Source organism: Halobacillus locisalis (assembly GCF_013694105.1).
Lineage (GTDB): Bacteria > Bacillota > Bacilli > Bacillales > Halobacillaceae > Halobacillus > Halobacillus locisalis.
Window position 1 is genome coordinate 114,996 of sequence record NZ_JACEFG010000002.1, and the last position, 230,686, is coordinate 345,681.

Here is a 230,686-nt window from a genome sequence, read left to right on the forward strand (position 1 = left end):
ATGTGCTTCTCTTCGTTCGTTTGACGATCGACGTACGTGAGACCGTTGACGTTCTCATCACCTGTGATTTCCGTCGTTTGGGCATCGGTGTGAACCGTTACGTTCGGAAGGCTGTGCAGACGTTTCTGCAAGACTTCGTCGGCTTTCAGTTCAGAACCGAATTCTAAGACTGTGACGTGCTTCACAAGTCCGGCCAAGTCAATCGCAGCTTCGACACCGGAGTTTCCTCCGCCGATGACGGCGACATCTTTGCCTTCGAATAAAGGACCATCACAGTGCGGGCAGTACGCCACACCCTTGTTCTTGAACTCTTCTTCGCCCGGTACGCCGATTTGACGCCAGCGAGCTCCGGTTGAAATGATGACACTCTTACTTTTCAGAACGCCCCCATTTTCAAGTTCAAGCTCGAACAGGTCTTTTTTATTCAAAAGACTCGCGCGTTGAAGGTTCATGATATCGATATCATAGTCTTTGACGTGCTCTTCAAGACTTGCGACCATCTTCGGTCCTTCCGTCTTTTTCACACTGATGAAGTTCTCGATACTCATCGTATCCAGCACCTGACCGCCGAAACGCTCGGCTACGATACCTGTGCGGATGCCTTTACGAGCTGTATAGATCGCGGCACTGGAACCAGCTGGTCCGCCACCGACGACAAGTACTTCGTAAGGGTCACGATTGTTGAATTCTTCTGGTCCGGGTTGGTCCGCGATGTTGCTGACGATCTCTTCAAGCGTCATACGACCGCCGCCGAAGAATTCACCATTCAAGTGTACAGAAGGAACGGCCATGACGTTTTTGTCTTCTGCTTCTTGTTTGAACGCCGCACCGTCGATCATCGTGTGGGTGATATTCGGGTTCAGGACGCTCATCAAGTTCAGAGCCTGTACAACATCAGGACAGTTGTGGCAGCTTAAGCTGACATACGTTTCAAAGTGGTATTCGCCACTGATGTTTCTGATCTGCTCGATCATGCTTTGGTCCACTTTCGGTGCACGTCCACTTGTTTGCAAGAGGGCGAGAACGAGCGACGTAAATTCATGACCTAATGGAACACCCGCAAACGTAATGCCCGTCTCTTCATCGGGGCGGCTTACGCTGAAGCTTGGCGTTCGTTTCAGTTGAGCTTTTTCAACTTTGATAGAAGAAGACATAGATGCTAGCTCATCTGTAAGAGCTAGCATCTCCTTGGAAACATCGTCCTCGCTTGCACTGACTTTCAGTACAACGTCACCTTCCATCATTTGAAGATATTGGTTTAATTGTGACTTAATTTGTGCATCAAGAACCATTTATTCCACTCCTTAAATTTTACCTACAAGATCAAGGCTTGGTGTAAGGGTATCTGTTCCTTCTTCCCATTTCGCCGGGCAAACTTCGCCTGGGTTAGAACGAACATATTGGGCTGCTTTGATTTTACCTACAAGGTTGTCCGCGTCACGGCCGATGCCGCCTGCGTTGATTTCAACGGTTTGGATGACGCCGTCTGGATCGATGATGAATGTACCACGATCAGCTAGACCAGACTCTTCATCTAGTACGTCGAAGTTACGAGAAATCTGCTGAGATGGGTCACCGATCATCGCGTATTCGATCTTGTTGATTTTTTCAGAGCTATCGTGCCAGCCTTTGTGTACGAAGTGCGTATCTGTAGAAACAGAGAATACCTCAACGCCTAGTTCTTTCAGCGCGTCATAGTTGTTTTGAAGATCTTCAAGTTCTGTCGGGCAGACGAAAGAGAAGTCTGCTGGATAGAAGCATACAACGCTCCATTGACCTTTCATGCTTTCTTCGCTTACATCGATGAATTCACCGTTTTTGAACGCTTTTGCTTGGAATGGTTGTACTTCTTTACCGATTAAAGACATAATAAAAATCCTCCTGTGTATGGTTGATTCTGCCTCTCTATAAATAGGAAGCAGTTATTTATAATAATTCTAATACAATAAATATTATTAAATAAAAGTCGGAGTTTGTCAACACGTTCACAAACTTATCTCTAACCCTCATCTATTTTGTCGAATATTGAGGACATGAGAAAAACTCACAATTTTCATTATACAACCGATGCGGAGAGGAATCTAATGATATGGACATGATGAAACACATCCTATATATAGTGTTGCCCGAAAATACTCATAGTCAGTCTTTAGACATCGTGATAAACTTCAAACAAAGACCAATGAGAACGCTACCATTAGAAAAGAGGATAATTATGATTTCGATATTGGATCAATACCGTGATAGTATATTTGAAACGTTTTTCGGTAACGTGGACCATTGCATTGTCATCGTCGACCGTGAGGGAAGGATTTCATACTTGAACGAAGGTTACTGCCGTTTCTTAGGTGTCGAAAAGGAGGCTTGTGTCGGTAAGCACGTCACAGACGTGATAGAGAACAGCCGGATGCATATCGTCGCTGAAACAGGGGAGCAGGAAATGGCGGACCTCCAACACATCAACGGCGACTATATGATTGCGAACCGGATTCCCCTGCAGTCGGATGATGAGGTCGTTGGAGCGCTTGGCATGGTCTTGTTCCGCGATACGGACGAGTGGAAGATCATGAACAGTCGCATCAAGGACCTTCTCCTTGAGCTCGAGGCGTATCGTACCCAAATGCAGAAGCAGAACGGAACGAAGTATTCGCTGCATGATATCATCAGCAGTTCTCCCGAGATCTCTCACGTGAAAGAAAAGGTTAAGAAAACCGCGCATAGTGACGTCTCGGTATTGTTACGTGGGGAAAGTGGGACAGGCAAAGAGTTGTTTGCCCACAGCATTCACCACCTGAGTGAACGCAGTACGAAGCCTTTCGTCAAAGTGAACTGTGCCGCCATTCCAAATGACTTGATTGAAGCGGAATTGTTCGGTTATGAAGAAGGGGCTTTTACCGGGGCGAAAAAAGGCGGCAAGCGTGGAAAATTCCAAATGGCTCATGGTGGCACGCTGTTTCTCGATGAAATCGGTGATATGCCAATGCACGCGCAAGTGAAGATTTTACGTGTCTTGCAGGAAGGGGAAGTTGAAGCGGTAGGGAGCGAATCGACAGAGCTGATCGATGTGCGGATCATTGCGGCAACGAATCAGCAGCTTGAGAAGTTGATTGAAGAGAATCGCTTCCGTGAGGACTTGTATTATCGTATCAACGTCGTGCCAATTCAGATTCCTCCATTGAGAGAGCGAGGAGATGATATTCGGGTGTTGGCGAAGTATTTTGTGCAAAAAGCGGCCGATCGCATCGGGAAGCGGATCACCGGTATCGATGAAGCGGTGTATGACGTGCTGCAGCGCTATTCCTGGCCGGGAAACATCCGTGAGCTAGAGAACACACTGGAGTCGGCGGTTCACCTGACGGATGAGAGCTTCATCGGGATGGATGACTTACCTGGGCACATTCAGCCGGAATCGTCGATTTTTCAAGAACAAGAAAATTTAAAGCAGATTTTAGAAAAAACGGAGAAACAGACGATCGAACGAACGCTGAACCGAACGGATGGGGATAAATCAAAGGCAGCGGAGTGGCTCGGTATCGGGAAGTCGAGTTTATATGAAAAAATTAAAAAATATGATCTGTAGCGTCATTCCAGAAATCCGGAAAGTCATTCCGAGATGCTGGAATGGCTCTTTTTTTGTTGTGAAGACGGGGTTTCGCCCAATTTAATGTAAGCGTTATCATTAAAATTCCAGAATCCTGAAATCCATTCTGACCCTGAAAAAGAAAAACCCTTTCATCACGCTGAATTTCAAGTTGGCATGATTCTTGCATGTAGAAGGTGAAGGGAGCGTGAAGAATATGAAAACCATTTATACATCATTTCAGGAAGCAGTAAAAAGAATAGAAGACTACTCCACGATTATGGTCGGGGGGTTCGGTCTAGTCGGGATCCCGGAGAACCTTATCAAAGCCCTTGTGGAGTCAGAGGTGAAGCATTTGACCGTCATTTCAAACAACTGTGGCGTTGATGACTGGGGACTTGGTCTTCTTCTTAAAAATAAACAGATCGATAAAATGATTGGCTCGTATGTCGGGGAGAACAAAGAATTTGAACGACAAGTGCTTGAGGGGGAGCTTGAAGTCGAGCTCACCCCACAAGGGACTTTGGCTGAACGAATCCGTGCAGGTGGCGCAGGCATTCCGGCTTTTTACACACCAGCAGGCGTCGGAACACCGATTGCGGAAGGGAAAGAAGTCCGTTCATTCGATGGTAAAGAGTATTTGCTGCAAACAGGACTGACAGCGGACTATAGCTTCGTTCGGGCAGCGAAAGGTGATCGTTACGGAAATTTGATCTACAACAAAACGGCCCGCAACTTTAATCCGATGATCGCGACCGCAGGAAAGGTCACCATCGCGGAAGTAGAGGCGTTGGTAGAGCCAGAGGAAATGAATCCAGATCATATTCATACACCGGGCATTTACGTCCAAGGCTTGATTGAAGGGATTCAGGAGAAACGAATTGAACGACTGACAGTAAGACAAGAAGCGTAAATAAGGAGGAATGACAATGGCAGTCCAATTAGATAAAGCGTTAACGAGAGAGAAGATAGCGAAACGAGCAGAACGTGAAATTGAGAGCGGTTACTACGTCAATTTAGGAATCGGAATCCCGACGATGGTCGCGAATTTCATTCAAGAACAGAAAGAAATTGTCCTTCAATCAGAGAATGGATTGCTCGGCATCGGGCGTTCCCCGTATGAGGATGAAGTCGACCCAGATTTGATCAATGCAGGAAAAGAAACGGTCACCGCAGCCCCAGGTGCCTCGTATTGCAGCAGTGCTGAATCGTTTGCGATGATCCGCGGTGAGCATCTTGACCTCGCGATCCTTGGCGGCATGGAAGTAGCGGAGAACGGAGACCTCGCCAACTGGATGATTCCAGGCAAAATGATCAAAGGTATGGGCGGGGCGATGGATATCGTCCACGGAGCGAAGAAAATCGTCATCATCATGGATCACGTCAATAAGCACGGGGCACCGAAGATTTTAAAATCTTGTACGCTGCCTCTGACCGGAAAAGGCGTCGTCGACCGGATCATCACCGATCGTGCTGTCATCGATGTGACAGACGAAGGGCTGGTGCTGGTCGAAGTTGCGGAAGGATGGACGGTAGATGAAATCAAAGAGTCCACGGAATCGGATCTTAAGGTAAGTGAATCATTACTCAATACGAGTTATTAGGGAGGAATCATCGATGGTAGAAAATAAAATCGTTTTTATTACAGGAGCGGCGAGTGGAATCGGCTATGAAATCGGCACCGAATTCGCTCGCAAAGGCGCGAAGGTCGCCCTAAGCGATATTAACGAAGAAAAAGTGAAAGAAGCAGCCGATCAGTTGAAAGCAGAAGGCCATGACTGTATCGGACTAGCCGCAGACGTTACGAAGGAAGAGCAACTGCAATCGGCGATTGATCAGACGGTCGAAACATATGGACGCCTGGATGTACTCATTAATAACGCAGGGCTTCAACATGTCGCTTCGATTGAAGAATTTCCAACAGAGAAGTTCGAATTTATAACGAAAGTGATGCTCGTCGCACCGTTTATGGCGACGAAACACGTCTTTCCGATTATGAAAAAGCAAGGGTTCGGTCGCATCATCAACATGGCGTCGATCAATGGCTTGATCGGTTTTGCCGGGAAATCAGCATACAACAGCTCGAAACACGGCGTGATCGGCTTAACGAAAGTGACGGCGCTTGAAGGAGCAGCCGACGGAATTACCGTGAACGCGGTTTGCCCAGGCTACGTCGATACGCCGCTTGTACGCAATCAACTGCAGGACTTAGCGAATAACCGCGATGTGTCCTTGGATCAAGTGCTAGAAGATGTCATTTATCCGCTCGTGCCACAGAAACGCCTGCTGTCGGTTCAGGAAGTCGCGGATTACACCCTGTTTCTAGCAAGCGACCAAGCGCGAGGCGTTACCGGACAAGCAGTCGTCATCGACGGCGGCTACACCGCTCAATAAAAAGGAGGAAAATCTATGAAACCTGTTTATATCTTAGAAGGAGCCCGTACCCCATTTGGTAGTTTCGGAGGGGCATTGAAAGACGTCGACCCGACCACACTTGCGGTCACCGCGAGCACAGAAGCGATCAAGCGGAGTGGCATCGAGGCTGCGGCCATTGATTTTACCGTAATGGGAAACGTCATTCATTCGGCGAAAAATGCTCCCTATCTCGCTAGACATATTTCCTTGAAGTCCGGCGTTCCGATGGAGAGTCCGGCTCTTGCGGTGAACCGATTGTGCGGATCCGGCATGCAGTCCGTCATTTCAGCCGCTCAATCCATCCAACTTGGGGAAGGCTCGGTCGCGCTTGCCGGCGGGGTCGATAGTATGAGTCTTGCTCCGTTCGCGCTTCACGGCAGTCGTTTCGGAACAAAGCTCGCTACACCGCAGATGGACGATATGCTGTGGGCCGCTTTGACCGATGAGTATATCGGAGCGGGCATGGGGGTGACCGCTGAGAATCTATCGGAGAAATACGAGATTTCAAGAGAAGCGCAAGATGAGTATGCCGTGGTCAGTCACAAGCGCGCAGCGGACGCTAGGAAAGAAGGTCGTTTTGCGGAAGAAATCGCACCTGTAGAAGTAAAAACGAGAAAAGGAACCGTGACCGTCGACCAGGATGAGCACATCCGGGAAGACACGAATGCGGAAACGCTCGCGAAACTTCGTCCGGCTTTTCGGAAAGAAGGAAGCGTGACAGGTGGAAATGCGAGTGGCATCAATGATGGTGCCGGAGCGGTCATCCTTGCCAGTGAAGTTTTTGTAAACGATTACAATAAACAGCCGATCGCTAAAATTCATTCGTGGAGTGTGGCCGGCGTCGATCCGAAGTATATGGGTATCGGTCCAGCCCCAGCCATTCGCCAAGCGCTTGATAAAACAGATTTGACGCTTGAGGACATGGATTTGATCGAAGTGAACGAAGCGTTCGCTGCCCAATACTTGGCGGTGGAAAAAGAGCTGGGGCTCGACCGCGACAAGGTCAACGTCAACGGCGGTGCGATCGCACTCGGTCACCCTGTCGGAGCGAGCGGAACACGCGTTTTATATACGTTAGTGAAAGAATTGAAACGACGCGGCCTGAAGTATGGTGTCGCCTCCTTATGCATTGGCGGAGGTCAGGGCATCGCGATGGTCGTTGAAGTATAAAAAAGGAGGAAATACATCATGTTTGGAATATTACTAGGGCTCATCACCTTGATGGCCCTTGCCTACTTAGGCTGGTCGATCATCTGGGTCGCCCCGATTGCCGCCGGCGTCGTGGCCGTCACGGGTGGTCTCGATTTGCTACCAGCGTACACGGATACATATATGAGCGGGTTTGTGAACTTCGCCAAATCCTGGTTCCCTGTATTCTTACTCGGAGCCATTTTCGGTAAATTAATGGAGGACACCGGCATGGCCCGCTCTGTCGCCGTTGCCATGACCAAGCTGATCGGAACCAAACGCGCGATTCTCGGCGTACTCGCTTCCGCTGCCGTCTTAACGTACGGAGGCGTCAGCTTGTTCGTCGTCGTTTTCGCTGTTTATCCGTTAGCCCTGTCGTTGTTCCGTGAAGCGAACATCAGCCGCAAACTGATCCCGGCAACCGTCGCACTCGGTGCCTTCACCTTCACGATGACGGCCCTACCAGGTTCCCCGCAAATCCAGAACCTGATCCCGATGGACTACTTTGAAACCGATGCGATGGCAGCCCCTGTCATGGGCATCATCGCCGCCGTCATTATGGGTGTCGGAGGCTACCTTTACTTGCGTTACCGCGAGAAAAAACTCGTCGCCCAAGGGGAAGTGTTTGTTGAACCGAAAGAGGAGAATCAAGCGGAAGGGGAAGAGCACGTTCCGAACTTCATGCTATCCCTGCTTCCGTTACTAACCGTCTTATTGACGCTGAACTTATTAAACTTTGATATTGTCACGTCCTTGATTTCCGGTATCGTCTTGATCATGCTGCTGAACGTCACGAAGTTCAAGCGCTTCGTTCCATCTATTAACGGCGGCGCAAACGGTTCCGTCATTGCCATCATCAATACGTCCGCAGCTGTCGGTTTCGGTACCGTCGTCCGCGAAGTACCCGGCTTCCAGAACTTGACCCAGCTTCTTATGGGCATCAAAGGGAACCCCCTCATTTCAGAAGCGATCGCCGTCAACGTGCTTGCCGGTGCCACTGGCTCAGCTTCTGGCGGAATGGGAATTGCCTTGGAAGCGTTAGGCTCGAAGTATTATGAAATCGCCATGAATACCGGCATCAGCCCAGAAGCCTTCCACCGGATCGCATCGCTTTCCTCCGGCGGACTCGATGCTCTGCCACACAACGGAGCGGTCCTGACGCTATTTGCGATTACCGGCATGACGCACAAGGACAGTTACAAGGAAATCTTTGTCGTAGCCGTCCTGATTCCAGTCATCTCGGTGGCTGTCGTCATCTTACTGAACACGATTGGTATTTTATAAACTTTTGGAAGCAGTCCTCTCGTTAGTGGAGAGGGCTGCTTATGTGTTGATGCGATCTCTGCCGTTTTTTCAGTAGGGAGGGTGTAAAACCGCGTTGATCACCTCCCTCACGTCGATTTCCACTGGAGAACGCACCAAAAATCGTCGTGAAGACGCCTCTCACGACCGTTTTGCAAGCGCATGCTCCAAGAAACGGTAGAGAGCACAGGGGCAGATCATAAGATGAGGTGGCATTCTCAACTTGATAAGGTCTACCCTTCTATTATTTTTCAAAAAAATCAACCATTAGTTATAATGTCCTATGCTAAAATAATAGATACACTGAAACGGTTGGAGGGTTGCGGATGAACTGGCTGGATCCATACATATATTTCTTATCGGGACTTGGACTGATCGTCCTCTATTTATCGCTCGTTCTTATGCAACCACCAAGAAAACTGTCCCGGACATTGCTTGCCTTTGCGGCGGGGTTGTCGGGGGTGTTTATACTCTTGACGGTATTCGAATTGGTTTCGGATGATCCCGGGGTGATGCTGTGGCTGCGTAACTTGCAGCAAGTGACGCTCATTGTCGCGCCGATTTTCGTGTTCGGGTATGCGATGGAATTGCGGCAGGAAGCCCCGCGGAAAACGATCCGCCTCATAAGTCTATTGCTGATTCCGTCAGTCATCGATACGATTTTGATTTTCACAGATTCTTGGCACGGGTGGATGCGCGAAAGTGTCACCGTCGTCAAAATATGGAATTATACCGAAGTCTCGATCGAGTCCACGTTTCTGAACGGATTCTTCGGGTCCTATACATTCGTCATCGCCGTACTCACGATCCTTCTATTGATCCGCAACATGTTCGACGTACCGAAGCAGTTCCGAAAAACGCACGGGTTGTCCGCGCTCGTCGTCGCACTGCCGATCGTCTCGATTCTCGTCATGTCCTCACTGCCCTTCGAGGTTCCCGCGACCTTCGCGCTCTCGTACTCGTTCATGGCCTTATTATTGATCGTCGTGAACAAACAAATGGACTTCAACGCCATCTGGCCGGTATCGCGCCAGGAAGTGCTCGAGAATTTAACCGAAGGCATCTTCCTGATCGACCAGCAAGGCAAGGTCATCGAATTCAACAGCGCCGCTTTTCAAATGATCCGACGTCTATTTGATGGTGAAAAGCAACGTGAAGATGTCCTGCATCAAGCCGCGGCTGGGACATTCCAAGAAGTACCCGAGCTGCTTCAGGCCCTTGGGCAAAAAGAGGACGCCTCCTTCGAATACAGTCGGAGCGGTTCTTATTTTAACGTCGACGTGCGGCTGCTTGGCGAGAAGTCGAACCACCTCCGCCTCGTTGTGTGGAATGATATCACCGATCAGAAGAAGGTCGAGCATCAATTGAAAGAGCTCGCGGACCTCGACCCCTTGACCCGCCTGACGAACCGGCGCGCCTTCATTGATTTGTACCACGATACGAACCTTGAAGACCGTTGTTTTCTTCTATTAGATATCGATCACTTTAAAAACTTTAACGATAAATACGGACATATGGTAGGCGATGATGTGCTCAAACACGTCTCACACCTGATGAAGACATGCTTCACCGGGGCCGTGCTGACGCGTTTAGGAGGAGAGGAATTCGGCATCCTCGTCGACACTCGTAAATACAAAGCGGTCAACCTCGCAGAAGCGTTCCAAGAAGCTTTGAAAGAGGAAACGTGCTTGATCAACCCGATCATCGAGGAAGAGGTCACGGTGAGTATCGGCATCTGTGAAGTCGTACCCGGCACGCCGTTCGAAAAAGCCTATCAACTGGCAGACGATGCCATGTACAAAGCCAAAAGTGAAGGCCGAGACCGGATTCAAGTCACCTGAATCCGGTCGCTTTTGCGTTTGCGCTTTTTCGTGTTCGCGCCTCTGCGTGGGGACGGTTCTCATGTTTGGTCGCTAGCTCACAAACAAGAGAACCGTCCCCACGTATGGTAAACTAGAACCAAATCATTGTAACGGAGGAACAACGAATGAAATTAACCATTGTGAGCGTCGGAAAACTGAAAGAAAAATACTTAAAACAAGGCATCGACGAATACGTCAAACGCCTCGGCCCCTATGCCAAAGTCGACATCATCGAAGTGCCTGATGAAAAAGCACCCGAGAACTTAAGCGAAGCGCAAATGGTCGAAGTGAAACAAAAAGAAGGCGAGCGCATCCTCTCGAAAATCTCACAAGACAGCTACGCCATCACGCTCGAGATCGAGGGCAAACAAGTTACGTCAGAGAAACTCGCGAAGAAAATCGATGATCTGGCGACGTACGGAAAGAGTAAGGTCGCGTTTGTCATCGGTGGATCGCTTGGGTTGAGTGATGAGGTGCTGGAGCGGAGTGATTATGGTTTGTCGTTCTCGAATATGACGTTTCCTCACCAGTTGATGCGGTTGATGTTAGTGGAGCAGGTGTATCGTGCATTCAAAATTATTCGGAACGAACCGTACCATAAATAGTGGTAAAACAAAGAGTTGAAATTGCAATTAATGGAGAGTAGCTGAAAAACGCTCTAAAGAAGTGTATATAGATATGAAACATCCTGTTGGAAATTTAACGTAAGAAAGCATTACCTATCCTCATGGAAGGGTAATGCTTTCTCATAAATGTTTACTTATTCCCTTTATCTCTATCTTGCATTTCTCTAATATTATCTGAGTGATAAGGGGAACCATCTACTTCATTTACCACACTAAACGGATTACCGTCCAAATCAAAGAAATCAAAGAATTTCATTCCACCAAAATCGTCAATTTCAGTAGTAACTATGCCATTATTATGAAAATGTTGATGGGCAGTTTCAATGTCATCAACGACAAAATTATAATAGGAATTCTTCTGGTAACCCTCGGTAATAAACTCAGTGGGTTGAGGGGATTCAACTTTTATTAAGGCTAATTGCGTTGAACCAGTTGGTAAATAAAAGCCAGCACCATCTCCCCAACTATCGATCATTTTCACACCCAGAAACTTTACATACCAATCTGTAGATTTTTCAATGTCTGTAACTGGAATAAATATACTACCTACTTTAAACATAACCTACCTCCTTTAAATGTAGTTCATTCTTATAACGAATATAATAGTGTAAAAGTTACACTTACATATAAATAAAAACAAAAAGGGGAAAAACATGGTTTTTGAAGATCTAGAGATTGAGATTAAGAAACTTTATAAATATTGTCTAAAGTTATCAGGGTCTACTTGGGTAGCAGAAGATCTTGTGCAAGAAACGATGCTGAAGGTGTATAGATTAAAAAAGACAGAGCCGAATAGAGAGTTCAACTTCTCATTTTTATGTACTGTAGCTAAAAATCTTTTTCTAGACGAAAAAAGGAAGAGTAAAGAGGTCATTCATTTCAAGGAGGACTCGATTGGAGGAGTAAGTGATTCATCAGAGTACTATAGCCTAGTAGAACTTTTACTTACTACTTTACCATTGAAACAGTCTATGCTCATTACCTTGAAAGATGTATTTGGGTACACTTCAAAAGAAATAGCTTCAATGTTAAGAGTAAGTAATGAATCTATTAAGACAGCATTGCATCGCTCTAGAAAGAAACTGAAATCTAGAAATGGTAGGATGGATATGGAAGTTATACCCTCTGATCACGAAATGATTATAGCACTCTCAAAAGCAGTTCGGGAATCTGAGCCATTGCAAATATTTTATTTTTATCGCTTACTGGAATCGAAAAACTTTCAATTGAGAAGAAGTGCTGTACATTCTGTGTTCCATGTTGTTGATCCCGATGGAAATATCATAGAAATTACATCTTAGTAAACCCACCAGAACATGTATTGGAAGTTTTTCTGAATAAGACTTGACCGTAGCATAAACAAGCCGTGAACTACGTAGGAACGGTCTCTTTTTTGTGAGCGAATGAGCAAACGCGAGAACCGTCCCCATATAAAAGGAGGAAATAAAAGTGAGAAAACGAGACTTAGGCAATACAGGTATTCAAGTGTCAGAAGTAGGCTTCGGAGCATGGCAGTTAGGTAACGAAAAAGATTGGGGAGAGATGACCGATGAGAAAGCGCTTCATCTAGTGGGCGAAGCGATGGATTCTGGTTGTAACTTCTTTGATACCGCTCCTAACTATGGTGACGGAAAGAGCGAAGAAATCTTGGGAAAGGCCCTAGAGGGAAAAAGAGATCAGGTGATCATCAGCAGTAAATGTGGTCATCACCCTAATGGGGAACAAAACTTTGAACCTGACAGATTAATGAAGTCAGTGGAAGAGAGTTTACGAAGGTTGAACACGGATTACCTGGACAGTCTCCTCCTTCACAACCCTCCTTTCTCAAGCCTTCATGGGAACAGCCCTCAATTTCAAATGCTCGAAAAACTAAAACAACAAGGCAAAATCAGAGCGTATGGAGCTTCTGTCGATACGGGAAAAGAGATGTATGAACTATTAAACCATACGAACAGTCAGATCATTGAGGTCATGTTCAACGTCTTTCACCAAGAACCCGCAGAAGCGATCCAAGAAGCCCATAACCAAGGCGTTGGGGTGATTACAAAAGTTCCATTAGATTCGGGGTGGCTTACAGGAAAATATGATGCCCATAGTAGATTTACCGGAATTCGGAGCAGGTGGAGTGCAGACCAAATCGAAAGACGGGGGAAATTAGTGGAACAGGTTAGTCATATTGTTGGGAACGATACATCCATGGTGAAAGTAGCACTACAATTTATCCTTTCTTATCAAGGAGTATCGACGGTAATACCTGGGGCAAAGGATTCTCAACAATTGAAACAAAATATAACAGCATCAGAAGATATGTTATCGCTGAAGGTCAAAGAACAGTTGGAAGATTTATTTATAAAAGAAGTAGAGGAATTCGAGTTAGGGTGGTAAAAAACGTTTATATTTAGGGAAGGAAGCACTCGTGTCTTCTGATCAGGAATAAAAAAGATTGGGCGGATCACAAATGGATTTACTAAAACAAATAGAAAAACTCGACTTTGCACTATTACAATCCTTTTCAACAAAACAAGAGCGCACGTGGGGCGTGCTGTTTTCGAACCCGCACCAACCAGACCTCTATGACGCCAACCATGCCCATGTGAGTGAACAACCCGACCATCCTGAACAAGTGATCGATGAGGTTACCTCCTTTTACGAAGCTTTGAATATAACGCCGAGATTATATCTCTATCATCTTGAGTCATTGACGAACTTTGTTGCGGTATTAAAAGAGAAGGGGTTCAAGTTTGAAGCTTTTTCGCAACCGATTCAGCTTTGGAACAATGACGTCATCTCATTACCCTCAAATGAAGAGGTCACAATAGAAGAAGTAACTTCTGAGAATTATCAGGATGCTTTATGGGTGGAGTGTCAGATTGATGAATTCGGAGGAAAAGCCGTTCGAGAAAAAGCGTTCGAATCCGAATTCAACGATGATCGTTACACGCATTATCTATTAAAATGTAACGGCAAACCTTGCTCCACAGCATGCCTCTTTGTTCATGATAACCAAGGACGGGTGGAAAGTGTCGCCACCATCCAAGAGTATAGAGGAAAAGGATTGATCGGATTCTTGATGCAGCAAGTCCAAAGAGAAGCGCAACACCGAGAGCTAGAGAAACTATGGGTTCACCCGATCAATGAACAAGTGGAAAAGGTTTATCGTCGCTACGGATTCACGACCATTCTTACCTTACAAACCGGTCATGCTTTTTTAGGTGAGGGAAGTATCAAGGAGATGCAAGGACGGTAAAGTCAGATGAATAGGAGAGAAACTATGGATACAATCTATTTTGCAGGTGGATGTTTGTGGGGTGTACAAGAATTCATCAAAACATTACCCGGTGTGACGGCTACCGAAGCAGGCAGAGCGAACGGCACTAGCGATACACTCGAAGGCGACTATGACGGCTACGCGGAATGTGTAAAAACAGAATTTGATCCAAGCGTTGTAACGGTAAGCGAACTGATGGGGTATTTCTTTGAGATCATTGATCCCTACAGTTTGAATCAACAAGGACAGGATGTTGGCGAGAAATACAGAACAGGCGTGTATAGTGAAGAGCCGCAACATCTCGAAGAGGCAAAGGCGTTTATCAGGGAAAGAAATGATGCTGACCGTATCGTTGTTGAGGTGCTGCCTCTCACAAACTATGTGAGAAGTGCAGAAGAGCATCAAGATCGGTTGACTAGGTGCCCGGATGATTATTGTCATATCCCAGAAGAAATTTTAAGAAAATATGTGGAATAGACATGGGGACGGTTCCGCTGTTTGTGAGTATATGAACAAACAGCGGAACCGCCCCCATTTAGAATCATTGACTGAATAACGATGGTAAACCAAGTGTTAGCACAGGGATGAAAGCAAGTAACAGGACGACCACTATACCCGCCACAAAATAAGGGAAGATATCTTTTATGGTCTTTTCAATTCCGATCTTTGCAATATAACAAGAGATAAATAGAGTCGCTCCCACAGGGGGTGTGAACATCCCAAGGGCAAGGGAAACGAGCATCACGATAGAGAATTGAATGGGGTCCATCCCAATGTCTGTAGCGATTGGGAAGAATATCGGAATGAACAGGAATAAGTTAGGTACTAATTCCATGATCATACCCGCTACTAACATGATGGCAATAAGGACAAGGATCAATGCCCAGCCTGGCAAGCCTAGACCGTTTAGGGTGTTCGCGATCATTCGTGGGATCCCTTCTGAGATGAGTACCCACGTAAAGATCATAGATGTACAGACCGTAACCATTACGACAGCTGTTCCTTGAACGGTTTCTTTAAGAGAATGATAGATATTCTTCCAATTCAAGGTTCTATAAACGAGAAGGCCGACAAGCAGAGCATAAACGACGGAAATGGCTGCCGCCTCCGTTGCGGTAGCTATTCCGAGGAGGATCGACCCTAGCAATATAACAGGAAGTAATAGAGCCCATGAGGCTTTTCGTATGTGATAGAAGAATTCTTTGAAAGTCGGTTTTTCTTCTCTTGGATAGCCTCGTTTAACAGAAATCATGACAGTAGTGATCAAATAAATGATACCAATCAGAAGGCCTGGAATGATGCCAGCTACAAACATTTCTGCTATGGATAAGTTAGCGAGCCACGCGATGATGATCATCGTACTGCTCGGTGGAATGATAATGCCGACCACCGAGCTTGAGGCATTAATGGATGCAGCAAACGAAGCATTGTACCCTCTCTTTTTCATTTCTGGAATGAGGACACTTCCGGTTGAAGCGGCATCAGCGACTGATGATCCGGACACACCAGCCATCCCCATACTCGTGACGACAGATACACAACCAAGTCCACCAGGGAGCTGCCTCACCATGGAGTCGGCTACATTAATGATCCGTTGGGCAATTTGGCCTTGAATCATCAAATTACCGGCTAAGATAAAGAATGGAATCGCAAGAAAAGCGAAAGATTGAGTATTCGTAAAGAAGCGTTGTGAGAACATCTCAAGAGGTATACCCTCTATGAGGATATACATTAAGGCAGAGGCTCCCATTGAGAATGCGATGGGCACACCTGCCAGGATTAATACAAAGAAACTAATGACCATGATCCAAATCATCAAACATCTCCTCCTCATCTGGCACTTTCCGTTTTCCTAATATGATTTGAACCAAGTGCAAGACAAGAATGAGGGAAATAAGTGCGAAAGACACCGTGACTGATGTCGTCAGCCAACTTTTCGATATTCTTAACACTGGCATCACTTGATTGATCGTATTTTCGCCCATTTTATATGCCGAATAAGACATAAAAATAGAGAAAAAGAGCATCACAAGTTTAGAAAAGGCAAAGGCCCATTTTTGGACAGCTTTCGGCATTTGATTTCTGAAAAAATTGATCGACAAATGCCCTTCGTAATGAGTGACGGATATCGCTGCTAAGAAAATCACCCATGGAAATAAGAGGAGGGTCATTTCGTTTGAGAACACGAGCGGAAAGTTGAAAAAATAGCGGCTCAATACTTCAGCAAATACGACAACCGTTAACACGACCATGATGATGGTCGATATAAAATCGATTCCATCTACCAGCCGATCCGGCCATGTCTTTTTATGTGCAGTTTGATCAGTCATAGGCGATTTCCTTTCTTTAAAGAAAAAGCGAGACAAGAAAGCTGTCCCGCTTCATTCTTATTGTCTGTACTCTTCAAGGAAGGTTTGCATGTCTTGGATAATTTCAGGACCCATCACGTCTTCCACTTCTTTATAGACTGGTTCTGCGACTTCTTGGAAAGGTTCAAGGTCTGGCTCTGTTACTTCCTCGAATTCTTCAAGCGCGCGCTCGTAGTATTTTTCTTCACTTTCGGCTACAACATCACGGGAAGCTTGGCGAGCTTTTTCAGCTCCTTCCATCACGATTTGTTGCAAGTCTTCATCGAGACTGTCGAACACATCTTTGTTCAGCATCATATAACAGTAGTAATAGGTGAAGTTCGTCATAGCGAGATAATCTTGAACTTCATGCATATTTTGATCAAATATATTCAGAAGGGGGTTAAATTGACCGTCAATCACGCCTTGTGACAGACCGTTATACAGTTCAGTGTAAGCCATTGTGGAAACGGAAGAACCGAATGCTTCGAACGTTTCGATCAACGTGACGTCATTTGGAGATCTCATTTGCAGTCCTTCTAAATCTTCAGGTTTTTGAATCGGTCTGACGTTGTTGGTGATTTGTGTAAACCCTAGTTCTGTATCGGTAAGAGCGACAAATCCATGATCTTCGGCTTTCTTTCTCAAGTCTGCACCAAGCTCACTGTCTAGTACAGCGTGCGCTTCTTCTGGCGTTTCAACCATGAAAGGAAGAGATAAAGCGGCGTATTCTGGAACAATATTCGCTAACTCATTGGCACCAGGAATCGCCATTTCCAGGGCTCCGACTTGGACAGCTTCTATCATCTCTGGAGAGGTAGCATAGGTTTCATTCGGGAAAAATTCGATTTCGATTCGTCCATCAGATTCCGCTTCTACATATTCTCTAAAAGCAATAGCGGCTTCTCCTTTTGAGTCTCCTTCTTCACCAGAGTTCCAGCCCAGTTTCCATTTATACTCCGCTTCGTCAGACCCGCTTCCGTTTGCTTCTCCATCGCCTCCACAGGCCGCCAAAAACAACAAGCTACTTAATACTAAGGCCATCATCCATTTTACGTTTTTCAAATCAACTCACTCCTGTCTTTTTGATCAATCGATTCAAGCGTTTTTTTCAGAGCGTGGATGGTCTCGACACAATGTTCCAGAGAAGACCATTCTTTCGGGTTATGACTGACACCATCTTTACTGTTTGTGAACAGCATGGCTGTCGGTACATGTCTCCCCAACACCATCGCATCGTGTCCGGCGCCGCTTGGCAGATGAAAGGCTTTTTTCCCCGTTGCTTGTTCGGTAGCCTCAGCCACAATTTCCTGCATCTTTCCTGGAAGTTTTACTGGTGTGACATTCAACGTTTCTTGAACGTCCACTTCAATACCGTGTTTGTCTTCGATTTCTTTGATGAGGTATTTGACTTGTTCTACGATTTGTTGCTTCCATTGCTCATCTATGTCTCTTAGATCGGCCGTCAGTTTTACCTCGCCTGGAATGACATTGACCCCGTTCGGAGATACTTCGAGTTTGCCAACGGTCGCAACTCCTGATGAGCTGACCTGGCCAGGAATGTCTTTCAGTCTGAAGGTGAATTCTCCTGCCGCAACAAGCGGATCCTTTCTTCCGATCATAGGCGTATTCCCGGCATGTCCGGCCTTTCCTTTGAACGTGATCGTCAACCATGATGGTCCCGCAATCCCGGTGACGACGCCTGTTGATAAATTCCTTTCTTCTAGCTGCTTACCTTGTTCAATATGTACTTCAACGTAAGCTTTGACTTTGTCTAATGAACGCTTTGAACCACTAAAGCCCTTGAGTGTAAGACTATGCTCTTTTAATACTTGTTCGAAAGGTTTCCCCTGATAATCTACCAATTTCACTTGAGTGGCCATATCAATTTCTCCTGCCATCGCTCGGCTACCGGTTAACCCTCCATTAAATCTAGCACCCTCTTCGTCTGTAAAAATGACGACTTCGAAGTTTGTTTGCGGAATATAGCCGGTTTCTTGCCATGCTTGCGCCACTTCAAGCGCGGCAAGGACACCTAGAGGGCCATCAAAGTGACCACCATTGGGGACACTGTCTAAGTGCGAACCGGATAAAATCGACTGCTCCTGGTCTTTTCCTTGAAGGGAACCGAAAACATTGCCTGCTCCATCTTCGTAAATGGAAAGGCCTGCTTCTTTCATCCATACTTTCACCAACTCTTTAGCTGCCCGCTCTTCGTCCGAGAAAGACATCCGGTAGCTGCCGTCTTCATCAGTTAAGCCGATTTTGGACAACTCAGCCAAACGGGTCGCTACGCGTTTGCCTGATACTCCATCACGGTCGAGCGTCGTAGGGTATTGGTGCATAAGTCTAGAAAGAAATAATTTCGAAAAACTAGCTGTTGCTTGCATCGCCATGTGCTCACCTCTTCGTCTGTGTGGTAAATAAAATTATAAGATAAGTCTGAATATTTTGTAATGTCTATGTTGTACAAAGATAATGGCTGTTTTTTGTCTGGAAGAGACATGTGGGTTTTTAATCGAGAAAGCGATTAATGTTGACAGCTAGTTGCAGTTCGAACGCGGCTTCTCCTCCAATTTCCTCAATTCCGAGGATTTCCCGTATCAGTCTAAGTCTGTATTTAACCGTATTGACGTGGATAAACAAAGATTCTGCTGTCTCTTTCATGTTTTTATTCAAATCTAAGTACACGCTCAGTGTAATAAGCAGACTAGCCTTATTCTCTTGATCATAACGTTTTAATTGACCAATCGTTTCTTCTACATACCCTTCAAGCTCACTCGCTTCTGTCTTCAAAAATAGTCGCTGGAAGCCGAGCTCGAAGTAAGCGAGGAGGGAGCTTTTATTTTGCTTAGTGCGAAGGTAGTCCACACATTTGGAAGCATCGTTAGCTGATGTACGGACGTCATCTAGTTTGTTCACGGTCCGACCAATGCCCGCTACAAGAGACAACTCTGTTGCTTGTTTGACTTCTTCGATAATTTGGGCGAATGCAATTCTAATCCTCTCATAGGCAACGGTCTCTTTTGTTTGTTTCGGATAGGAAAACATAAAGACTATGTCCAGGTTTTGGTCGAGAATGAACGGTTTAAAAGGGAGTTGTTCCATTTTTCTACGGATGATCCGTGTGATGATCTCCTTTTTGTGTGAAATATCTTTGAGGGAGAACCCTGCTTCTTCAATGGTTAGCTGAACGAGAAGGTACTTTCTTTCCTCTCCCATTCCGGAAGTGGTGCGGATCATCTCGTTGAGTGTTAATTTATCGGATTTTCCATTCAGCAATTGATCGAGTATATATCCAGAATAGGTAAGGGCATGGTAGGAGCTTCTTTCTCGCCTTGTAATTTCAAGAGCGAAGATCGTAACGGTTTGTTCAACAGCAAATTGGTCTAACGGGTCTAGTACATCATCTTTGTTTAAATACATGCTGATCAGCCCGATCGAACGGTCATCTGTTCGAACAGGGAAAAAGTATATGCGTTCTTCTTGGCCATCAAACTGTATGATTCCTGTTGAACCTCGGCCATTGGTCATCGCCTCTTTCAGTTTGCTGTAATATTCCTGGGTAAGGACGTTTCCGAGCGCTGTCGCTTCATCACTTGAGGTTTCAAGAAGATCGAAGAATTCGTTGTGCACAATGACCTCTGATTGGACGAGTGAAGCAAGTGCTTTTGTGATTTTGTCCAACCCCCCTTGAGACAGAGATACTTCACTTAGCACCTCGTGCACCCGTTGAGTTCGCTCATTTCTAGAAAACAGGGTGGCATTTTCAATAGCAATCACAGCCTGTGTAGCAAAGGTTTCGAGTAATTGCAGGTCCTGTGGAGTAAAGGTGACGTTCTCCTCGTAAATATCGACAGTCAAGACGCCGATACATCCTTGCTTCGTCTTAAGAGGGACGCAAATCGCACTGGCTGGATATTCCAGATCACCACGTGCTTTGGAATAATACTCTTTCGTCTTCGGATTGATATCCTGCATACCTTCCAATGTATCTGTATGAGTTGAAAATATCTGCCCTTTCTCAGAAAGGAAGGTTTTACCGCTCATTCCTTCACCTGGTTTAAGAAATGCATATTGTAGATGCTTCATATCGAAACCAGCCGCCGTTTTTGCGTATAATCTATTTATTTTTTCATCATAGAGAAATAGCACGCTCGCATTAGAGCCATCAATCACGTGCAAAACTTCTTTAATCAGATATTCGAGTACTTCATCCAGATTCAAGGTAGACGTCATGACCTGTACCGAATTGATGAGACTTCGTAGTTTAGCTTCTGTATTCATTCGAGCACCACTCCGTATGATTTTTGACTAATCATACACGTAAGTCCATCCGGTGAACAGAGGGATCTTTGAAAAAAAGAATTATAATCAAATTGAAATAGCAGGCACTTATTTAGGTAAGCCTTTGCACAAGTGGATGGAAATTTTTAACCTTGATTATATTTTTCAGAATATTATAATCAGTACAAATATCTTTATTAGATAAAAGCGATAAAGAAACAGGGAGGAATTTCATTGAAGCAGGAACTCACGAACATTTGGAAAGACTGGCGTCTACACGCAATTGTGCTTGGAATCGTACTCATCACTGAGACGATAGGAACCCACTCCTTCACGGTAGGGCCGGGAGTAGTCTTGTTGTTACCCATGCTTTATGCCATTCTGATCGGTCTCGGACTTTTCTTTACCCCTCTCCTCAAAGAAAAACAATCCAAAAATGCTGAACCGTTGATTGTGCTCGGCGTCACGCTATTAATTGCCAAAATCGGGGTCATCATCGGTCCATCATTGCCTCAAATTATTGAAGCTGGACCTGCTCTATTGCTTCAGGAATTCGGTAATCTCGGAACAATTCTCATCGCTTTACCCGTGGCGGTCATGCTAGGCCTGAAGCGAGAAAGCATCGGGATGACTCACTCCGTTGCTCGTGAGCCGAACGTCGGTCTGATCATGGATAAGTATGGATTCAATTCCCCAGAAGGACGCGGGGTCATGGCGATTTACATATTCGGTACCGTCTTTGGAGCGGTCTTCATGGGACTGATTGCGGGCTTTCTCGCAACGTGGACGCCTCTACATCCTTTATCTTTCGCCATGGCTTCAGGAATCGGAAGTGGAAGTATGATGGCAGCAGCGAGTGGTTCCTTAGTTACGGCTTTTCCTGCCCTTGAGCAAGATATTCTAGCCTTCGCTGGGGCAAGTAATCTATTGTCGCTCTCTACAGGTCTTTATATGAGTATTTTCATCGGAATTCCTTTAACGGAAAAAATGTATCAATGGCTAACTCGTGATAAAAGGAAGAAGATGAATCGCGAAGTGAAGGAGGGCGCTTAATATGTTGAAGAATATACAAGAATGGGTACTGTTACTCGGGATTTTCGGCATCGTCGCATTGCTCGGGAACTGGATCGGTTATGACATTATGGTGATGGATGCTGTTCCCGGTATGCTTCTCCTCATTGCAATTTGCCTTGCCGGTTTGCTATTAGGAAAAATCATGCCTGGAAATATTCCAAGTGTCGCGTATGTCGCGATTGTCGGTGTCCTGTTATCCATGCCATGGATTCCGGGATCAGATTTCATCGTGACGTACACGAATGAAGTGAATCTATTAGCCTTGGCAACCCCGATTCTTGCCTATGCCGGTATTGCCATCGGTCGCTCGTGGACGGACTTCGTGAAGCTTGGTTGGCGTAGCATTGTGGTGGCCATGTTCGTCATGGTCGGCACCTTCCTTGGCTCTGCCTTGATCGCTGAGATGATCCTGCGATTCCAAGGGATTATTTGATAGTGGGGACGGTTCCGCTGTTTGTGAGTTTATGAACAAACAAGAGAACCGTCCCCATATTTGTTCTTCCCCTTGACACATATTTGAAAGCGCTTTATTATGATGTGTAACGGGTTACACATAAGCGTAACAGGAGTGCGACATATTTTTTTACCCACATATGTAACGGGTTACATATGTGGAATCACTGATAAAGGTAGTAGATGATGATGGCAACGATTAAAGATGTAGCACGCTTGGCGGAAGTATCAACGGCTACCGTTTCTCGTGTTCTGAACGGTAATGGATATGTTCACCAAGGAACCAAAGAGCGCGTGGCAAAAGCGATTACACAATTGAATTACAGACCGAATGATGTAGCGAGGAGCTTGTTTAAGGGACGTTCTAAAATGATTGCATTGTTTGTTCCGGATATTATGAATCCGTTTTTTCCAGAGTTAGCTCGAGCGGTCGAGGACATGGCGAAGAAGCGGGATTATACTTTTGTGTTATGCAATACAGATGATGATCCCGCTAAAGAAGTGAACTATGTGCAAGAGTTGAAGCAAAAGTCATTAGATGGGATTGTCATTGTTTCAAGTACTATATCTGGTGATTTTATCAAAGATGTGGATATTCCGGTGGTTGCCCTGGACCGCATTCTTCATCCATCGTTGTCATCGGTCACCGTAAATAACCGTCAGGGAGCAAGAGAAGCAACAACGTATTTGCAAGAGCTGGGGTGTAAACGAATTGCTCATGTCGCTGGGCCCAATAACGTGAGTAACGCGGAGCAGCGTTTGAATGGATATTTGGATGTTGTGCAAGAAGAGGATTGGTTTCGATACAGCTTTATTGAGCAGGGAGGCTATCATTTTGATGAAGCGAAGAAGGCGACGGAGCGATTGTTGACCAAACATCCAGAAATAGATGGGTTATTTGTGGCTAACGATTTGATGGGCGTTGGAGCTTTGAAGGCAGCTCAATCCTTGGGCATAGCGGTTCCTGATCAACTATCTATCATCGCCTTTGATGGTATTACGCTTGGTGAAACGACGACTCCGACCTTAACGACAATGGCACAACCTATTTATAAAGCCGGAGCAAGAGCGGCAGAAATTTTGATTGAACAGATTGAACAGCAGAATGATCAAAGGCAAGTCGAAGAGTTTACTGTGGAAATAGTAGAAAGAGAATCCACGAGAAGGAGGGATGCTTGATGAGGAAGGTAACCGTTATAGGTAGTATCAATATGGATTTAACCGTTACGACAAAACATGTCCCGGATAAAGGGGAGACGGTACTAGGCGACACATTCGCGACTTTTCCAGGAGGGAAAGGGGCGAATCAAGCGGTAGCTGCGGCAAGGCTTGGAGCTGACGTAAGTATGATTGGTGCGGTTGGTGCGGATTCTTTTGGTGAAGACTTGCTTTCTCACTTGAGTAAAGAAGGGATAAACATACGCGGGGTAAACACGATTCCCAATGAATCAACCGGAACCGCCACGATCATCATTCATGATGGAGATAATCGGATCATCGTAGCTCCTGGTGCCAATCATCATCTAACTCCGTTTCACATTGAAAGAAACGAAGCGCTCATTAGCCGGAGTGATGTGTTGTTGGTACAAATGGAAATTCCTATAGAAACAATCAAAGCGGTATCGATGTTGTCTGACAAATACAACATCCCACTCATTGTGAATCCCGCACCTTATCAGAAACTTCCTCAAGCTGTTCTGAAGCAGGCTACTTATCTCACGCCTAACCAATCCGAAGCACGCCTGATGCAAGCTGATGATGCGTGGATTGATCAAAAGATGATTACGACGTTAGGGTCTCAAGGTGTAGAGCTATCGGCTACAGGAGAAGTTATACATGGTTATCCTGTACAAGCCCTTGATACAACAGGGGCAGGCGATACGTTTAATGGGGCATTATCGGCAAAACTTTCTGAAGGGGCTGACGTGAAAGAAGCAATCCGTTTCGCCAATGCGGCCTCAGCTTTATCTGTTCAGAAGATAGGCGCACAAAGCGGTATGCCTACCCTCGAAGAAGTAAAACGATTCAGGCAAGAAAGAGAGGAGATGTAAATGAAGAAATCAGGAATGTTAAATCGAGAGATTGCCTCAGTCCTGGCAAGGCTCGGCCATACGGATACGATCGTCATTGCAGACTGTGGGCTTCCTATTCCTGAAGGAGTCTCTTGTATCGATGTATCACTTACAAAAGGATCCCCCTCATTTCTTGAGGTTCTAAAAGCTATAGAGGCTGATATGGTAATCGAAAAAGTAACATTAGCTGAAGAAATAAAAGACTACAACAAGACGGTACATACTCAATTAAACTTCTCCGATATATCGTATTTGTCTCATGAAGCGTTCAAAGAGAAGACAAAGCAGGCTAAAGTCATCATTCGAACAGGCGAAGTGACACCGTTTGCGAATATCCTATTGCATGCTGGTGTGAATTTTTAGCAAGGGAGGGACGAGATTGAATCCTTTAGTGAAATTAACAAACATTGATAAAGCGTTCTTAGGAAACCGTGTGTTAAAGAAGGTGAACTTTGAGGTCCTCCCTGGCGAAGTGCATGCTCTGATGGGGGAGAATGGAGCGGGGAAGTCCACATTAGTTAAAGTGCTGACTGGCATTCATGAACGTGATGGGGGTGAGATTGAGGTCAGAGGCGAGCCGAAGACTTATTCAAACCCTAAAGAAGCCGAAAAAGACGGCATCGTGGTAATCCACCAAGAATTGAATATCATTCCGCATTTGACGGTTACAGAGAATATGTTTCTTGGAAATGATATAACGGTTGGAAGAACCGGGATCTTAAGGAAGAAGCAAATGTATCAACAGACGGTGGAGAATTTAAAAAGACTCGGCGTAACGAATATTGACCCGAATGAGCAGGCAGGAAATCTATCTGTTGGAAAACAACAAATGATTGAAATTGCTCGGGCCATTTCGACAAACGCGGAAATGATTATTATGGATGAACCCACAGCCGCGCTGACAGAACGAGAGATTGAGAGTCTATTTAACGTCGTTGAATCGTTACGAAAACAGAATGTAAGCATTGTGTATATCTCTCATAGAATGGAAGAAATTTTTAAAATATGTGATCGAATTACCGTTTTACGGGACGGGGAGTACGTAGGTACGGAAAACATTCCTGATACCAACTTTGAAGCGATAGTGAAGATGATGGTCGGACGTGAATTGGGGGAACGCTTCCCGAAGCGTACATCAGCAATCGGGGACAAAATATTCGAAGTACAAGGATTAACAAGGGATGGGTGGTTTGAGGACATTGATTTCAATGTCAAACAAGGAGAGATTCTTGGAGTATCAGGATTGATGGGTGCTGGACGGACAGAAATTATGGAAACCATATTCGGGTCCGTGAAGAAGAAACGCGGAAATATTATGTTAGACGGCCAGACGCTTTCGATTAAACACCCGCAGGATGCGTTACGGGCGGGAATTGGTTTTATTACAGAGGATCGTAAAGATGAGGGACTCGTCCTCCACCTCTCCATTCGTGAAAATATAGCATTGACAAATTTGAAAGCGGTTTCTGATAAGGGTGTCATCTCAGCAAAGAAAGAGCGAGAGATGGTCGATCAACTAATTGAACGTCTATACGTACGCACGACAGGACGAGAGCAAGAAGTGAAATCCCTTAGTGGGGGTAACCAACAAAAAGTCGTCATAGCCAAATGGCTTGGTATTCAGCCACGGGTTCTGATTTTAGATGAACCGACTCGTGGAGTCGATGTTGGCGCTAAGAAAGAAATCTATAACATTATGAATGAGCTGACGGAAAAAGGGGTGGCTATTATTATGGTTTCCTCTGAACTGCCAGAAATTCTCGAGGTAAGCGATCGCATCATGGTCATTCATGAAGGAAAAGTAGCCCGGATCCTAGACGCGAAAGAAGCTGACCAAGAGAAAATCATGCAAGCTGCGACAGGAGGAGAGTAAGAATGAAGCAGACACTAGTGAATAATCTCTCAAAACTAGGTCCTTTGATTGGACTAGTTTTGATCATGATCATCCTCGGGTTCATGAGTGAGAACTTCTTAACCACGAACAATTTACTGAACTTATTACGTCAAATATCGATAAATGGATTGATCGCATTCGGAATGACCTACGTCATCTTGACGGGCGGGATTGATTTATCCGTCGGCTCTATTCTAGCCTTTGGAAGTGCCTTGACAGCCGGTATGCTTGCAAGTGGTATGGATCCTCTTTTAGCAGTGTTTATAGGCTTGCTAGCCGGACTTGGTATGGGAGCGTTCAACGGTTTTATTATTACAAAAGGGAAAGTCGCACCCTTTATCGCTACACTGGCTACCATGACCATATTCCGCGGGGCGACACTCGTTTATACGGATGGACGCCCAGTGACAGGACTTTCCGACAGCTTTGTATTTGAGATGATCGGACGCGGTTACGTATTCGGTATTCCGTTCCCAGGAATCCTGATGATTATCGTATTCTTCTTACTTTTCTTCTTATTGAGGAAAACCGTATTCGGCCGACAAGTCTATGCGGTAGGTGGGAATGAAGAGGCAGCAAAACTATCTGGTATAAAAACCGATCGCGTAAAAATATGGGTCTACTCGTTGACCGGTATGCTTTCGGTTCTCGCCGGAATTATATTGACAAGTCGTCTGAATTCCGCACAACCAACGGCCGGTACCATGTATGAACTGGACGCGATCGCAGCCGTTGTACTTGGTGGAACAAGCCTTGCTGGGGGACGTGGACGACTATATGGAACATTAATTGGTGCTTTAATTATTGGTGTATTAGATAACGGATTGAACTTGCTCAATGTCTCGTCTTTCTATCAACAAATTGTGAAAGGTGGAGTCATTCTACTCGCCGTTCTGCTTGATCGAAGATCCAAATAATCGGCCATACTGTTCTTTTAGAACATATGACATATATCGTAAAGGGAGGAATTATTCATGAGTAAATGGATGAAAGTATTAGGTATTGTTGGGTTGTTATTGTTTGTCGTAGCGTGTTCAACCGATCAGCCAGGAAGCTCTTCTAGTGACGGAGGGGGCGAAGAAGGCGAAGGGTCAGATGATGGTGCTAAGAAAATCGGGCTATCCATCTCTACGCTGAATAACCCATTCTTCGTATCTTTGAAAGATGGAGCGGAAAAGGCAGCAGAAGAAGCTGGGTATGAAATCACGACTGTAGATGCACAAAATGATCCAGCCACCCAAGTCAGTGATATCGAAGATCTCCTGCAACAGAATATTGATGTATTGCTAGTGAACCCTGCCGACTCAGCAGCGGTAGCCTCTGCAATCGAATCCGCTAATAGTGCTGGTGTTCCAGTCATCACAGTCGACCGTACAGCAGATGGTGGAGAAGTCGTCACACACATTGCATCAGATAACGTAGCTGGTGGCGAAATGGCAGGTCAGTTTATCGCTGATGAGCTTGGTGAGGAAGGACAAGTTGTTGAATTAGAAGGAATTCCTGGAGCATCCGCTACACGTGAGCGTGGCGAAGGATTCCATAACATCGTGGACGAATTAGACGGAATTGAAGTTGTCGCAAAACAGTCTGCTAATTTCGACCGCTCAGAAGGACTGACGGTCATGGAGAACATTCTTCAATCGACTGATTCATTGGACGCTGTGTTTGCCCATAATGATGAAATGGCCTTGGGAGCTGTTCAAGCTCTGGAATCACAAGGGATGCTAGAAGACGTCATCGTTGTCGGATTTGATGCAACGGATGATGCACGTACAGCTGTTTCAGAAGGCCGTATGGATGCAACCGTAGCCCAACAGCCGGAATTGATCGGAGAAGAAGCGATCATGGCCGCTGATCAAGTCATGAATGATGAAGAGGTGGAAGAATTCATTCCGGTTGAACTACAGCTTGTAACTGAATAATACAGATAAGACGTTTATAAAGTGCCTGTCTCTATCAATTTTTGATAGAGGCAGGCACTTTTTTAGTTTGCGTAGAGATTGTACATGGGGATTGTACATGGGGACGGTTCCGCTGTTCGGTAGTTTATGAACAAACACAAGAACCGTCCCCTGTTAAATGGTTTTGGAAAAAATTGTTGACAGCCTGTTATATGTAAGATACTATGAGTTTCATAATTTCATTTTCTTATCGAGATTGATGGAGGGACCGGCCCGATGAAGTCAAAGCAACAGACCACCTTGGTGTGGAACTGTGCTAATTCCCGTACATATTTGTACGAAGATAAGAGAGGCGATCGGAAAAAATTCCCCTCTTCTTGTCTAGAAGAGGGGAATTTTTTTTACATCTAATTCCGATTAAAGAGATAAGGATAATCAACATAAGGGGGATAAAATTATGGCGAATCGTTTGAAGCAGTCATCGATAGACCAACAGCTCGAAGCAAACTTTGAAGAGGTTGTGGAGTGGAGGCGTTATCTTCACCAGCATCCAGAGGTGAGCTACCACGAGACGGAGACGGCAAAATTCATTGCAGAGAAATTGCGGAGTTTCGGGTATGAGGAAATTCATACTGGAGTTGGGGGACATGGAATCGTTACAAAGCTGACGGGTACGGAAGATGGTCCCACCGTCGCTTTAAGAGCGGACTTCGATGCCCTGCCGATCACGGATGAGAAAGAGGTGGCGTATCGCTCTCAAAACCCTGGTGTGATGCACGCTTGTGGGCATGATGGACATACATCTGCATTACTCGGGACCGCAAAGGCTCTCAGAGGTCATCAGGATAAACTGAAGGGAACAGTGGTCTTCATTTTTCAACCGGCAGAAGAGATTCCACCGGGCGGGGCGCAGGCGATGATTAAAGATGGTGCTCTTGATGGTGTGGACTACATATATGGTGCTCACTTGGATTCATCGGTTCCCGTTGGACAAATCTCTCTTGGTGAAGGGTTCAAGATGGCGGCGGTCGATAAGTTTTCCATTACGATTAAAGGAAAAGGGGGACACGGTGCTGCGCCTCACAAGGCGATCGATCCGATTGTGGTCGGTAGTGATGTCGTCAGTGCGCTGCAAAAAATCGTCAGCAGAAGAATCAACCCTCTAGATTCAGCGGTGATTACGTTAGGCGTCTTCCAATCAGGTAACACCTTCAACGTCATTCCCGATACGGCCACACTCGAAGGGACGGTCCGCTCATTTGACCCTGACGTTCGACAAACGATCAAAAAGCAAATTCATAACATTGTCGATCGAGTAACGGCAGGGTTTGAAGCGGGACATCAAATCGATTACCTGCACGGTTACCCAGCCCTTTACAATCAACCTGAGGAAACGGAGAAGTTACATGACATTTTCAGTCGTTCGTTCGGGGAAGAGAACCTGGTAGAACTGCCAACGGGGATGGGAGCGGAGGATTTCTCCTACTACTTGAAGGAGAAGCCTGGTAATTTCTTTAAAGTAGGCTCGCAGAACGATGATGAGGCCACTCAATTTGCTCATCACCATCCTCGCTTCGATATAGATGAACGGGCGTTGCTTCAGATTGAAAAAGCATTTGTCAGTATATTGGATTCAATTTTAGGTAAACAGGGGGAAGTATGATGAAGAAAATAACGCTTTTACTAATTGGCCTCATCGCTCTTATCGGTTTGATTGGTTTGATTGGTTGCTCCAGTGATGAAGGAGGAGCAACCAAAGCAGATTCTTCTGGGAACGATTCCGCAGAACCAGTGGAAGGCGGCAAGATGAATGTAGCCATTAGTGCTGACCCGAATACGCTCGATTGGATGTACACAGGCGAGAGTGCAGCTCGTAAAATCGGCTGGCATATTTTCGAAGGATTGTTTGCCTTGAACCAGGATTACGAAGCCAAGCCACTTCTTGCCGACAGCTATGAAGTAAGTGAAGACGGCAAGACCTACACGATCGACCTCCGGGAAGGTTTGACGTTCCATAATGGGGAAGAAGTGACGTCAAAAGATGCAGTGGCGTCCCTCGAGCGCTGGTTGAAAGTGTCCTCTATCGGTGAGATTACGAACCAACATGTTGAATCATTGGAAGTAGTCGATGAACTTCAATTCAAAATCCACCTGAATAAGGCTTACACGTCTCTTTTATCTGACCTCTCTGCTCCGAAACATGCAGCTGTCATCATCCCGGCTTCCATTGCTGAAGAAGCCGGTGAACAACCACTGTCACGTGATGAACTGATTGGGACAGGACCATTCGAATTCGATTCCTGGAAACGCGGAAATGAAGTGGTCATTAAGAAGTTCGAGAATTACGCTTCTAGAGAAGGGGAGATGAGCGGATTGACAGGCGGGAAAAAAGCCTACTTCGACTCCGTTCATTTTAAAGTCGTAAAGGATCCACAAGTGATTTTGAACGGGATGAAGACAGGACTTTATGATTATGGTTCTGATATTCCGCTCGATCTTTACGAAGTGGTAGAGGCAGCACCCGACCTCGTAGCGGAAACATCCAACAATGGCTATACGATACTGACGACAGATAAATCGGAAGCACCGTTCGATGATAACAAGGTTCGTCAAGCGTTGAACGCTGCCTTGAATAAAGAAGAAATAGCGAAAGCCACGTATGGCAATGAGGACTTCTACGGACTCGACGGGGCCCTGTTCACACCGAATCAAACCGCTCTATATTCTGACCAAAACATTGAAGGCTTCAGCGGGTATGATCCAGAGAAGGCGAAAGAGTTGTTGGAAGAAAGCAGCTACGATGGGAAGCCGATCAAGATCATGTTCGCCAACAGCTATAGCGATTATAAAAAAATAGCCGAAATCGCTGAACAGCAGTTAGAAGAAGTCGGTTTCAACGTCAACTTGGAATCCTTTGAATGGGCGACGTATTTGGACAAGTGGGGCAAGGCTTCAAACTGGGATATCGTCGTCATCGGCTGGTCCCCATTCTTCTCGCCGAACCAAGCGGGTATGGTCAGTCAAGACTCGAACAGCAGTGGTTGGTACAACAGTCCTGAATGGCAGCAACTGATTTCCGACTGGGCCACAGCTGGAACGGAGGAAGAGAAAGATCAGATCCTCGCCGAGCTGAATGCCACGCTCTATGAAGAGAGACCGTTTGAAAAGGTAGCGAACGTGTCCAATCTCGATGTCCGTTCGACGTCTGTCAAAAGCTACAACAGCTGGTATGGACCTCGTTCCTGGAATACGTGGAAAGCAGAATAAGGACAGTGAAAATCGTCAGGAACGATGCTGGCGATTTTCTTCTTGTCATCTCCATGATGATAAGACCTGCCCCTTGATAGAGGCAGATAAAGAAGGAGGGAAGACTATTGCTACAGTACACCATCCGGCGTTTGTTATCCGTCATTCCGGTGATGTTTGTCGTCAGTGTCATCGTCTTCATGATCGTCCACCTGACTCCAGGTAACCCAGCCCTCATCATTTTAGGTGAAGATACTTCTCCGAAGGCCATCGCCGATCTTGAAGAACAGCTGGGCTTGAATGATCCGCTGTACATTCAATTTTTCAATTGGCTGTCACAAGTCATCACAGGAGATCTTGGAACATCGGTCTACTCTGAACGAAAAGTAACCGAGCTTATTTTTTCAAACTTCAGACCGACATTCAGCCTGATGTCTCTTTCTATGATTCTATTATTGGTCATTGCGATTCCGGCAGCGATTGCGATTGTAGCTCTCCGGAAGACGGTTCTTGATCCGATTTTCACCTCCGTTTCCCTGTTAGGGGTATCGATCCCGGATTTCTGGCTCGCCATCCTTCTCGTTCTAGGATTCGGTGTCGCCTTGCCGGTCTTTCCTGTCGCCGGGTACGTCCCGCTCACAGAGGGTATGGGGGCCTGGTTGTATCATTTACTGCTTCCAGCCTTTGTCCTTGCCATCGTCGAGGTCGGTATTATCGCCAGGATGTTGCGTGACAGTATGCTCGAATCAGTCAACCAAGACTATACGAAAACAGCCTTGGCAAAGGGCATCAAGGAGAGAGAGGTGCTCGTCCGACACGTCTTTGCTAATGCCTTGATTCCGACCACTACCGTCCTAGGTGCAACCGTCGCCGGCCTGCTCGGTGGTACCGTCATTATCGAGACGCTCTTCACCATCCCGGGAATCGGACAGCTGTTGATCGATTCCATACACCGACGTGACTATCCAGTTGTTCAAGGCGTCGTGCTGTTTATCGCTGCCATTTATGTACTCGTCAACCTGCTCGTGGATCTTCTCTATACATTTCTCGATCCACGCATCCGCTATGATTAACGAACTGGGGAGGTGCTTTATATGTTTCAGAAAAAAACCAATGTACTCGCGCTGTGTATTCTTTCGCTCATCGTACTCGCTACGATCACAGCGCAGTGGTGGCTACCGTTTTCACCGACAAATATCGACCCTGAGAAGCGGCTGACAGCACCTTCATTCGATCATTGGTTCGGAACGGACGACTTCGGACGGGACGTATTTGCGAGAACCGTCGTCGCCGCTCAAGTTTCGCTCGCTGTGGGGGGGATTGTCGCACTTTTTGCAACGGTGATCGGGACGACGATCGGGTTAGTATCCGGCTATTTCAGAAAAGTCGATTTCATCCTGATGAGGGTGATTGATGGGTTTCTCGCTTTTCCCGCTCTGCTTCTGGCCCTTGCGCTTGTAGCAGCTCTTGGCGGCAGTCTCATCAACATTATCATCGCCTTGACGCTGGCCTTTTTCCCTGTGATGGCCCGTGTCGTGCGCTCGGCTACTCTGCAGGTGAAAAATGAGTCCTACATTGAAGCGGCGAGAACGACGGGGGCGAGCCATTTCGTCGTGATTACACGTTACATTTTTCCGAACATTTTATCGCCTGTCATCGTACAGAGCACATTCATTTTCGCAAAAGCGATTCTTGCCGAAGCCGCGCTCAGTTTCCTTGGAGTCGGTGTCGACCCGTCCACCCCGACATGGGGAAGTATGCTGCAAGAGGCGCAGATTTATTTGACGATTGCTCCGTGGTATTCGATCTTCCCGGGACTCGGGATTGTGATCACTGTGCTTGCGCTTAACTTGCTCGGAGATGGACTACGTGATGCATTCGACCCGCATCAGGTCAAACGGAAACCGAGAACGAAGGTTGCTTAAAGGAGGGAATATAGAATGCTGAAAGTCGATAACTTGCACGTACACTTGGATACATCAGATGGTATAGTCAAAGCGGTAGACGGGGTGACGTTCTCGATTGAAGCTGGAGAGACAATCGGGATTGTGGGCGAATCCGGAAGTGGAAAAAGTGTGCTCGCCCACTCTCTGATGAGGCTCAACCCCGAGCCTCCCGCCACTTATCCGAAAGGGAAGGTCTATGTGAACGACCGAAATGTATTACAAATGAATAAAAAAGAGTTGCGTCACTTGCGTGGAAATCAAGTGGCGATGGTTTTTCAAGATCCGATGTCGAGTTTGAACCCTGTTTTCAAGGTCGGCAAACAGCTGATCGAAGGGATCCAGGCACACCGGAAGCGGCCGAAGAAGGAAGCGAAGGAAAAAGCGATCGAGCTTTTGAGAGATGTTGGGATTCCTGATCCGGAATCTCGTATCGACAGCTATCCTCACCAGTTTTCCGGTGGGATGCGCCAACGCGTGCTCATCGCCATGGCACTCGCTTCTGAGCCGAAGCTTCTTGTGGCGGATGAACCGACAACGGCTCTTGATGTTACGATTCAGGCACAAGTGCTGGATTTATTGAAACAAATCCAGCACAAGTACGGCGCCGCAATCCTGATCATCACCCATGATTTAGGAGTGGTCGCCCAGTTAGCGGATCGGATTCTGGTCATGTATGCCGGTCGAATTGTCGAATTCGGCAGTACGCAGGATATTTTTTACCGGACTGCCATGCCTTACACTTGGTCATTGCTCCGGTCCATTCCGACAGCAGGAGCAAAGAGGCGTCTGATCCCGATTGACGGACAGCCGCCGAGCTTGATCCATCCGCCTAAAGGCTGTAACTTCGAGCCGAGATGCCCGTTTGCAACAGATGCTTGCCGGCATATCGACCCAGATCTAGAACCTCGTGGAGACGGTCACCAAGCAGCCTGTATCCTTTCAGCTTCTGAATTTGAATCGATCAAGGAGGAGGTGGCGTCATCGTGAGCGATTTGTTAGAAATCAACGATCTCCGCGTACATTTTCCTGTGAAAAAGGGATTGTTCCAGCGTCCAAAACAGTATGTAAAAGCCTTGAATGGGGTCGACCTTAACGTCAGGCAAGGAGAAACGCTCGGCATCGTCGGTGAATCCGGATGCGGAAAGAGTACGCTTGCGAGAAGCATCATGGGCCTCGAGGAGCCGACTTCAGGAGAAATCCTCTTTAACGGCAAGGATTATATGAACGCTGATGCCAAGGACATCCACCACATGAGGCGTGACGTTCAGATGATTTTCCAAGATCCTTACACGAGCCTGAACCCGCGTATGAAAGCCGGCGAAAGCATAGCGGCTCCGTTGAAGGCGTATAAAGAAACGGACAGAGTCGAGAAGCGGGTTAGAGAGCTGCTTGAACTCGTCGGGTTGGATCCTGATACGGATTACCACAAGCTTCCGCACGAATTCTCTGGAGGACAACGTCAAAGAATCGGGATTGCCAGAGCGCTCGCCCTTGAGCCGAAGCTGATCATTTGTGATGAGCCTGTCAGTGCTCTCGACGTTTCTGTCCAGGCGCAGGTACTCAATTTGCTGCAGGACTTGCAGAAGAAGCTTGGGCTGACGTATGTGTTCATTGCTCATGATTTATCTGTCATCAATCATATAGCAGACCGTGTAGCCGTGATGTATTTGGGCAAGGTGATGGAGAAGGTAGATGCGGGTTCATTCCAATCCCAGGCATTGCACCCGTACTCGAGAGCCTTGTTGTCTGCTGTGCCGGTGCCGGATCCTTCTGAAGAAAGGAGGTTGGATCGGATCGTCTTGAACGGTGAGCTTCCGTCTCCTGCTGACCTGCCAAGTGGATGCGTTTTCCATACACGATGTCCCTTGGCAACAGAGCGATGCAGGACCGAGGTGCCCGTCCTCGAAGAGAAACACAACCCCAACCAAAAAGTCGCCTGCTTCCATACTGGCTGATTTGACATAGGGACGGTTCTCTTGTTTGCTCATTAATGAACAAACAGGAGAACCGTCCCCATGTAGATCCCCACACTCGAACGTGTTAAGATGGCAGCAAACATATAGTCAGGTGGACGAGTTTCATGGATCAAGAGAATAAGTTAATCGTAAACTCTGAATCAACCAATTTACTAAAAGAACTCACTTCCTCCATCGAAACGTGCGAGCGATTCTATTTCAGCGTGGCCTTCATGAACTTCAGCGGCATTCAATTGTTGCTTGAAGCGCTTGAGGAAGCGAATCAGCGCGGGGTTCCGGGGAGGATATTGACTTCGACCTATTTGAATTTCACGGATCCAAAGGCGCTTGAGAGGGTTCGAGAGTTCGGGAACGTCGATTTGAAGGTGTTTGTCACCGATCAGACCGTCGGCTTTCACACGAAGGCATACATATTTGAGTATAAAGATAGCTACAAGGTGATCATCGGGTCGTCGAACGTGACGCAATCGGCGCTCAAGAGCAATGTGGAATGGAATGTGGAAGTGATTTCGAAGCAGGATGCGAGCTTTATCAAGCAGGTGATTAAGGAATTCAATGGCTTGTGGGAGCGGAGCAACGATGTGACCAACCAGTTCCTCCACGATTACAATGAGCTTTTCCAGAACCTCAAGCAAGTAACAAAGCACAATCAGGTCCTCTATGAAAAAGCGGAGTACATTGCCCCGAACTCGATGCAGAAGCGGGCGATGGAAAACCTGGCGCGCCTGCGCTCGATGGGGGAGGGAAAGGCACTCGTCATTGCAGCGACGGGAACGGGAAAGACGTACATGTCCGCGTTTGACGTTCGTCGTGTCAGGCCGCACCGTCTATTGTTCGTCGTCCATCGTGAAGAGATTTTGCAGAAAGCGAAAGAGACGTTTGAGAAACTGATGCACGACTTCAATCTGTCCTTTGGGCTTTTGACCGGGACACAGAAGGACATTCAGGCGGATTATATCTTTGCGAATATCCGTACGCTTGCGAACCATTACGAGCAGTTTTCCCCCCAAGAATTTGATTACATTATTTATGACGAGGCGCACCACGCGACGGCTGACTCGTACCAGAAGGTGATCGATCACTTCGACCCGACCTTCACGCTCGGGATGACGGCGACACCGGAGCGCGGAGATGGACGTTCGATTTTCGATCTGTTCGACCAGAATGTCGCGCTTGAAGTCCGGCTGCATGATGCACTCGAGGATGACATCGTGGTGCCTTTCCACTACTTCGGCATCACGGATATTGAGGGGATCGACCTCAGCGATGTCGGGGTTGATAATGTAAAAGAAATCTCGAAAAGGCTGCAAGTGAACGAGCGTGTCGATTTTATTATCGAAAAAATGAAATTCTACGGCCATGACGGCGAGAAGCGCAAAGGCCTCGGCTTCTGTGCCAACTTGGAGCATGCCCGCTACATGGCGGAAGAGTTCAACAACCGTGGCTACCATAGCCGGTTCTTATCTGGAGACGATTCTGGTGAGGTGAGGCAGCAGGCGATCGAAGAACTGGAGGACGATGCACAACCCCTCCAATTCCTTTTCACAGTCGATATTTTCAACGAAGGCGTCGACATCCCTTCCGTGAACACGGTGCTGATGCTCAGGCCGACAGAATCTCCGATCGTGTTTATCCAGCAGTTAGGTCGGGGTTTGCGAAAATATCAGGAGAAGCAGTTTCTGACGGTGCTCGATTTTATCGGAAACCATACGAAAGCGTTCTTGATAGCCATCGCCCTGAATGGGCAGCGTTATTACGATAAAGAAAGTCTTAAGGTCGCGATCACGACAGATTTTGCCCATTTACCTGGCGCGACCCACGTGCAAATGGACAAAATTTCAGCCAACCAGATTTTGGAACAGATCGACCAGGAAAAGTTCATGTCGGCTAAATATTTGAAAGAACAGTATCATGAGTTCAAGAAGATCCGACAAGGCAAAGTTCCCTATTGGCTGATGGACTATTACAAATATGACGGATCCCCCGACCCTGTGAAATTCATTAAAAAAGATCGAACCTACTTGAATTTCCTGGCAAAAGCCGAGAAAGACCATCAGCTGACGCAGTTGTTGGGAAACGAAATATTTGAACGGACCCTGAGGTGGCTATCGAAGCAGCTGCCGATTAAACGCCCATTTGATTTTGCGATTATGCGTTATTTACTGCAGCATGAAGCGGTGACACTAGAACAGGCGAAGACGGAGATTGGGAAGTGGGTGGAAGAAGTGGCGGACGATAGCGTTCGCCATGCGATGGAATACCTCAGTCAGACGTATTTTGACACGAGGGAAAAAGGAGAAGTCCCTCAGCTTTTCGAATGGGACGGGCATGTATTAAAGCAGACGTCGGTATGGTCAGAATTGATTGCCCACCCTGTCTACCGGGATTATGTGAACGATGTGATTGAATACGGATTGTTCCGGTATGAGCGGGAGTTCGGAGCTGTAAATTACGGGGTACCTTATTTCAAGTTGTATGAGCAATACAAGATGCGAGAAGTGGCCTTGGTTGCAAATTATCGGAAATCCCATTCAGCTTACCGTGGTTCCGGATTATTTAAGAATGGGAATGAATTCTTTTTGTTCATCGACCTTCATAAAGAAGTAGACAGTGATGAAAAGAATCACTATAACAATAAATTTATCAGTCGAACACAGTTTCAATGGGAATCTCAAAATAAGACAACCCAATCTTCAGCAGACGGAAAAAACATCATTAACCATTTGAGTAGGAGAATTCACTTACATCTGTTTGTAAGGAAATACGAGGAAATTGAAAAGAATATAACTGAGCCGTTCATTTATATCGGAAAAGGAAACACAATTTCTTATAAAAACGAACGGCCGATAGAATTTCAATTTGAGCTTGAGAATGAAGTACCAGAATCACTCTATATTGAACTGACAGAAAAGGTGGAGCTCGATTAGAGCTCCACCTTTTCCTTTTGCAGCTGGTCCACAGCTGGTAGATCCGCCGGCGCCCAGTCTAAAGAATTCAAGTTTTCACGAGGAAGCCAGATGAGTTTAGAATGTTCACTCGCCTCAGGCTGTCCTTTGATGAGGTCGGCTCTCATAGCAATGAGACGAATAATGAACGTATCGTATTCATGCGTGTGATCGTTGAACACCTCTTGTGCTTCGATGTCACAAGCCAGTTCTTCTTTAATCTCGCGTTCTAACGCGGTCTTAAGGTCCTCGCCCTCTTCGACTTTTCCACCCGGAAACTCCCATTGATTCGGGATCAACATCTCGGGTGATCGCAAAGCGCACAGGATTTCATTCTGATCGTTTTCGATGATGGCAGCGACGACTTTGACTGTTTTCTTCATGACAAACCTCCGGATTCAGGATATATATTCATGGTAGCATATGTCGGCTTGGAGGTCTGTCTTATCACTTCAGTCTCTATCTCCATTTTGTTACAAAGGATAGATCTGATGATATAATTGAATAAGTACATATTCTGTAATCAAAGAGGGGTTCTATGAATTATTATCCTGTTGTGGACATCTCTAGTTGGAGATATGAAAATATAAACGTCTCTGGTTCTAAAGAAAAACGGTGGTATCGTTCAAGTACTTATGATCAATTAGCACTATTTAAGCTTCCTGTATCTCTGACAAGTGATTCTACTCCTGGGGAAAAGGAATCTACGGGAGAGGCATGGTCTGAAAAGATATGTAGTGAAATCGGTAATTATATAGGGTTCCCTACTCATAATGTAGACATAGGAGCTCTTTCAATTGATGATGAGGCTATAGAATATTATGGATTGAATAGAGAAGACGTTAATATTGGTGATACGGTGTTTGGAGCACTATGTTGGTCTTTTTTAGATGAAAAGAAAGACAGTTTGGTTGAAGGCGCGGACATGATCATGGACTTTGATGAAACATATGATCGAGATGAATTACAAGGTCAACACGAGATATATAACTTTGATTTACTATATAGGTTATTCTATAAAAATGGAATTTTAGATTATTTGTTTCAGATGATTCTATTTGACACATTAATTGGAAATACTGATCGTCATCAGGATAACTTCGGCGTGATTAGAAATGAAGAAACGGGTGAACAAAGGTTTGCGCCATTTTATGATAATTCTTCATCATTAGCACGGGAAATGAAAGAGCATCGGGTAAAACTAATGTTACGTGATAATAGAATGTTTGATTCGTATATATTTGGTAAGAAATCTTCTACTCTTATACGTTGGGAAGGTACATGGGCTAAAAAGAAGTTAAATATTATAGAATTCTATAATAAAGTAAAAGCTTTATTTCCAGATGAAATAAATAAATATTTGCCTAACGTTGCTACTCTTACTGATGAGGTATTAGAAGATATCATTTACAAAGTTCCACCGGCAGTAATGTCCGAAAAGAAAAAAGAATTAGTAACAAGAATCTTACAAACAAGAAGAGATTACTTACTAATGTAGGGGGGTTGAATATGCCCAAGAATAATGAAAAGTTATTAGTATCTTGGAAAGGACCTACATCCAAAAAGAATTATTTTGTAGGACTACTGTCCAAGGATCGTACTAATAATGGGTTGAAATATAAATTCAATTACAACCAAGAAGTTGTGATGCAAGCAAAAGAAGAAGGATTTATGCCATTTGTAGGGTTAAAAGATTTAAACAAAGAATATTGCAGTGATAAGCTGTTCCCTATTTTCGAGAGGAGATTACCCAATCGAAGTCGTAATATCTTCAAGAAATTTATTGAAGAGAACGAGCTCCAAAATAGTGACAGTGTGACATGGGAATATTTAAAGATCACCAAAGGAAGAACGGCTACAGATAACTTATCATTTTTAGAGCCGGTCTTTGTTGAGGGTGGCACTTTGAGCTACTTTGGTGAAATTGCAGGTTGGTCCCATACGAAAAATAATAATGGTAATTTGAAAGTCCAAGATCAAGTGATTTTACGCCATGATGAGGATAATCCTGAAGATCATGAGGCAGTTGAAGTTATCCAACCAGGAAGAGAAACGGTACGTGTGGGGTATATCCAAAAGCCATTTAACAAAGTGTTTTTCAATTTATTAGCAAAAGGCTATTCTATGTCAGGGGCCATTGATTCCATCGATTCGTATGATGGAAGACCAACTATCTTTGTACAGGGTAAAATTCCGATGGAAGACATTGATAATCCTGAGTTAGATCATGTTGTTCATATTAAATCCTGAGTTCATCTTTTTATATTGTGCACTACAATTATTCTAGGCGGGCTGGGTTCAGCCCATAAAAAAGAGAGAAAAGCCAAAGGGCTCTTCTCTCTTTTTCATATTCACTTCAAGCTTACTTCAGAACAGAAAAACCTTCCTGTTCCTTCACACCATCCTGCTCCGTAAACTCATCCAAGAGCGCACGCACTTCATCCGTAGAATTCGTGCTCATCAGCTGATTTCTCAGCTCACTTGCTCCACGGAATCCGCGTACGTAGATCTTGAAGAAGCGGCGGAGCGGTTTGAAGATACGAGGCTCCAGTTCTTCGTGATACTTATCGTGAAGATCGAGCTGCAGACGAAGAAGATCAAGCAGTTCTTCACTCGTATGCTCTTTCTTCTCTTCTTCGAAACAGAACGGGTTGTGGAAGACGCCTCGTCCGATCATGACGCCGTCGACGCCGTACTTCTCGACGAGCTCCAGTCCTTTTTGACGGTCAGGGATATCTCCATTGATGGTCAAAAGGGTGTGCGGAGCGACTTCATCGCGAAGCTTCTTGATCTCCGGAATCAGCTCCCAGTGCGCGTCGAAGTTACTCATTTCTTTTTTCGTACGAAGGTGGATCGATAGGTTGGCAATATCCTGCTCGAGGAGATGCTTCAACCAGTCGTGCCATTCGTCCACTTCCGTATAGCCAAGACGAGTCTTCACGCTGACAGGCAGTCCACCGGCTTTCGCGGCCTGAACGATTTCAGCAGCCACATCCGGACGACGGATCAGTCCGCAGCCTTTTCCTTTCGCGGCCACGTTCTGCACAGGGCAACCCATGTTGATGTCGACGCCGCGGAAGCCCATGTCGGCTAAGCCGATACTCATTTCGCGGAAGTATTCGGGTTTGTCTCCCCAAATATGCGCGACCATCGGCTGTTCGTCTTCTGTGAACGTCAGACGTCCACGTACGCTATCTTTTCCTCGCGGATGGCAGTAGCTTTCCGTATTCGTAAACTCCGTAAAGAACACGTCAGGTCTCGCTGCTTCACTGACAACATGCCGGAACACGACGTCTGTTACAGCTTCCATCGGTGCCAGAACAAAAAACGGCTTCGGCAATTCGTGCCAAAAATTTTGTGTCATACTATATCTGAACCCTTTCCTTACGGGAAGCGATGTTCCCAAAGTTAAAAAGTAAAAAGTGACAAGTTACGGTTTTCTTTATCCATAGCCAATTTGGCTGGATTTCAACCCTTATATTTTAATGGTATAAGACGAAAAGTGCAAGGGGGAGGGGGGGTTCGAACTTAAACATGGTTATGTTAGGAAATATCGAAAAAGGTCCTGCCCCCACCACTAAAGTATTGTGCAGTGAAGGCAGGACCTTTTTCTATAACTTCCGAACTTTGATGTTTGTTTGCAGCACAGGCCAATTTTGCGGAAAAGGACTACCGAGCACCCAGTAACTCCCCCCTCTCAACCCATACTGCACGATCGTATCGTACTTCGCCTGGACACTCCGGGCATCTTCAAACCACACCTCGTGCTGCTGACCACTTTCATCGGTATATCGGAAATAAGGAGACTGGTATTCCTCATTCCACTGAATCGGTACGCCATACCTTGTCGCTAAGGCGACGGCTTCCTGTGGACTGACGGTACGCGCGATCGTCCCATCGACCCACGGAATCTTCCAGTCGCGTCCATACAACGGAATCCCCATCAAAATTTTATCGCGAGGAATGACGGTGACGGCATAGTCGAGCACTTCCCGGACCTTGTTGATCGGAGCAATCGCCCAAGGTTCCCCTCCTGCCCATCCCCATTCATAGGTCATGATCACAACAAAGTCGACGATGTCCCCGTGCGCCTCGTAATCGTGGGCTTCATACAGTAACCCCTGCTGATCGGCGGTAATTTTCGGAGCAAGGGCTGTCGATACAAGCAGGCCTTCTGGTTTGAATCGATTTACTACTTTTCTAAGAAAATCATTATAATTCTCACGGTCCTCAGGATACACATACTCAAAATCGAAGTTCACGCCCTTGTATCCTTTCGCTTGGATGATTTCGAGGAGGTTGGTAATCAGTGTGTCCTGCAACCCCGGGTTCCGGAAGAGCGTTGCCGCCAAATCAGAATCGAAGCTATTATTCTGGAAGTTCGTCACGACAAGTAAGGGGGCGATGTTCTGGGCTTCGGCGGCATCGAGTAAACCTCGATCCTGCATATCGGTCAACGTTCCGTCGGATTTGATGGCATACGTAAAAGGCGAGAGGTAGGTGAAATTTTCTCCAAGAGCCATCACTTCCTGTGCCCCTTGAGGAGTCGTTTGGGTCGTGTAAGTATTGATCTCTTTTACAGGGCGTGAAGCGGCGGGAATCCGGAGGGGTGTCCCGACATAGATGCGCGAAGCATCCGAGATGTTGTTCGCTTGCACGATTTGATTGACGGTCACACCATTCTGATTGGCGATGCTCCAAAGGCTGTCCCCTGACTGCACGGTATAAGTGAAATAAGGTAGGAGCAGCATCTCACCAATGTACAGAAGGGAAGGGTCCGCGATATTGTTCATCTCAGCAAGCGCGCCTGTCGTAACACCGTATCTTTGAGCAATCGACCATAGCGTATCGCCTTGCTGAATGACGTACTCCTTATTCGGTTCAGGAATGACCAGGGCTTGCCCGATGGCCACGACATTCGGGTTGGTAAGCTGATTCACGAGGATGATCTGGTTGATATCAGAACCATAGAATCGGGCGATTTTCCATAGAGATTCTCCTTGCTTAACCACATGAATTCTCATAGGCTCACTCCTTGTACTCGTAACGTTATATGTAAAAGATATGTATGGATGGCCTGTCCTATTTTAGTTCTACTCGAGTGGCACCTGAGATTGGTGAACGGAGATGTTACAATAGAACAAACAGATCAAACCATAGCAAGGATGACAATATGAGACATACAGTAAACCTGAAAGTAAAACCAAAATCCGTAAAAGATATACAAAACGGCTATCCGCTCATTTCAAAAGACGCCATCGAAAACGCCGAACAGAAGGTGGAAGAAGGTAGCCTCGTAAACTTAGTCGACAGCAATAGTAACTACATTGCAACAGGCTATTACGGCATCCAGAACAAAGGCATCGGCTGGGTGTTGAGTCGTAAAGCGAAAGAGAAGATCGACAAGATATTTTTCGCGAAACGAATTCGTGAAGCCGTCGAGAAGCGCACGAAGTTGTATGCGGTAGAGGATACGACGGCATTTCGCGTGTTCAACGGCGCTGGTGATGGCATCGGTGGTTTGACGATTGAATACTTCGCTGGTTTTTACGTCGTGAACTGGTACAGTGAAGGGATTTATTCGTTCCGTGATGAGATCTATCAAGCCTTGGATGACATCGCGGATCCGCGCGGCGTGTATGAGAAGCTGCGCTTTGATAAGAACGGGCAGTATGTAGACCAGGATGATTATGTGTCTGGTGAGAAAGGTGAGTTCCCATTGATCGTTTCGGAAAATGGGATGAACTATGCGGTCGATCTGAATGACGGGGCCATGACGGGGATTTTCCTCGATCAACGTAACGTCAGAAAAGCGTTGCGCGACCGTTATTCAGAAGGCAAAACGGTGTTGAACACCTTCTCTTACACGGGAGCGTTTTCGGTGGCGGCCGCTCTTGGTGGGGCAACAGAAACGACGAGCGTGGATCTAGCCAAGCGCAGTTTACCGAAAACGATCGAACAATTTGCGGTGAACGGCATTGATTATGAATCACAGGACATCAAGGTGATGAACGTCTTCGATTATTTCCGGTACGCGGAACGTCACGCGCTGAAGTTCGATGTCGTCGTCCTCGATCCGCCGAGTTTTGCCCGTACGAAGAAGAAGACCTTCAGTACGTCCAAGGATTATACGAAGCTCGTGAAAGATACGCTGAAGATTACGAGCGATGGCGGCGTGATTGTCGCTTCGACCAATACGGCGAGCTTCAACATGAAGAAGTTCAAGACGTTTATTGATAAAGCCTTTAAAGAGGAGAACAAGCGCTACAAGATCGTGGAAGAGCATCAGCTGCCGGAGGATTTCACCGTGCCGCACAACTTCCCTGAATTCAACTATTTGAAAGTCGTGTTCATCAAGGTATTGAACTAGTACGAAAACTTTTTTGAAAAAAATAAAAATACGTGACACCAAACGGGACACTTCTTTCGATTATAGATACGAGAGAAGTGTTTTTTCTATTTTATTCAGAAAAGAGGAATCCCGATGAACTATATTAAAGCGATCAACGCCTTCTATGACCAGCAAGAATTCAATCCCTTATCTGCCTCCGCGATCACACTGTGGCACGGCCTCATGCACGTGAACAACAAATCCCGTTGGAAGAAAGAATTCTCAGCTGCGATGACCGTTTTGTGTGTGAAAACCGGTTTGAGCGAAGCGGGTGTACGTAAAGCGCGTAAAGAATTAGTGGAGAAGGGCTGCCTCACGTTCCAATCTCGCAAAGGCAACCAAGCGCCGATCTATCAGATTGTCCCGTTGTATGAAGAAACGGGGAGTGAGAGCGACAAGCAGGAGGACAAGGCGAGCGGCAATTGGAACGGCAGTACGAACGGCAAAGAAAGCGGCAACCGTGGCACATTAATTAAACAAAACGAAACAAAAGAAAACGAAACGAAAAGAAACAACGACGTAGATGTTCGCGCTCATGATTTTTATGAAACCAATATCGGACCCCTGACTCCGTTTATAGCCAAACAAGTCACCAAGTGGGCAGGTGATTTGTCTGATGAGCTTGTAGTCGAAGCTTTGAAGCGCGCTATTTTGAACAACAGGCCCTTCTTCAGCTATGCGGAAGCGATCCTCAAAGATTGGCAGACGAATGATGTTCGCTCGCTGGATGAGGCACGTAGTGGTCAGGTCGAACGTTTGGAGAAGGGCACGAGTGTGTTTGATAAGCTGAGACGGCAGGCTGACGGTTGATCACTCAGTACCGATCCTTCTGACAACGATTAATTATCACTTCAAATGTGAACACTACGCTATTTTTAGTGGTAGATAATGGTATAATGTCCGAAAATCGGAGGTGAACAGATGGCTGAAGAGAAAAAGGTAACGTTTATGCTGCCTGATCAAAATAAAGGTGCGTCGATAGCAGATACCTCAAGCGGAAAGTATTTAGAATTTCTACCAGATGAACTGACGGAATTGGTCAATTCTTTTAACGGGTTTGAGCTTGATACGATTGAATTACATGTGACAGGAGCACTTGATTCTGGAGGGGCGACCAAACTATTTGTGGATTTTTCAGGAGAAGCCGGAATGAAATTTACGTTGAAGAAAAAGGAATAGAAGTGATGATGCCTGCCCCCCAAAAAAATCTTTTACAGTAATAAAGCAGTGGGGGGCAGGGACCATCACTAAGGCACGTAAGGATTAGGGTGAACGTGTGGATCAGGGCGCGAGTGTGTTTGATATGCTGAGACTCCAGGCTGATGGTTGAGCTGACACCTCATGGTATTAATTTTGAAATCTATTTCTTGGCACACTTATGTAGACTAGATAGGCAGTCGTAATCAATAGCACTGCGCAGAATGTCAGGTTAGTCGCTAACCCAACGGCGTTTCCCCAACTTGTGCTGCCATTGATCAGTAATTGAAACAGCAATACGGCGCCCAATAGGGATAGTGTATATCTGTTTCGTTTCGTCAAATAACCAGTGGTTCCTCCTGCGATTCCACCAACTATGGATGGTGCGTACCAACTGCCAAAGTTTTTCAACTTTTCTAGCAGAGAAGACGTAAATGCATGGTCCTCATAGAAGCTCCCAATAACGAGGTAAAATGTTATAGAACAAATAACTGAGAGACATGCGAATAACGCCGCTTCTTTGAGATTTTCTGCAAACTTATAACCTACAATCATGGAATAGATAAACCAGAATGATAGTGAGTTTATTAGTACAGCGAGGTACATAATAATAGATTGAACAAAAGAGACTTCCTCACCTACATAAGGCAAATGGTCAGATGCTACGGAAAATACGCTCATGAGTAAACCTATCGTGCATGTGTAGATCGTGAGGTTTCTGTATTTCTTTTTCATGACAAATCCTCCTTTCCCATTATTAAGACGAACAGAAAATGGAAAAGTTTTGTGAAATATTTCGGAGTCGCTTTTACTCATATGAAAGTACCTTAGATTATTTACTTCGATTTAATCCTTGAACTTTATTCTCTTCAGAGTATGTTTATCTCGACGCTGAGTCTTCAAGTATAGGGCAGGTTAGTTGAAGACTCAGTTTCGAGATAATAAAGGAAAATTTACCCTTTTGTCGAATGTGGTATTAAAAGGGGGAAGTATTATGTTAGACAATCCAGAACTGATAAAAGCCAGTGCTCAATTAGGTAAATACATAACTCAACAAAGTACAGTAGCAATTAGAGATAAATTAAGGATTTCTAAAGAGGCAAAAAGTGATAAGGAAAAAATAAATGTTTTAGAAGAGATAATTCAAGAATTATTAGCGGAAAAGAACCAACTAATTCAAATTGCACAAGTTTATGATGAACAAATGGTAGCGCAAAAAATTTCAGAAGAAGATGTTGACTATATCACCTCCAACATTCTACCTCTATTTGAAAACCTAATCACTAATACAGATGACGAAGAAGAAGCAGAAGAAAACAGGAAAAATCTTGATATATTTAAACCATTACTTTCGAAAGAAACTTTTAATATGCTCCAACTGCTTGGATTTAATTACAAACGTGCAATTGGTGAACCATTAACTGACCTTGTAAATGCTATGATTGTATCTCAAAAACCTATCTCTAAAGAAGCGGATTTAGACCGGCAAAAACTTTTCTATGAGCATGAAACACAATATTTCAATATGATAAATGATGAAGAAGCTTATCAAAGGCATTTAAAGCTGCAAGGCAAAGAATAATTTAAATCTTAAAGGAGTTGTTGAGATTTGAAGAGAGAAATCGATGTTATTAAGTATGTATTGGTAGAAATCGAAGAAACACAGAGAAGTGGACCTATCCAGTTGCAATTTGATGAAAATGATAGCTATTCAACTGATAAGCTTAATTATCACCTAAGGATTCTTACAGATGCAGGTTTCGTAGATGGTGAAATAAAGGGTGTAATGGGAGGAGGTCAAATAAACTTAATTAAATCTATTACATGGGAAGGACATGACTTGTTAGATGCCTTAAGAAATGAAAAAGCTGTCGAGATGGCAGAAAAAGAAGCTGAAAAACAAGGATCAAAGTTAAGCGATCTACCTATTGAAGTTGCTAAATCATTGGTTATTGCTTCTGCAAAGCAATTATTTGGATTGTAATTAAAGAGTCGGTTATAAAATGGACAATTAGTTTTGAGTCTTAAGGAATTGGGGCCTTTAGTTTAATAAATTAAATAAAAAAACCGGTTCCTAACAGTTTTAAAGGAACCGATTTTTTTATACCTAACTTTTTTTATCGTTGTAAATCCACATCTTCCTAACGGTCTCTACTTTTGAACAGGTGTATGAAAGCTATTTATACATCAATAGAGAGAGGCCACTAAGAGTGAAAAATTATGAGCATACAATTTAAATGAGGACAGTATTGTCAAAGAGAAGTAGAACCCCAAGTAAATGAATTTTCAAATAGATACGATTAATAAGTGTACTTTTTGTTTAATAATTGAAAATTATGAAATTTAATACTTCCACATGTTAAAATAAGGAAGAAGATATAAAAATGCTAAAGGAAGGTAAAAATGTCACATACTATTAAGTGTACTCAACTACATAAGGAGTTTAAAGGAGACGGCGTAAATACTACGGCTCTTAATAAAGTCAACTTGGAGTTTTCAAAAGGAGAGTTTGTCTCTATAGTCGGTTCTTCTGGATCTGGGAAATCTACTTTTTTAAGCCTGATTGGAACATTGGATAACCCAAGTGGAGGGGCAGTACATTATGGGGAGGCAGACTTGAGAAAACTTAACCTTAAGGAATTGGCAGATTTCAGGTTTGAGCACATTGGATTTGTCTTTCAACAATATCATCTTTTGCCTACTCTAACAGCTCTGGAAAATGTTATGGCGCCTCTATTATCTAGGAAAGTTTCTTATGACAAAAGAAAGAGAGCAGAACAATTGCTTGAAGAAGTAGGTCTAGCTACAAAGCTTCACTCTCTCCCTTCTCAACTTTCAGGGGGACAGCAACAACGGGTTGCTGTAGCCAGAGCTTTAATCCATGAACCACATTGGCTGCTAGCGGACGAACCTACTGGAAATCTGGACACCGAAACAGGCGAGATGATTTTTGATCTGCTTCATAAACTTAATAAGGAGAAAGGATGCGGGGTCATCTTCGTGACGCATGAACCCGAGCTAGCTGTTCGAGCTGGACGTATGATTGAAATGAAGGATGGCCACGTCATTCGTGATACGGAGGGAGGGCAATGATACGATTCATTTGGAATTCGTGGTGGCGGAATAAGGAACGGTTTATTTTGCTATTGATTGGTGCGTTGATTGTAAGTATCGGGTTAAGTTATCTAGTTGGTACGACTCAAGCTAGTCAAGGTACAATCGTTGATGAACTGCAAAAACGTTGGAAGTCTTCTTATGATATTGTCGTACGTCCTCCTGGAAGTAGAAGCGTAACAGAAGATAAACAGTTACTAGAGCCTAACTATCTTAGTGGACTTAATGGAGGAATATCTCTTGAACAATATGAAACCATCCGTTCCATGGAAAAGATAGAAACAGCAGCCCCGATCTCCATGATGGGTTACGTAGATTATGGTACAACGCTGGCGGAAGTGAATTATGATGAACCTGGTATATATCGTCTACGTATGAGCAATTCGACGACTAACGGGGTCAGCACCTATGAGGACGACAATACACTTTATTTCACTGTTGGAGATTGGCAGGCACCGCAAGGTACCCAGCGTGAATATGGCGTAACCGGATTTAATGGAAAGCTGATCAATAGCAATAATATCCTGATTGCAGGAATAGACCCAGAAGCAGAAGCCCAATTAACAGGGTTGAATGATGCCATTTCTGATGAAACCGAACAATCCGGAAGCTTTTTAGATAACGAAGCATCGGTCTCAACCATAGAGGTCGGGACTGGTATCCAAAATATTAATATACCTGTTCTTTTGAGTAACCAGTCATTTGTAGAAGGAACATCCACCTATACCATTGAAAAGCTCGAGCAATCTTTTAAGCAGGATGAACAAGAAGATGTTATGAACGAAGTCAAGGAGAGGGGAGGAGTCCAATACCTTGATGACCTTGAAGCGAAACAAGTCGATCACTTTAATTTCACCTCAGAAGAATCCCACCAAAAAACGATTGAGTTAATCAAAGGAACCAATGAGGACGCCGGGGCATCTCTTGACTCCTTCAACTGGATGGCCTTTCAGCCCTCACCCGTAAACTATCAAGAAGTCAACAGTCCATTCGGAGAGCGATGGCCTTTCGCCTATCAAGTAGAACCCTATTCCGTACCAGAGGATAGCCCTTTAGCGCAAAAACATGCGTACCGGCCTATAACGATGTTTTCCGAAACTAGTGAAGGCTGGCCACGTTTAGAACTAGATTTTCACGGGGTGTTTGACCCTTCTCAATTGGACCTGTCTAAGGATCCACTGAATGAGCTACCGATGGAAACGTATTTTCCTTCAAGTGCAAAATGGGTAATGGATAATGAAGAAAACCCTATTAATCCTCCAAAAGAAATGAAGCCACTGAATAATCCTTATGGTTTCCTGACGAAGCCTCCGCTGTTGTTAACCACTATTGAAGCTGCTTCTCAGGTTCTCGGAGAGGAACCGATATCAGCTATCCGGGTAAAAGTGCGCGGAGTCGATGAAATGTCTGAATCTAGTGGACAGGTTCTTGAACAAATAGCAAAAGACATTGAAGAAGAAACCGGTTTGATCACCGATATTACTTTGGGGTCATCCCCACAGCCGGCGATCACCCATATCCCAGCGTCTGGCGAGCAAGAAAGCCTTGGATGGGTCGAACAACCTTGGATTAAGCTCGGTTCTTCGATTTCCATTTTTAAGGAGTCGAAAATGGGATTGTCCGGAGTTATAGCTAGCGTAATTGTCGTAGCTATAGTTTATGTGTTCGCTTCTAACATCATGATGATGTATGCACGTAAAAAAGAGTTTGCCGTATTACTTGCGGTAGGCTGGCGACCGAAGCAATTGAGCTTACTGATATTTATAGAAGCGCTTATCCTCGGAATCTTTGTATCCTTAGTCAGTTGGCTGATACTTGGGATCATTTATGTCACAAATGATGTAGAGACATCTATATGGAGGCTACTGTTCATCGCCATATTCGGACTGTCAGTCTACCTATTAGGTTCGTTGGTTCCGAGTATTTTAGTGCAAAGGATTTCGCCATACGAAACGATGAAGACAGGGGAAGTGACGACAAAGAAAAGACATAGCTTCCAAGCCTTCACTAGCTTTGGGATGGCAGCCAATCAATTCATGACCCAATGGAAGAGAGCGTTGTTATCCGTTGTCTCGATTGCTCTTCCGACAGCTATGTTAATATATTTTTTGTTTATCACCGTTCAATTACGTGGAACCATGTACACCACCTGGCTTGGTGAGTTTGTCGCCATGGAAGTCGGTGTCATGCATTATATAGCCATGGGTGTTGCATTACTGATCGCTATTCTGACCACAGCAGAAATAATGTGGCAGAATGTATCGGAACGGCAAGCAGAATTCTCTGTCTTGAAAGCATTAGGATGGAGGAATCATACGGTAAGGATGCTTGTCCTTTGGGAAGGTGCTATTTCTGGATTGATTGCTGGACTGCTTGGCCTTTCACTATCCCTTGTAGCCATAACCATCAGTTATAATCAATTTCCATTTGATTCTCTATTATTTTTCTCGTCTACCCTTTTGATCCCAATTGTTACGGGGATTGTGGGAGCTATGTTACCTGCTATGAAGGCCGTACAATTGACCCCGAGTGAAGGTTTTCGGGGAGGAGTATCTAACACGGCCAAAACAGAAAAGGCGTTCCGATATGTATTCAGTACGGGAGGCGCTGCTTTGGCTGCCGGGGTGGTTGCCATTATGCTGTTTGCCATCCCCGCAAATTCGAATTCGAATGAACAGGTTGATTCCACTAGTACATCTACGAATGACATCGAAGGAACGGAAGGGGAGCTTGAGGTTTCTGCCCCCACTGAGGAGGAAATCAAAGTTGAGGATTATGAACCCGATCAAACTCGGGATTCCATCATGCAGGAGAAAGAGAATGCATATAAGACATTAATACTTGGAGATGAAGTATTTGACGCAGAGGATAAAGAAGTCACTGTAGAACGAGTAGATCCTCCTTCAAATCTCAAAACAAATGAGAAATTAATCACCATTCGAACTTCCTATCACAAGAAAGCTGGAGAGGGGAGTGTTGTGTATAAACCGCAAACATTCCAATTGATGAGTAGTGATGGGGAGTCATACAAACCTATAGAATTCGAAGAAGTTACGACGGATTCCACATGGAATGGGTTTGAAATTAAAGGTCAGGGCAAGGTAGTTACTGAATCGACTTTTGAAGTATCTGAGAGTAGTGAGAAGCTAGCCTTCAAAATGAATGGAAGTTGGACACCTGGGGAAATCATTATTGAATTTGAAAGCTAGACATATGAAAAACAAGGACCATTAAAGTTGATTTGTATAGATTTAAAGAAGTAAAAGTTTCAAGTGTAGATTCTTTAAGAACACTATTATCTCGAAACTGAGTCTTAAACAAACGGGGGCTTTACTTTAATAAAATGCATTAATGCAGTGTATGAAGAACTAATACATAAAGGTGGTAATAAGAGTGGGAGTCAAAACTAAAAAAGGTGAATTTCAAAATTTCGAAGAATTTGTTAGCTCAATTAATTCAATTCCAAGAAAACAATCAACCTTATTGATTGGAATAGATGGTTGTGGAGGCTCTGGTAAAAGTACTTTTGCAAATGAGTTTAAAGAAGAATTCTCTAATGTAACGGTTGTACATATGGATGATTTTTATTTACCTTCATCACAACTTATGGAAGCAGATCCAAAGCAAAAACCTATTGGTGCAGACTTCGATTGGAAACGTGTCTTAAATCAAGTTCTCGAACCAATTAGCCGAAATCAAGAAGGATACTATCAAAGTTATGATTGGGACACTGACCAATTAGCGAAGTGGCATACTGTTCCTGTAGGAGGAATCGTGATAATAGAAGGTGTTTATTCCATTCGCAATGAACTAGCAAATGAATATGACATTACAATATGGGTTGATTGTCCAAGAGAAACAAGGCTATCACGAGGTCTTGAAAGAGACGGGGAAGATGCCCGTGATATGTGGGAAAATAATTGGATGATTTCAGAAGACATTTATATGGAAGAACAAAAACCACATGAAAGAGCAGACCTCATTGTTAATGGTACAAAGTGAATAACCACCACTTAATGGTTCAATAATTAAGGAACTTTAAGAATTGTCTCGAATCTGAGTTTTCCGTTAACGGGGGCGATTGTTCAATTGAGCATTAGCCCTTTATTACATAAGCACAAGTAATATCGTTGGTTAAACCTATTTAACTGACGGAGCAGGATTATTGAATAAGGAACAATTTAATTGAAATAAAAACTCAAACATCTAATTCAAACAAGCAGGGTAATAAATCCAAGAGTTATAAGGGGGGATATTTTTGAAAAAGGTTGTAGGAGTTATACTTTTGATAATTGTTATTGTAGCAATCAGCCTCTTTATCTTTTCTAATGATTCTAATGATTTCTCAAATATCACCAAGATAGAATATCAAAAGTATAATCAAACTAAAGATAAGTATGGTGAATTAAAGGTAATTGAAGATGATGAAACTCTTAGCCAGCTAACGAAGCTTTTCAATAAAGCGACTCACCAAAATTTTGAGTACAATAAGGCGTATCACGACGATATAAAACTTACTCTATTATATAATGGTGAAACATCTGAAACCGTAAGAATTTGGAAAAATTTTGGTAAAGACTACGACTTATTAGAAAGTGAAACAAGGGATGGCATATATGAAATTAAAAACAACAATTCAAGAGAGTCATTACGTGAGATTTTAAAATGAAAAACAGCTTTTTTCTAATTTGAGTAAAGGGGGCGATTATTCAATAAGAATAATCGCTTTTTCTTTAACTAAATATAGGTGCAGGGTTCTGAAAGACTTGATTTAGAGGTAATTAAGATAGACACGATTGATGTGGTTATTATTTCCATTAAACTGTGGATTTGATATGATATATTTACTTGTTATTGATCAATTAATCCAATCACTTTAAGGAAATAAAGTAAAACTCTAATAGCTGAAAGAGGGGAATGCAGATGTTTTCAAAGAGGAAAACCACAACAGGAAAATGGCTAGCCTATTTAGGTTTATGGATATTTGCTGCAGGATTTGCATTTAGTGAGATCATAGGAATTGAAGGTACGCCGGATTTGTTAGCATCTGCATCCATCCCACTGATAGTAATAGGGATATTGATGTTGATAATATCAAACTTCTTCAAGGAGGAACGTTCAGATGTATAAACATTGAGGATAGCCAGAGGTGGGATATCTCAAAGATGAGTCTTCCTTTTACTGATTGATGAACTAAAATGCAAATAATAAACTCAAAGGGCGGTACATAATGATTGATTGGTTTTGGCTTAATGTTGGTAGTCTCGTTTTTGGTCTTATTGCATGGACACTTCCTATTGTTAATCTTATACGATATAAAAACAATAAACGAAAAAATTGGAGCACTCTTTCCATTATGAGTATCAGTGCTTGTGCTATATCGTTATATATTCAGATAGTCTATGCTTTTAATCTGGTTAAGATCGGGTCATTGTCTAATCTTATAGAAGAGGCTTGGGTGGATGCCAGTTCAGTTCTTCTTATCGTTACACTCCTACTGAATATAATCACGATCATTGTATATCGTGACAAAACAACGAAGTAGACTATAAATCAACTCTTATCAAAACGCTTTTGTTAAATAAGTAGGATAAAATCTTTTCTAAAAATGATAATGGAAAAACCCGCAACCTTTTAAAGGGAGGCATAACTACGGTGGACTTACTTGTTGTTTTACTAATAATAATTGGCGTAGGAGCAGGGGGAAGCTTTGTTACCTTAGCACTTATTCCAGGTTATAGAAAAAACAGAATGATTGCCGGCCTCACCTTAATATTAATTTCGCCTCTTATACTAGTGATGTCTTTTTTGGGACTCGGGGGAGGAATTGGTGGTGGAGCGCATCGGTGCTGTTATTGGAATCTCTATATTCTTAGCTGGACTAACTACATTAATTGTCGGAATATTCACCAGTGATAAGTATAGACTTGGTGCAATAGAAAAAGAGAAAGAAAAAATTCTGGATTCACAATGATATAATAAGAAGAAGTGAACTAAATTTGATTTGAGCATGCACTATTCTTTAATACTTGATCGTTGAAAGTATCTTGGAATCAAGTCTTGCACAGACGGGGAGGGTTCTTTTGTTTCAGTTGTGGAACATAAGAACCGTCCCCGTCTTTTTTAATGAAAAAAAGGACCTCTCGTACTTTGTTCAATTTTTTTGTAAGGAATTTGAATTTATTGCTTCTTATATGTAAGGAGGTGAGAGGGTGACACAGCTGGATGATATTTATCATACATACTTTAAGGATGTATTTTTATATGTATATAGTCTATCTGGCGATCAGCATATAGCTGAAGATATTACGTCGGAAACTTTTATGAAGGCCTTAACCTCGCTGGATAGTTTCAAAGGAAATAGTGATATCCGTGTCTGGTTATGCCAAATTGCCAAGAACAGTTACTATTCTTATTTGCGTAAGAAAAAAAGCTTTGTAGATCTTGAGTCGGTTCCAGAACCAGCTAGTGGAGATAATGTAGAACAAGAAATCGCCACTTCAGAAGCGTCTGTGAAGGTACATGAAATGATCCAGAATTTAAAAGAGCCATACAATAAGGTATTTACGCTCCGTTTATTTGGAGAACTGTCATTTAAGCAAATCGGCAAATTGTTTGGAAAGAGTGACAACTGGGCTTGTGTTACTTATCACCGCGCTAGAGAAAAGGTTAAAGCGCGAATGGGGGATTATCGATGAAAATTAGCTGTAATGTAATCAAGGATATACTGCCGTTATATGCCGAGGATATGGTAAGTCAAGATACGAGAGATCTAGTCGAAGACCATATAGATTCTTGTGAAAACTGCAAAAAACACCTTGAAGAAATGCGGACTTTTGAAGAACCACCAGTCGATACCGACATAGCACCCTTAAAAAATATACAAAATACATTGCGAAGGAAAAAGCTGCAGACGATTCTATTTTCAGTCATGGTCACCCTGGTTTTTGCAGTGGTGACAATCGCTTATCTGACAACGCCAGCATACCTACCTTATAATGAAGATGCGGTTTCAATTATTGAGAAAGATGACGGAACTGTACTTTTGAATTTTAGTGAAGAAGTCGCTGGATTTGATGTAACCGAATATCAAGCACAGGACGATTCAGGTTATGTCTACAATATCACGACCTGGGAAACGATTTGGCATCAGAAAATAAGCAGAAACAACCTAGAAAATACGGTCTTAAACCCAAATGGGAAAACGGTCGCTTCCATCTACTATTACAATACCGATGGAAGTGAAAATACTTTAATTTATGGAGATTCCATAACGGAGGGTTCTATGACGTTACCTCGGCTTGTTTTAAGTTATTATTTGTTGTTTGCTATAGGGGGCTCACTTCTTTGTGGAATTGGATGGTTCCTATTCCGGAAGAATGAAAAAATAAGGAATGGACTAGAAAATATAATTCTATTGCCAATCTCCTACGTGTTCGCTCACTTCCTTATAAAAGGTCTTCACCCTGCTACTTACCTTGCTGGACGAGACGTTTATCTAATAGTACTAGTCACCATTCCTTTATATTTTGCGTTGTTGGCTGGAAGGAACATATTAAAAAAATTATCCAATAAGAAGCCGAAAAGCACTTTATAATAGGTTGCTTTCACTGGTTTATAAAAGACTCGACAATCAGCGGTTCTTTTCTTGATTTCTTCCATATTACTTGATACCTAGAAGAATACCTCGATTTCGAGTCTTCTACAATTGGGGGCAAAAGCTGAATACCGCTTTATTGGTAGTCAGCTTATTTATTCTTAAAAATAGTTGAGTGAAACTTTTGATTGGGATAAACCGTATTTACTAATGTGAATATTTAATATTAATACCTGCTTGGAGGCTTTGGGGTGCAATTTGTATTTAATGCTATAAAAAATATGTTTTTAGATTTATATTCAATGGTTAGAGGATTTACATATGGGTTTTTATTGGTTGGCTTATTTATTTTAGTTGTGGGTGCTTTAATCTATGGTGTTTTATATCTAAAAAATATCGTGTTGTGATAAGGACCAATGTATAAGTTATGGTTAATTATCTTGATATCAAGTCTTCTATTAAAGGGGGCGATTGTCCAATAGAGACAATCGCTTTTTCACTAGCGCGCAGTTATAGGAGGAAGAGGTGAAACGTTGAAGTTTAATAAGATATATCAATCCCAAATAGACGATCATCACGATGGAATGATTCACAGAGAAGCAGTCCGGGCTGTCATCCTATCCAAAGAAAAGATTTTACTAGTACAATCGAGTAAAAGGGACTATAAATTCCCAGGGGGCGGAATAGAGGAAAAGGAAAGTCACTCCGAAGCGCTTTTACGGGAGATAAAAGAAGAAACAGGCTATATACATGGTTCGGTGAAAGAAAAGATAGGAATCATAGTTGAGCGGAAGTTGGATGAATATGAAAAGGGGAAAGTTTTTCAAATGACTTCGCATTATTATCTGTGCGAGCTCACGAACCAAGAAGCCGTTGCTCAACAATTGGATCCATATGAGACGGAGCTTGCATTTATGCCTGAATGGGTTTCGCTCGAAGAAGCGATTAGACAAAATGAACGCCTGATCAAACAGGGGGAACAGAACAGTTGGCTGAAACGTGAAACCTTCGTACTAAACGAAATAAACACTTTGGTAGTGAAATGTAAGTGCCTGACTCCCCACTTCGCTAAAGTGTTAACGTAGTGGGGGGCAGGCACTTTCAATAATAAGATTGTTTTAGAGAAGGCGGAAGGTATCTCGAGTTCAAGCCTTCAACTAATGGGGGCAAATCTTTAATAATGTTTTCCTTATTGAGCTGAGTAGCAATGCGAACAAGTAACTTACCTAAAGGGGGAGCGAAATGTCGTTTATTTTACCAGGAGATCCTTCTGTTCCGTGGTCTTCTTTAAAGGATACAATGGATAGGAAGGTAGTAATAATCCAAGAAAGTAACATAAGTAAACAAGTTGGCTTTACTTCTGAACAAATTACTGAAGAAGTGTATGAATCCAAAAAAATGATAAAAAGGATTCAAACTTTGAAATCTGATTTGTTAGGTGATATAGAAGCAATATCAATAATTTCAAAAGATACATTTAAACCATACAAACATAAAATTTCTACAAAAGGATCTTTCAAAAAAGTGGAGTATTTTGAGTCGTTCATTCGACTTACGCAAGGTGATTCAGAAAATGATATAAAAAAAGAAAACCCACTATTTGAGAATCATTCTGTTGAGATGGTTATTCGATTATTACCCTTCCATCAAGGATATATTACTAACCATTTCGCTTTTCATCCTGGTAAAGAGCACGTAATAAATGTTGTTATAAGAGTTGTGTCAAAAGAGTTTGTAAAAAAGTGCGGAGTGGATTTCGTTGAATCATGGAAAGTAGAAGTAAACTTTGAAGGCAATATACAATTTTATTGGATTAGCATAAATGACAAAGAACTGTTAAAACAAGAAAATATTTTATCTCCCGATACAAAGATGATTTTTGAAAGGGAATAGTGTGGTGTTGTGCTAATGGTGATATCGTTGAGAATATGCTTTAATTATCTCAAATTCAAGTTTATCGTTATAGGGGGCGATTGTTTAGTAAGAACAGCCCCTATTTTAGTAATATCGTGGAAAAATTAGCATTCTCCATTCGAAAAATTATATTGTATGGGAGGGGCGTGTATCAAAAAATATCTATTGGCATTAATGGTTCTTATTAGCTTAAGTCTAATGAGTTGTTCGCAATCATAAAAATCGATTGCCTGGTGAAAAGCCTCCGGAAGTAAAGATAGAAATCGAGAATAAAACGTATGAGACTATCCGTGGTACATATTGCTGGAATGGTACGTGTGCAGACACGGGAGGTCCGCGTAAACTCTTAAAAGGAAAAGAACCTATTCGTGTAAATCCCGTGGAGAAAGTGTCTTTTAATATCGACTATAAACCTAAACCAAATAAATTCACTTTAGTCCAAATCAGTGAAAGTGATGAAGAGGAAGTCTCAATAATTGAAAAAAGTTTTTCCGCACCTTCACAAAAAGGGACCTATTATTATTCTTACGGAATTTGGTGGGAAGATAAAGAGAAAGAGGACTTATTTCACGGAGATGCCTTCTATGCTTTCGCTTTAGAAGTAGGGTGATTATTAATCTAAAGAGGACAATAGTTTAGTATCAACCTCAGGATCTCGAAATCATATCTTAAAGTAATGGGGGCAATTGTTCAATATAGATAATCGCTTTTTAGTAACGGAGAAGAATAGTTTAGCAAGAGTTGCTAGAGAATTTTAATGATATGTAGGAGGGGATATCTTGATTAGAACGGCACGAGAGAAGGATATAGGTGAATTAGCAAACTTGATGGGAGAATTAGGCTATCCAACAACAACGAGCGAAATGGAACAACGCTTTGAAAAAATTAGTTCCAATCCATCATACAATACTCAAGTAGCCGAAAAGGATGGTAAGGTTGTTGGAATGATTGGGATGATGTTAGGTTTTCATTATGAAAAAAATGAAAATTACATCAGAATTGTAGCTTTTGTGGTGGATTCTAAATATAGAAAGAATGGCATTGGCGATAAGCTTATACAAAAAGCAGAGGAATGGGCAATGGAGCAAGGGCTAAATAAACTGGTGTTAAACAGTGGAAATCGTAGTGATCGTAATAACGCTCATGAATTTTATACCAACAGAGGTTTTGAGGGTAAAGCAACGGGCTTTTACAAAATATTACCTTAACTTCATTCTTCACTAACTTATGGGTTAGTGAAAATATGCTTCATTTATCTCGAAATTAAGTCTTCCGCTATCGGGGGCGATTGCTTAACAAAGATTCGCTCTCTAATTCAATTACATCCAGTTCGTTGCCTTTTTTTAAAAAAACGTGCCTGACCCCCGGTGCGGTGATACTTTATCACAATGGGGGTCAGGCACCATTAAAAAAGCCTTCCTTACGAATCAAATAGGTTAAGCGACAATTGCTGGTTTTCACTAGTTGAACGCTGTTTCTTCTTTGTCCTCTTTCTTTGTACGTTCGTTGAACCTTTCCCTTTAACACTCGAAATTACTTCTTTCGCAAACCGATTCGCCTCTTTCACATCCACTACTGGCTCACTATAATCGATGTGAACAAATCCATGATACTTCCAAGGTTGGTGAATATACTTGTTTGGAACATGTTTGAGCGCTGGAATGTGGCTTCGTACAAATGCGCCTTCGGGGTCAAGGTCTTTCCCCAGTTTAATTGGATTCAGAACTTTTACTGACTTAGCATCAGTGGTTCCAGCTGATAATTGTATTTGACTATAATGGATACCTGGTACGTAATCCAAAAATAATCCAGCAAGATAATCACCAGGCCTGCGCCAATCCAAGCCGAGTGTGTGGCAAGCAAACGAGATGAGCATCGCTCTTAATTGATGATTGATCCAGCCTGTCTTAAGAAGCAACCGCATCGCTGCATCTATCATGGGAATTCCCGTTTCACCCTTACACCATTTATGAAACCTTTCCTCATTATCTTCTCGCACATGATCCAACGCAGTGTTTATGGATTCAAGAGCAATCGACGAATCATCCTCCAACCACTGCTTATATTGACTATGCCAGAAAAGACGTAACAAAAATGCCTTCAGTTGCTTAACGTGATTCTCGTCCTCTATGGAAGAAATCTTTTCATTGGTTCGTTGAACAACATACCGCATCGTAACATTTCCCCAAGCAAGATAAGGGGATAGTCTACTACCTGATGTGGATGACGAATCGGAATCTGACAAGTCATCCTTATAGCTTATCGATCGCTCGGACAAAAACGTTTCAAGTGACTCAAGCGCCAGGCTCTCACCACCCTGTTGCCCATATTTTATACCTATTCCCCCAACCGAAAGCCTGTTCATTTTTTCAATGGAGGAAGATAGAATAGAGGGCACTTCCTCCTCATCTACCGTTGGAATATACGTTGGTGTCTTCCATAAGGGGCTATCCATATAGACATTCCACTCTTTTCTCCATGTTCCTCGATGGTCGAGCCCCTTCACCACTCCGTCTTGCTGATACTCCTTCATCTGAAGGCCTTGCCTCTCCATCCACATGTGCACACGCATGTTTTGCTCCTTCATTAAAGGCGTCTCACTTTCTTCATGCGCGTGAATCGTAAACTCCCCGAACGCCTCATAAATCGTCGCTAATACATCCTCCACTTCCTGAATCGAGACATAAACGGTACCACTTCGATGATGAAAAGATTCCTGAAGTTCCGTAAGCCCTTCCATGATGAATTGTAGATGACGAACCGATCGCTCGCTATTTTTCCATAGAGAAGGATCAGCTATATAGACCGGCAAAATTGGTTCACCATATTGAAGCGCTTCCACAAGTGGCTGATGATCATGTAAACGAATATCCCGCCTGAACCACACAACTTGCAACACATCCATCCCTCCGCTTTTATGTATCTATGTCCTATTGTAAACGTGAATGCATGGAAGGAGAAGGAATAACCATCTAAAAACGTGCCTGCCCCCCACCCGCTCCGGTGATGCTTTATCACAGTGGGGGTCAGGCACCATCAAAATACAACTTGTATCAAAGCTCCCCGCCATAAAAAGAAAAGTACCCAAAATATACAGATAAGGCAATCGTAATCCCGAGCATTCCGAACATCATCAAAGGAAATATCCAGTCTTTCCTCTGTATTTTCATCGGACGATAAAAGGTGCGATCCCTGTCACCGGTAAATCCTTTTGATTCCATAGCTACAGCTGTCCGCTCTGCTTTACGAATGGCACCTGCCAGAAGAGGGATGGCCATGCGTTGGTACTGCACGATCCATTCTTTCCATGTCTCAGGCTTGTTGACGCCGCGGATTCTATGAGCGGCCAGCACCTGCTGGAATTCGGTTTTCAACATGGGCAGGAAGCGATATCCGGCTAACACTCCGTAGGCGATTTTCGGAGGGAGCTTCAGCTGTTGAATGAGACTGAGAATAAAGTGGACCATGTTTGTCGTGAACAGAAACAGTAACGAAAGGGTGGCGAAGGCCAGCACCCTAAGCCCTAAGGACGTCGCGACCCAGACATCCTCCGCTGGAAAGTTGATTCCGAATAGAGACAAGTTTTCTTCAGAAGCGGTGGATTTATCTGTGAAGACCAACGTCGTCCAGAACATGCCAAAAGCAAACAGTAAGAAGGGAAGAAAATAATAGACATAATGTTTCTTCTTGAATGTGCCGAACCAAAAGGTGACGACCATCGTCCCACAAATATAGATCAACGGCGTGACAGGGTCGAACAGGAACGCTAATAGAAAGACGAGGCCGATGATCGTCAGGGCCTTCACGGTCGGATTCAAGTCATGTAGAAACATAGGGTTGCTCCTTGTGCTTGATGGTTCGTTTCCACTGCTCCCTTGGCGGTAGTTCCAAATGGAAGCTTGCTAGATTGTCATGCGCCCACAGTTTTTCTGGTCGATCGTTAAAGGCGAGTCTTCCTTCTTTTATCACGAGCACCCTGTCCGCATAACGGTCGACGAGTTCCATGTCGTGCGTGATCATCACAATGGTTATGCCGTTGTCGTGCTTTTGTTCCAGCAGTGCCATCAATTCCGCTGTCGATCTCTCGTCTTGCCCGAATGTAGGTTCATCGAGAAAAAGCAGGCGTTGTTGGTCGACGATCATCGTGGCGACACTCAACCGTCGTTTTTGCCCCTGACTGAGAAGGAAAGGATGCTGATGTTCCATTCCCTCTAACCGGCAGAAAGCGAGCGTTTCTTGGACAAGGGTCTGCTGTTCTTCCTCTGCAATGCCACTGTGCCTCAGACTGAAAGCCACTTCGTCATATACCGAATCGGCGATGAATTGATGTTCCGGGTTCTGAAAAACGTAGCCGATTTCTTTCCGCAATGCTTGTTGTGCCCACTTCTTTAACGGTCGACCTTTCAAAAATACGGTGCCGCTACTTGGTTTTTGGATGCCTGCCAGTATTTTGGACAGCGATGATTTTCCGCTGCCGTTCTCTCCGGCAATCGCGATCCACTCCCCTTCATGAATGGTGACATCGACGTCATGTATAATCGATTTCCAGGTCGCATGCTTCATGCTGACCAAGGCATCTCCCTTTGCTTTTTCCAAAAAGGTCTCCTCTTGTAAGGAGGGGGGATCGGGTAAATCTGTGACAAAAAGGGGATGAGGCGGCTGGCGATGTTCCTCTAGAGACGTCCTTGTTGCAAATGGGAGGCGGATGCCCATCGTATCGAGCTTTGCTGCATGGAACTGTAAATGGTGATGCAGCGGGCCATCGTGGTTGATGGTGCCGTTTTCGCTGAACACGATCACCCTTTCCAAAAAGGTCAGCCAGCCTTCCAATTTGTGCTCAATGACGAGTAACGTGAAGCCGAGCTTTTGTTTCAAATGCTTCAATAAATCGATGAAGTCTCGTGTGGCAACGGGATCCAAGTTGGCAGTCGGCTCATCAAGGATCAACACTTCGGGCTCCATCGCGAGAATACAGGCGAGGGCGACTTTTTGTTTTTGACCACCCGATAAATCGGAAATCTTCGCAAGCTTGTGATCCGTCATCCCCACCCACTGCAACGCTTGATCCACCTTCTCCACCATCGCCTTATGAGGAATGTTCAAGTTTTCGAGACCGAAGGCAATTTCATCTTCCACGGTGATCATACAAAACTGTGTATCTGGATCTTGGAAGACGACCCCGACTTTCCGGGCGATTTCCCCTGGTTGATAGTCGGTGGTGTTCTGCCCATCGATATAAACGTTTCCTGTTAATGACCCATCCAGTTCGCGTGGAAAAAGGCCGTTCAAACAGTGTGTGAGCGAACTTTTCCCTGAACCGCTCGGACCGAGGAGGAGAACCGCCTCGCCCTGTTCGATAAGGATGTTGATATCTTGAAGGACTGGCGATTGTTGCTCCTCATAGGTAACGGTGAGGTTTTCTGTACGTAAGATGGGGTTCCTCATGCGGCCCGCTTCTTCCGGTATTCTTTACCGAGAGCGAAGCTTGATAGGACGCCTGTTTTGGCGAGTGCATCACTCAATGCTTTTCCTATGACTCCTGAAATGAGGGCTCCACTGATGATGCGGGCGATGAACATGGCGATCACGTATCCTGTGCTTAAGGCGGCAAAACCTGAGAGGAAGTAGCCCCACACGAAACTGAACACGGCAGCCATCACACCCGCGAGCATGAGCGTGAATAGGTCGTAGCGTTTATACCGGGTCATCGCAAAAGCGGATTCTGCGCCGAGCCCTTGAATCATGCCGGATACCAACAGCATGGGCCCCACGGCATTGCCGAGTAAAACCTCCACTGCGGCCGCAATCGTTTCGGATAAAAACGCAGCCCCTGGTTTGCGGATGATATACGCGGCGATGATCGAGACGATGAACCAGATGCCGAATATGAGGTCGTAGCCGATGGGGCCTAAGAACCCGACTAGGATTTTTCCAACCGGTAGAAAAGCGAGATACACGATCGCGAACACGACCGACAACACGGACATGACGACGACTTCTTTCAACTTCCAATGGTTCATGATTGTTTCTCCTTATGGGTCGGACTGTTGGCCGAAATGGTGACCGTCATGACGGTATGAGACGATCCGCTATTCTCGGTTTCTCTGAAAACATCTTCAAGGCCGGTGAAAATGGCATTGGTATCACCTTCTAGACGGGTCGAGTAGTGAGCAGGGGAGACGGTGACACCTTTTTCTTTCATCGCTTCGATTTGACTGTAAATCGTGTCCATGTAATCTCCGCCACCCATCGGATAAAGCGAAAACTTAGCGGCGCTGTATTGTTGGATGTCGCTTGTGTCCTTTTCATTCAAGCGTTCTGTAGTCTCCTCCATGTACACATCTCCAGAAGAATCCCCCGGGCAGCCAATCGAAAACGTACCTTGGAACGCTACGTGGACGTCGGTTTTCGCGATATGCAACAGGATCGCTTTTGTCACATCAAACACGTGCTCCATACGTCCGCGGACGGTGGTCGTCACGTCATCAGTCTTCATCCAGACGTTCGATGTGTCCACTTCCTGCAGGCTCCCTTTGATATACGACACGAATTGGTCGGACATGGGGTGCACAGAGAACGAGCACCCTGCAATACGAGAATTTCCACACTGATTTTCCATTTTGTATTCCTCCTTTTTTTGAGCACAAAAAAACTGCATCCCATGGGAATGCAGTCGATCAATCGATAAAGGAAGAACCGAGGTGGTTCTCGTGAAAGACGACCGCACTTCCCCACGCTAGTATTATCTAGTTCGGGTTCGAAGGGTCGGAATATTTTCCTCTCAGCCGCTTGAAGCAGCTCCCCTAGTGCTGAACGTGTATGCAGTTATTGTGCTTTGAATTTATAGTAACGGAGATGGTGAGATTTGTAAACGGTCTTTATTTGCAAAAGCTTTACCTGGGAATCTTGGGCAATCTCGGTTCTGTAAGACAGAAAGACTGTAAAGAGAGTCGCCAAGCTGTCAGGTTAGGAGATTCCTTTTTTCCAAATATTTGTTAGTATGAAGGCATGTTATTCACACGCTAAGGAGGGAGGGGGAACGAATGAGAATCAAGGTACTGATCATGGCATTTCTCTTTCTGGTAGGCTGTCAATCAAACCCACCGGAGCCTGAGTTTACGATCGGGAACGTGTATCCGATCCAGATGACACCAGGCAAATCATATTATTTGGTGACTTCATTCGAATGGGAAGGAGAGAAGGAAACGACACTACGATCAATAAACATTGTTGGTGGTGCGTCTTTCCAGCCTGCTTTTTATATAGGGGAAGAAACGAAAAAGACGGGAATCTATACGAGAGAGAAGATCGGTGAGAAAACAGCTGTGGAGGGGTACACGCTTGAAGAGAAGCAGACGCTGATTATGGAATGGACGATGCCGGAATCCGTTACAGATAAGTCTTCCAAACTCCAGTTCATTTATGAAATCGACGGGCAGGAGTATCAAAAGGAAGTAGAATGGGATACGTTGACGGAATTGATGAGCAGTGAAAGGCTTGTTGATTCGAACGAAGCGAAACCGCTCGAAGAAAAACCTTCATTCTCGCTGACTGAAAGCAACGAGCAGGTTCCTTTTCAAGTTGTCTCAGAATGTTGGGTGGAAAACTGTGAAGAAGCGTCTTCTTTTCTAGCAGAACCAGTGATCGAAGCGGAGGTTGAAGAGCTGACGTCCGAGCTAGAACCACGTCCTGTCTCGTCTGGTTCGTTTGTCGAGGTAGAAGTGGAGGGAGAAGAGCCGGATGAAATCGTCTATCATAGACAGGTGGACTCCATTTTCATAGAAGAGCGTCTTCAGGAGAACATCATTGAGCTTCAGAAGCGTGGAACGCACCAGTTCTTGTTTACCGCTATTTGGTACGATGAGTCGGGACTTTTTCAAGGTTCGAAAACGGTTGGGGTCGTCTTTGATGTCGGTAATTGAATCGTTGTTGCGTGTATAGGTGGGGTCAACACGCAACCTCTGGTAAAGACAAACGGTAATAAAATCCCCGTATAACAAGGTCGTCCGTCATTTGGACGATCTTTTTGTATGAAAGATACATAAAATCGAAAGCCAAAACCTTCTTACGATTGTCTAATTCGTGTCAGTAAAAACAGAGAGAGGGTCAGCTAATCATGAAACGTTTAGTCAAAAAAGCGCAGAAAGGAAATGATCAAGCCTTTCTTCAGTTATTTCAACACTATGAACAAGATGTGTACCGCATGGCCTACGTCTATGTAAAAAATCAAGAAGATGCATTGGACATTGTTCAGGAAGTCGCGTATCAATCTTATAAAAAAATCGACACGTTAAAGCAACCAGAGTATATCAAGACGTGGCTGATCCGAATTACTATCAATTGCGCCACGAATCTCCTACGTAAAAATAAAAAAGTCGTCCATTTACAGACACAGCATGAGAAGTATATGGGAACAGAAGAAATCGATCTATCATTATCAATATCACTTCGAGACGTCATGGAAAAATTGGAAGTGGACGAAAAAAGCATCGTGCTCCTTCGTTTCTACCATCATTACACGTTTCAAGAGGTGGCCGACCTTCTTGATCTTCCAATAGGTACAGCTAAGACGATTTTGTACAGAGCTTTGAGGAAACTTCGATATGAGTTGAAGGAGAGTGAATGGTATGAACAATAAGTGGAAAGAAGAATTCGACAGCATAGAAATTCCAGAGGAACTGCACAACAGAGCGAAAGCGGGTGTGAAACGTGCGAAGAATGAGGGGAAACGGCAGAACGGTTGGAAGAAGCCGGTTGTAGCGGCTGGTCTTTTTCTGGGGCTTACTTCAGTCACGCTTGGCTTCTCGTTCCCATCGACTGCCGGACAAATTCCGATCGTGGGAAACATCTTCGAAGAAATGAGTGACAGCTTCACCGTATTCGATACGTACAAGCCTTTTTCAACAGAGCTGAACAATGTGGAAGAGAGCAATGGCATTCAAGTGACACTGAACGATGCCATTTTCGATGGAAAAACGCTTACGTTAACGTATTCAATCATGACGGAACAAGATTTGGGAAGTGGTCTTATCATGAAGGATTCGTTATCCATTAGAGGGGTCAGTAGTTTAGGTGGATCTTCCAAAATTGATCAAGTAGAAGAGAACGCTTATGTTGGATTGATGACGATGACGAATGTAGACGAAGAAGCGATTCAAACGGCCAAAGTTAACTGGAATATTGATCAGTTCTCTGGTGGGGATACACAAGAGACGATAGATGGAAACTGGGACTTTAGCTTCAAACTTGAGTCGACAGACTATCAAGTGCAGGAAGTGATGGAAAAGGTAGAGCAAGACGACGTACAAGTAACCGTTGAGACATTAATGATGAACCCGATGTCCTTTTCTCTCAGGTACACTCAGACAATTTCAGAAGAAGTGGACAGTCACTGGAATGAGGTCGACGTCGATCTGATCGTACAGGACGATCTTGGCAATGTCTATGGTGGAGAAGGAAATGGTGGTACGGAAGATGGACGCACTTCGACATGGAGTAAAACATTTAAAGCTGTACATCCAGACGCAAGCAAATTGATAGTTACTCCACAAGTCTCTTTACAAAACTCGGAAAGAAGTGGTGGTTCTGTAAACGCGGATACGGGCGAGGAGATTTCAAGTTATTCTGAATCATCCAGTGAAGACCCTTTACCTGACCGGAGTTTTGATTTAGAAGATATTGTGATTGAATTGACAGAAGATCCTTCCTCTTGATGAGGGGAGACTAACCTCAAAGGATGATTGCTTAACTACAAAAAAGTGCCTGTTCCCATACGTTAGGGACAGGCACTTTTTTCATATCATCACATGTCTATTTCTCACTCATCCGCTACTTCAATTTTCACGGTTTCCTCTTTGGTTGTGGTTTCGAATACGACTTCCCATTGATCACTTTCTTCGTCGTACTCTATTTCTTTTACATTAAAATATTCTCCTCGGTGAGCGGGTGTTTTAACCTCTTCTTTGGCTTGAGCGACTGCTGATTTAATCACTTCAGAACTTTTCAAGTCAGCATCCTCAGGTTGAGCGTCTTCTAGAATTTCCGTTTCCCTTGCTCCCGCTTGTGCAGGAAAAGACTCCATCACATTCGTATACGAAACTTGAACATAATCGCCTACCTCTACTACCTCTGGTCGATTACTGAACCAAATCATATCGACAAGCATTTCATCTTCTCTAACCTCCGTCACATAACCTTTTAACTGATTCGGTGCGTTGACTTGGATGGCGGTTTTCACTTCCGAGTTTTCATTCAGATAGCTGAGTTCTTCTTCCGTCAATGGTTCCGTCACATCAAGGTTCAACTGTTTTGAAGGCGTACATGTCCCAAAGCTCCATAATTTATTTTTTATAGTAGAACCGTCTATTACTTTCGATAAGGCATCGTGTTGGTGTCAGAGCTCCGTTGCCGACATCTCAACTTCTTCTATTTGAACCGCATCCTCATTAAATACTTCTTTGATTTCATCCGCTGTTTTTACAAAAGCTTCTTTCACTTCGAGCTCTTCTTCTGTCAACTGCTCTTTGAACTGAAGAATGATGGTCCCTTTCACCATGTACATGTCACCAATGTTCATTAAATCCTCAAAGTTGTAGCCTTCTTCAGCAGTGCCTTTTCGTAAAAACTCCTGACGTTCCCCTTGGAGCGAGGCCACTTCAAGCACCATGGGGTTGCGTTCCTTTTCTTCTTCTGAGATTCGGTCCACATCATAAAGCTTTTGCTCTTCCTCTGATAAATCACTGAATGTCTGCCCCTCATAGTCTGGTTCTGGACATGACTCGACAAGCATGTCATAGCTGTCTAAACGATCGGCACTCGCTGGCTCTTTCTTTGGTTCAGGTTGTCCGGTCTGTCCGCATGCTGATAGGAATAGTACGCATAAGAATGAGATGCTTATTATTTTTTTCATCTACTCCGCCCCCTTGTTGTTAGATTAGTCGTTGGAAATGGTAGAGAGTTACAGATTATTTAGTAAGAAGTAATATTAGAAAAATGAGTGGCGCGGTTTTCACGGCTTTTCTTTTGAAAAATAAGTTTCAGCATCAAAAAAATAGTTTATTAATAAATGAATACAGTAATTTTTCAGAGGGAGGTCATGCAATGGATTCTGCACAAGCACAGCAGAAATACAGTGACTCAAGCCAGCAGTCCCGTGAGGAATACGTTGATCATAAGATGAACAGCCACTCTCAATTTTATAAGAAAAGCTATAAAATCTTGTACACCATAAATGACTTCACATTGGGGTTATGGTTTTTGATTGGAAGTGTATTTTTCTACTTTGAATCATTGAAAACATGGGGTGTGACTCTTTTTGTCCTTGCGAGTCTGCAGTTTGTCATAAAACCGACAATCCGCCTTGTCCACGAGGTTAACGCCCGCAAGCATTATGGGAATGAATATGATCAAAAGCATCAGTGAAGAACAATGCTCGGGCCTGGCGCATTGTTCTTTTTTTAAAAGTAAGAAAGTGAAGAAAAGTGCCTGATTCCGACTGCGGTAATGATTTAACTGGGGGTCAGGCGCAAGCAATCATTGTAAAATACGTGGCAGAGATCTTTTATTATGGTAAAACGGTCGGTCTCAGTCGCTTGTCGTATTTAATGTTTGGTGAGATATTTCGAAATTGAGTCTTCCAGTATAGGGCAGTATTGTTGAAGACTCAGTTTCGAGATAACAAGAATAAATGGATGATTTTTGAAACTTATTTTGGGTTTAATCGTACATTTTATTAACTAACAAATATATCTATGTTGCTAATCGTGACTGAAACGTATTAGTAGTAACCTAAAATAATGGGAGGGATAGTATTGTCAGTTCTGATTCCTACGTTAGTAATCATTAGTGGTTCAATAGCAGCTGTTTTTGGTTTCTATATTATGTTTAAGTTCTATAAGAAAATATCAGCAAAGTGATATTAAGCAATAGGGGGCATTAGTTCAAATTAAATTTGAATATATCTCGACTTCAAGTCTTCAAGTAAAGGGGTCTGTTAGGGATAAGACGCATTATGTGTAGTGAATTAAAAAGCTCTCTGGAATAGGAGAGCTTGATTCATGCTATTCAGTGAAAAATTCTTCTAATTCATTTAGTTTGTATGTTTTTAGTTGTATACCAGAATTATCAAGAACCATGAATAGTGGATGATTTTCAATGTTGAAAACATCATCATACTTATACTCACTATTATTTTCGTTGTTATAACGAAAATTAACTGATATAAACTTCGACTTTTTTTGTGAACCCATGATTTCCATTGCTTTCTCGTAGTATTCAGTATTAGAAGGGTTTTTATTAGTGAAAATCGAGATAGCATAACGCCCTTCTTCTTTTGGTTTCAACTCTTCTATGACTTTTTCTTTTTCAGATGAGCACCCAACAATTACTAGACTTAATATTAGAACAGTCACAATTCTTTTCATAGAAATACTCTCCTAGTAAAAATCGAATTTGATCAAGAGTATAACATTCATTAGTAAATTTCACATCGCGAAGAAAATCAGGCGCAAGGTGTACAAAAATAGAGCCATAGACTTATGACTCTTGATCCTGGTTGATATCAATTAACTTTTGTAACTGGATAACTATAAAGAACAGTAGGATTACAACTAGTCCTAGTAATGATCCTAGAGGACCTAAAATAATAAAACCGATTACACCACCAACACACATCAATAAAAACAACGTGAATAATAAATCGTTCATTATATCCCTCCGATCGAAGATTAGCATAGAGGAGTTATTAAATAAAGATTTACAGGAGGGTTTGTGTTATAGAAAGGTGTTACGTATCACGATGATTATGCGTAACATATCCTATATTCGAGAGTTCAATAAACATGGGCGTTTCTTAGAAGAGTGGTGGTCCTTTTGACACAATTGAAGTAACTAGACGAAATGGTGGGGGAATATTACTTTGGTTACAAAGATAACACCTGTATAAAGAGGGGTAATTAAAAAATGAATATAGTAGAACAATGGAAAACGGAAGATAGTGATTTTATTAGGAAAAAAGTTATTGAGCACAATATGAAACAGCTTCCTGACGAACTTAAAACTCCAAATGAAAATATTAGCTTTGTACTTAAGGATGCCAATGGAAATATAAGTGGTGGAATTACAGCAAACATGTTCTGGCATCATATGCACATCGAGTTTTTATGGGTAGATGAAAAGCTTAGAGGAGAAGGTTATGGTCGTCTTCTTCTAGAAAAGATTGAGCATTTTGCAATAGAGAAAGGGTGCAGGTTTGTTTATTTAGATACATTTAGCTTTCAAGCTCCTGAGTTCTATAAACAGAACGGATATGAGGTTTTTGGTACTATAGAGGACCACCCGAAGGGGTTTAATCAGTATTTTTTACATAAAAGGTTCGATGAATAGTCTTTAGATGGATGTTATATTAACATTAATATCTCGAATACAAATCTTCAACTAACGGGGGCTTTCATTTAATATGAGTAGTCTCAATGTAGCGGAACTACTCTGTTCATTTAGCCACTTTGAATGAGTTAGGGGGTCATAAATTGGGAAAGCTTATTATCATTTTAGTATTCGTTGCTTTATATGTCCTTGGTATGTGGTTAAGTATCATTTCATTTAAACAAAAGAAATACTTAGGTTATCTTACAACTTTTCTTCTCCCATTTATCATAGGTTTCTTATTTGGTTCAATATCTGTACTTTATATTTCACCAGCCTTATTGGTTAGCTTAATAATTTATCACTTTTTCATGGAAAAAACTATAGAATCATAAATGTGTTTAACAAAGCACCTGGTTAATTTTATTGTTATTGGTTACAGAGTAATTATATCTTGAAGTCGAGTCTTAAACTATTTGGGGGCGATTATTCAATAGGTCGCAAATTAGGGTGTTTAGATCACTTAGGGGGAAGGAGTTGAACTTGTGCTTATTTTGCAGGAAGTTCGAGAAAATGAAGAGACTAAATTACATAACCTTATGCAATTTTATATTTATGAATTCAGCAAATATTTACCGGCAATAATGCTCGAAAATAACGGATCTTACAAACCGTTTGATTTAAAAAAATACTGGACTACTCATAACTACCATGCTTATTTCATTATGTTAGGCGATGAACTGATTGGATTTGCTCTTGTAGAAAGTGCTACTATTTCAAATCCTAATTCAATTCAGGAGTACTTTATTATGGCTAAACATAAAGGGAAGGGTTATGGAAAAGTGATTGCCAAAGAACTTTTCACTATGTTCCCAGGTGAATGGGAGATTACCCAGATAGAAAGTAATGAATGTGCACATGTTTTTTGAAAGGGTTGGTTAACGAAGTAAGTGGCGGAAATTTCAAAGAGCATTATAAGGAAGGAGTGTATGTCCAGACGTTTACTACATAGAATTGATTGAGTTAATAGGTTATCTCAATCTCAAGTCTTCATGTGTCGGGGGCGTATATTGAAGAACAAATGACATAAATAAGGTGGTTTTTCTCAGATGGCAATTCCAAAAAAGATACATATTATTGGCTCTGTCGGAAGTGGTAAAACGACTTTAGCAAGAGAATTATCGTCTAAGTTCGAAATTCCATATTACGAATTAGATAATGTAGTTTGGATAAGGCATAAATCTGGAGATATAAGAAGAACTGAACAGGAAAGAGATGAGTATCTAAATAGTATAATAAAATCTGAAAGTTGGATTATTGAAGGAGTCCACAATGAGGATTGGGTAAGTAGCAGTTTTCATACTGCAGAAATGATCATTTTTTTAGATACAAAATATTCAATAAGAACCTATCGTATAATAAAGAGGTTTATTAAACAAAAACTTCGATTGGAAAAATCAAATTACAAACCAACATTCGAAATGTTTCTTAAAATGTTTAAATGGAACCGATATTTCGAGAACGTGGGAAAAATTAATTTTTTCAACATCTATGGAATACATAAAGATAAAATAGAAGTTACTACAAGTGCAAAATTAATCAAGAAATTACTTAACTAAAGTCTGTGGTAGTTAAAAATTGTTCAGAGATATCTTGAATTCAAGTCTTCAAATATAGGGGGCGTTGCTTCAATAAGATGGTCGGTGTAGTCCAGGTTGAAATTTAAATAGGGGAGGGTTAATTATGTTCTTATTGGCAAGAACCGGTGGCTTATATGTGGGTGATGTAATTGTTCAATTGTTTTTCTTGCTTATTTTGGTTGCTGTAATCGTAGGGGTGATTACATTTGTTGTGAAGGCTAGAAAGAGAAATAAACAATTAAGTCGAATTGAAGAAAAAATAGACAAGCTTTCCCAAGGAGAAAAAAAGTGATCTGAACTCCATGAGCTATTAGGACTCATTTTTAATCGTTTTATCTCAATATCAAGTCTTATACAAACAATCAACGTGGTTGCGGAGCAGGTTTTGACATAAGAAATTTTGTAGGTAAGAAAAAAAGAAGTAGTAGGTGTTATTATTTGTTTCCAAACGTACCGATACATATAAAAAAGACTTTATGTTCATCTTGTACTTATTAGTTGGTACTATTCCCGCGGGTGTTTTAGGTTTGTTATTGGAAGATTGGTTATCAGAAAAATTGAAAGGAATTGTTCCAGTGGGTGTGGCATTACTAATCACAGGTATTGCTCTCTGGATTATTAGGAATTTCAAAGGTAGAAAAAGTGATAAAAGCCTCAACTTTCGAGATGCAATAATAGTTGGTTTCGCACAGGCTATTGCATTAATACCGGGTATAAGTAGATCGGGGGCTACAATTGTGGCTTCTATGGGTGTTGGAATGCAAAGGGATACTGCATTACGTTTTTCTTTTCTGTCTCGGCACCATCTTACTTAAAATCAACGATATATTCTTTGAGGGAGTGGTACTTCCTTATGCTGCCGCATTTATTTTGTCTCTTACATTTTCATACTTTTCCCTCAAATGGTTTATGGGTGTTATGGAACGAGGAAACCTAAAGTATTTTGCATACTACTGCTTTGGAGCAGGGTTATTAATCCTAATCATATTTTAAGTTCACTTGAAAAAATCTCGAGATCAAGCCATCAAGTAACGGAGCGAGGCTTAATAAAGCGATTTTTCTCCTGTAAAAAATTAGAGAGGTGTAATAGAATGTTACCATTTTTAGAAACAGAGCGTTTATTATTGAGAGCTTATGAATTAAAGGATGCTCGGCAAGCTCAAGTATTGGCTGGGGATAAAGATTTAGCAGAGACTACTTTTTTGCCTCATCCATATACTTTAGAAACTGCTGGAAATTGGATTTCAAGCCATCCTAAACTGATTGAAAACAGAGAAGCTTTTCCATTTGCAGTTATTCTTAAGGGCGAGGATCAACTTATAGGTACAATGACTCTTAGAGTTGATGATTTACATAACAAAGGCGAGCTAGCTTATTGGATTGGTAAAGATTACTGGAATAATGGTTATGCAACAGAGGCTTCTAAAATAGTTATCGATTTTGGGTTTAAGAAGCAAAATCTTAATCGAATATGGGCTCCAGTAATGACTAAAAATAAAGCTTCAGGAAAAGTAATGCAAAAAGTAGGATTAAAATATGAAGGAACGTTAAAACAAGATATTTTAAGATGGGATGAATATGAGGATGTTGATGTTTTCGGACTTCTAAAAGAAGATTATCTCGAAACTGAGTCTTCCGTATAAGGGGGCGATAGCTGCATATTGGCTATCCGGGCAGTTTAGACAATATAGGTAAGCGGGGTATTAGTTCAAGGAGGATATAATGCTGCGTAGAACTTTAATAAGTGGAATATCTGTTCTTGGTTTGTTATTGTGTCTAGGTTGTTCTTATGACGAGGATAACGTAAACATTGAAGGGATTACTGGTGAAATTGAAGAAATTAAGGAAGATTCATTCTTAATTCAAGGTAGTGATATTGAAGTAGACTTGAAATACACAAGTGATACAGTTTTCAACGGTAAAGAGCGTAGTAAATTTGTTATTGGAGATAAGGTTAAGACTTGGTACGCTAGCCAACCTCTTGAAAGTAATCCATTGCAAGCAACTGCGTCAAAAATAGAATTTATCGAGTAGAAATTAGTAATCCAGAGGCTGTATTAGAAAGTGTTTTATACAAAACATCTCGAAATCAAGTCTTCAAGTAATGGGGGCGTTTGCTTGATATTAACAATGGATAATTATCAGTAAGTAAATAAAATACAACCATTATGGAGGAGTGATTTAAGGTGGATCGAGTTGATGTAGCTTACGCCTTTATTTTTGATGAAATCAAAGAGAAGGTTTTGATGGTGAAGAATAAGGGGAGTGGTTGGTCTCTTCCTGGTGGTGCTGTTGAAAAAGGTGAAACATTTGAACAAGCTGCAATACGGGAGAGCAAGGAAGAAACTAATTTAACAATAGAAACTGAAAATATAGTTGCTGTTAATGAAGCGTTTTTTGAAAATAAGGGCCATCATGCTCTGTTCATTACTTACAAAGTGAAGATTGTAGAAGGTACTATACAAATATTACATAAAGATGAGATAGATGAAATTAAGTGGCTAGACAAAAATACCGCAAACAAACTAATGCCTTATCATAAAGGCGGCGTAGAAGGTTTACTTAGTTCATATGCTCCATATACATTCCAAGGTTAAAAGTTCTCTTGGTAGTTCGGATACAATATCTTGAAGGAGAGTCTTAAAGAATAAGGGGGCAAATCAGAAATAATGGTTTGTTCCTTATTGAACTAACGGAGCAGTTTAGTGAAGGAAGAGTTGTTCTTTTACTTATAGTGTAATGGTTTTATAATTTATTTAAAAGGATGAGGTCAATGAGTGAGATAACCTTTGAAAGTGATATTCTCTATTCCCAAATAGCTGTATTTCAGTATGGTTTAGAAAATCCCTTCAATGACTGGAATGATACTCATGTTAATCAAGGTTTTGCTTGGAGAAAAGGTTCTGTATCTTTTGGAACTATGTCTGATGATGAAGAATGCAAAATTACCGTGAGAGTTAGTGATGTTAAAGAAGTCGATACAGATGCTATTAGGGCAATTACTGTCCCTTTTTATATCAGTAACAAAGGGATTGAAGTTGGTTCTATTATCGAAACAAAAGCGATTGATATTGAACAAGGAATGTATGAGTTGCTTTTTACCGTACAACGATTAGGAAATGGGTTGGATCATTACACATTTTCTTTCATGAAAAATGATAATCCTTTGGCGAAAATTATTAAGGCCGATGAAGAACTAAATCCACCTTCAGTGTTAGTGATGAACGCTGAACCAGCAATATAAGAAAGTCTTATTCAATAATAGGGGGCGTTTCTCTAATATAGAGAAGCGTCTTTTTTAGTCGTTCAAACTCATATGATACGCTAATATTACTAGAAATTTTTTAATGAAAAGTGACCTCATCAATTCAACAGCTTGAGTATATAGTACATTTGATGTTCAAAAAATAAAAGGGGAGGGGGACTACTTGTGAAAAATACAACACAAATGACCAAGCACTTACTGATACTACTCTTTGCTTTTATACTTATAGGATGTAGCAATGAATCACCGGAAGAGGCCATAAATAATGGTTGGTCTAGTGAAATACAAGTAAATGATATCATTTCTAGACAAAAAACAGATGATGGAAGAGTCGTTCTTTTTACTGCCCAAGGAACAGATGAGGGTGACAGGTTTGAAAAAGTAGGATTCGCATTACTAAAGCGGCAGAGTAATCAAGATTGGGAATTCATTGTTTCTAATATGACTGCCATCACTGATGACTCCCATAGTACAAGACACAGCGTATTACATTACGAAACAGATGATGGAAATGTAAAGAAGCTGCCTATAGCGTTCGGACACTTAAAAAATAAAAATATAACGACTGTAACAGCAGAGGTGAACGGCAAGATAAAAGAAATCGAAATAATAGACACTAAATCAGGCCGATATTTCTATCAAGTGAATGCATGGGGGCCTATAGAATTTTTAAATAGTAATGGAGAGGTTATGGATCAATACGGCATATAGAAGTTTGTATTTGGTACCATGATTTCAAATCTCTATATAACTGGGGTGTTAATATAAAACGGGAAGTCGTATTATTTACATTAATCGCTGTAATAGTTATTTTAGTTGGCTGTAATAAATCAGAGGAAGGCCCCTATGAAGGGATTTTGATGGTTAATGGAGAGAAGTACACGTGGCAAGGTGAAATTGAAAAGGATGAGTTTACAATTGGAGAAAAAGTAGGGGAAGTTGAAAAGAAGGTTGAGAAAGAAGTCATGCCAAAAACAAATTTCTCATCAAATATCTTAGAAGTAGGAGAAGAAATCTATATAGCAGCAGAGAGTAAGAAAGTAATGATGATAAAAAGAGAAGACGAGAGTTACTATAAGTTTACAGCAGAAAGTTACTTCAAAGGTGATGGTTAAAGGGACATTACTGTACATTTTTTCCCTTGCAGGATGAAATAAGAGAGTGGTTTCAAACAAGATAAGTGGAAAGGAAGTGCAGACATGAAGAAGTTACAGGAGTTTTCTAAGCACTATCAAGAAGACATGAACTGGCAGGTCAAGCAGGATAGCTATGACATGACAAAATCATCGTTGCTGAATAATTACATGATGCTGACGACGGAGGTCGCCGAAGTAGCGGAAGAGTTTCGGACCGCGTTCAACCAGACGAATACATACATCAACGAGGGCATGGATGAGGACGAGGCTTTTGAGAAGGCGAAGGAAGAAATCAAGGAGGATCTCGGCCGTGAGTTTGCCGACTGCTTGGCATACATAACGAAAATGGCGAACTACTTTGAGATCGATCTTGAGGACAGCTTTTACTCGAAAATGGAGGAAGTGAAGAATCGGAAGAATAAGGACGTCGGGATTGTACAAAAGTAAAGAAAACAAGAGTCGCCCGGCATATGCGCGAGCGGCTCTTGTTTTACATAGATTTCGATTATAATTTGTCCGGCAGTTGATGTAGGGTTTCGATCATCAGATCCAGCTTACCCTCGACGCGGTGCAGCAAGTAGAAGGTGACCGCGATCGGGAAGCCGACATCTGTGATAAACGTAAACCACATATCCATCCTCTCCACCTCATTTCTTTTGATTAAAAAAGCCGCTATGCTCTTCACATAGCGACCTCGTCTTTATAGTTCTACATCAAAGACATTGCGTTCGACGATGCGGGCTTCTTTCTTTGCGACAAGGTTGCCACCGCTTGAGTAGAAGCAGTCTTCCTGGATGATCGCATCCATCGCCGCATTGACCAAGGCTGGATCAGCGGGTTCGACAGGTTGATCGAGTGAAATCGTGACGGTTTTGTTATCCTCATTCAAAAATTTCAATTCGAGCTTTTTCATTAGTTATCCTCCTTTGTTTGTTTACGCTTCGTAAATCATGAATTCATCGTTACGCTCTATTGTAGACAAGACAAGCTGTTGAAGTGGTTCCAGAGCAGCAGCTACAGTGTGCAACTGTTCAGATGTTGCAGTTGTTTTCACGTTGTTGAAAGACTTTGTTCGATAAACGGCTTTTCCTTCTAGGTCGATGCCATCTTCAAAAATCAACTGAAGCTGGCTGTCGATCATTTCTGCGTTTACGGCCATCGTGATCACCTCCTTTCACTTCTATAATCGAAGCGGACGCTCTGGAGGTGTCATGGTTTTTCATCTTTTTCTGCAGGAGGCTATAGGACAAGCACGATATCGGATAATTCCGCTTCCCTATGGTAAAATATGAGGGTTCATACGTCGCAGCAAGAAGGGAGCATCCGTTATGGTCCATATAGCCAAACGTGGGTACACCTTTTTTATCAGTTTATATGTCATCATGCATTTTATCGTTTATTTCATAGGGGGAGATTCGTTATCGACGACTCTCTCGTTATTCGGACTCGCCGCCTTTGCGATCGGGTTCTTCTTTTTACCGGTCAAACAGGCGTCGATCTCACTTCTCTTATTAGTCATCGCGCTGATTGTGCACCTGACAGCAGGCACGTCCCTCATTGAAGGGGCGGTGTCCGGGTTTACGGTCATGAGTGGGTTGATTGCGCTCTTATTGATTGTCCCGACCATCAGCTGGGTGCTGGAGGAGAAGCCTTATATCGAATCGGTCATCAACTTCGCGCAGAACTTGCTGAATACAAGCCGCAAGTTCTATTTCGGGATGATGGTCATCACTCAAATCATTTCCTACTTCCTTTTATTCGGATCGATTCCGATGGTGTACGGGATGATCAACGACTTCCTTAGCAATGAAAAGGGGGAGGCGTGGGAGAACTATAAAGGGACGGCGATGCTTCGTGCCTTCTCGCTGACCACAATGTGGGTCGTAAGCATTCCGAGCTTTATTTTTGCCGTGGACGCGCTCGGCGCTTCCTTGTCGCTATCGATCTTGCAAGGGTTCTTCATTTCATTTGCCGGGATTTTGTTAGCGACGCTGTTCTCCTATTATCAGGAGCGCCATTACGGCGTCGATTTGACGGAGGGCATACAGAAGGAATTGAAAAAGGTTGCCGATCAGAAGAAAAACGAGACGAGAGGCAATCGCGACGCGCTCGAATTCGGCTTTCTTTTCGTCACGTTATTCGGGTCGATTTTCTTATTGAATGCGTTCTGGAGTGCGGAGTTATTGTTCATCATTCCGATCGTCATCGTCGGATGGGTGCTGCTCAACTTTTTAATTCGAGGAAGAGGCAGCGCGATTATCGAGAATGGAAGAGTCTACTTATCGAAAAGCATCCCGAACAAAGCGCAGCAGTTCTCGATTCTGCTTGCCGCCGGGTTCTTGATCAACGCCGTCAATCAGTCAGGCTATGGTAAATACATTATCGACGGCTTGTTCTATATGACGGACGCCGTACCGTTCCTGAACTTCTTATACGTGCTGCCGTTTGTAGTAATCGTTCTCGGCTTCATCGGACTCGGACCGCTGACGGTCATCGTACTCGTTTCAGGGATCCTGCAGGGAGTAGAGCTTCCATATCCGCCAGAAATCGTCGTGCTCGGGATTACGTCCGGAAGCGTGATTTCCATTATGCTATCACCGCTGATTCTACCGTCGATCATCTTGAGTTCGGTAAATGGGGTGAGCATCGTGAAGAATGGCTTGTTGTTCAACTATAAATACGCGATTGCGTTCTATGTGATGGTGCAGATCTATTTGCAGCTGTTTGTGGTGTTCTTTCTTTGAGCGTGGGGACGGTTCTCTTGTTTGCGAACAAGAGAACCGTCCCTTTGTTTGGTTACATGACGTTTTAGTAGTGGGAATAGTTTAGAAACGGTCTTTAAGGAGCTACTAATGCCGGTTTCTTATACAGAGGTGTTTATGAAATGGTCTTTAACATCATTTTAAGACGTTATTGCCTTTCCATTCGTCACAAAACAGCTTTAATCGATCGTTCTGAGCGAAAGTGCTCGCCCCCGATAATTTCCAAACAAGAGAACCGTCCCCTTGTTATTTAAATTTTTTGATAATAATGGTACACTTATAGGAGACTAAAATATACTAGAAGAGATGTGCATTCAGACTGATTTATGTAAGCGTCACCAACCGTGGCGGGCCATCTTTTCTGCCATATAGGGAGAATGAAAGGGAATGAGTAAAAGTTATACGAAAACAGACGTTATCTTAATTGGCGCAGGGATCATGAGTGCAACCTTGGGATCTCTGCTGAAGGAACTGGCACCTGATTGGAACGTTCGTGTCTTTGAAAGTTTGGAAAAAGCGGGAGAAGAGAGTTCGAACGTGTGGAATAACGCGGGCACAGGCCACGCGGCGCTATGTGAGCTGAACTATACGAGTGAACGTTCAGATGGCACGATCGACATGAGCAAAGCGATCAAAGTCAACGAGCAGTTCCAGGTGTCGCAGCAATTCTGGTCGTACCTTGTGAACAGCGATAAAATCCAAAACCCTCGTGAATTCATCACACCGTTGCCGCATATGAGTTTCGTTCAAGGCGAGCAAAACGTGGCGTTTTTGCGTAAGCGTTATCAAACGATGTCGGATCATCCGTTGTTCCAGGATATGGAGTTCTCCGATAGCATGGAGCAGCTGAAGCAGTGGATTCCGTTGATGACGAAGGAACGCGCTTCGGAGGAACCGATTGCGGCTACGAAAATTGATAATGGGACAGACGTCAACTTCGGTGCGTTGACGCGTAAGATGTTCGACCATTTAGAGGCGAACAATCTTGAAGTGAACTACAAGCATAGTGTCGAGGATATCAAACAGAACAGTGACGGTTCGTGGGAAGTGAAAGTCCATGACCAGGAGAACGGACGGATCGAGTACCATCAGTCCGACTTCGTGTTCATCGGTGGCGGCGGTGGAAGTCTTCACTTGCTGCAAAAAACCGGAATTCCTGAATCGAAACGCATTGGCGGGTTCCCTGTCAGTGGCTTATTTATGGTGTGTAACAATCCAGAAGTGATCGAGCAGCACCATGCCAAAGTGTACGGCAAAGCCAAAGTAGGCGCGCCTCCGATGTCGGTGCCGCACCTGGATACACGCTTCATCGATGACAAGAAGTCGTTATTGTTCGGACCGTTTGCCGGTTTTTCACCGAAGTTCTTGAAGACCGGATCACTGCTTGATCTGATCACGTCTGTGAAAAGCGATAATCTCGTAACAATGTCCGCAGCCGGCGTGAAAAACATGTCGCTAACGAAATATTTGATTGAACAAGTCATTTCGTCGAAAGAACAGCGTATGGAAGAATTGCGCGAGTTCATTCCTGATGCGAAAAGCGAAGACTGGGGTCTCGTCACTGCCGGTCAGCGCGTGCAAGTCATCAAAGATACCGAAGACGGAAAAGGAACGCTTCAGTTCGGTACCGAAGTCGTTCACTCCGCCGACGGCACGATTGCCGCCTTGCTAGGCGCATCGCCGGGTGCCTCGACCGCTGTTCACGTCATGCTGGAAGTCATCGAGAAATGCTTCCCAGAGCAAGCGAAAGAGTGGGAGCCTCAAATTCGTGAAATGATTCCGTCTTACGGTAAATCTCTGGCTGAGCACCCTGAGCTGCTGAGAGAAATCAAGAAGTCGACAGCGGAAGCGCTGGATTTGATTGAGAAGGAATATGCGAATAGCTGAATGAGATAGCGCCTCCGGTCCTGAAGTGGATCGGAGGCGTTTTTTTGAGTGTCATGTTGATGCTTTTTTGGCTTAGGGAACAATAATGGGAGGTTCGGGAACAATCCTTCGTTGATCGGGAACAATCACCGTGCGTTAGGGAACAATCCACCCACGAACGGGAACAATCACCTCACGTTACGGAACAATCCACTTGGCATAGTAGTTCCCTCCAAGTAGATTCTAGTCGTTGATTAAACCTCTTTGATATTCTGCAATACTCGTATATTCGTTGTGTAATGTTCTCGATAGATTGATGAAAATCGGAAGCAGTTGTCGGTATTCTTTGGTGGCTTCTTCATTCGGTGAATGCTTGTACGTGCTGCCGATCATGTCTGATGCGACATCGAATGAATCGACTTTACCGGTTGCATAGAGTCCTAGAATACAAGCGCCGAGGCACGAGCTTTCGTAGCTTTCCGGCACGACGACGTCGGACTCGAAAATGTCGGACATCATCTGTCTCCACACTTCGGATCTGGCGAAGCCGCCTGTCGCTTGAATGCGTGTGACCGGACTTTCCATACATTCGGTTAAGGCTAAAAATACAGTGTACAAGTTGTAAATGACACCTTCTAAAGCGGCGCGGATCATATGTTCTTTTTTGTGGGTCATCGTTAACCCGAAGAAAGATCCGCGCACATCCGGATTCCAAAGCGGCGCTCGTTCACCCGCAAGGTACGGGTGGAAAATCAGGCCGTCAGAGCCCGGGCGGACGCCTTCAGCGATCTTCGTCAACACTTCATACGGGTCGATGCCTAATCGGTTGGCCGTCTCCATTTCCGCTGAGGCAAATTCATCGCGGATCCAGCGAAGGATCATACCGCCGTTGTTGACGGGACCGCCGATCACCCAGTGGTCTTCGGTTAACGCGTAACAAAACGTCCGGCCTTTTTCATCGGTTTGCGGCTTTTGGATGATCGTCCGAATCGCGCCACTTGTTCCGATCGTGACGGCGATTTCGCCTTCTTTGATGGCGTTCACTCCAAGGTTTGAGAGCACACCGTCACTCGCTCCGATGACAAAAGGTGTCTCGGGATCGAGGCCGATCTGATCCGCTAATGCTGCGTCACAACCCGTAAATGTTTTCGTTGTGGAAACGAGTTCAGACAGCTTGTCACGTGAGATGCTGGCAATCGAGAGCGCTTCTGAGTCCCAGTCGAGTTTTTCAAGATCCATCATCCCCATCGCAGAAGCGATCGAATGATCGACGACGTACTCACCGAAGAATCGGTGGAAGACGAATTCTTTAATGCCGATATATTTCTTCGTCTTGGAATCGATCCCAGACTCACCTCGCACGAGCCACGTAATCTTGCTAAGTGGCGACATCGGGTGGATCGGCGTCCCGGTTCGTCTGTACACGTCATGTCCGTTCCATTCTTCTTTGATTTTCTGAGACCAGGCCTCGCTCCGGTTATCCGCCCACGTGATGCAAGGGGTGAGCGGTTGGTCGTCTTCGTCCATCGCAATCAAGCTGTGCATCGCACTACTGAACGAAACGAAGGAGATCGTTTTATCCTGATGCTCCCGCGCAACGTTCGTCATCGCCGTCAGGACGGCTTGGAAAATTTCTTCCGGATCTTGTTCCGCCGTTGAAATGTCAGGAGTGTGAAGCGGGTAGCCGATGTTTTCGTTCGCGACGACCTCGCCTTGTTCACTGAATAAGACCGCTTTGGTGCTGGTGGTGCCGATATCGACACCCATCATGTAGTTAGTCATCGTGTTCGACTCCTTTAGTAAACGTCTGCTGCGATGTCCATAGATCTTCGACTCTTCCTTGGACGTCGTCAAAATTCTGGTGAAGCGATTGAACCATCAAATCGCGGTCCTTCTTACTGATCGCTTCGATGTATAGTTCGTGGTTGCGGATGATCCGGTCGAAGTCGTCGTACGTTTCTTCAAATCGCATTCTCATCGATAGTAAAATCAAGCTCTCAAGCGTCGGCTTCAAATTGTTCCAAATCATCAAAATATGCGAGTGATCAATGGACCTGACGATCGTTTCGTGGAACGCAACGTCCTGGAAGGAAAAATCGTCGGCATCTTGATACTTGATGGCGATTTTCATCATCTCGAGTGTTTTGCTCAATTCCTTTGCGACCTCAGTCGTGTCCATCTTCACAAGACGCTCGAAGACAAACGTTTCAATCAGCAACCGCACATCGTAAATCTCCTGAATTTCTTTTTCCGTAAGCTCAAGAACCACAGCGCCCATGCGCTCGAGGCGAAGTAAATTTTCTGATGCAAGGACTTTCAATGCTTCGCGGATCGGTGACCGACTGACCGAGAACTCCGCCGCCAGTTGATTCTCAGATAGAATTGAACCGCTTTCAATTCGTCCCGAAATAATACGCATCCGCAGTTCGCAGGCAACACGCTCACCGGCAGAAGCTTTATTCAACCATTTGTCTGGATATAAGTTTTTGTTGGATTCAGCCATGCTTTCACCCTCTATCGTTATCGTTAATGTGTACTTGTTCAACTTGTATACAAGTATTATGGCATAGGATTTTTATTTTGAAAACGCTTTTATTAGATTTTTTTCTGAAAAATGGTGGCGACTCGTCGCTGAGTGCCTTCGTGAAAGGGTTGAAGACTGTTGGGATTTTTTTGAGCGGTGGCTGTTTGTGCATGTTTTATTACTCTTTAATACGGCTATAGATGGGTAGTCTTTCTATAAATGAAGGAGGAAGAAAAGAATGAAATCGTTACAAGATGCATTGAAACATAGAGTCGGCTTAGGCACGGCACCTTTAGGAAATATGTTCAGAGAAGTACCTGAGGATGAAGCAAGGACAACAATCCAAACCGCTTGGGACCAAGGAGTGCGCTATTTCGATACGGCACCATTCTACGGAGCGGGGCTTGCGGAAATGCGGCTCGGCGACGTATTGAGCCAGTATGACCGCGATGAGTATGTGTTGAGTACAAAAGTAGGGCGCTACGTGACCGAGGAGACCGAAGATAAGGAAGGGTTGTTCTCGCACGCGCGGAATAATAAAGTGATCACCGATTACACAGAAGATGCGACGAAACGCTCCATCGAGCAGAGCCTGGAGCGCTTGAAGACCGATCGATTGGACATGGTCTTCGTCCATGATGTGTCCCCGGACTTTCATGGCGATGAGTGGGTCGCGAAGTTTGATGAAGCTAGAAAAGGCGCATTCCGCGTGCTGAGCCAAATGCGCGAAGAAGGCGTCATCAAGTCGTGGGGACTTGGCGTCAATACGACGGAGCCGATCGAGCTCGCGATGGAACTTGAGGAAAATCGCCCTGACATCAGTCTATCCGCCACCCAGTACACGCTCTTGAATCACGAACGTGCCTTGCAGCGCATGATGTCGACAGCTGAGAAAGGTGACGTCGATATCATTGTCGGCAGTCCTTACAATTCAGGCGTCCTGCTCGGCGGCGATCATTACAACTATGCCCCGGCTGACGCGGAAATCATCGGACGCGTCAATCAGTTGAAGGAAATCGGAGACAAGTACGATGTTCCGTTGAAAGCGGCTGCCCTACAATTCTCAACCGCACACCCTGCCGTGAAGTCCGTCATTCCAGGTTCGACACGTCCAGACCGCATCAAGGAAGACTTAGCGATGATTCAACGAGAGATCCCTCGTGAGTTCTGGGACGAGCTTGTGAATCGTGGGTTCATTTCAGCGAATGCGCCTTTACCTGAATAATTCGTTTTGCTTACGACCGTTTCAACATGGAGACATCTAGAAAAGCGTGGAGAGAAACACGATCTCGTCACTTTTTCGGTACAAGGGGAGTGGAAAGTGTTGAGATGACCCTCCTCACAACGCTTTTCTAAGGTATGAATATGTAAAACCGCTGAGAACACCCCTATCACCGCAGTTTTTCAGAATGATGAGTTAAGAAATGGTAGAGAAGTCATGTTGATCGAACCACCACAGCTTGGAAGAGTTGTGGTGGTTGTTTTTTTAGGGTATAAAAAAGGAAAAGGAGTGTGGAGAACATGACGAAGAAACCGGTTGTAACGGTCATTGGCAGCATCAATATGGATCTCACGGTATCGACAAAGGTCGTCCCGCGGCAGGGCGAAACGGTCATGGGAGATTCTTTTGCGACGTTTCCAGGTGGAAAAGGGGCCAATCAAGCTGTTGCTGCCGCACGGCTCGGGGGTGACGTCCGGATGATTGGAGCGGTCGGCTCTGATGTGTTCGGGAACGATCTTTTGGAACATTTGCGTCGTGAAGGTATAGACACTTCAGGCGTTGCGTCTGTAGACGGTGTTTCAACAGGTACGGCGACGATTATTGTGAGTAATGGTGATAACCGCATCATCGTGGCACCCGGTGCGAATCATGAAGTGACGGTTCCGCTTGTCGAGCGTTTTGAAGAGATGATCAAAGAGAGTGATATCGTGCTCGTTCAGTTAGAAATTCCACTTTCACCGGTTGAGTATGTTTCTAAATTGGCGGTCGATCACGGTGTTCCTTTGATCGTCAATCCCGCTCCATATCAGACGCTGCCGGAAGCGGTACTACGCGGTGCGACGTATCTTACGCCGAACGAATCGGAAGCAACGTTATTGGAGGCCGACTCCCCATCCACGAAAGAAAAATGGATCACGACGATAGGTTCAGCGGGGGTACGTCTGAACAAGGATGACGTCATCGTGCCTGGTTATCTCGTTGATGCGGTGGATACGACAGGGGCTGGAGACACTTTCAATGGAGCGCTCGCAACAAAACTAGCGAAAGGATCGAGTCTAGAAGATGCGGCTCAGTTTGCCAATGCAGCTTCTGCTCTTTCAGTGCAAAAGCTTGGGGCGCAGCAAGGAATGCCGCACCAGGAAGAAGTCGAATCCTTTTTGAAGCAGCAAGGTTGAAGAGCTTCTGGCTTGATTCTGGAAATGAATTGGGTTTTGATGGAGATATAAATTAAACAAGGAGGAATGTTCGATGAAGTGGGGCATTATGGGAGCGGCGAATATTGCGAAGAAGATTGTCATTCCAGCGATTCAGCGGGCTGAAGGGGCAGAAATTGTCGCGGTCGCAAGTTTGAGTGGCAAAGAAAAAGAAGTGGCGGAGACGTTCGATATTCCGACTACATACGAAAGCTATGAGGCCCTTTTGGCCGATGAGGAGGTCGAAGCGGTCTATATTCCGCTGCCGAACCATTTGCATAAGGAATGGACGATCAAAGCAGCCGAGGCAGGGAAGCATGTGATATGTGAGAAGCCGGCGGCGTTTAATAGAAAAGACGTTGAGGAGATGATCGCAGCTTGCTCAAGCAACGGAGTGTACTTCTTAGAGGCGTTCATGTACCAATTCCATCCGCAGCACGAGAAAGTGAAGCAGTTGATCGAAAATGGAGCGGTCGGAGATGTGGCGATGATCCGCGCAAGCTTCTCATTCTTCTTTGATCGTTCGAATTACAATATCCGTCTCGATGCCGAAAAGGGTGGCGGTTCCCTTTGGGATGTCGGGTGCTACGGCGTTCACTCCGCATTGAATATCATGGATGAGGACGTGAAAGATATCCAAGTGACCGGTAAAATCGATCCGAAATATGGAGTAGATACAACCGCTGCTGCATCGCTTCGGTTAGCGAATGATGTGGTCGTTCAAATCGACTGCAGTTTTGATGCCACTTTCCGAAATGAGTATCAAGTGGTTGGATCAGACGGCGTGATCACTGTCCATGACGCCTATCGTCCCGACCGAATGGATCACCAAGGCAAGATTACGGTCGCCAATAGTGACGGTGAAGAAACCTATGTAGAAGAAGGCGATCAGTACCGTCTTCAGGTCGAGAACTTCATGTCAGCGATTCGTGATGGTGGATCGCTCGAGAGCTATCATCAGTCGACGTTGAAGTACCTCGATGTGATGGAGAAGCTACAACAAGGGTTAAAGCAATAAGAAAATGACCGTCTCTATGGGTTCGATCCTGTAGGGGCGGTTTTTTATGGGGACGGTTCTCTCGTTTGGGCACTGATGAACGAACAAAAGAACCGTCCCCATGAAGGGTTTATCTCCCTTTATGTCGAATTATGGAAAAAGGAGTCTGTAAGGAGTGTCAGTATGGAAAAATGGGATATTTACGATAAAGATAGAAATTTGACAGGCAAGCAAATGAAGCGTGGCGAAACATTCGAACAAGGTGATTATCATCTAGTGATTCACGTGTGTCTATTCAATCAATCTGGAGAAATGCTCATTCAACAGCGCCAACCAGATAAAGAGGATTGGAAGAACATGTGGGACATCACCGTCGGCGGTAGTGCCATTTCAGGTGAAACAAGTCAGCAAGCGGCGGAAAGAGAAGTGAAAGAAGAGATTGGGTACACACTTAACCTTCAAAACAGACGTCCTTCCCTGACGGTGAATTTTGAAAAGGGATTTGATGACTATTATCTTATTGAACAGGATGTAGACATCTCAAGCCTTTCATTACCTACTGAAGAAGTATCGCAAGTAAAGTGGGCTTCCAAGGAGGAGATCGTGCACTTGATTTCAGAAGGTTTATTTATACCTTACCGGGTGCCTTTGATTGAATTGTTGTTTGATATGAAAAGCGGCATGGGAGCGCACAGTAGAAGGGAATGGTGAGGGTTACTCTGTTGAATGATCATATAAAGGTTTGTTAGAAGAAAAAAATATATCAAAAATGGTTTGGAGAGATTGGATTGAGTACAGCCGGAGTCTTCAAGGTAGATATTACACCACCGCTAGGCATAGAATTCATCGGATATCATAGACCAACTGGTGTCACGAGCGTTGATGAACGGATTTACGTAACAGCGGTCGTGTTTGAAGGAGATGAAAATAAGACTGTCTTTATAAGTATTGATAACATAGGCATGCTGATCGAAGATACATTAAGAATTCGTGCACAGATATCAGAGGAACTACATATCCCTATCGAAAAAGTCACGGTTGTTTATACGCACACCCATTCAGGACCTGCGACCGTTAGCAATAGTGACATTGTGAAGGCTTATAAAGAATTGTTAATTGAAAATACGGTCAAAGCAGCTGTGAAGGCCAATGATAAACGGCAGTCTTCAGAAGTAGGCTGGAACGTTACATCTGGTGATATAGGAGTTAATCGAAGAGAAGTCACCGACGACGGCAAAGTGATCATGGGAGTGAATGAGGAGGGGGCCGTGGACAGACGGATAGGTATTCTAGCGATAAGAAATCAAGAATCGCAAAAGCTATCAGGAGCCATTGTTTTTTGTACGAGCCATCCTAATGTCTTAAAGGCTGATAGTGACATTTTATCAGCGGATTATCCTGGACTAACAAGAGAGATTCTAGAACATACACTTCAATGCCCTGTGATCATCGTTCAAGGGGCTACTGGAAATGTAAATGCAAAATATCGTGGTTCTAAGGAAGCCATAAAACAAATGGCTTACGTATTGAGTGGTCATGTGCTCACGATCATCCCTACAACTGAATTCAGTCCTATTTCAAGACTGAAAACCATTTCGACTCATTTAAAAATGAATTTGAAAGAGATTCCCGAACCGAATGAAATAAAAAGAATGGCAGCTCGGGCTGAGAAGCAATGGGGAGTTAATACGGATAAATGGCTTATGGAGATGATGGATAAGTATAAACATGAAAGACAGCAATCCATTGATTTGGAAATTCAACAATTTCAAATCAATGAAGGCTCATTTTCAGGAATCCCTATGGAACCCTTCTCTGAATCAGCTCTGGAAGTTCAATATAAGCTGAATCAGGAACTTTCCTTCTTTGGTGGCTATACAAATGGCTACCTTGGTTATTTGCCTCCTAAAGAAGCCTATCCGTTTGGAGGTTATGAAGTAGAACTGAACCCTGTAGTATATGGACCTATTACGGGCTTATGGATGCCTCCAGCGGAGAATACAGCTGAATTGGTTGTGAATAAGGTCTTGGAGCTATACCATGAGTGAAAATTCTTTCGTGTCCTTTTTCTAGAAGAGAGTGGTCCTCATAGGTCAGGTGTGAAAGTTATTGAACGTGAGAGTGCTTGCTTGATAAGTTGCAGCTAAATAGAGGACGTAAACATAAGAGAAGGTGTCCCGGCTGCTTGGTACACATTTGAAGATCCATATGGTAACAAAATCGGCTTATTTCAAGACTTATCCATAACGAATTGAGGTGATTATGATCGAACGTAATAGATATTCTCTTTCAAACGAAAGGATTCGGTTAAGAGAAGTTAACGAAGACGATTGGAAAGGTGTACATCGATACGCATCACAAAATATAGTATGCCAATACCAACCTTGGGGTCCGAACACAGAAGAGGACTCGAAAGGTTTTGTTCAACAAGTGCTGTTTGATGCCGCGAAGGAAACGCGGTCAAGGTTTGCATTTGCCATCATATTAGACGCGGATATGATCGGAGTTGGAGAACTGAACATAACAGATTTTACGAACAAGGTCGGAGTCATTTCTTATATTGTCCATCCAGATTATTGGGGGAAAGGCATTGGAACGGAGGCTGCGAATCTATTAATCAAGTTCGGCTTTGATGATTTCAACCTTCACCGTATATACGCGACCTGTGACCCGAGAAATGTTGGTTCATCAAGAATTTTACAAAAAGTCGGGATGACAAAGGAAGGAAGAATGCGAGAGGACCTGTTTATAAAAGACGGCTGGCGCGATTCATTCCTATTCAGCATTTTGGAAGGTGAGTGGCATGAGAGAAAGGAAGAAGGTTCAGGATGATTGAACGCATAGACACGATGTGCCTTAAAGTTAGCGATGTGGAGAAGTCCAGTCAATGGTATCAAGAAATACTAGGCTTTGAAGTGGCTTTTCAAAATAAAGGATACAGAGTACTGAAAGTTGGGAGCGGCGGTATTCCCTTAACCATTGAAGAAGGTGTCACAACAACAGGTTCAAGTCAGAATTATCCGATCTTCTTCGCTAGAGATATTGAGGGCACCTATGAAAAATTGGTGAGTGAGGGCGTGAAGGTAGATCCATTACAAAATGATGGGGTGAACCACTTCTTTGATTTTTACGACTTAGATGGGAATAAATTGCAGGTATGCTTTTTTGAATCGTAAAAGAGTTAATAGTGGATGTTATAGGGTTAGGAGGAAAAATGAAGAGATTATTTGTTATTGCTCTATTGCTCATCACTTTTTCAATGGCTCTGACTAATTTTTTCTTAAACAAGGCAGATCATCACGGTCAAATAAGTAAATTGGGTAAAGATAACTTCTCGTTGTTGCCACTCTATATAGACCCAGAGGCTGAATATAACCCACCCCAAATACACTTTGATGATGAAACAAATGTCAGTGGTGAAATAAGTACAGTCTGTAATTTGAAAAATGGTCAAGAAGTTAAAGTGTGGTTGAGGGATGACGAAAGTGCCCCGTTAGCTGACAAAATCAAGGTCGTAAATGAGGACAGGAAGTAGGTTGTAATAGTGTTCTTACATTAAGAACAGAGGAGGTGCGAATGGATATTGGAAAAGAATATTTGAGAATCGTAATCGAACGATTTCACAGTATTAAAACACTAGGAGATAAGACACTAAGCCAACTGCCAGAAGAAGAAATCCATTGGCGTTTTAATAGCGAATCCAATAGTGTAGCCATCATCGTGAAGCATCTAAGTGGAAACATGATCTCGAGATGGAGTGATTTTTTACATTCTGACGGGGAGAAAGATTATCGAAATTGTGATGGAGAATTTATAGATGATATACCTTCGAAAGAGGAACTCATTTCTGTTTGGGAGAATGGTTGGACAGTGCTATTTAAGACACTCAAGGGTTTGAATGAACAAGATTTACTCAAAACGGTATATATTCGTGGAGAAGCTCATTTGGTCTTAGACGCGCTAGAAAGACAGATGGCTCATTATGCGTCTCACGTCGGGCAGATGGTGTATATTGCAAAACAAGTAAAGGGTGAAAATTGGAAGAGTCTCAGTATTCCAAAAGGTAAATCAGAAGAGTACTTGAAGGAAATGCATGAGAAACATAAAGATCAATAGGCTTTCATTGAGGGTTGGAGGTTATGTCATGGAGACTTTACCAATAGCTGAAAAGCACAAAACTAAAGTCACAGAATTCTTTAAGAAGCAGTGGGGAAGTACCGAAATGGTCATCTCTTCAGGCGTTTACGATTGCAGTGCCTTGAATGGATTCATTGTAGTAGACCATAACGACGACATTAGTGGCTTGATCACCTACATCATGACCAACAACGAATGCGAAATCATTTCATTAGATAGTCTAGAAGAAAACAAGGGGACCGGAACGTCTCTCATACAAGCAGTAGAGGCGGTTGCGCGAGAGAATCAATGTACATACATTAAACTAGTCACAACCAATGATAAGCTAGCAGCGCTAAAGTTTTATCAAAAGCGAGGATATGTCCTATCCACTATACATAGAAATGCTGTTGAAGAAGCGAGGCATTTGAAGCCTGAGATTCCTTTGATCGGGAATGATGGCATCCCCATAAGAGACGAAATCGAACTGGAAAAGGTATTAAACTAAAGGTGGTGTGTACGGTGCTCATGCGATGAGTACCGTTTTTTATTTGAAATGCTGTTTAAAAGGGTAACGTTTAGTGAAAAAAAGAGGAAAGGAGGTGGTGGGCATGTGGTGGAAGCATCCCTATTTCAAATACATCACAGCATCGATCTTATTTCTGATCTTCGTCTTTTTCATGAGGGAACTACATATGATTTCCCCTTTCCTCACCGTATTTCGAACATTGTTTTATCCCATCCTGATCACGGGATTTCTATTCTATATTACGCGTCCCATCGTGGAGTGGCTGTCGACGAAGTTCTCGATTCCGCTAGTCGGGTCGATTTCGATTGTTTATGCCGTTCTGGCTGGCCTTATTTTTCTCGCAGGAAGGCAGCTGTTCTCTACGATCAAGCAGCAAGTAGAGGACATCTCCCACTTACCGACTCAGCTACAGAAAATGGCGGATAAAGCACGTCAGGAAGTGGAGAAAAATGATATGGGCATGCTGTCTACACATTCCTTGGAGCGCGAAGTGACGCAATACTTCAGTGATCTAGGACAGCGGATCGGTACTCATTTGACGGAAGTCTTCTCGACCGTAGTCGGAGCGGCTACAGTACTGCTGATTATTCCGCTGCTTTTGTTTTTCTTTTTGAAAGATGGCCGAAAGCTGGTTCCTTTCCTCACAAGGGCTGTACCAGGCAAATATAGAGAAGAAGCCGTTCACTTATTAGGGAAACTCGACCGCACGCTTGCGGCTTATATCGTCGGACAAATGACGGTCGCGGCTGTCGACGGTGTGCTGATGTATATCAGTTACCTGATTATCGGGCTTGATTATGCGCTTCTGTTAGGGCTGTTCGTTGTCGTCACCGCCATCATTCCGTTCTTCGGTCCCATTATCGGCGTAATTCCTGCGGCAGTCGTAGCATTGACGCAAGACCCGATGCTCGTCATCTACGTCTTGATTGCGTTAATCGTCGTCCAACAGCTCGAGGGCAATTTAGTGGCTCCTTTAGTGCTTGGTCAAAGACTCGAGGTACACCCGATGACGATCATTTTGCTGCTTGTCATTGCGGCCCCGCTTGCTGGATTTATCGGCATGGTGATTGTGATCCCTCTGTATTCTGTCGGGAAAGTATTAGTCAAAGCTTTTTACCGCTTTTTACAACTGTCAAAAGGTAAATCAGGAGAACAAGTGCCTTGATGTTTGTTTAAAAAGCATGTGCGTCGGTTCAAGTCAGCCGACGCACATGCTTTATGGACTTCTAGTAATAACGGTTACCTTGGGCATCGACATACATCGTTTTAATGATTGTGCGTTCAAACTTCTCTTTGTTATATTTTCCTTCGACCTGTATTGTCATGTTGTACATACCCTCACCGAGGTTCGGAGGAGTGAAGGAACCGTTCGACTGTTTAGCAGCTGTCACTTTTCCTTGTTTCAATTTCCCGTTCTTATAATACTCGAACGTCATCGTCGTTTTCGCTTTGAGGTTGTTATCTTTCACTTTGATGTTCTTCTCATCTAAGGCGACTTGGACGAGATTGTTCAACGGACTGTCAAAAGTCGTGTTCAACAGATAACGTTCCTCGGAACCAGACGTTGCCTCAATCGACCATTGTCCAGCGGCTGGGTTATCGATGGTGATCGAGTGGTGATAGGCGCCGTCAAAATAGCCGGTTTCATCCTGGTTCGTTTGAAAAGCGGTATGCGTTTGGTTGTTCGGGCCGATGAGTTTCAGCGCCGTGTTTTTCTGATCGCTGATCCAGTCGAATGTGACCGAGTTTGCGCCAACTTCCACTTGTACGTCTTCGGTGCGCTGCCCTTGGTACTGTCCACCCACAACATATTGGCCGGCTGCTTCTTCACCAGCTTCTTTTTCTTCGAGACTAGTGGTTTGAAGGCTTGCGAGTGAATATTGGTTTTCATTCAGGTAACTTTTAAATAGCGGGAACGTGGTAGAGCCTTCTTTGATGGTCGTGTGGTTCCAATCGCCGACAGCAAGTTCCGTTGCGTAAGGCAATCTCGAATTTTTCACCGTGACGGCGCCGTCATTGCTGCCATACGGCCATAAGTATAGACCACCCCAGTAAAGGGCGCTTCCGAAGCTTCCCCATTTGGTTCCGCCAAACGTATAAATCGGTGTGTTGTTGACATTCGGATGACTGTCGGTCTGTGAGCGGAAATAGTTCATGTAACCGGTCTGCAGGGAGTAGGTTGCATCATTTTGACTGCCGATGATCGTGGCCAACCACCCAGCGCCGCCGCTATAGGCGAGATCTGCGAGTTGGGATCCATAATGGGGCGAGGACAGCGTGATCAGACGCTCTACATAAGGGTCTGCGCCATAATGGACAAGTGCTGATTGGGTGTCGATGCCGCCTTTGCTATGAGCGACGACTACGACTTTTTCCCCGAAATGCTGATAGATTTCTTGGATTTTCTGAGATAGGAGAGAACCGTTGTCCCACATGCTCTTGGTTGGATATAAGTCGACGAAGGAGGTTTCATACCCGTTCTGATAGGCGGTGCTATACATATTGTTGTTTTCCCACCACGTGTTGGAGGCGCTGTTCAACCCGTGCACGAACAAAATCGGATGCTTCGAATCGGCAACACTAGAAGGCGTTTCACCAAGGTACCAGACACCAGGATTACCCGGCGCTAGGTTGTCTTTGATTGAGCCGGCGTGACTGAAGGAAGGGACGACGAGGGAGAACATGACGAAAAGGACGAACAGTTTTCTCATAAACTTATCTCCTTTATGCTTTTTTAGGGCAGTCATGAGGAAGCTCTTAGGGGCACCCAAACCCATTATATCGGGATTTGCGGGGCGTTGAGTACCCTTTATGGAAAAAGAGGAAATAAGTGGTATAATTATGCTTGTGCTTTTCCTGCCAAAGAAGCATTGATAAATCAAACCAACTATGAATACGCTTACATTAATGGTAAAATAGAAGTGTAGACAAGTTCTCATCAATTATGGGAGGGTTACCGAATGACGATAAAAATGCTCGTCGCTTTTGATGGTAGTGAGTTGAGTAAACAGGCCCTGGCCGAAGTGAGAAATCAGGCCGTCAATGCAGAGGATAAAGAAGTGCACATCGTTCAAGTAGCCAATCCGGCAGGCCCGTCCACGTTCGCTGCGGTGTCCCGCGAGATATCCAAAGAGATGGCCGAGACGCTGGAAGGGGATATGGAAGAGGTCAAAAAAGAGCTGGTGCAGGAGGATTACCGCGTCATCACGAAGGTGATCGTCGGTAAAGATAACCCAGGAGTCGCGATTTGTGAATATGCCAAAGAACAGGACATGGATTTGATCATCATCGGAAACCGTAAACTGGGCAATGTGAAACGCCTCTTCCTCGGAAGTGTCAGTAACAATGTCGTGCAGAATGCGCCATGTCCGGTGCTGGTGATGAAGTAACCTATTGATGGGATCAAGGATGCAACGTCCTTGGTCTTTTTTTGTTAAAGTAAAATCGGAGGAGGTGTCCAAATGGAAGACGCAATACCGTTACTGAAGCGAGCCGTACAATACCAGATCGAACTCAGCCACACCCCATTCAGAGAAGAATTCATCGACGGCGCCGTTCCGATGCTGTGGCAAGGCGAAAGGCAAGCAGGCAATATTGTCACGATCGGCACAAACCCGACGGCTAAAGAGTTTCTCACCACCGACCTCACCATCGCAAAAGACGGCCAGTCCCAACCGTTCACAGATGCGGGTGAGCACGCCCTCGAGCATTACCTCAAGAACGACCACAAGCTAAAGCAAACCATTGACTATTATGACACCTACTTCAAACGGGATACGACGTACCGCCAATGGTTCGGCAAACCGAACGGCGCCAAACTGGAAGGGTTCCTGAACGGCATGGGCGCTTCCTTCTACCCCACAAACTCCTACACCTCCGCCGTCCACGTCGACTATTTCCCTTTAGCCACCCGAAGGCAAATGGGAAAAATCAAAGGGAAAGACACCTTACTCGATGCTACCGAGACACGCGATTTACTCACCCGAACCTTGGATTTTTTACAACCTGACCTTGTAGTGGTTCTCGGCCTGGAACATTGCGGGCGGTTCCGGGACTTGAGCGGATGTAAGGTGGAATCCGTCGAAGGCTACCCTTCCGCGAGGTATCAAATCGGCTGTTACCAAAGACTCGGAGTGCCGCTCATCGGGCTTCATTTCAAACCTTCTGAAGTATTCCTTGGCCTTGGCGGAGGAGCGGATGAGAATGGGCGGAATCATGGGACGTATGCGGGGGAAGAGGCGCTTCGGTTTATGGGGGAATCGATTGCTGCTTCAGAGAATTTATAGAGACGAGACACTGTGTTGGTGATGAAGATCAATAAACTCTATCTGTGATCAAGGATGCTTCTTCCTTGGTCTTCTTTTGTGGGAAGGGATCTGATCTATAAGGCCGTACGAAGGAATTTGTTAATGGATTTATCTTACTTACATATATTGATACAGAGATCACGGAGAATTGTTGTTGAGTCTAGAAGTGGAGGAAAAACAAAATGGACCATCATCTAAAGGAAATTCTGAAGCCTTTCTTATCTCCTAACGCACATGTTCTGGATTATTCCTTGCAGGAGAGAAAAGAATCGGGTAAAGGGGAGATATGTGAAGTTTTGGTCGCTTATGAATGGAGGGGTGATCATTATGTAGTTGTGTTGAATCACGACCAATCTGACTGGCGAGTGATCGGAACGATAGATGGCACTGGGAACTCTTTTTCCTATTTTCATCAACCCAGTGAGAACGTGCTGAAGATCGGGTGGGAAGAAGCTGGGGCTATTCATTATGAGAAAAAGGGGCGAGGCTATGAAATCTGTAACATAGTACGCGATGATTGTACGTATCAACCTTTTGATAATCAGTCAGGCATTGATTTTTCCGCGTTGACCTATGTCTGTTCAGAGACGAAAAGGGATCCGCGACTGGAGGCGGCCATTGAAAAAGAGTTTGACGTAAAGCTCAGTGAAGTTAACATTCGGTACTTCTACAATAAAATCGACTTGAATGATGATGGGATAGAAGAGGTGTTTGTTTACCTTGTCGGGCCTTTCGTTTGTGGAACAGGAGGGTGTAGCGCAGTTCTGTTCGGGCAAAAGGAAGGGGAATACCTTCCGTTATCGAGGTTTTCCTTGGTGCGAAATCCTGTGATTGTAACAAATACAGTCACCAATGGATATAGAGATTTGATTATGTATGTGGCTGGCGGTGGAATCGAGAGCTTTTTTGCCCGCTTGTCCTATGATGGTTCAACCTATCCGCTGAATCCATCTGTTCAGCCTAAGGTGGAGGCGGGTACCAAGGTTGAGGGAGTTGCGATTGTAGCGGATGATCTAGCTGAAAATCCTGGCATAGGGAGATGAGACACAATGAAAGGCCCCTTAGCTTTAAAGACAAGCCTCGGAACCTTTTACGTAACTTATTCTCGACCGGCGCCTCTTTCAAAAGCGGCCAAATGATTCAGCGATGCATTGCGGAGCTGAGAAAATACGATCCGTGCATCGGCTGGAACTTGATAGCTTAAGAATTTCTCATACATTGCGATATTCTCTTTCTCTGCTTGCACACCCGCTGCATAGGCTGCTTTCAGACTTTCCGGCGTTGTCACATAATTCGTGGAGTCATCGACAGGTACAGGGGTTTGGTAACGGTCGAACAATGTATTCAATGCTTCGATATGACGCAGTTCTGCCTGCTGGATCCTTTCAAACGTGCGAACCGTTCCGAAGTTGTTCAGCACATCGTCATAACGGGATTGTGCCAAATACTCATCTTGCATAGCGTACACGAGCGCTTCTGGAAAAGTAAGTGATTCAGCGTTCAACGCGCCTTTCGCTCCATAATCCTGCTCGTTTTGTCGATAAGAACAAGCATGCGACTGATTCATGAAGGAGAGGAACCATACAGCGTGGTTCTGTTCGTCCGCTGCCGCTCGGCGAAAAGTTTCTTTAATGGAAGAGTCGTCAGCTTGATCGGCAATATCCAAATAAAAATCGACCGTCTTCTGTTCGTCTCGAAAGGCAGCCTGTATGCCAGCTCGATACGTATTCGCGCATGGTTCGGTGATTTGCGGCTGTGGCTTCGCTCCTGTCAGTAAGGTATAAATACTCGAAAAAGCATCAAAATGATGTTGTTCATCGTTTCGAATTTCTTCTGTTTGTTCACGCTCAAACGAAGTGGGGGCGAGGTCTGCCAATTTTTCATAACAAGCGATGGCAGAGTACTCCCCGTTGATTGCCTTCTGGATGTCAGCGGCTAAGGTGTTCGTATTCATCGTCGGCCTCCTTGATGGTCATCACCCATAGCCTATGCTTAAGGTTCGGAGGGCGTGTGTTCCACTAGCTCAGCCTGAACGATGATGCGGTGGGTGGGATTACGGATCGGATGGCACGTAATCAAGGTGATCGTTGAACCATCGGAAAAAGGTTCAAGAACGGAGACGTCCTCCGGTTTTACAAGAAAGGCATTTGTAACTTCGTATTGAAGCGGTCCTTCGTTCGTAGTGGCGAGTATGGTATCGCCTTTTTCTAGTTCATCCAGCCTATTAAACAAGCGACCGAATGAGTACCCACGGTGGGCGGCGAGTGCCGCATTGCCTTCTTGTCCGATGAAGGGCGTGCCCGTCAGGTGGCCGACCGCAGAGGCTAAACTTTCTTCAGTTGCTCCTTCTAGTATAGGAAGTTTCAACTCGATGGAGGGAATCTCTAAGGTGCCCATCATCTCATCAGGAAGCGGTGCAGCAGTCGTTGCGGCTTGGGCTTCCGACTCAAATACATCGGTTACGTCCTCCAGACTCTGCGCCGCAACTTGGGAGTCAGGGGAGAGGTGTTGCTCATATTGATCCACGAGCTCCGTTTGTTTCTTTTCCATATATTGATTTTCAACAAAGGGAAAGGCTAGTACACCAACGCCAATGACAACTAAGATTAATGAGACCCACTTCATATGTAATCTCCTTTCGGTAATAAAAAAGGAGGAGCATCTCGGATCGGATTCTCCTCTTACTCTCTTCTTTTGCGCATAACGGTTGTGGTGTAGAATCCGAGTCCCGTCATCAACAGGAATCCTCCAATTAGATAGTAAAGGGTTGGTGGTGCTTCGCCTGTTTGAGGGAGGCTACTACCGAATACGGATGACAGAATGGGTTTCTGATCCAAACTTTCTGTATCAACGGTTGTGACAGTTGTGGAATTTGACGTTTCTGCTACAAAATTCAGTTGGAGTGCTGTGGAAAGACCTTGAAATTCATTCCCTGACTCAGGAGGAAAGGAGACCTTAATAGTCAATTGTTCTTGTTGATCAATGGACAATGGTCTTTCGGCTGTTAGGCCATGGAACCCGGATATTTTTCCACTGTATAATTCCTCTGAATCGACCATCACCAGCAACTCCAACTGATTGTAAAATGCTTTTTGGTTTTCTAAAGTATTTACAATATTTCCATCTTGTCGTTCAATTGTGTATTCCGTTATGTTGTGCCTTTCCGCAGATAAATGGTAAGTTAAGTCGTCATCTCTAATATTTTTTATGTCATAGTGTTTAGTTAAAGTATCACCTGGTTTGATGTTTTCAAATTTTAGTAGATGTTGATTAGCAGAGAATGTGATTTCTACTGAAGAATTTGTTGCATGCGCTGCGGGAACGAATAGAAAGGTGATAAGTATGAAAGCGAATGTTGTATAGATCATCTTATTCATGGTATTCCTCCTTGTTCGGAGATATAAAGAGTGGGCATGTAAATCATGCCCACTGCTTGGTATTGATAAATTTGATGTGATTAATTAGTTTGAGCTGCCAAATGTTGTACTAATTTATTCCTCTAATGCGTTTAAATCTAAAACGTTCTCACCATCTTGGAAGTCTCTACCTTCTTGTTGAGAAGCTACGAATTTAAATTTGACATTCATTGCATCACCTTGAAACTCGTTTCCTGCTTCTGTATCAAACTCAAGAGTGATTGTTACGGGGTCATTATCTGTTAAATCATTTAGATAAGCACCTATAGTGTCTGCACCAGCAGTTTCTTTTGGAAGGCTGCCATTTTGCTGGCCTCCAAGATACAAATCAGATTCCGCTTTTAGTTGTGCTAGAGTTCCAGTATAGGGTGTGTTCCCGTTTGTTGGAGTGATAGTCACGTTAATCATATCAGCAAAATCATCAGCGTAACTTTTTCCTGATGCACTATCATTTGTATAAAGGTTCTTTCCATCTTTAAATCCATTGTAATCGCCCAATATCTGTACTCTGTCTACTGACAAGGAACCAGTATTTGTTACCCTTATTTTTTTAGTGATTTTATCGCCCGGTTTAAAGTTTGTTAATTCCGTAGTAAATACTTTACTTCCAAGTACTCCAGACATATCATTTTTATAAAGTTCGATATCTAGTATTCCTGCAGCATAAGTATCTGTAGTTTCTTCTGTATCGGTGAACGCAGCATAAGTACCGCCACCTACTAAAGATAAACCAAGTGCTCCTGTCATTGCTCCCATTGCTAATTTCTTTTTCAAGCTCATTTGTTCTTCCTCCTCTAAAATTATGTTCTATTATATTTTGAACCCCTACTTATGTAAGGAATTTCAACGTTTTAGGTGGCCGAATTCTTCTTGACCAGTTCTTTCTCAAATTGTTTAATGCCACCCCAGATTTGGTAGCCTGCATAGATAAGTAGTAACAAGCCGGGGATGATCATCAGTGCCAGACTTCCAGCTTTTGATGTGGCGTAACTCATTAAATATCCGGCATAAGGAATAGTGAAGTCAGCATATTGCCCAACGACATTCTGGGCGAGGACAGGCTCTGTGTCAGCGGCGTTGTTGTTGTCCCCTTTGGTTACATAGGAGACGGATTCTCCTGTTTTGGTCACATCAACCACACGGTGGGTGATCAAAGATTCATCTTTATTGAGAAAAGTTACGACATCCCCTTTGGATAGCGTGGATTTTTGTTCCTCTTCCAAAGGTTTTATAGCAATGATGGAACCTGTTTGAATCATCGGTTCCATGGATCCTGAAAGAACCGTCTTAATTTGGTGGCCGAACACTTCCGGCTCACCCCCTGAAGCTTTGGCTGATATGACGATGAACGTCATGGCAATCAAGGATATGAATAGAATCACGTTAAGGGAGCTGCTCAACACCTTAAGCGTTTTTTTGAATGTCATGGATTAATCCTCCGTATCTGATTTTTTGTCTTCTTTCTCTTTCTTCTCTTCCTTAGTCGGCGGAGCTTTCTCTGGAGGCTTTTCTTTCTTGGCCTCTTCCTTATCTGGTGGTGTCTCGGACTTTTCTTTTTCTTTAGGCGGTTCAGGAGCAGGTTCTTCTTTTTTCTCCTTCTTCGGTTCAGATGGTTTTGGCTCTTTCTTTTTAGCTGGAGGTGCCTTTTCCTCTTTTGGCGGATCATCTTTCGGTTTATCTTTAGGCTTTTCTTCTTTCTTTTCTGCCGGCTCTTCAGGCTGATCGGATGTATTTTCTTTCGTCGTCTCTTCAGGTGATTCAGCTTTTTCTTTGTTTTCTTTTTGTTTATCTAACTCTTTCTGTTTCTCCAGTTCTTCCTGCTTTTTCTTCTCCTCTTGTTTCAGGCGCTCTTTTTCTTTCAGCTCTTCTTTTTTCTGTTCTATTTTTTCATTCATCCTGAGGAGGTTTTGGCTGGCGTCGTTTAGCTTATCAATACGTTTCTGTGCTTTTTCTGTCCAATCTTTCTCTAATTGAAGGAAGTCTTCACTCCAATTGTCATTTCCACTCATAGCTGCTTTGAAAGAACGCTTAGTAGAAGAATTTGTTCTATATTGATCAGCTATATCGTTGCACTCCGCAATGATCCATGGGTGCAAAGACCAAGCTTCAGTGATTTTTTCTTTGAATAATAAAAGGATTTGATGCTTGTCCACCTCTAAACAATTTGGGTCGTAATGTCTATAAGACTTTAAATCTTGAACGATGGTTCGGATCTCTTGAAGCTCTTTTTTGATTTGTTTGCCAAGGTTTTGGAACTCTTTTTGGTTTGCTTTTAATTGTGTCGCTTGACTTTGATAACTTCTTTCGGCTGTTTCGATTTCTTTTGATAACTGTTCTAACTCATCTATTGAAGGGTTTTCAGGTAATGTTGGCGAATGGGTAGTAATGGACATACTAGGTAATTTTCTGATTTTCTTTTCTATTTGAAGTAAAGCTTCGATGTGTGAAATTAAGTCAGAGAATTTCTTTTCGATAGTAGAAGGAAAGACCGGGCACATCGACACCTGGGCATTCACTCTTTCAACATCACCGAAAGTGCTGTAAGTTTGTCCTGTAGCTTGAGCTGTTCCTGTAATTAATAACGAACACATGGCTAGTCCAGTTGTTAACGATTTCGCTACTTTGATAGCTTCTTTTTGTTGGGCTTTTTTATCTCTGTTGCAACGAGTTGAACGCTTCTCCATTGAGGGTAAGCCCTCCCTTCATTTACCTTTTGTTCTTTATAAAGAACTCATGTTGTGAGTATATATTCCAATTAAGGAAATGAAAACCTTTAAAAAAAGCTTTATTCTTTATAGAGAACAAACCAACCTCTGTTTTACTCTGTTTTCCTTCTAATTACTTACGATTATATTTAATTTATGAAAAATAAACCTTTTTAGAGAACGCTTTATGACAGAGGAGGAGGATTCCGTGATAAGCATTACTGATTTAGGGAATGACCAAATTCACTCAGACATGCTCGATGAGTTCGTGCGCTATCAACGAACAGAAAAAGTCATCGCTAAAGCCAACGGTAAATTTGTGGAAAGAACAGATGAATTTGAAGATGACTGGACCATTGAAGATAAACGTAGAATCGTAGAACATTTTTCAAAAGTGATAGAAAATGGGGGATCGGTCGTCGTGGCGGAGATTGATTACAAAGTGATAGGGTTTTCCGTCATTGAAGCGGATTCATTTGATGAATACAGAGAGCTTTCGTATATCCACGTATCCGCTCCTTATCGCGGCATGGGGGTAGGAAAAGAGCTGATGGACGAAACGAAGAAACAGGCCATTATACTTGGAGAAGAGAAATTATACATCGGCGCACATCCGTCAATTGACACTCAAGCCTTTTACAAGAGAGCAGGGTGTGTACCTGCAGAAAAAATCAATCAATCTATTTACGAACGGGAACCACGGGATGTCCAGCTCGAACTATCGTTGAAATAAAAAAGACGCGAGCACTTAGCTCCGCGTCTTCAATCATTTCTAGGTGGTCGTAAAGTGATCAAATAGCCAATTAAACAAAGCAATGTAACGAGGTTAAAGAAGATGAACCAGTCTGCAGGGTGGGCATTATCCAGGCCTGCAACACCAGGTTTACTTAGATTGAGAGAGACTATGATAAATACTACGATCCCTGAAAAGAACGCTTTGTTCATCAGAAAAACCTTCCTCGCACTCACCTTAGACAAATATGTATGAACATCACGGACAACAAAAAACAGAATCCCCAGCACGAAAATCAGCACGACCCAATATTCAAAACCCAAACCGATCCCCCCTTTTCCATAAATCCTACCATATCCATCCATTCAAGAGCCATACACACGAAAAAGTCAGGCCCACTAAAGGCCTGACTTTTGGTTTACACCCATGTATAATCTTTGCCCCAGCTTTCCTTAGCTAAGGTCAGAATCTTGTTCACGATCGCCGTATCCACTGCATACGCATCCCCTTGTTCGTAAGGGTTATAATGGAAGGCGTATAGGCGTGACGTGAATTCATCAAACGGAAGGGAGCTTTCGCCTTCTTCCTCGCCATTTCCTTGAACGCTCGGTTCAATCGACTGTCCCCAGTTCTGGGAACCGTCGTTATTCGGGTTATAGAAAAAGACGCGGTACTCTCCGTCAGGTCCTTCGGCGATGCGGGTGATCGAAATCGCATGCAGGCCGAGAAGCTTGCCGTGTACATTGGTAATGAAAATCCCAACAGGGTTCGGGTAAATCAACTCGTAATCGTCGTTATATTCCGGGTGGTGTGTCGCATAAAAGAGCTTTACGAATCCAGGATAATCCAGTACATACCCTGTCAAAGGATCGAAGGCGGAGTTGAACCCTTTCTGTACCCAGTTGCCGTAAAAGGCCGGGTTGACCCAGCGGTGTCCGTCGTCTCCACGCAAGGCGACACGCGACATCATCTCACTATAGATACGATCAAGGTGAGGCACCAATACGAGCGACACAGGGTCGAGTTCTGTGTGCAAATTCGGCGCAAGTCCGCCACTTAAGTGCTGGGAATTGATTGCCTGACCTTCGAACGTAAAGTCGATATCCCCGTCACGCGCAGCTCTCGGAATGATTTCTAATAAAAAGCCAGGTGCGTGCTGAGCCCACAGGCTGATGCCACGCGCGGCTTGGCAGGTCGGGTTGAATCCTTGGCCGACGCCAAGAGGCTGCCCGAGAACTTGAATCGTTCCAGCGACTAGAATACTGTTTGCTGTCAAGCCTTCCCCGGCTTGACTCGCTTGATACAAATCTTTCCGCACCTCTGGTCGGATATCAAGTTCAATCAGACGACGAAGTCCCGGTGCAACGGGCGAATGAGAAAGTACGCCACGCTCAAGCATCAGCGCGAGGCCGTAAATCGCTTGTCGTGTCGCTGGGAAAATGGCAGCCTTGATCATCTGCCTGACAAGCTCATCGTTTTCTTCTAAGTTGGCAAGCCCTTTACTGTTCAAACCGAGGGCGTACGTTAATAAGCCTGGCATCCGTTTGCTCAAGAAACGGATCAGCGTAGCATGATGCGGCGCCACGAGCCCTGTCGTACGCATTGATTTTGCCAAGGAGACACTCTCCGAAATCAGGTCGTTCCGCTCCATGTCTTTCAGTTGTGATCGATACGTATGCAAGTCTTTGTATTTATGACTCAAAGGGGAAGGTCCTTCTAAAGCCGCAATATACGTTTGCAGCTGCTCCTGATCCTCAGGTTCACTATCCGCATTTGTCATTTGCTTCGCGGTTTGAATCATCGATACGATGCGCTTGATCATAATCGGACGTTGCGCGGTCAAGCGCTCGATTTCTGAAATGAGCGTTCTCACTAAGGCTTTTGAAGATAAATGACTGATGAGAAATTGGAAAAGCTTCTGTGCTTTTTCACTATTTCCACTATCGTCCTCAACACGAGAGCTTTCACTCGCATCAGGGAACAATATATCTAAATTCAAGACCATCACTTCATTCAGGAACTCTTCCGCCATTTCTTTCGAGACGGTCGGATTCGTCGCGTCACCTTTAGCAATAGCGAGCATTCTCAGTTCACTGAGCACTTCAATGATCGTCGGTAATCCTTTCGCTTTTAAAGAACCCGCGACGAGGGGTGGCTGTAATTTATCGGCAGATTCCCACGGTCCGTCCTGGAAAACGCCGGATTGTTCAAACTGGTTTGCATGTTTGTAGAGGTGTTCGAGTCCATCCTCCATTTCGATAAGGCGATTGGCTTCCTGATAGACATCTGTTTGGTATTTCGATTTGACGAACGGTTGGGCTTGATCCAAATCATTCAAGGCTTTTTCAAAACGTTCAACTATGACACCAGTCGATTGAGGCATGCGTCTACTCCTTTCTAAAAGCAGTCCTTACACGTAGAAATCGTATTGTTCGTACTCTTTAAGCAGGTGTCTCATTTCTTCACTGTCCTCGCCGAAGAAGAAAATGGTTCCGTAATGGTTCCCGAAACCGATGCGTTCGGCTACTTTTCCTTGGGCAGGGGTGAACAGGTCATGTTTCTCGAAGTATGAATGGTTCTCGAGCTCTTCTGGAACTTCCAAATCTTTCACATATTCACGTTGTGGATGCACCATTAAGCAGCCCGCAAACCCTTGATAGTCGTACGGATTCGGGAAGAATAATTCTAGTTCTTCAGGCGTCGTATTCGGATCGCTACATAGAATTTGGGCTTCGTATGCGCTGAATCCGTAAGCGCGTTCGATCAGTTCGAAAATGTGTCCACCAGGAACGCGTGCCGCCACTTCGCCGAAGTGAAGCGTGCCGTTTGGTGTAATGAAATATTCAGGGTGGATGACGCCGTACTCGATTTCGAAGGCATCGACAAGCTGTTGCACCGCTTCTTCGATCAATGGGCGTTTTTCGCGCAAGGATGGAGAAGCAGGTACGAAGTTGGAGTAGCCTAAACGGACGTACTCGGTAATATTTAAAAATTGTACTTTCCCTTTATGAATGAAGGCCTCGACGGAGAATTCCTGCCCGTCTAGATGGCTTTCCATCAATAATGGGAAGTCTGTATCATTGATTTGATCAATCTCATCGACGGTGCGAATCGCCAAGTGGCCGACAGATCCCGCTTTGTCTAACGGTTTCACGTGAATCGGATCTAAGACGTCCCCATCGATTTTCAACAACGCCTCATTGACCCGGCGCAAGAAACGTTCGATATCTTCTTTATTATGTGCCTCTTCAAATACGCCGACTTTAATCCCGGCGATTTGCGCTTTACGCTTCATCATTCCTTTATCACGTAAGAGTAAGGAACGGTTGAAGATGCGCGGCTCTTCACGGAAACGAGCATTCAAAGCACCAGCCCACTCGACACATTCTTCATATAATGGAACGGCGACTTCCACGCCAAGTGCGTTCAATTTCTTATACAACTGATCCGAACCTTCATTCAATTTATTAAAGTCCCAACCAACAAAACGGATATCGTGTTTCTCTGCATAAGACTCAAATTCAGGAGGACCGACAACAACAAATGGGCGCTCCATGCGCGCCGCGGCTTCAATCGCCTGCAGACTCCAGCCGATCAAAGCGGTTAAATAGGGCTTTGTTTCCGGCTTTTTCTCAGATTGTTCTACAGACGTATTTACTTCCATTTGATCCAGTTCCATTTTTAAATCTCTCCCTTTTAATTAAAGAATGTGGAAAGTGGTGATGTCCTCTCTTTAAAGTACCAAATGCAAGCAGAAACTGTAAGTATTAATTGGCGATTCGACAAAGTTTTTCAAAAAATATGACGATTCGTGTGTATAATAGGGCATGTACATACTAAACAGAATGGAAGGTGTTCTTTTGTGTCTTGGAAAAAATATTTACTGATCGCAGCTACTATTCTCTTTTCATCAATGACCATCCCCACCACAATATCAGCTCAATCGTCGTATTCACCTCAGATTGTTGAATACAAGTATTCTTACAAAGTGATGCACGGCATCATTCAAACGTTGAAAAAAGAAGAAGGGATGCACGTCTTCGAAGCCATCGAAGAAATCGAGTCTATGCCACAAGTCCGAGCGATGGATCTGTACTTGGACAAACTGGGTAAAAAAGTGGACGGAGACGATATCCGCTGGACCGTTCGAGAAATTTACAGCATCAACCTCGATGCCGTTTCAGAATTAGATGCAGGAAAACAAGTGACGAGCTACCCTGAAACGATTATGGAAGGGGTTGAGGAATCACTATCTGACGAACAAATCGAAGGAACTATAGAAGAATATATTTTCTCTTTATCTAAAGTCGAGGTCATGGATTTATATTTGGAATCCTTGGAAGGAACGCCGACAGGGGCAGAAGCGCGTGTATTGATCAATGATATTTTCGGAGTGAATTTAGACGGGATCTCCTCTTTAGAAAAAGCGGGCATCTCCCTATTTTCGAAAGAACAGTGGATCATGCAGAGTGAGAAGGATCTGTTTGCGGTTTACACAGGTGTGACGGATGTCGATGTGTATATTCTGCCGACAGAATATTTCACAGAACAAACCGGTTTAACTACATTACCGGAAGCGCTCCAAGAACGTTTGAAGGCGATTGGCTACTCCTATAATGAGGATGTTGGTGGTTATTATTACGCAGAACCCAACGGCGAATCTGTGCCAGATGCCTTCAAAGGCCAAACACTCGGCACCCTCGCCGGCTTTATCCAAGAGGAGTATGCTGAGCTCTTACAATAGTAAGTTCCTTTACGTAGTGAGTGCGGAAGAGGTTCGGGGGACGAGTCGCTTTCCGCGGGGTACCGTGAGCCTCCTCAGGCTGCGCCTTCCGGGGTCTCACGATGCACCTTTATCCCGCAGGAGTCTCCCCGTCCCCCGAACCTCTTCAATTTAGTGATCCAAAAGGAACTCGATTTAGTGCTCAACTAGGGTTGTGCTTATCACGTGCTGAAAGTAGTTTCGTCACTCCCATTGTTGCTGGGTGGTCGTGGCAATGGGGAGACTCCTGTGGGATTAAGCGGGACAGGTGAGACCCCACAGGGAGTGCAGCGACCGAGGAGGCTCACCGCCCGCCCCACGGAAAGCGACTCATTTCCACGACCGCCCTCATCTACCAGTCGATGACGAAACGGTCACTCCAGTAGAAGCGTCAAACCGTCGCTTTTGTTCATAGTTTGTTATAGTAATAGAAAAGCAAGCATGAGGTGAAAGCATGAACGCAGAACAAATCATCAAAAAAATGACAGCCCATACCCCGGCTGTGCTCGGCAACGAATCCTACCGCAACTATTCGATTCTCTTGCCGTTCATCGAAAAAGAAGGCGAGCTTCATCTCGTTTTTGAAGTGCGCTCGCTGAACATGCGCCGGCAGCCTGGTGAGATTTGTTTTCCAGGTGGACGTGTCGATGAAGAAGATGATCGTGAAAAAGATACCGCTGTAAGAGAAGCGATGGAGGAGCTTGGGATTGCAAACGGAGACATTACCCAAGTGTATCCTTTCGACTATATGGTCTCGCCGTTCGGGATGAAAGTGTCGACGTATGTGGGCTTCATGAATTGCTCGGAAGCGGAAATGGAGCCGAATCCAGCCGAGGTAGAAGAAGTGTTCACCGTTCCGTTGTCCTTTTTCTTAAACACGAAGCCAGATGCTCATTATGTGCGCATGAAGGTGGAGCCGGAAGATGATTTCCCCTTTGACCTTATTCCTGGAGGGGAGAACTACAACTGGACGACGCAGCGCTTTCCAGAGTACTTCTATCAATATGGTGACAAAGTGATTTGGGGGCTGACGGCAAGCGTCATTCTCCACTTTATCGAAATGATTCAGAGCTCAACCGACTAACCGGTTGAGCTCTTTAGTTTTTTACGGAGAAGGTCTTCGCATTTGTATAACACCTCTATATGTGTGCCTTCAACGGTATAGTGGTCGCCATCCAACGAAAAGACACTTTCGAGGCATGCATCTCCATCCCCTTCATTCGTGTACGCCGCACCGACAACTTTACCGTCAGCCCAATGATTCGATAATGGAGAAGGAACGACTTCTAAATACTTTATTGTTTCTTCATTTGTCCCTGCAATAACCGTCACGTCAACCTTACGCTGCTGTATCACTTCTTTATTGGCATTCAACCGATCGAGAAAGTGGTTTTGTGTCTGCATATCTCCATAGTTTACAAACGACTTTCCTTGATGGTTCATGATTACATAATTTCCATAATCACATCCTGGAAGTATGTTCTCGAGTCCTTTGAAGTGTTGGTGAATGGCAAGGATTTTGCTAGGAGGATAACGAAGGGCTAAGTAATCCACATATCCTTTCATATAAGAATGGACAAAGTTTATGGATGTGGATGGGACAGGTAGTTCGCCACCTGACCAGTAGCTGTAGTTGGGAGCGGAACCGGCATTAGGCGTGCAAAGGAGTATCATTTGGTCGACATCATCCACATAATCTGAGCTTTGAACGTACGCTCGAGATACGAGTCCGCCCATACTATGAGCGATCAAGTTCACCTTTTCTGAACCAGTCGTTTTCTTGGCATAGGCGATGGTGCGACGTAGGTAATGGTAGGCGGAATGATCGATGGGGTCGCTCCAATCATAGAAATTGATAAACAAGTCCTTGTTTCTTTTATACCCCATCGATTCTAACACGAGCACGAACGGTTCATATACCATGCCTGCCAATCCGAAACTCCACCCACCAGTACCGGGAATGATTTTATCGCTCATCGAACCAAATAACCCAGGGACAAAAACGATCGGGATTTTTTTCTTTGACACCAATACCCCTCCCTTTGGTTGCTCTTATTCAAATGTATGCGTACTTGAGAAAAGTCACGACATTTAGTTGCGCACCCTCCCGATCCTTTGCGAAATTGTGTGTAAAGTTTGTTAAGGCTATGTTTTTTGTTTGAAAAAGTCCCAATAAAAAAAGGTATACAATTATTCGCATCGAAAGGAGACTAAAGGAAGACTATTTACATATCAAAGGAGTGTAGGAAAAATGAAGAAAATGATGTTGATGTTGTTCAGTTTTGTGTTTATTGTGACGGGAACCGTTCAGGCGGCGTCGATCTCTGTATATGATGCGATGAATCAGCCGAACGGATCAAGTGTTTCTGTAGAAGGGTATATCGTGGGGGTTCCGACTTCGACGACGTACGTTGAACAAAGCAATTTTTCAAGCAACTATGCTTTGGCTTTAGCGGATGACCCGAATGAAACAGAAATGAACAATATGATTCTCGTAAAGCTCGATTCTGAGTATCGTAGTGAATACGGACTTCAGAACAACCCTGGCAAGATGGGTGAGTTGATTCAAGTTGACGGCGTAAGAGATCCTTACTTCAGCCATGAAGGGATTGAGAATGTCAGTTCCATTACGACCGTAACCAGTGACGGCGGTGGTTCAGACGATGGCGGAACGACAACAACGGGTTATTATGCGAGCGCAAGTGGCTTGACGGGTGCGTCCTTGAAAGCCGAGCTTCATAACATCATCGACGATCATACTGAGCTTTCTTACAGCCAAGTGTGGGGAGCGCTTCGCAATACTGATGAGGACCCATCCAATTCGAACAATGTGGTGTTGTTGTATTCAGGAAAGTCTTTATCAAAATATGAGAATGGCGGCTACGTCGATGAGTGGAATCGCGAGCACGTTTGGGCAAAATCGCATGGTGACTTCGGAACGTCTATGGGCCCTGGAACAGACATCCACCACCTTCGCCCCACGGATGTAACCGTGAACTCATCACGTGGAAACCTCGATTTTGATAATGGTGGCTATGCATTGACAGAAGCACCAAGCAATTCGTACGATTCCGATTCTTGGGAGCCACGTGATGAAGTGAAAGGCGATGTCGCGCGTATGATTTTCTACATGGCGACTCGTTATGAAGGGGATGCTGGAGAACTAGATTTGGAGATTGCCAACTATGTAGGGACGAGTGGTCCTTATTTAGGCAAACTGTCTACACTTAAATCATGGCACGAATTGGATCCGGTCGATGCTTTTGAGCGTAATCGCAACGACATCATTTTCAATGACTACCAAGGAAACCGGAACCCGTTCATCGATCACCCAGAATTTGTAGAATATATTTGGTAGAAAAGAGCCCCCGTTCTTATCAAAGATCGGGGGCTCTTGTTGATGCTTTTAGTTCGTTTGATTCGCTAGTTTCACTAATACATGCGCCATATGTTCACGTTCATCTTTACTCGCAACGTTCCACATTTCATTCAGCACTTTTTCCTCACGGTTACGTGGCTCTTCATGCTGCGCTAAGTAATCGGCTACGCGCTTAGCTCCAATGGTCAGGCCTTCTTCACCAAGACCTAGCTTTTCCCCGCGGCGTACTTGGTCACCCAGGTAATCTTTAAACGATTCGTAATTCTGCATAATTTCATCTTTTTTGTCTTCTTTCATTTTAGCAGCAAACTCTTTTGGATCTTTGTCTGACATTGGTAATCCTCCTAATGTTTGATTAGAGACAAGTTTCCACGTTTTGAAAGAATGTAAACATGCTAATCTTCAATTTGAAATTGGAAAGTCAGACTCTAGAGTTTATAAACTTACATTGGTGAGTCCAGGTCCTGTGGTCGCCTGATAGGCCAAGAGGTGTCATGAACTTGCGTTTACCATAAGAACATATTAGAATGACGAGTATGAAAATACCATATCATCCACCCATAGAAAGCATTCATTTCACGAAAGTGCTTCATGCACTGAGTGAGCCGAACAGAGTAAAGATCATCCGCTGTCTAAACGAAAGCTTTGAAAATAATTGTACAGCCTATTCCCTTAAATTAATGTTGCCAAAGTCTACGGTCTCTCATCATATAAAAGTACTTCGGGAGGCGGGATTGATTCAGGCTAGAATCGAAGGAAAGGAGCATATTTACTCTCTTCGTAGAGAAGAAATCGAAGCCAAATTTCCTGGATTACTACAAACGGTTATTCAAATAAACGAAGAGGATATTTAGTCCTGCAAGAGCCTTATCGGGCTCTTTTTTTTGTGCTTCATAACATGAAAAATCTCTAATGTTTGGTTAGGGAAAGAACGAAAGGATTGCATTACAAATGAAACGGTGGTACTATTTTTAACGGTTCGATGGTTTTCGAATCGTAAAACTGTTTAGGAGGCACACTCATGAAAAACATATTAGTCATTAATGGACACGAATATTGGTCATTTGCACCAGGAAGGTTAAATAAGACCTTATTTGACGAGATCATCAGCCAGTTAGAAAACGCCTATACCATCCAAACCACAACCGTTCAGGATGGATACGATGTAAAAGAAGAACAAGAGAAATTCAAATGGGCGGACATCATCATTTTCCAAACGCCGATTAATTGGTTCAGTTTACCGGGCGCGTTCAAGTCTTATATTGATGCTGTATATGAACCAGGACTCTTCTTCGGGGGAGATGCAGAATACGGTCATAATGGCATGATGGGTGGACGAAAATACATGTTCTCCACAACGTGGAACGCTCCAGAGTACGCGTTTAACGACAAGGAGAAGTTCTTTGGCGGTCAGGATATTGAAGGTGCACTTGATCATTTACACAATATGAACAAATACGTTGGCCTTGAGCCACTTAAAAGTTTCGGAGCGCACGACGTTATGAAAAATCCAGACGTCGACAAATACCTAGCAGAACTTCGCCAACACTTAAAAGAAGTATTTGACGTTTAAATCATGCTGAAATAATTTTTACGATAAGTATTTGGAGGTGAGCGCCATGTTGAAGGATGAATTAAAATCTGTACGGGATAAGTTTTTTTCAAAAGCTCCCCAACATGTGACGGATAACGTAAACAAAGCGACGGAAGAGCTTATCGATGCAGGAACAGCGACGGGCTTGAAAGAAGGCGTGAAAGCACCTGACTTCACATTGGAGAATGCAAGTGGGGAATGGATCACTTTATCTGAGGAATTGAAAAAAGGTCCTGTTATTTTGAACTTCTACCGTGGTGGGTGGTGTCCTTACTGTAACCTTGAACTGAGGGCTTATGAGAAGGTCCTGGGTGATATTAGAGCAGAAGGGGCTCAATTGATAGCCATCTCACCTCAAACTCCCGATCAATCCTTAACGACACGAGAGAAGAACGATCTTTCCTATGAAGTTGTAAGTGATAGCACACAAGAAGTCATGAAGGATTACAATCTGTTATTCGAGTTGCCTGACTATCTTGTGGATACGTATAAAAATGATTTCAATATCAACTTGAATCATTACAATAGCCAACAAAACCCTTGGAGGCTGCCTGTGGCTGGTACGGTTGTCATCCATCAAGATGGAACCATTACCAAATCGAGTGCAAATGTCGACTATATGTACCGAGCTGAACCTAGTGAAATTCTAATGCATCTAAGAAACTTAAAATAAAGTATAAAAAGTGTCTGCTCCTCTGATCTGAAGCATGGGGGCAGGCACTTTTTTTGTGCTTGAGAAATTTGGACAACCCATCATGTACTCACTTCGAGGCTTCAAAAGTAAGCAGGAAAATTTAGAATCTATGTAGTAATTAATAGGAACAAGGGTTGAATGGTTTGCCTTGTTCCTCAAGAAGGTTTTAGTTATCAATCAAACCTGACGGGGGAAATAGTAGACAGATCATTAAGTTAAATAAGGAGGGGTACAATGGCAGAAGTATCTGCAATGCAGCAAGCCGTTGAGGTGTTACGAGAGAAGGGGTTGTCCAATAGGGAGATCCTGAGTAACGTCGATAATAGCCATTTTCCGTTTGATGATGAAGAGGTTGTGATGACCTTCATTGATTTGCAGATTGAATGTTCCTCTGATGAAGATTTTGACAATCTTGTGGCTTTCTTATACGGTTTTGATTTAAAACAATAGAAAAAAGACCTGATCCACACCGGAAGGAAATCCTATATATGTGGGTCAGGTCTTTTTAATGGTTCACATACATATATCAGGCTGATTTTTCCCATCTATAAAATCGAATCGCACAGCTCAACATGAACATCAGAAGGATTTTCCGGATCTGTTTCCTCATGATAACGTTCTAGATTCCAACGATTGTCGGCACGTGTGTACCCTTTTTCTTCAATCCATTTATGTAAAGCTGCATAACTCGTTCTAATCTGATCGTTCGGTCCTTTGTGTAGGGTTGTAGCATATTGTTGGGGAGGGATGGTCAGGGTCGTCATCCCTTCTGGAATATCTTCATAATCTCGTACTTGAACACCAATCCAATAGCCATCTTCCTCAGGTGAGGATTCTTCGACCACAAAAGCCCCCACATGCCTGCCAGAATCGGTGACATGTTTAATCTCCTTTTTCCTTTTGTTAAGCGATCGAGCAGCTTTTGGAATTTCTTCCATGTATCTTTCACCTTCACACAAGACTCTGAATCCTACTAATTTGACTTCGCCTATTTCTTTTACAGTATTTTGCGGAATGGTAATCTCTCCTTATATGGATTTATATTACATATCTATTATATTCTATCGTGCCTTTTACGTATCCTTTACGAATATGCTTTCAGCTGAAATTCTCGATCATGGTGGCGTGGTCGCCTTGCCGAAGTATGCTTTGCCTGGCATGGCATGGCAGGGGTACTATAAAGAGCCTGAAGGGAATATCTTTGGGGTACATCAACCAGATGAACAGGCAAAATAGAGGCTTTTCTATATGAGAAAAGGCGTCCTCATAACGCCTTTTCTGTTTTTCTATGATTAACGGTGTTGATCAATCAATATGGGGTTGCCGTCCGGATCCTCCAGCGTAATAAAGGCTGGCCCTTCTGTTTGTTCATCCGCTTCTTGTATGATTTTCACACCTTTTTCTTTCAACTTTTTCTGTAAATCACGCACATCCGTGAAGTCATCGAGGTTCTCTGTATTTTGGTTCCAACCTGGATTGAATGTGAGGGTGTTTTTCTCAAACATCCCTTGAAAAAGGCCGATCACGGTATCTTCGTTCTTCATAATCAACCAATTTTGGTCGATGTTTCCGCCAAATGCCTCAAACCCCAAGTTCTCATAAAATGCCTTCGATCGATGAATATCTTTTACATTCAAACTAATAGAAAATGCGCCTAATTCCATCGTGTCTCCTCCTTATGAATGGTTTTACATAAGGATTCTATTACTTCATCGGTAAACCCTTCTAAAATGAATGCCTATATTCCCTTAAGTATGAAAGTAGTTATTTTATTAGTTGGTTGATTTCAGCAACAGCTTTTTCAGCTGAAATCAGTGCTCCTTCAAGGTGACCACCATATTGCGAATTCGTCTCCGTCCCAGCAAAAATGATTTTCTTATCCCATAATCCTGATTGCGGTGGTGTTCCATAGCTCGGAAAATCTCTAAGCGGCTCTAAGTCTTCCTCCACAGCCGTTTCGGAGTCTGTGGCCCAATCTTTGTATAACCAGGCCTTTGCGTTATCGGCAGAGGGGCCGAATAGCCTGACGAATTGATCCTTCACCAGTTGCAAAACCCTATCTTTCCCTAGTTCTTGGCGCGTTTTCGCTGGCATGCCGAAGAACCCGAATAAGGCACCTGATCCTGTTTCAGGAGAAGCATCATGGATTTCCTGCAAGGGACCGACCCAGCTCGTTGCAAATCCTGAGAGTTCTGAATCGCGCCAAAAGGGCCGGTCATAAATGGCAACCGCCTTGGCTTGTCCTGCCATCCACGTGGATTTGCTTTTCAGGTCCGTGATCAGTTTTTCTGCTAACGAAGGAGAAAATGCAATGTGACGTTCGGCAATTCGAGGCGGCAAGGCGAGAATGACAGCACTTGCCGGTATTTCGTTTCTGCTTCCAGCACGAGCTGTCTCAACCGTGATCGAACCTTCTTCATCAAGTCGAATGGCCGACACACGCGTTTCAAGCTCTACCACATCAGAAGGGATCGTTTCCGCTACCGCATCAATGAGGGATTGGACACCACCGCTAAAGCGAATCGATGTTTGGATCGCATTTTCTGGGAGGACAAGCTTCTCTGGCGTCATGTTTGGGGAGCGTTCTGAGAGCATGGATCCCTTTGTGTATTGTTCGAACGTTCTTATATTCCGTTCTTTTACAAGATTTGTGATCGCCTTTTCATACTGTGGCCAGAACCATGTCGGGCCGAGGTCGAACTTCCCTAGGTCAGGCCTGTTTGGAACAGAAGTGCTCAAGACCCTACCGCCTAATCGGTCTCTTGCTTCTAAAACTTTGCAGTCGATGCCTTGTGCAGCAAGTAGTGAAGCGGCGTGCAGGCCACTTAGTCCGGCACCAACAATGACGACTGGTTTGTTCATATTCTTCCCTCCATCTGTTCATATTTAAATCTAAGCAAATGTCTTGTGATGACAGTCTGCTATGTTTATAGCTTTTATTTAATTGATTTTACATCCATTATTACGGTTATAATTTCCAGTTAATCATTTCGTGACTTTTCATTAGTGAATAAAGTCTTGCCCTCAACTCCAAGCAAATCGTCTGGATTCCACCAGGCAAGTAAGAACATTCATACTTCCCTTTTCTGTATTCTGCAATTTGATGAATCAAATCGTTAGAAAATTCCCGTCTCGATCATCAACTTTCAGCATATCACGGCGGACGACACCCTGAGAAACCAAGAGTGTTCCTTGTCCTAAATGATTTTTAAGTAGTTTCGCAATCGTTGTTTTTCCACTACCTGAATTTCCTCGTAAAATAGGATTCCATAACGTTATCACCCCATCGTTTTGTACTTACTTATTCATCTTCCGTATTCTTTTAATTTTTTCCTTCTCTATTAATTACGGCCTGTTCCTTTTTATGATCAGCCTATGACGATTCTGGAAATAGTAAAAGTGGCTTTCCCACCACGCGTTGAGGATGGTAGGAAAGCCACTTTTTGATCTTTTTAGTCTTGGTTATGGTAATGAATCCTACTGTATCTTCAGCTATCGAAGGGAGTTCATCTTGTTCATAACGATGAGGAAGATTGTTTATAAATACTCAAGGCTGAGTCCTACATAAATGAGAATGGATACAAGTATAAACCCAGAAAAAAATAATCCTTTCAGAGCTTTTGTCCAGTTTTCCATCCAAGCCCAACGCTTTCGTTTGGTATCCAACCAGAAAAAATCAACGACTACAGTTAACGCAATAATCACTAAAGCTACAAAGGCACCCAAACATATCACTCCTGTTATTAGGTTTTTCAACCGTACCATTAAATTCAAATTCTTCGAAAAGAGTGATGATCGTGTAAAAACTAAAATATCAAATTTAAGATTACGAAAAAAAGTGTATCTATTGCTGGAGATTCTCACTATAAATTTTATGACTTATTTGGATTTTGGGGTTTTCTTTTACCAATAATCTAATAAATTCCTCTTCATTTTTAGGAGATACATGGATGATCTTGTAGTTGTTATGGAGAATTTCTAAGCGGTCCACTGATAGAGCAGGCGCCATAAAGGGGCTCATATTTTTATTTAACTTCTTGATTTCTTTTATAGTTATAGTGCGTCTAAACGGGCCATACTGAACTTTTATGATCCCATCAACAAGCTTATATCCTGTTCTAAACCATATCCACAACAGCAACCCTATGGTCGATGCGCTCAGCACATAACCTAATACACTCTTATAGGTGATGAGTTGCATTCCGACAGGCTCTCCACCAAAAATATAAATTAGAACGATAAAAAGGATCACTCCCCAATATAGTAGGGATAGCCAAATGTCTTTCTTAGATGGAAAGTACACGTTCATCACTCCTTCGACTAACTATACGTTTCAACAAGTCTTAAGGTTTCCTTTTTTTGTAATTTATTAATTTAAATGGGGGTAAATTTTAAAAACATTTTTTTGATTGAGACCTTTGACAACTTTCCGACGTCTAATAGTTGAAGAAAGGGGGAGAGCCCGGTGACCGGAAATACTCAAGTAGACTTCTCACGTGACGAAGCAATCGAATACATTATGCACCATTATGGTGAGGTGCTGAAACGTACCATCTATACTTATGTGAAAAATCACCACACGACCGACGACCTTTTTCAAGATGTGCTTATCCTGATTTATCGGAAGTGGGACCAATTCCATGGACAATCTCAATTGAAGACGTGGGCGATCAGAATTGCGATTAATCGATGTAAAGATTATTTGCGCTCTCCTCTTCACCGAATCAAAATTGTGAAAGATCAATGGTTAGATAAAAAAGATCCTCAGCACCTTGAAGAGACCGTGATCCAAAAAGAACAATGGGATGAAATCGCAAAGGTGATTTTGGACCTGCCCATTAAATATCGTGAAGTGATGATTCTTACCTTTCAACAAAATATGTCCCAAAAAGAAATTGCGGACGTGACCGATACGCCTTTATCCACAGTGAAAACGCGCATGCAACGTGCTCGTCAAATGGTGAAAAAACAAGCCTGCGAGGAGGGACTGAATCTTGGATCCTAACAATATAAAAAAGGCGGTGGATCGTCAAATCAGTGAAAAACCTTTATTCACGGAGGAAGACCGTGAACGCTTTTACGCCAATAAACAAAAGAAACGAGGATCTTGGTGGAACCAGGGCTTTCCCAGGTTGTTGACGGCCATGGCCACTTTACTCATCTTGGCTGGATCCGTTTACTTTTTCACATCGGGGAATCCATTCCAATCCCCTGCTTCTCCTGATGTGGGAGTAGTCGAAGACGAACCGGTTCCTGAAGAGGAGCCAGAAGATCAGGAGGATCCGCCGACGCTCGATCAGAAGATTAAAGAAATTAAAGATGTCGCGCTGAGTAGGCCGAAGAAAAATCAAATGATGGATACTATTCAATCTCTGAATGGAAAGGAATTAACATCCACACAGGGAGAGGAGGGGGAAAGAGTGTCTATCGTTTTCTCACCAGATGTGGATGGGCCTAATATTTCCGACACACCACCCTCACTGGAAGCTTTCCAAAATAGCGAGCTCGACTTGTTTTTGGTTATTCAATGGGATGATGAACACAACGTTCTGACTTCAGCTGAGCTCACCTATCTATCTGAGGATGGAGAATCCTTAACAAAAGAAAGGTTCAGCCCTAATCCTAGGGGAAGGGAATTCGCAAAAGTGGTGGGAGCGGACCAACCGGTTTCCATGAAAGACCTCACGTTGCGATCTATCGCACGTTCCTTAGATAAAGAACCTGACGAGCTTACGAAAGGCGACTTGCTGGAACTCGAAGAATTGACGATTAATGCTTCCCACTTAAATGAGGTTTTTGAAGTGACAGCGGACCCAGCTTATTTCGAAGCGATGAAGTCCTTGAGGGTACTGAAGCTGAATCAAGCAATCATTCCTGGAGAGTTACTGAAGGAAGTTCCAAGTTTAGAACAAGTCACCTTCATTGGTCCCACAGTAAATGATTTGAGCAGTGTGGCGGAGGGCATGCAAAATGTTCAGTATTTGAACTTAATCAATTCTTCCTTCCAGGGCACCGCAGAAGACATCCTGAAGTTAGAGTCCTTGACCATCGTAAGGGTCGATCCCGCGGTGGTGCCCGATTATGAAAAATTACAGTTTGAAGGCATTGATGTACGTTGGTGAGAATCAACGAGCAATCTGCCAAGTTCAGCCGATAAATAAGCTCGCTAAATAAAAAGTGCCTGCCCTCTGCGTTAAGTAACGCGTTAGGGTCAGGCACTTTTTTCAATTGCTATAACCGTTCATCCCGCTCCTCATCCGAAATCAACGGACACGTCGCGCAGCACTTCGCTTTATTCCCGTCATGCAGCATGTATTTCATGCAGCAATGTCTGCGGACATACGTCTCTTTGCCGTTATCCGCCGTATAGTAGCGGAAATCGAAGTGGAGGGGGTTGCGCCGGTTTTCTTTGAACAATTCATCGGACGTCAGCCAGTGGAACACCTTCTCGATTTTCTCTTTCAGTTCCGGTTTTTCCTTTTCAAGCGCGCACTTCCGCTGGTGCAAGTTATGCGACACAATCGAGCGCATATGCGTCGATTTACAGCAGGAGATTTGAGCGACCTTTTGGAATAGAGGCTGTAAATGATCGGTGATGAAGGCCTTGATGAGCTGTTTGACTCGCTCTTCCGAAAGCTCATCCATCTGGTGAACCGCTTCACTCGGAACGATATAATTCATCCGATTTTTCTCCTCGAGTTCAATCCCGAAATGGGACGGATCTGTATCGATGATGACGTTCTGTTCGATCATCGACTGAAAAAATCCCATTGTAAAAACGGAATACATTTTCCCGAATAACAGGCCGGTGATTGATACGTTCGGGGCATCCACCCCTTTTCGCTGCTGTTTCAGCACATTCATCACCGTTAAATGGTCATGAATCAGGTCTTCCACTCGCACATCTACGCGCTCCTCATATTCGGATCCTATATAAATTCGGTGATCATTTTTTATTTGTTCGAATGCAGTATTCATAGAACATGACTCCCACATTGATTTTTTATGAACTGATAACTATTATCAATTATAAGGCAATTCCCTGAAATGGACAACTTTCTGTAGGTATAAACGGCACGTCGGTTTTCGTAAGCTAAAGGAGCGTCCTTTTGTGGGCCCCTAGATTTGATTATCATTGTTCTAATCAGGGAATAAGAAGACAAGAAGAAGTAGCTTCCATTAGATGAGGTGAAAGAGAGATGAATGAAGAGGGAAAGCTTCTAATAGAATTCGCACGTAACGATGATCGATATAGAAAAAAAGCAGAGAAAGCCGTGCTGCATCAGCTTGTGCAAGCCATTATACGTGAAAATATCGTCCCTTATGAGTGGACGTCTGACCATATGATTACGATTCCAGCCAAAGAAGCGGATGTGCACGTCGAAATCACGCACCGCTATACACTCGGACATATCGATATAGATTCCATCCAATGGAAAAGTGAGCCCGTCACAACAGCCGGTCAGTTACTTGACCTCCTTTTTCAACAACAGGAACAGAGATTGAAAACCGAAATCGCTGATAGTATAGACAATTACACACTAGCGCTTGCGATTGCAGAAAAGCGCCAATCTGACATCCACACAGATGCCTCTGATGTATTTGAATACGCGAAGCATCCAGGTATCCAGAGCCCGCTTTCGTTCTTCGAGCAGTGGGTCATTCAAGGGCATACGATTCACCCGTGTTCCCGTACCCGTCTCGGAATGACAACGGAAGACGTCGCCACCTACGCGCCGGAATGGCAGGGGCGTCCGCAAGTCATTCCGATGGCTGTCAAAAAAGGATTGTTCCAAAAAACAGGCGCGTCACCACGGCAAATCCTTTTTGATGAATACCCGGAAGTGGAGCATGCTTTCTACGAAAGAGGGCTCGCTCCTGAGGAGTACGAATTGATTCCGGTCCACCCGTGGCAGCTCGAGCATACGATTCCTAAATATTACGCCCATGCCCTTCATGATGGAGGGCTCGTTGCGCTGGATCGTGTCGGTATCGATACCGCGGCGCTGATCTCTTTCCGCACGCTCGCACCGTTCAACAATCAGATGAAGCACCATATCAAGACGGCTGTGAACGTGCAGATGACGAGCGCCGTCCGAACGGTTTCAGCCGCCTCAACGAAAAACGGTCCGACGTTATCCCGGCTGTTAGAGGGAGTATTCGAAGACTTATCGTATCCCGTTTCGGTCATGAAAGAGTCGGCGGGCATCCACTATGAACCAGCGGGTGACAACGATAACCGACACTTTTTACAAAAGAACCTGGCTGCGATCCTTCGCGAAAATCCAGAACGCGACCTGAAACAAGGAGAAATCGCCATTCCTGCCGCTGCCTTGATGGCCGAATCTCCCGTGACGAATAAGCTGGTTATGGAAGACTTGATTGACCATCAAAAAACCACTGCGGAGGCGTTCATCAAACAATACGCCTCCATATTATTGCCGGGTATTCTGACATTGATTACGAAATATGGCATCAGCATGGAAGCCCATCTTCAAAACGTTGTAGTCATTTTTGAAGAAGCCGAACCGAAGCGCGTCATCCTACGCGATTATGGCGGCATCCGCATCATGAACGACCGTTTGAACCAATTTGCCCAAACCGAAATCGACCCGAGCACGAATCTGCCGACCGACAATCCAGCAGAGTTGCTGCACGTCTTTTCTCACGCATTGCTTCATAACCATTTAGGAGAAATGATTGTCGCACTCGCACGTAAAGGTAGTGATGAGTCCCGTTTATGGCAGCCCGTCGCAGAGGTCGTCCGAGAAACATACCGAACATTGCAGAAAGAGACACCAGAAGTCGCCGTAGATGAGCCGCTTTTATTTTCAGAAACATCCACGATGAAGGCGCTCGTAAAAATGCGCATGACGAACCGATTCACAGAGAACATGTACGTGACCACCGCCAACCCGTTACGCACTAGAAATGAGGTGTTCGAACCATGACGATGCCGATGACAAAACAACGCGTCACGCTCGATTCCGATATGCTGAAAGAAGAACGCACCTGCCTGAACGCCCTGATGGCCGATAATCCAGACGATGTCCCGCGCTTCCTCGATCAAGTCGAAGGCGGCCGCCAAGGCATCCTGCACAAACTGGCCTCCGCGATTTTAAGGGAGGATATCGATCAGATTTATACGAACGCCATCAACGTGACCGAGACAGCGGCCCACCCCTATTCAAGACAGCTGGAATCGTACCCTTTTTTAGAAAACGTTACCTATAAGCTCACCGTACAAGAAGGGTATGCCATCGTATTTCCTGTCCTGTCTGAGTTTTCCTTCCGCCGCGTCGAAACGACCGGGGATATCCTGTTTGTCGATGACCTTGGAGTCAGGCCGATTACGACAGCATCTGAACTCGTCGAGCTTCTGTTCAAAGACAGCGCCCATCCGAACGTCGACACGTTCATGAAAGAGCTGGATAACGGCACCGCCAACTTGACGCTCGCCCTCATGCACCACGAGAAGTGGAAAACGCATGTGCAGCGGTTGGGATCCTTGAATACGCTCGATTATGTGAAGAAACAGCAAGCGATCGTCCCGCAATTTTCACCGAGTTTATTCTTCGAGCAGCTTGTCGTCGACGGCCATCACCTGCACCCCGGTGCAAAAACGAAGCTTGGCCTGACATACGCGGACGTGACGCGCTATTCGCCGGAATTCCATCAGTCGTTTGATGTCCGGTTTGTCGGGGTGCTGCACGATCGACTGCTCACGACAAGTGCGCAACTCTTGAAGAAGGATTTTTCAGATACGTGGGAGCAGGCTCAGGTAGAGCTGCAACAAAAAGGATACGACCCAGACAACTATGAAGTGCTGCCGGTCCATCCGTGGCAGTATGAACACGCCATTCCATCTATTTATAAAGAAGAAATTGAGTCGGGAGACGTGCTTCTGTTAGAAGACGTCATAATGCAAGCGGACGCCACGTCTTCCTTCCGAACGGTCAGTCCGCGCGGGGATCAGACGCCTGTCATCAAGCTTGCCGTCAATAGTCAGATGACCTCGACCGTGCGCTCGATCTCAAAACAAACGGCGATGAATTCGACCGCTTTTACCTCGATGATGGAGACAGTCATGGAGCGGGAAGACCTGCCTCGATTTGTTCCATTGAACGAAACGGCGGGAGCGGCCTTTGATTCGGATGACGAATTGAAAAGCCGTAACCTGACGATGCTCATCCGCGAAAGCATTGATGCGCACTTGCAGGAAGGTGAAATAGCCATCGCGGGGATGGCGTTGTATGCTGAATCCCCGATGAGCGGAAAAACGGTTCTTCATGAACTGGTAGAGGAATCCGGACAGCATGTGCTCGACTTTTTCCAACAATACATCCAAACGGTGATCCCAGGGTACATGACACTTATGGTCAAATACGGCATTGCGCTTGAAGGTCATCTGCAAAATAGTTTGCCTGTTTTCAAAAATGGCCGCCTATCCCGATTTTTCTTCCGTGATTGGGGCGGTGCACGTGTGTATGAACCACGGCTTGAGAAGCAGGGCATCGCCGCAGATTTTGCACCTGGGTCTGTGTCCGTGACGAACGATTTGTCCGACATGCACAACAAGCTCTACTATACTGTTTTTCAAAACCATTTAGGCGAAATCATCCGTCAGCTGACGACATATGGCGAGGTCGATGAGTCCGTCCTTTGGCAGCAAGTGAAAAAAGTGTGTGACCAAACGCTTGATACGTTAGCGAAAGAAGAAGGGCTGCACGAACAAATCGCGGAAGACCGCGCCTTCTTGTATCAGCCGACGGTCATGCATAAGTCGCTTACGCACATGCGTCTGACCGACAGTAAAGCCTACCATTATACCGAAGTACCGAACCCGTTATCGTAAGAAAAGGAGCCCATTATGAACGCAGTCCAAACCTACTTAAACCAAAGAAACGACGAGGAACCGACTTGTGCATATGTCTATGATTTACACCAGTTGCGTCAGCATGCCGAATCCCTGAAAGCGAGTCTGCCCGATTCGTGCCGCTTTTATTATGCGGTCAAAGCGAATCCCGACTGTCCTTTGCTTGAGACGCTCGAGCCGATTGTCGATGGCTTCGAGGTCGCTTCCGCCGGAGAGATTGAAAAAGTGTCAGCCGTATCAGAGAAGTCGATGATTTTCGGAGGGCCTGGCAAGAAAGACCGCGAGATCGAAGCGGCACTCGAATCGAACGTGGAGTACCTGAACGTCGAAAGCTTCCATGAGCTTCACCGGATCAACTATTTAGCCGAACAAAAAGGCGTCACAGCACCGATTTTGATCCGTGTGAATTTGAGCGAAAATGTATCGGACAGTCACCTGCGAATGTCCGGCGTCCCGACGCAGTTCGGCGTCGATGAACGAGACATTCCACCTTTCATCGAGCAGGCGCTCGCGTCTGAGAATGTGACCATCGCAGGTTTCCATTTCCATGCGATGTCGAATAACTTGGACGCAGAAGCTCACGTCCGTTTTGTAGAGGCATGCCTCGATAAGTCCGCCGCCTGGCGCGAACGGTTCGATTTGGACGCCCTTGTCGTCGATATCGGCGGTGGCGTCGGTATCAATTATTGGAATCCATCACAACCGTTCGACTGGGATACGCTCGCCAAAGGAATAGCGGAATTGGATTCTGAAGACGTCCAACTGATCATTGAAATCGGCCGCTATATGACCGCCGCCTGTGGATCATATGTGACCGAAGTTCTCGATGTGAAACGCAATCACGGTCAGAACTTCGCCGTCATCCGGGGAGGCACGCATCACCTGCGCTTGCCTGCCGCTTGGAAAATGAGTCACCCTTTCCACGTTTTAGCGAAAGAGGAATGGAACTATCCATTTCTTCGTCCTGGAATCGAACGAGACGACGTGACTATTGCTGGCGAACTCTGCACGCCGAATGATGTGCTCGTCAGACAGGAATTCGTAGAGAGGTTGAGAGCGGGGGATCTTGTCGTGTTCGAGTATGCGGGGGCCTATGCATGGACGATTTCGCATCATGAGTTCTTGAGTCATCCTGAACCTGAGATTTTATATATAGATGAAGCGTAATGTGATGATGAATCCACTGCCGAATCGGGTAGTGGGTTCATTCATGTAGGTGAAAAAAGGATTTTGAATGACTGTATCGAATAGTACCAAGTGGTAGACAAAGGAGGAAGAAACATGAGCACGATTTACATAGAAAAACACAACCTGCAAGATACTGAAGCTATCGAGGCAAAGCTGGAAATCCTACTACAGCAACCATTCGAATCGGTTGCTGACATTGAAGGATGGCTCAAAGACGTATCGGCTTTCTACGATGAACTCCGTGAAGCATTAGACGGACATTACATCGATTTTCAAGCCCATAACCAAAGTGAAGAAGCGAAACAGCGGTTTGAACACGATCAACATAAAATTGAACCATTGATCAAAACATACACAGCCAAGCTTGATGAGAAGCTGATGAACAGTCCATTTAAGGACGAGCTGGACACAGAAGTTTACGGACGTTTGCTGCGAAGCAAAGAAAATGCCATCGAGCTTTTCCGTGAAGAGAATATTGCGCTTGAAGTCGAAGAGGATCGTTTGGCGACGCGCTACTTTGAACTGACGGGTGGACTGACGGCTGAATGGGATGGGGAAGAGAAAACGATTCCTGAGCTGTTTCCACTCCTTGAGAATCCGGACCGGGACGTTCGTCAATCGGCGTTTGATAAGATATTCGGTGCTTTATCGACGGTTGAGGATGATCTTCAGGACATCATGGACGAATTGATGAAGCTTCGTAAACAAAAAGCGGCCAATAGCGGACTCGCCAATTACCGAGATTATATGTTCAAGAAGTATGAGCGCTTTGATTATTCGCCGGAAGACTGTAAGCAGCTCTCGGCATCGATCCAGGAACACGTCGTTCCCGTCGCTAGAAAAATAGATGAGCAGAAAAAAGCGGAGCTCGGTGTGGATACACTGAAGCCATACGACAGAAAAGCCGTTCCAGCTGATCGCTCGCCGCTTAAGCCTTTTGACAATCGGGACGAACTTGTAGGCAAAACCTCGGATGCGCTTGGGGAGTTGAGTCCGAGATTCAAAGAGCTGATCGATGTGATGAATGAACGCGGCATGCTTGATTTAGAGACGCGGAAAAACAAATCACCGGGTGGCTTCTGTACACCGCTTCCTGTATCTGAACTCTCATTTATTTTCATGAATGCATCCCAAACACATGATGATATGCTCACCCTTTTCCATGAGATGGGGCATTGTATCCATAATGACTTCACACGTCACTTGCCCTTGTCCCATGACCGTGAGACCCCGATGGAATCGTCTGAACTTGCGAGTATGACGATGGAATTACTCACGATGGATCAGTGGGATCACTTCTACACCAAGGCCGAGCAGAAGCAGGCGAAACTCGATGTGCTGCGTGATATCATCAGCTTCCTGCCATCCGGAATCCGCGTCGATGCCTTCCAACATTGGATGTATGAAAACCCTGATCATACGAAAGCAGAGCGGATGGAGAAATTCGCAGAGCTTAGCCGTGAGTTATCTTCCGGCATCGTGGACTGGAATGGCTATGAAGAGGTGCGCAAAAAAGAATGGCTGTTCATCCTGCATATTTTCGAGGTGCCGTTCTATTACGTCGAGTATGTGATTGCCCAGCTTGGTGCTGTCCAAATGTATAAGCAATATAAAGAAGATCCGGAGGGGACGATGGAGCGTTACAAGCAGGCGCTCGCGCTCGGAAATACGAAGTCGTTGCCCGAGGTTTTTGAAGCGGCTGGGATTCGTTTTGATTTTTCAGGAGACATGATCCAGGAACTGATGGCCTTTTTGCAAAAGGAAATCGCTGAAGTGGAGAACATGTCGGTGTAATGGATAGGGTAAGGAAATGGCTGATGGTGCTGATGCCATTGGCTGTTATCACCATCGTTCTTTATATAGAAGATAATGTGTTAACTCAGACGAGTCATACGATAAAGACCGCTGAACTTCCAGAAGTGTTCGATGGGTTCCGGATCGTTCATTTATCCGACCTGCATAGCAAATGGTTTGGTGAGGACCAATCGAGACTCGTAGAACAAGTAAATGACCAGCGGCCGGACCTGATCGTATTTACAGGCGACTTAATTGATCGCAATCGCAATAACTTTAAAGCGGGTATCACATTGCTTGACCGTTTGAAGCAGACCGCTCCCGTCTATTATGTAACAGGTAATCATGAATGGGACTCCGGTAAAGCGGAGGATCTGATTGAACAACTGAGTGGACGAGGCATCCGTGTGTTGCAGGACGACATGGACGAAATCGAGCGTATGGATGACTCGATTACAATCATCGGACTCGATGACCCTGACAAACGGCCGGGACACGCAACTGTCCGCATGGATCCCCTGGACCGACTTGTAGAAGAGGCAAAGTCAAAATTCACGATTTTGCTCTCCCATCGTCCGGAGCATTTTGACTTGTATCAACAGATGCCGCTTGACTTAGTTTTCTCCGGACATGCCCACGGCGGTCAGTTCAGGCTGCCCTTGATTGGGGGATTCGTTGCGCCCGGACAGGGGATACTTCCGACATACACGGAAGGTTCATACGAAGGAAACGGCACAACACTAGTCGTCAGCAGGGGACTTGGCAATAGTATTTTTCCGCAACGCTTTTTTAATCGTCCAGAGGTCGTAACGGTGATTTTGAAAAAGGATCGGTAGTGTTGGCCGATCAATTTGACATCTAGGAGGAAGAGACATGAAGACTGATGAGCAATTTATGGAGCAAGCCATCGAACTGGCTTTACAAGCGAGAGAAGCTGGAAATGAACCCTTTGGCGCCTTGCTGGTGAAAGGGAATGAGGTCGTCAAAGTAGGAGAAAATAAAGTTCATTCTAACAGCGATCCCACTTATCATGCAGAAATCGGTTTGATACGAGATTATTGTTCGGAACAGGGTGTGTTTGATTTAAGCGACTATACGTTGTACACGAGCTGTGAACCGTGCGTCATGTGTACAGGAGCAATGGTGTGGGCGAATTTGGGGAAAGTCGTCTACAGTGTGTCGCACGATCAGCTGGCTGACATTGCGGGAGACAATATTATGATCTCTAGTGGGCATGTCTTTGAGAAGAGTCCGAGCAACACAGAGGTCGTCGGTCCTATTCTCAATAAAGAAGGATTGAAGGCTTTTGAAGGATACACATTCGGATAGGCGTATCGCTTTTATTGATCGTTTCTATTGAAACCTTTGGATAACACCTTCGTCACCTATCGTGATAAGATGATGGGGCAAATAATGAAATTGAGGTGCTAGAAATGAATACATTTTTACAATATAACCCGACGAAACTGTATTTCGGAGAAGGGCAGGTCGAACAGATTTCAGCGGAAATTGCGGAATCCTCTAAAGTGCTCATCGTTTATGGCGGAGGAAGCATTAAGCGTAACGGTGTCTATGATGATGTGATGAACCAATTAAAATCCGTGAATGCCGAAGTATTCGAGCTGTCAGGTGTTGAACCGAACCCGCGTCTGACGACAGTGAGGAAAGGCGTAGACATCTGCAAACAAGAAGGCGTCGACTTCCTTCTGGCTGTAGGTGGCGGAAGTGTCATTGACTGTACCAAAGCGATTGCTGCCGGTGCCAAGTATGATGGAGATGCATGGGATTTAATTACACAAAAAGCGCCCATTGAAGATGCACTGCCACTAGGCACCGTGCTGACTCTTGCGGCCACGGGCTCTGAGATGAATGCGGTGTCCGTAATTACGAACTGGGAAACGAACGACAAGCTAGGCTGGGGCTCTCCACATGTGTACCCGACCTTCTCTATCTTAGATCCCGAGAACACGTTCTCCGTACCCGAGAATCAAACCGTCTACGGCATCGTCGACAGCATGTCACATGCGCTTGAGCACTACTTCCATCGCACCGAGAACACTCCGATGATTGACGGCTTCATTGAGTCCTTGTTGCGTACAGCGATTCAAACAGGACCAAAACTCGTGGAAGATTTGCAGTCGTATGAACACCGTGAAACGATGATGTATATCAGTACAACGGCCTTTAATGGGACGTTACAAAATGGAACAGATGGAGGCGACTGGGCGACCCACCGAATCGAGCACGCCATTTCCGCTATTTATGATATCCCTCACGGCGGTGGGTTGGCCATTCTATTCCCGAACTGGCTAGAGCATGTGCTTGAGGATGATCCAAGCCGCGTGAAGCAATTGGCAGTTAACGTTCTCGGTGTTGATCCAGAAGGGAAATCGGATGTTGAAGTAGCTCGCGAAGGCGCGCAAGCCTTGCGTAACTTCTGGAACTCGATCGGCGCACCGAGCCGACTGGCTGATTACGATATCGATGATCGTGATTTTGATTCTATGGTCGAGAAAACCTTTATCAAGCCTGGTGTCGGGACATACAAGGAACTGAACCACGATGATGTTCGTGACATTTTGAAACGTTCTTTATAATAAGCAGAAGGCGGACCTGAAGACGGGTTCGCCTTTTTTATTTACAAAAAAACACTTGTGAAAATATGGGGAATCGATAGAATATAATGAACACTATTCGTTTCTTTAGGAGGATGAACCATGAAAGTCACCAACGTCCGCCATCTTTACCAGCTCGCTTTTATCCCTAACCTGTTCCCTGTCAACTGCTACCTCGTCGAGGAAGAAGATCATCTCACCCTGATTGATGCTGCCATGCCGTATAGTGCAAAAGCGATTTTGAAGACCGCTCGACAAATCGGCAAACCGATTGAGAAAATCATCATCACGCACGCGCACAGCGATCATGTCGGAGCCTTGGATGCGTTAACGGAAGCGTTGCCGAATGCGGAGGTCCTGATGTCAGAGCGCGAAGCAAAATTGTTATCAGGCGATACGTCACTTGAAAAAGGGGAAAGAAACCCGATCAAAGGTGGGGTACCGAAAAACGTGAGGACGCAAGTCTCCTCTTTTTTAAAAGAAGGAGATCGTGTCGGGTCCCTGCAAGTCGTCCATGCGCCGGGGCATACACCGGGCATGATCGCTCTTTTCGATACACGGGACCAATCGTTGATCGTGGGCGATGCGATTCAAACACGGGGAGGCATCGCGGTATCGGGCGATTTACGCTTGGCCTTTCCTTTTCCTGCCTGGGCTACGTGGGATAAACAAGCTGCCATTCAGACAGCGGAAAAGTTGATGGATCTCAAGCCTTCTATGCTTGCGGTCGGTCATGGTTCGTTACTTCATGATCCTGTAGAGCCGGTAAATAAGGCCATTAGACGTGCCAAAAGGTGAGCCATTTTATAAAAAAGGAAGCTCTTAAGACGGTTTTGATCTCCGGCAACGTTTGAAAATGTCTTAAGGAAGTTCAAACGACCGTTCTGGAAGCGGACCTTTCATAAAAGGGTCATATGTATCGTCTTATGACTCTTTTAACGCCTCTGATAAGTCAAAAAGGTAGAAAAGCAAGTCGACTCCTTCTCTTCACAGTAAATTCAGAAAAATAAGTATTTAACCTTTCATTTTTCAAACGATGCCCGTACAATAAGTACTAATACTTATCTGCTTCACCTCATTAAAGAGGGGAGCCGTACACAAAGGAGCCGATTCTATGAGTCAGTCAACCATTACCATCGTGAAAAATACCGATAAAAAGCAGAAGCCACAATCGAAGGATATCGCCTTTGGTCGTACGTTCACCGACCACATGTTTGTCATGGATTATGAATCGGACAAAGGGTGGCACGAGCCGCGCATCGTCCCTTATGAGCCACTCACGCTGGACCCGGCGGCGATGATTTTCCACTACGGACAGACGGTATTCGAAGGCATGAAAGCGTATCGTACAGAAGATGACCGCGTGCTTTTATTCAGACCTGACAAAAACTTGGAGCGCTTGAACTTGTCGAGTGATCGTCTGAGTATCCCGCCGGTTGATGAAGAAAAAGTGATGGAATACTTGGTCGAATTGATTCGCCTCGAACAGGACTGGGTGCCATCCTTCGAGGGGACGTCGCTTTATGTTCGTCCGTTTATCATCGGGACAGAACCGAGTCTAGCCGTCGCGCCTTCAAAGACGTACAAGCTGATGGTGATTCTGTCACCAGTCGGTCCTTATTTCAAAGGTGGAATCAAACCCGTACAGATCAACGTGGAAGAACAATACACGAGAGCGGTAAAAGGCGGAACAGGCATGGCGAAGACGGCCGGAAACTATTCGTCCGCTTACCAAGCCCAAGCCAAAGCCTATAAAGAGGGCCTTGCCGATGTGTTGTGGCTCGACGGCATCGAAAAACGATATATCGAAGAAGTGGGCAGTATGAACATCTTTTTCAAAATCGACGGTGAAGTCGTCACGCCGGCACTGAGCGGAAGTATATTGAAAGGCATTACACGAATGTCGATCATTGAGCTGCTGCAAAAATGGGGCATTCCTGTATCAGAACGCAGAATATCCATTGAAGAGTTGTACGAAGCGTATGAAGAAGGCAAGTTGGAAGAAGCATTCGGCACGGGAACAGCTGCCGTCATTTCACCTGTCGGGGAGCTGAACTGGCTCGGACGGAAGATGACGATCAATGACGGAGAAATCGGTTCGCTGTCTCAGAAGCTGTATGACACGATCACTGGTATTCAGCGTGGCTCCGTCGAAGATGCCTATGGCTGGACGGTGGAAGTGTAAAGACTCTCTGCCGTTTTTATAGAGTTTGGAGCTAGAAATGGTAGTGAGAGACGCGATCACGTCGGTTTTAGAAGATAGTCGGTATCGAAATGGTGGAGAGAACTCTTATCTCGACGGTTTTGCTAGACTAGTAAACGAAAAGTGGTAGATAGGGAATCGGTCTCGACGCTTTTGACTATAAATCAAGTTTATAATCGTAGAGATCATCAAAAAACACATGACCCCACGAGCTGGGATCATGTGTTTTTCTATGCGTTTCTTTCTTCCTCAACATCCATAAGATACACGCGGTCCTTGAAAGCGCCACGCTCTTTCCGTTTGTGTTGACGAATGTGTTCGAGTTCCTCAAAAGTCGCGCCGTGTGTCTGGACGAGGGCATGCATGACCTCGAGTACATCCGCAAGCTCCTTAAGGGCGTCTTGGTTGTTATCTGCGTTTAAGTATTCTTCGCTTTCTTCTTGCAGTTTCTTTCGAAGCGATTCTGCATACTCTGGTTCATCGAGGGTACGGGTGTTGAAATTCTTTCCGAGTGCTCCCATAATATCGGGGATTTTGTCTCGTACCAACTTGTTGTATTTTTTCAACAGATACCATCTCTCTTTCTACCTAAGGGTGCTTCCACAGTTCCCTATTTCCCCAGGATGAAAACGTCCGTTCACACCTGAAACTTAAAGCCATCCTTCTTTCTCCATGCGGGAGATGGCTTCGATCCGGTTGCTCACTTCCAATTTATCAAGGATGACCGAAATATAATTGCGTACGGTCCCTGTGGTGATGAACAACTCTTTAGAAATTTCCTTCGTGTTCTTTCCATTAGCCATCAACCGAACCACTTGGCGCTCCCGCTCGGTCAAAGGGTTCGGTTGCGTAAAAGCAAGGTCGACAAGCTCGGGGGAAAAGATTCGCTGTCCATTCATGATTTTGCTGATGGCGGTGGAGAGCTCTTCTGACGGGCTGTCTTTCAGAAGGTATCCACTGACCCCTGATTTCCGGGCTCGTTCAAAGTAGCCAGGGCGCGCGAAGGTCGTCAAGATGACGACCTTACATGGATGATGCAACAGCTCCTCTGCTGCATCCAGTCCATTTTTGACAGGCATCTCAATGTCCATAATGCAGACGTCAGGATTCAATTCGTGGACAAGTTCGACCGCTTCCTCGCCGTTGTTGGCTTTTCCGACGACTTCCATTCCCTCTTCAAAATCAAGTAAGGCACCGAGCGCACCGAGAAGCATGCGCTGGTCTTCCGCAATCACAATTCGAATCATGAATAATCCTCCTTCTCTACATGTTGGATGACATTAGGCACATGAAAACGCAATTCCGTTCCATCATCCGTATCAATTTCAAGTCTACCGTTGACGAATTCAAGGCGCTCTCGCATTCCTTGTAGACCATTGCCTTGAAACGGATCAATAGTCTCAGGCATGCCGATGCCATCATCCTCGATCGTAACCAGGATTTCTGTCGGACACTGAGAAATAGTGACATGACAACTTGTGGCTTCACTGTGTTTGACGATGTTCGTGGTCGCTTCTTTCAAACACATGCTTAACACATTCTCGACGAGGAGCGGGGTGTTGGACGGGTTCGGGTCGCCTTCCCACGAGAAGGTCATCTCCGCTGCTTCGATGATCTGTTGGACACGGACGAGTTCGTCTTCGAGTTTCGTCCCGCGCATGTCTGAGACCATGTCGCGTACTTCTTTTAATGCCGTCCGAGCGGTTTGTTGAATATCTTCTAGCTCGGAAGCGGCCCGCTCAGGATTTTTGGGGATCAACTTACCGGCAAGTTCCCCTTTCAAACCGATCATCGATAGCTTTTGACCGAGCGTGTCATGTAAGTCCCGCGCAATCCGCTCGCGTTCCTCGATGACCATCAATTGAGAAATTCGCTCGTTCGCATTCTGCAATTGCCCTTCCAACTTTTGTTGCTGACTGCGATATCGAACGGTAAACGGCAGTAAAATGACCCCGATGATGGTAATGATGATAAACGGAAGTTGCGGGAATAATGATTCGACCTCTAATATGAATGTCGTCGTGACCGCAGCAAGCGTCGTGGTCAGGTGGACGATATACAACGATAGAAAACCTCCGAAATGCTTTATGCTTCCGATATAAAAGGCGAGGAACAGTGCAAAGTACACATAACCGAACAACAGCGTCATCGTCAGGCTGATGGCCATTTCGATACTGACCCATAAATAGATCCAGCGGCTGTTCGAAATAAAGGATAACCGGTACGACAGGAAAAAGACGAGGGTCATCAGGACACCGAACGCCACTTCATACATCGATGAAGAGCGGAAAATGAATAGAAAAGGAAGAAGACAGAAGATAATCCAGACGTAGCTGCTTAATCCTGTGTTTTTAGGTATGATATGGTACCAGTTTTGCATGGCGCACCTCCTCGGTTCGGTTTTTTCAGACATGGGTAATGGGATATCGGACAAGTTGGTCGGGAATCCGGACATCTTATTTCGTTAATCGGACAATGGTGCGCATTATTCGGACATTTCGGGATTTACCGGACATTCTGGCGTCTGATTCGGACAATTGGCACGATAATTCGGACACCTGCGCCCCCACTGCGATCGAGACCCCGGCCACCTGGAACGATAAATCAGATATCACAACCATTATATCGGACAAAAGCCTTCATATACCTCATTATAACTGGAAAACAGCCTACTCGTTAAGAATAGGCTGTTTCATCAGAAGTTACTTGTCTTGTAAGCTTGGCTGCTTGTTATCCATAAACGCAACACGCTGTTTCTTAATTCGTGCTTTCGCTTGTTTAAAGGACACAAACGTTTTGTTCGATTTATCGTACAACCGGAAACGGATCGATTGTAGGCTCGATTTCAACGTGATCGTTGTTGCGTGCTTCAATGGAGGCGTTTCTTCATGTGCTTTTTCCAAGTGATAGTTCGGAACACGCGGGCTTAAGTGATGCACATGGTGGAATCCGATGTTGCCGGAAACCCATTGCAGCACACGTGGAAGCTTGTAGTACGAGCTTCCGTCAACGGCCGCTTTCACAAAGTCCCATTCTGATTCATCTTCAAAATACGAATCTTCGAATTGGTGCTGGACGTAGAAGAGCCAGATGCCTAGAACACCAGATACATACAATACCGGAAGCTGAATGAGCAGGAATGCCTGCCAACCGACAGCCCAAATGAGTAGGGAGTAGAGAACGACGACGGCTGCGTTTGTTACGTGCGTATTCGTTCGCTCGCGCCCTTTCGCTCCTTTGCGGTTCAAACGGTTATCGATCAAGAACAGATAAATAGGTCCAAGTCCGAACATGACGACAGGGTTACGGTATAGACGGTACATTAAACGTTCCCAGCGAGAGGCTTCGGCATATTCCTCGACCGTCATGATCCAAATATCTCCCGTTCCACGCTTGTCTAAGTTTCCGCTAGTCGCATGGTGGATCGAGTGGGCGCGCTTCCACTTTTCGAATGGGAAGAGGGTCAAGATGCCTGTGATCGTTCCGATGATACGGTTCGCTTTGTTGCTTTTCAAAAAGGATTGGTGTGTACAGTCATGGAAAATGATAAATAAACGTACGACGAATCCGCCTGTTATGGCAGCTATCGCAAGGGTCAACCATACCGACCAGGAAAGGCTTACGTAAGCCAGTGTCCATAGGGCGACTAATGGAAGAACAGTATTGATGAGTTGTCTGATTCCTGCTGATGTGTCAGGTTTTGCATAGTTTGCTACGCTTTTCTTCAGTTGCTTTGTTTTTTCTTTATTCATCATACGACTCCTTCGCAATGATTCATTATAGGTTTATGATAGACCAAACCTCAATCCTTTATAAGACATAAACGTCAGGACCTGACCATGACACTTGTCATGGGTTGCTGTGTAATGATGGGAAAAAATCAGTCGTGAGGCGGAGAAGAAGTCCACCTGCCGCAACTCGTGGCATCACGCATGCTTCTATAAAATGAAGGTATCAAATGAAAAGGCGTGATGATCATGGAAGCGAAAGAAGTATGGGGGGCAGAAGCCAAACCCTCTGTTTTTCAAAATAAAAATTTTCTTCTCCTATGGGGAGCGGCATTATTGTCGAGTTTCGGAATATCCTTTTTCTTATTTTCTCAAAGTTGGTATGTCGTGAATGTGCTTGGTCTCGAGGCATCACTCGGGTTGATCTATGTAGCTTCGAGCATTCCGCGGCTCGTATTCATGGTGATCAGTGGAACCGTAGCGGATCGCTTCAGTAAAACAAAAATCATGTTTCTTTCTGATATGATTCGAGGTCTGTTGCTCATTGGACTCGTCATCTGGTTCTTCACAGGGGGGATTACCGTTTGGACATTCGTCGGTTTTGCCTTTTTCTTCGGCATCCTGGACGCATTCTTCTGGGCCGCTGAGGGAGCGATTGTACCGACGATCATTCACAGAGACAACTTGACCCGTGGCAATTCCATCATTCAGATGACGAACCAGACTTCCTTCATCTTAGCCCCGATGCTCGCAGGGGTGATGATTGCATTCGGTGGTTACGAAGTCGTGTTCGGGATGACGGCTGTGATGCTCTTGCTTGCAAGTGTGCTGGTCTTTCTTATGCGCGTGCCCGCCACAAACAAGGACGGTGGAAATGAACAAAAGTTCTGGGAATCCTTTAAGGAAGGTTTTGGTTATGTAAGGCAGTCTCGCGTCTTGACGCTCCTATTGTTAACGACTGTATTTATGAATCTGTTTCTCGTCGGTCCCATGACCATGGGGTTGCCGCTTTTCGTGAAAACGATTCTACAAGGATCTGCGCTCGATTTCAGTTTGTTAGAAGCAGGTCTTGCAGGAGGGATGCTGATCGGATCGGTGGTAATCGGTGTGATGAACATTAATCAAAAAAGAGGCAAAATCGCTATTGTCGCTGTGTTCATGGCAGGAATAATGTTCGCTGGTCTCAGTTTGACGACAGTGATGTGGATGAGTATCACGATGCTCGGGTTATTCGGCTTAACGCTTTCCTTCTCCAACATCCCGGCGATTTCGGCCATCCAAAGTATGGTCGAAGAAACGATGATCGGTCGTGTGATGGGGCTTCTCTCCCTCGCTTCTATGGGGCTGATTCCCGTCAGCTATGCCCTGACGTCGATTGTGCTTTCATACGGTGTTCCGATCAACACGATCATGTTAAGTGGGTCTCTTTTAGTCGTGCTGTATGCCAGCTTCGTGTTTGTCCGGTTCAAAGAATTGAGAGAATTGAATTAATCGATCACCAAAAGCCGTCCCAAGCCTTGAAACGAAGGTCAATGGGCGGCTTTTTGAGTATGTGAAAAAACTAACAAGCATTATTTTCCAATTGCTATTGTGATTAAACTATAAAACTTGCCGCTTATCTTTGTGTTTCGTGCACGTTGTGAATAGAGGTTCACAGACGTTACAATATTCTTAACAATTAAAAATTTCAAACATCCACCTGAAAGAACCCTCATGGTTCCCAATAGGAGATAGATGAAAGGGGTGTGATGATCTTGGAAGCCATCAGTAAGAATTTCTTCTTATACCTTTCCAACAACAAAGTGTTAGATCGCTTAGCGAAGCGTTTTGGTGCAAATTTTGGGGCTGACAAGATTGTAGGGGGAGAGACCATCTCCCAGGCGATTCCGTTAATTCAACAGCTGAACCATGAAGGTTTACACGTCACGGTGGACCATTTAGGAGAATTTGTTTATTCCGAAGAGGAAGCGAAAGAACGGACACAGGAATGTATCCGGAGCATTCAAGCGATTGCTCATCACGGTTTACAATCCGAAGTGTCGTTGAAGCTGACATCACTCGGGCTTGATATTTCCCATGAACTTGTCATGGAAAATATGGAGTTGATTTTGCAAGAAGCCGGTAAGCATGACATAACAGTCACGATCGATATGGAAGATTCCGCTCGGTGTGGCCCGACACTCGATATTTACAAGGAGCTTAAGGCGACGTATCCGAATCTCGGAACCGTGGTTCAATCCTATCTATACCGGTCCGATCAAGACCTTGATGATTTAAGTCCGTACGATCCTTATTTACGTCTCGTCAAAGGGGCCTATAAAGAATCTGGAAAAGTGGCTTTTCCCGAAAAGCGCCTCGTTGATGATAATTTGAAACACCTTATAAAGAAGAACTTGCTCAACGGTCACTACACGGCGATTGCGAGTCATGATGATGCGATCATCGATTTCACGAAGCAACTCGTCCAGGATCATAACATCCCGAATGACCGCTTTGAATTCCAAATGCTCTACGGAATGCGCAATGAAACGCAAGCGAAATTGGCAGAAGAAGGCTACAAAGTACGTGTCTACATGCCTTATGGCGAAGACTGGTACGGCTACTTCATGCGCCGCCTGGCTGAACGTCCGGCGAACATCGCTTTTGCGATGAAAGGCATTTTCAGTAAATAAACAATTTAAAGGAGGATTTACCATGGTACAACCATATAAGCACGAACCATTCACTGACTTTACAATCGAGGAAAACAAAAAGGCGTTTGAAGAGGCGCTGAAGCAAGTAGAGAAAGAGCTAGGACAGCACCATGACCTGTTGATTGATGGAGAGCGTGTACGCACAGATGCGACGATTACGTCGACAAACCCGGCCAACACGAAGCAAGTGGTCGGAACGGTATCGAAAGCCAATGCGGAGCTTGCAGAAAAAGCGATCCAATCGGCATCTGATGCATTTGATGGTTGGAGAAAATGGTCTCCTCGCGCTCGTGCGGAGCTATTGTTCCGTGCTGCCCACATCATTCGTCGCCGTAAGCATGAATTCTCTGCGTACCTCGTATACGAAGTAGGGAAGCCATGGAGTGAAGCGGATGCGGATACAGCAGAAGCAATCGACTTCCTTGAATACTATGGCCGTCAGATGATTGAGCTGAAAGAAGGCAAGCAGATCGAAAGCCGTCCAGGTGAACAAAACCGTTATGTTTATACATCTACAGGTGTCGCGGTCGTTATCCCACCTTGGAACTTGGCCTTTGCGATCATGGCAGGTACAACAGTAGCACCACTTGTCACAGGAAGCACGGTCGTCATGAAGCCAGCAAGTAACAGCCCGATTGTAGCGGCGAAATTCATTGAAGTACTGGAAGAAGCAGGACTTCCAAAAGGCGTACTGAACTTTGTACCAGGAAGCGGTGGAGAAGTCGGTGATACGCTGGTCGACCACCCGAAAACGGCGCTTATTTCCTTCACAGGATCTCGTGATGTCGGTACACGTATTTTGCAGCGTGCGTCCGTCATTCAAGAAGGTCAAAAGCATATCAAACAAGTGATTGCTGAAATGGGTGGTAAGGACACGGTGGTTGTCGATAACCAATCCAACCTGGAAACAGCAGCAGATGCCATCATCAAATCCGCTTATGGATTCTCTGGTCAGAAATGTTCTTCGGGATCCCGTGTGGTCGCTCACCAGGACGTGTACGATGAGCTTCTAGAAATGGTGAAAGAGCGTACGGAAAAACTGACGCTCGGAAACGCTTCTGAAGAGAACGTCTATATGGGACCAGTCGTCGACCAAGGCGCATTCGACAAGATCATGAGCTATATGGAAATCGGCAAAGAAGAAGGCCGCCTCATCACAGGTGGTAAAGGCGACGATTCCAAAGGTTACTTCATTGAGCCTACGATCTTCGCAGACTTGGCTCCGAACTCCCGCATGCAGCAAGAAGAAATCTTCGGCCCAGTCGTTTGCTTCACAAAAGCGAAAGACTTCGACGAAGCGATTGAAATTGCCAATAACACAGAATACGGACTCACAGGTGCTGTCATCTCAGATAACCGCCAGCACTTAGAGCAAGCGAAGGAAGACTTCCACGTCGGAAACCTTTACTTCAACCGTAGCTGTACAGGTGCCATCGTCGGCTACCAGCCATTCGGCGGATTCAAGATGTCTGGTACAGACTCTAAAGCCGGAGGCCCGGATTACCTGACGCTTCACATGCAAGCGAAGACGATTTCTGAAATGTTTTAAACTAGACATCAATATTGAAAAAGCTCTCCTTCGGGGGAGCTTTTTTGTCGTTTCTGCAACAGGCAGCCCAAGTACCTCTATTCTCTTTTCAGCTGACCATCTGCTATAATGGAACAAAATAACACTGGCTGGAAAGGTACGGGTTGCGATGGAAGCAAAAGAAACCATTCTGAATACAGAAGATATCCATAAAGCGACAGATTTGATCAGTGCAGAACTCGGCAAACCTGTCATTATCGAAAATAAAAATTTCGAATTGGTGTCCTATAGCTCAACGTTTGAAGATTTTGATCAAACCCAGCAGAAGACGATTTTGTCCAAGAAATGTCCAAGTTTTATCATCGATCGGTTAAAAAAAGAAGGCATCGTCTCTCGTCTAGATAAGAATCCAGACCCCATTCGTGTGCATCCCATTGAAGAACTCGGCTTTCACCAACGGGTCGTTATTGGAGCCAAACACCTTGGCCACACCGTCGGGTACGTATGGGTGCAGGAATCCGATCGTTGGATGGAAGAAGATGAAATGGCGCTTCTAGAAGAAGTAACGCCACATATCGGTCAATTGATCCATCATATGTACGCTAAAACGAACGCGAAGGAAGGCCGCAAAGAAGAATTGTTATGGCAACTGCTTCACCACGAATATGGAAGTGAAAGTCAGTTTCGCCATGATGCTTCGTTAGCGGATCTAGGCATTCCTGAACGCTTTTCGGTCGTCGTATTCTCCGTTACGGCTCCCCAATATATTAATTTATTGGAATATTTAGAGGAGACGGTTCACCGGTTTAAACGTCACAGGTCCTTATATTATTTAACCTCAGAATTCCAGATGGTTCTCGTATTAGAGGGGAAATCGAACGATAAATTCTCATCACGCGACTTAGCCCGCGATTTCATCGACTCTGTGAAATATGAAATTGGAGAAGAGTCGTTCTACCACTTTTTAATCGGCGTCGGCAAAGAATACACCAGTCTCTATTATATGAGGAAAAGTTTTCTAGAAGCCCTCGAAGTGATAGAAACGGCCAACTTCATCGGCCCTCGCCCAGAATCGATGCCCCGAGAATTTTCGAAGCTCGGTATTTACCGTTATGTCGCGGCACTCTATGAGAAGAACAGCTCGGAAGATTACTATAGTGAAGATTTGCTGATCTTAATCAAGAAAGATGCCGAAAAGCAAACGGATCTCCTGCGCACATTGGAAGTGTATTTGGCCAATAACGGCAAGGGGAAACAGACGGCTCAGGAGTTGTTCATCCACCCGAACACGCTCAATTACCGGATCAAACAAATTCAGGAGATTACCAATATCGACTTTGCTGATTTTAATATGAAGGCATATCTGTACACGGAATTGCTTCTGCTCAATAACGTGGATTCCTATTATCAGCGATATAAAGCCGCCTCTCTCTAATGTGAAACGGGCATTGCTGAAGTTGAAGACTGGTAAGGTTCGTTATGGTGTATGGAATAGGGATGGTTTTGAAACAACTCGCTTTCCTGCGGTGGAGCCGGCAAGCCTCCTCAGTCGTTAACACTCCTTGTGGGGTCTTGCCTGAGTCCTTCTCCCGCGGGAGTCTCGCTGTTTCAAAACCACCCCTATCAACATGTAGTGGAACGAACGCTCGAGTATGGCGGGTACGTTAGTGGGATACTCGTACATAAAATTTTTATGTGTAGACAAGCCAATTCATGTTTCCGTTCTCCTTACAAAGGTAAGAAGGGCCGGGAAATGGCGAGACTCCTGTGGGATGTACGTGATCGGTGAGATCCTGCAAGGCGGAGCCTGAGGAAGCTCACCACATGCCCACGGAAAGCGAGTCATTTCCCTGCCCTTCAAACTCTTGATTACGTAACGGAAATCACCTGAATGTTGGATACTTTGTAGAATAAAAATCCCGTTGTCTGCTGGGTGCAGACAACGGGATTTTTTTATGAGCTATATCCCTCTTCTGGGTGAGAGTTTTTAATGAAAAAGGCCATGATGAAGCCTACAATCGCAATGACTCCTGCCACAATAAAGGAGACGTTCACACCGTGAATCAATCCAGTGACGCCTTCGGACGGATTGGCTTGTGTTGTCATGACGGAAACGAGTAAGGCCGTTCCGACGGCACCTGATACTTGGCGCATCGTGTTGTTCATCGCCGTACCATGAGGCATGAGGCGGGCGGGTAGCTGGTTGAGCCCCGCTGTTGTGACCGGCATCATGACCATCGCAATTCCGAACATACGAACACAGTTGACGAGAGCAAGATACGTGAATGTCGTGGCGGTCGTCAAGTTTGTAAACATGAACGTAGATATAACGAGTAAGGCAAGCCCGATGACCGCAAGCCACCTTGCGCCGAATTTATCGAATAGTTTTCCGGTAATCGGGTTCATGATCCCCATCAATAAGGCACCAGGCAGAAGCATCAACCCTGATTCAAACGCAGTAAAGCCTAGCATATTCTGCATGAGAATCGGCAATATGACCGCGCCGCCGATCATGGCAATGAACACGACCATACCAAGAGCGGTGGTTAACGTGAATATCTTATATTTGAAGATCCTGAATTCCAAAATCGGTCTTTCCAATTTAAGCTGCCGCAAGATGAAAATCGTGAGAGCGACGGCTCCTACAATCAGGGAAATCATCACTTCGTAACTGCCCCAACCACTGTTTCCGGCAACACTGAATCCATACAGTAAACCGCCGAAACCAAATGATGAGAGAATGATCGAGATTGGATCGACTTTTGGGAAGGTTTGCTTCGTTACATTTTTTAAAATAAAGTAAGCGACAATCATATCAATAATGGCAATCGGTAAAATGACATAGAATAAACTTCTCCAAGGAAACTGCTCCACTAAATATCCTGATAGTGTAGGTCCGATGGCGGGAGCAAAGGCAATGACAAGTCCGAACATCCCCATTGCGGATCCCCTTTTCTCAACAGGGAACACGAGAAATAGAATCGTCTGCATCAAAGGCAGAATAATACCCGCACCAGAAGCTTGCAGGACACGTCCTGTTAATAAAACAGAGAAGTTCGGAGCTAGGGCACAGACGAGCGTGCCGAAAGCGAATAGTCCGACCGCTGTGAGGAATAAGCTCCTTGTTGTGAATCGCTCAATTAAAAAGGCCGTAATCGGGATCATGATTCCGTTAACAAGCATGAAAATCGATTGTAGCCATTGGGCGGTATTGGCATCAAGATTAAGGTCTCTCATGATGTGTGGAAGAGCCGTAGCTAGCAACGTCTGGTTCAAGATCGCTACGAATGCTCCCGAAATCAACACAATCATCAAGGGAACGCGGTTAATCTCTTGTGGGTTGGTTTCGTCTGACATGATGAATTCCTTCTTTCTATTTACTTAGGTCACTAAATAAATAGTTTAGCATAGATGCTCCTTTTTTTTGAATCATTTGCTTCATTCTAGTGAACATCTTCTACCTAAATAATTAGTATAAGATCGCCTTGTTTTGAAAAAGGTCAAGAAGGAGAATATATCCCTTTCTCGAATGGTAAAGGTAAGAGTGGAATATGTAGAGGTAACCAACACATTGAAGGTGAAATGATGACGAGAATAAAATGCGTACATAGCGATCTGAAAATCAAATACCGATCAGAGGAAATCCATCTATTACCGAAAGAGTTTCAGCTGTTTCAGTTTTTATATCAACGACAGTCACGGATTTTTACTAGAGAGGAGCTTCTGGATGCCGTATGGCCGACCGGCACTCCGACAGACAGAACCGTTGATGACCATATTTACCGAATTAGAAAGAAGCTTGAGCCTTGGTCGTCCTTCGTCAAGATTGAGACGGTCAGGGGACAAGGTTACGTCATCAAGATCGAAAAAGAAGAACAAGAGAGTCCTTTGCTGCGTGATGAAGAGTTCTCTAATCACGTGAACATGCTTTTTCATAAATATCACCTTTATGGTCAAGGTGATGCTTTGAAGCTTCTTGAGGAGAACCAGGCTGCTTTTGGATTTGAGCTTGATATCGAAAGGCGTCTTTATCTCCATTTCATGAATGGAAATTTTAAATGGTTTGTGGAAACGGAGGAGGCCTCTTTTTGGGAGAGGTGCTATTATCTTTTGCATATTTATTCCTACATAGCTAAAGACAAAAGAAAATGTCTCAATTATTTCACGAAGGCCATGCATGCAAGGGAACTTCCTGATGATCACCGCCTTGAAATCAAGCTTTTGAATCGATTGTCGCTTTTGATTTTCACCAGACAGTTAGAGGAAGCAGAGCTCCTGCTCATTCAATCGAAAAAAGAGATTTATGAAAAGGAGCTAAAAGGCTTTATCCCTCTCATGTCCTTGACCGAAGCTTACCTTGCTATGCTACGGAATAATCGTGATGATGTGGATGAAAAAATGGTTGCTATGGAAAATATCCTTGGACAATATCCGTTTTCCAGAGAAAAAGCGAGCTTTTCCATACTGAAAGGAATATACAGACTCCTTATAGGTGAATCTTCTGATGCGAAGGGATATTTTGATCGAGGGTTTGAGAAATTTAAAGAAGCTAAATACATTCCTGGTCTGTTCATCAATCTGAATATCATCCAGTTCTTTATCAATGAGTGGGAGCTGGAAAATGGTTTACACGCTTATTTTCGAGAAGTGTGGGAAACCGAACTGATCGAGTATAATCTCGTCGATTTGGAAAAGAAAATCGGCAGAGAGCTTTCGTATTACTTAGGTTCTGTGGATGGTTGATATTCATGTAGGTTCAACATCCCCTCTCAGACTTTGAGGGTTCTCTGTTGAGATTTTGGCGATTTCCGTTGCATGGGGTAGTGTTCGAAGGGCTGGGAAATGACTCGCTTTCCGGTGGCATGTGGTGAGCTTCCTCAGGCTTCGCCTTGCGGGATCTCACCGATCATGTACATCCCACAGGAGTCTCGCCATTTCCCGTCCCTTCTTGTTTTCTTGAGGAGAACGGAAACATAGGTGAGCTGGTTCACCTCAAATAACCGAATGTGCGGGTATTTTGCTAGCCAGCGCATTGTTCATGAAGAGGGTTCCCCCGCAGGAAAGCGAGTTGTTTCAAAACCAGCCCCTGCTCTTAATATGTTAACGAACTTAAAACACCTCGAAATCAAGTCTTCCGCAATCCTGACCGATTCTTGAACAAATTGAAAGATGAGAAACAAAATCTTTCCTCTGATATTCCTCTGACATTCACCCGTTATGCTCATGATTAAGAAATCATGTGGGAGGTATCAGAGATGAAAGTAGCGGACTCAATTTGGAAAGATCGAAATTTTATTAAATTCTTTTCTTCCAATGTTCTTTCGAATTTAGGCAATTGGTTTGATTTTGTAGCCGTACTGATTTTATTCAGGTACACGTGGGAAGCGGATCCGATGCTCATTGCCCTAATCCCTGTCATGTATGCCATTCCAAGCGTAATACTAGGTCAATTTGCTGGTGTTTTGGCTGACAGGAAAAACAAATTAAAGATTCTTGTTCAGTCCGATTGGATCCGGGGCGGACTGACGTTACTGCTTGCCTTTACACCTTCTCCCTTATTCGCTTTGCCGGTACTTCTCTTCCGTAATATGGTCGGAGTGATCAGTCTGCCAGCCCAGCAAGGGTTGATGAGAAACATTGTAGAAGAGGAAGACTTGATGAAGGCGGTAACCATCAACGGAAGTCTCTTTCAACTGGTTAAGGTGGTGGGCCCGCTTCTTGGCGGTTCGATAGCAGGAATAGCATCTCCACAATTTTCAATTCTCATCAATGCTTTTTCCTTTGTCGTGTCCGGTATCGTGCTCTCTCGCATTACCTTGAAAAACCAGCAAACTTTCAAGGTGGGGGATCGTACTACTCGTGATCAATTAGGGTTTCTATCCTCTTGGAAGGAAGGGTGGTCCATCATTTTTCAGAATAGGATCCTTACAGCAAGCATTCTGTTTGGGATTGTCAGTACCTTGACGATTCAAATGATCGATGCCCAGCTCGTTACGTTGTTCAGTGAAGTGTTTCCAAAGAAAGCTGGAGTGACAGGGTGGGCCATTTCTGCCATTGGAATCGGTTCGCTCGTTATGGTGGTGCTGCTGAATAGGTTCGAAAAAATTCAGAGGTATGGATGGTTCTTTGGTCTCGGCAGCTTTCTGATCGGTTCGATGACAGCTGGATTTGGGTATTTAGGTGAGTACACCTTTATCTTAGCCGCCATCACACTAGCTATCATTGGGGGGATCGGCAATGGACTCACCTATACGGCTATTCAGTATTTAATTCAAAAAGAACCACCGAAAGAGGCCATCGGAAGGGTATCAGGTATTGTGGACTCTACGTTGAGCTTGTTGTTTATGATCGGTCCACTTTTGGGTGGCATTCTGATCACTCAATTCGGTATTCTTTCGACTTTCAGGGGGATTGGAATGACCCTTGCATTAATCGGAGTAGCTGGAATTCTCTTGCAAAAGTTCATATGGAAGGTGAACAATCCGACTTTATCGCATGTTGAACCAATAAAAGAATCCTCACCAAATAGTAGCTATAGTAGTTAAACGGTTTCCATAATCACGTAGGCCATATTTGTAAGTGGCCAACGAATTTACGAAAAAGAAGGATAAAGTATAGAAGGTGTTAAATGTAATAAATAGAGCACAACAACAAAGGGAGGAACATGATGAGCAAATACAGTTTGTATGGCAAATTTACGGTACAAGAGGGCAAGCGTGACACGATGGTAGGTATTTTGTTAGAAGCAGCAGAATCGATGAAAGATCTGAGTGAGTGCGAAGTTTATCTTGTGAATACTTCTGAAACTGAGCCTAACAGTGTGTACGTATATGAAGTGTGGAGTAATCAAGAAGCTCACGAAGCTTCTTTAACGCTAGAGTCTACACAGACATTGATCAGTCGTGCGAAGCCGATTATGACGGGAATGGAAAGAATCAACACGTTGGATACACAGGGCGGAAAGGGTGTTCAGGTTCAATCTTGACGAAAAAGTAAAACGAACTCAGCTGCCTAAAATCAGGTAGCTGAGTTCGATTCGTTACGCTTCTTTTTTCCGTTCAGATTTATTGATGATCGTCGTACCGACTAGGTCACCGGTTACGTTCAAGGCTGTAGCTCCCATGCCGACAAGCACGTCAACCGCCGTGAGTAACGCTACGGTCTCCATCGGTAACCCGACTTGTGCGAACACCGTTGCAATCATGATGATGCCGGCGCCCGGTACACCGGCCGTACCGATAGAAGCGAGCACACCGATCAAGACGACTTGCAAGGTTTCGGCAATTCCGAAGGGTTGTCCAATCACATTCGCTGCGAACACGGCAGATACGGCAATCCGAATCGCTGCTCCGTCCATGTTGATGGTCGCCCCTAGTGGAAGACTGAATCCGTAGAGTCCCTTGTTCAACTTCAAATTACTGGCTGCGTTCAAGGTAACAGGCAGTGTACCCGAGCTGCTCTGCGTAACGAAGGCTGTTACGAGCGGATTACGAGCTTGGGAGAAGAAACGCTTCGGATCATTTTTAGTTGTCATCAGTAAGATGAAATAGAACCCGAGCTGGATGAGCAACGCAATATATAAGACGACAATAAAGTTCCCCAGTTCTAAGATGGTATCCAAGCCTTGTGTTCCGATGATTTCCGCTATAATGGCGAAAATCCCGATCGGCACGTATTGAAGAATCCCTTTCATGACGGTCAGTGTCGCTTCGTTCAAGCCATCTACGACTTTATAAACTTGCTCACCGACATCATTGTAATCGCGAGTCGAACGTAAATAAGAAAGCGCAATGCCAAAGACGACCGCTGTAAAAATGATGCCGAGTAGATTCATCTCTGTAAACGCCCCGACAATGTTATCCGGAACGATGTTCAAAAGAACACTCGTCACACCAGGGTTTTCGGGCACCTCCACACTTTCATCACCTTGAAGAGATAATCCCGTACCAGGGTTGAACAATTTGGCGATCGTAACACCGACAAGAATGGCTAAAGCAGAAGTTCCCAAGTAATAGAGGAACACTTTTCCTCCCATCCGTCCAAGGTTCGAAAGCTTCGTTTGGTTTATCCCTACAATTAAGGTGAATAAGATCAACGGAAGAATGATGAACTTAAGCAAACGAAGCAGCAAGTCCCCCAATGGTGCTAGCGCCGTTGCGCCCTCCCCGAAGATGATTCCTACAAGAATTCCGAGGACTAACGCGACGGAAATTTTCTTGATTAATGATGCTTCTCTATATTTATTCCATACGGCTTTCATAGTGAGCCTCCTTTTTTGAATGAATCATGATAATCCTGATCAAATTACTATGAATACTTTATATAATCTAAGGGATATCACCTTTTCTGTCAAAGCAGATGCTTCTGTTTGTGCTTATGAAAGGGGAGGGTATAGTAAGGAAAAGAGAGGAAGTGGGCCGATGAAAACACCAGTCATTGCGCTGACGGGAGCAAACGGTAATGTAGGACGTTACGTTATAGAGAATTTAAAAGGTGATTTGGACATCGTGGCCTTATCAGTAAGGGGTGACGGTGAACATACGGATCATGTGACGTGGCGCGCGTGTGATGTATATTCCCTATCTGATATCGAAGCAGGTATCGAAGGCGCAGATGTTGCCGTTTACCTGATGGATTCGATGCTTCCGAAAGCTACATTAACTCAAGGATCACCTAATAACCTACACATGATTGCAACTGATAACTTCGCGAAAGCGGCGAAGAATCAAGGAGTAAAGCACATCATTCATTGTAGTAATAGCATACCCCTCGACGTCTCAGAGCTTTCAGAGATAGAGGAAGTCCTACGATCGTACGGAACTCCCGTGACAACTATCCGGTCTTCTCGGATAAAAAAAGCCATGTGTACCTCTTTCATAAAGAAGGCGCAGACACACCAGAATGACGTCCGTTCTGTCCAAAGAATTCCGGCACCAAGAGGTTGGACTGCTGATGACGTAGCGCTCCATTATGTGAGGTGGCTCGGAGAGGTATTAAATCCTGTCGTGCAAACGACCACTAAGGAGAATCACTCATGTCAGATCGGACTCTCTTTTCTAAAGAAACCTTTGATTGAAATGGTATACGATGAAGATCAAAGTACATCTGACCTAGCTGTTTACTCCATCAGAAGGGGCTTGCTAGTGGATACGAACAGGCACCAACTTGCTCGTTTCGAATTCCGAAAAATCCCAAGAAAACCTGAATGCATGGCTGCCATTCACGACTACGTCCCTTCTTTGCCATGGCCCTTTTATCGCATGACACAAGCCTTCGCCCATCGGTTCATTATGGCCTGGTTTCGATTCCATATGTCTAAACTTACTTCTTACCGTTAAGAGCTTTGGGTCATCCACCGATATTATAAGAAAAGGAAACGTAAAGGATGAGTCTTATGCTTTTTATGAAAAAGAGGGAATCGAATTCAAATGTTAAACCAGGAGAAGGGTTAAAAGGAACAATCAATCTGGACCCGAATAGCGAACTGGCTAAGCAGTTAAAGATGATCCAATTGACCGAAGAAGATCTAGGGACGTTAAAATCACTCAAGCCGACGGTCGAGCGACATATCGAAGAAATTGTAGACCAGTTTTATAAGAATCTTGATCATGAACAGTCCTTGACGGAGATGATCGAAAGCAACAGTTCTGTCGATCGGTTGAAGAAAACATTGCGTCAACATATCAGTGAAATGTTTGATGGCGTGATCGATCAAGAATTTTATCTCAAGCGGGCTCAAATTGCACGTGTACACTCAAGGATCGGTTTGACACCCAAGTGGTACATGTGCGCATTCCAGGACTTGATGCTCTCTTTCATGTCAATCTTCTCAGAAGAGTTTTTCCAGAAAGAAGCCTTTCATGACGCGCTTTCTGCGACGACGAAAATGTTGAATATTGAGCAACAGATTGTACTCGAGCTTTATGAACAGGAAGCTGCTGAAAAAAGGCAACAAGAGAAAGAACGCCGCGAAGAGGTGTATCGAAGTGTCGATCAAATGTCTGGTGAAGTAGCAGCCGTCTCCCAAGAAGCCAGTGCTTCTTCCGAGCAGTTGACCGGACAGACAGCTAGAATGGTCGAGGACTCTCGTAAAGGGAGCCAACTGGCTGATCAAGTCGGACGAAAATCCTTAGAAGGACAGCAACAAATCGAGGAGCAGAAGAACCAAATGCAGGAGATTAGCTCCAGTATTCATGTCATTTTAGAAGATGTGGAGAAACTTCAAAATGTATCAGCAGAAATCAACAAAATCGTAACGCTCGTCTCATCCATCGCGGAGCAAACGAATTTGCTTTCTCTTAATGCTTCGATTGAAGCGGCAAGGGCTGGTGAGCACGGTGCTGGGTTCACGGTTGTCGCACAAGAAGTACGTAAACTGTCCGAGCAGACACAGGATTCTGTATCCGAAGTATCCGGATTGATTTCTGAAACGAATGGTCAAATACATAACGTTTCAACAAATGTGAATGATATGAACGCTATGATCGAAAAGAGTACAGACGGTATGAATCGAATCCATCACTTTTTCACTGAAATCGTCTCAGCTACGGGAGAAAATGAGAAGATGAACAAAGCGATGGAACAGAACTTAGAGGGTTTTTCTGAAGTCATTAATGAAATCAACCAGGCTGTAGAACAAGTGTCTGTGTCTTCGCAACGGTTGACGGAAATGCGTGCATAGGATGATCGGTAAGGTGGCACATTAGAAGTGAGGTGACTTCTAATGAGTAAAAAAGATAAGAAACCGAACCGCCAGTTCAAAGAGAACCAAAACCATGGTGAAAAGCGGAATGGTCGTAAAGCCCAGTTCAAGAATTACAATGAAGAATTTGGCGAGGCACCGAATGAGTATATTAATAAAGATGAGTATTTTGGGAATCAAGAGAAGAAGTAAGGTGAAAAGAGGGCGGCCACCGCTCTCTTTTTTTACTATTTTTTATTTAGAATTAGAAAGATTCACGGTTCGTTACCGAATAAATGTGGGGGGTGGATTTGAAACAACTCGCTTTCCTGCGGGGGAACCGGCAAGCCTCCTCGGTCGTTGACACTCCCTGTGGGGTCTCGCCTGAGTCCTTTCTCCCGCGGGAGTCTCGTCGTTTCAAATCCACCCCCTTCTTAGTAAAAGCGAACGAACTCTTATATTACATATGGTGGGACTCTTTCCACTCCAGTCTAAAGAACCAAGCAGGCCTCATACTATTCTCAAGTTCAAGGTGTTGGCGCATGCCCCTTTAAACATTGGGAACGTTGAGAGAAGGTGTGAAAAACTCCAAAAAGGACGGTGCCTTGGTGGCGCCGTCCTTTTTAGGTTCATTATACGCGTGGATTTACTTCTACGACTTTTTCGTCGGCTGGTTTATTTTCTTCTGATTCAGATAGCTCATCCTGCACCTTTTCGCTGGTTTCTTGTAACTCTTCGCCAGCTTCTTTAGCGGTGTCGATGATTTCTTCTGATTCTTCTTTGATGTCTTTCACTTTATCTTGAATTTCTTTTCCTTGATTGTTGTACACTTCTTGAATAGTCGAAATCGCTTCGTTTGCTACAGAGACGAATTTGCGTACTTTGGTTACAAGCGCGTCTTTCTCGGCTACTGGATCTTCTTTTACGTCAGAAGCATATCCGGAAATCGCGTCTTTCGTGGAGCGGGAGCGTTCTTTCAACTGTTTTCTTTCTTCTGAGTCTTTGATCAAGATAATTGCTCCACCGACGACGGCACCTGCCAAGATGGCGAGTGGGAGCTTTTTATTGCTTTTCGTTTGTTGATTTTGTTGTGGATGTTGTTGTTGATTCATTATGGGTTCCCCTTTCCGTAACGGTTTTTTCAGCTGTTACAGCTAACCGTTGTTTTGAAGATTGGATGATTTCATACTGTTGTTTTCCTTCAAGTAAAAGCTGTTCCTTTTTCGATCGGTACTGATGACGCACTTGCTTCGGCTTATCCTTGAAACGATGGGCAACGAGTCCGAGGGCCATGCCCAATAGGGAGCCGCTCATCCAGTCTCGTTTACTCATTCGTCTGGCTCTTCACTTGTACGGTTTTCAATGCACTTCGTTTTTGGATCAAATAGTAAGTAAGAGCAAGAGCTCCGTAAACACCTCTCCAGCCTTCCTCATTGATTTTCTGCTCGCCTTCGTGAGTGCTTTGTTTCATGGAGTGTGTCATATCGACAAGAGAGGAAGTCAATTTGCGTGAGGATTCTCCAATGTCGCCAACGATATAGAAGAGCGGGCTGAGCGCTCTGATTTTCTCATTAACGTCAGCGAGTGTATCGTTTCCGTTATTCAATACGTTCGATGTTTCGCTCATGACGGAATCCAGTTGTCCCGGTAATTGGTCTACGGTTTTCGTCACACCTTTTAAAACGCCTGCTAAGTTATTCAAGGCTTTGATCAAAAAGATAGAAACGATCGCAAACGCAATTCCGATAATGAACACACCGATGCCTAAATAATCCATTCTATGACCCCTTCCTTCCTGTTGCATTTTTTTTCGTTTTCCATTTTAAGTATAATTCGATAGCTGCGTCGCCCCACTTCATTGCTTTTACGACGCGCTCATCTTTTTCGTGGGAGGCATGAGCGACACTTTCGGCCATCCCTTGGAGGGAAGTGTTCACATGTCCAACGGTTGAACCGACATTGTTGATCGAATCGACAAATCCGTTAAGAGATTGTGATTTTTGTTCGACATCTTCAGCGAGCGAATTCGTTTTCTTCAATAAACTTTCTGATTCGCTTGTAATGCCCTGCATTTGGACTTCGACCTTCTCAAGTGTTTGAGAGACACTGGTCATCGTACCAGATGCAGCTTTCAGTGTTTTGGCTACATAAATGGCGATAAATGCAAAGGATATAGCAATAATAAGTAAACTAATTCCAGTTAATGACACGGAGATCACCTCTTTAATGATTGTTTTTTAATTTATACCACTAAATAAATGGATTGAAACAAGAGAAAACTTTCATTTCAATGAAATGTCTTGAAACAGTCGGTCGATATGTGAACGTTTTAACATGTTAAAATGTGGAATAAAAATAATGTAAACGCTTACTAAGGGTGGGATTTTACAACTTTTTATCAGAACGACGAAAGCGCTTATAAATCGACAAAACTTGTCAGAAAATTTTCACGAATTTAATTGTAAAACTTTTTATGAAAATTTATGATTATAGTAAGAATAAAAAGTCTTAGCGACATTCAACGGACGAGGGGAGTGGTAGCAATATGAACGAAACGGCATTAGAGCAGGATATTTATCTTTTTCATCAAGGGAATTTGAGGTATAGTTATCAACTTCTCGGAGCGCACACAGATGTTCAGGATGGTATAGAAGGAATCAGATTCGGCGTTTGGGCACCGAATGCGAAACAAGTCAGTGTAGTTGGTGAATTCAACAACTGGGATGGTCGTGAGCATCCGATGGAGCGAATCAATGACCAGGGTCTGTGGTTAGCCTTCGTTCCGTATTTAGAGAAGGGCACAATCTATAAATATGAGATTTTGACGCCTCATGGGCACTTGCGTTTGAAATCGGATCCTTATGCGTTTTCGAGTGAATTACGCCCCGATACAGCTTCTAAAGTATATCCGCTTAATAACTACACGTGGAATGATGAGGAGTGGATGAAGGAACGACAAGCAAGAAACCTTTATGAATCTCCGATCTCCATTTATGAGCTTCACTTGGGTTCATGGAAAAACATTGAGCCTGAAGTCTTCTACAATTTTCGTGATTACGCCGATATGGTGATTCCTTATGTCAAAGAACTCGGATACACCCACATTGAACTGTTGCCGATCATGGAGCATCCTTTTGACCGTTCTTGGGGCTATCAAATTACGGGGTACTTTGCCGTCACGGCAAGGTACGGTACACCGGATGATTTCAAATACTTTGTTGATCAATGCCACCAGGAGGGTATCGGTGTCATTCTGGACTGGGTACCAGGCCACTTCTGTAAAGATGAACACGGATTGCGACGCTTCGATGGGGAAGCGCTCTATGAATATGCGAATCCTAGTAAAGCCGAGAAAACACAATGGGGGACATTGACGTTCGACTTTGCAAGAAATGAAGTGCAAAGTTTCCTTATTTCAAACGCCATTTACTGGCTGAAGGAGTACCACTTGGACGGGCTTAGAGTGGACGCCGTCGCCAGCATGCTTTATCTTGATTTCGGTAAAGAAGATGGCGAGTGGGAGTTGAATGAATACGGGGGCAGAGAGAACTTGGAAGCTGTCGAATTCATCAAGAAGATGAACGAAGCGATTTTTGAAGAGGTACCGAATGTTTTGATGATGGCTGAGGAGTCGACGTCGTGGCCGCTTGTCAGTGCACCTACCTATATTGGGGGTCTTGGCTTCAATTATAAATGGAATATGGGCTGGATGAATGACATGTTGAGATACATGGAAACCGACCCGATCCACCGGAAATACCATCATAACTTGATTACCTTTTCCTTATTCTATGCATTCAACGAAAACTTCGTATTACCGATTTCCCATGATGAAGTGGTACATGGTAAGAAATCGTTGTTAAATAAGATGCCGGGAGACTACTGGCAGAAGTTCGCCAATCTGCGTGCTTTTCTAGCCTTTATGTATGCCCACCCTGGAAAGAAACTACTATTCATGGGAGGTGAGTTCGGCCAGTTCGATGAGTGGAAGGACTTAGAGGATTTGGATTGGGAACTGCTTGAGTATGATGCTCACGCGGCGACCAAAAGGTATATGAAGCAGCTTCATCAACTATATCGAGACATGCCCGCTCTATGGGAACTGGACCATAAAGAAGAAGGCTTCTCTTGGATTGACCCTCATAACTATGAACAGAGTGTCATTTCCTTTGTGAGAAATGGTCGTACAAGCAATGACCAGCTTGTGGTTGTATGTAATTTTACTCCTGAAGTCTATCACGACTATAAAGTGGGAGTGCCGAAACATGGCTCATACAAAGAGATTTTCTCAAGCGATGCGGAACATTTCGGAGGTTCTGGACAAATCAATGGGGTGGGCTTAGACACTGCACCCGTTCCATGGCAAGGTCATGATCAACATATTACGATGACCATTCCCCCGCTTGGTGTGAGCTTCTTGAAACGAACTTCAGTATCTAAGGAGGAAGATCATGAAAAATAAAGAATGTGTCGCTATGCTTCTAGCCGGAGGTCAAGGGACTAGGCTGAAGTCTTTGACGAAGCAGATTGCAAAGCCCGCCGTATATTTCGGAGGGAAATATAGAATCATTGATTTTCCATTGAGCAACTGTACAAACTCTGACATTGATACTGTCGGTGTGTTGACTCAATATGAACCTCTTATTCTGAATGATTATATCGGGATCGGTTCACCATGGGATCTAGACCGTAAACATGGTGGCGTATCTGTTCTACCTCCATTTATGCAGTCAGAAGGTGGGGGTTGGTACACCGGTACCGCGAATGCTATTTATCGAAACTTGAAGTTCCTCAATCAGTACGATCCAGAGCATGTACTCATCCTTTCCGGGGACCACATCTATAAAATGGACTATAGCGAAATGCTTGATTATCATAAAACCTCTGGAGCAGATGCCACGATTTCTGTCCTGGAAGTTCCTTGGGAAGACGCGAGCCGATTCGGCATTATGAATACGAACGAACAGCATAGAATTGTTGAGTTCGATGAAAAGCCTGAACATCCGAAGAGTAATCTAGCATCGATGGGTGTATATATTTTCCGTTGGGACGTGTTGAAGGAATATTTAATCGAGGACGCGGCCGACGAAAATTCGTCCCACGATTTTGGTAAAGATATCATTCCTGCTCTTCTTCATGATCATAAAAACCTGATGGCTTATCAATTCGAAGGCTATTGGAAAGACGTTGGGACGGTGGATAGTTTATGGGAAGCAAACATGGATCTTCTTAAGAAAGAGCCGGAGCTTAACTTGAACGACCCGAAATGGCGAATATACTCTAAGAATCCGAACCAACCGCCACAATATATTGCCAAAACGGCCAAGGTCAATAATGCGTTGATCAACGAAGGGTGTCGCATTCATGGAACCGTGGACACGTCGATCATTTTCTATGGTGTGCACTTATCTCAGTCATCTGTTGTGAAAGATTCTGTCATCATGCCAGATGTAAAAATCGGTAAAAATGTGACCATCAATCGCGCTATCATTGCCAAAGGAACGGTCGTGGAGGACGGAGCGGTTATTGGTGACCCGACACCAGGAAGTGAAATCACTTTGGTGGCGGAAGAAGGCAGTGTACTTGCATCCAACTATGTGATGAATAGCTAAGGAGGATATTATGGACCGTATAGCAGGTATTATTAACTTAGATCATGAACAGGATTTGCTTGATGAACTGACGTATTTCCGCTGTGGAGCTGCCGTACCATTCGGTGGCCGTTACCGGATGATTGACTTTACTGTTTCGAATATGACCAATTCACGGGTTGATTCTGTCGCCGTATTCGCACGACGGAAGTACCGTTCGTTGATGGACCATTTAGAGCAAGGAAAAGCTTGGGATCTAGACCGAAAACGTGGCGGATTGTTTATCCTTCCACCGGATTGGAATGATCCAACTGACATCTCCAAAGGGGACTTGCAGCATTTTCATAACAATATCGATTTTATTAATCGTACTTTAGCTGATTATATCCTTGTTTCTGGTTCTCAAAACATTTGTAACATCAATTTCCAAGATGTTCTGAGTGAACACAAGAAGGTCAATGCTGATGTAACGGTCGTGTATGCACGTGTCGACGAGCTATATCCTGAGCATCAACAGGCTCATAAGCTGGAGATCGATCAAAATAGTCGTGTGACGGGTATTCACAACGATCATAGTAGCATAAATGTATATATGGATATGTATTTGATCAGTAAAGATCTAATGCATGATTTGATTGAGCAATGTATTGCACATGGCGGAGAGCATTTCTTCCTCGATGGCATCAAGTCCCGCTTACCGGACTTGCACGTGCATGCTTATGAATACGAAGGAACTCACGCACTCGTGAATTCTGTGGAAAGCTATTATAGAAATAGTACGAAGCTGCTTGAGGCAGAGCAGCACGACGGGCTATTCAGCGATGATGCCCCCATCTTCACCAAAGTGAAGAACGAACCGCCTTCTAATTATCTCCCATCCTCACAAGTGACGAACACATTGGTCGCCAACGGATGCGTCATTGAAGGGCAAGTGGAAGATAGTATTTTATTCAGAGGCGTGAAAGTCGGGGAAGGTGCTGTCATCAAGAATTCGATTATCATGCAGCGGTGTGAAATTGAACCGAATGCCGTATTGGAAAATGTGATTTTGGATAAAGACTGTAAGATTTCTGAAGGACGCACATTGATTGGTGCGCCTGAAAAGCCGTTTGTCGTACCGAAAAGAAAATCCATGTAACCCTTCCTGAAGGGACTGTCCGAACCATTTTCTGGCAGTCCCTTTGTATTAATAGAAATAAAATTGAGGAGTGAATGATAAGCATGAAGGTATTGATGGTTGGTTCAGAATGTACACCTTTTATTAAAACGGGTGGATTGGCAGATGTGTTGGGTTCCCTTCCTCAGGCCTTGAAATCTCAAGGGGTCGACGTCCGTGTCGTGTTGCCGAAGTATGAAAATATGGATGACGAATGGAAGCGTCAACTCATTCACGAAGAAGAGTTGACGACACCACTCGGCTGGAGGCAACAATATGCAGGAGTCGAATATATAGAATATGAAGGAATTCCAGTTTATTTCATAGATAATGAGTATTACTTTAAGCGATCGAACTTGTATGGGTATGACGATGAGGCGGAGCGTTTCGTCTTTTTCAACCGTTCTGTGATGGAAATGCTCGTTTCCTGGGATTGGACACCGGATGTTCTTCATTGCCATGATTGGCAGACAGGATTGTTGCCAGTATTCTTACATACCCACTATAAGGAGGTTGAAAAATTCCAAGGTATGAAAACGGTCTTCACCATCCATAATTTAAAATACCAAGGAATTTTCGCTCAGTCTGTATTGCACGATTTGATGGACTTCGATGAGGGTATGATGAGAGAAGACACACTAGAATTCTTTGGGAACATCAATTTCATGAAAGGGGCGTTGAATTACGCTGATTTTATTACTACCGTCAGCGAAACCTATGCAGAAGAGATTCAAACGCCTTATTATGGGGAAAACTTAGATGGAGTACTTAGGATGCGGTCCAATGAACTCGTCGGAATTGTCAACGGCATCGATGATCAAAACTATAACCCTATGAAAGACGATTCTCTTGCTTTTCCTTACCGCAGTTCGTTAATCAAAAAAGCGCAGAACAAAATGTGGATTCAAGAGCAGTTAGGTCTACCAGTCAGGAAGGATGTCCCTATGATTGGCATCGTTTCCAGACTAGTAGAACAGAAAGGATTCGATTTGATCGGCCGTGTCATTGATGAACTTCTGTACCATGATGATGTCCAAATGGTATTGCTTGGAACAGGGGAATATCAGTATGAGCAAATGCTTCAATGGGTCCAAGATCGACACCCTACGAAAATGTCTACGAATATCCGTTTTTCAGAATCGTTTTCACGTCAAGTATATGCAGCGAGTGATCTCTTCCTCATGCCTTCACGATTCGAACCATGTGGAATCGGTCAACTGATTGCGCTAAGATACTTGTCTGCACCAATCGTCAGAGAGACGGGAGGTTTAGCAGATACAGTCAAAGCCTATGACGAGAAAACAGGGGAAGGGAACGGATTTACGTTTGCAAACTACAACGCCCATGACATGCTGTTCACAATCCGCCGAGCAGTCGAACTCTATCATGAACCTGCCTCTTGGCAAAATTTGATCAAAAACATTTGCAAGAGTAAGTTCACTTGGAAAGACTCTGCTAGTCAGTACATGGATCTCTACAGGTCGATGTTCGAGTAGTAGTAGTGATAGGAGGAAACCAAACATGGTAGTGTTCAGTGACAAAAAGGATTTTCAGGAAGCATTTAAGAAAAAGTTGAAAACCCAGTTCGGGAAAACAGTGGATACCGCAACAGAGTACGATGCTTACCGTACGTTAGGTGCGCTTGTCCAAGATCATGTTAATGAGAACTGGCTGAAGACTAGACAAGAGTACCAGGCCAAGAAAGCGAAGCAAGTCTACTATTTCTCTATGGAATTCTTAATGGGTCGTTTATTGGGCAACAATCTCTTAAATATGCAACTGCTGTCTCTTGTTGATGAAGGGTTAGAAGAGTTGGGGCTGTCTTTATCGGCTTTGGAAGAGAAGGAGAAGGACGCAGGTCTTGGTAACGGAGGTCTCGGTCGTTTAGCTGCTTGTTTCTTAGATTCTTTGGCATCCTTGCAGTTAGCTGGGCATGGCTATGGTATGAGGTATAAATACGGAATGTTCGACCAGCAAATCATTGATGGTAAGCAAGTCGAATTACCGGACGACTGGTTGTCGCAACAATTCATATGGGAAGTCCGTCGGCCAGAGGAAGCGCTCGAAGTTCGTTTTGGTGGGCACATATCCGCTACAGAAAATGATAATGGAGATCTGACGTTCAACTACTATGGATATGAACAAATCCAGGCCGTGCCTTATGATGTCCCTGTCGTCGGCTATAACAATGATACGGTAAATACGCTGCGCTTATGGTCAGCGGAACCGACGGTCGATGATACCCTCACGAAGGCGGAAGTGGAAAGTCATTACGGTCACTTCCTTGATCATAAGCGGTCACTCGAGGCTATATCTGAATTTTTATACCCGGATGATTCGAATGAAGAAGGGAAGAGACTCAGGCTTAAACAAGAGTACTTCTTGGTATCCGCGGGAGTTCAATCGGTCATTCGTTCTTTCGAAGAGTTGAATCTGCCTTGGTCTCAGTTCTCAGATCAAGTCGCCATGCATATCAATGACACCCACCCCGCTCTTATTATTCCAGAATTGATGAGGATTCTCATGGATGATAAAGGGCTCGGTTGGGAAGAGGCATGGGAGATTACCCAATCATCGGTTTCGTACACAAACCATACGACGCTCGTGGAGGCTCTGGAGTCTTGGCCAGTTGATATGGTCCGGAACTTACTTCCTCGTGTCTTCATGATTATCGATGAGATCAATGAGCGTTTCTGCCAATCCTTATGGAAAGCTTACCCTGGTGAGTTTGACAGGATTGCGGACCTTGCCATCGTCGCAGATGGGCAAGTGAAGATGGCTCACTTATCTATCGTAGGGAGTCACAGTGTAAATGGAGTGGCGAAACTTCATACGGAAATTTTGAAAAAGAGGGAAATGAAACGTTTCTATGATACATTTCCAGAGCGTTTCAACAATAAAACGAACGGGATTACACACCGTCGCTGGTTGCTTCATGCAAACCCTTCTCTCACTTCAGCTATCACCGAGGCGATCGGCTCTGATTGGAAAGAAGATCCGAAGCAGTTGCAGCGCTTGATGGAAAAGAAAGATGACCTCGCCTTTTTGGATCAGCTGCATGACATTAAGCAGGAGAATAAACGGAACTTCGCTGATTGGGTGTACCAAACACAAAACATCGTGGTCGATCCGAACTCTATTTTTGACGTCCAGATCAAACGTCTGCACGGCTACAAACGTCAATTGCTCAACGCTCTTCATATTATGCATTTATACAATGAATTAAAGTCTGACCCGACGTTAGAGATTGTGCCAAGGACGTTCTTCTTCGGAGCCAAAGCAGCATCTGGATATCACTTTGCGAAGAAAGTCATTCAATTGATCAACCGGATCGCTCATGTCATCAATAAAGATCCTGAAGTGAACGATAAGATCAAAGTCGTATTCCTACCGAACTATTCTGTATCTGTCGCTGAGAAAATCATTCCGGCGACTAATGTGAGTGAACAAATATCAACAGCGAGTAAAGAGGCGTCAGGAACGGGAAATATGAAATTCATGATGAACGGCGCTTTGACGGTCGGAACGATGGACGGGGCTAATGTTGAGATCCATGACTTCGTCGGCGACGATCATATCTATACGTTCGGATTAAGTTCAGAAGAAGTGCTTGAGTATTACCGCAGCGGCGGCTACTCCTCAAGAGAACTGTACGAACAGGATGACCGGATTCGTCATACGCTTGATCAATTGATTCATTACAGCCCGTTTTCAAAAGGTGAAACCGACTTCCAAGACATTTACGATGCCTTAGTGACGCATAATGATGAATACTTTGTCTTAAAAGATTTTGCTGATTATATTCTTGCTCAGAAGAAAGTGAGTCAAGACTATCAGCGAACGCGCCAATGGAACTTGAAGAGCTTAGTGAATATAGCCCAGTCAGGTGCCTTCTCGAGTGATCGGACAATCCAAGAGTACGCCCGCGATATCTGGCAAATCGATCGTGTTCAATCGTTAAAGTGATGGTTTAGGGGGCCGTTTTGTGAAACAAAAAGATATGTATCACCATAGCTTTGAGGAAGCGTACAGGGAGCCTTTCGGTGCTGCACCGAGGGGTTCCTCCGTTTCCTTAACCATTGATATCCACACTCATTTTGATGTTTCGTATGTGATTTTGCATTATATTCTTGATCGAAAAGACGAAGGAAAGATAAAAGAAATGGACCTGTATAGTGAAGAGCATCACTACAATTCATTTGAAACTACCGTGCAAATGCCGGAGGATCCACAACTCGTCTGGTATTACTTTGAAGTCGTGTTGCACGATCGCACGCTTTTCTATGGTCGTCATAATATTTTTGAAAGTGGAGAAGGGCGTGTGTATGATCACATTCCTCCATCCTGGCAAATTACCGTCTATGATCCTCAATACGAAACCCCGGATTGGTGGAAAAATGCGACGATGTATCAAATCTTCCCTGACCGTTTTTATAGTGCTGGAGAAGTGGACCCTGCAAAAGCACCTAAAACGAGCCTCATCCATGCGCATTGGGAGAATGACCCCGTATATATTCGTAATGAACGAGGCGAAGTCATTCGGTGGGACTTCTTCGGTGGAAATTTGAAAGGTATCATAGAGAAGCTCGACTATATTGCATCCTTAGGGGTCTCCGTAATCTATTTGAATCCGATTTTTGAAGCGGAGAGCAATCATAGATATGATACCGGTGACTACCATTCGATCGATTCATTGCTTGGGACGAAGGAAGATTTCGAGTACTTAATTCAGGAAGCCAAGAAGAAAAATATCGAAATCATGTTAGATGGAGTGTTCAGCCATACGGGCAGCAATAGCATCTACTTCAATCGTGAAGGTGAATATGATTCACTTGGTGCTTATCAATCCAAGGACTCTCCTTACTATCCTTGGTATTCATTTCATCATTATCCCGACGAATACAACGCTTGGTGGGGTGTCGGCACGCTGCCAACCTTGAATAAAGAGAATAAAGATTACCAGGACTTCCTGATTCACAAGGATGATAGTGTGATACAAGCGTGGCAGAAATCAGGAATGAATCATTGGCGTCTGGACGTTGCGGATGAATTGAGCGATGACTTGATCCGTCAAATCTATCAGCAACTGAAGAAGAAGGATGAAGATAGTGTATTACTAGGTGAAGTGTGGGAAGATGCCTCGAATAAGACGGCCTACGGTTATCGTAGGGATTACTTCCTAGGCGGGGTTCTGGACTCTGTCATGAACTATCCATTACGTCGTGTCATGCTTGATTTTATGAAGGGTGAACTCGATGCAACGTCTGTCCATAAACGATTGACGACACTTTGTGAGCACTATCCTAAGGAATACTTTTATGCTCTGATGAATATGCTGTCCAGTCATGATGTGGAGAGGATTTACACCATGTTAGAAGGGTATCTCCCTGATGAATGGACTGAAGAAAAAAGGAACGAATTAGTAACGAGGCAAGTGAAAGCATTGAGTTTATGGTTATATGCTTTTCCAGGTGTCCCATCTCTTTATTATGGAGATGAGGCAGGCCTCGACGGTGGGGCGGATCCGGATAACCGTAAGCCATACCCATGGGGAAGAGAAAATGAAGAGCTACTCTCCTGGTATAAGCAAATAGGGGAATGGCGCAATTCTCATGTGGTATTACGAACAGGCCACTGGCAGTCGTATGATGTGAATGAAGACGTCTACGGTTTCGAAAGGTGGATTAAGAACGGGGTAGATGCCTTTGGAAAACCAGCGAGCGATGAACGCGTGCTGTTTCTCTTTAATCGCAATCCTGACAAGAAACATAAAGTCACGGTAGCTGTAGAAAAAGGAAAATGGCAGCATCTCGAGAATAAAAAACGGATTTTCAGGGCGCGTCAAGGTGAACTCAAACTAGAACTAGAGCCGAATGAAAGTTTTCTATTACGATTCATGCAATAAAAGGAGGCTGACCTATGGGCTTTTTAGATGGATTGATGGGCAATGCCAGTGAAGTGGATGTACAAAAGCTAGAAAAAGAGATCGGTGATTTATTGGTGGATGGAGAAGAAATTGAAAGTGGCTACAAAGTATTGAGAGATTCCTTCATCTTCACGAACAAACGCTTGTTGCTCGTTGATAAACAAGGGATGACGGGTAAAAAGGTGGAGTATCACTCGATTCCATATAAAAGCATCACCCATTTCAGCGTGGAAACCGCAGGAAGCTTCGATATGGATTCAGAATTGAAGATTTGGTTATCAGGAACCAACGAACCAATCGGCAAGCTTTTCAAGAAAGACAGTCCGATTGAAGAAGTGCAGACAACGTTAGCCACTTATGTTCTGTAAAAGTGTTTCACGTGAAACAAAAGAGTCGGACAAATGTTAAGCTGAAAGAATTAGTGAATATTACCTCCTCCTGGGATTTCCTTGGGGGAGGTTGTTTGCTATAACTTGAATTCTCCTCTATTTTCATCCAGAATCAATAGTGAAAGCGTTATCACCAGGAGGGCACATTATGAAGCTTGAATTGTCTCAAAAACAAACAATGAATGTTATGATGACCACCGAAATGCGGCAAGCCATATCGTTGCTGCAGTACTCGGCTCTTGACTTACATGCGTATGTTCAAGAAGTGGCTTTAGAAAATCCCCTATTACAAGTTGAAGAACCTCCCTTTCATGGAGGCTATTTTAATACGCTGGAAGCTGATCCCGCGGAATTTTGGCAGGAAAGAGAAAAGCCATGGCGGGACATGTTGACGGAGGAAGTGCTTTGGATGATTCAAAGCACTCAAATGAAAAACGTCATGCACGATATCATTCTCAACTTGAATGATCGTGGGTATTTACCGGTAGCTGTTGACGAGATTGTTCATCGGAACGGTACATCCAGGAAGGTTGTAGAAGATGCAATTGAGCAGCTGAAACAATTTGAGGGACGCGGGTTTGGCTGTGCAACTGTTCAGGAATATTTATTGCAACAAGTTGCGAGACAATCCTCCCCCTCCCTTCGTATCTATACGATGATTCAGCATCATTATCAATCTGTGCTAGAGCGGGATCGGGATGCGTTACATAAGAATGCAAAGATGAGTTATGAAGAAATAGACCGTGTTTACCATTGGCTGCAATCGATTACTCCTTATCCTTCTTTCGGTTATGAGAAAGAGAAAGTGGCATACGTTGTTCCTGAATTAACCGTAAAAAAACAGCAAGACACTTGGAAGATTTCATCTATAGACAATTTGCTTCCCTCTATTGAGATGGACGTATCACTGATGACTTCAACGGACGATGAGGAAGCAAATAATTATCTCAGTCGATGCCATAACCAAGCGTTATGGCTATTGAGGAGTCTGGAAAAGAGGAAAGCGACGATTGTGCGGATTACGGAGGCAATTGTCAGGAGGCAGGTTGATTTTTTGGAGAATGGATACTTGAAGCCGATGACGTTACGAGAGCTTGCAGAAGATATAGGGGTTCATGAGTCGACGGTCAGCCGTGCCATCGCTAATAAATCGATTCAGACACCGAGGGGTACGATAGACCTGAAATCCTTTTTCACAAGTAAATTAAAAAAAGAGTCTGGTGATGATGTATCGAGTAGCTATGTAAAAGCCGCGATTCGATTGTTGGTTGAAGATGAGGTGAGGGGACAGCCGCTTTCTGATCAAAAGATTGCCAATCGACTAAATGAACATCAGCGTATTTCTATTTCGAGAAGAACCGTAGCGAAATATAGAGAATCTATAAATATTCCGTCTTCGTCAAAACGTAAGAAACTAGCTTTTCAGCCTGCCTTTACTATGTAAGAGATGACTAGATAAGGTATAAAATGCCTGTATAGGTCCACTTGGTTCAAATCTATGCTTAAGTCCTTCGAAAATCGGGGATAGATATATAGATATAGCCCCTAAGGAGGACGGTCCGTCGTGAAAAAAATTGTAGATTATGCTAAAGAAGTTGTGGCTGAATTTCAAAAAGATAACATACCATTGCTTGGCGCTGCTCAAGCTTATTATTACTTACTCGCTATCGTACCGATGTTGATTTTGTTATTGTCCATTCTTCCGTATTTGAATATTGAAGCGGAATCAGCGATCAATGCCATCAGTCAGGTGATTCCGGATGATACCGCCGAGGTGTTCAGAGAGAATATCGTGAGCATCGTAGAGCAGCCCAAGGGTGGACTGCTCACTATCGGAATCTTAGGTACGATATGGTCCGCATCGAACGGGATCAATGCGTTCATACAATCGGCAAACCTTGCCTATCACGTCGAAGAGACACGCTCATTTATCAAGGTACGTTTATTATCGATTGTGCTGACGCTCGGCATGATTATAGCGATTGTAGTGGCCTTGGCACTCCCGGTATTCGGTGATGTGATCATTGACTTGATCAATAGAGCAGTCAACCTGCCATCCGAGACGGTTATTTTGTTCCAATTCCTTCGATGGATAATAAGCGTCCTTGTAATGGGAGCTATTCTTTTAGCTCTATACCGATTTGCGCCGAATAAGAAGATTCCATTTAAACATATCCTGCCAGGTGCTTTATTGACCGCTGTGCTTTGGCAGTTGATTTCGTTAGCGTTCTCCTTTTATATTAGTAACTTCGGAAACTATTCAGCGACGTATGGAAGTTTAGGAGGCATCATTATTCTGATGCTTTGGTTCTTCCTGACAGGGATTATCCTTATGGTCGGAGCCGAGATCAACGTCGTCTATCACCGCCGGAATAATGACCATGAAAAAAAGATTGCTTAACTAGAAACCTCCACCATTTAGGTGGAGGTTTTTTCAGTGTGTTTTGAAATCTGCTATCGGTTCTACCAAAATGAGAAGATCCGGTGGCGTGGAAACGACTCCCTTTCCGCAGGAGGCGGTGAGCTTCCTCGATCGCTACGCGACCCGCGGTATTCTCACATGAACTAACAGAACCGTTCCACTAACTTCTTCAACAGACTGTAGAAACCTCTACTATTACGGTGGAGGTTTTTTTGTATGTTCATTCATTTTATGCGTTTTTTATACATTGAAAGTTGTGGAAAGGGAAAGAAATCAAAAAAAATTTAAAAAACTCATCAGAAATTTGGTTGCGCTTACATTATCTTAAACATAGCATTCCGGCTAAAATAATTTTCAGTTTTTTCGTAAAATTACCCTCTGTTCACGCTATTAGCGCGTGAATCCTCGTTTTTTTCGTGATATACTAGTAAAAAACTGAAAAGACGGAATCTTTTTATTTTTGTATGTGACCTTTAAGAACAGACTGCTAGGGGGAATGAATATGCAAAAACATGGATATCCAGTTCCACAGGGGTTGTATCATCCAGAGAATGAACACGAAGCTTGTGGTATTGGTGTACTTGCAAATATTGATGGAACGAAATCACATAGCATTGTAGAAAATGCGATTACGATTTTATGTAACTTGGAGCACCGCGGAGGTCAGTCTGCGGACGTTAGTACAGGAGACGGAGCAGGGATCCTCACTCAAATTCCTCATCGCTTCTTCCAAAACCAATGTGAAAAAGAAGATATAGAACTGCCTGAGGCCGGGGAATACGGCGTAGGAATGGTTTTCCTTCCAGAAGACCATGAAACAAGAATGGAATGCAAGCGTAACTTCGAACGCATCGTACAAGAAGAAGGACAACAGTTCCTTGGTTGGCGTACAGTGCCGATCAATGATTCATTTGTTGGTGATGATGCTAAGAAAACCAAACCATTTATCCGTCAGGCCTTTATCGCTCCGTCTTCAAAGGTCCAGACTCAAATGGATTTGGAGCGACGTTTATATATTATCCGCAAACGTGCGGAAGCAGAAATTGCCAACAAAGAAGGATACGACGACTTCTACATTTGTAGTTTGTCTTCGTCCACGATTGTGTACAAAGGGATGCTGATTCCGGAACAGTTGGATTCTTTCTATATCGATTTGAACCACCCAGACTTTAAAACAGCCCTTGCTTTAGTACACTCCCGTTTTAGTACAAACACGTTCCCGAGTTGGAAACGTTCACACCCGAACCGCTATACCATTCACAACGGTGAATTCAATACATTACGAGGTAACGTCAACTGGATGAGAGCGAGGCAAGAACTTTGTTCCTCTGAATACTTTAGTGACGAGGATTTAGAAAAACTGTTGCCTGTCATTGATTCTAATGGTAGTGACTCCTCTATGTTCGATAATGCCTTCGAATTTCTCCATCTCTCTGGACGTTCGCTCTCCCATACAGCGATGATGATGGTGCCAGAACCATGGTCCAATGACGAGACCATCCAGGAAGATAAGAAGAACTTCTACGAATACCATAGTTGTCTGATGGAGCCATGGGATGGACCGGCTGCATTAGCCTATACAAACGGAAAGCAAATCGGGGCTTGCCTTGACCGTAATGGTTTGAGACCAGCTCGTTATTACGTCACCAAAGGCGGCATGATCGTGCTCGGTTCAGAAGTAGGAGCACTTGATATTTTTGCGGATGACATCTTGTACAAAGACCGTCTCCACCCAGGTAAAATGCTGCTCGTCGATCTCGAAGAAGGTAAAATCATTCCCGATGAAGAGATCAAGTTGCAAATTGCCCGTGAACATCCATATAAAGAATGGATTGAAGAACATAAATTCGATTTAGAAGATCTTCCAGAACCAGTGGATACGTTCCGCCCTGTCGACAACCTAGTCGAACAGCAATTGGCATTCGGATATACAACAGAAGAATTAAACCGGATTCTTATGCCGATGGTGACAGATAAGAAAGACCCGGTCGGTTCGATGGGATATGATTCTCCACTTGCGGTGTTATCTAAGAAACCACAGCTATTATATAGTTACTTTAAGCAGTTGTTCGCTCAAGTCACGAACCCGCCGATTGACGCGATTCGTGAGAAGTTGATCACGATGGTAGAGACGACCATAGGAGCAGAAGGGAACCTAGTCGACCCTAAGCCGGAGAGCTGCCGACAAATCCGCTTGAAAACACCGATTTTGAAAAACGAACAATTGGAGCAATTGCGTCAACAGAATATTGATGGTTTCAAAGCGACTACTTTGTCCGTTTTATTTGATGCGCAAGAAAATCAACTAAAACCAGCGATGGACCGTTTGTGCGAAGAGGCGGATCGGAAGGTGGAAGAAGGGACGACTTTGATTATTCTTTCTGACCGTGGTGTCAGTAAAGAAAAAGCAGCGATTCCTGCTTTACTTGCGGTCTCTGGATTACACCACCATTTGATTCGTCAAGGCACGAGAACGAAAGTCAGTATTCTCATAGAGTCCGGGGAAGCACGAGAGGTGCATCATTTTGCTACATTGCTTGGTTACGGTGCAGAAGGAATCAATCCGTACCTTGCGTATGAAACCTTTGATGAGATGATCAGTCGTGGAGAACTCCCGGTCGAATCATTAGATGTTGCTGTGGACACGTATGTCAATGCGGCGACAGATGGAATCATTAAAGTCCTTTCCAAAATGGGGATTTCGACGATACAAAGTTACCGTGGCGCTCAAATCTTTGAAGCGGTAGGTATTCATAAAGACGTCATCGATCAATATTTCACTCGTACAGCGTCCCGCTTAGGTGGAATCGGAATAGACATTATTGAAAAAGAAGTATTGATGCGTCATGAAGTTGCCTTTAGAGAGCAACGAGGAGGAAATCGCACGTTAGAAGCAGGTGATGACTTCCAGTACCGTCAAAACGGGGAAGATCACCAGTATAATCCCCAGACGATTGCGACGCTTCAGCATGCATGCCGAAGCAATGATTATGACCTGTTCAAGCAATATTCAAATATGCTCACAGATGATAAACAGAATCTTCAATCGTTGAGAGGATTACTCTCCTTTAAGAAACGTCCTTCCATTCCACTTGAAGAGGTTGAATCCGTTGAGGATATTACAAGACGATTCAAAACAGGTGCGATGTCTTATGGTTCCATCAGTCAGGAAGCGCACGAAGCACTGGCTGTGGCGATGAACCGTATTGGTGGACGAAGCAACTCAGGAGAAGGTGGCGAAGACCCGAACCGCTTTACGCCGGAAGAAAACGGTGATTCTAAGCGAAGCTCGATTAAACAGGTGGCTTCCGGACGTTTCGGTGTATCCAGTCACTATTTGGTCAATGCGGATGAAATCCAGATCAAAGTTGCTCAAGGAGCGAAACCGGGAGAAGGCGGGCACTTACCAGGTAAGAAAGTGTACCCATGGATTGCGGAAGTACGTGGCTCAACGCCAGGTGTCGAGTTGATTTCACCACCTCCTCACCACGATATTTACTCGATTGAGGATTTGGCTGAACTGATTTATAACTTGAAGAACGCGAATCCGAAAGCACGCGTCAGCGTCAAGCTCGTATCGGCGGTTGGTGTCGGAACCATTGCTGCAGGTGTTGCAAAAGGACGCGCTGATCTTGTATTGATCAGTGGTTACGACGGAGGAACCGGTGCAGCGCCTCGGACAAGCATTAAGCATACAGGCCTACCATGGGAAATCGGCTTAGCGGAGACCCACCAAACGCTTGTGTTAGACCGCTTGCGTGACCGTATTGTCGTAGAGACAGACGGGAAGATGATGACCGGCCGTGACGTCGTTGTCGCTTCTTTACTTGGGGCAGAAGAATATGGGTTCTCAACAGCTCCCCTTGTCGTTCTTGGCTGCGTCATGATGCGCGTTTGTCACTTGAACACGTGTCCAGTCGGGGTTGCCACACAAGATCCAGAGCTTCGTAAGAAATTCACTGGTGAAGCCGATCATTTAGAGAACTTCATGCGCTTCATTGCACAAGAAGCACGTGAGCTGATGGCTGAACTCGGTTTCCGTACGATCAATGAAATGATTGGCCGTACCGATGTTCTAGAAGCAAATGAAGCGGTCGATCACTGGAAAGCGAAAGGCGTCGATTTGTCTGCCTTACTTTATCAACCAGATGTACCGGCTGATTATGGTCGTTTTGCAACGAGGAAACAAGACCATGGATTGGATAAGACCCTGGACGTAGAAGAATTGATTCCGATGTGTAAACACGCGATTGAAACAGGGGAGCCTGTTGAAGGAACCGGATCCATCCGAAACATTCACCGTGTGACCGGTACCATTCTTGGAAGTGAGATTACGCGTCGTTGGGGTGAACAAGGTTTACCTGAAGATACGATTCAATTGAAGTTCAAGGGATCGGCTGGTCAAAGTTTCGGTGCCTTTATTCCGAAGGGACTGACGCTGCGACTCATCGGCGATTCCAATGATTATGTTGGTAAAGGGTTGTCGGGAGGAAAAATCATCGTTCATCCTTCACCGAAGTCATCGTTCGTACCGGAAGAGAACACGATTATCGGGAACGTTTCGTTCTACGGTGCATCTGGCGGTGAAGCGTATATCAACGGACTCGCAGGCGAACGTTTCTGTGTCCGTAACAGCGGGGCAGAAGTCGTCGTTGAAGGAATCGGTGATCACGGTTGCGAATACATGACAGGTGGTAAAGTGGTCGTTCTTGGTGGAACGGGTCGTAACTTTGCCGCAGGGATGTCCGGAGGAGTCGCTTACGTGCTTGATGAAACGGGGCAATCCTTCGAAACGAAGTGCAATAAGGAGCTTGTGCTATTGCAGCAGCTATCCGACTCTCAAGAAATTCAAGAGCTATATACTATGATCGAAAAGCACGTCCACTATACAGGAAGTCCGTTAGGTGAACGTATTATGAATAATTGGAGCGAGTATGTATCCAAGTTTGTTCGTGTCATTCCACGTGACTACATGACGATGCAAGAGCGTATTAAGAACTTGAAAGATAGCGGTATGGAGAAATTTGATGCAGAAATGACGGCCTTTGAAGAGCGAAACAAGCCGGTAGAAACCGTAAAATAATTTCGGAAGGAGCGATTTGATGGGAAAGTCGACTGGATTTATGGAGTACGAACGTCAAGCGATACGAGAAAGAGATCCGGCCCAGCGAACGAAAGACTGGGATGACTACACACTTCCCCTTTCGGAAGAGGAAGTACAAGAGCAAGGGGCGCGCTGCATGGATTGCGGCGTTCCGACTTGTCACTCTGGAATGGAGATTAAAGGTGTTACGACGGGGTGCCCTGTCTATCACCTGATCCCTGAGTGGAATGACTTAGTGTACCGTGGGCAATGGAAAGAAGCCTTGGAAAAAGAGCACGAAATGAATAACTTCCCTGAATTTACAGGCTTCGCATGTCCTGCGCCATGTGAAGGGGCATGCGTGTTGGGAATCAATGAGCCACCTGTCGCAATCCGCAGTGTAGAGCGATCTATTATTGAAAAAGGATTCGCCGAAGGATGGGTCGTACCTGAGCCACCTGAAACGCGTACAGGGAAAAAGGTGGCTGTCGTCGGATCCGGACCTGCTGGATTAGCGGCCGCTGCCCAACTGAATAAAGCTGGTCACTCCGTTACGGTATATGAGCGTAACGATCGTGTCGGCGGACTTCTAACGTACGGCATTCCAGAAATGAAGTTGCCTTATTCTGTTGTCGAGCGTCGTGTGAAGATTCTTGAAGAAGAAGGCATTCGTTTCCAAACCAATACGGAAGTAGGGCGCAATTACCCTGTCTCCCGTCTTCAAGAGGAGTATGACTCTGTTGTTTTGTGTGGAGGAGCGACCATTCCTCGAAATATCGAAGCAGAAGGTCGTAGCTTGAAAGGCATTCACTATGCGATGGACTTCCTTCATTCAAACACGAAGAGCTTACTCGATTCGGATCACCAGGATGGTGACTATATCAGTGCAAAAGATAAGAACGTCATCGTTATTGGTGGCGGAGACACAGGGACAGACTGTATGTCAACGTCTATGCGCCACGAATGTAAGAGTCTTGTTCAATTCGATATTTATGATAAAAAAGGGTCCACACGTGATAATGAAGTGAACCCTTGGCCCCAGTACCCGATCATTCACCGTGTTGAGTACGGTCAAAAAGAAGCGGAAGCAACATTCGGAAAAGACCCACGTGCCTATGCCGTCATGACCAAGAAATTCGTCGGTGATGAAAAAGGCCGTGTGAAAGAAGTGCATACGATTGATGTCGCTTTGTCTTATGATGAGAAAGGCAACAAAGTCCGCACAGAAATTCCTGGAACTGAAAAAGTTTGGGAAGCGGATCTTGTTCTGCTTGCGATCGGCTTCAGTGGACCTGAGCAGGATTTGATCGAGAAACTGGGCGTTGAAACAACCGTCCGCACAAACGTTGCTGCGCAATACGGAAAATACACAACGAATGTAGACGGCGTATTTGCTGCCGGAGACATGCGTCGTGGTCAAAGTTTGATCGTCTGGGCGATCAACGAAGGCCGTGAAGTGGCACGTGAATGTGACCGTTACATGATGGGATCAACTCAGTTACCATAAGTATAAAAAGGAACCTTCGGCATAAGTCGAAAGGTTCCTTTTTTCATAAGTTTGTTTATTTCTTCTCATAATAAGGAAAAGGATAATAAATCATAAAAAGAGGGTGAATAGGAATGATTCGAACTATACTTATGATTATTGGTCTCATTGTTGTTATTGGCTTTATCCTCAGTCTTCTCTAGATTCACCACCGTTTGTCAGGCTTTCCTTCTCATAAAGGAAAGCCTTTTTTATTTTCTTTCATTTATGAAACAATCGAGCTGTTTCCGTTCTAACGTTTAATGCTTGAAGGGGCGGGAACTCACTCGCTTTCCGCGGGCATGTGGTGAGCTTCCTCAGGCTTCGCCTTGCGGGATCTCACCAATCATGTACACCCCACAGGAGTCTCGCGAGTTCCCGCCCCTTCTTACTTTTGTAAGAAAAACGGAAACACTTGATTAGTTCGCTTAACCAAATCCATCTGCCTAGGGTTCGTTCATTTCCACAGGGATGGGGTGGTGGTGTTGAAACGACGAGACTCCCGCGGGAGAAGGGCTCAGGCAAGACCCCACAGGGAGTGCAAACGACCGAGGAGGCTTGCCGGCTCCCCCGCAGGAAAGCGAGTTGTTTCAACACCACCCCCTAACCTTTATTGGTAACGAACCCCGCATTTACTCAAACATATAAGCAGGATTTCCCAAATGGATGAGGAATATAGAGGGAGGGTTAGGATACAAAAAACGCTTAGGGGAGTGGAGGAGAATGCTTGAATCCGTCGACCTTTCTTTGAAGATGAAAGATAAAAAGCAATACAAAAAAGAGTTGAAACAAACTCAATTGGAATTAGTTCGCTTACAACGCTTGCTATTCGATCACCAATTAGGATGTCTGATCGTATGTGAAGGGTGGGACGCGGCAGGGAAAGGAGGCGCAATCAAACGTTTGACTAGCGGCCTTGACCCACGTGGCTTTGAAGTCCATGCCATTGGTGCGCCGTCATCCAATGAAAAGCGGCATCATTACCTTAAGCGTTTTTGGACGAAGCTGCCACCATACGGAAAGATAGGCGTATTCGATCGCTCGTGGTACGGGCGGGTACTTGTAGAGAGAGTAGAAGAGCTAGCTACTGATTCAGAGTGGCGCAGAGCTTATGATGAAATCAATGAATTCGAACAACTGCTTGTCCATGATTACTACGTGTTGATTAAGTTGTGGTTCCATATCTCGAACGAAGAACAGCTGAGGCGTTTTCAGGAACGACAAAAGGATCCATTGAAACAGTGGAAAATCACCGACGAGGATTGGAGAAACCGGTCTAAGTGGGAAGCATACGAAAAAGCCGTAGAGGACATGATCGACAAAACGTCTACCGCAGAAAGTCCATGGCATGTGATCGAAGGAGAAGACAAACACTATGCCAGGGTCAAAACGAATCAAACGGTCATTCGCGCAATCAAAGAAAGAGTAAATCAGCAGTCGCCTTAATACTTAAGGTGACATGCTATACTAACCGTAAGGAGGATGATACGTATGAAAGGATCAATAGAGTTACATAAAGACAGGTTCATCGAAGAGTTGATCGAGTTTTTGAGAATCCCAAGTATTTCGGCTCTATCTGAGCACAAAGAAGACGTTCAAACAGGAGCCAAATGGGTCGCGGACTCATTGAAATCAATCGGTATGGAGAATGTGGATGTAATCGAAACGGATGGACACCCGATTGTGTATGGAGACTGGTTACACGCAGAGGGAAAGCCGACGGTTCTTGTGTATGGCCACTATGATGTACAGCCTGCCGACCCACTTGATTTATGGGAGACGCCTCCCTTTGATCCGGTCGTACGCGATGGTAAAATCTTCGCACGCGGGGCAACCGATGATAAGGGCCAGCTTTTCTTGCATATCAAAGCGATCGAACTGTTGATGAAAGAGAATGGGAAGCTTCCGGTTAATGTGAAATTCTGTATCGAAGGGGAAGAGGAAGTGGCGAGTCCTAACCTCGTTCCGTTTATCGAACAGAATCAGGAAAAACTCTCGAATGATGCCGTCGTAATCAGCGATACGTCCTTCATCGAAAAAGGACTCCCGGCCATTTGTACATCACTAAGAGGAGCACTAGCTATGGAGTTGCAAGTGAAGACGGCCAATTCGGACTTGCATTCCGGCACCTATGGAGGGGGCGTACCGAATTCGATTCATGCGCTTGTTCAATTGCTCGATTCGATGCGTCATGAAAATGGTCAAGTAGCGATTGATGGCTTTTATGAAGGCGTGCCGGAGCTGACAGATGAATTGCGAGCGGAAGTCGCTAAAGTGCCGTTCAATGAAGATCAGGTGAAGAAGGACTTGGAACTTGATGAGCTGTTCGGTGAGGAAGGGTTCAGCTTCCATGAACGCGTCGGCATCCGCCCGACACTCGAGATCAATGGCATTACAGGTGGATTCCAAGGAGAAGGGTTGAAGACGATTGTACCGAAAGAAGCGAGTGCAAAAATAAGCTGCCGCCTCGTCGGTGATCAAAACCCTGGGGACATTTACGCGGCGATTGAGAGGCATGTAGAAGCCCACAAACCAACAGGAACAAGCGTATCCCTTCATCAATACATTCAGGCGAACCCTATCGCCATCGATTCAGCCAATCCGATGATTCAAACGGCTGCAGATGCTTACGAAGAAGTTTACGGAGTGCGTCCACTGTTCCCGAAAGAGGGAGGATCGATTCCGATTGTCGAAGTGTTCAGTCGCGTGCTTGATTCGCCGGTTGTCTTGATGGGCTTCGGATTACCATCGGAAAACCTGCATGCACCAAACGAGCATTTCCATTTGGAGAACTTTACGAAAGGGATCGAAACGGTTTGTAACTATTTCCGCCGTTTAAGTGAATAAACAAGGTGATGAACAGCATGAACTCAGCTAGGAAAATCTGATTTCATGCTGTTTTTTATTTTATGAATCCTAAGACTAACAATCTGTCTGTTTTTGTAAGAATTTTGGCAGTAAAATGATAGAATAGGAATATACATGAGGAAAGGAAGTGCAACCCTTCAATGGAAACGACTAAACTAAAACCCAGGTCGGTCGGAGAGAACTTAGATAAGACCTTCAGCCTGGCGAAAACACATTTCAAGTCTTATTTCATCATCCTTCTACTACTGATGGGCCCAGGATTTCTCATCAACTACATATTTCTATTCTTAGGTGGCGCCAACGTGATCAAAGGAACAACAGAAGGTGGTTTCTTCGCTTCCTTAGACAACGATACCCAAGCGACAGGAGTCCAGCAGTTTGTCTTAGAAAACTTGGGGAGCGGAATGGAATTACTCTTCGTAGTCCTCACCGGTCTGGCTAGCTTTATTCTTATTCCGATGGCCCACGCTTCTGTTCTGATCGGTACGACAAAAGGAATGAAAAATGAATCCTGGACCGTATCTGAAGTTATAAAAGGCGCCTTCTCAAGGTTTTGGCCATTAATCGGAAGCAGCCTGTTATTTGGTGTGATCGTAACAATAAGTCTTACCGCAGGACTTCTGTTTGTCGTGTTTGCTGGTTTTGGTACGGCTTCAGGTGGCAGTGCCGTGGGAGCTATTATTTTGGGTGTGATGTTCTTACTAGCCGTCGTAGCCCTTGCCATCTTTTTCACAATTAAACTAGGCTTCTTCTTTGCATCGGTTACCTTTGAAAAAGTAGCTCCAGGCTTCTCGAAGAGTTGGAAGCTTACAAAAGGCCGTTTCTGGCCTACGTTTGGATTCTTTGCCGTCGTCATCATCATCAATATTTGCATCTCTTTCCTTCTCGAAGGTATAGCGTCATTCGCCTTAGGCACGAGTGTGCTTTCAACCGTACTGATGAATCTGTCTAGTATCATTACTACATTGTTCCTGATGGTCGGGTATGCCGTCTATTATACGGATCTGAGGACGCGTAATGAGGCGAGTAATATAAGAGATATGATTTCTTCCTACAAATCGGATGATGAGGCTGTTCCTTCATCAACGGATCGGTGAGTCGGATGAGTCAGCCGAGTGATGCGAGGGAAGAGTTCGAGAAAATTCTCAATCAAGACGAATACCAGGCTTATAACGAAAACGCTGAAGGTCCTTTTCAAAAGTGGAGAGAGGCGGTCGGAGAATGGTTCAACAATCTGATCGAATCGTTGTTCCCGAATGCTTCCATCAACTCACCAGGTGCAGAAGGGCTTCTCTATTTTTTCGGAATCATTGGTGTTGGTCTTCTCATTTTTCTTATTGTCCGTTTAAGTAAAGCGACAAACAATCAGGCTGAACTGAAAAAAAGAAATCCCATTGCGCATAGTAGTCAATTGGGATGGTCGTACCAGCAGCACTTGGAGGAATCAGAGCGTCTAGAGAGCCGGGGAGAGACCCAAGAGGCGGTACGTCATTTATTTCTAGCTTTGCTTCTCTATTTTGACGAACAGGAGTGGATTTCGGCTCAAGTGTGGAAATCGAACGGAGATTACTACGAGGAGTTGCAGAAGGTGAAACGTTCGGTAGCAAAAGACTTTCAAGACGCGGCCCTCTTATTTGAGCGCGTCGTGTATGGAAAGCAAGCCATCAACCAAACGCACTATCAAGCGTTTCGTCAAAAAGTCACGACCTTGATCAACCTCTCTCATGGGAAGGTGGGATCGTGATGAGGAACAAATGGAAGCCATGGCTATTTATCGGTGTTGGTGTGATGGTCCTTCTTGCGGCCGCTCTCCTTGCTTCAACACGACAACCAGACAGCTTCTCCCCCTATGTTTCGGAATCTCCTTCGCCGTCCGGTGTGAAAGCGATGTATGAGTATATCGAACAAGAACGACAAGTCAGTCGCTGGCACGGATCTCCAGAGCAGCTGCCGAATTTAACAGCATCGAGAAACATCATTATGGTGGAGCCGTCTTATACGCTGACGGGAGAAGAGATGCGGCGATATGAACAGTTCATGGAAAAAGGACATACAATCCTTTTATTAAAAAAGAATCCGGTGGGGTATTTCGACTTGAAAATAGATCCGACACCGCCATCAGAAGGTCCGGTTACAGTCTCGGGACCTTTCGAGAATTCTCTAGATGCAACGGTCGATTAGGGTTTCCGCCTAAGGCCACAAGCAGCAGATCAGGTGCTTATGAAAGACGACAAGGGCGCTCTTGTATTGGAAAGGTCATATGGAGAAGGTCAATTGATTGTCTCTATGAACCCTGATTGGGTCATCAATGGAGCCATTCTTGAACATGATCATGCGGCTCTCACAGCCCAGTTATTGGAGGAATCGGGACCTGGTCCTGTTTTAGTGGATGAGTATATCCATGGCCCGAAAAATATCCCGACTGTTTTTACCATTTATCCCAAGTGGGTATTGGTGATTGCTCTTCAATTGCTTCTTCTGACCATCGTCTGGTTATGGAAGAATGGCAAGCGATTCGGACCGATTTATACACCGAGAGAGCATCGCGTACGCTTAGGTGACGAGCGTCTACAAGCACTCGCGTCCTGGTACACCAGAGGAGGCTTTTATAAGGAGTCCATCCGGATTCAGGAACAGTACCTTCGTTCGTGGATTCGTAAACGCTTTGGACTTTCTAGAATGAGTACGTGGGCAGAAATCCGCGAAGCGCTTGCGAAGTACCAAACCACTGATGAACAAGCGCGTTGGAAGCGATACACAACCGATCTGGATGATATCGATACGAACGACAAGCTGCGGAAATCGTCCTATTTGCAGTACAGTAAGAACATCGACGATCTTAGGAAAGAGGTGCAGGAACGATGAACGAACGATTGGCTGCCTTGATGGAACATTATGAAAAGAGGATCATAGGACAAACGAAGAATATGAAATTATTATTGTCTTCCATTCTCGTAGGAGGACATGTTCTGTTGGAAGGTGTCCCCGGAACGGGTAAAACGCAAATGGTACGAACGCTTTCCCGTTTGCTAGGGGGCGATTTCAAGCGAATTCAGTTCACTCCTGATTTGTTACCGAGCGATATAACGGGAAGTATGATTTACAATATGAAATCAGGAACCTTCGAAACATTGAAAGGCCCTATTTTTACAAATGTGCTACTCGCAGATGAGATCAACCGTACACCGGCAAAAACTCAAGCTGCTTTGCTTGAAGCCATGGAAGAGAAGCAATTGACCATTCAAGGCGATACGTACGAGCTTCCGGATCCGTTCTTTGTCGTAGCGACCCAGAACCCGATTGAATCGGAAGGGACGTACCCACTGCCTGAGGCCCAACAGGATCGATTCCTATTTAAACTTCATGTCGACTTTCCTGAGTTTGAAGAAGAAGTCTCCGTGTTGAAGCAAGCTGTGGAGGACCATGAGAACTCTGCGCTAACGACGGTGATGGAGATGGAAGAATTTCTTGAGATCAGCCGTGATATCGAAATGGTCACGATCGATGATTCTGTCTATTCGTATATGATGTCGATTGTAAGGGAGACGCGGGATGTGGATACCATTCGATACGGGGCGAGTACAAGGGCGGGCATTGCCATTGCGAAAGCTTCTAAAGCTTGGGCGTATGTACATGACCGGAAGTATGTGACCCCGGATGATGTGAAGGTCGTATCGATCCCGGCACTTAGACACCGAATCATGTTATCTCCGCACATGGAACTGGAGGGATCTACGCATGACCAAGTCATTCAAGACATTGTGGGATCTGTTCCTGTTCCGAGATAGAGGGATTGTACCAACAACAAGGCTCGTGGCTGCATTCTCCGTTGTCTCCTTGGTTACCATTTCTCTATCTATCTCGGGACTATCCTGGGCTGCCATTATGGCAATCAATGTTGGAATAGGGATCGTTAGTTTGCTGGATTTGCTGCTTTCCCCGAAGAAAAATCAGTTGCATATCCACCGTTACATAAATGAAGAGCTCGAGCGAGGGGTGGAAACGGAAGCGACGATCGAGGTCATGAATGATTCAAAGGAAGAAGCTTTCTTTCGCATTATAGATGAACTTCCTCCATCGTTCTCCCACCCTTTCCCGATCAAGGAATCGGTATCGGCTGGACAAAAGAAAACATTAACCTATCCGCTTACTCCAGAAGAGCGGGGGGATTATCCCCTCGAACAGCTACATATTCGGTATCGTTCGAAGATAGGTCTTTGGCAAAAGCAGCACAAAGTCCATTTAACTGACCACGTTCGTGTGATTCCAGATATGACAAGTAGCCGTCAATATCTTGAAGATGCTCAAAAGTATTTGCTTCATGAAGGAAAGCGGATCAAGAAGCATCAACAAGGGACGGGGGAGTTTTCGAAGATCCGAAACTACGTTGTCGGGGACGATCTACGTTTAATCAATTGGAGGCAGACAGCCAAGCTGCAAGAATTGATGACCAATGAATATGAACCGGAGCACGGGAAGTTTGTTACGATCATCATCGACTGTGGGCGCATGATGGGCGTCGAGTTAGAAACGGGCAATCGACTGGATCGTACGTTGGAAGCGGCCGTGACAGTTGCGACCGCCGCTCTGAAAAAAGGCGATGCTGTCTCAGTCGTCGCGTTTTCTAAAGGTTTGCACGTCTATGTTCCGCCAGCTAAAGGGATGGACCATGTCCGAACGATTTTGCGGCAAATTTATAATCTGAAGGCTTCGAAAGTAGAGTCGAATTATGCAGCTTTGTTCCAGCATTTAGAGAAAGTGCAGAAAAAGCGGAGCCTATTACTGCTGTTCAGCGATGTCGATGCGCTCGTTCATGAAGAGGCCCATTTGTTTTATTTACAGCGTTTACGCAGGAAGCACGTCTTTCTTATGCTCGGCATTGAAGATCAGACGACGGTTCAAAAAGCTGAAGTGACTCCTCGCACATCAAAACAAGCCATGGTCAAAACCATGGCACAAAAGCATTTGATGGAAAAAGAGAAAGAGCTCGGAAAGTGGGAGCGACAAGGGCTTCAAATGGTTGAGGCACCTGAAGACCAGCTCGCCGCAACCGCTGTCAGCCGCTATATCGATTTGATGAACAGAGGTTTGTTGTAAAGCACGAGCCCAATACCTACATTAATACATCGGAGTCCCTTCATTTTTTCTGATATAGCGGTACTGACCGTATGAGATGTACACAGCAAGACCGATCAGTGTAAGAAAAGCGACGGCATATTTCGCTTCTAATGAAAGAGTAGAGGGAGTAATGAATCCTTCAATCAACCCTGCAATGATGAACATCGGAATGGTCCCGATCAACAGAAGGACGGAGCGGTAGGCTTGTTCTTTTAACTGGATGATCCTCGACCGATTACCGGGGACGAACAATTTATAGCCCATCAAAAGACCTGCCCCGCCGGCGATGAAGATGGCCGTCAATTCTATCACTCCATGAGGGACAATATAAGCCCAAAATTCATAGGATTTACCAGACTGCATATAAAGAGCGGCTAAAGCGCCCACGATGATGCCATTGAAGACAAGGGCATAGACGGTGAGCAGCCCAAACGTAATTCCTCCGGCAAAAGCTAAAAAGGCGACTTGGATATTGTTAGTCATAATCTCTACAGACATGACAGGCGAATCAACAGCCCCGTCCGGATTCCCGATCTGATCCGGGTCGAACGCTTGGGCCATCGACTCTGGAAGGATAGAGTACAGGCTCATCACATCTTGAGAAACCGCGATAAAAGCAGCTGCACCTCCCAAAGTAAATAGAAGCATGCTGATGACAACGAATCTCCATTGTTCGATGAAAATCCGAATAAACGTAGAGCCAAAAAACTGCTTTAGTTGTTTCATATTCGATACGCGGTCTTGATACAACGTATGGTGCGCATTAGATACGAGGTCATTCAAGTAGTCGGTCACGTCCTCGTTCGGATAATACGTCTGGCTGAAGGACAAATGCTGCGCTGCTTTTTGATAGAGGCGCTGAAAGGATTCGACCATCTCAGGCGACGGTTTTTTATTATGTAATTGATGCAAGACATCTTCTAATTGTTTCCATTCATTTCGGTGTTGTTTAATAAACTGTTTATAATTCATTGCTTCACCACACCATGCTAGATTTTTACAATTATCTATAATTATAAAGAACGTCCGAGAAGATTGAAACCGTTATGTTACATAGAGTAAGGGGGGGATTCGATGAATCATGAAGAATATAAAATCGAGACACCGGAACACGTCACGCTCCGTGTCACATTAGCCGGGCTGGGAAGCCGAGGATCAGCGCTGCTTATCGATATGGCTGGCATAGCTCTCATGCATATTGGTCTATTCGCCATCCTGTTTTTTATGGAACGCAATATGACCGAATGGTTTATAACAGAGGGCAATGTGTTTTACGCAACCGTTCTCATCATCAGTTTCCTACTGAATTGGGGTTATTTCTTCTTCATGGAGTTACTTGCTGGAGGGAGGACACTCGGGAAGATGTTCATGGGTGTTCGTGTCGTTGATGATCAAGGGGGAAGCCCGACTGGTATTCAGATTCTGGTACGTAACCTCCTTCGTGTGATCGATATGCTGCCTATCTATTATCTGTTGGGAATGATCATGGTGTTCGCCCATCCGAAACATAAACGGTTAGGTGACTTGATGGCAGGTACGATCGTTGTACATGAAGGGCGTAAAAAGAAGAATCACCCTAAAATCGATAAAGAAATCGAAAAACGAGACTTGACGGCAATCCCGCTTAGCGAACAATCGATGCAGATGTTTCAAAAGAAGGAGTGGGATCTGTTAAAAGCTTATGTCGATCGTTTCGAAACACTATCTTCTTCCCAGCGTTCTTACGTCACCCTGGAAGTCGCGCATATTCTGTTTCCTAAGGTTGGGATGGACACCAAGGGTAAAACGTCATCGGATTTAGAAGATGAATTACTAAAGATCTATTTAACAGTTCGTGATGATTGGGAATTCCACTCATGAGAGGCCGTAGCAGCGGCTTCTTTTTTTGTATATGACTGATTAAAGTGAAGAATATGGATGAATGATGAAGAATTTGATATTAATCATTTACAACAGCGTGAAATTTGGTATTATATACTAGGATTTATTAAAATATAACTAATATAGTTAAGGAAAGGAGAATGTAGCCTATGCTTACTTCTCTGTATATGTTGTCACTAACTGTTTTGCTTACGTTCCTAGTATTATACGCTGTTGATAAGGTAGTGAATCGATTTAAGAAGGTTAAGAAAGAAACGATTCAGCCGGACCAACTGCAACCTGATGTAGAATTTACGCAGTCGTTTAAATAAATGTTTTTCTGGAAGAGGGCCCTCGATTTGAGAGTCCTCTTCTTTGTTTGGACAGGTGGGCCAAGTACGTATAATCATTTTTTTACAATGGATTATATGGTAAAATGGAAATGTTTATCCCGACTTTACTAACAACCAGTGGCCAATCCGCCACTGAATGAAGTGTTTTATATTCGTGTAGAAATTTGACGGTTGAGTGTAGCCGTTAGCAATAAAAAAGAAACTATTCTATGTCATGTGCGAAGAAGGGGATTATTGATGGAGAATAAAGCAGTTGTTCTAGGTGCCAATTATTATATCGGCCTAAGCACGATTCGTTGTCTGGGCATGCATGATGTTCATGTGGCAGCCGTCGATTATGCGTGGGAAGGGTCATATGGACTGGAGTCGAAGTATTGCTCGGAGACATTGATCGGTCCTCACTATAAAGAAGATCCAGAGGGGCTCGTGACGTTTTTGATCAATTATGCAAAACAGCAGACGAGCACACCGGTCCTGATTCCGACAGCGGACCCATATGTGGAATTTGTTGACGCTTATTTACCTGAACTACGGGAGTATTTCCTTATTCCACAAACGGAGCAAGGACTTTATACTAAAGTAATGGACAAAGGTACGTTACATACCTTAGCTTCTGAGCACGGTGTGGCTGTTCCTGAGACAGTGGAAGTGGACGATGAGGATTTTGTTCAAAAAGTGGATGAGATCATTCAATACCCATGTCTCGTGAAGCCCGTCGATTCTCCAGCCTTTGTAGCCAAGTTCCGTAGAAAGCTGTTCCAGGTATCGAATCAGGAAGAGTTACTGGAAAAGGTTCAACAAGCGAAGGATGCAGATATAGAGGTGATTGTACAGCGTATCATTCCTGGTTTCGATGATCACATGTACACATTTGATGCGTATTTGAATCAAGAGGCTAAGGTGACACACTGGGTAACCTGCCAGAAGTTGCGTCAGTTCCCGATCAACTACGGGGCATCTGTTTACACGCAGCAGAAGTATGTCCCGGAGCTCTATGATTTAGGAGCGAAATTCTTAGAGGGAATCGGCTATAAAGGGTTTGCCGAAATCGAATTTAAGAAGGATGCAGAAACGGGCCGCTATTATTTAATCGAAATCAATGTTAGAATCACTAACTTAAACCATTTACTATATAAGACAGGAATCAACATTCCATATATTACGTACCGAGATTTAACGGGGGACCCTTTGGAACCGAAGGCCATCCAAGAAGACAAAAACATGGTGTTTTGGTATGCGTATGAAGATTTACTTGCGGTTCGGGAATACATCAAGACTGGCCAGCTTTCGCCAAAGAAAGTCATCGGCTCGTATTTCAGACCTAAAGCTCATGCGATTTGGGACCCGAAAGACCCGAAACCAGCCATCGCTTTTGGTAAAAAAATGGCCGGACTCGTTGTCGATAAAGTAACGAAGAAAAGTTGAACGATAGACAAGCATAATCTGAGCAGGGAAGGTAGATAGCATGGCGAAACTAAACGAGTTGTTACAATCCATTCAAGTATTAGAATCGTGGAATGAGAAAGATCTAGACATTACGGGGCTCGCTTATAATTCAAGAAAGGTCGAGCCGGGACAAATTTTTGTCTGTATCAAAGGTTTTAAAACAGATGGGCATACGTATATATTAGAAGCCGTATCTAACGGAGCGACTGCAATTATTGTCGAAGATTATCAAGAAGGCTGGGATGACTTGCCTCAATTCCGGGTTGAGGACAGTCGCGCTTCTTTAGCTGCTCTTGCTGATGCCTTTTACAATCATCCTTCACAAGCGATGAAGACCGTAGGAATTACGGCGACCAATGGTAAGACGTCTACCTCTTTTATGACCAATGCTATTCTTGAAGAGCATGGATTAAAGACAGGACTCATCGGAACCGTTGTCGTGAAGTTCGGTGACTATTCTGAACCAACGAAGCTTACGACTCCAGAATCTCTAGATCTTCATCATTACTTCGCTCAAATGAGAGATCAAAATGTATCTCATGTAACGATGGAAGTTTCGTCTTCTGCCTTAGATTTGAAGCGTGTCGGTAGTGTTGATTTTGACATTGTGACACTGAATAACATCAGCCGTGAGCATATCGACCTTCATGGGTCTTTCGAGGAATACTTTAATAGTAAAGCTAGTCTGATCCGCGAAGCGAAAGAAGATTCTTGGGCGATTCTGAATTTGGATGATTCCTATTCAGCATCTCTCATTGAAGAAACGAAAGCTCAGATACTGACGTTCAGTGTGGAGACGGGAGATGGCGATCTTGTGTGTCGCAATCTTGATTTGTCAACGGGCCGTGCGAAGTTCCAAGTGGAGATCCGTAAACCTCTTTCAGTTGGAACGACGACTTACGAGCCTACGACATTCGATATTGAATTATCTACGCCTGGCTACCATTCCGTGTATAACTCCATGGTGGCGATTGCTGTAGGGTTATTAAATGAAATCCCGTTTGAAACCATTCAAAAAGGGTTAAAAGCATTCGGAGGCGTGGAACGGCGCTTTGAAATGGTATTCGAGGACGATTTCAAAATCCTTGATGATCACTTTGCGAACTACGGGAATATTAACGTTACGTTAAGTACGCTCGAGCAAATGAGCTATGAGGACTTGAAACTTGTCTATGCGATTCGAGGAAGCCGTGGTGTAACCGTCAACCGTGAGAACGCAGAAGCCATCGCTGAATGGTCGTCCCAGCTTGGTTTGACGGAGGTCATCGCTACTCTCAGTGATTCTCACACAACAGAAAAAGACCAAGTCACGGAAGAGGAATTGGATGTATTCCAAGACGTCATGAACGAAGCGGGTATCCGTGTGTTGTTATATAAAGAACTGGACGAAGCGATTGAACATGCATTATCTGATGTTCAAAAAGACGATGTCGTGTTATTAGCTGGTTGCCAAGGGATGGACCCTGGAGCAAAAATCGCACTCGAACAATTAAACAAAGCGAGACCAGAAATGGATGAAGAAACCTTATTCAAGCCACTGAAAAATCGCGTGGCAGGCATTTTATAAGCATCTAAGAAATGTTCAGGTCTATCGCAAGGAGGCATTACATGAATGACAAAATCATAGGTATTCTCGGGGGGATGGGACCTGAAGCGACAGCCGAATGCTATTTGAAAATCATCCGCGCGACGAATGCATCGAAGGACCAAGAGCATTTCCGGGTCATCATTGATAGCAACTCGAAGATTCCTGATCGCACAGAAGCGATCTCAGGTCGCGGACCGAATCCAGTACCTGAGATGGTTCACGCCGCCAAGAACTTAGAAAAGCTGGATGTAGACGTCGCTTGTATCCCATGTATGACAGCCCATTACTTCATAGACGATGTCCAACGGGAAGTGAACGTTCCTCTATTGAATGCTTTTCTAGAGACGAAGAAATTCATTCAAGATGTTCATCCGAAAGCGAGCAAAATAGGTGTCTTAGCCACTACGGGGACCCTTGAATCAGGCTTATTTGAGAAATATTTAGATAATATGGATGTCATTTATCCGACGCCTTTTACTCAACAGGAGAAAGTCATGAAAGCCATTTATGGCGAAGAGGGTATCAAAAGTGGCAACACGGATGGTGAGCCCCTCCACCTCTTACAAGAAGCGGCACAGGAGCTGATTGAGAACGGTGCGGAGGTCATTATTTCCGGTTGTACTGAGATTGGCTTGGTGTTGAAACCTTATCATGTGAAAACACCATTGATCGACCCGATGGAAGTGGTCGCTCACGCTGTGGTGAAGGAAACCGTTTACCAAAAGTAAACAAGGACTAGGAGTGCAGAGGATGAATAGACAAGAGACCAAACAGTTTTTGTCCGAATCATTTTATGAGGGAGTCTATCATAGAGAACTCCGGTTATCTGCGAAAGAGGTGGAACTGCTCAGGCAGCTATATCCATCAGCCAGTGTGAGAAAAGTCAGCAACCATACCGTAAAAGCGTGGTATGATGTCTGTTTGAACCGCCCGGAAAAGGTTCCGCGAACAAAGCGAGTTCCTACAGAGAAAGTATAACCATAAAGCTTCGCTATAGAATCTTCATCTAAAAAGACAATTCATAAGAATTGTCTTTTTTTCAGTTTGTTGAGAAAGCCACTTTCTGTTCTGCCAAAATGAGAAGGAGCCGGTGGCGTGGAAACGACTCCCTTTCCGCAGGAGGCGGTGAGCTTCCTCGTTCGCTACGCGACCTGCGGGATCTCACCCAAGCCTCAGTATCCTGCAGGAGTGTCGCCGTTTCCACGCCACCTTACTACAGGAAGGCTGAACCTCTAGAGAATTCAACGACAATCAGGATCTCTACTCATGACCACACCATGCTGCTTGGCGAGGATTCTGTTCTCACTATTTATCGCATAGTGGGATGGAAAACGGGGAGACTCCCGCGGGAGAAGGACCTAGGCGAGACCCCACAGAGAGTGTCAACGAACGAGGAGGCTTGCCGGCTCCCCCGCAGGAAAGCGAGTCGTTTTCCATCCCACGGTAATCTCATGCGATCTAACAGAACCGTTTCCTTGACTTCTTCAACAGCCTGTAAAAAGACAATTCATCAGAATTGTCTTTTTTTGTTTCTTAACTATAGGTAATTTGTCTCGAGACTTTAAACCTTTACAAGTGTATAACTATGAATAGACGCCTGACAAGTATGAGGCTACAAGTAAAGACACGAGTTGTCATTCTTGTGTAAAGGTATGAAACACAAATGTAATAATAAATAGTCTCCAATTAGCCTATTTCTTTGTTATAATGAGTAGGTAATTGCATAAATCGACAACAGTTACATAGATGCATCTTAGAATGACAATATGAGTGTTTAGTAGGAAGTGATTGAAATTGTTCGATAAGCATGACTTAGGACACGAATTCTCTCTTGTCGAATTTCGTCTCTTCTCGTTGAGATATGCAAAAAATCAACGAACGTCCGAAGTGAAGAGGTGTCACAAGATATGAAGTTCAAAACGTTCGGTCGGCATGGTAAAGAAGGCTTTAAGAATTTAACGAGAAATTCATGGATGTCTATAGCATCTATTTCTGCTGTCACGGTCACCCTGTTGCTTGTGGGTGTATTCGCGACTATATTATTGAATTTGAATGATATTGGGTCACAAATCGAGGAAGACGTTGAAGTGCGTGTATTCATCGATTTAACGTCTACCCAAGAAGCTCAAGAACAGCTTGAGGAGAAGATAGATGAAATTTCGAAGGTCTCAACCGTCGAGTTCCAATCCAAGGAAGAAGGACTCGAACAGCTGATTGACAGCTTAGGAAGTGAAGGGGAAGTCTTTGAATCTTTGAAAGACGAAAACCCGCTGAATGATGTCTTCGTCGTACAAACAGAAGATCCTCAAGATACAATCGGAGTGGCGCAGACTATCGAAGAATTTGAAAATGTTGAAAAAGTAGAGTACGCCAAAGAAACGGTGGAGCGTCTATTTAACGTTATGGATATTGCCCGCAACGTTGGTCTTGCAATTATAGCTGGACTGTTATTTACAGCGATGTTTTTAATTGCCAACACGATTCGAATTACGATTGTGGCACGTAAGAAAGAAATTGAAATTATGAAGATGGTCGGAGCTACTAATTGGTTTATACGTTGGCCATTCCTGATTGAAGGTGTACTGATTGGAATTTTAGGTTCTCTTATTCCGATTGCTTTAGTCATCTTCGGTTATGATTTTCTTTACGCAGAAATTAAGACGCGTTTCCCGACACTATTCATTGATTTATTGCCAGTGTATCCTTTTGTTTTGGAAGTTTCAGGACTTCTTCTACTTATGGGAATCACCATTGGTTTATGGGGAAGCTTCACATCCATTCGCAAGTATTTGAAAGTATAGAGACACGATAGACTGACTGGAAAACTTACAGGAGCCCGGGGGAGGAAGTTTGATTGAAGTTTAAATTGTTCGTCGCCGTACTGACCGTGAGCCTTACGTTGTCTGGGTTGTTTACAGCTAGCCCAGCTATTGCTGAATCTTTAAAAGACAAGCTTGATGAAAATCAGGACAAGCAATCGGAAAACCAGAAGAAAAAAGAGCAGAAAGAACAAGAGATCTCTGAAATTCAAGAAGACCAAGAACAAGTGAATGCAGAGATTACGAGATTAGACAACCAGATTATGGAAACTCAAGATAAAATCAGCACAAAAGAAGCTGAAATCAAGCAAACAAGAGAGAACATCGAGCAACTCAAGCAAGAGATCGCAGAATTAGAGAAGCGTATTGCAGAACGTGATGAGTTACTAAAGGATCGCGTAAAGTCTATGCATCAAAATGGAGGGGCTATTGATTACTTAGACGTTTTAATGGGAGCTGAAAGCTTCGGTAACTTCTTAGAGCGTGTAATCAGTCTGAATACGATTGCAGAGCAGGATAAAGAGATACTGGAACAGCACAGAGCTGACAAAGAAGCTGTGGAATCTAAGAAAGCAGAAGTAGAAGATCAATTGGCTTCTTTGGAAGAGAATCTAGCAGAGTTAGAATCTCTTAAAAAAGAATTAGATAGTAGCAAACAGGAAAAGAACGACCTTCTTCAATCTCTTGAGCGAAAAGAAGAAGAACTTCACAATCATGTCATTGATATTGAAGAAGAAAATCAAAACCTTGCTGCACAAGAAGCAGCCATTCAGAAAGAAATTGAACGACAGCGCAAGGCAGCGGAAGAAGCTGCTAGAAAAGCACGAGAGGAAGCAGCAAGAAAGGCTGCTGCTGAGAAAGCCAGCTCCAACTCAAGCTCTAGTAGTTCAAGTTCCAGCAGCTCAAGCTCGGCTTCTCGCCCGTCAAGCAGTGCTACGTTCGCTTGGCCTGCTAATGCACCAGCGACGTCTGAATTCGGCATGCGCTACCACCCGATCCACAATGAGATGCGATTACATTCAGGAATCGATTTAGCTGCAGGTGGAACGGTACCGATTTACGCATCGGCTGCAGGAACAGTCAGTCGTGCATACTATTCGTCAAGTTACGGTAATGTGGTCATGATTTCTCACCAAATCAATGGCCAAACCTATACGACGCTATATGCGCACCTGAGAAGTACCCCGGCAGTGTCTCAGGGTCAATCGGTATCTCAAGGTCAATTCCTAGGCAACATGGGAAGTACAGGGGACTCAACAGGACAACACTTACACTTTGAAATTCACAAAGGTTCTTGGAACGGAAGCCGTTCAAATTCTGTAAACCCACGTAACTATCTGCCTTAAACAATAATCAAAACACGCTGGTCGTCACATCGACCAGCGTGTTTTTTACTTTGACCGCATGTTTTACCTCCACCTACTTCATATAATCTCCCTAATCTCGAAGACTCGAATTTGAGGATTCTTGCCCCTCTACGAAAGTAAGTCTAGGATGTGGTGGGAAATGACTCGCTTTCCTGAGGGGGAACCGCCAAGCCTTCCCGATCGTTAACACTCCCTGTGGGGTTCTCGCCTTGGTCCTTCTCCCGGGGGAGAGTCTCGCCATTTCCCACCACACCCATCCAAAACAGTTAGTCGGACCATTCATTGATGAAAAGAAGCACGTATGTCTGAATAGGCTGAGGAAATGTCCGAATGGGGCTGCGTTCATCCAATACATCTTGCTAGAGTCGCATTGTTCACGGCTCCACTTTTCGGTGTGTGATTTCGAGAGACTATTTTGGCAAGGGGAGATGGGGAACGGGGAGACTCCTGTGGGATTAAGTGGGACAGCTGAGACCCCACAGAGCTTTAGCTCGAGGAGGCTCAGCGCCCGCCCCACGGAAAGCGACTCGTTCCCCATCTCCCCCTTCCTCACTAAAAAGTCTCGAAATCGAGTGTTCAAGGTTACTGCCAGGTTGTGTAATAGGAGTATCTGTGTTCACATAAGCAACCTTGTTGACACAAATACCCTTATAGGTATATTATTGACACAGATTAACAATTAGAAAAGGAGATGAACAATGATATATATCTTAACGACATTGATAATCTTTGCATTGTTGTTCTTCTTGTATCGATATATGCCTGTTACAGGTGTCAAACCGTTGACCGTCGATCAATGGACGAACGATGTGGTCTTATTGGATGCACGTGATTACCAAACTTCTGCAAAAGATCGTATAGAAGGGGCGTATTGCATTCCTCTTTCCTATTTGAGCCGCCACTATCGTGATCTACCACGTCAGGACATTGTCCTTATTGTTCATGACGAGGTAGAGAAAAACTTGTGTACGCGGTTATTGCGTAAAAAAGGTCATAAGGTTGTAGGGTACACACGTGCCTGTGACTCTGCTTATCAGCAAGTTCCGTGCTTAGGTGGTGAATAGGGAGGTGTAATTATGGATTGGATTCAGTGGGGGATCATACTAGCTGCCGTATGGTTTTTTGGACGTACAATCATGCCTTCGAGAGGAATTTCATCGATTTCCGGCCAAGAGATTGAACAACTCAAGGCAGATGAATCTCATGTATTTGTTGATGTACGAACGCCAGGTGAGTATAAGCGACAATCGAAGAAACCCTTTCAAAACATTCCTTTATCAGAGATTAATCAACGTTCAGATGAATTGAATCGTAATGATACGATTGTATTGCTCTGTCAGAGTGGGATGAGAAGCATGAAAGCAGCAAGATTATTAAAGAGAAAAGGGTTTACTAAACTAATCAATGTTAAAGGCGGAATCAACACTTTATCATAGGTGAGGTTCCACATACCGAAAACATAGGATAACGCACCCTATGTTTTTTTCTTTTTTTTCAAAACTAAAGATAGACTCAGCCCAGGTTCTCGAATATTTAAATGGATGCTAAGTCCGTGATTTTGTGGAGAATATTGTATAATTATTCGATATTATGTAGTTGATTGCAAAATGCACACATGCAAACAAAAAGTAAACACTGAGTACACAATTCTGTTTACATGTGTACAAACGCGTACGCAAAACTACATGGTGGTATGTGTGCAAATCTGTGTACGTGTAAACTTGATTGTGTGCAAGTAAGCAAAAATGGGTACATCTTAAGGCGCATTGACTAATCGGTGATAGTTTATTAGATTTAAACTAGTGACAACCAAAATATAGCAAACTTCATAAAGGAGAGCTGACTGATGACAAAATCAAGAATTGCTGCGGTAGATGTAGGAAATGATGCGGTGAAGGCAAACTTTGGGAAACTAGAGTCTTCCTTGTATATTCCAAACGTCATCGCGAGAGATTTAGAAGACCGTCCTGTTATAGGAATTGAAGAGTTAGACGAAAAAGACCCACTCGATAATCTACATATTCGAGTGCATTCACCAGCGCTGAGGGAAAATAATGCCATTTACCGTGTTGGAAACCTTGCTACGAAGACGACAAACTCGACCGAGCTCGATCCGGGAAGCTACAAGTCCGAAGAAGACCAGACTCTGATCATGCTTTTCGCTTCTCTCGCATTAGACGCTGTTCAAGGTAAAGATGCGAAATCCTCACAGAACAATGTTGTGGAAGCGAATTATACCTTGGGTACGGGACTTCCTTTACGAGAAGTGAAAGAAGGAAAAGATGTTGGCTATCGTTCTCAACTACTTGGTTCTGTTCACCAAGTCGAATTCCTTGTAACACCTAAATATCAGGGCATCAAAGTAAACTTGAAATTTGATGAGGTCAAAGTGTACCCAGAAGGGTTTGCTGCTTATGTGAACCTTGTTATGGATAACGATTTGAACATTATCAATAAAGAGTTGATTGATAAGCAAATCTTGATTCAAGACATTGGTGGTCTATCTACGGATATCGCTGTTATTCGCAACCGAAATGTGGATGATGATAAGGCACAAGGATTTAATTTAGGGGTTGCAGAGTCCTTGGAAATGATTCGTGATGAAATTTTGACCAAGCATGGGGTCGAGCTGGACAGTCGCCGTGATGTGGTCGATATCATTACACGTAAAAACGACCGTCACCATATTATGGTTCGTGGTAGCCGTACGAATGTACATGATATCACCGATCGTATATTGCTTGAACTTGCGAAGAAACAGTACCGTTACCTTCGAAATGTATGGCAGAAGAACTCCCAGTCTGAAATTTGCTACTTCGTAGGTGGTGGATCAGCTGTACTAAAAGACTACATCAAAACATTGAACAATAAGTTAGATGGGTTCAACATCGAATTCTTTGAAGATGAAAACGAGAGCATCTGGATGATGGCCAATGCTTACTATAAGCTGGTTGCTGACTATATTCGCAAAAACGAAAAGCAATCAAAAAAAGAAGAGCAAAAAGCCGCTTCATCTAAATAGGTGATGTAAAATGACTCAATCTAGAAGAAGTGTTGAGAGGGGACAGTCCATTACGTTCCGAGTCCCCTCGGACACTCCTGACCATTTGTTGAAGCAACTCTCACATTTAAAGGAGACGGAAAGAAGGAATTTTTCGAGTAAAATCGCTCAATTCGTTCTGGAAGGGGTGAATCAATCCTTATCCAAGGAAAAAGAGACGATAACCGTCCCCCTCCCCAAATCTCTCTCCAAAGAGCAACGGAACTGGATCAAGCACGAGCATTCAGAGGCGCTGATCGGCTCTATTCTGTATCAGTTACTGATGGATCCTATGCGTGCGACCTCCCTTCTCGCTTCCCTGAACAGCAATGCCACAGACATTGACGAAGCTCTTTACCTTCAGGAAGAAGCGGCGGCAGAGGAACCTGAAGGATTCATAGAAGAAGTGGTATCTGCGGATGAAGAAACAATAAACACTTCGATGGAGACAAGCAGTGATGAAGACTTGGCTGATTTAAGTTTGGACAACCTACAAGTTGATTTGCATACAGATGAAGTAGAAGATGACGAAGAAGACGATGAGGATCCTTTAGGAGATTTTCTATCGAGAATGAATCAATAAACGATGATGAAGCCCCTGTCCATTCGCAGGGGCTTCTTTTGGTTCGTTTAGGACAATTTGTTGTGTTCGGCGTAAGCAGCAAAGGATTTTTCGTCTTCAATCAACCCACATGCCCCACATTGAACTTTTTTGTCAGGACCTTTATAGGCAGTATGAAATGCGTCAAGTTCTCCCTCTTGATACTCCGAAGTGACTTCTCCCGTTCGGGGGTCCATCTTAATCGACCTCGGACGCTGTTCAATGATATTAAATCGTGAACGGTTGGTTTTACAGCCTGGACATAAGTAAGCTGTCATGATTTCCACCTCCTTCCATTAGATTCTCCCACTTCCCAGTTCTTTATCCTTTATCAATGTAACCAAAAAATCAGGGAAACCCCTACTATTCATCCCTTCCTATAAAGCCTAGAATTGAATGTATTAGTAAGTAATAGAGGTGAGCGGTATTGGGATCCATATATTCATTAAAAAGTTTAACGGATTTGTACGAATCGATGATGATGGAGGTATCTTATGACTTGCACGAAAATTGCACGCATTTGTTAATGAGCGCTCTTCACTACTTGGATGGGACTGAAAAGGATATTGAGGAATCGAAAAAAATCATCTCCTATACCATCAATGTGATGAAAGCTCATTCTAAGGAAGTATGCCCGTATTTTGCGAATGGTGAAACGTTGCAGTTGTCTCTCGCTCCTTATATGCGCGGTGTAGAAAGACGCTACGGTGTGCCTGTCTTTTTCACTTCAGATGGCTCGCTTCCTTTAGAGGATGAACTTCCTTCTTTTCGTTATTTTCAGTTGGTTTTGCAATGGGTGATGGATCAGGGAGGCTGTAACCAGATTGTTGTGGACATAGCAGGCGATACGTGGAAGGTAGTGTTCTCGTTAGATAACGGGAATATTTATGACAATGAGAAGGGATTGAGGGACGGATTAAAGAATGATACGAACATGAAGGTGAATATTTTCCAAAGACCGGGATTGATGGAATGTTATTGGAAAAAGGGGGAAATAGATGATGATACGTCTTGTCATCGTGGATGATCATGCAGTAGTTCGGTCTGGTTTAAAGATGTTATTGGACTCCTTGGATGATATGAAAGTGGTAGGAGAGGCTTCTGAGGGAAATGAAGCGCTTGGACAAGTGGAAGAAAAAAGCCTGACGTCGTATTGATGGATCTATCAATGCCTCACGGAAAGGACGGGTTGTCGGCAACCTCTGAAATAAAAAAGCAGTTCCCTGATACAAATATTCTCATCTTGACCATGCATGATGATGAGGAGTACTTATTCCGTGGAATTGAATTAGGTGCATCAGGGTGTATTTTAAAGAATGCGCCACACGAAGAATTGACAAAGGCTATTCGACAAGTTGCCCGAGGGGATGCTTATTTATATCCATCTGCGACAAAGCGTTTGATGGATGATTATTTGACGAAATTGAAGCAAGGAGGACTAGTGGACTCTTATCGTAACTTGACTGACCGTGAACGGGAAGTGTTAGCTTTAGTGGCTAAAGGATATGCGAATAAGGATATAGCGGCAAAGCTCGTCATAAGTGTGAAAACAGTAGAGACGCATAAGGCGCATATCATGGAAAAACTTCAGTTGAAAACAAGGCCGGAACTTGTGGAATATGCATGGAAAAAAGGGTTGATCGGCTATACATCGTAAGGGGGAGAGTGAATGGAATCATCAATAGAAGATGTGTGCTTGGACCTTTTAGGTAAAACGGAAGCGTCTACCATCATGATTGCTCTTTTGGATGAACGGACGAACCAGCTTCAGTGGAGGTATGCGGTAAAGCCGCTTAATGAAAGATATCGCCGTATGCATATCGGCTACGGAAAAGGAGTCGCAGGGAAAGTGATACAGACGGGGCGTGTCTGGTCTTGCGAAAGCCGAGAGCAGCTCCCTTCTCGTTTAGGGAAGTATCCGATTGTCCTATCGGAGCAACTGCAAAGCTTTGTTGCGATTCCTTTGCGAACAGACCGATTATTCGGAGCTGTTCTACTCATTGGATATCGCACGGTGAGTCCGCTACCTTCAAAGCAAATATGGGGATCTTATGCGGAACGACTGACGAATATGTTGATCGAGAAGGAGGCCTACGCTTGAACCAGTATTCTAGTAAAGCTCTTCCTGTGCAATCGCAAGAGGAAGGGTTCATTGTTATCTGTAGTGATGGGAAAGTGGAAGGCATGAACGATAAAGCCAAACAATTATTGGAGCGACATACTACAGAGTGCGTTCATATCGACGACCTGTTTTTAGATTTAACGCTTGAGGATTTACAGAACTGCGACAGGGATGTATTGCTGCAACACTATTTGAAACCTCAATCGGGGGATCCCTATCCGGTATTTATTGTCGTGCACAAGTGGAAGGAAGAAGCAGGGCAATGGTTCATCACCATTCAAAACTTAGTTGAAAGAAGTTTGTTGGATCGCCATGCCTATGAACCATTGAAAGAGTTACTGGAAATTAAGTACGCCTTAGATGAGTCATCCATTGTTGCGTTGACGAATCAGAGGGGAATCATACAATATGCGAATCGGAAGTTTTGTGAAATCTCCAAATACCCTATCGAAGAAATCATCGGTAGCGATCACCGGTTGATTAACTCTGGACATCACTCCAGGGAGTTTTTCAAGCAGCTGTGGCGCACGATTGGTTCAGGACAAGTATGGAAGGGGGAGATCAAAAATCGCGCCAAAGATGGCAGTTATTACTGGGTGGATACAACCATTGTCCCTTTCATAGATCAACAAGGTAAGCCGTACCAATACTTAGCCATCAGAAGTGAAATCACGGAAAGAAAACGAGTAGAAGAAGAATTGCAGAAAATGATGACCCGATTCATTCACGTTCAAGAAGAGGAGAGGAAACAAGTTTCCCGGGAACTCCATGACGGCATTGGCCAGGAACTATATAGCCTGCTAATTAGTATGCACAGGTTGCAGCAGGAGGTAGAACATCCGATTCTCGAACAATTGGAGGCAGATACAAGCCGCTTGATTCAAAGTGTCCGGGAAATGTCTTGGGAATTGCGGCCCTCTGCGTTGGATGAACTTGGGTTAATGCCAGCGCTACGTTCCTTTATCAACCGCTTAGAAAACTCTTATGGCTTTGTCGTCCACATCGAAGCTCATATTCCGAATAAACTTTCCCCTGAATTGGAGACGACGATTTATCGAGTGGTGCAAGAGGCCATAACGAATGTACGAAAATACGCTGGCGTAAAAGAAGCAGATGTTCACATCTATGAAGTTGAGGGAAGTGTGGTTGCGTCTGTAGAAGACCATGGAGTCGGCATTAGAGAAAGAGATAAGCAAAAGGGTGTAGGGTTATTCAGTATGGAGGAGCGGGCCCGTTCGGTGGGCGGTTCCTTCCGCTTATCAAGTCCACCTCGTGGAGGTACAAAAGTAGAAATTCAAGTTCCTTTAGAAGCCTGACATGTCAGGCTTCTTTTTTTATGGTTAAGCGTTTTGTTTGTTATTCATATACCCCGTATCTGAAATGAGGGCTTCTTTGAGAGAATATGGGGGAATTCCCCAATGATGTTTTTTCTGAACCTTTCATAGAATGGAGATAAGTCCATTACATAAGGAGGCTGGCTTTATGAAGAAGCCGCAACAACAAAATCTAAAAGGAACGCTCATCAGTGTCTTTTTTGTTGGTGGAATCATTATTTTCATGTGGGTTAGTGTGTATTTCTTGTATGTGAGTCGTTTATAAGGGGGAGAACAACATGCATTTTCACAAATACGAAAAAATTTGGTTGGTTTTCGGAGTTGCCGCACTTATTGTCTTTTTATCTGTTGTCGGGGTCAGTGCTTTTCATCAGGGAAACACGCCCTCTGGAGGACATATGACGATTGATCCGAATAAGGTCAGGGAAACAGCTCCTTTTGATCAACCAGGTCTTCACGAAAAAGAGGACGGATCTTATGAAGTAGCCATGATCGCGATGGCTTTCGGGTATGATCCGGGGGATTTACAAGTGCCAGTTGGAGAAGAAATCTTATTCAGCGTCACGAGTGAAGATGTGACCCATAGTTTTTCTATAGTCGGAACGAATGTCAATATGATGGCGATTCCCGGACAAATCAATCACAGGAAGCATACGTTTACGGAACCTGGTACTTACTTGGTCATTTGTAATGAATACTGTGGATCGGGCCATCACTTTATGAGCACGGAAATCGAGGTGGTTGAACAATGAAGGATGTTCAGATTGTAAGAAACGATCGTCAATTATCGCTTGCTAATATCGGGGTGGCCTACCTTGCTTTCATTATCGGTACTCTATGTGGGTTGCTGCAAGTGTTCATTCGAAATGATGCATTGAAACTGCCGGCATGGTTGGATTATTATCAAATTCTCACAGCGCACGGGCTGTTATTAGCCATCGTCTTCACCACGTTCTTTATTTTTGCTTTCTTTCAATCAGGTATGAGTCGCACATTAGGTGCATTCGGAAGAAAAACGAGCGTGTGGAGTTGGATCGGTTTCTACGTGACGTTATTCGGGACCTTACTGATCGTGGTGATGGTGGTATCTGGTCAAGCATCCGTTCTCTATACGTTCTATGCTCCCTTGCAAGCGCATGGATTATTCTATGTGGGGCTTGCGCTATTCGTCATTGGCACGTGGATTCAAGGCTTTGCTCTTGTCGGTCATTATGTAGTGTGGAGAAAGCGGCATAAAGGAGAGTTGAGTCCTTTATTTGCCTTCATGACGATTGCGACAATCATTCTGTGGGTGATTGCTTGTTTAGGCGTCGTAGCTACCGTCCTATTTCAATTCATCCCTTGGGCGTTTGGTTGGACCGACGGCATTAATGTTGAACTGAGCCGCTCTTTGTTCTGGTATTTTGGACATCCGCTTGTTTACTTCTGGTTACTGCCAGCCTATATGGCTTGGTATATTGTCGTACCTAAGATCATAGGCGGTAGGGTATTCAGTGATTCATTAGCTCGATTATCCTTTATTCTATTTATTTTATTCTCCATACCGGTGGGCTTTCACCATCAGTTGACAGAGCCAGGCATCGCTAGTTTCTGGAAATTCCTTCAGACGGTATTGACGTTCATGGTCATTATCCCATCTTTGATGACCGCCTTCTCTCTATTCGCAACCTTCGAACTGAGAGGACGTGAGCTTGGCGGAAGGGGATTGTTCGGCTGGGTAAGGAAGCTCCCATGGCGAGATGTTCGGTTCACTTCCATTTTTGTAGCCATGTTCTTCTTTATTCCTGGAGGTGCTGGCGGGATCATCAATGCAAGTTTTCAGATGAACGAATTGATTCACAATACCTTGTGGGTGGTTGGGCATTTCCATATAACAGTGGGAACACCGGTTGCGATGACATTCTTCGGGTTGACGTTCTGGATCGTTCCTTATTTGACAGGTCGCGTATTCACTAAGTCACTGCAGAAACTGGCGTTTATCCAAATCGCCACATGGTCTGTCGGAATGTTACTCATGAGTACAGCGCAGCATCTATTAGGATTGCTCGGTGCGCCTAGACGGACAGCATATACGGGGTACGCCCATGACGATGCGTTTGCCTGGTTTGACGGAATTCTTTCTAATCACGTGACGATGGCTGTCGGCGGGTCGATTCTATTCATCTCTGCGGTTTTGTTAGTTTATATCATTGTACAGCTTTGGTGGATTGCACCAAAAGCCGATCAAGAACACTTCATGACGTTTCCTATAGCTGAGAGCGACGCTTCCACGACGCCCGCGTTCTTGGAGAATTGGAAAATATGGATCGGTATCGCGTTTATATTGATTGCTTTAGCTTATACCATTCCGTTAAGTGACATCATTCAACATGCACCACCGGGTTCAGAACGCTTCCAAACATGGTAGAGGAGAGGATCATATGACATTCGCTTTTGCAGTGACCATATCTTTAACGATATTATTTGTTGTTTTAAGTGCCATCTTAGTAGAGTTGAATACAGATGAGTAGAGAGGCTTAGACCGGGTTTTTGCCCGGTCTTTTATTTTTTACTACATAGTTCTCACCTGAGTTATTGCCTCGGAAATCAAAGCGAGCGTATGAGAGAGAAAGTGATTTGTTATCATACATCCATGATAACAGGGGCATCGTAAAGGGTGGAGGTGTGAACAATGTCTGAAAACGCGAATGCAAAAGCTCATACAAAAAGTCAATATGTCGAGATCAAGATGGGCCGCCATGGCCTTTTCTTTAAAAAGAGGTACGAAGTTTTGTACACGCTGAACGACTTTCTGCTAGGTATTTGGTACTTGTTAGGAAGTATTTGTTTATATTTTGAGATTTCAAAAGAATGGGGGATCCTACTGTTTATGCTGGGGAGTATTCAGATCCTTATCCGACCATCGATTCGCATCATTCACAGGTTCCATGTAAAGAAGCACTATATAAAAGAATATGATAGCAAACAATAGCCGCTACATATGATGTAGCGGCTATTGATCTGTATTAAGCTGCTTTTTTAGGAGTTTCCTTAATGAACTTAGCTTTTACTAGTCGTTGACGCACGGTAATCCCGATCCAACTTGCTAAGAAGGCTTTGATCAGTCCGACGACAATGAATGGATAAACCCCTGCGGCCATGGATTCTGACCACGTTAAATCAACAATGAACTTCAGTTGGATTGTGCCACAGATCAACGTCACGACCATCCCTATGACATTCGCCAACATCGCCATCGTCAAATTGAATCGAGTCTTTTCAAGAATAATCCCCGTAATAAAGGCTGCTGCTATAAAACCGAATATGTACCCACCGGTTGGACCTACTAATACTTGAGCTCCCCCTTTAAACCCAGCGAAGACAGGAACACCTACTGCTCCGATTGCGGCATAAACCATCATGGCAATCGCCCCTTGTCTGCTACCGAGAATTGTTGCGGTCAACCCTACGGCGAGTGTTTGTCCACTTATAGGGACGAGAGGCAAAGGGATTTCGATCTGGGCCAGTATAGCGGTAATAGCTGCAAAGATGGAACAATTCACGAGAGTTCTTAATTTTTCACTTTGCTGATTCATTCATATCCTCCCCCTTTTGTTAACTGCTAATATTGTAAGTTAACAAATTCAAAAAAGGAAGGATATTTCGACTATTCTGTCTATAAACTTTTGAATAAGCTGTATGAACTAGAAAAAAATGTATGTTGTAGTACCTATGCTTCATTTTTTTGTTGCAAACAATTGATAAATCAGTAACAAATGTGTCAGATTATTTAAACTATGCGTTATTTGTACACAAATGCTTTCGAATGAGTTAAAATTGGGTAATGTAAAATTAACGGAGGTTTTACAATGTTTACATCCAAAAAATATTTGAACAAATCAACTGCATCTAAATTAGCTATTTATGCTTTGGTCGTCGGATTATTCTGGATCAAAATGTCTTATATACAAAGCAACATCTTTTCATTAAAAGTAGAGAATGCGAACGAGGCTTCTATTTTAGCCTTTAACCCTCTAAGTAGTATCTTCCTTATTTTCGGAATAGGTATTCTACTGGCTGGGCGTAAAGGAATGCTCGTTTCCTATATTCTTGGTTCAGTGCTTTTATATGTGAATGTGCTTTTTTATAGGGAATATAATGACTTCATTACGATCCCGATGTTAAACCAAGTCGCAAACTTGGCTGACTTAGGTGGTAGTATCGGAACAATCCTTAGTCTTACAGACGCTCTTCTATTTGTAGACGTTCTGATTGCCGCTTTCTTATTATTCTATTTAAACCCCGAACGTCTGACTAGGTTCATGCCGAAGCGTCGCGAAGGACTAATCATGGCCGTAATCGCGATTCCATTGTTCGCTGTGAACTTGCAATGGGCAGAAACGGAGCGTACAGATTTGCTTGAGCGTACGTTCGACCGTAATATGCTGGTGAAATATATCGGCTTGCTCAACTATCATGTCTACGATGCGGTTCTGCAAGGAAAGACAGAAATGAAAAAAACGTTAGCTGACAGTAACGAACTTGTCCCTGTCATCAACTACTTAAACGAGGACAAGAAGGCTGACAGCGACAATTTGGAAGGCGTTGCTGAAGGTAAGAATGTGATTGCGCTCTCATTAGAAAGTACACAAACATTTGTTGTAGATAATACGTTGCACGGTGAGGAACTGACGCCGTACTTCAACGACCTGAAAGAGGAAGGGATTTATTTCGATAACTTCTATCACCAGGTGAAGCAGGGAAGGACGTCAGACTCTGAGTTTCTATTAGCAAACTCCATGTATCCATTGAATCGTGGAGCTGTATTCTTTACGCACTCTGAGAACGAGTATAAAGGGCTGCCAGGGTTGCTTAGCGACAATGGATACTTCACAAACGTCATGCATGCGAACGACAAAACGTTCTGGAACCGTAACGTAACCTATGATTCTCTAGGTTATGATGACTTCTTCTCGAAAGAAGACTACACGATTACCCCAGAAAAGTCTTATGGATGGGGTTACTTGGATGAGTACTTCTTCTCAGATTCATTAGACAAGATGGAAGAAATGGACAAACCATTTTTCTCTAAATTAATTACACTGACAAACCACTATCCTTTCGATCTTCCAGAAGATAAGAAGATGATCGAAGAAGGGGAAACAAACAGTGGTACATTGAACCGTTATTTCCAAACGATTCGATACCAGGATGAGGCTTTAAAACAGTTTGTTGAGAAATTCAAACAGTCCGAATTCTATGATGATACGATTCTGGTAATCTATGGTGACCATTTCGGAATCTCTGAAAATCACCAGAAAGCAATGGGGCAGTATCTAGATAAAGAGATCAATGACTACGAACAATTCCAACTTCAAAGAGTTCCCATGCTGATCTATGGTGAAGGAATTGAAGGGCAGAAGAACCATACGGTTGGTGGTCAAGTCGACTTGCGCCCGACGATTACGAATTTACTAGGTATTGAAGATCCGAACCCTGTTCAGTTTGGTCATGACCTAATGGATCCAGATCGTCGTCAAATGATGATTACGCGTGACGGTGACTTTGCTAACGAAGAATATGTAGGCATTCAAGGTGTTTGCTATGATCGTGAAACAGGTGAGAAAGTAGAAACGGAAGATGCGTGTACAGAAGGATTTGAAAAGGCTCAGGAAGAGCTTGAAATGTCCGACTCCGTCATCTACGGTGACTTGTTACGCTATTTAGATGAGACACAAATGATTGAAACAGAAGCCAATCAACAAGAAGAATAACAAAAAGAAGCTGCCTCCTTAAATTAGGAGGCAGCTTCTTTAGTGTCTTTCTAAATAGAATACCGCTTATTTTAGTACTTTATGAATCGCCTGAGCGACGCCATCTTCTTTGTTGGATCCTGTAACGAAGTTCGCTTCTTCTTTGACGATGTCTTGAGCGTTACCCATCGCGACTCCTAGACCAGCTTCACGAATCATCGCTATGTCATTCATACTATCTCCAACAGCCATCACATGCTCCATGGATAAATCCAACCACTCACACACTTTTTTCAATGCTGCGGCTTTGTTGACGCCGGCAGGGTTGATTTCAATGTTGGTTGGGCTGGAGTTCGTTATTTCTAGGTGTTCATTCGCGTTCAGTTCTTGCAAAATGACGTCTCTTACGTCGTCGTCTTCTATGTCGAAACCGAATTTCAACCAGTCATAATCCTCAACCTCATTCTCAAAAGGACTAGATGTGTTGTAGAGACCCTGAACGGTCGATGACCAAAAATGCAGTCCGTGCTCTTTTTTCAGCTCCCAAAGTCTACGTACGTGTTTATGGTCTAGACGGTTCTGGTCGACTAAGTTGAATTCATGGTCGTATATTTCACCACCGTTAATGGTCACGATATAGGAAGAGCGTCCCAAATCTTCAGCGATGTCACGGCATCTAGATAAAGAGCGTCCCGTACTTAATACAACGTGAACCCCGGCTTCTTTGGCTTGTTTGACGGCCTTTGCATTGGCTTCCGACACGTCACCTTCATGACTGACAAGCGTGCCGTCCAAGTCTAATGCGATCAGTTTGATGTTTGCTTCCATTCTCTCACGTCCTCTCTTGTGCTCTCTTCATTTTAATACATGTCGGGGAGAGTTCAAACAAAAGACTATTGGTTACTAAAATCTTTGGTGGTCTTCTTTTATTTGATCGATAGAATCCAAGCTCTATCCTTCGTTAAGGCAGTTTCCTTGATAGAAGAGTTAGGAAGTTCCTGATACTGAAATATGATGATTATCCTTATACTTAGCGGGGTATAATACAAACGAATCATACTTTTAAGGAGGATGTTCATGTTTCACTATACCGTTTCTACAGACAAAGGGTTAGAAGAGGCAGTAGAGAGCCTTGTGTCAAGTCTGAAAGAGGAACAATTCGGGGTACTTTGGAACTTCGATCTCAAAGGAAAACTGAACGAAAAAGGTTTGGAATTTGAACAAGACTTTAGGATTCTAGAAGTATGCAACCCGAAAGAAGCACAGCGGGTGTTAAATGAGAATACATTGGCGGGCTACTTCTTACCTTGTAAAATGGTTGTTTACGTAGAAGAAGGAACAACGAAAATCGGCATGCCTAAACCTTCATCCCTCACGGCCATGGTAGAAGATGAAAACATTCAGGCGATGGCCAGTGATATTGAAACGCGTTTAATTGCTTGTATGGATAAAAGTGTTCAATAGATGAGGAAGTCAGGCATTTGCCTGGCTTTTTCTCGCTACATAGGAGCTTTCACAAATCCTAATGATAAATCGGGGGTATATCAGAGACTATTTCGTCTTTCACCGTTACAAACAGTTCACCTGCGTCTGTCACAGCTGCATAAAAAACAGAAGCATCATCATCCACTCCTAATTGCAGTAGTGATTGACGTAACCATGCTTCATCCCTATGTAACCGGTGAAGGGAATCATATTCTACTTTTCCATCAAGAATCAAAGGCACTTCATAACCCCTCCCCCTATATACGACACCTGAATCTGAACGCGTAACCGGCTCTTTACTGGCCATCTTCTTAACAGACATCATCCCATTTGCTTCAATGATTGCAAGTTCTACATCATCTATGATAAAGATACCTTTCTCACGTAGCATGCCTATTATATTATCAATGGAATAGTGAATAGTTGAGATGTTTTTCTCGATCATTCTTCCGTTGTAGATGACGATTGTCGGTTCAAAGGTAAGCCATTTCCCTATCCTTCTGTTCTTTAGTTTCATTCGTATAATCCAACGTTGTAATAAAGCGATGGCAATCATGGCAATAACGGTGTGAACATGCTTGATTTCAGGATCCGCAATGTCTGCCCCCACAACTGACCCCAGAACCAGTAGTACTAATAAGTCGAATACAGGCAACTCGCCGACTGACCGCTTGCCCATGAAAATCGTAATCGCTAAAAGAAGAGGGAGAATCGTGATGATTCTTCCTAGTACCTTCATGATGTCTTCGGTCATCTCCATTCTAATCACCTCTTACACTTAGTCTTTTCCTTAAATGCGCGCGTTACTAAAAAAAATGAGTTCAGGGTGTTGACATTATACCTATAGGGGTATATTATAAGTCATGTACTGTTCTTAACGGACAGAAAAAACAACTCCACCAAAGGAGGTCAAAGCGATGGAATACAATGATGCGATGAAGAATCGTGTGAAGCGAATAGAAGGTCAACTTCGAGGAGTTCTGAAGATGATGGAAGAAGGCAAAGATTGCAAAGACGTCATTACTCAACTTTCAGCATCCCGAAGCGCTATTGATCGCACTGTTGGTCTAGTCGTCAGCTCCAACCTAGTGGAGTGTATCCAAGACGCAGATGAAGATCAAAGTGCAGAAGAATCCATTAATGAAGCTGTACAATTGCTCGTTAAAAGTAGATAAAGTAAAACTTCAATAAGATAAAAAATTTTACTTTTTTATATACCCCAACGCGTATATGTATATAACAAGGAGGAAATAACCATGTCAGAAACAAAAAAGACGAATATCATTCTATTTAGTGGGGATTATGATAAGGCGATGGCTGCTTATATCATTGCGAACGGAGCAGCCGCTTACGATCATGAGGTTACTATTTTCCACACATTCTGGGGACTTAATGCTTTGCGAAAAGATGAGCAAGTTACCGTGAAAAAGAACTTCCTAGAGAAAATGTTCGGCAGAATGATGCCACGTGGCGCCGATAAGATGGGCATCTCAAAGATGAACTATGCAGGATTCGGCCCTAAGATGATCAAGAATGTCATGAAGAAACACAATGCGATGCCGCTTCCAGACCTTATTGATATGGCACAAGAGCAGGATGTTAACTTAGTTGCTTGTACCATGACGATGGATTTATTAGGCTTACAAAAAGATGAATTGCTAGATGAAATTGAATATGCCGGAGTTGCCGCATACCTTGGTGACGCAGAAGACGGTAACGTGAACCTATTTATCTAAAAGGAGGACTTTTACAATGAAAACGATCGAAGCAAAAGACGTTCAAAAGAAACTAGAAAATGGTGAAGATCTAAACATTATTGATGTACGGGAAGACGAAGAAGTAGCTGCGGGTAAAATCCCAGGTGCGAAACACATCCCATTAGGATCAATTGAAGGACGTACGAATGAACTGGATTCATCTACTTCCTATATCATGGTATGTCGTTCAGGTGGACGAAGCAGTCAGGCAACACAATTCCTAGAGCAACAAGGATTCGATGTGACCAATATGAATGGTGGCATGATGAGTTGGGAAGGTAAAACCGAGTAATTTTTCAATATCATATACCCTTATGGGTTATAGGAGGATGAAAGAATGGAAATCAAAACGGATCTTTTGTTAGATGCTAAAGGCCTCGCTTGTCCGATGCCGATTGTCAAAACGAAAAAAACAATCAAAGACTTAGACGCTGGCCAAGTGTTGGAAGTGCAAGCAACCGATAAAGGCTCAAAGGCCGATCTTGCTGCATGGGCAAAAAGCGCAGGTCACCACTACCTTGGAACGATTGAAGATGGCGACGTATTGAAGCATTACGTTCGAAAATCCGGAGATGAAGATGCTCAGGAGAAAAAACACCCGAATGTCGTAAGCAATGAAGACTTACAAGCTGCTCTTGCAGATGAGAACACGCTCGTCGTAGACGTTCGTGAATCAGCGGAGTATGCTTTTGAACACATTCCGAATGCAACATCCATCCCACTCGGCGATCTGGATGACCGTGCGAAAGAACTTGATGAAAATAAAAACGTCTATGTCGTTTGTCGTACAGGTAACCGTAGTGATATGGCAGCTCAGAAGCTAACAGAACAAGGGTTCATGAAAGTTTATAACGTTGTACCAGGCATGAGCGAATGGTCTGGCGATACGACAGCAAACCAGTAAATTTTTTTACGAAAAATAATACCTTGGGGGGTAAATGAAATTGGCTATTAGAGAAATGACGGCAAAGCAAGTGGCGAAAAAAGTAATGAATAAAGAAGAACTCTTCATTCTTGATGTACGCACAGAAGATGCTTTTCAAGACTGGAAAATTGAAAGTGCAAGCTTTGATTACTTGAACATTCCCTACTTCGATCTTCTTGACGGTGTCGAAGAGATTTTGGATCAACTACCAGAAGACAAAGATATTCTGGTTGTCTGTGCCAAAGGTGGATCTTCCCAAATGGTCGGTGAAATGCTGGAGGAAGAAGGCCTGACAAACATCTATTCCTTCGGTGGAGGAATGAAAGCGTGGAGTGAACACCTGGAACCGATTAAAGTGAATGATTTGAACAATGGTGGCGAATTGTATCAATTCGTACGTATCGGAAAAGGTTGCCTCTCTTATATGGTCGTATCCGATGGCGAAGCTGCCGTGATTGACGCGACACGTATGACCGATGTGTATGCCGATTTTGCTAAAGAATTAGGTGTTGATATCAAACACGTCTTTGACACACACCTTCACGCGGACCACATCTCGGGTGGACGTCAATTGGCAGAGTTAACAGGTGGCACGTATTGGTTGCCTCCTAAAGACGCAACAGAAGTTACGTTTGAATATGCGAAGCTGGAAGACGGCGAAAATGTGACGGTCGGGAACACGACCATCGATATTAACGCTTTATATTCTCCAGGTCATACGATCGGATCCACATCATTTGTTGTAGATAATCAATACTTGATGACCGGTGACATCCTGTTCATTGACTCGATCGGTCGTCCGGACTTAGCTGGTGAGGCAGAAGACTGGGTTATGGACTTGAGAGAGACACTTTATACGCGCTACCAAGAGCTATCAGACGAGTTGATCGTTCTTCCAGCTCACTTCATGATCATGGATGAGTTGAACGAAGACGGTACCGTGGCAGAAAAACTGGGTGTATTATTCAACCAAAACCACGGACTAAACATCGAAGACCAAGATGAGTTCAGAAAAATGGTGACAGAAAACTTGCCACCACAACCGAACGCGTACGAAGAAATCCGCGAAACGAATATGGGTAAAATCAACCCGGATGATGAAAAACAGCGTGAAATGGAAGTTGGTCCAAACCGCTGTGCCGTCCGCTAAAGTAGCAGCTAGCGAATCGAAGAAGATATAGAAGAATAACCGGGAGTACAACTCTCAGGAAAGTAAAATTATGTGGAGGTTTTTAATTATGAACGTATCAAAAGTATTAGACGCTAAAGGACTTGCATGCCCAATGCCAATCGTGAAAACAAAGAAAGCTATTAAAGATGTAGAGTCAGGAGAAGTTCTTGAGATTCATGCAACGGACCAAGGTGCGAAAAGCGACCTTACAGCTTGGGCTAAATCAGGTGGTCATGAACTTCTACAACACGAAGAAGACAATGGCGTATTCAAGTTCTGGATCCAAAAGGGCTAAACCTTTGATTATTAAGGCAGAGTGAACATGACTCTTCACAGAGGGGAACGATCTCACGTTATATTCTGTCTACGAGATACAGATTCAAAAGGGAACCTAGAACGGTTCCCTTTTTTAAGGAGGTAAGACATGATGGAATTCGGATTAATTATTACAATCTTCCTTATTGGTTTTGTAGGGTCCTATTTATCAGGCATGTTAGGTATTGGCGGGTCCATCATTAAATACCCGATGCTTTTATATATACCCCCATTAGTAGGGTTCACAGCTTTTACCGCTCATGAAGTATCCGGCATAAGTGCCGTTCAAGTGTTCTTCGCGACGATCGGTGGTGTGTGGGCTTACCGTAAAGGTGGATATTTGAACAAATCGTTGATTCTTTATATGGGTGTCAGTATTCTAATTGGTAGCTTTATCGGTGGTTATGGCTCAAGGTTCATGTCTGAGAATGGCATCAACATGGTCTATGGTATTCTTGCTCTTATTGCGACTATTATGATGTTCATTCCTAAAAAAGGCTTAGACGATCAGGAGTTGGAAAGCGTAACATTTAACAAAGTCTTAGCAGCGTCCCTCGCTCTGATCGTTGGTGTAGGTGCGGGGATTGTAGGAGCGGCAGGTGCCTTCTTGCTTGTTCCGATCATGCTTGTCGTGTTGAAGATTCCGACAAGGATGACCATTGCTTCTTCGCTTGCCATCACGCTTATTTCTTCTATAGGAGCGACTGTAGGAAAAGTGACAACAGGCCAAGTGGAATATTTCCCGGCAGCCATCATGGTTGTCGCAAGTCTTATCGCCTCACCGCTTGGAGCTATGGCAGGTAAAAAAGTGAATACGAAAGTTCTCCAAACTGTACTTGCGTTGCTGATTCTAGCAACAACGATCAAAGTATGGTGGGATTTCTTCTAATGATTCGATAAGAAACGTCGGATAGGTGAGTGTGTCATCTATCCGGCGTTTTTGTTGTTCATAGGAAAGTGATCCGGACACGAGCAGGTAGGATTCAGACAAAGGGCTTAGTGTATCGGACATCTGCTAGAGCTATTCGGACAAGGGGTCTCGTATTTCGGACATTTGTCCACGATTCGGACACGGGAAGTGATAAACCAGACAATCCCCCCTGCAATCCGGACAATTTAAGCTATAAATCGGACACTTACGAGCTAGGGCTATTCAAATACTTTTTCTGAGCATTTATGTAAGCGTTTTCTAAATTTAGAAGGAATAAGGGTGGTGAAGGAAGAATACTACACATAGCTTGAATTATTAATCAGAATTTTCTGGATAAGGAGGTTGTCATGAAAGCATCATACATAACGGAAGAGCATGACATATTGCGTCAGTCCTTACAAAATTTTTTGAAAAAAGAGGCCTATCCGTATTTTGACGAATGGGAAAAGAAGGAGGAAATTCCGCGGTCGTTCTGGCGGAAACTCGGAGCTCAAGGATACTTGTGCCCGTGGCTGGAGGAAGAGTATGGAGGGGTAAATGCAGACTTCGGGTATTCTGTCGTCATTGATGAGGAGCTTGAGAAAGTCGGAACGGGAACAATCGGTATCGGGCTTCATAATGACATCGTCGTTCCTTATTTTCATACCTATGGAACCGATGAGCAGAAACGAACGTGGTTACCGAAGTGTACCACAGGAGAGTGGATCACAGCGATTGCCATGACAGAGCCTGGGGCAGGTTCTGATTTAGCGTCTATTCGTACGACTGCAATCAAGCAAGGCGATCACTATATCCTGAATGGTGAAAAGACGTTCATCACAAATGGTATTCATGCAGATGCTGTCATCGTCGTTTGTAAAACGGATCCGAAGGCCGAGCCCGCCCATAAGGGAATCAGCCTTCTCGTTGTTGAGAAGGACACACCTGGATTTTCGAGAGGGAAGAAGCTTGCCAAGGTGGGTCTTCATAGTCAGGATACATCGGAGTTGATCTTTGAAGATGCCAAAGTACCGGCTGCCCACTTGCTGGGGAACGAAGGCGAAGGGTTCTATTATTTGATGAACCAGTTGCAGCAGGAGCGATTGATTGTCGGCATTGGAGCCATCGCTTCCTGCGAACGAATGCTGGAGTTGACCATTTCCTATGTAAAAGATCGTCAGGCCTTTGGTCAATCGATCGCCTCTTTTCAAAATACACAGTTCAAATTAGCCGAGCTTACGACTGAAGTCGAAGTAGGACGTGTCTTCCTGGATAGGACCATCCAAGCCCATATGGATGGGGAGGATGTCGTGAAGGAAGTCTCTATGTCGAAGTGGTGGACGACCGATTTAGTGAAAAAAGTGGCGATGGAGTGTATGCAACTCCACGGAGGCTATGGCTACATGGAAGAATACGAAATGGCTAGAAGGTTCCGAGATGCCCCTGTGACCGCGATCTATGCAGGGTCTAATGAGATCATGAAGTCCATCATCGCCAAAAAACTAGGACTTACATAGGAGGAGAAAGCATGGAGGAAGTTGTGATTGTTGAAGCTGTACGTACCCCTGTAGGGAAAAGAAAAGGACGCTTGAGTCATACAAGACCGGACGAATTGTTCGCGCTCGTGTTAGAAGAGCTTATGCAAAGAGCGTCTGTTGATCCATCAGAAGTGGAGGATGTAATTGCTGGGTGCGTCTCACAAGTGGGGGAGCAGTCGGGTGATATTGCTAGAGTTTCCGCGTTGATTGCAGGCTTTCCAATTGAAGTCCCAGGTGTCACGATTGACCGGCAATGTGGTTCGAGCCAACAGGCTATTCACTTCGCTTCACAGGCGATTGCTTGTGGGGATATGGATGTCGTCGTTGCCGGAGGTGTGGAAAGCATGACACGCGTGCCGATGTTCTCCAATCGACAAGAGGCGGTGGACAGTGACCGGTTAACGGAAAGACACGAACTGATCAATCAAGGGTTATCGGCTGAACGTATCGCTGATGAGTGGGATCTGACAAAAGAAGAATTGGATGCGTATGCTGTTGAAAGCCACAGGCGTGCTTTGCAAGCTATTGAAGAGGGGCGCTTTGAAAAAGAAACGATGAAAATCGAAGTACCGAGTGATGACGGACAGTTGTCGACAATGTCTGTTGATGAAGGACCGAGGGCAGGGACTTCCTTGGAAGGCCTTTCACAGTTGAAACCGGCGTTTAAAGAAGGTGGGAAGATCACGGCGGGGAATGCCAGTCAAATGAGTGATGGGGCAGCAGCCGTATTATTGATGTCCAGAACGAAAGCAGAAGCGCTTGGACTAAAACCAAAGTTTCGTATCGTCACAAGGTCGGTGGTCGGCTCAGACCCGACGCTCATGCTGACGGGACCTCTTGCAGCGACGCATACAGCACTGCAAAAAGCCGGGCTGAGTCTTGAGGATATCGATTTGTTTGAGGTGAATGAAGCGTTTGCCCCTGTGCCGATGTTCTGGATGAAGGAAACGGGAGTAGATCATGCCAAGCTCAATGTCAATGGAGGAGCCATCGCATTAGGCCATCCTCTAGGCGCGACGGGGGCTAAGTTAATGACGACTTTAATGCACGAACTCGATCGCACAGGTGGACGTTACGGTTTGCAGGCCGTCTGTGAAGGACTCGGGATGGCGAATGCCACCATTATTGAACGGTTGGAGGGGGAAAGGTGAAGGTTGAAAACATGATAGCCGTCATTACAGGAGGAGCCTCTGGTCTAGGGGAAGCAACCGCCACTTCGATTGTGGAGAAAGGTGGGCAAGTCCTGATTGCTGACAGGGACGAAGCGAAAGGAGAGGCACTCGCGAGTAGGTTGGGGTCACAGGCTATGTTTGTAGCTGTCGATGTCACGTCTGAGGAAGAGGTTAGACGGATGTTGGATCAAGCACTTGAGCGTTTCGGACGTGTGAATACCCTCATCAACTGTGCTGGGATTGTGATTGGGGAGAAAGTGGTCGGACGAGAACAAGCCCATGATTTAGCCTCTTTTCAGAAGGTATTGGAAGTGAATGTCGTAGGTACGTTCAACATGACGAGGCTTGTGGCAGAAATCATGCAGAAGAATAAGCCGAACGACAAAGGAGAACGAGGGGTCATCATCAACACGTCGTCAATCGCGGCGTTTGACGGACAAATTGGACAAGCGGCGTATAGTGCCTCCAAAGGAGCTGTTGCATCGATGACACTTCCTGTATCAAGGGAACTTTCGAAGCATGGCATCCGTGTAATGGCGATTGCGCCAGGGTTATTTGAAACCCCGATGTTCGAGCAACTCCCAGAGTCTGCACGTGAAGCATTAGGAAGTCAAACACCGTTTCCTAATCGCCTAGGCAAACCGGCTGAATTTGCTCAGCTTGTTCTAAGCATTGCCGAGAATGTCATGTTGAATGGGGAGGTGATCCGTTTAGACGGAGCTATTCGTATGCAGCCAAGGTAACGGACGCTTTCTGTTGAAATTACTTAAAAAAGGAGTAGATAAAAATGGCACCAACATTAAAAAGCATGTTTGAACAAACCGTGTTGAAGTATGGGAGCAAAGAAGGTTTAGTGGATTTACGGTTAGGAACAAGATGGACGTATCATGACTGGGACCTTGAAGTGAATCGCGTTGCCCACGCCCTGATCGCATCTGGGGTTGAGAAAGGTGATAAAGTCTCGACAGTGCTGTTCAACACAGCGGAGTTTGCTACAACATTGTTTGCTTGTGCGAAGATTGGTGCTATTTTCAACCCGGTGAATTTCCGTCTTACGGAGAAAGAGATTGAATTCATACTAACAGATGCGGAACCGAAAGTGGTTCTATTCGAACAAGCAACTGCTAAGCAAATCGAACCTGTTGCAAAAGCGCTCCCGACGATTGAATTCTGGTCGATCGATACACCGGACCTTAGCTACGCTTCCTATTATTATGATCAGATTGATGGAGTTACGACGGAAGCGATTTTGACGACCGTTGAGGAGGATGACCCCTATGCCATTATGTACACATCAGGGACTACGGGGTTGCCAAAGGGAGTTCTACACACGCACCGTGATATGGTCGATCAGGCGCTGGTCATGACGGCTTGCCTTCGAATCACAGCACAGGATCGCGGATTGACCGTAGCACCTATCTTCCATTGTGCAGAGCTTCATTGCGCCTTCTTCCCGAGAGTCATGATCGGGGCATCGAACGTACTCATGCACCATTTTGATGCACCTGCAATGATTGAAACGGTCAAGCAAGAGCAAATCACAACGGTGTTTGCAGCTCCTACGATGTGGAATATGATTTTACAAGAGGAGTTCACGAAAGAAGATTTTTCTACCTTGCGCCAAGGATTATATGGAGGAGCACCAATGGCACCGTCCCTTACCACTAAGTTGCATAGCTCAATCGGTGTTCAATTGCTTCAAGCTTATGGGATGACAGAAATGGGGCCGGCGATTACAGCATTGATGGAAGATGAGCAATTATCAAAAGCCGGTTCTGCGGGACGCGCGCTACTGAATCATGAAGTCCGTGTCGTACGTACGAATGAGGACGGCCCAGCGGAGCCTGATGACATCTGTAAGCCTGGGGAACTTGGCGAAATTATCGTGCGGGGACCTAGTATGATGAAAGAATATTATAAACGTCCAGAAGCAACGGAAGAAGCGTTGTATGGAGGATGGTACCATTCGGGGGATATTGGATCATTCGATGAGGATGGGTATCTGTGGGTCAGTGACAGGGTGAAGGACATGATCATATCGGGAGGGGAGAACATATACTCTCGTGAGGTAGAGGATGCGCTGTTCGATCACCCAGATGTTCTTGATGCCGCTGTGATTGGTGAGCCAGATGAAGTATGGGGGGAGCGAGTCGTCGCCTTCATCGTGAAGAAGGGGGACGAATTGAATGAACAGGCCCTTGATGAATTCTGTACATCAGGTAACCGATTGGCACGGTATAAGCGTCCAAGAAGGTATGAATTCGTTCAAGAGTTACCTCGAAACGCGAGTGGTAAACTTCAAAAGTTTAAACTGAGGGATCGAGCGAAAACAACATCTGAATAATATAATAAATCCCACCGGTGCTAAGTGGCGGTGGGATTTATTTTTATGTAAAAATCATGGATCTAAAGGAAAATCGACAGGTTCGTATTCGACAAGATGTCAAATAGTGTGTAAAGGACAACAAATGTAGCGGCGATGCTTACATATCCCCAGAAGTTCCGTTTATCAGAACGCACTTCAGAAATTCCGATGACAAGCGTAGACGCTCCTAGTGCCATCAGCAAATAGGGGATGAAGTCAAAGTTTTTTGTGACGAGTATGTAAACCGAAGACGAAATAACAAGGACGGAGAATAGTAATCGACTTAGTTTTAACAACATCATAAACTCCTTTTATCTTTGTTACTATGTATACGATGTGAAAAGATGGAAAGTTTCGAAAAGGGTGTTACTTTTTGAAAATCGTGCATAGTTTGTAGTCCGCGCGGATGGTGTCGAAACATTCCCCAGGAAATATTCGACATCACCCGCATGCATTTACAGAGATTTCATGATTTCAATAGGCTGTTTTTCTCGAGCTTGATGGTAATAAAGAAACGGGCACCCCATCGTCTTAATCCTCTCGAGTATAGTGGGGAAAGTGAAAAGATCAGGAGTTAGATCATCCGTCAGTTCATCCCAATAGAGAGGTGTCGCGACCGTTCCGTTTGGTGTAGCCCGAGTAGAATAGGGGGCAATGATGGTTTTCCCTTCTGCGTGTTGAACATAGTCGATATACAAGCGTCCTTTACGGTTTTTCTTCAGCCGTTCCGTCGTCAATAAATCAGGCTGCTCTCGTATCAATAGTTTAGCAAGTGCTTCTGTGAATGTCCTTGTCTCTTTGTACGTCATCGCCCCTTCTGTGATGGGGATATGAACTTGAATGCCTTTATTCCCAGACGTCTTAACAAAACTATGGACCTCAAGTTCATCCAACAAGTGTTTCAACAATCGTGCGGCGATCACAGCAATCGAGAAATCTTTCTTATCGGGCGGATCCAAATCAAAAACAATCTCGTCAGGATGGGTTCCTCCCGCTTTCTGAAAAGGAAGGTGAAATTCAATCGCCGCTTGATTCCCTAACCAAAGGAGTGCTTCTACATTTTGACAAGTGATAAAGGTTTCACCCGATTCCACCCACGCTCCGACAAAGTCTGGCGCGTGTTCAGGTAGATGTTTCTGGAAAAAGGAGGACTCATGAATACCATCGGGATAGCGAATGACCGTCAATTTCTTTTCGTTCATCCATGGCAGAAAGTAGGGAGCAATCGATCGTAAATAGATCAGATAATCTTTCTTTCTATAAGTAGACCAAAGCTTCTTATCCAGGTTTGTAAAAGAGATCGTCTCTGGAAACATAGACAAATCCCACTTGAGCTTTTCAGCTGTACACTCGTGTGGATCCAAATCGAAACGGAAGCCTCTGAACATCGGTTCACGCAAGTCCCCCTCTTTGGCATCTAAACAAGCGATATCCACACAAACACTCGGGGGTAAATGCCAGACACCTTGTTTCTTATTTCCCCGGTCTTTGAAAAATGATCGTAGCGTTTCGCTCTGTTCAGATGTTAACCCATGCTTGAATTTCCCTATAGGGATCCATGTATCCCCCTTGTATGCTCCTGTTCCGAAATAGTCATTCTCAGGTTGGAACGTAGTTAAAAAAGCAGAAACGGTACGCCAATTCTTGATTTTTATCCATTGCTTGGACCGATAATCAAAACGATAGGGGCTTTCTTTATGTTTGGCTACAATACCTTCCCCGTGATGCGTAAACACATCTTCTGAAACGGCTTCTACGTCATCATAGGTAGATACATATTGAATGCGACCCGTTGCGAGAGCGTCCACTATTTGCATCATATCGTTTCGACGCTTTTTATAAGGATCAGACACATTGTTCAGAAGATCGAAAGTCATGAACGTTGCTGGCCTGTGATGGGCTGAGTCCGTGATTTTGTGCTTATTCCTTAGTCTTCCTCTTTGCTGTAATAGAGTGAAATTCGCTTGGAAAGCTGTGTTAAGAATGACTAATTCCCCGTCTAAAGTGAAAGGGGTGAAAGGTGGGGCCATTTCTTCAGCCAATGAGGTGATTTCTGGGAATTTGGGAGTCAAGTCTTTCCCTTTTCGGCTCGTTAGCGTGATGCCGTCATCCGTCCATGATAGCCAGACTCGATATCCATCATACTTCACTTCATATATCCACTCATTGCCTATAGGTGCATCGTCAGCAATCGTCAATTTCATAGGTGTTCTCATCATCGGCCCTCCTTTTCTTACTAGTGTAAAACCGAAGCTGAAATTTAAACCTGCTCAAAAGGATAAACGATTATTTTTTAGCAAAGGCTAAGAAAAAGCATAGCCCCGACTAAGTAAAGGAGAATTTTTCATGCATACAATGTGGAAGGGAAGCATCAGTTTTGGACTTGTTAACATTCCTATTAAGCTACATGCGGCAACAGAAAACAAAGACATCAAACTGAGACAGCTTCATGAGGAATGTCATTCCCCAGTTGAATATAAGAAGCGTTGCCCTGTTTGTGACCGTGAAGTAGAGCAAGAAGAAATCGTGAAGGCCTATGAATATGCAAAGAATAAATTCGTCGTGCTTGACGAGGAAGATCTGGAGACACTGAAGAAAGAACAAGAGGATAAATCGGTGGAAATCATTGATTTTGTGAAGCTGGATGAAATTGATCCGATCTATTTTGAACGCAGTTATTTCATGTCGCCTAATGAGGGAGGGACAAAGGCATACAGTCTCTTAAGGCAAGCCTTAGCGGATACAGGGAAAATTGGTGTGGCAAAAATAATCATTCGATCGAAAGAACAATTGGCGATTGTACGAGTTTATGAGAATACACTAATTATGGAGACCATCCATTTTCCTGATGAGGTACGAGAGGTTCAAGATGTACCTAACGTTCCAGAGGAGGTCGAATTGAGCAAAAAAGAACTAAGCACAGCCGTGACGTTGATTGAGCAGTTGACCGAAGCATTCGACCCTGAGAAGTACAAAGACGACTACCGGACAGCACTTCTTGATCTTATCGAGGCGAAAAAGAACAATGAAGAGGTCAAGACAGCGAAAGATCCTAAGAAACCAGACAATGTGACGAATCTAATGGATGCTCTTGAGAAGTCATTAGAGAAAACCAAAGGGACGAAGAAGAAGAAAGCAACAAAAAAGAAAACGGCAACGGGACCGAAGAAGAAAACATCGTAAAAAGCCTGATATATGCAGGTTTTGTCGTGCGCTTTGACTGTATTTTATTGGTGTTTTGTAGTATAATATATAATAGAAACCTACGGGTCGGAGGGTATGTCTATGAGCGTACGCACAGAACAAGAAGCTGAACATTTAATGGCTTCGGCTAAAGCTTCGGTAGCAATCGAAGGATTAATGCTTAACGATAAACAGGAGACGTTAGTTAAGAAATGCCTGACAGGAGCCATCACACATAAAGAATTTCTGAAGCGGGCGTTGGAACTTTCACGCCATGCCTGAATCCAGGTATGGGAGTGGATCCTCCCGCTATTGTTATGCGGGTACGGATGTGTTGATCAATCATTATGACATTATGGATGATAAACAATTGCAGTCAATGGAAACGATTCTCTCGACGCAACGCTTATCTGAACTACAAGGAGAGCCTGTTGCAGGAGATTTTGATCTGCGTCATCTGCAGCGGATTCATGCCTATCTCTTTCGTGACCTTTACCCATTTGCCGGTGATATACGAACAGAAAATATCACAAAAGATGGTTTTTCATTTGCACAAGCTCGGTTCATTCCTGTGTCAGCAGAGGAATTATTTGAATTACTCATGGCTGAAGAATGGGAAACGATGGAGGTAGAAGAACTAGCTGAACGATTGACGCATTATATGGCAGAGCTAAATGTTCTGCATCCGTTCCGTGAGGGTAATGGGCGCAGTTTACGAGAGTTCATCCGGTGTTTAGCCATGCGGGCTGATTATCAATTGGACTGGTCGGCTGCCCCGAAAGAGACTGTTTTGAAGGCAAGTATTGAATCCGTATCGGATCCCCGTCCACTAAATCAAGTGATTCGACAATCACTAATGAAGAAATAAGTCCTTTCCGCTAATCGAGGTGGAGGGCTTTTTTTATTGTCTAGAAAATTATAAAATTCGGGCCCTGTGGATAGCGCATATCTATTAAGCCACGTCCGGCTCCAGCGCCCAGCCCCTCGCGACATAAGCAACCCACTCTGCGGAAGGAAAGACCACATTCCTCCGGGTGTTTTGCTTATGCGTGTCGGAGCTCTCGGGGCGCTTGCGCCTTTGTTCTATCATAAAAACTCCTTTAGCTGATCTACAGGATGTCCTATACTAGTAGAAATACTATTTTTAGAAAAATCAGAATGTAAACTCATATACTCTTAGTGAAGGGGGAGAGAGGGATGGGGGTATGCGTTCAAGATGTGGTGGAGTTGCCGGTGTTTAATCGTGCGAGACAATTGACGAAGACTTATCCGAACGTTGTAGAATGGATTTCCGTTATTGAAACACCTGTTGAGAACTTCGTTCGTAATCGTGAATTTGTCTTAAGTACAGGGGTGGGGTGCGGTCAAGATATCTTAGCTTTAGAGGATTACGTGAAGGATGTCATTGATTCCGGAGCATCCGCGCTAGCATTCGCAACAGGCCGCCACATTTACAAGGTACCTGACCGAATCATTGAACTCGCGGAACGTCATAAAGTTGTCCTGATTGAGTTGCCATGGGAAATAAGGTTTGCCGATATTCTGCAGGATGTTCTTCGCATGATTGGTGATGAGAAGAGGACAGAGCAGCAAAAAGCGGAACAGATCAGACAAGAGCTGATCAATTGTGTACTGAATGGAAAAGGCCTGCATGAGATCACAACAATCTTATATGAGCATAGTGGCCTTCCTGTGGCAATCAGTGATCACCATAAAGTCATTAGAGCGAATCATTCATTCAACCGCTCGCTGATAGATGTTCTGAATGGCAATAAAGAAGGAGAAGCCGTTCAAGTGACTCCTGAATCCTTCGGAGAACACCCGCTTCTACCGTATATTGAGAAGTACATCATCGACTCAGAGAGTTGTTATCAGTTAACGATTCTCTCCAATCATAAGAAACAAGGCTATCTTTTGTTTCAGCCCCTTTCGGACGAAGAATTGTCATGGTTACAATTGACTGTACTAGAACACGCCTTAACAGCATGCGCGCTTTATTTTGTAAAAGAAAATGCGATTGAGATGACGGAGATACGCTTAAAGGATAATTTCTTATTAGAATTGGCCCGATTCGATCAGCCTCTTGACCATGCCTTGTTATCTAAAGCGCAGTTATTAGGGTATGAACTAGACAGACCGTACATTTGCTTAGTCGGTCAAATCAATGTAAAGGAAGAGACGACAGATGTTACGCCTTCTACATCGCTGCATAGTCGCAATTACTATGTTCAAAAAGAAGTCAACTTGGCCGCTGACGTGTTAAAAAGGGAAGTCATGACGACATTTGACGGGCGCGAAGTAATTGTTTTCGTAGAAGCGGATTCCCCAACCTATAATGAAGTGGTGAATCAATTCCTGGATTATATCGAGCGACGGCTTGATAAATTACTAACAAGAGTATCTATTAAGTGGGGCATTTCTTGTTTCAAGGATGGGTACTTTACGTTTCATCAAAGTTATGAAGAAGCGAAGATCGCATTGCAAATAGGGGACAACCAAACGGGCGATTCGAACCGCACATTTTTTGATGATACACGGATGAACCGGTTGTTAATGGCTTTATCTCAAGAGAAAGAGGTGGAAGGGATTGTAGGAGAAACACTGCAACGCCTCATAGAATATGATGAGAAAAGACAGACCGACTTGATTCATACATTCATCGTATATAATAAATACAATAGCAACGTCAGTAAGGCAGCACGAGAGTTGAACTTACACCGCCAATCATTGCTGCATCGACTTCGCAATATCGAACAGTTGACAGGCCTTTCTCTCCTCGATGCGGATGACTTGTTTTTGTTGGAGTTGAGCGTCAGGTTGTGGATGTTGAAAAAATCAACCGCAGTGAAATAAGCACGCTTCTGAAGGGTGCTTATTTTTGATCAGCGATTCGAATGGTTTCGATCTCATCCGTGCTCGTAGCGAAAGCGACTTCCCATTGGTCGGTAGAAGCATCAAAAGAAATCATATGGATAGCATACGTTTCAAGTGGATTTTCAAGCTCTGTCAAAGCCGAGGAGACCACGTCGTCCGTCGATCGTTCCGCCCCTTCTACTTGACTCATCTCGATCGTTGAAATGTCGGAAGCTTCGGCCTGTGGAGGAGTCGAGTCAAGCGGTTCTCCGTCAATCCAGACCTCCACACGCTCTCCCAGCAAACCTTTCGTGGACACACCAGAGACCCATAAAGATGCGTAAGGTTGGTCGGTGTCTTCAGAAGAGGCTGCAACCAACACTTGGTCATCCTTATGATCCATTACATACCCCGTCATATCAGGAGGAGTTGTAGGCGATGCTGACGTTTCTTCAGACGATTGGACAGCTCCACAGGCGGCAAGGAAAAAGAGCAGACTGAATACAACGACCTTCATCCCCGACACTCCTTTCTGAGAATGCGCACGTAAAAAAGGGTAAACGTTTTAATTACGTTTACCCTTTTTTCGTAACAATTAATCGAAATCATATTGTTTTTAATACTCATCATAAATTAAGCACACCGAAGCGCTAATATTTAAAGTGACTGATTTGATCTTGTAATTTACTTGCTTCAAAAGCTAGCGTTTCACTGGCTGATGAAATCTCTTCCATCGAAGCATTTTGTTCTTCTGTAGCAGCAGCAACTTGTTCGGATTGCTCGGCTGCTTGGGAGGAGATGTGTTTCACCGTATCGAAAGAGTGCACGAGTTCTTGAGTGCGTGAAGTCATGGACTGGACAGAGTCATTGATTTCTTTCATGCCGCTCGACAGTTGAAGCACTTCTTCCGTAATCTTTTGGAAGGACCCTTCTGCTTCTCCGACAATTTGAACACCAGATTTTACAGCTTCATCATTTTTGTTCATGTAATCGACAGCCTCGTTTGTTTTCGTTTGTACATCTTGGATGAGACTCATAATGTCACTTGCGGATTGATTCGATTGCTCGGCAAGTTTTCGTACTTCATCCGCTACAACTGCGAACCCTTTTCCATGCTCACCAGCCCGTGCTGCTTCAATTGCAGCGTTTAAGGCTAATAGATTCGTTTGCTCTGAAATGTCTGTAATGATGGAAATAATCTTGCCGATTTCATTGGATTTCGTCTCAAGCACACGGATGGTTTGGTTCGTCGTTTCAGTATTTTCATTTATTTCGTGCATTTGTGTCAAAGCGGATTGAATGAGTTCTTCACCTGCACGTGAGGTTGAAGCGGTCTCATTGGATTTCGCTGATAATTGATCTACTTGAGAAGAAACGTCTGCCATGCTCTCAGACAAGTAATGGACGGAAGCAGCGGCTTGGTTTGATCCATCCATCTGTTGTTCTGACCCTGAAGCGACTTCTTGAATGGCAAGTGTCACTTGCTCTACCGCTTTAGAGTTTTCTTCCGCATTGGCATGCATTTCTTCAGATGCAGCAGCAACTTGTTCAGAGGAGGTAGAAATAGATTGGACCAAGTTTTTCAAGCTATTCTTCATCTGGTTGAAATTCGTGACAAGCTGACCGATTTCATCATTTGATTTCACACGTAAATCTTCTGACGTAAAGTCTCCCTCGGCAATGCGAGTCGAGTGTTCAGCCAACTGTTTGAGTGGCTTAGTTAAACGTTGCGTAAAGATCCAGATAAGTATAGCGCCCGCGACAAGAGATATACCTAGTGTAAGGAGCAGCGTGCTTAAGATCTGATTCGCACCACTATTGAAATCCATCATGTATGTACCAGATACGACAATCCACTCCCAGTCTGGGTAGTAGAGAGAGTACGCGACTTTCGGTGCATTTGTATCAGGGTCATTCGGTAAGGGCCATTCAAAATAGGTGAATCCGCCGCCACCCTGGCCTTTATTGATTAGCTCCTGAGCCACCATGACCCCATTGGAATCTTCGGACTCCCATATATTTTCCCCTTCGAGCAGTGGGTGGGCAAGCTCGTTTCCTTCCTCATCTAATACAAAGAAGTAACCGTTTTCACCTAAGTTTACAGAAGAACTGATCGGCCTCGTGCCATCGTCCTGCTTCTCACCTAATAGTTGTTGTTTAATGGATTCCTGTGCTTGTTCTTCGGTGATCCGTCCTTCCTGGACCGACTGCTGTGCGATCTCAATCATATCGACGGCTTGTTGGACACTGTTTTTTAAGTTGGTTTCCCCTAGTTCATTTAAGCTGTTCTGACTAGTTTGAAACCCTAAAATCCCAACAATGATGGACGGAACGGCAAGGAGGATTAACGACATGATAAAAATCTTCGTTCGAACAGACTGTTTCCCTCTTTTTCCTAATAACCTTCTCATAAAAAACCCCTTTCTCGATGTTGAAGGTATACAACATACTTTCTCTTACTATCGGGTGGAAGAGAGGGATTTTTAATACGGTTATGTAATAAAGTTTGAGTCTGTTCCGTTCCGAATCACAGAGAGTACAACAAAAAAAAGCTCCCCGAGGGGGGGAAGCTTTATTCTTCGATTTGCATACTTCTTTCAAGGAAAGCCGCGAGTTGTTCGCGCGTGACTTCCTCTTTCGGACGGAAGGTTCCGTCTCCATAACCGACCGTTACTTCATTTTCTGCTAACACTTGAATGTATGGATAAGCCCATCCTTCTTCATCTACATCCGAAAATTCAACATCCGTAGATTGGCTTTCCAAGTTGAAAGCATTCACGACAATTTTGGCCATCTGGTCACGGGTCAATGGTTGGTCCGGGTAGAAGCTCCCATCTCCAAATCCATCAATGATCTCTTCTTGTTTTAACCTGGCAATAGCTTCATAGGTAGATGTCGTGGGTATGACATCAGCAAACTCTGGGTTTTCAGGTGGATGACGGTCAAAAACGATGCTTCGGTTTATCATTAAGCTTGCCTCACCGCGCGTGACGTTTTGATCAGGTTTATACGTGCCATCACCATATCCACTGATGATCGCTTTAGACGTTAAGTAATCAATGGAGTCTTTTGCAAAATGGTTATCAGGCACATCATTGAATTCAGAAGGCGACTGAAGTGTGATTTCTTCGAAAAACTCATTCGCTAACACTTCATATCCTTCCTCATTCGGATGAATATCTGTCGGATCCGGCAAATAAGTAAGGTCGTCTTTTTCCATCGCTTCTTTCACAGATACGAAGGAAGCATCGACAGAATTTGCGACGTCTTCAATGACACGGTTAAATTGAAGAAGAGCCAAATACAGCTTCGTTTTCTGGTCTTCTGGTAAGCGTGGGAATGGGTTATAATAGCCCATCAAGTAAATGGAAGCGTCCGGGTTCAGTTGCTTAATTTGGACAGATAGCGAGCTGAGGTTTATTCCGACTTGCTTGAGCGTTTGTTGGAACTTCTCGATATCTACGTCAGCTTCCGCCGTTTCCGCATTAATATTCAAAGCTTTGAGTACGTCGTTTGCCCCTGCACTGATGGTAATCACTTCAGCTTCCGATACTTTAGTTTGTATCGATTCGCCTGCTTCGTTTTGCTTATTATCCTTTAAATCATTCAAGACATTATCAGACGTATAACCAGGGTATGCGAAACTCTTATCATAGCTTGATAGTTTACCAAGCTCATCAAAGTGATGGGCTAATAAATCAGAATAACCATTTTCAGGGAGATTCTCAGGCGATGATTCCGGTGTAATGCCAACAGCTAACGAATCGCCCAGAGCGATGTAATCAACTTTTTCATCTTCTGCCCAACTTGTCGTAGGTAAAAGTAAAATCAGGGTCATGAACCAAATGACAGTTACGGATAGACGTTTCTTCAAGGGCTTTCTCTCCTTATTATGTATTTCTTTACTACAATTCGAGGGATGAAAGGGATTTCCTTCTTGTGGATTTCTGTGATCATCCAAAAAAGCCCGGGCGTGCATGCGCCCGGGTTTATTTTTAAGGTACGTCGTGTCCCATAGAGCTTTGTAAAATATCAAACCATTGATCGTGGTTGAGCTCAAATTCGAGAGATTTCACCGCACGATCAATGCGGTCGGTCTTTCCGGAACCGACGATGGGCATAATCTTTGCAGGGTGGTTTAAGAGCCATGCATAAAGCACTTGATCAATGTCATCTGCACCGATTTCTTGTTGAACAGTAGATAGTGTATCGCGAAGGCGCATCGCTTTCTCGTTTTCAGCTTTAAAAACGTCACCGCCTGCTAGTGGAGACCAAGCCATAGGGGCAACACGCTTTTCTTGGCAAAGGTTAAGTGTGCCATCTTCGAAGTTTTCCAGTTGATAGGCGGAAAGTTCGATCTGGTTCGTAATTAGATCGAAAGGCAAGAAAGATTGCAGCATATTCCACTGATGATCTTTGAAGTTGGATACCCCAAAGTAGCGGACTTTCCCTTCATTCTTCAATTGGGTGAAGGCCTCAGCTACTTCCTCCCCATTCATGAAAGGATCTGGTCTATGGATAAGAAGCGTATCAATATAGTCTGTCTGTAAGTTTTGTAAAGAACGTTCTACAGAAGAGATGATATGCGCCTTACTCGTATTGTAGTGGTGCGTTTTGTTTTCTGGTCGGTTTTCAGATGGAAGGACGATGCCGCATTTTGTGACAATCTCCATGTTCTCTCTTAGTGAGGGTTTAAGGCTTAAGGCTTCACCAAACAGTGCCTCGCACGTGTAGTTGCCATAAATGTCTGCATGATCAAATGTAGTAATACCCTGTTCCATGTTGTGTTCAATTAAAGATAGAGTCTCTTGGTTAGATTGGTTCCAATCAGACAATCTCCAAAGTCCGTGAATGAGACGAGAGTAAGATAGATCATTGGTCATTGGAATTCGTTGCATAGGAATTCTCCTTTATCAGTTGTTTTTAGATGAACCGCTACTTTTCTATGTATGCGATTACGGATGACTTCTTCATAAGGATACCTTATATTCTTCTGCTTGTAAGGCGAGAAGCTCACACCTTATGATCGTCTTGTAAAAACAGTTCCGAACTCCTAGAAGATATCCACATGTGTATAAGTGAATGAACAATTTAGGAGTCAGGTTATCCGTGTATATGTGAATAACCTGTGGGTAGATGATGACTTTGTAGGAAGGGATAGGCATCAACTTCATACACTTTTTACATTACATAAATCACTCAACCAGAATAAAATAGACAATATAATTGTTTAAAAATTCAGGCAAAAAAGGTTGGGAGGGGAATCAAGGTGCTTCCTTTTGATATTTTAGAGTACCAACAGCGGCTGTCTCATACAAAAAAGAGGATGGAAGACTGTGGGATTGACGTTTTGTTGATCACGGATCCGGCAAACATGAATTATTTATCAGGGTATGATGCTTGGTCGTTCTATGTCCACCAAATGCTCGTTATCGTCATCGATGAAGATCAACCGCTGTGGATCGGCCGGTATCTAGATGCCAATGGAGCCCGCTTGACCACTTGGATTTATGAAGAAAATGTGATTGCGTACCCCGATCATTATGTTCACTCTGATCAGCATCATCCAATGGATTTCATTTCAGAAATTCTGATTCAGATAGGCCAAGGTAACCGAACCGTAGGAGTGGAAATGGATCACTATTACTTTACAGGAAAAGCTCTAGAGCAACTTCGTAAAGGGTTGCCGAATGCAAGGTTTAAGGATGCCACTTTACTCGTCAACAAGGTGAGGATGATCAAGTCAGATCAAGAAATCGAGTACATGCGTCGAGCTGCCCAAATTGCGGACTTGGCTATGCAAAAAGGTGTGGAAAGCATCTATCCAGGAGTACGCGAATGTGACACGGCATCAGAAATTTACGCTCATCTTATTAAAGGAACACCGCATTATGGGGGAGAATACCCCGCGATTGTTCCACTTCTCCCAACGGGCGATCGGACGTCTATTCCACACTTGACGTGGAGTGATCGACCTTTTGTCGATGGAAATGCGGTCATCATCGAGCTTGCTGGGTGTTACAAGCGGTATCATGTACCGCTTGCGAGAACAATCTCAATCGGTCAACCGAACGAACAGCTGAAACAAGTGACGCCGGTCGTGCTCGAAGGTATCCAGGCGGTTCTTCAAAAAGCAAAGCCGGGGATAACTTGTGGAGAGCTTGAGGAGACGTGGAGAACGACAATCAAAAAACACGGCTATGAGAAAGAAGCGAGGTTAGGGTATTCGGTAGGTCTAAATTATCCCCCGGATTGGGGAGAGCATACAGGAAGTATCCGTAAAGGAGATCCTACTGTGTTACAACAGAATATGACGTTTCACCTCATCCCTGCCCTTTGGTTTAACAAAGACGGGATAGAAATCAGTGAAACCTTCAGAGTTACCGAGAGTGGGAGTGAACGCTTCACTTCTTATCCACAAGAATTGATTATTCGGGACCATTTGGATAATGGTCAAATTAGTTGAACAAAGTGTTGGGAGGAGAGGAACAAATGAAAGAAGCGAGATTCGGTACCAAATCGATTTGGGCTGGCGAAAAAGACCAGTTGGCTTTCGGAGCTACTCAAGTGCCTGTTGTTCACAGTGTTTCGTTTGGATACGACGATATGGATGAATGGTATGACGTAGCGATTGGAAAGAAACCAGGTCACATTTATGGACGGAATACGAATCCTACCGTTCAAGCTTTTGAAGAGAAAATCAGAGTGCTCGAAGGGGCAGAAGCATCGACGAGCTTCTCTACTGGAATGGCAGCAATCAGCAACACTCTAGGGACTCTCCTTTTTCCAGGAGATCGAGTCGTTTCGATTAAAGATACGTACGGCGGTACAAACAAAATATTTACTGAGTTTTTACCGAAACAGCAAGTAGAAGTGGTGCTGTGTGATACCGGTGATCATGAAGCTATTGAGAAAGAAGTGGCGAAAGGGTGTAAAGTTCTATACTTGGAGAGTCCGACAAACCCGACCGTCAAAATCACCGATATTGAAAGGATGGCTAGGGCGGGGAAAACAGTTGGGGCGACTGTCGTTGTGGATAACACATTCGCAACGCCGGTGAACCAACAACCATTGACACTCGGCGCAGATTTAGTGATCCACAGTGCGACCAAGTTTCTAGGTGGCCACGCTGATGCTTTGGGAGGAGCGGTTTGTGGAGATAAGACCTTGGTGGAATCAATCTATCACTACAGGGAAATCAATGGAGCAACGTTGGATCCGATGGCGGCTTATTTGCTGATGAGGGGCATGAAAACCTTAAAATTGCGCGTCGACCAACAAAATAAAAATGCTGCAGAAATTGCACGCTACCTGCAAACTTTCGACGTTGTGGACGCTGTATTTTATCCGGGATTGCCCGAGCATCCCCATCATGACATCGCGAAGCAACAAATGACAGGGTTTGGAGGTATGCTCAGTTTTTCAGTTAAAGGTGGTGTGGAAACCGTACGGGACCTGCTTCCCAAGTTGAAGTATGCGAATAGAGCGGCAAATCTAGGATCTGTGGAAACCGTCGTTGGTCCATCTCGAACGACGAGCCATGTAGAATGTACTCCGGCTGAGAGGGCGGCTATGGGCATTCCAGAGGGGTTGATTCGTTATTCTGCAGGGATTGAAGATATAGAGGACTTAATAGAAGATTTGGCTCAAGCCTTTCAAGCCATTGGTCAATTTGCGAACAGTTAAGGGGGATTCCTGAGTGAATGACCAATACTTGGACGTTCTGGAACGTGCACGCAACTTGCATGATCAAGTCGTGTCTTGGCGTCGTTATCTTCACCAAATTCCCGAGCTGAGTTTTAACGAAAGGAAAACGAGTGCGTATATTTCCCAGGAAATAAAGTCGAATGATGTATTTCAAGTGCAGGAAGGTGTCGGGGGATATGGGGTGACGGCTACATTAGAAAACCCGGGACCGATTATAGGAATTCGGGCCGATATGGATGCTCTGCCCATTATAGAAGAAACGAATCTCTCCTTTTCTTCTAAGCATAGAGGTATGATGCATGCGTGCGGACATGATGCTCATAGCGCTATTTTGTTAGGCGTTGCTTCTTTACTCGCTGAGGATCATGCCAAAGGGCAATTGAAAGGCACAGTTCAGTTACTATTCCAGCCAGCAGAAGAAGCCGCGGATAGTGAAGGGAAAACAGGAGCCGTCCATATGCTCGAGTCGAATCAACTGGCTTCCTTCGATGCCATACTCGCCTTACACATGTGTCCGTGGAAAAAGATAGGTGAAATAGTGATTCATAACGGTCCTAGTATGGCAAACAACGATAGCTTTCATTTAATTATCCAAGGAAGAGGTGGCCATGCAGGGTATCCTCACCAAACGAATGATCCGATTTGGATCGCCACCCAGGTTCTTCAGGTTCTTTATAGTGTGGGAGGGCGGGCGGTGAATCCCTTAGACGTCGGGACGATTAGTATTGGTCACGTGGCAGCTGGCCATACAAATAATGTGATCCCTGACGCTGTTCACATTCATGGAACGGTACGCTCTTATCGTCCAGAGGTCAGAGAAAACTTGAAGAAGAAGCTCCATCAGGCAGCTAGCATGGCAAA

General features: G+C 44.3%; 228 protein-coding genes, 4 pseudogenes and 2 riboswitches (2 of these 234 only partly in view). Of the genes and pseudogenes, 167 read left to right on the forward strand and 65 right to left on the reverse strand.

Features of this window, described 5'->3' with window-relative positions; translation table 11 throughout:
• A protein-coding gene (gene ahpF / locus H0266_RS07825) for an alkyl hydroperoxide reductase subunit F (RefSeq protein WP_181471859.1) crosses the window boundary here: on the reverse strand, positions 1–1,292 show its 5' portion. The gene continues 238 nt to the left of window position 1, outside the view; the window shows 1,292 of its 1,530 coding nt (coding positions 1–1,292); its start codon is at positions 1,290–1,292; the stop codon falls past the left edge of the window.
• Between the two features lie 12 nt (positions 1,293–1,304).
• Positions 1,305–1,868, reverse strand: a complete 564-nt coding sequence (gene ahpC, locus H0266_RS07830; protein ID WP_181471860.1) for an alkyl hydroperoxide reductase subunit C — start codon at positions 1,866–1,868, stop codon at positions 1,305–1,307.
• A gap of 347 nt (positions 1,869–2,215) precedes the next feature.
• Between ahpC and H0266_RS07835 the strand changes: the two genes are divergently transcribed.
• The 8 genes from H0266_RS07835 to rlmH all read left to right on the forward strand — a co-directional run bounded on the left by H0266_RS07835 (position 2,216) and on the right by rlmH (position 10,952).
• Positions 2,216–3,580, forward strand: coding sequence for a sigma-54 interaction domain-containing protein (locus H0266_RS07835; RefSeq protein ID WP_181471861.1), 1,365 nt, complete (start codon positions 2,216–2,218; stop codon positions 3,578–3,580).
• Positions 3,581–3,797: 217 nt separating this feature from the next.
• A complete protein-coding gene (locus H0266_RS07840; protein WP_181472797.1) occupies positions 3,798–4,493 on the forward strand; it encodes a CoA transferase subunit A in 696 nt (231 codons plus the stop codon).
• A gap of 16 nt (positions 4,494–4,509) precedes the next feature.
• Positions 4,510–5,184, forward strand: a complete 675-nt coding sequence (locus H0266_RS07845; RefSeq protein ID WP_181471862.1) for a CoA transferase subunit B — start codon at positions 4,510–4,512, stop codon at positions 5,182–5,184.
• 13 nt (positions 5,185–5,197) lie between these two features.
• On the forward strand, positions 5,198–5,974 hold the full coding sequence (locus H0266_RS07850; protein ID WP_181471863.1) for a 3-hydroxybutyrate dehydrogenase: 777 nt from the start codon (positions 5,198–5,200) through the stop codon (positions 5,972–5,974).
• A 15-nt stretch (positions 5,975–5,989) separates the two neighbouring features.
• Entirely contained in the window at positions 5,990–7,165 is a 1,176-nt protein-coding gene (locus H0266_RS07855; protein WP_181471864.1) for a thiolase family protein, read from the forward strand.
• Between the two features lie 18 nt (positions 7,166–7,183).
• Positions 7,184–8,467, forward strand: coding sequence for a GntP family permease (locus H0266_RS07860; RefSeq protein ID WP_181471865.1), 1,284 nt, complete (start codon positions 7,184–7,186; stop codon positions 8,465–8,467).
• Between the two features lie 344 nt (positions 8,468–8,811).
• Complete coding sequence (locus H0266_RS07865; RefSeq protein WP_181471866.1) at positions 8,812–10,326, forward strand: histidine kinase N-terminal 7TM domain-containing diguanylate cyclase; 1,515 nt, start codon at positions 8,812–8,814, stop codon at positions 10,324–10,326.
• A 146-nt stretch (positions 10,327–10,472) separates the two neighbouring features.
• Positions 10,473–10,952: a 23S rRNA (pseudouridine(1915)-N(3))-methyltransferase RlmH gene (gene rlmH, locus H0266_RS07870; protein ID WP_181471867.1), complete on the forward strand. Its 480-nt coding sequence runs from the start codon at positions 10,473–10,475 to the stop codon at positions 10,950–10,952.
• Between the two features lie 151 nt (positions 10,953–11,103).
• On the opposite strand, the gene H0266_RS07875 is transcribed toward rlmH, so the two are convergent.
• Positions 11,104–11,532 (reverse strand): VOC family protein, encoded by a 429-nt coding sequence (locus H0266_RS07875; protein WP_181471868.1) that lies wholly within the window; start codon positions 11,530–11,532, stop codon positions 11,104–11,106.
• A 94-nt stretch (positions 11,533–11,626) separates the two neighbouring features.
• On the opposite strand from H0266_RS07875, the gene H0266_RS07880 reads away from it, so the two are divergent.
• From H0266_RS07880 to H0266_RS07895, 4 genes are all read left to right on the forward strand, one after another.
• Positions 11,627–12,274 carry an RNA polymerase sigma factor gene (locus tag H0266_RS07880; RefSeq protein WP_181471869.1) on the forward strand — a complete coding sequence of 216 codons (648 nt, stop codon included), beginning with the start codon at positions 11,627–11,629 and terminating at the stop codon, positions 12,272–12,274.
• A gap of 148 nt (positions 12,275–12,422) precedes the next feature.
• Positions 12,423–13,358, forward strand: a complete 936-nt coding sequence (locus tag H0266_RS07885; protein ID WP_181471870.1) for an aldo/keto reductase — start codon at positions 12,423–12,425, stop codon at positions 13,356–13,358.
• A gap of 73 nt (positions 13,359–13,431) precedes the next feature.
• Positions 13,432–14,220: a GNAT family N-acetyltransferase gene (locus H0266_RS07890; protein ID WP_181471871.1), complete on the forward strand. Its 789-nt coding sequence runs from the start codon at positions 13,432–13,434 to the stop codon at positions 14,218–14,220.
• 24 nt (positions 14,221–14,244) lie between these two features.
• On the forward strand, positions 14,245–14,718 hold the full coding sequence (locus H0266_RS07895) for a peptide-methionine (S)-S-oxide reductase (RefSeq protein ID WP_181471872.1): 474 nt from the start codon (positions 14,245–14,247) through the stop codon (positions 14,716–14,718).
• 64 nt (positions 14,719–14,782) lie between these two features.
• Here H0266_RS07895 and H0266_RS07900 read toward each other — a convergent pair whose 3' ends face one another.
• The 5 genes from H0266_RS07900 to H0266_RS07920 all read right to left on the reverse strand — a co-directional run bounded on the left by H0266_RS07900 (position 14,783) and on the right by H0266_RS07920 (position 20,876).
• Positions 14,783–16,057, reverse strand: coding sequence for a TRAP transporter large permease (locus tag H0266_RS07900; protein WP_181471873.1), 1,275 nt, complete (start codon positions 16,055–16,057; stop codon positions 14,783–14,785).
• Positions 16,035–16,571, reverse strand: a complete 537-nt coding sequence (locus H0266_RS07905) for a TRAP transporter small permease (RefSeq protein ID WP_181471874.1) — start codon at positions 16,569–16,571, stop codon at positions 16,035–16,037. Before H0266_RS07905 ends, H0266_RS07900 begins: the two co-directional genes overlap by 23 nt.
• 57 nt (positions 16,572–16,628) lie before the next feature.
• Entirely contained in the window at positions 16,629–17,654 is a 1,026-nt protein-coding gene (locus H0266_RS07910) for a TRAP transporter substrate-binding protein (RefSeq protein WP_246363814.1), read from the reverse strand.
• Entirely contained in the window at positions 17,651–18,985 is a 1,335-nt protein-coding gene (locus tag H0266_RS07915) for a M20 family metallo-hydrolase (protein ID WP_246363816.1), read from the reverse strand. Before H0266_RS07915 ends, H0266_RS07910 begins: the two co-directional genes overlap by 4 nt.
• A 118-nt stretch (positions 18,986–19,103) precedes the next feature.
• Positions 19,104–20,876: a helix-turn-helix domain-containing protein gene (locus H0266_RS07920; protein WP_181471875.1), complete on the reverse strand. Its 1,773-nt coding sequence runs from the start codon at positions 20,874–20,876 to the stop codon at positions 19,104–19,106.
• 234 nt (positions 20,877–21,110) lie between these two features.
• On the opposite strand from H0266_RS07920, the gene H0266_RS07925 reads away from it, so the two are divergent.
• The 15 genes from H0266_RS07925 (at position 21,111) to H0266_RS07995 (ending at position 38,365) form a co-directional block, all read left to right on the forward strand.
• Positions 21,111–21,929, forward strand: coding sequence for a DUF3100 domain-containing protein (locus tag H0266_RS07925; protein ID WP_181471876.1), 819 nt, complete (start codon positions 21,111–21,113; stop codon positions 21,927–21,929).
• 1 nt (position 21,930) lies between these two features.
• Positions 21,931–22,383, forward strand: a complete 453-nt coding sequence (locus H0266_RS07930; protein ID WP_181471877.1) for a hypothetical protein — start codon at positions 21,931–21,933, stop codon at positions 22,381–22,383.
• Between the two features lie 209 nt (positions 22,384–22,592).
• Positions 22,593–23,582, forward strand: coding sequence for a LacI family DNA-binding transcriptional regulator (locus tag H0266_RS07935; protein WP_181471878.1), 990 nt, complete (start codon positions 22,593–22,595; stop codon positions 23,580–23,582).
• A complete protein-coding gene (gene rbsK / locus H0266_RS07940) occupies positions 23,582–24,454 on the forward strand; it encodes a ribokinase (RefSeq protein ID WP_181471879.1) in 873 nt (290 codons plus the stop codon). The genes H0266_RS07935 and rbsK (H0266_RS07940) overlap by 1 nt, the downstream gene beginning before the upstream one ends.
• Positions 24,455–24,838 carry a D-ribose pyranase gene (gene rbsD, locus H0266_RS07945; protein WP_181471880.1) on the forward strand — a complete coding sequence of 128 codons (384 nt, stop codon included), beginning with the start codon at positions 24,455–24,457 and terminating at the stop codon, positions 24,836–24,838.
• A 16-nt stretch (positions 24,839–24,854) separates the two neighbouring features.
• On the forward strand, positions 24,855–26,348 hold the full coding sequence (locus tag H0266_RS07950; RefSeq protein WP_181471881.1) for a sugar ABC transporter ATP-binding protein: 1,494 nt from the start codon (positions 24,855–24,857) through the stop codon (positions 26,346–26,348).
• 2 nt (positions 26,349–26,350) lie between these two features.
• Positions 26,351–27,286: an ABC transporter permease subunit gene (locus H0266_RS07955; protein ID WP_181471882.1), complete on the forward strand. Its 936-nt coding sequence runs from the start codon at positions 26,351–26,353 to the stop codon at positions 27,284–27,286.
• Positions 27,287–27,343: 57 nt separating this feature from the next.
• Entirely contained in the window at positions 27,344–28,291 is a 948-nt protein-coding gene (rbsB, locus tag H0266_RS07960) for a ribose ABC transporter substrate-binding protein RbsB (protein WP_181471883.1), read from the forward strand.
• A 223-nt stretch (positions 28,292–28,514) separates the two neighbouring features.
• Positions 28,515–28,620, forward strand: a riboswitch (SAM riboswitch).
• A 107-nt stretch (positions 28,621–28,727) separates the two neighbouring features.
• Positions 28,728–29,933 carry a M20 metallopeptidase family protein gene (locus H0266_RS07965; RefSeq protein ID WP_181471884.1) on the forward strand — a complete coding sequence of 402 codons (1,206 nt, stop codon included), beginning with the start codon at positions 28,728–28,730 and terminating at the stop codon, positions 29,931–29,933.
• Positions 29,933–31,537 (forward strand): ABC transporter substrate-binding protein, encoded by a 1,605-nt coding sequence (locus tag H0266_RS07970; RefSeq protein WP_181471885.1) that lies wholly within the window; start codon positions 29,933–29,935, stop codon positions 31,535–31,537. The genes H0266_RS07965 and H0266_RS07970 overlap by 1 nt, the downstream gene beginning before the upstream one ends.
• 107 nt (positions 31,538–31,644) lie before the next feature.
• Positions 31,645–32,589: an ABC transporter permease gene (locus tag H0266_RS07975; protein ID WP_181471886.1), complete on the forward strand. Its 945-nt coding sequence runs from the start codon at positions 31,645–31,647 to the stop codon at positions 32,587–32,589.
• A gap of 21 nt (positions 32,590–32,610) precedes the next feature.
• A complete protein-coding gene (locus tag H0266_RS07980; protein ID WP_181471887.1) occupies positions 32,611–33,441 on the forward strand; it encodes an ABC transporter permease in 831 nt (276 codons plus the stop codon).
• A gap of 15 nt (positions 33,442–33,456) precedes the next feature.
• The gene (locus H0266_RS07985) at positions 33,457–34,449 is read left to right on the forward strand and encodes an ABC transporter ATP-binding protein (protein ID WP_181471888.1); all 993 of its coding nucleotides are present in this window, start codon (positions 33,457–33,459) and stop codon (positions 34,447–34,449) included.
• Positions 34,446–35,417: an ABC transporter ATP-binding protein gene (locus tag H0266_RS07990; RefSeq protein ID WP_343063235.1), complete on the forward strand. Its 972-nt coding sequence runs from the start codon at positions 34,446–34,448 to the stop codon at positions 35,415–35,417. Before H0266_RS07985 ends, H0266_RS07990 begins: the two co-directional genes overlap by 4 nt.
• 125 nt (positions 35,418–35,542) lie before the next feature.
• On the forward strand, positions 35,543–38,365 hold the full coding sequence (locus H0266_RS07995) for a DEAD/DEAH box helicase (protein WP_181471889.1): 2,823 nt from the start codon (positions 35,543–35,545) through the stop codon (positions 38,363–38,365).
• Here the strand turns inward: H0266_RS07995 and H0266_RS08000 are convergent.
• Positions 38,362–38,766 (reverse strand): (deoxy)nucleoside triphosphate pyrophosphohydrolase, encoded by a 405-nt coding sequence (locus tag H0266_RS08000; protein ID WP_181471890.1) that lies wholly within the window; start codon positions 38,764–38,766, stop codon positions 38,362–38,364. The genes H0266_RS07995 and H0266_RS08000 overlap by 4 nt on opposite strands.
• Positions 38,767–38,921: 155 nt before the next feature.
• Between H0266_RS08000 and H0266_RS08005 the strand changes: the two genes are divergently transcribed.
• Both H0266_RS08005 and H0266_RS08010 read left to right on the forward strand, forming a co-directional pair.
• Complete coding sequence (locus tag H0266_RS08005) at positions 38,922–39,881, forward strand: HipA domain-containing protein (RefSeq protein WP_181471891.1); 960 nt, start codon at positions 38,922–38,924, stop codon at positions 39,879–39,881.
• An 11-nt stretch (positions 39,882–39,892) separates the two neighbouring features.
• Positions 39,893–40,633 carry an HIRAN domain-containing protein gene (locus H0266_RS08010; RefSeq protein WP_181471892.1) on the forward strand — a complete coding sequence of 247 codons (741 nt, stop codon included), beginning with the start codon at positions 39,893–39,895 and terminating at the stop codon, positions 40,631–40,633.
• A gap of 112 nt (positions 40,634–40,745) precedes the next feature.
• On the opposite strand, the gene H0266_RS08015 is transcribed toward H0266_RS08010, so the two are convergent.
• Positions 40,746–41,747, reverse strand: a complete 1,002-nt coding sequence (locus H0266_RS08015) for a tRNA dihydrouridine synthase (protein ID WP_181471893.1) — start codon at positions 41,745–41,747, stop codon at positions 40,746–40,748.
• A 247-nt stretch (positions 41,748–41,994) separates the two neighbouring features.
• Positions 41,995–43,407, reverse strand: coding sequence for a glycoside hydrolase family 18 protein (locus H0266_RS08020; protein WP_181471894.1), 1,413 nt, complete (start codon positions 43,405–43,407; stop codon positions 41,995–41,997).
• Between the two features lie 149 nt (positions 43,408–43,556).
• Between H0266_RS08020 and H0266_RS08025 the strand changes: the two genes are divergently transcribed.
• From H0266_RS08025 to H0266_RS08035, 3 genes are all read left to right on the forward strand, one after another.
• Entirely contained in the window at positions 43,557–44,753 is a 1,197-nt protein-coding gene (locus H0266_RS08025) for a class I SAM-dependent rRNA methyltransferase (RefSeq protein ID WP_181471895.1), read from the forward strand.
• 114 nt (positions 44,754–44,867) lie between these two features.
• A complete protein-coding gene (locus tag H0266_RS08030) occupies positions 44,868–45,584 on the forward strand; it encodes a DnaD domain-containing protein (RefSeq protein ID WP_181471896.1) in 717 nt (238 codons plus the stop codon).
• 111 nt (positions 45,585–45,695) lie between these two features.
• Positions 45,696–45,953, forward strand: a complete 258-nt coding sequence (locus H0266_RS08035) for a hypothetical protein (protein ID WP_181471897.1) — start codon at positions 45,696–45,698, stop codon at positions 45,951–45,953.
• A gap of 168 nt (positions 45,954–46,121) precedes the next feature.
• On the opposite strand, the gene H0266_RS08040 is transcribed toward H0266_RS08035, so the two are convergent.
• Positions 46,122–46,706, reverse strand: coding sequence for a hypothetical protein (locus H0266_RS08040; RefSeq protein WP_181471898.1), 585 nt, complete (start codon positions 46,704–46,706; stop codon positions 46,122–46,124).
• A gap of 259 nt (positions 46,707–46,965) precedes the next feature.
• Here H0266_RS08040 and H0266_RS08045 point away from each other — a divergent pair, with 259 nt between their 5' ends.
• The 15 genes from H0266_RS08045 to H0266_RS08115 all read left to right on the forward strand — a co-directional run bounded on the left by H0266_RS08045 (position 46,966) and on the right by H0266_RS08115 (position 59,804).
• Positions 46,966–47,553, forward strand: a complete 588-nt coding sequence (locus tag H0266_RS08045; protein ID WP_181471899.1) for a hypothetical protein — start codon at positions 46,966–46,968, stop codon at positions 47,551–47,553.
• Between the two features lie 27 nt (positions 47,554–47,580).
• On the forward strand, positions 47,581–47,955 hold the full coding sequence (locus H0266_RS08050; RefSeq protein ID WP_181471900.1) for a DUF2513 domain-containing protein: 375 nt from the start codon (positions 47,581–47,583) through the stop codon (positions 47,953–47,955).
• Positions 47,956–48,374: 419 nt separating this feature from the next.
• Complete coding sequence (locus H0266_RS08055; RefSeq protein WP_181471901.1) at positions 48,375–49,064, forward strand: ABC transporter ATP-binding protein; 690 nt, start codon at positions 48,375–48,377, stop codon at positions 49,062–49,064.
• Positions 49,061–52,294 carry an ABC transporter permease gene (locus tag H0266_RS08060; RefSeq protein WP_181471902.1) on the forward strand — a complete coding sequence of 1,078 codons (3,234 nt, stop codon included), beginning with the start codon at positions 49,061–49,063 and terminating at the stop codon, positions 52,292–52,294. Before H0266_RS08055 ends, H0266_RS08060 begins: the two co-directional genes overlap by 4 nt.
• Before the next feature lie 241 nt (positions 52,295–52,535).
• Entirely contained in the window at positions 52,536–53,087 is a 552-nt protein-coding gene (locus H0266_RS08065) for a uridine kinase family protein (RefSeq protein ID WP_343063280.1), read from the forward strand.
• 256 nt (positions 53,088–53,343) lie between these two features.
• A complete protein-coding gene (locus H0266_RS08070; RefSeq protein WP_181471904.1) occupies positions 53,344–53,754 on the forward strand; it encodes a hypothetical protein in 411 nt (136 codons plus the stop codon).
• A 248-nt stretch (positions 53,755–54,002) separates the two neighbouring features.
• Complete coding sequence (locus tag H0266_RS08075; protein ID WP_246363819.1) at positions 54,003–54,215, forward strand: hypothetical protein; 213 nt, start codon at positions 54,003–54,005, stop codon at positions 54,213–54,215.
• Between the two features lie 703 nt (positions 54,216–54,918).
• Entirely contained in the window at positions 54,919–55,059 is a 141-nt protein-coding gene (locus H0266_RS08080; RefSeq protein ID WP_181471905.1) for a hypothetical protein, read from the forward strand.
• A 238-nt stretch (positions 55,060–55,297) separates the two neighbouring features.
• On the forward strand, positions 55,298–55,783 hold the full coding sequence (locus H0266_RS08085; protein WP_181471906.1) for a sigma-70 family RNA polymerase sigma factor: 486 nt from the start codon (positions 55,298–55,300) through the stop codon (positions 55,781–55,783).
• Positions 55,780–56,682, forward strand: a complete 903-nt coding sequence (locus H0266_RS08090; RefSeq protein ID WP_181471907.1) for a zf-HC2 domain-containing protein — start codon at positions 55,780–55,782, stop codon at positions 56,680–56,682. The genes H0266_RS08085 and H0266_RS08090 overlap by 4 nt, the downstream gene beginning before the upstream one ends.
• A gap of 251 nt (positions 56,683–56,933) precedes the next feature.
• The gene (locus tag H0266_RS08095) at positions 56,934–57,089 is read left to right on the forward strand and encodes a hypothetical protein (RefSeq protein ID WP_181472872.1); all 156 of its coding nucleotides are present in this window, start codon (positions 56,934–56,936) and stop codon (positions 57,087–57,089) included.
• A gap of 126 nt (positions 57,090–57,215) precedes the next feature.
• Positions 57,216–57,767: an NUDIX hydrolase gene (locus H0266_RS08100; protein ID WP_246363823.1), complete on the forward strand. Its 552-nt coding sequence runs from the start codon at positions 57,216–57,218 to the stop codon at positions 57,765–57,767.
• 157 nt (positions 57,768–57,924) lie between these two features.
• Positions 57,925–58,575 (forward strand): DUF3108 domain-containing protein, encoded by a 651-nt coding sequence (locus H0266_RS08105; protein WP_181471908.1) that lies wholly within the window; start codon positions 57,925–57,927, stop codon positions 58,573–58,575.
• Between the two features lie 247 nt (positions 58,576–58,822).
• Positions 58,823–59,206, forward strand: a complete 384-nt coding sequence (locus H0266_RS08110; protein WP_181471909.1) for a hypothetical protein — start codon at positions 58,823–58,825, stop codon at positions 59,204–59,206.
• 169 nt (positions 59,207–59,375) lie between these two features.
• Entirely contained in the window at positions 59,376–59,804 is a 429-nt protein-coding gene (locus H0266_RS08115) for a GNAT family N-acetyltransferase (RefSeq protein WP_181471910.1), read from the forward strand.
• A 212-nt stretch (positions 59,805–60,016) separates the two neighbouring features.
• Here H0266_RS08115 and H0266_RS08120 read toward each other — a convergent pair whose 3' ends face one another.
• The 5 genes from H0266_RS08120 to H0266_RS08140 form a co-directional block, all read right to left on the reverse strand.
• Positions 60,017–61,495, reverse strand: a complete 1,479-nt coding sequence (locus H0266_RS08120) for an FAD-binding domain-containing protein (protein WP_181471911.1) — start codon at positions 61,493–61,495, stop codon at positions 60,017–60,019.
• Between the two features lie 154 nt (positions 61,496–61,649).
• On the reverse strand, positions 61,650–62,429 hold the full coding sequence (locus tag H0266_RS08125) for an energy-coupling factor transporter transmembrane component T family protein (RefSeq protein WP_181471912.1): 780 nt from the start codon (positions 62,427–62,429) through the stop codon (positions 61,650–61,652).
• Positions 62,416–64,041, reverse strand: a complete 1,626-nt coding sequence (locus tag H0266_RS08130) for an ABC transporter ATP-binding protein (protein WP_181471913.1) — start codon at positions 64,039–64,041, stop codon at positions 62,416–62,418. Before H0266_RS08130 ends, H0266_RS08125 begins: the two co-directional genes overlap by 14 nt.
• Entirely contained in the window at positions 64,038–64,616 is a 579-nt protein-coding gene (locus H0266_RS08135) for an ECF transporter S component (protein ID WP_181471914.1), read from the reverse strand. The genes H0266_RS08130 and H0266_RS08135 overlap by 4 nt, the downstream gene beginning before the upstream one ends.
• A complete protein-coding gene (locus tag H0266_RS08140; protein ID WP_181471915.1) occupies positions 64,613–65,215 on the reverse strand; it encodes a YkoF family thiamine/hydroxymethylpyrimidine-binding protein in 603 nt (200 codons plus the stop codon). The genes H0266_RS08135 and H0266_RS08140 overlap by 4 nt, the downstream gene beginning before the upstream one ends.
• Positions 65,216–65,307: 92 nt before the next feature.
• Positions 65,308–65,411, reverse strand: a riboswitch (TPP riboswitch).
• Between the two features lie 228 nt (positions 65,412–65,639).
• Here H0266_RS08140 and H0266_RS08145 point away from each other — a divergent pair.
• From H0266_RS08145 to H0266_RS08155, 3 genes are all read left to right on the forward strand, one after another.
• On the forward strand, positions 65,640–66,518 hold the full coding sequence (locus tag H0266_RS08145) for a hypothetical protein (protein WP_181471916.1): 879 nt from the start codon (positions 65,640–65,642) through the stop codon (positions 66,516–66,518).
• Between the two features lie 194 nt (positions 66,519–66,712).
• Positions 66,713–67,234, forward strand: a complete 522-nt coding sequence (locus H0266_RS08150; protein WP_181471917.1) for a sigma-70 family RNA polymerase sigma factor — start codon at positions 66,713–66,715, stop codon at positions 67,232–67,234.
• Positions 67,224–68,309 (forward strand): DUF4179 domain-containing protein, encoded by a 1,086-nt coding sequence (locus tag H0266_RS08155; RefSeq protein ID WP_181471918.1) that lies wholly within the window; start codon positions 67,224–67,226, stop codon positions 68,307–68,309. The genes H0266_RS08150 and H0266_RS08155 overlap by 11 nt, the downstream gene beginning before the upstream one ends.
• A 104-nt stretch (positions 68,310–68,413) precedes the next feature.
• Here the strand turns inward: H0266_RS08155 and H0266_RS08160 are convergent, their stop codons facing one another.
• A complete protein-coding gene (locus tag H0266_RS08160; protein WP_181471919.1) occupies positions 68,414–68,887 on the reverse strand; it encodes a DUF3221 domain-containing protein in 474 nt (157 codons plus the stop codon).
• A gap of 102 nt (positions 68,888–68,989) precedes the next feature.
• Complete coding sequence (locus tag H0266_RS08165) at positions 68,990–69,505, reverse strand: lipoprotein (protein WP_181471920.1); 516 nt, start codon at positions 69,503–69,505, stop codon at positions 68,990–68,992.
• A gap of 191 nt (positions 69,506–69,696) precedes the next feature.
• Between H0266_RS08165 and H0266_RS08170 the strand changes: the two genes are divergently transcribed.
• Positions 69,697–70,017, forward strand: coding sequence for a YrhK family protein (locus H0266_RS08170; RefSeq protein ID WP_181471921.1), 321 nt, complete (start codon positions 69,697–69,699; stop codon positions 70,015–70,017).
• 638 nt (positions 70,018–70,655) lie between these two features.
• Here the strand turns inward: H0266_RS08170 and H0266_RS08175 are convergent.
• Complete coding sequence (locus tag H0266_RS08175; protein WP_181471922.1) at positions 70,656–71,018, reverse strand: hypothetical protein; 363 nt, start codon at positions 71,016–71,018, stop codon at positions 70,656–70,658.
• Positions 71,019–71,556: 538 nt separating this feature from the next.
• Here H0266_RS08175 and H0266_RS08180 point away from each other — a divergent pair.
• The 12 genes from H0266_RS08180 (at position 71,557) to H0266_RS08235 (ending at position 78,446) form a co-directional block, all read left to right on the forward strand.
• The gene (locus H0266_RS08180; protein WP_181471923.1) at positions 71,557–71,979 is read left to right on the forward strand and encodes a GNAT family N-acetyltransferase; all 423 of its coding nucleotides are present in this window, start codon (positions 71,557–71,559) and stop codon (positions 71,977–71,979) included.
• A 524-nt stretch (positions 71,980–72,503) separates the two neighbouring features.
• Complete coding sequence (locus H0266_RS08185) at positions 72,504–72,887, forward strand: GNAT family N-acetyltransferase (protein ID WP_181471924.1); 384 nt, start codon at positions 72,504–72,506, stop codon at positions 72,885–72,887.
• 180 nt (positions 72,888–73,067) lie between these two features.
• Positions 73,068–73,577, forward strand: coding sequence for a P-loop NTPase family protein (locus H0266_RS08190; RefSeq protein WP_181471925.1), 510 nt, complete (start codon positions 73,068–73,070; stop codon positions 73,575–73,577).
• Between the two features lie 124 nt (positions 73,578–73,701).
• On the forward strand, positions 73,702–73,890 hold the full coding sequence (locus H0266_RS08195) for a DUF4083 domain-containing protein (protein WP_181471926.1): 189 nt from the start codon (positions 73,702–73,704) through the stop codon (positions 73,888–73,890).
• A 136-nt stretch (positions 73,891–74,026) separates the two neighbouring features.
• Complete coding sequence (locus H0266_RS08200; protein ID WP_343063236.1) at positions 74,027–74,413, forward strand: undecaprenyl-diphosphate phosphatase; 387 nt, start codon at positions 74,027–74,029, stop codon at positions 74,411–74,413.
• Positions 74,414–74,689: 276 nt separating this feature from the next.
• A complete protein-coding gene (locus tag H0266_RS08205; RefSeq protein ID WP_181471927.1) occupies positions 74,690–75,241 on the forward strand; it encodes a GNAT family N-acetyltransferase in 552 nt (183 codons plus the stop codon).
• A 79-nt stretch (positions 75,242–75,320) separates the two neighbouring features.
• Positions 75,321–75,632 carry a DUF3221 domain-containing protein gene (locus H0266_RS08210; RefSeq protein ID WP_181471928.1) on the forward strand — a complete coding sequence of 104 codons (312 nt, stop codon included), beginning with the start codon at positions 75,321–75,323 and terminating at the stop codon, positions 75,630–75,632.
• A gap of 152 nt (positions 75,633–75,784) precedes the next feature.
• Positions 75,785–76,195: an NUDIX domain-containing protein gene (locus H0266_RS08215; protein ID WP_181471929.1), complete on the forward strand. Its 411-nt coding sequence runs from the start codon at positions 75,785–75,787 to the stop codon at positions 76,193–76,195.
• Positions 76,196–76,371: 176 nt separating this feature from the next.
• A complete protein-coding gene (comJ, locus tag H0266_RS08220; protein WP_181471930.1) occupies positions 76,372–76,842 on the forward strand; it encodes a competence protein ComJ in 471 nt (156 codons plus the stop codon).
• Between the two features lie 186 nt (positions 76,843–77,028).
• Positions 77,029–77,574 (forward strand): hypothetical protein, encoded by a 546-nt coding sequence (locus tag H0266_RS08225; RefSeq protein WP_181471931.1) that lies wholly within the window; start codon positions 77,029–77,031, stop codon positions 77,572–77,574.
• Positions 77,575–77,723: 149 nt separating this feature from the next.
• On the forward strand, positions 77,724–77,978 hold the full coding sequence (locus H0266_RS08230) for a hypothetical protein (protein WP_181471932.1): 255 nt from the start codon (positions 77,724–77,726) through the stop codon (positions 77,976–77,978).
• Between the two features lie 84 nt (positions 77,979–78,062).
• Positions 78,063–78,446, forward strand: a complete 384-nt coding sequence (locus H0266_RS08235) for a MazG nucleotide pyrophosphohydrolase domain-containing protein (protein ID WP_181471933.1) — start codon at positions 78,063–78,065, stop codon at positions 78,444–78,446.
• 58 nt (positions 78,447–78,504) lie between these two features.
• On the opposite strand, the gene H0266_RS08240 is transcribed toward H0266_RS08235, so the two are convergent.
• The 3 genes from H0266_RS08240 to H0266_RS08250 all read right to left on the reverse strand — a co-directional run bounded on the left by H0266_RS08240 (position 78,505) and on the right by H0266_RS08250 (position 79,158).
• The gene (locus H0266_RS08240; protein ID WP_181471934.1) at positions 78,505–78,636 is read right to left on the reverse strand and encodes a YvrJ family protein; all 132 of its coding nucleotides are present in this window, start codon (positions 78,634–78,636) and stop codon (positions 78,505–78,507) included.
• A 63-nt stretch (positions 78,637–78,699) separates the two neighbouring features.
• Entirely contained in the window at positions 78,700–78,912 is a 213-nt protein-coding gene (locus H0266_RS08245; RefSeq protein ID WP_181471935.1) for a DUF2922 domain-containing protein, read from the reverse strand.
• Between the two features lie 21 nt (positions 78,913–78,933).
• Positions 78,934–79,158, reverse strand: a complete 225-nt coding sequence (locus H0266_RS08250) for a DUF1659 domain-containing protein (protein WP_181471936.1) — start codon at positions 79,156–79,158, stop codon at positions 78,934–78,936.
• Between the two features lie 169 nt (positions 79,159–79,327).
• On the opposite strand from H0266_RS08250, the gene H0266_RS08255 reads away from it, so the two are divergent.
• The gene (locus H0266_RS08255) at positions 79,328–80,743 is read left to right on the forward strand and encodes a hypothetical protein (protein ID WP_181471937.1); all 1,416 of its coding nucleotides are present in this window, start codon (positions 79,328–79,330) and stop codon (positions 80,741–80,743) included.
• Between the two features lie 405 nt (positions 80,744–81,148).
• Positions 81,149–82,648: a malate:quinone oxidoreductase gene (locus tag H0266_RS08260; protein WP_181471938.1), complete on the forward strand. Its 1,500-nt coding sequence runs from the start codon at positions 81,149–81,151 to the stop codon at positions 82,646–82,648.
• 222 nt (positions 82,649–82,870) lie between these two features.
• Here H0266_RS08260 and gntK read toward each other — a convergent pair whose 3' ends face one another.
• Together gntK and H0266_RS08270 are read right to left on the reverse strand one after the other, a co-directional pair.
• Entirely contained in the window at positions 82,871–84,409 is a 1,539-nt protein-coding gene (gntK, locus tag H0266_RS08265) for a gluconokinase (RefSeq protein ID WP_181471939.1), read from the reverse strand.
• Complete coding sequence (locus H0266_RS08270; protein WP_181471940.1) at positions 84,402–85,130, reverse strand: GntR family transcriptional regulator; 729 nt, start codon at positions 85,128–85,130, stop codon at positions 84,402–84,404. The genes gntK and H0266_RS08270 overlap by 8 nt, the downstream gene beginning before the upstream one ends.
• 259 nt (positions 85,131–85,389) lie before the next feature.
• On the opposite strand from H0266_RS08270, the gene H0266_RS08275 reads away from it, so the two are divergent.
• The 11 genes from H0266_RS08275 to H0266_RS08325 all read left to right on the forward strand — a co-directional run bounded on the left by H0266_RS08275 (position 85,390) and on the right by H0266_RS08325 (position 94,373).
• Complete coding sequence (locus tag H0266_RS08275; RefSeq protein WP_181471941.1) at positions 85,390–86,376, forward strand: aldo/keto reductase; 987 nt, start codon at positions 85,390–85,392, stop codon at positions 86,374–86,376.
• A gap of 296 nt (positions 86,377–86,672) precedes the next feature.
• Positions 86,673–87,548, forward strand: coding sequence for a ribokinase (rbsK, locus tag H0266_RS08280; RefSeq protein ID WP_181471942.1), 876 nt, complete (start codon positions 86,673–86,675; stop codon positions 87,546–87,548).
• Positions 87,549–87,621: 73 nt separating this feature from the next.
• Positions 87,622–88,584: a Gfo/Idh/MocA family protein gene (locus H0266_RS08285; protein ID WP_181471943.1), complete on the forward strand. Its 963-nt coding sequence runs from the start codon at positions 87,622–87,624 to the stop codon at positions 88,582–88,584.
• 162 nt (positions 88,585–88,746) lie between these two features.
• A complete protein-coding gene (locus H0266_RS08290) occupies positions 88,747–89,274 on the forward strand; it encodes an NUDIX hydrolase (protein WP_181471944.1) in 528 nt (175 codons plus the stop codon).
• Positions 89,275–89,351: 77 nt separating this feature from the next.
• On the forward strand, positions 89,352–90,611 hold the full coding sequence (locus H0266_RS08295; RefSeq protein ID WP_181471945.1) for a neutral/alkaline non-lysosomal ceramidase N-terminal domain-containing protein: 1,260 nt from the start codon (positions 89,352–89,354) through the stop codon (positions 90,609–90,611).
• A gap of 214 nt (positions 90,612–90,825) precedes the next feature.
• Positions 90,826–91,395 carry a GNAT family N-acetyltransferase gene (locus tag H0266_RS08300; RefSeq protein ID WP_181471946.1) on the forward strand — a complete coding sequence of 190 codons (570 nt, stop codon included), beginning with the start codon at positions 90,826–90,828 and terminating at the stop codon, positions 91,393–91,395.
• Positions 91,392–91,739, forward strand: coding sequence for a VOC family protein (locus H0266_RS08305; protein WP_181471947.1), 348 nt, complete (start codon positions 91,392–91,394; stop codon positions 91,737–91,739). The genes H0266_RS08300 and H0266_RS08305 overlap by 4 nt, the downstream gene beginning before the upstream one ends.
• A 38-nt stretch (positions 91,740–91,777) precedes the next feature.
• Positions 91,778–92,098, forward strand: a complete 321-nt coding sequence (locus tag H0266_RS08310) for a hypothetical protein (protein WP_181471948.1) — start codon at positions 91,778–91,780, stop codon at positions 92,096–92,098.
• Positions 92,099–92,139: 41 nt separating this feature from the next.
• Positions 92,140–92,679, forward strand: a complete 540-nt coding sequence (locus H0266_RS08315; RefSeq protein WP_181471949.1) for a DUF1572 family protein — start codon at positions 92,140–92,142, stop codon at positions 92,677–92,679.
• A gap of 28 nt (positions 92,680–92,707) precedes the next feature.
• The gene (locus tag H0266_RS08320; RefSeq protein ID WP_181471950.1) at positions 92,708–93,187 is read left to right on the forward strand and encodes a GNAT family N-acetyltransferase; all 480 of its coding nucleotides are present in this window, start codon (positions 92,708–92,710) and stop codon (positions 93,185–93,187) included.
• A gap of 103 nt (positions 93,188–93,290) precedes the next feature.
• A complete protein-coding gene (locus H0266_RS08325) occupies positions 93,291–94,373 on the forward strand; it encodes an AI-2E family transporter (RefSeq protein WP_181471951.1) in 1,083 nt (360 codons plus the stop codon).
• A gap of 61 nt (positions 94,374–94,434) precedes the next feature.
• On the opposite strand, the gene H0266_RS08330 is transcribed toward H0266_RS08325, so the two are convergent.
• A complete protein-coding gene (locus H0266_RS08330) occupies positions 94,435–95,919 on the reverse strand; it encodes a lipase family alpha/beta hydrolase (protein ID WP_181471952.1) in 1,485 nt (494 codons plus the stop codon).
• A 249-nt stretch (positions 95,920–96,168) separates the two neighbouring features.
• On the opposite strand from H0266_RS08330, the gene H0266_RS08335 reads away from it, so the two are divergent.
• The 3 genes from H0266_RS08335 to H0266_RS08345 all read left to right on the forward strand — a co-directional run bounded on the left by H0266_RS08335 (position 96,169) and on the right by H0266_RS08345 (position 98,558).
• Entirely contained in the window at positions 96,169–96,597 is a 429-nt protein-coding gene (locus tag H0266_RS08335) for a universal stress protein (protein ID WP_181471953.1), read from the forward strand.
• A gap of 72 nt (positions 96,598–96,669) precedes the next feature.
• On the forward strand, positions 96,670–97,494 hold the full coding sequence (locus H0266_RS08340; RefSeq protein WP_181471954.1) for a hypothetical protein: 825 nt from the start codon (positions 96,670–96,672) through the stop codon (positions 97,492–97,494).
• 203 nt (positions 97,495–97,697) lie between these two features.
• Positions 97,698–98,558, forward strand: a complete 861-nt coding sequence (locus H0266_RS08345; protein ID WP_181471955.1) for a hypothetical protein — start codon at positions 97,698–97,700, stop codon at positions 98,556–98,558.
• 56 nt (positions 98,559–98,614) lie between these two features.
• Here the strand turns inward: H0266_RS08345 and H0266_RS08350 are convergent, their stop codons facing one another.
• From H0266_RS08350 to H0266_RS08375, 6 genes are all read right to left on the reverse strand, one after another.
• Positions 98,615–99,469: a ferritin family protein gene (locus tag H0266_RS08350; RefSeq protein WP_181471956.1), complete on the reverse strand. Its 855-nt coding sequence runs from the start codon at positions 99,467–99,469 to the stop codon at positions 98,615–98,617.
• Positions 99,470–99,507: 38 nt separating this feature from the next.
• Entirely contained in the window at positions 99,508–100,140 is a 633-nt protein-coding gene (locus H0266_RS08355; RefSeq protein ID WP_181471957.1) for a class D sortase, read from the reverse strand.
• 56 nt (positions 100,141–100,196) lie between these two features.
• Positions 100,197–100,892, reverse strand: coding sequence for an LPXTG cell wall anchor domain-containing protein (locus H0266_RS08360; protein ID WP_181471958.1), 696 nt, complete (start codon positions 100,890–100,892; stop codon positions 100,197–100,199).
• A 114-nt stretch (positions 100,893–101,006) separates the two neighbouring features.
• Positions 101,007–101,711 (reverse strand): TasA family protein, encoded by a 705-nt coding sequence (locus H0266_RS08365; protein ID WP_181471959.1) that lies wholly within the window; start codon positions 101,709–101,711, stop codon positions 101,007–101,009.
• Between the two features lie 71 nt (positions 101,712–101,782).
• Positions 101,783–102,358 carry a signal peptidase I SipW gene (gene sipW / locus H0266_RS08370; RefSeq protein ID WP_181471960.1) on the reverse strand — a complete coding sequence of 192 codons (576 nt, stop codon included), beginning with the start codon at positions 102,356–102,358 and terminating at the stop codon, positions 101,783–101,785.
• 3 nt (positions 102,359–102,361) lie between these two features.
• Positions 102,362–103,615: a hypothetical protein gene (locus H0266_RS08375; protein WP_181471961.1), complete on the reverse strand. Its 1,254-nt coding sequence runs from the start codon at positions 103,613–103,615 to the stop codon at positions 102,362–102,364.
• Positions 103,616–103,844: 229 nt separating this feature from the next.
• On the opposite strand from H0266_RS08375, the gene H0266_RS08380 reads away from it, so the two are divergent.
• Positions 103,845–104,369: a GNAT family N-acetyltransferase gene (locus tag H0266_RS08380; protein WP_181471962.1), complete on the forward strand. Its 525-nt coding sequence runs from the start codon at positions 103,845–103,847 to the stop codon at positions 104,367–104,369.
• 29 nt (positions 104,370–104,398) lie between these two features.
• Here H0266_RS08380 and H0266_RS08385 read toward each other — a convergent pair whose 3' ends face one another.
• The 3 genes from H0266_RS08385 to H0266_RS08395 form a co-directional block, all read right to left on the reverse strand.
• Entirely contained in the window at positions 104,399–104,692 is a 294-nt protein-coding gene (locus tag H0266_RS08385) for a hypothetical protein (protein WP_181471963.1), read from the reverse strand.
• A 95-nt stretch (positions 104,693–104,787) separates the two neighbouring features.
• Positions 104,788–106,752: a hypothetical protein gene (locus tag H0266_RS08390; RefSeq protein ID WP_181471964.1), complete on the reverse strand. Its 1,965-nt coding sequence runs from the start codon at positions 106,750–106,752 to the stop codon at positions 104,788–104,790.
• Between the two features lie 27 nt (positions 106,753–106,779).
• Positions 106,780–108,048 carry an ATP-grasp domain-containing protein gene (locus H0266_RS08395; protein WP_181471965.1) on the reverse strand — a complete coding sequence of 423 codons (1,269 nt, stop codon included), beginning with the start codon at positions 108,046–108,048 and terminating at the stop codon, positions 106,780–106,782.
• Between the two features lie 183 nt (positions 108,049–108,231).
• On the opposite strand from H0266_RS08395, the gene H0266_RS08400 reads away from it, so the two are divergent.
• Positions 108,232–109,113 carry a hypothetical protein gene (locus H0266_RS08400; RefSeq protein WP_343063238.1) on the forward strand — a complete coding sequence of 294 codons (882 nt, stop codon included), beginning with the start codon at positions 108,232–108,234 and terminating at the stop codon, positions 109,111–109,113.
• 472 nt (positions 109,114–109,585) lie between these two features.
• Positions 109,586–110,215 carry an NUDIX hydrolase gene (locus tag H0266_RS08405; RefSeq protein ID WP_181471966.1) on the forward strand — a complete coding sequence of 210 codons (630 nt, stop codon included), beginning with the start codon at positions 109,586–109,588 and terminating at the stop codon, positions 110,213–110,215.
• Here the strand turns inward: H0266_RS08405 and H0266_RS08410 are convergent.
• Positions 110,212–111,159, reverse strand: a complete 948-nt coding sequence (locus H0266_RS08410) for an alpha/beta fold hydrolase (RefSeq protein ID WP_181471967.1) — start codon at positions 111,157–111,159, stop codon at positions 110,212–110,214. The two genes, H0266_RS08405 and H0266_RS08410, sit on opposite strands and share 4 nt — an antisense overlap.
• Before the next feature lie 223 nt (positions 111,160–111,382).
• On the opposite strand from H0266_RS08410, the gene H0266_RS08415 reads away from it, so the two are divergent.
• The gene (locus H0266_RS08415; RefSeq protein WP_181471968.1) at positions 111,383–112,489 is read left to right on the forward strand and encodes an endonuclease; all 1,107 of its coding nucleotides are present in this window, start codon (positions 111,383–111,385) and stop codon (positions 112,487–112,489) included.
• A gap of 48 nt (positions 112,490–112,537) precedes the next feature.
• On the opposite strand, the gene H0266_RS08420 is transcribed toward H0266_RS08415, so the two are convergent.
• Positions 112,538–112,843: a DUF3243 domain-containing protein gene (locus H0266_RS08420; protein ID WP_181471969.1), complete on the reverse strand. Its 306-nt coding sequence runs from the start codon at positions 112,841–112,843 to the stop codon at positions 112,538–112,540.
• Positions 112,844–113,046: 203 nt separating this feature from the next.
• Between H0266_RS08420 and H0266_RS08425 the strand changes: the two genes are divergently transcribed.
• From H0266_RS08425 to H0266_RS08440, 4 genes are all read left to right on the forward strand, one after another.
• Positions 113,047–113,364 (forward strand): ArsR/SmtB family transcription factor, encoded by a 318-nt coding sequence (locus tag H0266_RS08425; RefSeq protein ID WP_181471970.1) that lies wholly within the window; start codon positions 113,047–113,049, stop codon positions 113,362–113,364.
• A gap of 167 nt (positions 113,365–113,531) precedes the next feature.
• Positions 113,532–114,083 (forward strand): NAD(P)H-dependent oxidoreductase, encoded by a 552-nt coding sequence (locus H0266_RS08430; RefSeq protein ID WP_181471971.1) that lies wholly within the window; start codon positions 113,532–113,534, stop codon positions 114,081–114,083.
• Between the two features lie 46 nt (positions 114,084–114,129).
• Entirely contained in the window at positions 114,130–114,777 is a 648-nt protein-coding gene (locus tag H0266_RS08435; protein WP_181471972.1) for a peroxiredoxin-like family protein, read from the forward strand.
• Between the two features lie 255 nt (positions 114,778–115,032).
• Positions 115,033–115,248 (forward strand): hypothetical protein, encoded by a 216-nt coding sequence (locus H0266_RS08440; protein ID WP_181471973.1) that lies wholly within the window; start codon positions 115,033–115,035, stop codon positions 115,246–115,248.
• A 95-nt stretch (positions 115,249–115,343) separates the two neighbouring features.
• Here the strand turns inward: H0266_RS08440 and H0266_RS08445 are convergent, their stop codons facing one another.
• On the reverse strand, positions 115,344–115,820 hold the full coding sequence (locus tag H0266_RS08445; RefSeq protein WP_181472804.1) for a GyrI-like domain-containing protein: 477 nt from the start codon (positions 115,818–115,820) through the stop codon (positions 115,344–115,346).
• Positions 115,821–115,902: 82 nt separating this feature from the next.
• Here H0266_RS08445 and H0266_RS08450 point away from each other — a divergent pair.
• Positions 115,903–116,034 (forward strand): annotated as a pseudogene (locus H0266_RS08450) (VOC family protein); the annotation flags it as partial.
• A gap of 56 nt (positions 116,035–116,090) precedes the next feature.
• Here H0266_RS08450 and H0266_RS08455 read toward each other — a convergent pair.
• The 5 genes and pseudogenes from H0266_RS08455 to H0266_RS08475 all read right to left on the reverse strand — a co-directional run bounded on the left by H0266_RS08455 (position 116,091) and on the right by H0266_RS08475 (position 119,101).
• Complete coding sequence (locus tag H0266_RS08455) at positions 116,091–116,462, reverse strand: VOC family protein (protein WP_181471974.1); 372 nt, start codon at positions 116,460–116,462, stop codon at positions 116,091–116,093.
• Between the two features lie 100 nt (positions 116,463–116,562).
• Entirely contained in the window at positions 116,563–117,660 is a 1,098-nt protein-coding gene (locus tag H0266_RS08460) for a flavin monoamine oxidase family protein (RefSeq protein WP_181471975.1), read from the reverse strand.
• 190 nt (positions 117,661–117,850) lie between these two features.
• Positions 117,851–118,077 (reverse strand): annotated as a pseudogene (locus H0266_RS08465) (P-loop NTPase family protein); the annotation flags it as partial.
• A gap of 258 nt (positions 118,078–118,335) precedes the next feature.
• The gene (locus H0266_RS08470; protein ID WP_181471976.1) at positions 118,336–118,524 is read right to left on the reverse strand and encodes a hypothetical protein; all 189 of its coding nucleotides are present in this window, start codon (positions 118,522–118,524) and stop codon (positions 118,336–118,338) included.
• A 118-nt stretch (positions 118,525–118,642) separates the two neighbouring features.
• A complete protein-coding gene (locus H0266_RS08475) occupies positions 118,643–119,101 on the reverse strand; it encodes a PH domain-containing protein (RefSeq protein WP_181471977.1) in 459 nt (152 codons plus the stop codon).
• A 162-nt stretch (positions 119,102–119,263) separates the two neighbouring features.
• Between H0266_RS08475 and H0266_RS08480 the strand changes: the two genes are divergently transcribed.
• Together H0266_RS08480 and H0266_RS08485 are read left to right on the forward strand one after the other, a co-directional pair.
• Positions 119,264–119,803: a sigma-70 family RNA polymerase sigma factor gene (locus H0266_RS08480; protein WP_181471978.1), complete on the forward strand. Its 540-nt coding sequence runs from the start codon at positions 119,264–119,266 to the stop codon at positions 119,801–119,803.
• A complete protein-coding gene (locus H0266_RS08485) occupies positions 119,793–120,920 on the forward strand; it encodes a hypothetical protein (protein WP_181471979.1) in 1,128 nt (375 codons plus the stop codon). Before H0266_RS08480 ends, H0266_RS08485 begins: the two co-directional genes overlap by 11 nt.
• Before the next feature lie 109 nt (positions 120,921–121,029).
• Here H0266_RS08485 and H0266_RS08490 read toward each other — a convergent pair whose 3' ends face one another.
• Positions 121,030–121,776, reverse strand: a complete 747-nt coding sequence (locus H0266_RS08490) for a hypothetical protein (protein WP_181471980.1) — start codon at positions 121,774–121,776, stop codon at positions 121,030–121,032.
• A gap of 221 nt (positions 121,777–121,997) precedes the next feature.
• Here H0266_RS08490 and H0266_RS08495 point away from each other — a divergent pair, with 221 nt between their 5' ends.
• The 9 genes from H0266_RS08495 to H0266_RS08535 all read left to right on the forward strand — a co-directional run bounded on the left by H0266_RS08495 (position 121,998) and on the right by H0266_RS08535 (position 133,456).
• Positions 121,998–123,749, forward strand: coding sequence for an IucA/IucC family protein (locus H0266_RS08495; RefSeq protein ID WP_181471981.1), 1,752 nt, complete (start codon positions 121,998–122,000; stop codon positions 123,747–123,749).
• On the forward strand, positions 123,746–125,653 hold the full coding sequence (locus tag H0266_RS08500) for an IucA/IucC family protein (RefSeq protein WP_246363824.1): 1,908 nt from the start codon (positions 123,746–123,748) through the stop codon (positions 125,651–125,653). The genes H0266_RS08495 and H0266_RS08500 overlap by 4 nt, the downstream gene beginning before the upstream one ends.
• Before the next feature lie 15 nt (positions 125,654–125,668).
• Entirely contained in the window at positions 125,669–126,841 is a 1,173-nt protein-coding gene (locus H0266_RS08505) for a type III PLP-dependent enzyme (protein ID WP_181471982.1), read from the forward strand.
• Positions 126,842–126,955: 114 nt separating this feature from the next.
• Complete coding sequence (locus tag H0266_RS08510; RefSeq protein ID WP_181471983.1) at positions 126,956–128,656, forward strand: M3 family oligoendopeptidase; 1,701 nt, start codon at positions 126,956–126,958, stop codon at positions 128,654–128,656.
• Positions 128,656–129,492 carry a metallophosphoesterase gene (locus H0266_RS08515; protein ID WP_246363826.1) on the forward strand — a complete coding sequence of 279 codons (837 nt, stop codon included), beginning with the start codon at positions 128,656–128,658 and terminating at the stop codon, positions 129,490–129,492. The genes H0266_RS08510 and H0266_RS08515 overlap by 1 nt, the downstream gene beginning before the upstream one ends.
• A gap of 37 nt (positions 129,493–129,529) precedes the next feature.
• Positions 129,530–129,985: a nucleoside deaminase gene (locus tag H0266_RS08520; RefSeq protein WP_181471984.1), complete on the forward strand. Its 456-nt coding sequence runs from the start codon at positions 129,530–129,532 to the stop codon at positions 129,983–129,985.
• Positions 129,986–130,089: 104 nt separating this feature from the next.
• Positions 130,090–131,253, forward strand: a complete 1,164-nt coding sequence (locus tag H0266_RS08525) for an iron-containing alcohol dehydrogenase (RefSeq protein WP_181471985.1) — start codon at positions 130,090–130,092, stop codon at positions 131,251–131,253.
• 120 nt (positions 131,254–131,373) lie between these two features.
• Complete coding sequence (locus H0266_RS08530; RefSeq protein WP_181471986.1) at positions 131,374–132,069, forward strand: MBL fold metallo-hydrolase; 696 nt, start codon at positions 131,374–131,376, stop codon at positions 132,067–132,069.
• 316 nt (positions 132,070–132,385) lie between these two features.
• Positions 132,386–133,456, forward strand: a complete 1,071-nt coding sequence (locus H0266_RS08535; RefSeq protein ID WP_181471987.1) for a branched-chain amino acid aminotransferase — start codon at positions 132,386–132,388, stop codon at positions 133,454–133,456.
• Between the two features lie 248 nt (positions 133,457–133,704).
• Here the strand turns inward: H0266_RS08535 and H0266_RS08540 are convergent, their stop codons facing one another.
• The 4 genes from H0266_RS08540 to desA all read right to left on the reverse strand — a co-directional run bounded on the left by H0266_RS08540 (position 133,705) and on the right by desA (position 137,226).
• Positions 133,705–134,022: a pyrophosphohydrolase domain-containing protein gene (locus tag H0266_RS08540; protein ID WP_343063240.1), complete on the reverse strand. Its 318-nt coding sequence runs from the start codon at positions 134,020–134,022 to the stop codon at positions 133,705–133,707.
• Positions 134,023–134,124: 102 nt separating this feature from the next.
• Positions 134,125–134,721, reverse strand: coding sequence for a response regulator transcription factor (locus H0266_RS08545; protein WP_181471989.1), 597 nt, complete (start codon positions 134,719–134,721; stop codon positions 134,125–134,127).
• Positions 134,718–135,854, reverse strand: a complete 1,137-nt coding sequence (locus H0266_RS08550; protein ID WP_181471990.1) for a sensor histidine kinase — start codon at positions 135,852–135,854, stop codon at positions 134,718–134,720. Before H0266_RS08550 ends, H0266_RS08545 begins: the two co-directional genes overlap by 4 nt.
• 322 nt (positions 135,855–136,176) lie before the next feature.
• Complete coding sequence (gene desA / locus H0266_RS08555; protein ID WP_181471991.1) at positions 136,177–137,226, reverse strand: Delta(5) desaturase DesA; 1,050 nt, start codon at positions 137,224–137,226, stop codon at positions 136,177–136,179.
• A 225-nt stretch (positions 137,227–137,451) separates the two neighbouring features.
• Here desA and H0266_RS08560 point away from each other — a divergent pair, with 225 nt between their 5' ends.
• The 4 genes from H0266_RS08560 (at position 137,452) to H0266_RS08575 (ending at position 142,858) form a co-directional block, all read left to right on the forward strand.
• Positions 137,452–138,693, forward strand: a complete 1,242-nt coding sequence (locus H0266_RS08560; RefSeq protein WP_246363828.1) for an MFS transporter — start codon at positions 137,452–137,454, stop codon at positions 138,691–138,693.
• A 263-nt stretch (positions 138,694–138,956) separates the two neighbouring features.
• The gene (locus H0266_RS08565) at positions 138,957–139,874 is read left to right on the forward strand and encodes a proline dehydrogenase family protein (RefSeq protein ID WP_181471993.1); all 918 of its coding nucleotides are present in this window, start codon (positions 138,957–138,959) and stop codon (positions 139,872–139,874) included.
• A 22-nt stretch (positions 139,875–139,896) separates the two neighbouring features.
• Positions 139,897–141,444, forward strand: a complete 1,548-nt coding sequence (gene pruA / locus H0266_RS08570; RefSeq protein WP_181471994.1) for an L-glutamate gamma-semialdehyde dehydrogenase — start codon at positions 139,897–139,899, stop codon at positions 141,442–141,444.
• 148 nt (positions 141,445–141,592) lie between these two features.
• Positions 141,593–142,858: a PucR family transcriptional regulator gene (locus tag H0266_RS08575; RefSeq protein WP_181471995.1), complete on the forward strand. Its 1,266-nt coding sequence runs from the start codon at positions 141,593–141,595 to the stop codon at positions 142,856–142,858.
• Between the two features lie 518 nt (positions 142,859–143,376).
• Here H0266_RS08575 and H0266_RS08580 read toward each other — a convergent pair.
• Positions 143,377–144,780: an MDR family MFS transporter gene (locus H0266_RS08580; protein ID WP_181471996.1), complete on the reverse strand. Its 1,404-nt coding sequence runs from the start codon at positions 144,778–144,780 to the stop codon at positions 143,377–143,379.
• Positions 144,781–145,008: 228 nt separating this feature from the next.
• On the opposite strand from H0266_RS08580, the gene H0266_RS08585 reads away from it, so the two are divergent.
• From H0266_RS08585 to H0266_RS08595, 3 genes are all read left to right on the forward strand, one after another.
• The gene (locus H0266_RS08585) at positions 145,009–146,166 is read left to right on the forward strand and encodes a winged helix-turn-helix domain-containing protein (protein ID WP_181471997.1); all 1,158 of its coding nucleotides are present in this window, start codon (positions 145,009–145,011) and stop codon (positions 146,164–146,166) included.
• 512 nt (positions 146,167–146,678) lie between these two features.
• Positions 146,679–147,968: an MFS transporter gene (locus H0266_RS08590; RefSeq protein WP_181471998.1), complete on the forward strand. Its 1,290-nt coding sequence runs from the start codon at positions 146,679–146,681 to the stop codon at positions 147,966–147,968.
• A 122-nt stretch (positions 147,969–148,090) separates the two neighbouring features.
• Entirely contained in the window at positions 148,091–148,408 is a 318-nt protein-coding gene (locus H0266_RS08595; protein WP_181471999.1) for a putative quinol monooxygenase, read from the forward strand.
• Between the two features lie 54 nt (positions 148,409–148,462).
• On the opposite strand, the gene H0266_RS08600 is transcribed toward H0266_RS08595, so the two are convergent.
• Positions 148,463–149,683 carry a dicarboxylate/amino acid:cation symporter gene (locus H0266_RS08600; RefSeq protein WP_181472000.1) on the reverse strand — a complete coding sequence of 407 codons (1,221 nt, stop codon included), beginning with the start codon at positions 149,681–149,683 and terminating at the stop codon, positions 148,463–148,465.
• Positions 149,684–149,732: 49 nt separating this feature from the next.
• Here H0266_RS08600 and H0266_RS08605 point away from each other — a divergent pair, with 49 nt between their 5' ends.
• Genes H0266_RS08605 through H0266_RS08615 form a run of 3 tightly spaced genes read left to right on the forward strand, consistent with a single transcriptional unit; the run spans position 149,733 to position 152,317 of the window.
• Positions 149,733–150,761, forward strand: a complete 1,029-nt coding sequence (locus tag H0266_RS08605; protein ID WP_246363830.1) for an SDR family oxidoreductase — start codon at positions 149,733–149,735, stop codon at positions 150,759–150,761.
• A gap of 56 nt (positions 150,762–150,817) precedes the next feature.
• Positions 150,818–152,104, forward strand: a complete 1,287-nt coding sequence (locus tag H0266_RS08610) for a globin-coupled sensor protein (protein ID WP_181472002.1) — start codon at positions 150,818–150,820, stop codon at positions 152,102–152,104.
• A 42-nt stretch (positions 152,105–152,146) separates the two neighbouring features.
• The gene (locus tag H0266_RS08615; protein WP_181472003.1) at positions 152,147–152,317 is read left to right on the forward strand and encodes a hypothetical protein; all 171 of its coding nucleotides are present in this window, start codon (positions 152,147–152,149) and stop codon (positions 152,315–152,317) included.
• Positions 152,318–152,736: 419 nt separating this feature from the next.
• Here H0266_RS08615 and H0266_RS08620 read toward each other — a convergent pair whose 3' ends face one another.
• The 4 genes from H0266_RS08620 to H0266_RS08635 are packed head-to-tail and all read right to left on the reverse strand — an operon-like array spanning position 152,737 to position 154,314.
• Positions 152,737–153,216: a hypothetical protein gene (locus H0266_RS08620; RefSeq protein WP_181472004.1), complete on the reverse strand. Its 480-nt coding sequence runs from the start codon at positions 153,214–153,216 to the stop codon at positions 152,737–152,739.
• The gene (locus H0266_RS08625) at positions 153,167–153,436 is read right to left on the reverse strand and encodes a hypothetical protein (RefSeq protein WP_181472005.1); all 270 of its coding nucleotides are present in this window, start codon (positions 153,434–153,436) and stop codon (positions 153,167–153,169) included. The genes H0266_RS08620 and H0266_RS08625 overlap by 50 nt, the downstream gene beginning before the upstream one ends.
• Positions 153,429–153,881, reverse strand: coding sequence for a DUF948 domain-containing protein (locus H0266_RS08630; RefSeq protein ID WP_181472006.1), 453 nt, complete (start codon positions 153,879–153,881; stop codon positions 153,429–153,431). The genes H0266_RS08625 and H0266_RS08630 overlap by 8 nt, the downstream gene beginning before the upstream one ends.
• Position 153,882: 1 nt before the next feature.
• Positions 153,883–154,314: a DUF948 domain-containing protein gene (locus H0266_RS08635; protein WP_181472007.1), complete on the reverse strand. Its 432-nt coding sequence runs from the start codon at positions 154,312–154,314 to the stop codon at positions 153,883–153,885.
• A 335-nt stretch (positions 154,315–154,649) separates the two neighbouring features.
• On the opposite strand from H0266_RS08635, the gene glgB reads away from it, so the two are divergent.
• The 18 genes and pseudogenes from glgB (at position 154,650) to H0266_RS08730 (ending at position 182,161) form a co-directional block, all read left to right on the forward strand.
• Positions 154,650–156,566: a 1,4-alpha-glucan branching protein GlgB gene (gene glgB, locus H0266_RS08640; RefSeq protein WP_181472008.1), complete on the forward strand. Its 1,917-nt coding sequence runs from the start codon at positions 154,650–154,652 to the stop codon at positions 156,564–156,566.
• The gene (locus H0266_RS08645) at positions 156,556–157,716 is read left to right on the forward strand and encodes a glucose-1-phosphate adenylyltransferase (protein ID WP_220127211.1); all 1,161 of its coding nucleotides are present in this window, start codon (positions 156,556–156,558) and stop codon (positions 157,714–157,716) included. Before glgB ends, H0266_RS08645 begins: the two co-directional genes overlap by 11 nt.
• Before the next feature lie 10 nt (positions 157,717–157,726).
• On the forward strand, positions 157,727–158,833 hold the full coding sequence (gene glgD / locus H0266_RS08650) for a glucose-1-phosphate adenylyltransferase subunit GlgD (protein ID WP_181472009.1): 1,107 nt from the start codon (positions 157,727–157,729) through the stop codon (positions 158,831–158,833).
• A gap of 83 nt (positions 158,834–158,916) precedes the next feature.
• Positions 158,917–160,347 carry a glycogen synthase GlgA gene (gene glgA, locus H0266_RS08655; RefSeq protein ID WP_181472010.1) on the forward strand — a complete coding sequence of 477 codons (1,431 nt, stop codon included), beginning with the start codon at positions 158,917–158,919 and terminating at the stop codon, positions 160,345–160,347.
• Between the two features lie 31 nt (positions 160,348–160,378).
• Positions 160,379–162,817, forward strand: coding sequence for a glycogen/starch/alpha-glucan family phosphorylase (locus H0266_RS08660; protein WP_181472808.1), 2,439 nt, complete (start codon positions 160,379–160,381; stop codon positions 162,815–162,817).
• Between the two features lie 19 nt (positions 162,818–162,836).
• On the forward strand, positions 162,837–164,756 hold the full coding sequence (locus H0266_RS08665; RefSeq protein ID WP_181472011.1) for an alpha-amylase family glycosyl hydrolase: 1,920 nt from the start codon (positions 162,837–162,839) through the stop codon (positions 164,754–164,756).
• A gap of 14 nt (positions 164,757–164,770) precedes the next feature.
• On the forward strand, positions 164,771–165,145 hold the full coding sequence (locus tag H0266_RS08670; protein WP_181472012.1) for a PH domain-containing protein: 375 nt from the start codon (positions 164,771–164,773) through the stop codon (positions 165,143–165,145).
• A 169-nt stretch (positions 165,146–165,314) separates the two neighbouring features.
• Positions 165,315–166,610, forward strand: a complete 1,296-nt coding sequence (rpoN, locus tag H0266_RS08675) for an RNA polymerase factor sigma-54 (protein WP_181472013.1) — start codon at positions 165,315–165,317, stop codon at positions 166,608–166,610.
• 120 nt (positions 166,611–166,730) lie between these two features.
• The gene (locus H0266_RS08680) at positions 166,731–167,567 is read left to right on the forward strand and encodes a YhjD/YihY/BrkB family envelope integrity protein (protein ID WP_181472014.1); all 837 of its coding nucleotides are present in this window, start codon (positions 166,731–166,733) and stop codon (positions 167,565–167,567) included.
• Positions 167,568–168,090: 523 nt separating this feature from the next.
• Entirely contained in the window at positions 168,091–172,671 is a 4,581-nt protein-coding gene (gltB, locus tag H0266_RS08685) for a glutamate synthase large subunit (RefSeq protein ID WP_181472015.1), read from the forward strand.
• 19 nt (positions 172,672–172,690) lie between these two features.
• Positions 172,691–174,178, forward strand: a complete 1,488-nt coding sequence (locus tag H0266_RS08690; protein WP_181472016.1) for a glutamate synthase subunit beta — start codon at positions 172,691–172,693, stop codon at positions 174,176–174,178.
• A gap of 741 nt (positions 174,179–174,919) precedes the next feature.
• Positions 174,920–175,642 carry a polyphosphate kinase 2 family protein gene (locus H0266_RS08695; protein WP_181472017.1) on the forward strand — a complete coding sequence of 241 codons (723 nt, stop codon included), beginning with the start codon at positions 174,920–174,922 and terminating at the stop codon, positions 175,640–175,642.
• Positions 175,643–175,687: 45 nt separating this feature from the next.
• Positions 175,688–177,043, forward strand: coding sequence for a dipeptidase (locus H0266_RS08700; protein ID WP_181472018.1), 1,356 nt, complete (start codon positions 175,688–175,690; stop codon positions 177,041–177,043).
• 161 nt (positions 177,044–177,204) lie between these two features.
• A complete protein-coding gene (locus H0266_RS08705) occupies positions 177,205–178,161 on the forward strand; it encodes a hypothetical protein (RefSeq protein WP_181472019.1) in 957 nt (318 codons plus the stop codon).
• A 5-nt stretch (positions 178,162–178,166) separates the two neighbouring features.
• Complete coding sequence (locus H0266_RS08710) at positions 178,167–178,808, forward strand: DUF4129 domain-containing protein (protein WP_181472020.1); 642 nt, start codon at positions 178,167–178,169, stop codon at positions 178,806–178,808.
• A 44-nt stretch (positions 178,809–178,852) separates the two neighbouring features.
• A pseudogene (locus H0266_RS19685) lies at positions 178,853–179,929 on the forward strand (DUF4350 domain-containing protein).
• Positions 179,926–180,852 (forward strand): AAA family ATPase, encoded by a 927-nt coding sequence (locus H0266_RS08725; RefSeq protein WP_181472023.1) that lies wholly within the window; start codon positions 179,926–179,928, stop codon positions 180,850–180,852. The pseudogene H0266_RS19685 and the gene H0266_RS08725 overlap by 4 nt, the downstream one beginning before the upstream one ends.
• A complete protein-coding gene (locus H0266_RS08730) occupies positions 180,803–182,161 on the forward strand; it encodes a DUF58 domain-containing protein (RefSeq protein ID WP_181472024.1) in 1,359 nt (452 codons plus the stop codon). The genes H0266_RS08725 and H0266_RS08730 overlap by 50 nt, the downstream gene beginning before the upstream one ends.
• 21 nt (positions 182,162–182,182) lie before the next feature.
• On the opposite strand, the gene H0266_RS08735 is transcribed toward H0266_RS08730, so the two are convergent.
• Positions 182,183–183,154: a stage II sporulation protein M gene (locus H0266_RS08735; protein ID WP_181472025.1), complete on the reverse strand. Its 972-nt coding sequence runs from the start codon at positions 183,152–183,154 to the stop codon at positions 182,183–182,185.
• A gap of 102 nt (positions 183,155–183,256) precedes the next feature.
• Here H0266_RS08735 and H0266_RS08740 point away from each other — a divergent pair, with 102 nt between their 5' ends.
• From H0266_RS08740 to H0266_RS08795, 12 genes are all read left to right on the forward strand, one after another.
• Complete coding sequence (locus tag H0266_RS08740; protein ID WP_181472026.1) at positions 183,257–184,042, forward strand: RDD family protein; 786 nt, start codon at positions 183,257–183,259, stop codon at positions 184,040–184,042.
• Between the two features lie 188 nt (positions 184,043–184,230).
• Entirely contained in the window at positions 184,231–184,374 is a 144-nt protein-coding gene (locus H0266_RS08745; RefSeq protein ID WP_181472027.1) for a hypothetical protein, read from the forward strand.
• A gap of 258 nt (positions 184,375–184,632) precedes the next feature.
• Positions 184,633–185,820, forward strand: coding sequence for a carboxylate--amine ligase (locus tag H0266_RS08750; RefSeq protein ID WP_181472028.1), 1,188 nt, complete (start codon positions 184,633–184,635; stop codon positions 185,818–185,820).
• Between the two features lie 40 nt (positions 185,821–185,860).
• A complete protein-coding gene (locus tag H0266_RS08755) occupies positions 185,861–187,408 on the forward strand; it encodes a Mur ligase family protein (protein WP_181472029.1) in 1,548 nt (515 codons plus the stop codon).
• Between the two features lie 41 nt (positions 187,409–187,449).
• Positions 187,450–188,157 carry a cysteate racemase gene (cuyB, locus tag H0266_RS08760; RefSeq protein ID WP_181472030.1) on the forward strand — a complete coding sequence of 236 codons (708 nt, stop codon included), beginning with the start codon at positions 187,450–187,452 and terminating at the stop codon, positions 188,155–188,157.
• 22 nt (positions 188,158–188,179) lie between these two features.
• Positions 188,180–188,407, forward strand: coding sequence for a hypothetical protein (locus tag H0266_RS08765; protein WP_181472031.1), 228 nt, complete (start codon positions 188,180–188,182; stop codon positions 188,405–188,407).
• Positions 188,408–189,336: 929 nt separating this feature from the next.
• Positions 189,337–190,230, forward strand: coding sequence for a permease-like cell division protein FtsX (ftsX, locus tag H0266_RS08770; protein WP_181472032.1), 894 nt, complete (start codon positions 189,337–189,339; stop codon positions 190,228–190,230).
• A 53-nt stretch (positions 190,231–190,283) separates the two neighbouring features.
• The gene (locus tag H0266_RS08775; protein ID WP_181472033.1) at positions 190,284–191,594 is read left to right on the forward strand and encodes a murein hydrolase activator EnvC family protein; all 1,311 of its coding nucleotides are present in this window, start codon (positions 190,284–190,286) and stop codon (positions 191,592–191,594) included.
• A gap of 719 nt (positions 191,595–192,313) precedes the next feature.
• Positions 192,314–192,679: a rhodanese-like domain-containing protein gene (locus tag H0266_RS08780; RefSeq protein WP_181472034.1), complete on the forward strand. Its 366-nt coding sequence runs from the start codon at positions 192,314–192,316 to the stop codon at positions 192,677–192,679.
• Positions 192,680–192,691: 12 nt separating this feature from the next.
• A complete protein-coding gene (locus H0266_RS08785) occupies positions 192,692–193,051 on the forward strand; it encodes a rhodanese-like domain-containing protein (RefSeq protein ID WP_181472035.1) in 360 nt (119 codons plus the stop codon).
• A 410-nt stretch (positions 193,052–193,461) separates the two neighbouring features.
• Entirely contained in the window at positions 193,462–194,637 is a 1,176-nt protein-coding gene (locus H0266_RS08790) for a ParM/StbA family protein (RefSeq protein WP_181472036.1), read from the forward strand.
• 10 nt (positions 194,638–194,647) lie between these two features.
• On the forward strand, positions 194,648–195,238 hold the full coding sequence (locus H0266_RS08795; RefSeq protein ID WP_181472037.1) for a hypothetical protein: 591 nt from the start codon (positions 194,648–194,650) through the stop codon (positions 195,236–195,238).
• Between the two features lie 47 nt (positions 195,239–195,285).
• Here the strand turns inward: H0266_RS08795 and H0266_RS08800 are convergent, their stop codons facing one another.
• Positions 195,286–195,534, reverse strand: coding sequence for a DNA alkylation repair protein (locus H0266_RS08800; RefSeq protein WP_181472038.1), 249 nt, complete (start codon positions 195,532–195,534; stop codon positions 195,286–195,288).
• A 149-nt stretch (positions 195,535–195,683) separates the two neighbouring features.
• On the opposite strand from H0266_RS08800, the gene H0266_RS08805 reads away from it, so the two are divergent.
• The 8 genes and pseudogenes from H0266_RS08805 to H0266_RS08840 all read left to right on the forward strand — a co-directional run bounded on the left by H0266_RS08805 (position 195,684) and on the right by H0266_RS08840 (position 201,683).
• Positions 195,684–196,283: a hypothetical protein gene (locus H0266_RS08805; RefSeq protein WP_181472039.1), complete on the forward strand. Its 600-nt coding sequence runs from the start codon at positions 195,684–195,686 to the stop codon at positions 196,281–196,283.
• Positions 196,258–196,913, forward strand: a pseudogene (locus H0266_RS08810) (response regulator). The gene H0266_RS08805 and the pseudogene H0266_RS08810 overlap by 26 nt, the downstream one beginning before the upstream one ends.
• A gap of 12 nt (positions 196,914–196,925) precedes the next feature.
• Positions 196,926–197,357 carry a GAF domain-containing protein gene (locus H0266_RS08815; protein WP_181472040.1) on the forward strand — a complete coding sequence of 144 codons (432 nt, stop codon included), beginning with the start codon at positions 196,926–196,928 and terminating at the stop codon, positions 197,355–197,357.
• Positions 197,354–198,694 carry a PAS domain-containing sensor histidine kinase gene (locus H0266_RS08820; RefSeq protein WP_246363832.1) on the forward strand — a complete coding sequence of 447 codons (1,341 nt, stop codon included), beginning with the start codon at positions 197,354–197,356 and terminating at the stop codon, positions 198,692–198,694. The genes H0266_RS08815 and H0266_RS08820 overlap by 4 nt, the downstream gene beginning before the upstream one ends.
• Before the next feature lie 166 nt (positions 198,695–198,860).
• The gene (locus tag H0266_RS08825) at positions 198,861–198,977 is read left to right on the forward strand and encodes a cytochrome C oxidase subunit II (protein ID WP_181472041.1); all 117 of its coding nucleotides are present in this window, start codon (positions 198,861–198,863) and stop codon (positions 198,975–198,977) included.
• Positions 198,978–198,990: 13 nt separating this feature from the next.
• Complete coding sequence (locus H0266_RS08830) at positions 198,991–199,464, forward strand: cytochrome c oxidase subunit II (RefSeq protein WP_181472042.1); 474 nt, start codon at positions 198,991–198,993, stop codon at positions 199,462–199,464.
• Entirely contained in the window at positions 199,461–201,119 is a 1,659-nt protein-coding gene (locus H0266_RS08835; RefSeq protein WP_181472043.1) for a b(o/a)3-type cytochrome-c oxidase subunit 1, read from the forward strand. The genes H0266_RS08830 and H0266_RS08835 overlap by 4 nt, the downstream gene beginning before the upstream one ends.
• Before the next feature lie 264 nt (positions 201,120–201,383).
• Positions 201,384–201,683 carry a YrhK family protein gene (locus H0266_RS08840; protein ID WP_246363833.1) on the forward strand — a complete coding sequence of 100 codons (300 nt, stop codon included), beginning with the start codon at positions 201,384–201,386 and terminating at the stop codon, positions 201,681–201,683.
• A 34-nt stretch (positions 201,684–201,717) separates the two neighbouring features.
• Here the strand turns inward: H0266_RS08840 and H0266_RS08845 are convergent, their stop codons facing one another.
• Positions 201,718–202,287 (reverse strand): biotin transporter BioY, encoded by a 570-nt coding sequence (locus H0266_RS08845; protein ID WP_181472044.1) that lies wholly within the window; start codon positions 202,285–202,287, stop codon positions 201,718–201,720.
• A 273-nt stretch (positions 202,288–202,560) separates the two neighbouring features.
• Between H0266_RS08845 and H0266_RS08850 the strand changes: the two genes are divergently transcribed.
• Positions 202,561–204,465: an LTA synthase family protein gene (locus H0266_RS08850; RefSeq protein ID WP_181472045.1), complete on the forward strand. Its 1,905-nt coding sequence runs from the start codon at positions 202,561–202,563 to the stop codon at positions 204,463–204,465.
• Positions 204,466–204,531: 66 nt separating this feature from the next.
• Here H0266_RS08850 and H0266_RS08855 read toward each other — a convergent pair whose 3' ends face one another.
• Positions 204,532–205,272, reverse strand: coding sequence for a Cof-type HAD-IIB family hydrolase (locus tag H0266_RS08855; RefSeq protein WP_181472046.1), 741 nt, complete (start codon positions 205,270–205,272; stop codon positions 204,532–204,534).
• A 249-nt stretch (positions 205,273–205,521) separates the two neighbouring features.
• On the opposite strand from H0266_RS08855, the gene H0266_RS08860 reads away from it, so the two are divergent.
• Positions 205,522–205,908 carry a DUF302 domain-containing protein gene (locus H0266_RS08860; protein ID WP_181472047.1) on the forward strand — a complete coding sequence of 129 codons (387 nt, stop codon included), beginning with the start codon at positions 205,522–205,524 and terminating at the stop codon, positions 205,906–205,908.
• Between the two features lie 58 nt (positions 205,909–205,966).
• On the opposite strand, the gene H0266_RS08865 is transcribed toward H0266_RS08860, so the two are convergent.
• Positions 205,967–206,689, reverse strand: a complete 723-nt coding sequence (locus H0266_RS08865; protein ID WP_246363835.1) for a DUF421 domain-containing protein — start codon at positions 206,687–206,689, stop codon at positions 205,967–205,969.
• A gap of 157 nt (positions 206,690–206,846) precedes the next feature.
• On the opposite strand from H0266_RS08865, the gene H0266_RS08870 reads away from it, so the two are divergent.
• The 11 genes from H0266_RS08870 to H0266_RS08920 all read left to right on the forward strand — a co-directional run bounded on the left by H0266_RS08870 (position 206,847) and on the right by H0266_RS08920 (position 216,061).
• Positions 206,847–207,104, forward strand: coding sequence for a metal-sensitive transcriptional regulator (locus H0266_RS08870; RefSeq protein ID WP_181472048.1), 258 nt, complete (start codon positions 206,847–206,849; stop codon positions 207,102–207,104).
• Positions 207,105–207,185: 81 nt separating this feature from the next.
• Positions 207,186–207,665 (forward strand): DsrE/DsrF/DrsH-like family protein, encoded by a 480-nt coding sequence (locus H0266_RS08875; protein WP_181472049.1) that lies wholly within the window; start codon positions 207,186–207,188, stop codon positions 207,663–207,665.
• A gap of 16 nt (positions 207,666–207,681) precedes the next feature.
• Positions 207,682–207,978 carry a rhodanese-like domain-containing protein gene (locus tag H0266_RS08880; RefSeq protein WP_181472050.1) on the forward strand — a complete coding sequence of 99 codons (297 nt, stop codon included), beginning with the start codon at positions 207,682–207,684 and terminating at the stop codon, positions 207,976–207,978.
• Between the two features lie 45 nt (positions 207,979–208,023).
• Positions 208,024–208,590 carry a sulfurtransferase TusA family protein gene (locus H0266_RS08885; RefSeq protein ID WP_181472051.1) on the forward strand — a complete coding sequence of 189 codons (567 nt, stop codon included), beginning with the start codon at positions 208,024–208,026 and terminating at the stop codon, positions 208,588–208,590.
• A 34-nt stretch (positions 208,591–208,624) separates the two neighbouring features.
• Entirely contained in the window at positions 208,625–209,761 is a 1,137-nt protein-coding gene (locus tag H0266_RS08890; protein ID WP_425484297.1) for an MBL fold metallo-hydrolase, read from the forward strand.
• 88 nt (positions 209,762–209,849) lie between these two features.
• Positions 209,850–210,077, forward strand: coding sequence for a sulfurtransferase TusA family protein (locus H0266_RS08895; protein ID WP_181472053.1), 228 nt, complete (start codon positions 209,850–209,852; stop codon positions 210,075–210,077).
• A gap of 132 nt (positions 210,078–210,209) precedes the next feature.
• Complete coding sequence (locus H0266_RS08900; RefSeq protein ID WP_181472054.1) at positions 210,210–210,986, forward strand: sulfite exporter TauE/SafE family protein; 777 nt, start codon at positions 210,210–210,212, stop codon at positions 210,984–210,986.
• A 389-nt stretch (positions 210,987–211,375) separates the two neighbouring features.
• Positions 211,376–212,524: an acyl-CoA dehydrogenase family protein gene (locus H0266_RS08905; RefSeq protein ID WP_181472055.1), complete on the forward strand. Its 1,149-nt coding sequence runs from the start codon at positions 211,376–211,378 to the stop codon at positions 212,522–212,524.
• 11 nt (positions 212,525–212,535) lie between these two features.
• On the forward strand, positions 212,536–213,696 hold the full coding sequence (locus H0266_RS08910) for a thiolase family protein (RefSeq protein ID WP_181472056.1): 1,161 nt from the start codon (positions 212,536–212,538) through the stop codon (positions 213,694–213,696).
• The gene (locus H0266_RS08915; RefSeq protein WP_181472057.1) at positions 213,693–214,460 is read left to right on the forward strand and encodes an SDR family NAD(P)-dependent oxidoreductase; all 768 of its coding nucleotides are present in this window, start codon (positions 213,693–213,695) and stop codon (positions 214,458–214,460) included. The genes H0266_RS08910 and H0266_RS08915 overlap by 4 nt, the downstream gene beginning before the upstream one ends.
• 44 nt (positions 214,461–214,504) lie before the next feature.
• Entirely contained in the window at positions 214,505–216,061 is a 1,557-nt protein-coding gene (locus H0266_RS08920; RefSeq protein WP_181472058.1) for a fatty acid--CoA ligase, read from the forward strand.
• A 62-nt stretch (positions 216,062–216,123) separates the two neighbouring features.
• On the opposite strand, the gene H0266_RS08925 is transcribed toward H0266_RS08920, so the two are convergent.
• Together H0266_RS08925 and ligD are read right to left on the reverse strand one after the other, a co-directional pair.
• Positions 216,124–216,381: a hypothetical protein gene (locus tag H0266_RS08925; RefSeq protein WP_181472059.1), complete on the reverse strand. Its 258-nt coding sequence runs from the start codon at positions 216,379–216,381 to the stop codon at positions 216,124–216,126.
• Between the two features lie 156 nt (positions 216,382–216,537).
• Complete coding sequence (ligD, locus tag H0266_RS08930) at positions 216,538–218,298, reverse strand: DNA ligase D (protein WP_181472060.1); 1,761 nt, start codon at positions 218,296–218,298, stop codon at positions 216,538–216,540.
• A gap of 130 nt (positions 218,299–218,428) precedes the next feature.
• On the opposite strand from ligD, the gene ku reads away from it, so the two are divergent.
• The 4 genes from ku (at position 218,429) to H0266_RS08950 (ending at position 222,118) form a co-directional block, all read left to right on the forward strand.
• Positions 218,429–219,265, forward strand: coding sequence for a non-homologous end joining protein Ku (gene ku, locus H0266_RS08935; protein WP_181472061.1), 837 nt, complete (start codon positions 218,429–218,431; stop codon positions 219,263–219,265).
• A gap of 102 nt (positions 219,266–219,367) precedes the next feature.
• Positions 219,368–219,547 (forward strand): hypothetical protein, encoded by a 180-nt coding sequence (locus tag H0266_RS08940; protein ID WP_246363837.1) that lies wholly within the window; start codon positions 219,368–219,370, stop codon positions 219,545–219,547.
• Entirely contained in the window at positions 219,540–220,133 is a 594-nt protein-coding gene (locus tag H0266_RS08945; RefSeq protein ID WP_181472063.1) for a Fic/DOC family protein, read from the forward strand. The genes H0266_RS08940 and H0266_RS08945 overlap by 8 nt, the downstream gene beginning before the upstream one ends.
• 329 nt (positions 220,134–220,462) lie before the next feature.
• Positions 220,463–222,118, forward strand: a complete 1,656-nt coding sequence (locus H0266_RS08950; protein ID WP_181472064.1) for a PucR family transcriptional regulator — start codon at positions 220,463–220,465, stop codon at positions 222,116–222,118.
• A 19-nt stretch (positions 222,119–222,137) separates the two neighbouring features.
• On the opposite strand, the gene H0266_RS08955 is transcribed toward H0266_RS08950, so the two are convergent.
• The 4 genes from H0266_RS08955 to H0266_RS08970 form a co-directional block, all read right to left on the reverse strand.
• Complete coding sequence (locus H0266_RS08955) at positions 222,138–222,635, reverse strand: DUF3221 domain-containing protein (RefSeq protein ID WP_181472065.1); 498 nt, start codon at positions 222,633–222,635, stop codon at positions 222,138–222,140.
• Positions 222,636–222,768: 133 nt separating this feature from the next.
• Positions 222,769–224,529 (reverse strand): methyl-accepting chemotaxis protein, encoded by a 1,761-nt coding sequence (locus tag H0266_RS08960; RefSeq protein ID WP_181472066.1) that lies wholly within the window; start codon positions 224,527–224,529, stop codon positions 222,769–222,771.
• A gap of 161 nt (positions 224,530–224,690) precedes the next feature.
• Positions 224,691–225,992, reverse strand: a complete 1,302-nt coding sequence (locus H0266_RS08965) for an S-layer homology domain-containing protein (protein ID WP_181472067.1) — start codon at positions 225,990–225,992, stop codon at positions 224,691–224,693.
• A gap of 121 nt (positions 225,993–226,113) precedes the next feature.
• On the reverse strand, positions 226,114–227,016 hold the full coding sequence (locus tag H0266_RS08970; RefSeq protein WP_181472068.1) for an aldo/keto reductase: 903 nt from the start codon (positions 227,014–227,016) through the stop codon (positions 226,114–226,116).
• Between the two features lie 371 nt (positions 227,017–227,387).
• On the opposite strand from H0266_RS08970, the gene H0266_RS08975 reads away from it, so the two are divergent.
• The 3 genes in view from H0266_RS08975 to H0266_RS08985 are tightly spaced (at most 26 nt apart) and all read left to right on the forward strand, a layout consistent with a single transcriptional unit that may run on beyond the window.
• Positions 227,388–228,584, forward strand: coding sequence for a M24 family metallopeptidase (locus tag H0266_RS08975; RefSeq protein WP_181472069.1), 1,197 nt, complete (start codon positions 227,388–227,390; stop codon positions 228,582–228,584).
• A gap of 26 nt (positions 228,585–228,610) precedes the next feature.
• A complete protein-coding gene (locus H0266_RS08980; RefSeq protein ID WP_181472070.1) occupies positions 228,611–229,804 on the forward strand; it encodes a cystathionine gamma-synthase family protein in 1,194 nt (397 codons plus the stop codon).
• Positions 229,805–229,817: 13 nt separating this feature from the next.
• Positions 229,818–230,686, forward strand: the 5' portion of a protein-coding gene (locus H0266_RS08985; protein WP_181472071.1) for an amidohydrolase. Its footprint extends 313 nt past the window's final position; 869 of the gene's 1,182 nt are visible here — the first part of the coding sequence; its start codon is at positions 229,818–229,820; the stop codon falls past the right edge of the window.

Bases quoted from the DNA above. Each gene is read 5' to 3' on its own strand.
- ahpC (WP_181471860.1), bottom strand. From the start codon at position 1,868: ATGTCTTTAATCGGTAAAGAAGTACAACCATTCCAAGCAAAAGCGTTC.
- H0266_RS07835 (WP_181471861.1), top strand. From the start codon at position 2,216: ATGATTTCGATATTGGATCAATACCGTGATAGTATATTTGAAACGTTT.
- H0266_RS07840 (WP_181472797.1), top strand. From the start codon at position 3,798: ATGAAAACCATTTATACATCATTTCAGGAAGCAGTAAAAAGAATAGAA.
- H0266_RS07845 (WP_181471862.1), top strand. From the start codon at position 4,510: ATGGCAGTCCAATTAGATAAAGCGTTAACGAGAGAGAAGATAGCGAAA.
- H0266_RS07850 (WP_181471863.1), top strand. From the start codon at position 5,198: ATGGTAGAAAATAAAATCGTTTTTATTACAGGAGCGGCGAGTGGAATC.
- H0266_RS07855 (WP_181471864.1), top strand. From the start codon at position 5,990: ATGAAACCTGTTTATATCTTAGAAGGAGCCCGTACCCCATTTGGTAGT.
- H0266_RS07860 (WP_181471865.1), top strand. From the start codon at position 7,184: ATGTTTGGAATATTACTAGGGCTCATCACCTTGATGGCCCTTGCCTAC.
- H0266_RS07865 (WP_181471866.1), top strand. From the start codon at position 8,812: ATGAACTGGCTGGATCCATACATATATTTCTTATCGGGACTTGGACTG.
- rlmH (WP_181471867.1), top strand. From the start codon at position 10,473: ATGAAATTAACCATTGTGAGCGTCGGAAAACTGAAAGAAAAATACTTA.
- H0266_RS07875 (WP_181471868.1), bottom strand. From the start codon at position 11,532: ATGTTTAAAGTAGGTAGTATATTTATTCCAGTTACAGACATTGAAAAA.
- H0266_RS07880 (WP_181471869.1), top strand. From the start codon at position 11,627: ATGGTTTTTGAAGATCTAGAGATTGAGATTAAGAAACTTTATAAATAT.
- H0266_RS07890 (WP_181471871.1), top strand. From the start codon at position 13,432: ATGGATTTACTAAAACAAATAGAAAAACTCGACTTTGCACTATTACAA.
- H0266_RS07895 (WP_181471872.1), top strand. From the start codon at position 14,245: ATGGATACAATCTATTTTGCAGGTGGATGTTTGTGGGGTGTACAAGAA.
- H0266_RS07900 (WP_181471873.1), bottom strand. From the start codon at position 16,057: ATGATTTGGATCATGGTCATTAGTTTCTTTGTATTAATCCTGGCAGGT.
- H0266_RS07905 (WP_181471874.1), bottom strand. From the start codon at position 16,571: ATGACTGATCAAACTGCACATAAAAAGACATGGCCGGATCGGCTGGTA.
- H0266_RS07915 (WP_246363816.1), bottom strand. From the start codon at position 18,985: ATGGCGATGCAAGCAACAGCTAGTTTTTCGAAATTATTTCTTTCTAGA.
- H0266_RS07920 (WP_181471875.1), bottom strand. From the start codon at position 20,876: ATGAATACAGAAGCTAAACTACGAAGTCTCATCAATTCGGTACAGGTC.
- H0266_RS07930 (WP_181471877.1), top strand. From the start codon at position 21,931: ATGTTGAAGAATATACAAGAATGGGTACTGTTACTCGGGATTTTCGGC.
- H0266_RS07935 (WP_181471878.1), top strand. From the start codon at position 22,593: ATGGCAACGATTAAAGATGTAGCACGCTTGGCGGAAGTATCAACGGCT.
- rbsK (WP_181471879.1), top strand. From the start codon at position 23,582: ATGAGGAAGGTAACCGTTATAGGTAGTATCAATATGGATTTAACCGTT.
- rbsD (WP_181471880.1), top strand. From the start codon at position 24,455: ATGAAGAAATCAGGAATGTTAAATCGAGAGATTGCCTCAGTCCTGGCA.
- H0266_RS07955 (WP_181471882.1), top strand. From the start codon at position 26,351: ATGAAGCAGACACTAGTGAATAATCTCTCAAAACTAGGTCCTTTGATT.
- rbsB (WP_181471883.1), top strand. From the start codon at position 27,344: ATGAGTAAATGGATGAAAGTATTAGGTATTGTTGGGTTGTTATTGTTT.
- H0266_RS07965 (WP_181471884.1), top strand. From the start codon at position 28,728: ATGGCGAATCGTTTGAAGCAGTCATCGATAGACCAACAGCTCGAAGCA.
- H0266_RS07970 (WP_181471885.1), top strand. From the start codon at position 29,933: ATGAAGAAAATAACGCTTTTACTAATTGGCCTCATCGCTCTTATCGGT.
- H0266_RS07980 (WP_181471887.1), top strand. From the start codon at position 32,611: ATGTTTCAGAAAAAAACCAATGTACTCGCGCTGTGTATTCTTTCGCTC.
- H0266_RS07985 (WP_181471888.1), top strand. From the start codon at position 33,457: ATGCTGAAAGTCGATAACTTGCACGTACACTTGGATACATCAGATGGT.
- H0266_RS07995 (WP_181471889.1), top strand. From the start codon at position 35,543: ATGGATCAAGAGAATAAGTTAATCGTAAACTCTGAATCAACCAATTTA.
- H0266_RS08000 (WP_181471890.1), bottom strand. From the start codon at position 38,766: ATGAAGAAAACAGTCAAAGTCGTCGCTGCCATCATCGAAAACGATCAG.
- H0266_RS08005 (WP_181471891.1), top strand. From the start codon at position 38,922: ATGAATTATTATCCTGTTGTGGACATCTCTAGTTGGAGATATGAAAAT.
- H0266_RS08010 (WP_181471892.1), top strand. From the start codon at position 39,893: ATGCCCAAGAATAATGAAAAGTTATTAGTATCTTGGAAAGGACCTACA.
- H0266_RS08015 (WP_181471893.1), bottom strand. From the start codon at position 41,747: ATGACACAAAATTTTTGGCACGAATTGCCGAAGCCGTTTTTTGTTCTG.
- H0266_RS08020 (WP_181471894.1), bottom strand. From the start codon at position 43,407: ATGAGAATTCATGTGGTTAAGCAAGGAGAATCTCTATGGAAAATCGCC.
- H0266_RS08025 (WP_181471895.1), top strand. From the start codon at position 43,557: ATGAGACATACAGTAAACCTGAAAGTAAAACCAAAATCCGTAAAAGAT.
- H0266_RS08030 (WP_181471896.1), top strand. From the start codon at position 44,868: ATGAACTATATTAAAGCGATCAACGCCTTCTATGACCAGCAAGAATTC.
- H0266_RS08035 (WP_181471897.1), top strand. From the start codon at position 45,696: ATGGCTGAAGAGAAAAAGGTAACGTTTATGCTGCCTGATCAAAATAAA.
- H0266_RS08040 (WP_181471898.1), bottom strand. From the start codon at position 46,706: ATGAAAAAGAAATACAGAAACCTCACGATCTACACATGCACGATAGGT.
- H0266_RS08045 (WP_181471899.1), top strand. From the start codon at position 46,966: ATGTTAGACAATCCAGAACTGATAAAAGCCAGTGCTCAATTAGGTAAA.
- H0266_RS08055 (WP_181471901.1), top strand. From the start codon at position 48,375: ATGTCACATACTATTAAGTGTACTCAACTACATAAGGAGTTTAAAGGA.
- H0266_RS08060 (WP_181471902.1), top strand. From the start codon at position 49,061: ATGATACGATTCATTTGGAATTCGTGGTGGCGGAATAAGGAACGGTTT.
- H0266_RS08075 (WP_246363819.1), top strand. From the start codon at position 54,003: ATGCAGATGTTTTCAAAGAGGAAAACCACAACAGGAAAATGGCTAGCC.
- H0266_RS08090 (WP_181471907.1), top strand. From the start codon at position 55,780: ATGAAAATTAGCTGTAATGTAATCAAGGATATACTGCCGTTATATGCC.
- H0266_RS08105 (WP_181471908.1), top strand. From the start codon at position 57,925: ATGTCGTTTATTTTACCAGGAGATCCTTCTGTTCCGTGGTCTTCTTTA.
- H0266_RS08125 (WP_181471912.1), bottom strand. From the start codon at position 62,429: ATGTTTCTACATGACTTGAATCCGACCGTGAAGGCCCTGACGATCATC.
- H0266_RS08130 (WP_181471913.1), bottom strand. From the start codon at position 64,041: ATGAGGAACCCCATCTTACGTACAGAAAACCTCACCGTTACCTATGAG.
- H0266_RS08135 (WP_181471914.1), bottom strand. From the start codon at position 64,616: ATGAACCATTGGAAGTTGAAAGAAGTCGTCGTCATGTCCGTGTTGTCG.
- H0266_RS08140 (WP_181471915.1), bottom strand. From the start codon at position 65,215: ATGGAAAATCAGTGTGGAAATTCTCGTATTGCAGGGTGCTCGTTCTCT.
- H0266_RS08145 (WP_181471916.1), top strand. From the start codon at position 65,640: ATGAGAATCAAGGTACTGATCATGGCATTTCTCTTTCTGGTAGGCTGT.
- H0266_RS08150 (WP_181471917.1), top strand. From the start codon at position 66,713: ATGAAACGTTTAGTCAAAAAAGCGCAGAAAGGAAATGATCAAGCCTTT.
- H0266_RS08155 (WP_181471918.1), top strand. From the start codon at position 67,224: ATGAACAATAAGTGGAAAGAAGAATTCGACAGCATAGAAATTCCAGAG.
- H0266_RS08165 (WP_181471920.1), bottom strand. From the start codon at position 69,505: ATGAAAAAAATAATAAGCATCTCATTCTTATGCGTACTATTCCTATCA.
- H0266_RS08170 (WP_181471921.1), top strand. From the start codon at position 69,697: ATGGATTCTGCACAAGCACAGCAGAAATACAGTGACTCAAGCCAGCAG.
- H0266_RS08175 (WP_181471922.1), bottom strand. From the start codon at position 71,018: ATGAAAAGAATTGTGACTGTTCTAATATTAAGTCTAGTAATTGTTGGG.
- H0266_RS08180 (WP_181471923.1), top strand. From the start codon at position 71,557: ATGAATATAGTAGAACAATGGAAAACGGAAGATAGTGATTTTATTAGG.
- H0266_RS08190 (WP_181471925.1), top strand. From the start codon at position 73,068: ATGGCAATTCCAAAAAAGATACATATTATTGGCTCTGTCGGAAGTGGT.
- H0266_RS08195 (WP_181471926.1), top strand. From the start codon at position 73,702: ATGTTCTTATTGGCAAGAACCGGTGGCTTATATGTGGGTGATGTAATT.
- H0266_RS08205 (WP_181471927.1), top strand. From the start codon at position 74,690: ATGTTACCATTTTTAGAAACAGAGCGTTTATTATTGAGAGCTTATGAA.
- H0266_RS08210 (WP_181471928.1), top strand. From the start codon at position 75,321: ATGCTGCGTAGAACTTTAATAAGTGGAATATCTGTTCTTGGTTTGTTA.
- comJ (WP_181471930.1), top strand. From the start codon at position 76,372: ATGAGTGAGATAACCTTTGAAAGTGATATTCTCTATTCCCAAATAGCT.
- H0266_RS08230 (WP_181471932.1), top strand. From the start codon at position 77,724: ATGGTTAATGGAGAGAAGTACACGTGGCAAGGTGAAATTGAAAAGGAT.
- H0266_RS08235 (WP_181471933.1), top strand. From the start codon at position 78,063: ATGAAGAAGTTACAGGAGTTTTCTAAGCACTATCAAGAAGACATGAAC.
- H0266_RS08240 (WP_181471934.1), bottom strand. From the start codon at position 78,636: ATGGATATGTGGTTTACGTTTATCACAGATGTCGGCTTCCCGATCGCG.
- H0266_RS08245 (WP_181471935.1), bottom strand. From the start codon at position 78,912: ATGAAAAAGCTCGAATTGAAATTTTTGAATGAGGATAACAAAACCGTC.
- H0266_RS08250 (WP_181471936.1), bottom strand. From the start codon at position 79,158: ATGGCCGTAAACGCAGAAATGATCGACAGCCAGCTTCAGTTGATTTTT.
- H0266_RS08255 (WP_181471937.1), top strand. From the start codon at position 79,328: ATGGTCCATATAGCCAAACGTGGGTACACCTTTTTTATCAGTTTATAT.
- H0266_RS08260 (WP_181471938.1), top strand. From the start codon at position 81,149: ATGAGTAAAAGTTATACGAAAACAGACGTTATCTTAATTGGCGCAGGG.
- gntK (WP_181471939.1), bottom strand. From the start codon at position 84,409: ATGACTAACTACATGATGGGTGTCGATATCGGCACCACCAGCACCAAA.
- H0266_RS08270 (WP_181471940.1), bottom strand. From the start codon at position 85,130: ATGGCTGAATCCAACAAAAACTTATATCCAGACAAATGGTTGAATAAA.
- H0266_RS08275 (WP_181471941.1), top strand. From the start codon at position 85,390: ATGAAATCGTTACAAGATGCATTGAAACATAGAGTCGGCTTAGGCACG.
- rbsK (WP_181471942.1), top strand. From the start codon at position 86,673: ATGACGAAGAAACCGGTTGTAACGGTCATTGGCAGCATCAATATGGAT.
- H0266_RS08285 (WP_181471943.1), top strand. From the start codon at position 87,622: ATGAAGTGGGGCATTATGGGAGCGGCGAATATTGCGAAGAAGATTGTC.
- H0266_RS08290 (WP_181471944.1), top strand. From the start codon at position 88,747: ATGGAAAAATGGGATATTTACGATAAAGATAGAAATTTGACAGGCAAG.
- H0266_RS08300 (WP_181471946.1), top strand. From the start codon at position 90,826: ATGATCGAACGTAATAGATATTCTCTTTCAAACGAAAGGATTCGGTTA.
- H0266_RS08305 (WP_181471947.1), top strand. From the start codon at position 91,392: ATGATTGAACGCATAGACACGATGTGCCTTAAAGTTAGCGATGTGGAG.
- H0266_RS08310 (WP_181471948.1), top strand. From the start codon at position 91,778: ATGAAGAGATTATTTGTTATTGCTCTATTGCTCATCACTTTTTCAATG.
- H0266_RS08315 (WP_181471949.1), top strand. From the start codon at position 92,140: ATGGATATTGGAAAAGAATATTTGAGAATCGTAATCGAACGATTTCAC.
- H0266_RS08320 (WP_181471950.1), top strand. From the start codon at position 92,708: ATGGAGACTTTACCAATAGCTGAAAAGCACAAAACTAAAGTCACAGAA.
- H0266_RS08325 (WP_181471951.1), top strand. From the start codon at position 93,291: ATGTGGTGGAAGCATCCCTATTTCAAATACATCACAGCATCGATCTTA.
- H0266_RS08330 (WP_181471952.1), bottom strand. From the start codon at position 95,919: ATGAGAAAACTGTTCGTCCTTTTCGTCATGTTCTCCCTCGTCGTCCCT.
- H0266_RS08335 (WP_181471953.1), top strand. From the start codon at position 96,169: ATGACGATAAAAATGCTCGTCGCTTTTGATGGTAGTGAGTTGAGTAAA.
- H0266_RS08340 (WP_181471954.1), top strand. From the start codon at position 96,670: ATGGAAGACGCAATACCGTTACTGAAGCGAGCCGTACAATACCAGATC.
- H0266_RS08345 (WP_181471955.1), top strand. From the start codon at position 97,698: ATGGACCATCATCTAAAGGAAATTCTGAAGCCTTTCTTATCTCCTAAC.
- H0266_RS08350 (WP_181471956.1), bottom strand. From the start codon at position 99,469: ATGAATACGAACACCTTAGCCGCTGACATCCAGAAGGCAATCAACGGG.
- H0266_RS08355 (WP_181471957.1), bottom strand. From the start codon at position 100,140: ATGAAGTGGGTCTCATTAATCTTAGTTGTCATTGGCGTTGGTGTACTA.
- H0266_RS08360 (WP_181471958.1), bottom strand. From the start codon at position 100,892: ATGAATAAGATGATCTATACAACATTCGCTTTCATACTTATCACCTTT.
- H0266_RS08365 (WP_181471959.1), bottom strand. From the start codon at position 101,711: ATGAGCTTGAAAAAGAAATTAGCAATGGGAGCAATGACAGGAGCACTT.
- sipW (WP_181471960.1), bottom strand. From the start codon at position 102,358: ATGACATTCAAAAAAACGCTTAAGGTGTTGAGCAGCTCCCTTAACGTG.
- H0266_RS08375 (WP_181471961.1), bottom strand. From the start codon at position 103,615: ATGGAGAAGCGTTCAACTCGTTGCAACAGAGATAAAAAAGCCCAACAA.
- H0266_RS08390 (WP_181471964.1), bottom strand. From the start codon at position 106,752: ATGCCTCAATCGACTGGTGTCATAGTTGAACGTTTTGAAAAAGCCTTG.
- H0266_RS08395 (WP_181471965.1), bottom strand. From the start codon at position 108,048: ATGGAACTGGATCAAATGGAAGTAAATACGTCTGTAGAACAATCTGAG.
- H0266_RS08405 (WP_181471966.1), top strand. From the start codon at position 109,586: ATGAACGCAGAACAAATCATCAAAAAAATGACAGCCCATACCCCGGCT.
- H0266_RS08415 (WP_181471968.1), top strand. From the start codon at position 111,383: ATGAAGAAAATGATGTTGATGTTGTTCAGTTTTGTGTTTATTGTGACG.
- H0266_RS08420 (WP_181471969.1), bottom strand. From the start codon at position 112,843: ATGTCAGACAAAGATCCAAAAGAGTTTGCTGCTAAAATGAAAGAAGAC.
- H0266_RS08425 (WP_181471970.1), top strand. From the start codon at position 113,047: ATGAAAATACCATATCATCCACCCATAGAAAGCATTCATTTCACGAAA.
- H0266_RS08430 (WP_181471971.1), top strand. From the start codon at position 113,532: ATGAAAAACATATTAGTCATTAATGGACACGAATATTGGTCATTTGCA.
- H0266_RS08435 (WP_181471972.1), top strand. From the start codon at position 114,130: ATGTTGAAGGATGAATTAAAATCTGTACGGGATAAGTTTTTTTCAAAA.
- H0266_RS08440 (WP_181471973.1), top strand. From the start codon at position 115,033: ATGGCAGAAGTATCTGCAATGCAGCAAGCCGTTGAGGTGTTACGAGAG.
- H0266_RS08455 (WP_181471974.1), bottom strand. From the start codon at position 116,462: ATGGAATTAGGCGCATTTTCTATTAGTTTGAATGTAAAAGATATTCAT.
- H0266_RS08460 (WP_181471975.1), bottom strand. From the start codon at position 117,660: ATGAACAAACCAGTCGTCATTGTTGGTGCCGGACTAAGTGGCCTGCAC.
- H0266_RS08490 (WP_181471980.1), bottom strand. From the start codon at position 121,776: ATGAATACTGCATTCGAACAAATAAAAAATGATCACCGAATTTATATA.
- H0266_RS08495 (WP_181471981.1), top strand. From the start codon at position 121,998: ATGAATGAAGAGGGAAAGCTTCTAATAGAATTCGCACGTAACGATGAT.
- H0266_RS08500 (WP_246363824.1), top strand. From the start codon at position 123,746: ATGACGATGCCGATGACAAAACAACGCGTCACGCTCGATTCCGATATG.
- H0266_RS08505 (WP_181471982.1), top strand. From the start codon at position 125,669: ATGAACGCAGTCCAAACCTACTTAAACCAAAGAAACGACGAGGAACCG.
- H0266_RS08510 (WP_181471983.1), top strand. From the start codon at position 126,956: ATGAGCACGATTTACATAGAAAAACACAACCTGCAAGATACTGAAGCT.
- H0266_RS08515 (WP_246363826.1), top strand. From the start codon at position 128,656: ATGGATAGGGTAAGGAAATGGCTGATGGTGCTGATGCCATTGGCTGTT.
- H0266_RS08520 (WP_181471984.1), top strand. From the start codon at position 129,530: ATGAAGACTGATGAGCAATTTATGGAGCAAGCCATCGAACTGGCTTTA.
- H0266_RS08525 (WP_181471985.1), top strand. From the start codon at position 130,090: ATGAATACATTTTTACAATATAACCCGACGAAACTGTATTTCGGAGAA.
- H0266_RS08530 (WP_181471986.1), top strand. From the start codon at position 131,374: ATGAAAGTCACCAACGTCCGCCATCTTTACCAGCTCGCTTTTATCCCT.
- H0266_RS08535 (WP_181471987.1), top strand. From the start codon at position 132,386: ATGAGTCAGTCAACCATTACCATCGTGAAAAATACCGATAAAAAGCAG.
- H0266_RS08545 (WP_181471989.1), bottom strand. From the start codon at position 134,721: ATGATTCGAATTGTGATTGCGGAAGACCAGCGCATGCTTCTCGGTGCG.
- H0266_RS08550 (WP_181471990.1), bottom strand. From the start codon at position 135,854: ATGCAAAACTGGTACCATATCATACCTAAAAACACAGGATTAAGCAGC.
- desA (WP_181471991.1), bottom strand. From the start codon at position 137,226: ATGAATAAAGAAAAAACAAAGCAACTGAAGAAAAGCGTAGCAAACTAT.
- H0266_RS08560 (WP_246363828.1), top strand. From the start codon at position 137,452: ATGGAAGCGAAAGAAGTATGGGGGGCAGAAGCCAAACCCTCTGTTTTT.
- pruA (WP_181471994.1), top strand. From the start codon at position 139,897: ATGGTACAACCATATAAGCACGAACCATTCACTGACTTTACAATCGAG.
- H0266_RS08575 (WP_181471995.1), top strand. From the start codon at position 141,593: ATGGAAGCAAAAGAAACCATTCTGAATACAGAAGATATCCATAAAGCG.
- H0266_RS08580 (WP_181471996.1), bottom strand. From the start codon at position 144,780: ATGTCAGACGAAACCAACCCACAAGAGATTAACCGCGTTCCCTTGATG.
- H0266_RS08585 (WP_181471997.1), top strand. From the start codon at position 145,009: ATGACGAGAATAAAATGCGTACATAGCGATCTGAAAATCAAATACCGA.
- H0266_RS08590 (WP_181471998.1), top strand. From the start codon at position 146,679: ATGAAAGTAGCGGACTCAATTTGGAAAGATCGAAATTTTATTAAATTC.
- H0266_RS08595 (WP_181471999.1), top strand. From the start codon at position 148,091: ATGAGCAAATACAGTTTGTATGGCAAATTTACGGTACAAGAGGGCAAG.
- H0266_RS08600 (WP_181472000.1), bottom strand. From the start codon at position 149,683: ATGAAAGCCGTATGGAATAAATATAGAGAAGCATCATTAATCAAGAAA.
- H0266_RS08605 (WP_246363830.1), top strand. From the start codon at position 149,733: ATGAATACTTTATATAATCTAAGGGATATCACCTTTTCTGTCAAAGCA.
- H0266_RS08610 (WP_181472002.1), top strand. From the start codon at position 150,818: ATGCTTTTTATGAAAAAGAGGGAATCGAATTCAAATGTTAAACCAGGA.
- H0266_RS08615 (WP_181472003.1), top strand. From the start codon at position 152,147: ATGAGTAAAAAAGATAAGAAACCGAACCGCCAGTTCAAAGAGAACCAA.
- H0266_RS08620 (WP_181472004.1), bottom strand. From the start codon at position 153,216: ATGAATCAACAACAACATCCACAACAAAATCAACAAACGAAAAGCAAT.
- H0266_RS08625 (WP_181472005.1), bottom strand. From the start codon at position 153,436: ATGAGTAAACGAGACTGGATGAGCGGCTCCCTATTGGGCATGGCCCTC.
- H0266_RS08630 (WP_181472006.1), bottom strand. From the start codon at position 153,881: ATGGATTATTTAGGCATCGGTGTGTTCATTATCGGAATTGCGTTTGCG.
- glgB (WP_181472008.1), top strand. From the start codon at position 154,650: ATGAACGAAACGGCATTAGAGCAGGATATTTATCTTTTTCATCAAGGG.
- H0266_RS08645 (WP_220127211.1), top strand. From the start codon at position 156,556: ATGAAAAATAAAGAATGTGTCGCTATGCTTCTAGCCGGAGGTCAAGGG.
- glgD (WP_181472009.1), top strand. From the start codon at position 157,727: ATGGACCGTATAGCAGGTATTATTAACTTAGATCATGAACAGGATTTG.
- glgA (WP_181472010.1), top strand. From the start codon at position 158,917: ATGAAGGTATTGATGGTTGGTTCAGAATGTACACCTTTTATTAAAACG.
- H0266_RS08670 (WP_181472012.1), top strand. From the start codon at position 164,771: ATGGGCTTTTTAGATGGATTGATGGGCAATGCCAGTGAAGTGGATGTA.
- rpoN (WP_181472013.1), top strand. From the start codon at position 165,315: ATGAAGCTTGAATTGTCTCAAAAACAAACAATGAATGTTATGATGACC.
- gltB (WP_181472015.1), top strand. From the start codon at position 168,091: ATGCAAAAACATGGATATCCAGTTCCACAGGGGTTGTATCATCCAGAG.
- H0266_RS08690 (WP_181472016.1), top strand. From the start codon at position 172,691: ATGGGAAAGTCGACTGGATTTATGGAGTACGAACGTCAAGCGATACGA.
- H0266_RS08695 (WP_181472017.1), top strand. From the start codon at position 174,920: ATGCTTGAATCCGTCGACCTTTCTTTGAAGATGAAAGATAAAAAGCAA.
- H0266_RS08700 (WP_181472018.1), top strand. From the start codon at position 175,688: ATGAAAGGATCAATAGAGTTACATAAAGACAGGTTCATCGAAGAGTTG.
- H0266_RS08705 (WP_181472019.1), top strand. From the start codon at position 177,205: ATGGAAACGACTAAACTAAAACCCAGGTCGGTCGGAGAGAACTTAGAT.
- H0266_RS08710 (WP_181472020.1), top strand. From the start codon at position 178,167: ATGAGTCAGCCGAGTGATGCGAGGGAAGAGTTCGAGAAAATTCTCAAT.
- H0266_RS08725 (WP_181472023.1), top strand. From the start codon at position 179,926: ATGAACGAACGATTGGCTGCCTTGATGGAACATTATGAAAAGAGGATC.
- H0266_RS08730 (WP_181472024.1), top strand. From the start codon at position 180,803: ATGACCAAGTCATTCAAGACATTGTGGGATCTGTTCCTGTTCCGAGAT.
- H0266_RS08735 (WP_181472025.1), bottom strand. From the start codon at position 183,154: ATGAATTATAAACAGTTTATTAAACAACACCGAAATGAATGGAAACAA.
- H0266_RS08740 (WP_181472026.1), top strand. From the start codon at position 183,257: ATGAATCATGAAGAATATAAAATCGAGACACCGGAACACGTCACGCTC.
- H0266_RS08745 (WP_181472027.1), top strand. From the start codon at position 184,231: ATGTTGTCACTAACTGTTTTGCTTACGTTCCTAGTATTATACGCTGTT.
- H0266_RS08750 (WP_181472028.1), top strand. From the start codon at position 184,633: ATGGAGAATAAAGCAGTTGTTCTAGGTGCCAATTATTATATCGGCCTA.
- H0266_RS08755 (WP_181472029.1), top strand. From the start codon at position 185,861: ATGGCGAAACTAAACGAGTTGTTACAATCCATTCAAGTATTAGAATCG.
- cuyB (WP_181472030.1), top strand. From the start codon at position 187,450: ATGAATGACAAAATCATAGGTATTCTCGGGGGGATGGGACCTGAAGCG.
- H0266_RS08765 (WP_181472031.1), top strand. From the start codon at position 188,180: ATGAATAGACAAGAGACCAAACAGTTTTTGTCCGAATCATTTTATGAG.
- ftsX (WP_181472032.1), top strand. From the start codon at position 189,337: ATGAAGTTCAAAACGTTCGGTCGGCATGGTAAAGAAGGCTTTAAGAAT.
- H0266_RS08780 (WP_181472034.1), top strand. From the start codon at position 192,314: ATGATATATATCTTAACGACATTGATAATCTTTGCATTGTTGTTCTTC.
- H0266_RS08785 (WP_181472035.1), top strand. From the start codon at position 192,692: ATGGATTGGATTCAGTGGGGGATCATACTAGCTGCCGTATGGTTTTTT.
- H0266_RS08790 (WP_181472036.1), top strand. From the start codon at position 193,462: ATGACAAAATCAAGAATTGCTGCGGTAGATGTAGGAAATGATGCGGTG.
- H0266_RS08795 (WP_181472037.1), top strand. From the start codon at position 194,648: ATGACTCAATCTAGAAGAAGTGTTGAGAGGGGACAGTCCATTACGTTC.
- H0266_RS08800 (WP_181472038.1), bottom strand. From the start codon at position 195,534: ATGACAGCTTACTTATGTCCAGGCTGTAAAACCAACCGTTCACGATTT.
- H0266_RS08815 (WP_181472040.1), top strand. From the start codon at position 196,926: ATGGAATCATCAATAGAAGATGTGTGCTTGGACCTTTTAGGTAAAACG.
- H0266_RS08825 (WP_181472041.1), top strand. From the start codon at position 198,861: ATGAAGAAGCCGCAACAACAAAATCTAAAAGGAACGCTCATCAGTGTC.
- H0266_RS08830 (WP_181472042.1), top strand. From the start codon at position 198,991: ATGCATTTTCACAAATACGAAAAAATTTGGTTGGTTTTCGGAGTTGCC.
- H0266_RS08835 (WP_181472043.1), top strand. From the start codon at position 199,461: ATGAAGGATGTTCAGATTGTAAGAAACGATCGTCAATTATCGCTTGCT.
- H0266_RS08840 (WP_246363833.1), top strand. From the start codon at position 201,384: ATGTCTGAAAACGCGAATGCAAAAGCTCATACAAAAAGTCAATATGTC.
- H0266_RS08845 (WP_181472044.1), bottom strand. From the start codon at position 202,287: ATGAATCAGCAAAGTGAAAAATTAAGAACTCTCGTGAATTGTTCCATC.
- H0266_RS08850 (WP_181472045.1), top strand. From the start codon at position 202,561: ATGTTTACATCCAAAAAATATTTGAACAAATCAACTGCATCTAAATTA.
- H0266_RS08855 (WP_181472046.1), bottom strand. From the start codon at position 205,272: ATGGAAGCAAACATCAAACTGATCGCATTAGACTTGGACGGCACGCTT.
- H0266_RS08860 (WP_181472047.1), top strand. From the start codon at position 205,522: ATGTTTCACTATACCGTTTCTACAGACAAAGGGTTAGAAGAGGCAGTA.
- H0266_RS08865 (WP_246363835.1), bottom strand. From the start codon at position 206,689: ATGGAGATGACCGAAGACATCATGAAGGTACTAGGAAGAATCATCACG.
- H0266_RS08870 (WP_181472048.1), top strand. From the start codon at position 206,847: ATGGAATACAATGATGCGATGAAGAATCGTGTGAAGCGAATAGAAGGT.
- H0266_RS08875 (WP_181472049.1), top strand. From the start codon at position 207,186: ATGTCAGAAACAAAAAAGACGAATATCATTCTATTTAGTGGGGATTAT.
- H0266_RS08880 (WP_181472050.1), top strand. From the start codon at position 207,682: ATGAAAACGATCGAAGCAAAAGACGTTCAAAAGAAACTAGAAAATGGT.
- H0266_RS08885 (WP_181472051.1), top strand. From the start codon at position 208,024: ATGGAAATCAAAACGGATCTTTTGTTAGATGCTAAAGGCCTCGCTTGT.
- H0266_RS08890 (WP_425484297.1), top strand. From the start codon at position 208,625: ATGAAATTGGCTATTAGAGAAATGACGGCAAAGCAAGTGGCGAAAAAA.
- H0266_RS08895 (WP_181472053.1), top strand. From the start codon at position 209,850: ATGAACGTATCAAAAGTATTAGACGCTAAAGGACTTGCATGCCCAATG.
- H0266_RS08900 (WP_181472054.1), top strand. From the start codon at position 210,210: ATGGAATTCGGATTAATTATTACAATCTTCCTTATTGGTTTTGTAGGG.
- H0266_RS08905 (WP_181472055.1), top strand. From the start codon at position 211,376: ATGAAAGCATCATACATAACGGAAGAGCATGACATATTGCGTCAGTCC.
- H0266_RS08910 (WP_181472056.1), top strand. From the start codon at position 212,536: ATGGAGGAAGTTGTGATTGTTGAAGCTGTACGTACCCCTGTAGGGAAA.
- H0266_RS08920 (WP_181472058.1), top strand. From the start codon at position 214,505: ATGGCACCAACATTAAAAAGCATGTTTGAACAAACCGTGTTGAAGTAT.
- H0266_RS08925 (WP_181472059.1), bottom strand. From the start codon at position 216,381: ATGTTGTTAAAACTAAGTCGATTACTATTCTCCGTCCTTGTTATTTCG.
- ligD (WP_181472060.1), bottom strand. From the start codon at position 218,298: ATGAGAACACCTATGAAATTGACGATTGCTGACGATGCACCTATAGGC.
- ku (WP_181472061.1), top strand. From the start codon at position 218,429: ATGCATACAATGTGGAAGGGAAGCATCAGTTTTGGACTTGTTAACATT.
- H0266_RS08940 (WP_246363837.1), top strand. From the start codon at position 219,368: ATGAGCGTACGCACAGAACAAGAAGCTGAACATTTAATGGCTTCGGCT.
- H0266_RS08945 (WP_181472063.1), top strand. From the start codon at position 219,540: ATGCCTGAATCCAGGTATGGGAGTGGATCCTCCCGCTATTGTTATGCG.
- H0266_RS08950 (WP_181472064.1), top strand. From the start codon at position 220,463: ATGGGGGTATGCGTTCAAGATGTGGTGGAGTTGCCGGTGTTTAATCGT.
- H0266_RS08955 (WP_181472065.1), bottom strand. From the start codon at position 222,635: ATGAAGGTCGTTGTATTCAGTCTGCTCTTTTTCCTTGCCGCCTGTGGA.
- H0266_RS08960 (WP_181472066.1), bottom strand. From the start codon at position 224,529: ATGAGAAGGTTATTAGGAAAAAGAGGGAAACAGTCTGTTCGAACGAAG.
- H0266_RS08970 (WP_181472068.1), bottom strand. From the start codon at position 227,016: ATGCAACGAATTCCAATGACCAATGATCTATCTTACTCTCGTCTCATT.
- H0266_RS08980 (WP_181472070.1), top strand. From the start codon at position 228,611: ATGAAAGAAGCGAGATTCGGTACCAAATCGATTTGGGCTGGCGAAAAA.